This window comes from Pseudomonas sp. B21-036, assembly GCF_024748925.1.
GTDB lineage: Bacteria > Pseudomonadota > Gammaproteobacteria > Pseudomonadales > Pseudomonadaceae > Aquipseudomonas > Aquipseudomonas palmensis.
On record NZ_CP087178.1, the window covers coordinates 3008280 to 3236098 of the forward strand.

Genomic DNA, 227819 nt, shown 5'->3' on the forward strand with positions numbered 1-227819 from the left:
CTCACCGAATTGATCCGCAGCCCCACCGAAGCCGACTCGCGGCGCACTTCGGTCACCAGGCTCCAGCGCCGGCTCACGCTCACCGCGCGCCCCTTGTCCTCGACCTGCTGCACAGTCAGCTCGAGATCGGAGGTGTCATAGCCGCACCCCTGCAGGCGGCTGCGCAGTGCTTGCTCCACGGTGCGGGTGAATGCCTGGGTCATCGTCTACTCCGTCTCAATGCGCGCGTCCTGTTTTCGCCTGCTGGCGTAACGCCACAGAATGCCACGCCGCCCCTGGCGTGCGCTACGCGTCACGTTTCGGTTGTCAGCAATTCTTGTAGGAAACTGCCCAATATGTAGCCCTGTGCTACCATCCCGCGCAGCGGGTCACGCGCGCCATCAGTACAGGGAAGCACTCTTTGAAACACCACACCCCCTCACGTTTCAGCGCACTCGCCCTGGCCTGCTGGCTAATGGCCGGGCTCGCCTTCCAGGCATCCGGCGCGCTGGCCGACCAGTTGATCGGCACCCACCCCTCGGCTGCCGGCCCGATCAACCACATGGAAACCCCACAGGGGCACGCCTACCTCACGCTGCCCCAGCGCAAGCTGCAATTGCAGCTGCCAGCGCAGTGGCGCGAAACCAATGTGGAGGGCACCTACGACCTGCAGGGCGAAACCGCCGTGGTGCTCAGCTACCGCACGCCGCAATGCGACTCGCAAAGCGCGCTGGTGGTGTTGTCCGGCACCTCGGCGTGGGGGCCTTACCGCCTGGGCGGCTGTTCCGACATGCTGGCCTTGCAGCGCGCCGAAGACGGCAAAAGCCTGGTGGCGATGCAGCTCAACGGCACGCAGTCGGCGGCCTGGACCTACTCGTCGCTCGACCGGCAGTTCCGCGGCCCGCTGCGGGTCGACCTGCCGAACCTGCTCAAGGGCCTGGCCAAGGCGACACCAGCCCCTGCCAGGGCCGCAGCGCCACGCCCTGCACCCGTCCAGCACGCCGTGGCCCCGACGCCCCCGCCGCAACCCAGGCCCGCGCCCGCAGTGGCCAGGGTCGAAGCCAAACCGCCAACGCCTGCCCCGGCAGCAGCGCCATCGGCCGCGCCGCAGGTCACGCCCCAGGTCGCCACTGAAGTGGTCGACCGCGCCAAAACCGCGGCGCCGGCCCAGCGCCGGGTGACGCTCGACCTGACCTCCGAGCTGGAACACTAGCCGTGAACAGCCGCCTGTCGCCCGACCTGACGGGCCGGCCATGGCGCGGGTGGCTGCGCCGGCCTGTCGTGGCACGTGCGTCAACGCCCCGCCAACAGCAACGCTTCGTGGCCCGCCTGATGCTGGGGCTGACGCTGTGTTACCTGCTCGTCGAGATGGGCTTCAACGCACGCCTGCTGGATGTGGTGGGCGGGCTGGCCAGCCCCGCCCAGGTCGAGTCGATCGAATTCTACGGACGCCTGATCGCCGGCACCGCCGTGGCCCTGCTGGGCCTGGGCTGGGTACTGAAAAAGGCCTGCAGCCAGTACTGGAGCCTGGGCCGCACGCTGGCCTGGTCTGCGCTGACGGTGGGCAGCTGCCTGCTGGTGGTGTTTTATGCGCAATTGGCCCTGATCAACCACCTGGTCGCCACCTCCACCCCGCAGGAGCGTGCCCGCGCCGTGCTGGGCGTGCCCATCAGCTACCTGTTGGTGCATCGCGAGTTCGGCCTGAAGGGGCTGGAGCTGGGCACCGACGACTACAAGCGCCCCGAGGGCAAGACCCTGCTGGCCACCCTGCCGATCCTGCTGCAGTCGGTCGATCGCCTCGAAGAGCGGGTGCGCCAGCAGGGCCTGGCCTTCTTCGAACTGTTCGCCGAAACCCGCCGCGGCCCGCTGGCCGACAACTACCAGCGTTACCGCGAGGCCCTGGCCGAGCTGGACGAGCTGTACGGCAACTACCGCCAGGGCAGCCAGCGCTACCTGGACGCCACCAGCCCGGCCGCCATCGCCCGGCATCAGCAGCAGGCCTGGGACGATTACGTGCAGACCCTCAAGCAGCGCAATCGCCGCCTGACCCCAGGCAACGTGCCGCGCCGGCACTGGCCGCAGGTGCGCCGCATGCTGGATGACAAGGGCATTCAGGTGAGTGACAACTGGCAACCCGGCGACCGCGCCGGCTTCAACCTGGCCGTGGCCAAGCGCGTGCAGGGCCATGCCAGCGGCGCCTACGGCACCGAGCTGTTCAAGCATATCCAGGGCGACTGGATCAAACCCGGCCTGTCGCGCCAGGGGTTCTTCGCCGACCCGGCGATCCAGCAGCGCTGGCGTAGCGCGCTGTACCTGCCCGACAGCCTGTCACTCAAGCCCGACTGGTCGCTCGACGCCTATGAACAGGCGATCTACCGCCCGACCCTGCGCCTGGATGCCCAGCAACTGCTCGACGAACGCCTGGTCGAGCCGGCCCGCTATGGCGAGCGCAACGACAAGGCCGACATCGGCCGCGACAGCTACCGCGCCCTGATCGTGCCGATGATCGCCCTGCTGTTCTCGTTGCTGGGGGCCTTCACCCACCTGTTCAAATGCACCCTGTTCGCCCTGCGCGCCGTGCGCCCGGTACCGCGCCGCGCCTACTGGGGGGCGCTGGCGGTGTACGCGGTGGTGGTGCTGGCGCTGCCGATGCCGTTCAGCAACAAGGTCACCGAACAGCCGCTGTTTCTCACCCTAAAGCAGCGAGGCGCCAGCACCCTGGGCGCCATGGGCTGGGTGATCGCCCACGGTGCGCAGTGGACCGCCCAGGTGCAGCCGCTGTTCTACCCGCTCAACGAAGCGATACGCCTGCACCTGCTGCAAGGCCTGAGCTACGGCTACCACGACAACGACTGATGACAGCGCCCCGCCACGGCCTGAAAGGAGCCCCACCTTGACCCGCTCGACCACCCTTACCCTTGTACTACTGGCTGGCAGCGTGCTGCTCGGCGGCTGCCAGAACTCGCAGATGGGCAGCACCGCACTGGGCGGTGCTGCCGGCTGCCTGGGCGGCGCGATCATTGCGGCCGGCACCGGCGGCAAGCCCGGTGTGGGCTGCGCCATTGGTGCCGCGCTGGGCGCCCCCAGCGGCTACTACATCGGCCGCCAGAAAGACCTGCAGCAGGCCCGGCAGGTGCAGGCCGACATCGAGCGCCAGTCTGCCGACGTAGCCGCCGTGCAGGTCAGTACCCGCCAGGTCGCGGTGCCGGCCGACGAGCGCAATGCGGTGGGCGCCGCCAGCATCGATGCCGTCGACTCCATGCAGGTGAACGTGCCCCAGGCCCTGGTCAACAAGCGCGACAAGCGCCTCAAGGAGCCCCTGGGCCGCGTCGGCAGCTACGTGTCCGGTGCCCGCAGCAAGGCCAATGTGGTGGTCACCACCCGCAGCAAGGGCGACTTCAACTACATCGTCAGAACCATCAAGAGCGGCTACAACGGCAAGGTCGCCACCGACAAGGTCACCTACCAGTACCGCGAGCAGACCCGCGGCACCCAGTCGGCGATTCAGGTCATGCACGACGCCCAGGCTTAAGCCTTCCAACTCCAGTGGAGAACAGCAAGCATGCAGGATTTCAAGATTCAACGCCCCGACCCGGATGGCCGCGCAAAGCCGCAAAGCAAGCCGCAAATCCAACCGCAGCAGCCCGACAGCACCGACCACACGGCCTACTACAAGCCGCGCCACCGCCAGGCGCAGCAGAACCAGAGCACCTACACCCGCAGCAGCGACAACGGCCCGATGCTGGTCTACGTGCTGTACCTCATCAGCCTGCTGGTGGTGGTCACCGCGCCTGCCGGGCTGGTCTACGCCTACCAGAGCCGCGCTGGCGCCAATGACCTGGACCGCAGCCACTACACCTTCCAGATCCGCATGTTCTGGATCGGCCTGTTGCTGCTGGGGGTGGGCGTCATCGGCATACCCTTCGTGTTCGGCTGGTTCGTGCTGGTCGGCTGGGCTGTCTGGCTGCTGTATGCAATCACCACCGGCATGCGGCGCTGGCGCAAGGGCCAGCCGGCCAGCTGAGGCCTGGTTGCCTACGCCGAAAGTCGTACGTTAAATATAATGAACTACCAAGCACGCTAACAATTGACATTAATCCTTATAAAACAAGGTATTGGGTTGTATTTCTAGAAACAACATAATGAAATTAGCCTGCCACAGGGTAAAGCCGTTTGACATATTTAACGGCTCTGGCAAGCTATGTCACAGGTTTCGACCGGGAGTCGTCCTTCCAGGCGCTCTCGGCAGTGCTCGAAACCTCAGGTAGCGTCAGCGGTTCCCGATGCGCCTGCACAACAATGACAGGCCGAGCCTGTCCCAAGGTGACATATGCCCAACAGCAACATTGGCAATAAGAATCAGACCCTGCGCAAGCCTGTCGTGCTCATGACCATGGGTGCCCAGGAACGCAAGGGCCATGCCTACCAGGTAATGACCCACAAATACATCCAACCCCTGGTCGACCATGCCGGATGCGTGCCGGTTCTGGTTCCGACCTGCTGCGGTACCGAAGACCTCGAGCAGTACCTGGACATGGCCGACGGCGTGTACCTGACCGGTGCCGGCAGCAACATCGACCCGGCGCTGTATGGCCAGGAGAACGAAACCCCGGGCAAGGCCCAGGACCGCGACCGCGACCTGTTCGACCTGCCGCTGGTGCAACTGGCCATCGCCCGTGGCCTGCCGATCTTCGGTATCTGCCGCGGCATGCAGGAAATCAACGTGGCACTGGGCGGCGACATCTACCAGAAGGTCTATGCCGAGCCAGGCTTCAACGATCACCGGGAGAACCCCGATGATCCGGTTGATGTGCAGTACAGCCAGGTTCACAGCGTGCGCCTGGAAGCCGGTAGCTGGCTGCGAGAACTGCTGCAGAGCGATGAAATCCGCGTCAACTCGCTGCATGGCCAGGGCCTGAAGACCCTGGGTGAAGGCCTCGAGCCACTGGCACGTGCCGAAGACGGGCTGGTGGAAGCGATCCATGCACCAAGCCTGTCGCCGTTCCTGTTCGCGGTGCAATGGCACCCGGAATGGCAGGCGGCGCAGAACCCGGACTCGGTGAAGATGTTCGAAGCCTTCGGCCAGGCCTGCCGCCAGCAGGCAGCCAAGGGTCAGGCGGCAAAGAAGGTCGGCTCTACGGCCTGATTCGCGCCAACCGTTTCGCCGGCAAGGCCGGCTCCTGCCGCAGGAGCCGGCCTTGCCGGCGAAGGGCCCGGCCTGTCACCTCACACCCCCAGCGCCTCGATCAGCAACTGCGCCGGCACCGGCAGTTCCACCCCCTTGCGCGTGACCACCTCATAGGGCTCGCTGCGCGAGTTCAATTCCAGCGGCAGTTGCGCCAGCATCCCATGCTCGAGCGCGATCCTGGCCGAGTCCCACGGCATCACCGCCACCAGCCCACGGTCCTGCAACAGCAACGTGAGCGTGGTGAAAGTTGATGAAGTTTCAATGGGATACAGCGGAAAGCTCAAACCCGCCTCACGAAATTCTCGCTCCAGCGTCAAGCGCATCGGCATGTTCACCGGGAACACCACCCAGCGGGAATCCGCCAACGCCTCGAGCCTCAACTCGGCACACCCCACCAGCGGGTGCTGCAGATTGGCCACCACCACCAACTGCTCCTGATGCCTGGCCCGGCTCACATAGGCGCCCGGTCGCGGGCTCACGCTGGTTCGGCAGATCACCACATCCAGACGGCCCTGATCGAGCAAGCTGAGCAGGCGGTCGCTGGTGTCCTCGACGATCGATACCGACAGGTCCGGCTGGCTCTCGCGCAGACGCGCCAGGCCCTCCACCAGCATCGGTACCGCCCCCATGATCGACCCCACCGACAGCCGCCCGCCGTGGCCCTGCAGAATACCGATCATCTCTTCGCGCAGGTGCGCCAGGTCGGTATTGATCAGGCGCGCATAACGCACCACGCAGCGCCCCAGGTCATTGGCCTCCAGCCCCTTGCTGGTGCGCTCGAACAGTACCGCGCCCAGGGTCGATTCGATTTCATTGAGGGCCTTGGTCGCGCCCGGCTGGGTAATCGACAGGGCCTGGGCGGCCTTGTGGATCGAGCCCAGCTCGTCGAGGCTGATCAACAGGCGCAACTGGCGCATGCGCAGGCGCGAAGCCATGGTAGTCAGGGGTGGCAGCATAGGTGATTACTTTTGGTTATCCCTCGGTCAACAGCTGTCATTAGGCAGCAAAGCCACGCAAATTTAAAGTGTCGGACAACAGCCCTCCCCACAAGAACAATCAGGAGTCAGCATGCGTCTGATCCAATTCGAAACCCCTGCAGCCGCGCGTCACGTCGGCGTCATCGAAGGCGACCTGATCCAGGTGGTACGCAATACCCGCACCATGCGTGAACTGGCCCTGGCCGCGATTCGCAACACCCGCAGCCTGTGCGACGAAGTGCTCGCCCGCGGCCTGGACGCCACCGCCCACAGTTACGCCCAGGCCCTGGCCGACTGCCGGGTGCTGCCGCCGCTGGACCACGACGACCCCGCCCACTGCCTGATCAGCGGCACCGGCCTGACCCACCTGGGCAGCGCCTCGACCCGCGACAAGATGCACCAGCAGAAAATCGACGACAGCACCGCCCTGACCGACACCGCCCGCATCTTCCAGTGGGGCATCGAAGGCGGCCGCCCGCCCTCCGGCACCGCCGGTGTGCAGCCGGAATGGTTCTACAAGGGCGACGGCTCGATCGTGGTACGCCCCGGCCAGCCGTTCCAGAGCCCCGCCTTTGCCGAAGACAGCGGCGAAGAGCCCGAACTGGCCGGCCTGTACGTGATCGGCGATGACGGTCAGCCCTACCGGGTAGGCTTCGCCATCGGCAACGAGTTCTCCGACCATGTGATGGAGCGGCGCAACTACCTGTACCTGGCCCACTCCAAGCTGCGCAACTGCTCCTACGGCCCCGAGTTGCGGGTCGGCGAGCTGCCCGCTCACCTGGGCGGCGTCAGCCGTATCCACCGCGGTGATAACCTGCTGTGGGAAAAGGAATTCCTCAGCGGCGAGGACAACATGTGCCATTCGCTGGAGAACCTGGAGTACCACCACTTCAAGTACACCCAGTTCCTGCGTCCGGGCGATGTGCACGTGCACTTCTTCGGCACCGCGACCCTGTCGTTCGCCGACCAGGTCAAGGCCGCGCCCGGCGACGTGTTCGAAATCAGCCTGCCCGAGTTCGGCGCCCCGCTGCGCAATGGCATCAGCGTGACGCCTTCGGCCATCTCACCCGGCGAGGTGAAAGCGCTCTGAACCGCAGGCGGCGCCCCGCGCGCCGCCGCGGCATTTCATAACAACCATAAGAGTGAGATGAGCATGAAAGACACCTCCTTGCAGGCCGCCCCGGCACCTGCCCTGGCTGCCACCGATGCCCAGCGGCCCACCACCGTGCGCTGGCGCATCTTCCTGATCCTGCTGTTGCTGGCCGCGATCAACTACATCGACCGCGCCTCGCTGTCGGTGGCGCTGCCGCTGATCTCGGCGGAATTCGAACTGACCCCGGCCATGGAAGGCCTGATTCTCAGCGCGTTCTTCTGGTCGTACGCACTGATGCAGATCCCCAGCGGCATGCTGCTGGACCGTTTCCAGGTGCGCAACATCATCGGTGCCGCCACCATTGGCTGGGGCGCCTTCCAGGCACTGGCCGGCGGCGCGCACAACTGGATCACCCTGCTGATCACCCGCGTCGGCCTGGGTGTGGCCGAATCGCCGATCATGCCGGCCGGGGCCAAGCTCAACGGCGCCTGGCTGACCCCCAACGAGCGTGGGCGTGGCGCCACCCTGGTGGACGGCGGCGCGCCGCTGGGCACCGCATTCGGTGCGATCATCATCGCCGGCCTGATCACCTGGTTCGACTCCTGGCGCATCGCCTTCGTGATCGCCGGGGTGGGCACCATCGTGGTCGGCATCTGGGCCTGGTGGTACATCCGCAACCACCCTTGCGAGCACCCCAAGGTCAACGCCGCCGAGCTGGACTACATCAACCAGGCCAACGCGGTGGCCAGCGACGGCAACGGGCGCAAGGCGATCCTCAAGGAGCTGCTCAAGAGCCGCTCGGTACTGGCCATGTTCGCCGGCTATGCCTGCTACAACAGCGTGTTCTACGGCCTGCTGACCTGGATGCCGAGCTACCTGCACCAGGCCCACAACCTGGACATCAAGGCCATGGGCGGCGCCACCTTCCTGATCTTCATGTGCGGCTTCGTCGGCGAGCTGATCGGCGGCTGGATCGCCGACAAGTGGAAAGCCAGCGGCGGCCAGCCCAACACCGTGATGCGCAGCATGTTCGCAGGCTCCGCCGCCGTGGCTGCCCTGTGCATCCTGCTGGTGGCCTACACCCCGGATGCCGCGCGGGTCATCGCCCTGCTGTGCGTCGCGCTGTTCTTCATCCGCTGGTGCGGCATGTACTGGTGCCTGCCAGCGATCCTGGGCGGCAAGTCCAAGGCCGGCATCCTGGGCGGCAGCATGAACTTCTGCGGCAACATGGTCGGCGTACTGGTGCCGATCCTGATCGGCCTGATCGTGCAGTTCACCGGCTCCTACTTCCTGGCCCTGATCTTCTTCGTGGTCATGGCCTTCGGCCTGATGCTGTTCTCCGGCCTGATCGACTATCGCGAGCGCGGCCTGGCGTAAGCCCGGCCCACGCCTCTGGAGATGACTGAGATGCAACTCATTACAACAACAGGCAGCGACAGCGCCGCCAACGCCGTGATCCGCCTCAACCCGCTGGACGACGTGCTGATCGCCCGCCAGCCCCTGCCAAAGGGCCTGCACCTGCAGGCCGAGCACATCGAGGTGCTGCAGGCCATCCCGGCCGGGCACAAGGTGGCGGTGCGCGCCATCGCCCCCGGCCAGCCGCTGCGCCGCTACGGGCAGATCATCGGCTTTGCCAGCCAGCCCATCGCCGCCGGCGAGCATGTGCACGTGCACAACCTGGCCATGGGCGACTTTGCCCGCGACTACGCCTTCGGCGTGGACGCCAGGGGCACACCGGCCACCACCGACGATACCTTCATGGGCATCGTGCGCGCCGACGGCCGGGTGGCCACGCGCAACTACATCGGCATCCTCACCTCGGTGAACTGCTCGGCCACCGTGGCACGCGCCATCGCCGACCATTTTCGCCGCGACATCCACCCCGAGGCGCTCGCGCCCTACCCCAACGTGGACGGCGTGGTGGCCCTGACCCACGGCGTGGGCTGCGCGGTCGACCCTGGCGGCGAGGCGCTGGCGATGCTGCAGCGCACCCTGGGCGGGTACGCGGTGCATGCCAACTTCGCCTCGGTGCTGATGATCGGCCTGGGCTGCGAGACCAACCAGATCCCCGACCTGCTGGCCGCCCAGGGCCTGAACAGCAGCCACACCCTGCGCACCTTCACCATCCAGGGCACCGGCGGCACCACGCGCACCATTGCCAGCGGCATCGCCCAGGTCAAGTCGCTGCTGGCCGAAGCCGATCAGGTGCGTCGCGAGCCGGTCAGCGTCAGGCACCTGACCGTCGGCCTGCAATGTGGCGGCTCCGACGGCTATTCGGGCATCACCGCCAACCCGGCACTGGGCAATGCGGTGGATCGCCTGGTAGCGGCCGGTGGCACCGCGATACTGTCCGAAACCCCGGAAATCTACGGCGCCGAGCACCTGCTCACGCGCCGTGCGGTCAGCCGCGAAGTGGGCGAAAAGCTGATCGCGCGCATCCACTGGTGGGAAGCCTACTGCGAGCGCATGGGCGCCGAACTGAACAACAACCCCTCGGCCGGCAACAAGGCCGGCGGCCTCACCACCATTCTTGAAAAATCCCTGGGCGCCGTGGCCAAGGCCGGCTCCAGCGACCTGATGGACGTCTACGAATACGCCGAACCGGTGCGTGCCCACGGCCTGGTGTTCATGGACACCCCCGGCTACGACCCGATCTCGGCCACCGGCCAGGTCGCCGGCGGCGCCAACCTGATCGCCTTCACCACCGGGCGCGGTTCGGCCTACGGCTGCGCACCGTCGCCCTCGATCAAGCTGGCCACCAACACCCGCCTGTGGGAAACCCAGGAAGACGACATGGACGTGAACTGCGGCGGCATCGCCGACGCCAGCACCACCATCGAGGAACGCGGCGAACACATCTACCGCCTGATGCTGCGAATTGCCTCGGGCGAGCGCAGCAAGAGCGAACAACATGGCTACGGCCAGAACGAATTCGTGCCCTGGCAGATCGGCGCCATCACCTGAGCCCCTGCCCTCAACCGACAAGGACCCCGCAATGACCTCTGTTCTCGGCCACAACTACATCGCCGGCCAGCGCAGCGCTGCCGGCACCACCGTACTGCAGAGCCTGGATGCGAGCACCGGCGAAGCGCTGGCGTGCACCTTCATCCAGGCCACTGCCGAAGAAGTGGACGCCGCCGCCAAGGCTGCCGCCAGCGCCTACCCGCAGTTCCGTACGCTGCCTGCGACGCGGCGCGCCGAATTTCTCGATGCCATCGCCGACGAGCTGGACGGCCTGGGCGATGACTTCATCGCCACGGTATGCCGCGAAACCGCCCTGCCCGCTGCACGCATCCAGGGCGAACGCGGGCGCACCAGCGGGCAGCTGCGCCTGTTCGCCAACGTGCTGCGCCGTGGCGACTTCCACGGGGCACGCATCGACCGCGCGCTGCCAGAGCGCCAGCCACTGCCGCGCCCGGACCTGCGCCAGTACCGCATCGGCCTGGGGCCGGTGGCGGTGTTCGGCGCCAGCAACTTTCCGCTGGCCTTCTCCACGGCCGGCGGCGATACCGCCTCGGCGCTGGCCGCCGGCTGCCCGGTGGTGTTCAAGGCTCACAGCGGGCACATGGCCACCGCCGAATGGGTGGCCGATGCGATCCTGCGCGCTGCGCAGCGCACCGGCATGCCGGCGGGGGTATTCAACATGATCTATGGCGCAGGCGTGGGGGAATGGCTGGTGCGCCACCCGGCGATCCAGGCGGTGGGCTTCACCGGCTCGCTCAAGGGCGGCAACGCCCTGTGCAAAATGGCCGCCGAGCGCCCGCAGCCGATCCCGGTGTTCGCCGAGATGTCGAGCATCAACCCCGTCATCCTGCTGCCACAGGCGCTACAGGTGCGTGGGGCGGCCATCGCCCGCGAGCTGACCGGTTCGGTGACCCTGGGCTGCGGGCAGTTCTGCACCAACCCCGGCCTGATCATCGGCGTGCGCTCGCCGGCGTTCAGTGACTTTGTGCACGCCTTCGTCGCACAGATGGCCGAACAACCTGCACAGACCATGCTCAATGCCGGGGCACTGGCCAGTTATGCCAAGGGGCTGGAGCACCTGCACCGCCATCCTGGCCTCACGCACCTGGCAGGGGCCACGCAGAACGGGCGCCAGGCGCAACCCCAGCTGTTCAAGGCAGATGTGAACTTGTTGCTGCAAGGTGATGATTTGCTTCAGGAAGAAGTGTTCGGCCCAGCCACCGTCGTTATCGAGGTAGAGGACGATGCGCAGCTGGCGCTGGCATTGCAAGGGCTGCGCGGACAACTGACCGCCACCCTGATCGGCGAGCAGGCCGAGTTGCTCGAATACCGCCGGCTGGGTGAGTTGCTGGTGGAAAAGGTCGGGCGGGTTCTGCTCAATGGCTATCCGACGGGGGTCGAGGTGTGCGATGCGATGGTGCATGGCGGGCCGTACCCGGCCACGTCCGATGCCCGGGGCACCTCGGTGGGTTCACTGGCGATCGACCGGTTCCTGCGCCCGGTGTGCTTGCAGAACTACCCCGATGCACTGCTGCCCGAAGCGTTGCAGAATGCCAATCCGCTGGGAATCCAGCGGCTGGTCGATGGCGTCATGAGCCGCGAGGCTGTCGGCGCCTGATGCGGGCGCCTTCGCCGGCAAGGCCGGCTCCTGCACCTGCAGGGGCCAGCCTTCCCGGCGACTGGGGTCAACCCTTGTTGGCAGCCAGGCTGTCAACCAGCATTGCGCTCTGCGCATCGCTGGCTTCGATCATCAGCTGCTTCAGGCTCTTGTCGAAGCCCGGGAACGGCGCTTCGAAGTTGAACGTGGACTTGCCCAGCAGCCCGCCCACGTACTGGATACGCGCCGCGTCCCAGCTCACCTGCTTCTGACGGCCCAGGCGCGGGTCGCGCAGGAACACCAGTTGCACCGGGGTAACGCCCGAATAGTCCGCCTTGTCCAGATCGGCACCGGCCGCGATCAGCGCATTGGCCACGGTCTTGTCACGCTGCGTGATGCAGTAGTGCAAGGCAGTCTGGCCCGCGTAGTTCACCGCGTTGATGTCCTGGCTGGCGATCAGGCGCTGGCCCAGTTCCGGGCGCTCCTTGGTCAGGCTGTTGCTCTTGCACAGCTCGTGCAGCGGCGTGTTGCCGAACAGGTTGGCCGTCTTGGCATTGGACAAGGCCAGCAGCTGGTCGAAGTGCGCGTCCGAGCAATCGCGCCACGCGTTCTTCAGGCACATCATCAACCGGGTATTGCCCTCTGCGGTGGTCTTGAGCGGGTCGGCGCCCAGGCTCACCAGCATGTCGTAGGCATTCTCGGCCACATAGTGGACCGGCAGCTCGGCTTCGGCGACCAGCGGCTTGTTCAGGTCGATGTCAGAGGCCTGCAGCAGGTACTTGAGCGACTCCACATCGGCCACGTAGCCGTCACGGGTAGACTTGCCGGCCAGCGCTTCCTTGAGCTTGTAGTGGTTGGGCGGCACGTCCTGGTACGGCACCAGCACCTGTACATCCAGCTCGCGGTAGATCACGGTCTTGCCGGTGTCCTGCCCCGCCGCGTAGGTTTCGCGTTTTTCGACGGTCTTTTCCGGCCAGTCGGGCGAGGCGAAGTACTGGATCGAATCGCCATCGCGCTGGCCATCCTTGTAGGCAGTGACCTTACGCAGACGGTAGGTGCCGTCGTCGAGCAGCACGAACTCCTCCTGCAGGCCCTCCAGCTTGCCCTGGTTGTAGTGCTTGCGCTCCTGCACCTGGCCGGTCGGGTAGAAGGTTTCCTGCACGCCATCGAGCTGGCCGCTGCCGTCCTTGTCATAGTTGGCGACCACGGCCGGCACCTGCTCGCCATTGACCACGCGCCAGGCCGATTGGGCCAGGGTGCGACCGTTCTGCTTGCTGCCCTCTTCGTGCACCGTGACCTCTTCGCGGGTCTGCAGGCCGCTGGCGCAGTCGAACTGGCTCTCGGTCTGCTTCTTGCCGGCGATGACGATGCGCTGCTGCGGCTTTTTCTCGCCGCCGCTGCAATACACGGTCGTGGTGCCGGTCAGCTGGCCGTCATCGAGTTGCGCCTCGATGGCCACCGAGCCGTCGGCATTGTGGGTAACCCAGTCGCCCTGGACCTTGCCGTTCTTGACCTTGAACTCGGAGATCAGCGTGTCGCCTTCCTTCCAGATGATGGTGCCGGACACCGGCTCCTTGGTCTTCTTGTCCACATAGATGGCAGTGGGCTTGCCCTTGCTGCCCTTGGAGGTGGTGACCTCGTCCCACTGGTAACTCGACCCGCAGCCAGCCAGCAACGCGGCAATGCCTGATACAGCCAGTACTTTTTTCACAGAACGTCCTTGGAGTTGAATGTGGCGTGGGGAGTTACTTGATGCGGGTCAGGGTCATGCTGACCAGCTCACCGCCGTCCAGCACCACCAGGCGGTTGCCGTTGTCTTCGACGCGCGCGTTCATCACCGCGGTGCCGTTCTTGTCGCGGGCGACGACGGTGTCACCGTCACGCTTCCACTCGTCGATCTCGTACTTGTCGCCCAGCAGGGTGATGTAGTCCTCGTCCAGCTCTGCGGTACCCACGTTGCTCTTGAAGCCCATCACGCTGGCCTGCACGTTGAACTTGCCTTCGATGGCATCGCTGCCGCAGCCGGCCAGGGCGGCGAACAGCGAGGTGAGCACCAGCGTCTTGATGATTTTCATTAACCGAGTCCTTAGCACGTATCTGTCTTGTGGGTTGCACGCTGGCACTTTCATATCAACCTGCCAGCATGAGCAACCTATGACCCTGTCCTACAATTTAAGTTCACTTCATAAACAACTTTAGATTATTTACCTAACTATCTGTTTTAAAACAAAAGATGATGAAAATAGCCTGGGAACCCGGTGATTTGTTTGCTACGCAGATGAGCCCCGCCATGGCCTATGCTCATCAGCTTGACCCGGATCAACAGCCCGCCGCCCGTGCAGGTGCACCCTGCCCCATGAAGTTGCGCGTGTACCCCCTTGAGGAGAAACGACCATGGCCCGCATGAAAGCTGCAATCTTTGTCGAAAAGAACCGCATCGTGCTCGATGAAAAACCGATCCCCGAGGTCGGCCCCTCGGACGCCCTGATCCGCATCACCACCACCACCCTGTGCGGCACCGACGTGCATATCCTGCGCGGCGAGTACCCGGTGGAAAAGGGCCTGACCATCGGCCATGAACCGGTCGGCATCATCGAAAAGCTCGGCGCCCAGGTTAAGGGCTTCACCGAGGGCCAGCGCGTCATCGCCGGCGCCATCACCCCCAGCGGCCACAGCTATGCCTGCCTGTGTGGCTGTTCGTCCCAGGACGGCCCCGGCACGCCGCACGGTTTCAAACCGGCCGGCGGCTGGAAGTTCGGCAACACCATCGACGGCTGCCAGGCCGAATACGTGCTGGTGCCGGACGCCATGGCCAACCTCTCGCCGATCCCGGACGGGCTGAGTGACGAACAGGTACTGATGTGCCCCGACATCATGTCTACCGGGTTCTCCGGGGCCGAGCGCGGCGGCGTGCGTATCGGCGACACGGTGGCAGTGTTCGCCCTGGGGCCGATCGGCCTGTGCGCGGTGGCCGGGGCCAAGCTGATGGGCGCCACCACCATCATCGGCGTCGACACCGTGCCCGCGCGTCTTTCGGTAGCCCGCCAGCTGGGCGCCACCCATGTGGTGGACTTCAAGCAGGGCAACGTGGTGGACCAGATCATGGCCCTCACCCACGGCCGTGGCGTAGACGTGAGCATCGAGGCGCTGGGCACCCAGTCGACCTTCGAGTCGGCGCTGCGCATCCTGCGCCCGGGCGGCACGCTGTCGAGCCTGGGGGTGTATTCCTCGGACCTGACAATCCCGCTGTCGGCCTTTGGCGCCGGGCTTGGTGACTACAGCATCGTCAGCACCCTGTGCCCCGGCGGCAAGGAGCGCATGCGCCGCCTGATGGAGGTGGTGGCCAGCGGTAGCGTCGACCTCAAGCCGCTGGTGACCCACCGCTACAAGCTCGACGACATCGAGGCGGCCTACGAACTGTTCGCGCACCAGCGCGACGGCGTGATGAAAGTCGCGATCACTCCATAAGCACCGCCATCAGGGCTGCATCGCCGGCAAGCCGCTGCTGAGCACCAGGCTGTCGCGGATCTGCCCCGACAGCGCATTGACCCCCGCCATCACCCCGGTGACGGGGTTCTGCATCAGGCCCTGCCATTCCTCGTTGAGCGCCACATTGAGGATCACCCGCAGCTGCTCGACCATGGCCGGGCGCTCGCTTTCGTGCATCATCGCGCCGATGCCCGCCGAGGCCACCGAGATCAGCGCCCCCACCGCCTTGCCCACCGCAGCCGCCACCGCGCTGGCCGCGCCGCGCGGCACCAGCGTTGCTTCGAGCTGGGCGCTGGCGCGCTTGGCCACCGACGACAGGCCCGTGTCGGACGGCGCCTGGCCTGCCGCCACCGCAGCCTTCTGGATCTGCTCGTTCAACGCCAGGTAGGCCGGCAGGCTCAGCAGTGGCTGGGCCGTGATCAGCTGATGCACCGAGGCGTCGCGTGCGGCCGGCGGGCCGAGGGCGATGGCGGGAATGCGGTTCAGGTGCAGGGCGAACTGGTCGGGGGCGGCGCGGTAGCGCTGGCCGATACCTTGCAGCTGCTGGCCGAGCAGTTGCACGTACAGTTGGGTGGCGCGCTCGCGGATCAGCTGCGGGTTGATTTCCCTGGCCACCGGCTCCAGCACCCGTTCGCGGTACTGCTCCTGCAGGTAGAGCGCCAGGCGGTCCTCGCCGGGCGCGGTCTGCTGGTTCTTGCTGACCTTGTACCAGGCCACCTTGAGGGTCAGCCACTGCTGGGTCCAGTAACCGGTGAACCACGGAATGAAGTCCGCCTCGGTGCGCGCGTGCACCGCGTCTTTCCATACCTTCATGGAGCGTCGCGCATAGTCCTGGGCGGAACGGCTGGCGCCCTCGGAGGCGTCGATGATGTCCCAGTCGACACGTTGCCAGGCGGCCTGGGACAGCACCACCGGGGGTTGCGGCGCTGGTGTCGGCCGGGACCGGGCGCAACCGCCGATGGCCAGCAACAGTGCAAGGGTGCACAGGGCGAGCAGGATGCGCTGGTTCAAGGTCGGCCCCCCGGTGCAGTGAAGCGCTTGCCTGGAGTATAGCGAGCGGCGCGGGAACCACGGCTGGCCTTGGTCGGCGCTGCTCGGTACCCTGTCGGCACCTGCACACATTCAAGGGAGCTTCCATGCGAGGTGAACTGCGAACCCCGGGCGAGCCGTTCAAGCGCCTGTTCATCGCCCTGCCCTGTACCGAGCAGCAATGCCGGGCCATCGGCAAATGGCGCAGCACACTGGGGATCACCCGTGGTCGTCCGGTGCCTGCGGCCAATTTTCACCTGACGCTGATGTTCCTTGGGGAAGTCGGCGTCTCGCGCCTGCCTGCGCTGTGCGACGCCATGGCGGCGGTGCCGCGCCCCGAAGGCCCGCTGCGCCTGGAGCTGGACCGGCTGGTCGCATGGCACCGCGCCGATGCACTGGTGCTGGAGCCCGCGCAGACGCCGGTGGCCTTGCGTCAATGGGTGTATGCCCTGCAGCAGGCGTTGCTGCCGCTGGGCGTGGAAGACAGCGTGCGTGAGTTTCGTGCGCACCTGACGCTGGTGCGCGACTACCCGGGTGATGTACCGGAGACGCCGGAGCCACCGGCGTTCAGATTGAACATCGACGATTTCGTGTTGTTCGAGTCCAGTGGCGGCCGCTACAAGCCGATAGCGCAGTGGCCGCTGGCGTGAACCCCTGCCGACCGTGGTGTCGGCGCTGACTGGCAAGGAAGAGCATGTATTACTGGAACAAGGACAATTTCGAAGGCCTCAGGCGCATTGGCGAGGTCTATGCCTCCCGTGAAGGCTTTGCCGGTTTCTCGCGGTATTGCCTGCTGCGCGAACAGGGCCTGAAAAAGCCGGCGCTCAAGGCGCTGGACGAGTTTCTCGACGGTGCGCGTCAGCGGGAGGTGGGCCAGCAGCGGGCGATTGTCTGCGAGATTGCCGACCTTGCCTTCAGCAACAGTGGTGCGCACCAGTTGTTGTCGCATGCCTTGACCCGCTACCTCAGGCAGGTGCTGCGAGCCTGGTGCGACGAGGGCCCGGCGCTGGCCGAGCCTTATCGCTGGATGGGCAAGCTGACGGGCGAGTCGGCGTGGCTCCAGGCGGCACTGGCGCACGACCCGCAGGATCAGGTGGCATTGCGGCAGTTGGCGCTGGATGAGCTGGGCGAGGTTGATTTCATGGTTCATCACCTGCATGAGTCGGTGTTTCTGGGTGACATTACCGTTGCGGCGACGAAGCTTGCGCGTGCCAGTGCGCTGGCGCGGCTGATCGAGGCCGAGACGACCCGCAGTTACATTGATGGTGAAGTATGCAGCCTGCGTGAAATGCTCGAGGCCTGGGCGCAGTATCAGGCGGGTGATCGGGCGGTGGGGTTTGCCCAGTGGTGCGAGGCGCAGGCGCATGAGTTCCGGTTCCTGAAGAGCTACTACTACACCGAATGAGGGGTGGCCCACCTCTATTGTAGGAGCCGGCCTTGCCGGCGAACGAGCGCAACGCGCTCGCCTCCCTAGAGATAAGCCTGCTCCCGCCCCGGGCTGCGTTCGAAATGCCGCTTGTACTCGCGGCTGAACTGCGACGTGCTCTGATACCCCACCCGATGCGCCACCTGCGCCACACCCAACCCCTCGCCTATCAACATCTGCTGCGCCTTGAGCAAACGCAACCGCTTGAGGTACTGGATCGGCGACAGCAACGTGCAGCGCTTGAAGTGCTCATGAAACGTCGAGGTACTCATGTTCGCCCGCCCCGCCAACGCCTCCACGCTCAACGGCTCGGCGTAATGCTCGCGCAAATGGCTGAGGGCTGCAGCGATGCGCGCAAAATGCCCCTGCTGCTCCACCAGCGCCCGCAGCACCCCGGCCTGCGGCCCACGCAAGGCTACGTACAATACCTCGCGCACCCGCGCCGCCCCCATCACCCGGCTTTCCAGCGGGTCGTGCAGGCAACGCAGCAGCCGCTCCACGCTCTCGCGCATCGGCGCATCCAGCGCCGCTGATGTCATGGACTCGGGCGTCTGCGCCGCCACCACCTGGCCAGCCCCCAACCCCATGCTCTGCACCAGCTCGCTCAGCACCGTGCGGTCGATCGCCACCGACACGCCCAGCAGGGGTTCATCTTCGGTGGCGAAGGTTTCGCACATGAACGGCACCGACAGTGCCTGCACCAGGTAGTGGCCAGCCCCATATTCCAGGGTGCGCGGCCCCAGCCGGGCCAGTTTGCTGCCCTGGGCCAGGATCATCAGGCTCGGTTCGTAGATCTGCGGGCTGCTCGCCACGTAGTGGCTCCAGGACAACACCTGCACCTGCGGCAAGTGGGTGTCGACCGGGCCCGGGCGGGTGGCAAGGGGTTGGATCAGGGCGCAAAGCGTGGCATTGGCATCGGCGTGGCAGGTGAGCTGCATGGGGTACCGCATCAGAGGATCAGACACGCGCATCATCGCAGATTCGCTGCCCACCGCCACTACCGCACGCCCGATCCCGGAGGATCAGGCATGACTATCGGAGCATTAACCCAGGATCAGGTAGGTCTTGCGTACCGTCTGGCGCACGTCCCAGGTGCCCTGGCTGTTGGCGGCAAAGTACAGCGCATCGCCGGCACCGAACGGGATCGGTTCGCCACCCTCGGGGGTGAAGCTGCCCTCGCCGCTGATGATATAGCTGTACTCGGCCTGCACCACCTGGCGCCGGAAGCGCCCCGGCGTGCATTCCCACAAGCCGGTGCTGGCGCCCTGCCCGGCCAGCTCCTGGTGCAACGCGGTACGCGCCATGGCCACCGGTTCGCCCAGGGGGGCGCCGACTGCCGCGCTGGGGCCGAAGGCCGTGTCGTCTTCAAGGTGAATCAGTACAGGGTTCATGTGCAGTCCTCAGGATTTGTCTTCAAGCCCGGCCGGGGCCAGGCGGGCCAGCATGCAGTCGAGACGGCCGGCGGTGTGGCCGGCCATTTCGGCGCGCTCCTTGCGTATCACGGCGTTGCGCACCAGCGAACCGCCCACATAACGCAGCGGCTCCGGCGGGAAGGCCTTGCAGTTGCGCCCCACCAGTGCACAGGTGCTCCAGGCATCCTTGCGCCCCAGGGCCAGGCTGGCCAGGATGCGCCCGCCCAGGCGGCTGGGGCCCACGCCGTTGCCGCTCCAGCCGATGCCGTAGTGGATGTTGCCCTGCTCGCCCAGGCCGCCGAAGGTCGGCAGGCTGTCGTAGGTGCGGTCGATGGGCCCCGACCAGGTATGGGTGATGCGCACGTCATCGAGCATCGGGTAGGTACGGCGCAGGTCGGCCTCGGTCAGCGCGATGCTGCCCGGGTCGTGGCTGAACACCGGCCCGATCCTGCCGCCGTAGGCTATCGCCCCGGTGCCCTTGCCGAAGGCGATACGGCCATCCACGGTGGTGCGGTAGTAGTCGACCATCAGTTGCGAATCGGTGATCGACTCGGCGCCGGTCCAGCCCATCTGTTCCAGGCGGGTCGCCACCGGCTCGGTGAGCACGATGGAACTGTTGACCGGGGTGATCAGGCGCGCCAGTTGCGGCAAGGCAGCCGCCCAGGCATTGGTGGCCAGCACCACCGAGCCGGCACGGATGCGCGCCTGCGGGGTCAGCACCTGCACCGGTGTGCCGGGCTGGATATCGCTGACCGCGGTACCCTCGGCAATCACCACCCCCGCCTCCAGCGCCACCCGCCGCATGCCGCGCACCAGGGCGCCGGGTTGCACGGTGGCGTTGCTGCGTTCGAACACGCCGGCCAGGTGCACCTTCGAGCCACAACGGCGCGCCACCTCGGCAGCCGGAACCCGCTCGAACGGCGTCACCCCAAGGCGGGCACAGGCGGCCAGCGTGGCGTTCCAGGTGTCGATGTGCGCGGGGCTGGTGGCCGTCCACAACCAGCCCTTCTGGCGAAAGTGCGCGTCGATCTGGTGCTGCTGGCAGAACTCGCCCAGCTCGCTGATCGCGCGCTCGGCGCTGTGCCCCAGAAACAGCGCCTGCTCCCGGGTGCAGAAGCTCGCCAGGGTGCCGACCTTGGGCCACCACGACATCACGAAGCCGCCGTTGCGCCCCGAGGCGCCCCCGCCGCACACGTCCTGTTCCAGCACCATCACACGGATATCCGGCTCATGTTCCTTGAGGGTCAGGGCGGTCCACAGGCCGACGAAGCCGCCACCGACGATCACCACATCGGCGTCGTGCTCACCCTGCAGCGCCGGGCCGGGTTTGAGGCTGGGCTCGGCGCTTTCCAGCCAGTAGCTGCGTTTGAGCGGTGCGCTGGGGGTCAGTTTCATGAGCGTGCCGCCCAAGCGTTGAAGCGCTGTTCGAGCAGTTCGCCGTGGTCGGCCCAGAAGCTTGCGTTCATCGGCAACTGGCCTTGCAGGTTGGGGCTGCCGGTGGGCAGCTCGCTGACCCGCTGCTCGCTCAGCAGGCCCAGGGCCTCGCGGTTGACCGGCCCGTAGGCGATCTGTTCGGCGTAGCCCTTCTGCTGCTCGGCCTTGAGGGTGTGGTTGATGAACTTCAGTGCTTCGTCGCGCTTCTTGGCCCCACGCGGGATGGCCCAGGCGTCCATGTCATAGATGCCGCCATTCCACACGATGCGCAGCGGGGTCTGGCTCTGCACCGCGCTGATCCGGCCGCTGTAGGCCGAGCTCATCACCACGTCGCCCGAGGCCAGGTATTGCGGCGGCTGGGCGCCGGCCTCCCACCACTGGATGCTCGACTTGATCTGGTCGAGCTTGGCGAAGGCGCGGTCCTGGCCTTCACGGGTGGCCAGCAGGGTGTAGACATCGGCCGCTGGCACGCCATCGGCCAGCAGGGCGAATTCCAGGGTATACATGGCGCCCTTGCGCAGCCCGCGCTTGCCGGGGAATTTCTCCAGGTTCCAGAAGTCGTCCCAGCTGGTGGGGGCCACCTTGAGCTTGTCGGCGTTGTAGGCGATCACCGTCGACCACACGAAAAAGCCCACGCCGCACGGCTGTACCGCACCGGGCAGCAGTTGCGCGGCCACGGCCGGGTCCGGGGCGAACTCTTCGAGCAGGCCTTCTTCACAGGCGCGTGCCAGCTCGGGCATCTCCATCTCGACCACGTCCCACGAGACGCTGCCGGTATCGACCATCACCTTGACCTTGGCCATCTCGCCATTGAACTCGCCGGCCACGATGCGGGTGCCGGTCTGTGCCTGGTAGGTGTCATAGAAGGCCGCCACCTGTGCGGCCTTGTTGGCCCCGCCGTGGGACACCACGGTGAGGTCGGCCAGCGCCGATGTGCTGCACGCAGCGGCAGCGATCAGGGTGAGCGAAAAGGCCAGATTCTTGTGCATTGTTATGTTCTCCGGGTCGGGATGGCTCAGTAGGCCAAGTGTCGAGCCGCAGCCGGGTCGCCACAATCAGACGCAAACAAGATTCAGCCGCGCACCTTCATACGTTCGTACAAAGCCGTTCAAAGGCGTGCCATGCCCGGTTACACTGGCCGTCACCCTGCCCCGGAAGCTGCCCCATGGCCCTGTCTGTCAGCGACATCATCGCCCTGCCCGAACTGCGCACCCGCGTCATCAGCGGTGCCGGAGGGCTGGGCAAGCCGGTACGCTGGGCCCACGTGTGCGAACTGGCCGACCCCAGCGAATGGCTGGGCGACGCCGACCTGCTGATGACCACCGGCATCGGCATACCCGCCGATGCCGATGCCCAGCGCGCGTACGTGGAAAACCTCGCGGCCGCTGGCCTGGCGGGCATGATGATCGGCGAGAACATGCAGGCCCCGGCCAACCTCGAGGCCTTGATGGAGCGGGCCGACGCCCTGGACTTTGCGGTGATGTTCACCCACTACGGCGTGCCCTTCGCCGCCGTCACGCGGGCCATCGTCGATGCCGGCCAGCAGGAGGAGCAGGCGCGCCGCAATGCCATCACCCGGGTCTACGAAAGTGCCCGCATGAGCATTCAGGGGCTGGGCCTGGGCGCACTGCTCAAGCGCCTGGAAAAGGACGTGCAGGCGCGCCTGACCCTGCTCGACGCCGCGTCGCTCGCGCCCTGGCGCGACGCACTGGGCGGCCTGCCGACAAGCCAGCGCCAATGGCTGGCGGCCCGCCAGCGCGACACCTCGGGCAACCGGCCGGTGGTGCAGCGCCACGCGCTGGAGGCGGGCGAGCTGCTGGTGATGGCGCTGCCGTCCCAGGCCGACTGCCTGCTGGTGGCCGAAGGTGACGGGCTGCTCGACTACGGCCTGTTGCACCATGTGGTGGCGGTGCTGGGCATCGAGCTGGAGCGCCTGCGGGTCGACAACGAGCGCAACCTGCGCCTGGGCTCCGAGCTGCTGGACGACCTGTTGCAGCAGCGTCTGCCGGCGCATCAGGCACAACAGCGCCTGGCCGCCTTCGACATCGGCGCCGAACAGGCCTGCCTGCTGCTCGGCCGCGCCGCCGGGGTGTCACCGGCGGCCTGCGACGAAGCCCTGCAACGCCAGGGTCGTCGCGTGCTGATTCGGGTTCAGGGCGATGACCTGATCGTGCTCGGCGCCGCCGAAAGCATCCCGCAGCTGCAGGCGCAACTGCAGGCGCCGCTGGGGGTGAGCAACCCGCTGGGCCACGCCGGGCGCAGTGTCGAGGCGCTGCGCGAGGCGCGCCTGGCACTGGCCCACACCAGCGCCGCGCAACCGCTGGTGACCTACGCCCAGGCCGGCGCCAGCGTACCGTGGCTGGCGCAGAGCCTGGATGAAGCCGAACGTACTTTCCGCAACGTACTGGGCCCGCTGGCCGACTACGACAGCCAGCAGAACACCCAGCTGCTGCACACCCTGCAGGTGTTTCTGCAACACAACCGCTCGTGGCTGGCGGCGGCCGCGCAGCTGCACGTGCACAAGCAGACGCTGGTGTACCGCATGCGCCGCATCGAAGAGATCACCGGCCGCTCGCTGGACAGTACCGAGGACGTGGCCACGCTGTGGTTCGCCTTGCGCGCGGCGCGCATGGCGGGGCTGGCCTGAGTGCTATGCGGCAGACGCCCCAGCGCGCTGCCATGGCGCCCCCTTGGCGAAGGCCGCCTCCATCCAGTGCTTGAACGCCAGGGTAGTGGCCGTGGTGAAGCGCGCCGAAGGCCGCATCAGGTAGATGCCCGACGCCGAGTCCAGCTGCCACTGGGGCAGCACGCGCACCAGGCGCCCCTCGGCCAGGTCCTGGTGCATCATCCAGTCGCCACCGGCCAGAATCCCCACGCCGCTGCGCGCTGCCACCAGCAGTGCTTCATTGTCATTGCTGATCAGGCTGCCCTGCACCCGCACCGTCTGCTGCCCGCCCTGCCCGTTCAGGCGCCAGTCGGGGAACGAACGCAAGCCGCTGAAGCCCAGGCAATTGTGCCCGGCCAGGTCGGATGGCCGTTGCGGTGCGCCGTGACGATGAAGGTAGGCCGGCGAAGCGCACAGGATGCGCGTGTGCTCGCACAGCTTGCGCGCCACCAGCCGGTTGTCGGCCAGCTCGCCGACGCGCACCGCCACGTCGAAGCCTTCGCCCACGATATCGACGAAGCGGTCGGCATAGTCGACGTCGACGGTCACCTCGGGGTAGGCCAGGGAAAACCCGGCCACCAGCGGGCTCAGCCAGCGCCGGCCCATCGCCCCCGGCAGCGCCACGCGTAGCCGCCCGCGCACCTGCGCCGCACCGTTGCAGGCCTCGAGTTCGGCCGTGCTGATCAGGCTGGCGGCATGCTGCAGGCGCTCCACCAGCCGCGTGCCCTCGTCGGTGAAGCGCAGTTGCCGGGTGGTTCGCTCCACCAGGCGGATACCCAGGCGCTGCTCCAGAGCCGCCAGGCGCTTGGACAGCACCGAGGCATGGCGTTGCAGCACCCGGCCGGCGGCAGCGAACGAGCCGTGCTCGTGCAGCGCCAGCAAGGTGGCAAATTCATCGGCCTGACGGCTGTCGAAAGGGTCCATCGGTGAGGTCGGCCTCGTGCGCGTCGGTCAGGGGATCAGCACGACCGCCCCCTGGGACCGGCCTTGCTCGATGGCAGCATGGGCGCTGGCCACGTCGGCCAGGGGGTAGCGTTGCCATATGTGCGGCTGGATGATACCCGCCGCCAGTGCATCCAGCACATCCTGCGCGCGCTGCTGGTACTCCTGGGGGCTGGCGGTATGTGCCGCCAGTGACGGCCGGGTGAGGAACAGCGAGCCCTTGGCGTTCAGCGTGCCCACCTCGACCGCAGGGGGCACGCCGCTGGTGGCGCCGAACGACACCAGCGTGCCGCGCGGGCGCAGGCTGTCCAGCGACGCCTCCCAGCTCACCCGGCCGACCGAGTCGTAGACCACATCGACCTTGTGGCCCTGGGTCAGCTCGCTCACCTGGGCCGCCAACGTGGCTGCGTCGAACACCAGCACCGCATTGCAGCCGGCCGCCTTGGCGCGCTCGACGCTTTGCGCCCTGGACACCACACCAATCACATGGGCGCCCAGGTGCCTGGCCCACGGCACCATGATCTGCCCTAGCGCCCCCGCCGCACCGTAGATCAGCACACGCGTGCCGGGGCCTACCGGGTAGCTCGCCTTGAGCAGGTACTGGGCGGTGATGCCCTTGAACAGCACGGCAGCCGCGTCTTCGAACGACACGGCAGCGGGCAGCCTGACCAGGCGCTCGGCCGGGTACAGGCGTGCACTGGCATAGCCACCCAGCGGCCCGGTGGCATAGGCCACACGGTCGCCCACGGCCACCTCGGTCACGCCCGCCCCCAGCGCCCGCACGGTGCCGGCACCTTCCAGGCCCAGCGCGGACGGCAAGGCAATCGGCACGGTGCCCTTGCGCTGGTTGATGTCCAGCGGGTTGACGCCGATCGCGGCCTGTTCAAGCCACACCTGGCCCGGGCCTGGCGCTTGCACGGCGCCGGCCTGAAGCTGCATCACCTCGGGGGCGCCTACCGCCTGGAGCGTGATTGAAGTCACCATGATGTTGCCTCTTGCAGTGGTTGAAGGTCTGCAAAGGCTAATTAGCGCACCCGTAAACGACAATACAGCGCCGCTGCCGAACATATGTGCACCTGATGCAGCAATGCCAGGTGCCCTTCGGCCCCCTACAGCGCCCGCACCAGCGCCGCTGCCACAATGCCTGCCGCAATCGCCGGCAGCGGCTTTTTCACCAGCAGCATCACCACCGCCGTGCTCAGCAGCGCCAGGCGTGCGCCGTTGTCGCCGTTCACCGCCAACGGCGTCAGCACCGCCACCAGCACCGAGCCGGACATCGCGCTGATGAACTGCTGCACGCGGTAGTTGATGGGCACGAACGACATCACGAACACACCCCCCCAACGGGTGGCCAGGGTCACCAGGCCCATGATCACCACCAGCAGCAGCGTGCCGGCGCCTGCAGTTTCAACGTTCATGCTTGTTCTCCATCCACACCACACCCAGAATGCCGCCCGCCAGCGCGCCCACCACCACGTGGCTGTTCTCCGGCAGGTACCAGTAGGCCAGCAGCGACGAACCGGCCGCCACGATCCAGATCATCAGCATGCGCAGGCTCTTGTGCCCGCCCAGCACCATCGCCAGCAGAAAGCAGCCCATCACCATGTCCAGGCCCAGGCTGACCGGGTCGTGGATCGCATTGCCGAAATGCAGCCCCAGCCAACTGCCCAGGCACCACGCCGACCACAGCGCGATACCGCCGCCCAGCACCAGGCCCAGGCCCGGCTTGCCGGCGTTCAATGCCTGCATGGCCATCGCCCAGTTGGCGTCGGACACCACCAGCATCACGCCGTAGCGCCGGGCAGTGGGCAGCTCGCGCAGCCAGGGGTACAGCGTGGCGCCCATCAGCAGGTGACGGGCATTGATGGCGAACACGGTGATAATCAGCGGCACCAGCGGTACCTGCTCGCCCCACAGTTCCAGCGCGGCGAACTGCGAGGCGCCGGCGAACACCAGTGCGCTCATCAGCAGGGTCGCCGCGTCCCCCAGCCCGGTCTGGGCTGCAGCGAGGCCGAAGGCCACACCGAACACCACGACGAACAGGGAAATCGGCAAGAGTTGCTTGAAGCCAGCCCAGACGTCGCTCCACGCAAGCCTGGATAGATGCTTCTCTACGGTTGACAAGGCACAGCCTCCTTCGTGTGGCGATCTTGTCATGCACCGGCCCGAAGGGGCGCATGCCGAACCGCTCGTTTTATAGTGACGCACGCGCGCGCTGGCGTGCGGGCGCTACTATGCCCGCACACACGCGCGTCACAAAGCCTGTTGTGCAGTTGTCGGCGAATTTACTCTCGCGTCGGTGCCTTGGGTCGCAAGGCGGCCTCGATGGCAGCGATGTCTATCTTGTCCATCTGCATCATCGCGTCGAAGGCACGCTTGGCCGCAGCCGGGTCGGGGTGGCTGATCGCGGCGGTCAGCGCGCGCGGGGTGATCTGCCACGACAGCCCCCACTTGTCCTTGCACCAGCCGCACACGCTGGCCTGGCCGCCGTTGCCGATGATCGCCTGCCACAGGCGGTCGGTCTCGGCCTGGTCGTCGGTGGCCACCTGGAACGAGAACGCCTCGCTGTGATGGAAGGCCGAGCCGCCATTGAGGCCCAGGCACGGGATGCCCATGACCGTGAATTCCACGGTCAGCACATCGCCCTGCTTGCCGGCAGGGAAGTCGCCGGGGGCACGGTGCACGGCGCCCACCGCGCTGTCGGGAAAGATGCTGGCGTAAAAGGTGGCAGCCTCCAGCGCCGCGCCGTCGTACCAGAGGCAGATCGTGTTCTTGCTGTTCATCGTGGTTCTCCACAGAAAAGCGACAGACCTCTGCAGTCTAGTCGCCCGCAGCGCAACCCTTGAGCCAGTCGATCAGTACCTGCACCCGCCGGGGCAACGGGTCGCGCGGCGGGTGAACCAGAAAGTAGTCATAGCGCCCCGGCTGGGAAAACCCGCCGAACGGCAGCACCAGCTCGCCCTGGTCGATACGCGCCTGCACCAGGCGCTGGCGGCCGATGGCGATACCGGCGTGGTGGATGGCCGCCGTCACGCACAGGTCCGACCGATCGAAGGTCAGGCCGCGCTGCGGCAAGGCGTCCAGCAGCCCCTGCTGGCCAGCCCACAGTTGCCACTCGGCATCGAACACCGCGTTCTCCCAGGCCAGTGCATCGTGCAGCAAGGTGCACTGGCGCAGATTGGCGGGGTTGTCGAACAGCTGGTGCAGCTCGGCATAGCGCGGGCTGCACACCGGGGCGATGGTCTCGCTCATCAGCGCATGGCTGACCAGGCCGGGAAACTCGCCATTGGCGTACAGCAGCGCCAGGTCGATGTTGTGCGTGCGAAAGTCGACCGCATCGTTGCCCACCCGCACGTCCAGCGCGATGTTCGGGTAGCGCTGGTGGAAGTCGGCCAGGCGCGGCACCAGCCAGCATTGCGCTGCGGACGGGCGCGCGTACAACGCCACCGCCCCGCGCAGCTCGGCCTCGGGCGATGGCTCCAGGGCATCGCCCAGCTGCTCCATCACCCCCTGCAGTATCGCGAACACCCGCTCGCCCTCGGCTGTCAGGCGTATGCGCCGGGTCAGCCGCTCGAACAGGCGCAGCGCCAGGGCCTGCTCCAGGCGGGCGATACGGTGGCTCACCGCACTGGGGGTCAGGCACAGCTCCTCGGCTGCCTGGGCAAAGCTCAGGTGCCGCGCCGCCACCAGAAAGGTGTGCAGGTTGGCAAATTGCGAGCTGTTCAGGCGTGCGCTCAAACGCGGGGGCAGGTTCAGCATCGGGGCAGGTTCCGCTAGTGTCCGGCCAGCAGTGTACGGCCCTGCGCCAGGTACGCCTGCATTTCATCGTCCGGCACCATGCTGCCGCCGGTGCCCCACACCAGGTGCGTGGCATTGGCCAGGCGCTGCGCGCTCAGGCCCAGGCGCTGGCGATAGCCCTGCCGTTCCCCGGTCACCCGCAGGAACCCCGGCAGCCCGGCCAGCGCCGAGGGTTCCAGGCGATGACCCTCGATGGCTTCGAGTTGCGCCAGTTGCCGATACAGCTGCTCGTCGGTAACGGTGTAATAGCCGTCGATCAGGCGCTGCATGGAGCGCCCGACAAACCCGGACGGGCGCCCCACCGCCAGGCCGTCGGCGGCGGTGCGGTTGTCGATGCCGAAGTCGTACACGCTGACCTGCTCGTGCAGCCCGGTGTACACCCCCAGCAGCATGCAGGGCGAATGGGTCGGCTCGGCGAACACGCAGTGCACCGCGTCGGCGAAGATCTGCTTCAGACCGAATGCCACCCCGCCAGGGCCGCCACCAACGCCGCATGGCAGGTAGACGAACAGCGGGTGCTCGGCATCCACCCTGATGCCCGCCGCCTCGAGCTGGCGTTGCAGGCGACGCGCCGCCACCGCGTAGCCGAGGAACAGGTTGATGGAGTTCTCGTCATCGACGAAATGGCAGCGCGGGTCGGCCTCGGCCTGCTGGCGCCCCTGCTCCACCGCCACGCTGTAGTCGGACGCATACTCGATCACCTCCACCCCGCAACTGCGCAGGCGGTCCTTCTTCCACTGCCGGGCGTCGGCCGACATGTGCACGCTGGCCTTGAAGCCCAGGCGCGCACTCATGATGCCGATGGACAGGCCCAGGTTGCCGGTGGAGCCGACCGCCACGCTGTACTGGCCGAAAAATGCCCGCGCGCGGTCGCTGTCGAGGCTCGCGTAGTCATCCCCAGGCTGCAGGATGCCCGCCGCCAATGCGAGGTCTTCGGCGTGCTTGAGCACCTCGTAGATACCGCCACGCGCCTTGATCGAGCCGGAGATCGGCAGCAGGTTGTCGGCCTTGAGCCACAGCGCGCCCTGCACGGGTACCTGCGCTTCGGCGCACAGCGCGGCCTGCACCTGCGCCAACGGCAGCAGGGGCGACTCGATGATGCCCTTGCTCACCGCCGTCTGCGGGAAGGCCGAGGCAATGTAGCTGGCAAAACGTTCCAGCCGCGCGCTGGCGTCGTCCACATCGGCCAGGGTCAGCGGCACGTCGCCCAGCGCCTGCGCTGTCGGGGCCAGGCCCGGGTTGAACCAGGTGGTCGGTTGCAGGCGCACCAGGTCGGCGATCAAGGGGTGGCTGTGCTGCCACTGGTCCAGGGTCTTGTCGTGAATCATGCGGTTCTCCAGAAAAGTGACGGTAGTACGGGCAGGCTCATACCCAGTGCGACAGCAGCAGGGTCATGCCCAGGGCCACGACCGAAGCCAGCAGTGTCGCGGCGGTGAATTTTTTGAGCGCCTCGCCCAGCGACACGCCCAGGTATTCCTTGACCACCCAGAACGCCGAGTCGGTGACGGTAGTCCAGCCAATCGCGCCGGCGCCAATGGCAATGATCACGATCTCGCGGTTCTGCCCCGGCATCGCGTCCAGCAGCGGCAGCACCATGCCGGCGGCGCTGACCATTGCCACGGTGGCCGAGCCGACCGCCAGGTGCATCAGCCCGGCGACGAACCAGGCCAGCAGGATCGGGTTCAGGTCCCACTGCGACAGGGTGCTGGCCAGCACCTTGCCGACCCCGCTGTCGATCAGTACGCCATTGAAGGCACCGCCGGCACCGATGATCAACAGGATACTGGCCAGCGGGGTGAAGGAGCCGGCAGTCAGCGCCTGCAACCGGGCCATGCCCAGGCCACGGCGCAGGCCCAGCGCCCAGTAGGCGAAGCACACCGCGATGGCCAGGGCAGTGAGCGGGTTGCCGAGGAACATCATCAGCCGGTACAGCCCGGCCTCGGTCGCCAGGGTCATGCTGGCCAGGGTCTTGCCCACCATCAGCAGCAGCGGCAGCAGAATCACCAGCAGGGTCAGGCCCAGGCCCGGCATCGACTGGCCAGCGGCTGGCGTGGCGGCAGGCTCTGCCGCGGTCTGCGCGTCGGGCGCGGCGTGCCGCGGGCACACCAGCGTGGCCCATACCGGGCCGGCAATCACCGCGGTCGGCAGGCCGACGATCAGCCCGTACAGGATCACCTTGCCCACGTCGCCCCCCAGCAACTGGGTGATGGCCATTGCCGCCGGGTGCGGCGGCAGCATGCAGTGCACGGTCATCAGCGATACGGCCAGTGGCAGGCCGACGTAGAGGATGTTGAGCCGGGTCTGGCGGGCCACCACGTAGATCAGTGGTATCAGCAACACGAAACCGACTTCGAAAAACACCGGTATGCCCACCACGAAGCCCACCAGCATCATGGCCCACGCCGTGCGCTGTTCACCCAGGGCGTCGAGCAGCGAGCGCGCAATGCGTTCGGCGCCGCCCGACACCTCCAGCAGTTTGCCCAGGATGCTGCCCAGGCCGATCACCGCCGCAAGAAAACCCAGGGTGCCGCCCATGCCCTTCTCGAACGAATCGGCGATGGCCGGCAGCGGCATGCCGGCCCCGGCGCCCACCACAAAACTGGCCAGCATCAGGGCCAGGAACGAGTGCACCCGAAACCTGACCACCAGCACCACGATCAGGCCGATGGCCGCCATCAATATCAGTAACAAACCTGCGTCTTCGTGCATGACTTCGCCTTTATTTGTTTTAGTGAGCGATTGCCGCGCAGGGCGCGGTCGGAGGCGATTAGGCGGCACGCAGGCAGGCCTTTACAAAGGATGGTTTTTCAGCGCACAGGTGATCTGAGGTCATCTGCCAGGGCCCTCGCCGGGCGGACACCTGAACCTTAAACCGCTATGATTCCCGCCATCACTCATGACCCCTTTGGCCGCTGGTAACCACCGCATGATCGAAGTCACCGAAGTTTCCATTGCGCAGCTGCGCGCCGCCCTCGAATCGGGCCAGACCACCTCGGTCGAGCTGGTGAAGGCCTACCTCGCCCGCATCGATGCCTACGACGGCGCAGACACGCCCACCGCGCTCAATGCGGTGGTGGTGCGCAACCCCGAAGCCCTGAGCGAAGCCCAGGCATCCGACGAGCGTCGTGCCCAGGGCAAGCCCCTAGGCCCGCTCGACGGCATCCCCTACACCGCCAAGGACAGTTACCTGGTCAAGGGCATGACTGCCGCCTCCGGCAGCCCGGCCTTCGCCAACCTGGTGGCCTACCGCGACGCCTTCACCATCGAGCGCCTGCGCGGCGCCGGGGCGATCTGCCTGGGCAAGACCAACATGCCGCCCATGGCCAACGGCGGCATGCAGCGCGGCGTGTATGGCCGGGCCGAAAGCCCGTACAACGCCGCCTACCTCACCGCACCCTTCGCCTCGGGCTCGTCCAACGGCGCGGGCACGGCCACGGCGGCCAGCTTCGCCGCGTTCGGCCTGGCCGAGGAAACCTGGTCCAGCGGCCGCGGCCCGGCCTCCAACAATGGCCTGTGCGCCTACACCCCTTCGCGCGGGGTGATCTCGGTGCGCGGCAACTGGCCGCTGACGCCGACCATGGACGTGGTGGTGCCCTTCGCCCGCACCATGGCCGACCTGCTCGAAGTGCTCGACGTGGTGGTGGCCGAAGACCCCGACACCCGTGGCGACCTGTGGCGCCTGCAGCCCTGGGTGCCGATCCCCAGCGTGGCCTCGGTGCGCCCCGCCGCCTACCCGCAACTGGCGGCGGACAGCGCAGCGCTGGCCGGCAAGCGCTTCGGCATCCCGCGCATGTACATCAACAAGGACCCGGATGCCGGCACCTCGGACAGCCCCGGCATCGGCGGCCCGACCGGCCAGCGCATCAACACGCGGCCTTCGGTGATCGCACTGTGGGAGGCGGCGCGCAAGGCACTGGAAGCGGCCGGCGCCGAGGTGCTCGAAGTGGATTTCCCGCTGGTATCGAACTGCGAGGGCGACCGCCCAGGTGCGCCCACCGTGTTCAATCGCGGCCTGGTGTCCAAGGCATTCCTGCACCATGAACTGTGGGACCTGACGGCCTGGGCCTTCGACGACTTCCTGCAGGCCAACGGCGACCCGCAGCTCAACCGCCTGGTGGACGTGGACGGGCCGAAGATCTTCCCCCACGACCCCGGCACCCTGCCCAACCGCGAGGGCGACCTGGCGGCGGGCATGGACGAGTATGTGCGCATGGCCGAGCGCGGCATCACGCCGTGGGACCAGATCGCTACCCTGCCCGATGGCCTGCGCGGGCTGGAGCAGACGCGGCGCATCGACCTGGAAGACTGGATGGACAGGCTGGGGCTGGATGCGGTGCTGTTCCCGACGGTGGCCGATGTGGCCCCGGCCGATGCCGATGTGAACCCGGCCTCGGCGGATATTGCCTGGAGCAACGGGGTGTGGGTGGCCAACGGCAACCTGGCGATCCGTCACCTTGGGGTGCCGACGGTGACGGTGCCGATGGGGGTGATGGCGGACATCGGCATGCCGGTGGGGCTGACCTTTGCCGGGCGGGCGTATGATGACTCGGCGTTGCTGCGCCTGGCCTCGGCGTTCGAGGCTACGGGTTCAAAGCGCTTGATACCGCCGCGAACCCCGATGCTGGTGGGTGGCCGTTTATCTTGAGTTGATTGGTCTGGCCTCTTCGCCAGCAACGCTGGCTCCTACGGGTTTGGTAGGTCTGTAGGAGCCAGCCTTGCTGGCGAAGGGCACAACACAAAAAAGGGGGACGCCATCACGGCGCCCCCCTTTTTTTGTCAGCCTGAACCCATCAGTTCCAGGGACGATCGCCGTTCTCGTCCTTGATGCGGGTCGGCAGGCCCATCACGTCCAACGCCTTCAGGAACGGCTCGGCCGGCAGTTCCTCGACGTTGGCCATGCGCTGCACGTCCCACTCGCCACGGGCCACCAGCAGGGCCGCCGCCACCGGCGGCACGCCCGCGGTGTAGGAGATGCCCTGGCTGTCGGTCTCGGCATAGGCCTCTTCGTGATCAGCCACGTTGTAGATGAACACTTCGCGTGGCTGGCCGTCCTTGGTGCCCTTGACCAGGTCGCCAATGCAGGTCTTGCCGGTGTAGCCCGGCGCCAGCGAAGACGGATCCGGCAGCACGGCCTTGACCACCTTGAGCGGCACCACTTCCAGGCCCTCGGCGGTCTTCACCGGTTGCTCGGACAGCAGGCCCAGGTTCTTCAGTACGGTGAACACATTGATGTAGTGCTCGCCGAAGCTCATCCAGAAACGCACGTTCGGCACGTCGAGGTTCTTGGACAGCGAGTGCACTTCGTCATGGCCGGTCAGGTACAGGTTCTGCGAACCCACCACCGGCAGGTCGTCGGTACGCTTGACTTCGAACATGGTGTTGCTGGTCCACTGGCTGTTCTGCCAGCTCCACACCTGTCCGGTGAATTCACGGAAATTGATTTCCGGGTCGAAATTGGTGGCGAAATACTTGCCATGGGAGCCGGCATTGACGTCGAGAATGTCGATCGAATCAATGCGGTCGAAATACTGTTGTTGCGCCAGTGCTGCATAGGCATTGACCACACCCGGGTCGAAGCCCACGCCAAGAATGGCGGTGATGTTCTTCTGCTGGCATTCCTCGAGGTGCTTCCACTCGTAGTTGCCATACCAGGGCGGCGTCTCGCAGATCTTGCCCGGTTCTTCGTGAATGGCGGTGTCCAGGTAGGCCACGCCGGTATCGATGCAGGCACGCAGCACCGACATGTTGAGGAAGGCGGAACCGACGTTGATCACGATCTGCGATTCGGTTTCGCGGATCAGCGCCTTGGTCGCCTCGACATCCAGAGCATTGAGCGAAAAGGCCGTGATGTCGGCGGGTACCTTCAGGCTACCCTTGGCCTTGACGCTGTCGATGATGGCCTGGCATTTGGAGATGTTGCGTGACGCGATGGCAATACGACCGAGTTCGTCGTTGTGCTGCGCGCACTTGTGGGCCACCACCTTGGCGACACCTCCTGCACCAATGATAAGAACGTTTTTCTTCAATTTCTTTATCTCTCCTTTCCGCCAGCTTACGAGAGGCTGGACAGGTAGTCGTCAAAACCAAATTCGCGAACCACCTCGACAGTACCGTCAAGTTGTTTCACTACGATGGATGGCATCTTCAAACCGTTGAACCAGTTTTTCTTGACCATGGTGTAGCCTGCCGCGTCGATGAACGACAGCCGATCGCCGATGGCCAGCGGACGATCGAATTGATACTCGCCGAAGATATCCCCGGCCAGGCAGGATTTGCCGCATACCATGTAGGTGTGCTCACCCTCGCTGGGCGCCAGCTTGGCGTTGAGGCGATAGATCAGCAGGTCGAGCATGTGCGCCTCGATGGAGCTGTCGACCACGGCCAGGTGCTTGCCGTTGTACAGGGTGTCGAGCACGGTCACTTCCAGCGAAGCGCTCTGGGTGATCGCCGCTTCGCCCGGCTCCAGGTACACCTGCACGCCGTACTTCTGCGAGAACGCCTTCAGGCGCGCGCAGAATGCATCCAGTGCATAGTCTTCGCCGGTGAAGTGGATACCGCCGCCCAGGCTCACCCACTCGACCTTGTGCAGCAGCTCGCCGAAGCGCTCTTCGATGGTGTTGAGCATCTGGTCGAACAGGCCGAAATCGCCGTTCTCGCAGTTGTTGTGGAACATGAAGCCGGAGATCTGCGACATGACCGCATCGATCTTGACCGGGTCCCATTCGCCCAGGCGGCTGAACGGGCGCGCCGGGTCGGCCAGCAGGTAGTCCGAGCTGCTCACCTGCGGGTTGACGCGCAGGCCGCGCACCTTGCCTTCGGTGGCCTGGGCATAGCGCTGCAGCTGGCCAATGGAGTTGAAGATGATCTTGTCGCAGTTCTCGATCATCTCGTCGATTTCATCGTCGGCCCAGGCCACGCTGTAGGCGTGGGTCTCGCCTTCGAACTTCTGGCGGCCGAGCTTGAGCTCGTAGAGCGAGGACGAGGTGGTGCCGTCCATGTACTGCTGCATCAGGTCGAACACCGACCAGGTGGCGAAGCACTTGAGCGCCAGCAGGGCCTTGGCCCCGGACTGTTCGCGCACATAGGCGATCTTCTGCATGTTGTGCAGCAGCTTGGTTTTGTCGATGAGGTAGTACGGCGTCTTGATCATTTCGAGGCCCCCGGCAAGGCCGGCCAAAAAAAGGACACGCATTGTGCCTTCACTGCACGGGAATCGAAAGCTCGGAAGTGATTTTTGCCCGACGCGGATTTTTCGGGTGCACCCATCGCAGGTCGAGCCCGCCCCCACACGATCACCCTGGGAGCGGGCCTGGACGTCAGAAGTCCCAGCGAGTGCTGAACATCACGTTGCGCGGGTCACCGTAGTACGAGGAGTTATAGAAGCCGATGTTGGTGTAGTAGTACTTGTCGAACAGGTTGTAGACGTTGACCGACGCCGACAGGTGCTCGGTGAACTGGTAGCGCGCCATCAGGTCGACCAGCCAGTACGGGGTCTGGGTGAAGGTGTCATTGGTGCCCTTGGCGTAGTTGTTGAGGACCTGCCAGCCCTTGCCCTGCCAGCGTGCCCCACCGCCCACGGTGAGCTTGTCGAGGCGCCCGCCAAGTTTGTAGGTGGTGTAGAGGTTGAGCTGATCTTCGGGCTCCCAGGTAGCTACCTTGGCCCCGCCCTGGTCGCGGCTGACCTTGTGCGTATAGCCGGCCTGCACCTGCCAGCCGGGCGCCAGTTCCCCGGACACCTCTGCCTCGTAGCCCTTGGTTCTGGACTTGATGCCCATGTAGGCGTAGTCGATGTCGGGGTTGGTTGGCCTGGCGTTGTAGAACGTATCGGCCTGCGGGCGGTTATCTTCGTGCACTTCGAAGTAGGCCAGGCTGGTGTTCAGGCGACCGTCGTAGAACTCACCCTTGATGCCCACCTCGTAGTTCTGGCCCTCGTTGGGCTCGAGCATCCTGTTGCGGCTGTCACGGTAGGCCGTCTGCGGCAGGAAGATATCGGTGTAGCTGGCATACGCAGAGAAGTTGCTGTTGAGGTCGTACACCACCCCGGCATAGGGCACCAGCCGTCCGCTCTCCTGGCTGTCGCTGGTGCCGGTGACCTGAAAGTTTGCCAGGCGGCTGCCCAGCAGCAGCGAAAGGTCATCGGTGACACTGAAGCGCGCAGTCAGGTAGCCGCCACTTTGCCGGGTGGTTTCGTCGTTGCGCTTTGTCACCGAGCCCCAGTCCGGCTCGATGGCCTGGCCGTGCCAGCTCTCCAGATCGTATTCGTTGTCGAAGTAGGTGACGTTGTTGTAGTTGTCGCCCTTCCAGTGCGAGCTGGACACCGAGCCACCCACCACCAGTTGGTGTTCGCGCCCGAACAGGCTGAACGGCCCGGTGGCGTAGAGGTCGCCGCTGTCGCTGGTGGTTTCGCCGGTGTACTTGCGCGAATAGATCGACGACACGGTCGGGGTGTCGGGCGACACCGAGCCCAGTGGCGCGTCATAACCATTGATCTGGTGGTTGTACTGACCCTTGATGACCCAGTCATTGGCCAGGCGATGCTCCAGGGTGGCGAACAGCGTGCGCGAGTACTGCTCCCAACTGCTCCACTTGGCGCCATTGTTGAACGAACGCGGCAGGCTGATGGGGTTACCCTGGGAGTCGTACACCGGACGGCTGCCCGACCAGCCCGAGCCCCTGGGGTCGCTGTCCTGGTAGTCGGCGCCCAGGGTCAGCAGGGTGTCTTCGTCCAGGTCCACTTCCAGGATGCCGTAGTACACGCTGGTCTTGCGCTCGTAATGGTCCATGAACGAGTGCTTGTCCTGATAGGCGGCCACCGCCCGGCCCCGCACGTTGCCACTGTCGGTCAGCGGGCCGCTGAGGTCGATCTCCGAGCGGTAGTTGTCCCAGGAGCCGGCGCCCAGGTCCACATGCCCCCTGAAGTCGGCCGTCGGCTTCTTGCGGATCAGGTTGATCGTGCCACCGGGGCCGCCCGCGCCGGTGAGCAGGCCGGTGGCGCCCTTGAGCACCTCGACCCGGTCATAGATCGCCATGTCGGTAAGGGTCTGCCCGGCCGAGTACTGCGCGTCACGCAGGGTCGGGATGCCGTCGTACTGGAAGTTGACGATGGAGAAGCCGCGCGAATAGTAGTTGGTACGTTCACTGTCGTAGGTCGACACGGTGATGCCGGGGGTGTGGCGCATCACATCGTCGATGGCGTTCAGGCCGAAATCGTCCATGGCCTGGCGCGTGACCACAGAGATCGACTGCGGGGTTTCCCGCGGGGTCAGCACCATGCGCGTGGCGGTGGCGATGGTGCCCGGCGTGTAGGAGCCGGTGCCTTCGGTGATGGTGCCCAGCTGGTTGGCGCTGACTTCGGTGGCCTGCAGCTCCAGCTGCGCACTGCCGGTGGCCAGCCTTGGCATTACCCGGTAGCCCTCGCCTTCGGGCATCGCCTGCAGGCCCTTGGGTGCGAGCAGCCGCTCCAGGCCCTCGGCGATGGCGTAGCTGCCGTCCAGGCCGCTGCTGTGGATGCCTTGGGTCAGGGCCGAGTCGACCGCGATCATCACCCCGGCCTGCTGGCCGAATGCGCCGAGCACGCGATCGAGGTTGCCGGCGTCGATATGGAAGGCGTGGGTGGCGTGGGCATCTGCGCCGGCCAGTACGCCCTGGCTGGCGCACACGAGGGAAAGCCCGAGGATGGCCGTGCGCAAGGCACCGGCAAGCGGAGTGAGGCGGCTGTGCATAAACAATTCCATGGGTTGAGGGTGTTGGCGATGCGCTGTTTTTCAGCGTCTTCCCTGGTCTTGATGCATGAGATGGAAAAAACTGCCGCCGCTGTTAAAAATAATCGTTCTCAGGCCACGACCACGTTTGCCCAGTAGCCGAACACACGCTGTACCCGTATCGGCAACACACTGGCCAGCAGGTCGAGGCTGGCATCGGGCCGATCGAGGGAGAACGAACCCGACACCTGCAAGGCCGCCACCGCCGGATCGCAGCGCAGTACGCCGCGCCTGTAGCGGTCGAGCTGGGCCAACACCTGGCCCAGTGGCATGCGCTCGGCAATCAGCAGGCCGTCAACCCAGGCCTGGGCGCCCGCGTCGAGGGGTTCGACACTGCCGACCTGCTGCCCGAACGCCACCTGCTGACCGGCGCTCAAGGTCATGCGGGTGCTGCCGGCCCAGGCGATCGAGGCACTGCCTGCCAGCACCTGCACCTGGGTACCCGACACCCCGGGCAGGCCCTGGCTGACCACCAGCCGCGAGGCGGGCTCGGGGCGTACCCAGCCATTGGCGGTGCGCACCGCCAGCGAAGCACCTTGCCCCAGGGTGAGCATGATCCGCCCCAGGTTGAGCGCCAGCACGTCTGCGTGAGCATCCACGCCGGTGCGGGTATCCAGGGTCAGCTCCACCTCGCCAGACAACGCCACGTGATGACGCTCGCCGGTGGTGGTGCGGTAGTCACTGAACAGTTCCGGCAGCAGCACCCGCTCACGCACGCTAAGGCCAGCCGCCAGTACCACCCCCAGCCCGGCGAAGCCCTTGAGCACATTGCGCCGCGACGCAGTGCCACGTGCCTGCAGCAATCCGCGCGCGCCGGCGGCCGGTAACGTCCTGGTGCCCTGGCGCAGGTCATGGGTGAGCCCGGCAAGACGCTGCCAGGCCAGTTCATGCTGGGGGTTTTCATCGCGCCAGTGCTGGCAGGCCTGCTGCTCGGCCAAGCTGCTGACACCCGACTGCAGGGTGACCATCCACAGCATGGCCTGCTCTACCACGCCGGGGTCCAGCGGCTGGTTGTCGATCCGGGCGAAGCGGCTCATGCGCCGTAGACCGCCGCATAGCAGTGGCGGTAGGCCTTGAGCATGGCCTTTTGCACCACGTTCACCGTCAGGCCCTGGTGTTCGGCGATCTGCGCGTAGGTCAGGCCGTCAAGCTGTGACAGCAGGAAGATCTCGCGCACCTTGCTGCCCAGCCCATCGAGCACCTGGCCCACCGCGTCCAGCGCCTCGAGCACCAGCAGGCGAGTTTCCGGGGACGGCACCAGCGCTGGTTCAAGATGGGCCAGCGACTCCATGTAGGCCTTCTCCAGCGCATGGCGCCGGAAGTACTGGATGCACAGGCGGCTGGCCACGGTGGTGAGGTAGGCACGCGGCTCGCGGTACACCGGCGGTGCCTCGCTGCGCAGGATGCGCACGAAGGTGTCCTGCGCCAGGTCCAGCGCCTGCTCCCGGTTGCCCAGCTTGCGGCGCAGCATCTGCGTCAACCAGCTGTGGTGTTGAACGTAGAGTTCGCCCACCGCATGGTGGGTGCTGGAAAGTGGATGCATCGGCAGGGTTCCGGGACGCAGGCTGACGGGAGTCGTGCATGGTAATACTTCTCATTAGCTTGCGGTGGATTTTTATGATTGCCGCCGAAACAACCTGCTTCACCGACACTGGCAGGCCGGCGCTCAGGTGCAGTACTGTGCGAGGCAGCCAAAGGGAGGGCTGCATATGGATCAAGCGACACTCACCACCTTGTTGACCAAGCTCCGCAATTGCGACCTCGAGGGCGCGGCCGCCGACCTGCAGGCCCAGGCGGTGGCATTGGCGGCCCGGGGGGAAGAGGCACTGTCCGATTTTCTCGCCCGCTATGCCTTCCGCTCGTTGCAGGGCAAGCACAGCCCGGACAAGACATCGCCGGCGCTGGCCCAGGCACTGCACGACAGCGAACAGCACCTGCAGCGGCTTCACGACGAGCGCAAGGCGCTGCTCGACGACATCCACACCTACTTTCTGGAATTCGAGAAGATTGCCGTCAACCTGACCCCGGCACTGATCGAACCGGCGACTTTCAGTGAGCAGAACCGCGACAACCTGCCGTTCATCGAGGACTACCTGAGCGGTCGTCGCGAGGTGGTGGACGATCTCAACCTGCAGAGCGTGCTGAAAAAGCAGATCAAGTTCTACCTCAACCTCAACCTGCACGATGAACGCCCCACGTTGCAGGTCAGCTATCGCAAGACCCACATCCAGCCGGGCAAATCCTGGCGGTTCGTGGAGCTGAGCCAGCAGGCCGGGCAACGCAGCGAACAGTTGAACCGGCTGGTGCAACTGGATACCGAGTGCGATGCGGTGCAGCGCCAGGTATCACGCCTGAAATGGGAGCTGCGCTGCAACGAGGACACCGGCAACCAGCAGGTGGCCGACTTCCAGAAAAAACTGGGGTTGTTCATGGCCAGTGTGGCTGCACAGGCCTGAGGCCGACCGGGTGGCGGCACCGGCCCGGCACCCCCGCCGGCCATTCGCGGATCAGCCCAGGCGGCCCCAGACCTGCACCAGCCCCACCAGGTGCACCACCCCGAACCCCAGGCACACCAGCGAGCTCACCACGATGAAGCGCTGGCTGCGCCCGGTATTGGCCAGCACGAAGGGCCCGGCGATACCGCGCAGCAGGTACACCAGCGTGATCGCGCACAACGCCGGCAGCAGCAACGGCAGCGGCGCGATCACGCCCGCCCCCGACAATGCAAAGGCCGCCCAGCTCAGCAGCACCAGCGCAATCGCTGCCGTGACCACCGCCGGAAAGGTCCGGCCCGCCTCCGCCGCCCGGATGAAGCGCTCACCCGCCCCGAACAGGCGATACCAGGACGGCCCCGCGATGATCGTACCCACGTGCAGCACGGCCGCCAGCGCGCTGAGCGCCGCGGCAATCACCAGCGCCAGATTGTATTCACCTGCCATAACGGTTCTTCCTTGTAGGAGCCGGCGTTGCCGGCGAAGCGGGCAACGCGTTACTTGGCCGAACCCTGCATGTACGTCGCAAAGTTGTTGATATGGTCGTCCAGGTTGTCTTCGAGCATCATCCGGTACTGGTCGCAGAAGTACGTGAGCATCGCCTCGCGTGCCTGCGCCATTTCTTCCCCCGACTTGAAGTTGCGGGCACTCACCCAGGCATTGAACCGGGTGGTGCCGAACATCATCGAGGCACTCACCTTGCCCAGGTCCTGGACCTGCCCGAGCTGCTCGTTGGACAGCTCTATATGGGCGTCGGCGCGGTCGTAGAACGAGTCGTCAGCATTTTGCGGCATTGCGTGTCCCTTTCTCATCACGTCTGGTTATTGCAGCCCCCTCCTGCCGTCCGGCCAACCGTCGGCGAGTGGATATCTGCGCGAAGCTGATTATGCTTCAAACGAGCGGGCAGCGCTGCGAGGTGTCTGTGCGCATTGCGTAGTCCGATGACATCAGCCCCAGGGCTTGGGTGAAGTGGCAGTGGGTGTTCCGGCCTACAACAACAATCCGGAGAAAACTCATGGCGACAATCGACAACACTTCCACAGGCAGTGCGCCCAGGCGCGGGATCACCAAAGAGGAACGCAAGGTCATCTTTGCCTCGTCCCTGGGCACCGTGTTCGAGTGGTACGACTTCTATCTGTATGGCTCCCTGGCGGCGATCATCGCCAAGCACTTCTTTGCCGGGGTCAACGAAACCACTGCCTTCATCTTCGCCCTGCTCGCCTTCGCCGCCGGGTTTGCGGTAAGGCCGTTCGGCGCCATCGTGTTCGGCCGCCTGGGCGACATGATCGGGCGCAAGCACACCTTCCTCATCACCATCGTGATCATGGGCGTGTCCACCGCGGTGGTGGGCCTGTTGCCCAGCTACTCGAGCATCGGCGTGGCGGCCCCGGTGATCCTGATTACCCTGCGCCTGCTGCAAGGCCTGGCGCTGGGCGGTGAATACGGCGGCGCCGCCACCTACGTGGCCGAGCACGCACCGCCCGGCAAGCGCGGCTTCTTCACCTCGTGGATCCAGACCACCGCCACGCTGGGGCTGTTTCTGTCGCTGCTGGTGATCCTGGCGTGCCGTACCGCGCTGGGCACCGAGGCGTTCGAGGCGTGGGGCTGGCGCATACCATTCCTGCTATCGATCCTGCTGCTGATCGTGTCGGTGTACATCCGCCTGCAACTGAGCGAGTCGCCGGTGTTCAACCGGATGAAGGCCGAAGGCAAGGCATCCAAGGCGCCGCTGACCGAGTCGTTCGCCCGCTGGGACAACCTCAAGGTGGTGATCATGTCGCTGCTCGGCGGTACCGCCGGCCAGGCGGTGGTGTGGTACACCGGGCAGTTCTATGCGCTGTTCTTTCTGTTGCAGACGCTCAAGATCGACCCGCAGACCGCCAACCTGCTGATTGCCGGTTCGCTGCTGATCGGCACGCCGTTCTTCGTCATCTTCGGCAGCCTGTCCGACCGCATCGGGCGCAAGGGCATCATCATGGCCGGCTGCATCCTGGCGGCGCTGACCTACTTCCCGATCTTTCATGCGCTGACCCAGTACGGCAACCCCGACGTGTTCAGTGCCCAGGCACGCAACCCGGTGACGGTGGTCGCCGACCCGGCGCAGTGTTCGTTCCAGTTCGACCCGGTGGGCAAGGCGCGCTTCACCAGTTCGTGCGACGTGGCCAAGAGCGTGCTGGCCAAGCGCGCGATCCCCTACGTGAACGAAAAGGCCGAGCCCGGCAGCGTGGCGCAGGTGCGCATCGGCAGCACGGTGGTGCCCAGCTTCGACGGCAGCCGCCTGCCGGCCGCCGACTTCAAGACGCAGAACGATGCTTTCGCCGCCACCCTGGGCGCGGCCCTGAAGGACGCCGGCTACCCGGAAAAGGCCGACCCGAACAAGACCAACTACCCCATGGTGCTGTTGCTGCTGACCATCCTGGTGATCTACGTGACCATGGTCTACGGGCCGATCGCCGCGTGGCTGGTGGAGCTGTTCCCGGCGCGTATCCGCTACACCTCGATGTCGCTGCCCTACCATATCGGCAACGGCTGGTTCGGCGGCTTCCTGCCCACGGTGGCGTTCGCCATGGTCGCGGCCACGGGGGATATCTACTACGGGCTGTGGTATCCGATCGTGATCGCGGTGATGACCGCCATCCTGGGTACCTTCTTCCTGCCCGAGACCAAGGACCGCGACATCAACCACAGCTGAAACCGCCCGCCCTCCCGGGTGCCGGGAGGGCGCGGTGCAGCCTACTGCGAGAGGTGCCGGATCATCGCCACCGTCAGGTACAGGCGCGGCGCGATGCTGGACAGTTCGATGTATTCATCGTCGGCGTGCAACCCGGCCCCGACCACGCCCATGGTTTCGAGCACCGCCGGCGTGGCGCTGCCGGGCACATAGGCATAGCCAGCGTCGGTGCCAAAACGCATGGCGATGGGTTCCAGGCTGCGATCGATCTGGCCATACAGCTGCTGGGCAGTGCTGGCCAGGGCGGCGGAGCCTTCATTTCTGGCCAGCGGCGGGCGCCCCTTGCGCAGGGTCAGCGTGACCTGCGTGTCGGCGATGAGCCGGGCCTGGCTGATACGTTGCGCGTCGGCCAGCACGCGGTCGCTTTCGGACAGGTCGGCATAGCGCATGTCGGCTTCGGCGGTGGCCAGCGCCGGGATGATGTTGGCTTTCTCGCCGGCCTTGGCCAGGGTCCAGTTGACCGTGGTGCCTTTGGCCGGGTCGCCCAGGTCCTTGAGCTGAACCACCTGGTGCGCCAGCTCGGTCAAGGCGTTGCGCCCGTCTTCAGGGGCGGAGCCGGCGTGTGCCGAGCGACCGCGCACTTCCAGCAGCAGCTGGTTGATGCCGTTGGTGGCCACCGTCACCGCGTCCTTGTTCGGGGGCTCGTAGGAGAAGACGTAGTCATGCTTGCGCGCAAGCTCGGCAATGATCTGCCGGGAGCCGAGCGAGCCCATTTCTTCATCGGGGTTGAACAGCACGGTCAGGGTGGCGTAGTCGTTGAAGCGCACATCCTGCAGCAGCTTGATCGCATGCAGGATCATCGCCACCCCGCCCTTCGCGTCGGCCACCCCGGGGCCATAGGCACGCTCGCCCTCGATGCGAAACGGGCGCCTGGCGGCGGTGCCGGGGCCGAACACGGTGTCGTAATGCACCATCAGCATGAAGCGCTTGCTGCCGCTGCCCTTGAAGGTGCCGACGATGTTGTTGCCCACCGAGGGCGTGGCGGCGCTGGTCTGCACCGTGGCGCCCAGGGCCTCCAGGCGCTTGACCAGCAATGCGCCGATGTCGGTGAGGCCTTGCTGGGTGCCGGTACCGGTGTCCACCGATACCAGGGTTTTGAGGGTATCCAGGTAGCTCGACTGCTCGGCCTTGGCTTTTTCCAGCAGGTCCTGGGCGGGGGAAGCGATGGCGCCGGTACAGGCGAAGGACAGGCAGAGCGCCAGGGCGCTGGCGTAGGGAGGGCGAAACAACGGCATAGGGCGGGGCCTCGGTGCAGGGTGGCAAAAGGGTGTGTTGCATGACGGGCAAGGGATCAGCTTAGACTGTCGGCCCTGTATTGCGAGCAACCGGGTTGGACCTTCCATGACACACCAGAACCAGGGCAGCTGCCTGTGCGGCGCCATCCGTTATCAGCTCAGCGCGCCCCTCAAGGCGGTTTCGCACTGCCATTGCAGCCAGTGCCGCAAGGGCCACGGGGCGGCGTTCGCCAGCTACGCCAGCGTCAGGCGCGACGACCTGCAACTGCTGCAGGGAGGCGAGCGGCTCAAGTCGTACGCATCGTCCGAGTCGGTGGCGCGCCAGTTCTGTGGCGACTGCGGTTCATCGCTGTTCTGGTCGCGCTCACAGGGGGACCATGCCGACTGGATCTCGATTGCGCTGGGCACCCTGGACTCACCCCTGACGTTCGACAGGCAGCGCCATGTGGAGGTGGCTTCGAAGGCGCCGTGGTACGCAATCGAGGACCATTGGCCACAGGGTCGATAGGGTCTTTTGCACTGCCCGCGACAGGCTGGCCCAGGTTTGCGACAGCCGGCTGAAACGCTTCGCGCAAGCACTGCGAAAAACCGATTCAAACGCTTACAATCGCCGCCTTCCGTGCACTTCATGCAGGCCCGCTCGCCATGGCGCTAGACCCACCCACGATGCTCACCATCACGATCGCCCTCGCCGCGGCCGCCGCGCTGTACCTGGCGATCGAGTGGCGCAGCGTGCGTGAACCCTCGCTGCTGTTCTGGAGCGCCGGGTTCGCCACCATCACCGTGGGCTGTACCCTTGCGCTGCTGCGCAGCAGCGGCCTGCTGCTGATCGGTATCTGGTTCGCCAATGGCCTGCTGGTGACGGCGCACTGGCTGTTCCTGCTGGGTGTCGGGCGTTTCACGCAAACCCAGCTGTCGCGGGGCTGGTATCTGGTCTTCGTGGTATGGCTTGCGCTACTGGTGGTACCCGAGGAGCCGCAATGGTCCAAGCTGATGCTGCTGGTCAACTCGCTGCTGGTGGCACTGCTGGCGCTCAAGGCCAGCGCACTGCTGCGCCCGCATGGCAAGTCGCTGAGCGTGGGGGCGGTGCAACTGCGCTACGTGCTGCTGATGCACGGCCTGTTCTACGTGGCCAAGGCGATCACGGCGGTGGTGCCCGGCACGCTGATCGACCTGGCGGCGTTCCGCGGCCAGATCATCCAGATCTCGCTGGTGGAAGGCGCCATGGCAATCATGCTGATTGCGCTGTCGATGACCGGCACCGAGCGCTACCGGCGAGAAAAACGCATCGCCCGCCTGGCCGCCCGTGACCCGCTGACGGCCCTGTACAACCGCCGCGCCCTGGAAGTCCGTGCGCCGCGCCTGCTCGAAGACGTGTCGGCCACGCGGCCCGGAGCGTTGCTGCTGATTGATATCGACAACTTCAAGCTGGTCAACGACCTGTTCGGGCATAGCGCCGGTGACCGCCTGCTGGTCGACCTGAGCGAGATGATCCGCGCGGTGCTGCCCACCGGCGCCCTGGCGGCGCGACTGGGTGGCGATGAGTTCGTGATTCTGCTCAACAACGCCCCCACCGAACGTATCCTGGCGCTGGGCGGCGCCTTGCGCGAGCAGTTCCGGCAGGCCGCCGCGCAGCTGTTCCCCACGCCTGCGCCGGTGACCCTGAGCATCGGCGCCAACCTGTTCGACCAGCCGCCGGGCAGCCTCACGGCCCTGATCGAACAAAGCGACAGCGCGCTCTACGCCTCCAAGCGCGGTGGACGTGACAGTATTCGCGTGGTGGACCGCACCGCAGCCGCTGACGAACCCCTGCACACGCCTTGAGGCAATACCAATGGATAAGGTGAACAGCAGCATGATCGCCACAACAGCACTCGAACCCTCGCACTGGCCGCTGTACCGCGACCTGCGCCTGCAGTCACTGCAGGACTCGCCGGATGCGTTCGGCAGCACCTACGGCTCGGAGGCTACGCGCACCGATGAAGACTGGTCGGCGCGCTTGCAGGCGGCGGCAAGCTCCGGCCAGGGCCGTGCGTTTGTTGCGCTGGAGGGCGAAGCGCCCTGTGGGCTGGTGTGGTGCAAGCTGGCCGGTGCAGGGCCCGGCGTTGCCGAGATCTTCCAGATGTGGGTCGACCCGGCCTGCCGCGGGCGCGGCGCCGGACGGGCACTGCTGCAGGCAGCGCTGGACTGGGCCCGCCGCCACGACATGCAGCGGGTACGGCTGGGGGTCACGATTCAGGACAGCCCTGCCATGCACCTGTACACCGCGCTGGGCTTCAAGCCGATTGGGCCACCCGAACCGCTGCGCGCGGGCAGCGCGCTGATGTCCCAGGGCATGGAGCTGGTACTGGATACCGTGCAGGCCCGCAACGACTGACACCGCGCGCCCCTGGCAGAACAGGACCCCGAAACCTAATCGGCGGCAAACAGCTGCTGTTGCCGCGCATACGCCACCAGGCGCTCCTCCAGCTGGTCGGGGTCGAGGTAGAAGCGAGTGTCCAGTGCATCCAGCGCGGCCTCGCAGGCCAGGTCGGGCTCATCGGCATAGGTGGGCATGCGCAACTGACGCTCGCCCTGCTCGGCAGGCACTGCCTGGGCACCGAACAACAGGCCCTTGGCCTCTTCCAGCAGCGCGAGGGTCTGCAACGCGCCGAGTTCGCGCAGCCCCGCGCACGCGCTGGCGTAGTGATCGCCCGAGGAGTTGCCGAAGTACTGGTCGAAACCGCCGTTGTACACCTCGCCCTGCAGCACGTTGACCGCGTAATAGTGCTGCTCGGCCAGTGCCAGCCCGGCAAAGCCCTGGGGCGTGCGGAACACCCGGTCGACCAGCGCAGACCAGTACAGCGCCTGCGGGCTGGCCAGGTACTGCTTGCGCTCCTGGGCGTAGCGCTTGCCGTTCTCGATGTTCTCCCGGTAGCCGCCCTTGCAGGGCATGCACAACCCGCCGGTGCGCGCTGCGGTGCTTGCCAGGATCACGTTGCCGCAGGCGCGGCAGGGTTGGTTGTCGCTCATGCGCCCCCCATGGTCATTGCGTGGTGAGGGCGCGCCCCTTGCGCGTCGCGCCCAACGTGGCGCACATGCTACAGCGTGCCGGCCTGCGCGATCCAATCGCCTTGGCGCATGGGTTTGGTTTACCCTCGGTGCCGACACCTTGCCCACCCTCGCCCACCCCATGCATTACCGCTTCGAGGCCAAGATGAACCGCATCCCTACCTTCACCACCGCGCGCCTGCAGCTCACGCCCCTGCAATTGAGCGACGCTGCGGCGATCCAGCAACTGTTCCCGCAGTGGGAGGTGGTGCGTTATCTCGACAGCCGCGTGCCTTGGCCGTACCCGGACGACGGCGCACTGACGTATGTGCGCGACCTGGCGCTGCCCGCCATGGCGCGTGGCGAGGAATGGCACTGGATGATCCGCCTGGTGCAGAACCCGCTGCAGTGCATCGGCAGCGTGTCGCTGCACGATACCCCCGGCAACCACCGCGGTTTCTGGCTGGCGCCGCAGTGGCAAGGCAAGGGCTACATGCGCGAGGTGTGCGAGGTGATCAACCGCTTCTGGTTCGACACCTTGAATCGCCCGACCCTGCAGGTGCCCAAGGCCGTGAGCAACCTGGCGTCACGGCGCATATCGCTGCGCGAGGGCATGCACCTGCTGCACGTGCAGCCCGGCAATTTCGTCAGTGGGCCGATGCCCCAGGAAACCTGGGAGCTGACGCAGGATGAATGGCGCAAGCGCCGCGGCGACGCCAGCCCCGCAACGCAACCCGCTGGCGAGCTGGAAGCCACCCTGCACTACCTGGAGCAACGCCTGCTGCAGCAGGACGTACGCTGCAACACGGCCTTGCTGTCGACGCTGCTGGCCGATGACTTCATGGAGATTGGCGCCAGCGGCAAGGCCTGGCACAAGGCGGATGTGCTCTCCAGCCTGCCCGTCCAGGCATTCAGGGTGCGCACGATCAGCGATTTTCAGGTACGCCCCCTGGCGCCGGACGTTGCGCTGGTGACCTATACCTGCCACAGCGACACCGCGTCGCTGCGCAGCTCGGTATGGCGCAGGCTCGATGGCCATTGGCAGATGACCTTTCATCAAGGCACCCCGGCCGCGTAATGCCGCAAACGGTGCGGCCCCACCCGCGCCGTTTGCCTGCGGCGCCCATGCGCGGCATCATCTGCCGCCCCTGTACAGCGAGCCACCTCGATGACCGATTACCGCGGGCTGATGCTCGAAGACACCCGGCAAGGCGCCAGCGACGCTGCGCTTGCACAGCTGGAGGCCAGCCTTGGTGCGCCCCTGCCGGCTGACTACCGTGAATTTCTCACGACCTGCAACGGCGCCTACCTCGAGTACGACGTAGCGGTCACCCTGGCCAGCGGCGAACGCGAGCTGATGAGCTTCTCGCTGTACGGGCTGGACCTGGACGGCGAATGGGAGTCGAACCCCTACGAGCTGGAACGCGCACGCCAGCGCCCTGGCTACCCTGCCCATGGCCTGCTGCCGATCGGGCGTGACGGCGGCGCCAGCCTGTTGCTGCTGGACCTGCGCGAGGGGCGCCAGCAGGTGGCCGCGATGGTCGCCGCCCTGCCCGCCTGGACCGGCCGCCGCCAGCAAGGCGACGAATACGTGGTGCTGGCCGAAAGCTTCAACGACTACCTGGCCCTGCTGCATGTGGCCGAAGAGACCATCGTCAACCATATCGACAGCTTCATCATCAGCCAGGACAGTGTGCAGGCCACCCTCGCCTGGCTCGATTCCGGCAGCCGCGGCTGGCGCGAACGCCACCGTGAGCGCTGGAACGCGCGGGTAGGCGACTGGCCAATATGACTCCCAGGGAAACACCGCAATGAAGCTGACCAGTCAGATCCGCCCCTACGACAACCAATGGCCCGAGCGCTACCTGGCCGCCAGGGCAGGCATCGCCCAGGGTTTTGGCAGTGAACTGATCGACATCCATCATGTGGGCAGCACGGGCGTACCCGGCCTTGCCGCCAAGCCGGAGATCGACGTGCTGGTGGTGGTCCAGGCGCATCGGGAAACCGCAGCACGCCACGCCCACATGCAGGCTCTGGGGTACGTGCGCGGCTCCGACCTGTCGCCGGGCCACCACTTCTACCGTCGCGATGTCGACGGTATCCGTACCCACAAGGTGCACGTGTGTGCCCAGGGCCACCCACAGATTGCCTGGATGCTGCGCTTTCGCGACCTGCTGCGCAGCGCTGACGACCTTCGCCAGCGCTACCAGGCGTTGAAGCTTGAGCTTGAAGCGACCAATCGTGACGGTATCGGCGAGTACCTGGCCGGCAAGGCGCCATTCATCGAGGCCGCGATGCGTGGCCAGGTGCCGTCGCAGGGCGGCGTCTAACGGGCATATCCGCAATCAGTGGCTATGCTTTGCGCGTGATCCACGCACGTTGCGTCATGCGTTGTTCCGCTCATTCAGCCATTACATGGAATGCAGGCTTATGAAATCGATTCGCTCCCTCGCCCACGCCGTTGCCCTCGCCTCACTCATGACCACTGCCAGCTTTGCGGCCCACGCCGCCGAACTGCCGCTGGGCAGCGAAGCGCTGCAAGACCACATCAGCACCCAGGTGCTGGCCGTGGACCCGGGCAACTTCCGGGTCACGATCGAAGGCCCGAACAACAGCCAGGTGCCCATCCAGCTGACCGACCAGGCCAAGGACCTGCACAACCTGAAGGTGGGCGACAAGGTCGACATCACGGTGACCCGTGCCGTGGCCTATGTGCTCAACACCAGTGAGGGCGGCGCGCCGAAGGTCACCGACGAGACCGGCACCGTGCGCGCCACCAAGGACAACCCCAACCCGGGCGGCGAAGCTTTCCGCCAGGTGCGCGTCACCTCCAAGATCACCGCCATCGACCTCGACGCCCATGAAGTGACCCTGCTGCCGCCCCAGGGCAAGGTGAAGGTGGTGAAGGTCGAGGACCCCGAACTGCAGGCGCGCATGAAGAACCTCAAGGTCGGCCAGACGGTCGACGTGGTGTACACCGAAGTGCTGACCGTGAAAACCTCGCGCCCGTGAGGTATGCTCGCCGAGTCGACTGACTCGAACGGCTCTGGCGCGCCGTTCCCGGCCGGATTTCCCCGGCCAGGAACGCACCGCCCACCACCCGATGGCAGCCGCGCCTGCCACGGGTATTCCATTGGAACACCCCCCTTTTTCACGTCGCTTGACCGTTGCACAGGGGAACCGGGATGAACGCAAAAACAGTGCCTGGCCGCTTGTCATGGGGCCTGCCCTGCCTGCTTGCATTCGCCCTGCTGCTGACCGGCGGCTGCGCCGGCAAGACGGCCGCCAATCGCTATGCCGCCCAGGGTTCCAACTGCTACGCAAAGGCGGTGCCCAGCGCTGGCGAAGGCGGCCTGGCCTGGGGCTCGACCCTGGGCCAGGCCCGCAAGAAATCCATGGACAACTGCATGCGCTACGCCAGCCGCTCCGGTGGCACGCCCAGGACCTGCCAGGTGGTACTGGCCCAGTGCAAGGGCCAGTAACGCATCGGCAAGGCGAACCTGTTTGAACGGAGTGTGTGATTGAACAAGCGAATCGTGGTAATTGGCGCAGGTATCGTCGGTGCGTCCCTGGCGTATCACCTGGCCGGCAAAGGCGCACAGGTGACGGTACTGGATGCTGGCGATGTGGCGTGCGGGGTGACCGGTCGCTCGTTCGCCTGGATCAACACCTCCCACAGCGCCGCCGACCCCATCGCGGCGCTGCGCGGTGCCGCCATCGAGCAATACCGACGCCTGGAGTCGGAGCTGCCGGGCCTGGCCATTCGCTGGTCAGGCGCCCTGACCTACGGTGTGCAGGCGCCCAGCCCCTCTGCCACCCTGGTGAGTCGCGAGCGCATCCGCGAGCTGGAGCCGAACCTGCGCCACCCGCCGCTACAGGCCAGCCATGCGCCCGATGAAGGCGCGCTGGACGCGGTAAAGGCCACCCATGCCCTGCTCGCCGGCGCCCGAGCGAAGGGCGCAACGGTACTCACCCACACGCAGGTGGTGGCCCTTGCAACCCATGGCACCAGGGTAACGGGTGTGCAGACAGCGGCAGGCATCATCGAGACGGACATGGTGGTGCTGGCTGCGGGAACCGGCACTGCGGCGCTGACCGAGGCTATCGGCCTGCCGCTGCCCATTTTGGCCTCGCCGGCGATATTCATCCGCTACGCCGCACCTTCGGGCCTGGTGCGCAGCATTTTGTCCAGCCCGGACATGGAGGTGCGCCAGGCTGACGACGGTACCCTGCTGGCAGCTGAAGATTACCTGGACGACGCACCGCAAAACCAGCCCGCAGCCCTGGCGCTGCGCACCGCCAAGGTCATTCGGAACGAGCTCGATGGCGTCACCTCTCTGCAGACGCAACAGGCCTGCATCGGGCTCAGGCCGATGCCTGCCGATGGCATTCCGATCATCGGCCCGCTGCCCTCGGTTGCCGGGGTCTACGTGTGCACCATGCACCCCGGCGTGGTGCTGGCGGCTGTGGTCGGCCAACTGGCCAGCGAGGAGATCATGCAGGGCAAGACGTCGCCGGCCCTGGCACCTTGCCGCCCGGAGCGGTTTTTCAAGGACGGCGCCCCATTGCACCACGCCTTCACTGCTAGGCTGGATTGATACCCACTGCCCAGGTCAGCCCCATGCCCTACTCCCCCGCCGCATTGCAGATGCTCGAACAGCTCGGCATACCGTTGAACGCGGTGATCGAGCGCCATCTGCAGGAGTTCGTCGAAGCCAGCCTGCTGCAGTGGGCCGAGACCGGCCAGGACAACCGAAAGCACGAACTGATCGCCGTGGCCGCTCAGGCCTGGCGCCAGTTGAAAGCGGCTGCCGGTGCCGAGGGCGTGGCGCTTTACCTGGTGTCGGCCTTCAGAAGCGTCGAACGGCAGAAGAGCATCATCCAGCGCAAGCTGGACAAGGGGCAGAGCATCGAGCAGATCCTTGCGGTCTCGGCCCCGCCGTTCTTCAGCGAGCATCACACCGGGCGTGCCGTCGACATAGGCACCCCCGGCTGCACCGACCTGGAGCCAGAATTCGAAGCGACACCGGCATTCAGATGGTTGACCCGCAACGCAGCGACCTATGGCTTCGAGCTGTCGTACCCGCCCGACAATGACGCAGGCTACGTGCATGAGCCCTGGCACTGGCGCCATGTAGCCAGCTGATTCAGGCGGGCTGCGACGCCGCCGCCCGTGCAACCAGGCGCCGGTGGGCCCACACAGCCACCAGCAGCACCAGGGCACCGGCCACCAGCGCCACACCGAAGCCGGCCCGTGCACCTCTGCCATCCACCACCTGCCCCGATACCGCCGCCCCCACGGCCACACCGATGTTCAAGCCGGCCAGCAGCCAGGTCATGCCCTCGGTCAGACGATGTTCTGGCACCAGCCGCTCGACCAGGGTCATGGCCACGATCAGGGTCGGCGCAAAGAACAGCCCCGCCACCAGCACCGCCACACCCAGGCCCGGCAGGCTGGCGACCAGCAACAGCGGCAGGGTCGTGGCAGCGGTTGCCAGCCCACCCAGCAACAGCAGGCGCGGCAAGGGCACCTGCAGCTTGAGCGCACCGAACAGCAGCCCCGCCACGCACGACCCCACGGCATAGGCCGACAGCACCAGGCTGGCCGCCGCCGGCTGGCCGCGTTGCTCGGCAAAGGCCACGCTGACGATATCCACGGTGCCGACGATCATGCCCATCGCCACCATCAGCAGGGTCAGCAGGCGCACGTTGGCCAGGCGGATCACCGAGCCCGAACGATCCCCGGCAGCTTCCCGGGGCTGGATCGGCGGCTCGGTACTGCGCTGGATGACCAGTGCGAACACACCCAGCACCAGCAACAGTGCGGCCGCAAGCAGGCCCGCCTGGGGCAGTACCACCACCGCCAGGCCCACCGACAGCGGCGGCCCGGCAATGAAGCTGACCTCATCGAACACCGTCTCCAGCGAATACGCCGCTTGCAGCTGCGGCTGGCCACGGTACAGGGCAGTCCAGCGCGCACGCACCATCGCCGACACGCTCGGCATGCACCCTGCCAGCACCGCCCCGATGAACAGCGCCCAGTCGCCAGCCCGTTGCCAGGTGCTGGCCAGCACCAGCAGCAGGCCGAGGAGGCTGATGGCGGTGGCCGCAGGCAACACGCGGCGTTGCCCGAGGCGATCCACCAGGCGCGATACCTGTGGCGACAACAGCGCATAGCTCAGCACGAAGACCGCCGCCACTGCCCCGGCCAGTGCGTAGCTGCCACGCAATTGCGACAGCAAGGTGATGATGCCGATGCCTGTCATCGGCAGTGCGGTACGCGCCAGCAGCCCGGCCAAGGCAAAGCCCAGGGCGCCCGGCGCGGCAAAAAGGTCTCGATAAGGGTTGGCCATCTGATGCTCCAGGGCGGTGAATTGGCCGCTGACACGGCGGCGCGACAAGTTACATACGGCATGTATGTATAAAAAGCGTATATTCATACGCACCGAATGTAAATAATCATACGCACCGTATGTAAGGAGACACGCCCATGGCTCGCCGCACCCGTGCCGAAATGGAAGAAACCCGCGCCACCTTGCTCGCCACCGCCCGCAGCGTGTTCAGCGAACGCGGCTATGCCGATACCTCGATGGATGACCTGACCGCACAGGCCGGGCTGACCCGCGGCGCGTTGTATCACCACTTCGGCGACAAGCAGGGGCTGCTGGCGGCCGTGGTGGCGTCGATCGACGCCGAGATGGATGCACGCCTGCAGGCGCTCTCCGACACTGCCCGGACGCCCTGGGAAGGCTTTCGCCAGCGGTGCCGGGCGTATCTGGAAATGGCGCTGGAGCCGGATTACCAGCGCATCGTGCTGCGCGATGCCCCAGCCGTGCTGGGGGGCACCTCGACGGACGCGCAACGCCATTGCATCGCGTCGATCCAGGCACTGCTGGAACGGTTGATCGAGCAAGGCGTGGTGGCCGAGGCCGACCCGCAGGCTCTGGCCTCGCTGGTCTACGGCAGCCTGGCCGAGGCTGCGGTGTGGATCGCCCAGGGTGATGACGGCGATGCGCGACTGGCGCGCAGCACCGGCGCACTGGAACTGCTGCTGCGCGGGCTGCTGGCCAAACCATAGGGCATCAAGGCCACGCGAGGGTGGCCCGGATGAGGTGACAGCGGCGCACTAGCCCCACTGCAGGTTGAACACCATGAAGTTAAGCACCACCCACACCACCAGCGCCAGGTGAGTGAGCTGCAGGCCCTCCTGGCGTATCCAGTAGCCGAACCACAGCCCCCCGAGCAGCATGGCGAAAAGAAAGCCAAGGGCTGCGCTAAGCGCCAGGTTCAACCAGGGCCGGGCTGCGTCCAGGCCGCTGCCCAGCAGCAGGTGGTAGCAGCCCGCCCAGGCGGCCAGCACCGCCCCCGCCTGCAGCAGCACGACGACCATCAATGCCGCCCGGTGCACGGCGGGCGAGTGAATGGCCCGCGAGTACAGGGGCAGGTCGATCGCCGGGGCCTGGCGCAGGGGCGCCATCGACAGCGTGCCCCCGACGGCCGCCGCCGAACTGGCAAAGGCCTGCAGGTTGTTGACCAGGGCGATGCTCAACCACAGGGTGAACCCTGCGGCCAGTACCATCTGAAACATCAGCAGTGAAGTTGCAGTATCCACGAAGCGGTCCTCATCAGTTGTTCAGGGTGTTTGCGCTAAGCGTCCTGCCGGCAGGCGCGCGCCAGGCCAGGGCCTTGTACAGGTCCACGGCGTTGCCATAGGAGGCGGCCTGTGCCCGCGCGATGTCCTGGCGCAGACGCAACAGGTCGCGCTGGCTGTCCTTGACCGCCAGGTAGCTGCCCGAACCTGCGCCATAGCGCTGCTGGGCGATGGCGAACGCCGCCTCGCCATGCCGCGCCGCCTGCACCAGGCCGAGCAGGTGGCGCTGGTGCTCGGCCAACTGCGTGACTGCGCCCTCCACTTCTTCCACCGCCACCAGCAGCACCTGCTCGAAGTGCGCTGCCTCACCCTGGGCCAGCGCCTGGGTACCGCGCAGGCGCGCCCGCACCGAGCCCAGGTTGAACGCTGGCCAGGTCAGGCCGGGCGTCAGCTCGAACGCCCGCGCCGCACTGCCCAGGTCGCCGTCACGCAAGGCAAAGAAGCCGATGAACCCACCCAGGTTCAAACGTGGGTACAGGTCGGCAGTGGCAGCGCCCACATCCTGCACACGGGCAGCCAGCAGGCGTTCGGCCTGGACCACATCGGGCCGGTTGCGGATCAGCTGATCCACATCCCCCAGTGGCAGCTGGCGCGCCAATGGCATCGGCGGCACGTCACCCAGCGCGATGGCAAAGCTGCCGGGGCGCTGGCCTGTGAGCACCTGCAGCCGGTACAGGCGCCGCTGCAACTGGCTGCGCAGTGGCGCCACAGTCGATTGCGCCAGCAGCAGGTTGCTCTGCGCGCTCTCCAGCGCTTCGGGCAGGCCGGCGCCGGCGTGCAACTGCGCCTGGGTCAACTGCACGGTCTCCTGCCAGCTGCGCACCGCTTCTTCGGCCAGCAGCCCTTGCTGGCGTAGCCCCTGGGCCTCGAAGTAGGCCTGGGCCACCTGGGCCGCGATGCTCAACTGCACCTGTTCCAGGTCGGCCGCGGAGGCCTGCGCACGGGATTGGGCGGCGCGCTCCAGGTGATCGAGGCGGCCGAACAGGTCAAGCTCCCACTGCAGGTCCAGCCCCGCCCGCCACGATTCGGACAGGCTGCGGGCCGGCGGCTGCCCCTGCCTGGCCTGCTGCGCCAGGCTGCGCTGGTAGCTCGCGCTGCTGGTCACCGTCGGCAGGCGCTCCAGCGCCTGTTCATCCACATGGGCACGGGCCAGCAGCAGGCTGGCATGCGCCTGCTCGATGGCGTGGTTGTGGGCCAGGGCGTTGGCGATCAGGCGTTCCAGCTGCGGGTCGTCGAAAAAGGTCCACCAGGCTGACGTCGGCTGCACCGGCGTCGCAGCGAAGGCCTGCGCCTGCGGGCTGACCACATGAATGGGCGCCACCTCGGGGGCGTGATATTGCGGCCCGACGCTGCAGGCGGCCTGCAACGCCACGGCGCCCAGCAACAGCGGATAACGGCTGAACCCCTTCATGGCCTTGCCTCCCTGTGCCCAAGCGCAAGGCCCTGCTCGGCCTCCTCCAGTTGCTGCTTGCGCGGGCTGTGCACGCGATGATCACGGGCCAGCCAGGCATACACCGTGGGCAGCACGAACAAGGTGAACAGCGTGCCTATCAACATGCCGCAGACAATGACCACACCCAGGCCGAAACGGCTGTTGGCACCGGCGCCGCTGGCGAACAGCAGCGGCATCACGCCGAAGGTCATCGCGGCGGTGGTCATCAGTACCGGGCGCAGGCGAATCTGCGCGGCGCGGATGATCGCCCCGGCACGGTCGAGGTTCTCGCGCAGCTGGATCTCGTTGGCGAACTCCACCATCAGAATGCCGTGCTTGCTGATCAGCCCGATCAGGGTCACCAGCCCGATCTGCGTGTAGATGTTGAGGGTGGCCCAGCCCAGTGCGAGCGGCAGCAGTGCGCCGCAGATCGACAGCGGCACGGTGACCAGGATGATCAGCGGGTCCACCAGGCTTTCGTACTGGGCCGCGAGCACCAGGTAGATGACCACCATCGCGGCGAGAAACGCCAGCACCAGTGCATTGCCTTCCTGCACGTACTGGCGCGACTCGGACTGCCAGTCATGGCTGAACTCCGGCGGCAGTTCGCTGGCCAGTTGCTGCAGAAACGCCACCGCCTGCCCCTGGGAAACCCCCGGTGCCGGGATGGCCTGCAGCGTGCTCGCATTCTGCTGGTCGAACTGCAGCAGACGGTTGGGCTCGACCGTCATCTGCAGCCGCACCACGGCAGACAACGGCACCAGTTGCCCCGCTTCGCTGCGCACATACTGGCGCTCTAGCGCCTGGGGCGTCAGGCGCTGATCCTGGGTGCTCTGCGGGATCACGTCATACGAGCGGCCATACAGCGCGAAGCGGTTGATGTACTGCTCGCCCACCAGCACGGCCAGGGAGTCGCCGAGGGCCTGCATGCCGATGCCCAGGCTGGCGGCCTTGGCGCGGTCGACCGTCACCTTGACCACCGGGTTGTTGTAGTCCAGGTCGCTGTCCACCACCGCGAACAGGCCGCTGTCGCGGGCACGCTGCTTGAGGGTTTCCATGGTCTGGTACAGCACCGGGTAGTCCTGCGCGCTGCGCAGCACCATCTGCACCGGCAAGCCACCGCTGGAGCCTGGCAGCGAGGCCACCTGGAAGGCAAAGATGCTGCTGCCCTCCACTTCGCTCACGGCCTGCTGCAGGTCGGCCTGGACCTGATCGGCCGAGCGCTCGCGGGCCTGCCACAGGCTGAGGTTGATGCCGCCGAAGCTGCTGGCCGGCCCGTCGGTGCCGTTGATGATCCAGGTGTCGGTGGTTTCCGGCAGGCTGTGCATAACCTGGTCGAGCTTGCTGGCGAAGCGCTCGGCATAGTCGAGGCTGGCGTACTGCGGCGACTTGATGGCGGTGAGCACGGCGGCCTGGTCCTCGGGTGGCGCCAGCTCGCGTTGCGGCTGCAGGTACAGCCACGGTAGGCTCAGGCACACCAGCAAGGCGACGCCGCCGCTGACCCAGCGACGCGACAGCGAGTGCGCCAGTGCCCGCCCGTAGGCGCTGGCCAGCCCGCCGAACACCTTCTCGGCAAGCCTGGCCATGCGCCCCTCCTGCTGGCCGGGCTTGAGCAGCAGCGAGCTCATCACCGGCGACAGGGTCAGGGCCACCACCCCCGAGACGATCACCGCCCCGGCCAGGGTCAGGGCGAACTCGCGAAACAGCGTGCCGGTGAGCCCGCCGATCAGGCCGATGGGGGCATACACGGCGGCCAGCGTGAGGGTCATGGCGATCACCGGCCCGGCGATCTCGCGGGCACCGACCAGCGCGGCGGCCACCGGCGTCTGGCCCTCCTCGATATGGCGGTGCACGTTCTCCACCACCACGATCGCGTCGTCCACCACCAGCCCGATGGCCAGCACCATCGCCAGCAGGGTCAGCAGGTTGAGGCTGAAGCCGAACGCCAGCATCAGCCCGGCCGCGCCGAGCATCGACAGCGGGATCGCCAGCACCGGGATGGCTACGCTGCGCAACGAGCCCAGGCACAACCAGATCACCAGCACCACGATCACGATCGCCTCGACCAGTGTGTGCAGCACTTCCTGGATCGAGGCCTCGATAAAGCGTGCAGTCTCGTAGGCCAGCGCCACGTTGACCCCTGGCGGCAGGGTCTGCTGGATCTGCGGCAGCAGCTTGCGAATGCCGTCGACGATCACCAGCGGGTTGCCCGCAGGCGTCGGGAACAGGCCCAGGTGCACCGCCGGGCGGCCATCCATGGTGGCGCTTGTCTGGGTGGCCGCGGCGCCCAGTTCGACCGTGCCCACATCGCGCAGGCGCACCAGCGCCGTGCCGTCATTGCGAATCACCAGGTCGCGAAAGGCCTCGACACTGGTCAGGTCGGTATCGATGCGTATGTCGGCCAGCACGAACTGGCCGCGTACCTGCCCGGGCGTGGCCTGGTAGTTGTTGCTGCGCACGGCATCGGCCACCTCGGCGGCGGTCACGCCGCGCCCGGCCATGCGTTCGCTGTCCAGCCACAGGCGCATGGCCAGGGTCTGGCCACCGAAGGTCTGGATCTTGGCCACGCCGTCGATGCCGGAAAGCTGCGGCTCGACCACTCGCGACAGGTAGTCGCTGAGTTCGGGAATCGACAGCGTGTCGCTGGCAAAGCCCACATAGGCCACGGCGGTGGAATCCCCGGCCGACAGCTCCACCACCGGGTCGTAGGCCTTGTCCGGCAGGCGGTAGCGCACCTGGTTGACCTTGGCCATGGTCTCGCCCAGCGCCTGGGTCGAGTCGCGGTTCAGCTCCATGCGCAGGGTCACCAGGCTGCGGCCCTGCACCGACGACGAAGACAGGTAGTCGATGCCTTCCACTGACGACACCGCCTGGGTGATCGGCTGGGTCACGAAGCCCTGCATCAGTTCGGCCGATGCACCCGGGTACTCGGTGCTGACGGTAATGGTGGCGGTTTCCAGCAACGGGTACTGGCGGATGGGCAGCTTGCCCAGGGCGAACAGGCCGGCCAGCACGATCAGGCTGCTGACCACCAGGGCCAGCACCGGGCGACGCACAAAACTGTCGGTGAACCTCATGAGGCGTCGCCCCCGTCGGCGTTGTGCAGCGTGTCATTGGCCACCTGCTCCACCTGCATGCCGTCACTGAGCTTGAGCTGGCCCGAGACCACCACGCGGTCGCCCGCCTTGAGCCCGGAGGTGACTTCCACCTGGCCCTTCCAGCGCTCGCCGGTGGTCACCTGCACGCGGTGCACGCTCAGGCCGCGTTCCGGGTCGTGGTTGGCAATGAACACGGTCTGGCCGTAGGCGGTATAGGTGATGGCGGTTTCCGGCACGGCCATCACCCGGGTCGGCTGCGCCGCCGCGAGCTGCACGCTGGCGTACATGCCGGCCTGCAACTGCCCGTCCGGGTTGGCGAGGGTGGCCTGCACCCACACTGCGCGCGCCTTGCCCACCATCGGGTCGATGGCGTTGATGCGCGCCGCAAAGGTCTTTTGCGGCAGTGCATCCACCGCCAGGGCGGCGGTCTGCCCCACCTGCAAGCCCGGGGCGGCATGCTCGGCCAGCGAGAAGTTCACCCGCAGTTGCGTGGCGTCCACCAGGCTGGCCACGGCGTCACCGGCATTCAAATACTGGCCTTGATGCACGCGGCGGATGCCCAGCTTGCCGGCAAAGGGGGCCCGGATCGCCTTCTGCGCAATCCGTGCATCGACCTGCTGCAGTTCGCCCTCGGCCATCTGCACGGCGGCGGTGGCATTGTCGAGTTGCTCCTGGGTAGTGACATTGGCGGTGCGCAGCTTGCTGATGCGCTGATGCAGGGTGCGGGCATTGCGCAGCTGTGCGCTCAGGCGCACCCGGTCGGCCTGCTCGGGGGCATCGTTGAGCTGCACCAGCAGTTGCCCGGCCTTGACCCTTTGCCCCGACTCGAAGGCGATGCGCGTGATGCGCCCGGTGGTTTCTGCGGCCACCTGCACCTGGTGGGCGGCTTCCAGCTCGCCGGCCGCGAAGGTCTGGCGGGGCGCCTCACGCGAGGTGACGGTGGCCAGCGCGACCTTGGTCACCGGCCACGCCGCAGTGGCGTGCGCCGCCGAGTCCTTTCTGGTCAGCAGCATGACGACGGCCAGCACGCACACAACAGCGGCGCCCCCTCCCAACAGCATCCTCTTGCCCATCTTTGCTCCGCTCATCGGTGTGGTGTGTTCGCTGCACAGCGCATCCCGTGCCGACGGCTGGCATCGGCACGGCAAAGCGGTTGCAGGAAAGATCGGGCCGGACTATAAAACCTCAACTTAACTTGAGGTCAACACACGTGGCGGCAGAAAAGACGATGGATGGTGCGCGCTCGCTCACCATCGGCGAGGTGGCCAGGCGCAGTGGCGTGCCGATTTCCACCTTGCACTTCTACGAGTCCAAGGGGTTGATCGCCAGCACGCGCAATGCCGGCAACCAGCGGCGATTTCCGGCGTTGGTGCTGCGCAGCATCGCGATCATCAAGGTGGCGCAGCGCACCGGTATTCCGCTGGAAGAGATCAAGCATGCGATGAGCCGCTACCCGCCCAACAGCAAATTGACGGCGGCGCAGTGGGGTGAGATGTCATCGGCCTGGCGCGAGAACCTGAATGCGCGCATCCGGACGCTGGAGGCATTGAGGGATAGCCTGGACAACTGCATCGGTTGTGGCTGCCTGTCGCTGGATGATTGCCCGTTGCGCAACCCGGGGGATGCGCTGGGGCAGGATGGACCGGGGCCGAGGATTCTGGAAGGGGCTGCCGAGGGTTAGGCGCGAGGGTTGCGGGTGGTCTGGCTGATGCACCGTGCACGCAGGTTCTGCGACCGCTTCGCGCTCGTTCGCCAGCAATGCTGGCTCCTACAGCCCTGGGGCTTCTGCCCGAAGGGCGTAGGAGCGGGCCTTGCCCGCGAACTGGCGCGCAGCGCCAGCAAAACCTGCGAACGCGATCTGGCTGATGCATCGCACACGCAGGTTCTGCGACCGCTTCGCGCTCGTTCGCCAGCAATGCTGGCTCCTACAGCCCTGTGGCTTCTGCCCGAAGGGCGTAGGAGCGGGCCTTGCCCGCGAACTGGCGCGCAGCGCCAGCAAAACCTGCAAACGCGATCTGGCTGATGCATCGCGCACGATCGTCGGCCAGCAGCAGCCCACCTGCACGCCTGTGGTTTCAAACGGAGCGACAGCGCTCCATCAATCGACCCGCATGGAGCGCAGTCACTCCATATAACCAAGCCCCGCTGCGGCCAGTTTCGCCACCTCAAGGGTGCCGCCCGGTGGTTGATGGTCTTCGAGCAGCCAGCTGACCGACAGGCCCGACCACGCAAGCACCCACTGCAACAACCGACGAGGTTCCATGCCGGCGGCCTTGGCGACGATCTCGACCCGGTGCGCGAAGCGCCCCGGTACCAGCGCCTGCTCACCATCGGGATTGCAGAAAATGTTCGCGTAATCGAAGCCCCGCTCGCCATACAGCCCCTTGGGGTCGATGGCGAGCCAGCCGGCTGCGCCGAAATCGAGCACGTTGCCGTGGTGGATGTCGCCATGCAGTACCCCCACATCGCGCGGCGCGGCCAGCAGTTCGCGGGCGGTGCTGGCGCAGTGCAGCAGAAGACCGCCGTGCCTGTCGGCCCCGTGCCACAACCCCTCGAACCACTGCTCCAGTGGCACCAGAGCGGGCATGGGCGTGGCGCGCGGTGCGTGCAGGCGGGCGGCAACCGCGCAAAGGATGCGCGTGGCCTGCTCGTCGTGCCCGTCCTTGACCATCTGCGTCAGTGCATCCGTACCTTGCGCGCGCACCATAAGAAGGGCTTGGCCGTCGTGAGCCAGTACCGGCGCTGCCCCCTCGCCCTGCCACCACGCCATGAGCAGGCTCCCCGCCTGTTCTTCGGCAACGTGCGAAATCTTCAGCATGGCTGGCCTGCCCTGCTGGCGCACCGGCAGCAGGGTGCCGTTCAGCGAGTCGAACGGCTCGCCATCGACAGTCAGTTGCCAGCGCTTGAGATAGTCGTCAAACATGCCGTGGCCTGGGTAGCGAGGCGATCATCTGATCAAAGGCCTCCAGCGCATAGCGCCCTTCCAGGCGCTGCAACGTGGGCAACTGCGCGGGCAAACCGAATTGCACCCTGCCGGGCAGTACCTGCTCGATGGCGCCGTACCAGTTCAGCACTGCTTCCTGCAGGCGCACGTGCAGCTCGAACCTGCTGCGCCGACGCGTGCTGTCGGCCCGGGCCCGCTCCCGTGCCAGCTGCGGGTCGATGCGCGCAACCAGGTAGGCGTCGGCAAAACCGATGCTCCCTTGCGCGAAGGTCTGCCGGGTAGCGTCCAGTTCCACCTGCCAGTCGCGCTCACTGGCCTCGCCGATCTGCCACAGGCTCCAGATGTAATGCAGCTTGAGCGGGTCGCTGTCGCATACGGCCCGCGAACGGCGCTGCTCCATGGCCAGCGCCGCCTGCCAGCGATCGACGTTGCGTTCGGCCCAGAACGCAGCCGCCCCGAGCGGATCTGTCGCGCGATCGGGCTCGTTCTCAAAACGCCCGTTTTCGGCAATCAACTGTTGCTCGGCGTGACTTGTGCACCAGGTGGTCTTGCCACTGGCGCTGATACCTTCGACTACCACAATCATTGCAACTGCCACTCCGTTGAACAGGGCTTGCCGCAAAGCCCAAAACCGGCCGACATCATACAAGCCGCCGAGCGTGTGCAATACACAGGTGCGTGCACCACCCCATCTGCAGGATAAGAAGAACTGATAAGGCATGAGGCCTAATCATTGGATCTGATACGGCTCACCGTTCAAGAATGCGCACCTGTTCTGCTCCCCCTGCCTTCTGGAGAAATACATGTCGTTTGTCGTGCCTGTTCTTGACCCGCAGATTGCAGAGATAGCACCTGGGTTCCGTGCCATGAGCATCTGCGTCAAAGCCACGCCAATCACCCGGCCCGAGGTGGCGACCAACGCCCTGACGCAGGCCTGTGAGGCGGTCACAGCCGGCGCCCCGGACTGGGCAGAGGCGCACCTTGCGGCATGGGCACACACCTTCCGGCTGTTCGGCGCCAAGCCGCAGCGCACGCCGTGCTCGGCCGAGGCACTGCGCAAGCGCGTGCTGCGCGACGCCGTGCTGCCGAGCATCGACCCCATTGTCGACCTGTACAACGCCATCAGCCTCAGGTTCGCCGTGCCGGTCGGCGGCGAGAATTTCGCTGCCTACATAGGTGTGCCGCATTTGACCGTTGCCACCGGTACGGAGCTGTTCGACACCATCAAGGACGGCAGCGCCGCCAACGAATCGCCCGACAAGGGTGAAGTGATCTGGCGCGACGACCTGGGTGTGACGTGTCGGCGCTGGAACTGGCGCCAGGGAACCCGAACGCGCCTGGACGCCGATGCAGAACAGATGTGGTTCATCCTCGAAAGCCTGCCTGCAATGCCCCTGGAGGCACTGCAAGCCGCGGCTGACGAACTGGGCACCGGACTTTTGCAGATGATGCCGGGTGCCACGATCGACCGGCAGTTGATCGAACTCTACTGAGTTGCGCGCGCCGAGGGTCAGAGCCGGTGAACGCTGATCTTGACCCCCTCCTCGGGGTCGGGCACCCGAAAGTGGCTGGTGATCAGATCGAACTCGGCGTCGGTCGCGGCGAACTCATGCTCGGCGCGGCCGTTGCGAAGGTGCAGCCTGGCCCGGCAAGTCTCATCGCTTGCCTCGATGTAGTGAACGCAGTGCGGCACCTGTGCGGCGTCGGCCAGGGCGCGCAGCCATTGGCGATCGGCAGGCGTGTTGGCCGGAAAGTCCAGCACCACGCTGGTGCCCGCCCTGAGCATGTCGGTAACCAGCGGCCCCATCACCGCCCGCACCTGGCGGGCAAGGCGCACGTAGTCGGCCACCGAGTGGATCTGCTGCGGGTACAGCCTGGAGAGCCAGTGATCCTCGCTCAGCAAGATCGCCGCGTGTTCGGTTGCCAGGGCCTTGGCCAGTGTCGACTTGCCGGAGGCGATCTTGCCGCACATCAGATGAAGCGTCGGGGTGACCATGGCGTTGTCCTGATTGATGAACCGCCATGATGCCGTGCCGGCGATTGCACCCACAACAGTAGAACGCGCTCAGAGGTTCATGCCGATGGCCAGCCGGTTGAACGCATTCATCAACGCCACCGCCAAGCTCAGGTCGGAAATCTCGACGTCGGAAAAATGGGCTTTCAAGGGCTCGTACAACGCATCGGGGGCGCCCTTTTCGCTGACGTGGGTCAGCGTCTCGGCCCAGGCCAGTGCGGCGCGCTCGCGCTCGTTGAACAGCCCACTGATGCGCCAGCCGGCCAGGCAATCGAGCTTGGCTTGCGCCACCTCGCTGTCACGCAGGGTTTGCGAATGCTTGCCCAGGCAGAAGGCGCAGCCGTTGATCTGCGAAATGCGCAGGTACACCAGTTCGATCAATGGCAGGCCCAGGGAACTGGCGGCCAGTGCGTTGTTGGTGGCGAGCAGGCCTTGGTAGGCCTCAGGCGACAGGGAAGCGAACGGCAGTCTGAGTTGGCTCATGGTGAAACTCCAGTGAAGTGAAAGGGATCAGGCGCAAACCTGTGGGTTGAACAAGGGCTCCAGCGCCAGGCGCGCGCGGCCGGCGTCGATTGCGCTACGCACCGCCTGCTCGCTGCCCACCAGGCCCTGCAGGTAGGTGAAGTGCAGGTCGAACAGCCCGAGGGTGTTGAGTACATGGCGCAGGTACGGCGTGAGAAAGTCCGGTTGGCGCGCCGCCTCGCCCTGGTGAATGCCACCGGAGCCCACCAGCACGTACACCGGGCGGTCGCGCAGCAAACCGACCTTGCCCTGCGGGCCGGCACTGAAGGTACGGTGAATGCGCAGCACGTAGTCGATCCACAGCTTGAGCGCGGCCGGCAGCATGAAGTTGTGCATAGGCGTTGCAATCAGCAGCACATCGCTGCGCTCCAGTTCCTGGATCAACGCCTCGGACACCTCGAAAGTGGGTGCGTCGAATGGCGTGCGGGTGGTCAGGGCGCGGGCGTAATCGGTATCGAGCGGGGGCAGCGGGCTCGCGCCCAGATCACGCTCGATCAGTTGCAGCTCGGGGTGGCGCCGGCGCAAGGTGGCGACCAGCTCCAGCGCCAGTTGATTGGCATGGGACACCGCCCCCTGCGGGCTGGCGTTGAGCAGCAGTATGTTGTTCATTGCGGGCTCCCCGGCTTAAGGCTTTGGGTAAAGTGCATGCCACGGGCCAGCAACCCCTGGCGAAAATAGAAGCGCTGGGCCAGCGGCATGTGCAGGCCGGTATCCAGCACGAAGTGATCGCAACCGCGCTGCAGCGCCTCGTCACGCACGGCGCTCAGCAACTGCGCGCCCAGGCCGCCGCGTTGCAGGTCGGGGCTTACCACCAGGTCATCGACATAGATGAAGCGCCCGTACAACAGGTTTTCCAGCGGGCGGTAGCCCGCCAGGCCCACCACCTGCTCACCCTCCCACGCCGCCAACAAGCGGTAGCCCTGCGCCGACTGACGCTGCAGCTGCGCCACATAGTCGGCCAGGTCGTTGAGGTGCGGGCGCAGTACACGCATCAGTTCAAAGCTGGCTTCAAAGGCTGCGTGGCTTTCGAGGTGTTGAAGGGTGTAGGCCATGGTCGTCGTCCGCTTTTCAAGAGCGCCCACTTTAAGCAAGCAATGGCTTAAGCTACAGGGCCGAAAAATGAATAAACGACTAGGCCAAGATGCTTTCCTTCGAACTGGACCGCAGCCAGCAGGCGCCGATCTATCGCCAGCTCTACCAGCGCTTTCGCGAATCCATCGCCGACGGCCGCCTGCGCCCAGGTGATCGCGTGCCGGCCGTTCGCGCCCTGGCCGCCGAGCTGAACCTGGCGCGGGGCACCGTGGAGGCGGCCTACCAGTTGTTGATCGGCGAAGGCTACCTGATGGCGCGCGGCGCCGCCGGCACGGTGGTCACCCCGCAACTGACCCCGGTTGCCCCACCCCAGCTAGGCCCTGGCGTATCCGCCAGCACCTACCCGACCACCCATTCCGGCGAGCTGCCACTGCCCTTGCAGATGGGCCTGCCGGCCCTGGACGCCTTCCCGCGCAAGCTGTGGACGCGGCTGGCCGGCCGGCAACTGCGTCAAGGCGGCCTGGAAAGCCTGGTGTACCCGGACCCACGCGGCCACGCACCGCTACGGGCGGCGATTGCCACTTACCTGGGCATCTCGCGGGGCATCACCTGCCGCCCCGAGCAGGTGTTCGTGTGCGCCGGCTATCGCGCCTGCCTCGACCTGATTTGCCATACGCTGATGCAGCCGGGCGACCGCTGCTGGCTCGAGGAACCCGGCTACTTCATGGCCCGCAACGCCCTGCAGGAAGCCGGCGCGCAGCTGGTGCCCGTCAGCGTGGACGACCAGGGCCTGGATGTGGAACAGGGCATCGCCCGCGCGGTGGATGCACGCTTCGCCGTGGTCACCCCCACCCACCAGAGCCCGCTGGGCGTGTCGCTGTCGCTGCCGCGCCGGCTGGCGCTGCTGGCGTGGGCCAACCGGCAAGGCAGCTGGATCATCGAGGACGACTACGACAGCGAATACCGTTATCGCGGCAAGCCCCTGCCCGCCCTCAAGAGCCTCGACCAGCAGGGCCGCGTGCTCTACACCGGCACCTTCAGCAAGGTGCTGTTCCCCGGCTTGCGTCTGGCCTACCTGGTGGTGCCGGCGCAGCAGTGCGAGGCCTTCGCCCGCCAGGCCGACCGGCTGCACAACCACTGCCCTTACCTGCTGCAGGCCACCGTGGCGGCGTTTATCAACGAAGGCCACTTTGCGCGGCACCTGAACAAGATGCGCAATCTGTACGCCCGGCGCCGGCAATGGCTGATCGAGGCATTGCAGCAGCAGTTGGGCGAGCGTTTGCTGATCGATACCCAGGCAGGCGGCATGCACCTGGTAGCCGGTTTGCCCGGCGTGGACGATGTAAAACTGGCCAAGCGCGCGCGGGCCGCCGGGCTGGCGGTGGAGCCGCTATCGCAGTGGTACCTGGCAGGTGCGCCCAGGCACGGGCTGGTAATGGGGTTTACCAATGTTGCCAGTGCGCAGCAGGCGGCGATGGTGGCGCGGGAACTGGCTCGGCTTGCATAGGGGCAGCAACCCCTATCAGAGCAAACCCGGCTAGGCACGACGAGGGGGCAAAGGCGGATGCTATTGCTCACCGCATCTTCAGGAGGTTTTGTTCGGTGACCGACTCAAGCAACAGCCATGCCTACGCAAAACGGTTCGACGCCGTACTCGCCTATATCGATACCTGCCTCGAGGGCGATCTCTCGGTGAGTGCACTGAGCCGCGTCGCCAACTTCTCGGTGTTTCATTTTCACCGGCAATTCACGGCGTATGTAGGCGTGCCGGTTGCACAGTATGTGCAGTTGATGAGGCTTCGGCGCGCTGCGCATCAACTGGTCGGTTCACCGGGTCAGTCCGTGCTGGAGACAGCACTGGGTGCTGGCTTCGAAAGCCCCGAGGCCTTTTCAAGGGCGTTCAGGCGCGCCTTTGGCATGGCGCCGAGTGCGTTCGCCAAGGCACCGAGCTGGCAGGTCTGGAATGCGGTCTTCGTTGTCCCTCACTTTTCCAGGAGTATCACCATGCAGATCCGTATCGTGACGTTCGCCGAAACCCGCGTGGCGGCGCTTGAACATTGCGGGGCGCCCGGCCTCGTCAGTCAAAGCGTCAGTCGTTTTCGTCAGTGGCGCATGCAGAGCGGTCAGTCGCCAGTGGCCGTGAGCCGCTCGTTTGGCATCCCCTATGACAATCCCGATACCACGCCCGCAGAGGCCTTCAGGTTCGCGATTTGCGGCGAGATAGACGAGGCCGTGCTGCCCAACGAATTCGGCGTGCATGAACGGGTCATCCCGGCAGGGCGTTGCGCCGTGATTCGCCATACGGGGTCGCCTGACTACATCGGAGAATCCATCTACCCGCTTTACCGCAACTGGCTACCCTCCAGTAACGAAGAGCTTCGGGATCACCCGTTGTTCTTCCATTACCTGAGCGTGTTTCCCGAAACACCGCAGGATCAATGGCAGACGGATATCTACGTTCCGTTGAAATAGGCGAAGCTGGCGTGTGAAACGGGTTGCCGCTCGGTGGGTGAGTTGCCGGCCGAGCGGCAGTGGTGCCAAAAGCGGACCGTGCGAGCCGATGTCTGAGCCACCGGCCTTCGAAAGTCGTAAATCATCAAACCGGCAGGATGCGCGTCCAGTAACGGGTAATCTGCTGGATTCGGATGGGTAACGAACGGGCGATAGTGTTCAATGTCAGCTCGATGTTGCCAAGCGAGTACGAGCCCGACACCCGCAAGTGGCTGACCTCCGAGGCGCAGCCCAGATAGCCGGGGCAATAGCGCTGCAACTCGTTGATGAGTGTATCCAGCCTCCAGCCCTCCACTACCAGCCGCCCCTGAGCCCAGGCCTCTTCGCCTTTTTTCAAAGGCTGCGTGGCAAACAGTCGCTGACGATCAAGTGTCACCGCTTGCCCTTGCTCGATCACGACCTCGCCTTCAGCCTGCTCAGGACGGACCGCAACGGCATGCTGGTAGACGCTGAGGCGTGTCAGCCCGTCGAGTTGGCGCACGGCGAAGCGAGTGCCCAATGCGCGCAGATCACCCTGTGCACTGCGCACCAGCAACGGACGTGAGTCCTTGCCGGTGGTTACATGGACCTCCCCCGCCCGAAGCACCAGCAAGCGCGTGCTGGCATTGAACAGTACATCCAGCGCGGTATCGGTATCCAATACCAGCAGGGTGCCGTCGGCAAGAGCCGCTTGGCGCTGTTCTCCGGTGCGCGTTCTGAGGTCGGCCATCCATCTGGGCGCAACGTCATATCCCTGCCATGCCAATGAACCGGCGCCGGCGCCCAGCAACAGCCCCTTGAGTAGCGTGCGGCGATTCGGGCCGCTTTCGCGCAGCGTGGACTTTTCCATGACGTTCCAGGCCAACTGCTGCGGCATGCCGCCCAGGCGCGCCTGCAATTCGGTCAACTGCTGCCATGCCCATTCATGCTCCGCCCTCCGGCAGTGCCAGCGTTGCCACTGCGCGCGCAGCGCCGCGTCTTCAGGGTTCGCGCACAGCTGCGCGAACCACTGCGCCGCATGGCGAAGTGCTTGGCGCTGGGCGTCGGTGGTCACCACGGATTGTCCACCAGGTACAGGAGGCAGCGTTCGGTGGCCCGGGCCATGTACTTGGTTACCGAGCTGGCGGACACCTGCAGGTGCTCGGCGATTTGAGGGTAGGTAAGCCCTTGCACTTGCGACATCAGGAACGCCGTTTTGGCCTTCACGCCCAGGCCGTCAAGCATGCGATCCAGCTCCAGAAGTGTCTGGAGCAACGAAAGCTGTTCTTCGGCAGAAATCTCGAACGACTCGGGCTGCGCGGCGAGCACTTCCAGATAGGCACGCTCCACCGACTGACGGCGAAAACTGTCGATCATTACCCGCTTGGCGATGGTTACCAGAAAATGCCGAGGCTCATTGAGCATGGCCGCCCGGGGTTCACGGCGCTCGGCGAGCAGCACGCGAACAAAGGTGTCCTGGGCGAAGTCTGCCGCCGCCTGGGAACACCCGGTGCGCTTGCGCAGCCAACTGATGAGCCAGGGTTGATGGTCATTGTAGAGGGTCGCGATAAGGTTGCCAGACGGCATATCCAGGCCAAACAGTGAATAAGAATTAATCGCAATATAGTGAAATGATGGCCTGAGAGCAATCGACTTCTGGCCGTGAAAATCAGGCCAGGAAAAAATTTCGAAACGCGTTGTCACTTTCCTCTCGGCTACGCGACTCCTTTTGCAGACACCTCACAAAATGCCAACAACCGCATCAGGAGTAAGCATGCAGCATCCCCTTCCAGGCTTCTGCACCGCCACGTTGAACACCCCAAGCGCGCTATGCCTTGCCCTACTTGGCGCATCGTTGTTGATGGCCACTCCAGCACTTGGCCACGCGGCTGAAGGCCAGGTAACAGCCCGTACGCTGCATCAGCAGGAATTTGCCATTGAAGCCGGGGCGCTGGCCACTGTGCTGAACAGCTTTGCCACCGAAGCAGGCGTGGTGCTGTCGTTCGACAACGGGCTGACCGAAGGCAAGCAGAGCCGGGGCATCAATGGCCGCTACAGCATCGACCAGGGCTTTGCCGTGTTGCTGAGCGGGTCCGGGTTGCAGGCGGTTGCAGGTGGGGACAACAGCTATGTGCTGCTGCCGGCTGCACCGTCGGGTTCATTGCAATTGGACGCGACCAACGTGACAGGCTCGGGGCTGGGCGCCATCACCGAGGATTCGGGGTCGTACACCACAGGTAGCACCACCACAGCGACGCGGATGAATCTCTCGCTGCGCGAAACGCCGCAGTCGATCAGCGTCGTCACGCGTCAGCAGATGGACGACCAGAACATGCAGTCCCTGGAAGACGTTGCAAGGGCAGCCACGGGCATCAGCACGGTCAAGGGGTTCGGCACTGAGCGTCCGCTTTACTACTCGCGAGGGTTCCAGGTCGACGACCTGCAATTCGATGGCCTGCCGAGCAGCGTCACGGAAAGCTTCTCGATGGACGTCATGTCGGTGAACAACATGGCCATGTATGACCGGGTGGAGATTGTCCGAGGCGCAAACGGCCTGATGCAAGGGGCAGGTAATCCGTCTGCGGCCATCAACATGGTTCGCAAGCGACCGACACGTGAATACCGGCTCAAGGCAGAGATCGGTGCTGGCTCGTGGGACAACTACCGCACGCAACTCGACGTTGGCGGCCCCTTGAACGCAGAGGGCACCGTGCGTGGCCGTACGGTCCTGATGTACAACAGTCGAAACAGCTATCAGGACTACGCTGACAAGGACAACCAACTGTTCTACGCCATCGGCGAAGTCGACCTGAATGACTCGACCACGGTTGCAGTGGGGGCGTCCTTCCAGCAGGACAACAGTGGCGGCTACGATTGGGGCGGTTTGCCTACCCACCTGGATGGCAGCTCATACAACTTCTCGCGGTCGAAGTCGTTCGCTGGAAAGTGGGCGTACCTGGACAAGATCAACCGCAACGTCTTTGCCGATATCAAGCACAGCTTCAATGAGGACTGGAACCTCACCGTCGCCACCAACCTGATTTGGTCCAATTCGGATTTTCTCGCTCAGGTTGGGTACCACACCAAGGACACCGACTCGACGATGCAGTACTGGCCGAACAGCGCCCGTTACGATGACGAACAGATCAATCTCGACGCGGCGCTCAACGGTGCGTTCAACCTGCTGGGGCGCAAGCATGAGGTGGTGATCGGTACCAACTTGCGGCGTGACAGGCTGCAATACGTCACAGGCTCGTCCAGCGTGAACCCTATCGTCGACATTCTGGACTTCGATACCTCCACATTCCCGAAACCGCAGATAGTCGGCAGCCTGACGCCCAGTCGACATGTGCGCAAGGACAAGGGGATCTATGCAGCCACTCGCCTGAACCCATTCGATGATCTGCACGTGATTCTGGGCAGCCGCTTGAGTTGGGTCGACTACGACACCCAGGGCCCGTGGGAGACGGACCGCTTCAGGGAAAACCGCAAGATCATCCCCTACGGCGGCATCGTCTACGACGTCAATGACACTACCTCGGTGTATGCCAGCTATACCGAGATCTACAAGATGCAGAGCAACTACAGCGTCGACAACAAACTGCTCGCACCCACAACGGGCAGCAACTACGAAGTGGGCGTAAAAAACGAACTGTTCGATGGCAGGCTCAATACCTCCCTGGCGCTGTTCCAGGTGGATCAGACAGGCCTTGCGCAGGTCGTGCCCGAGGCTGGGCGCGTGTGTGGGCCCACGCGCGATTCGCGGTGCTACACCGAGGGCGCCAAAGTACGAAACCGCGGGTTCGATGCCGAGGTCTCGGGCGAGTTGATGCCCGGGTGGAATGCCTCCATGGGCTACACCTACAGCCATCCAGAATACGTGGCGGGTAGCAGGAAGGGTGACACCTATGGCACAGAGAACTCGCCACAGCGACTGTTCAAGGCCGCCACCACCTACCAGTTGCCAGGTAGCCTGGACCAATGGCGAGTCGGGACCAGCGTGTACCATCAGAGCAAGCTGTACCTGAACAGTATTTCGCAGAGTGCCTACAACCTTGTGGACTTGAATGCCAACTTCCGGATCGACCAGAACCTGAGCGTTCAGTTGAACCTCAACAACGTTTTCGACGAGAAGTACTACACCGCGATTTTCAGCCAGGACACCGGAAACTATTACGGCGAACCCCGCAACTTTGCCGTCACGCTGCGCTACGAGAACTAGCCGTGAGCAGTGGTCGGCAGGACGATTTCAAGCGGCTGTAACGGCCGCTTGGATGGACCCTATGCTCACCACGATTTTCATGTTGAACGGCCAGGCAGCTCGCGCTGGGTGAACCAGGTGGTGGGCGAGCGAAGTGACAGCTCCCCACGACCAGTCGCTTGCATCGAACTGGATCAGAAAGCCACCGAACGCTGACAGGCCGACGTTGCCACGATCATCCCGCGCTTGAGCACCATCAACCGTGTGGGCAGGTCGAGAATCACGTCACCTACCGAATGCGTCTCCAGCAACACCACGTCAGCAGGCGCACCCGGCACCAACCCATAATCCTTCAACCCCATCGCTTTCGCCGGATGGGTAGTGAGCATCGACAGTACCGTGGCCTGGTCATCCGCCCCGCCCAGGTGACAGGCCGGAATCGCCAATTGCGCGATGTTGAGCAAGTCGCCGGTGCCAAACGGGGTGAATGCGTTGCGAATATTGTTGGTGGCAAGGCACACATTCACGCCGCCATCACGCAGGGCCCGCACCGGCGTCAGGGTACGGCGCACGTCATGGCTGTCGCCGCGCGCACCGAGGTGCAAGTCGGTGGCGGGCAGGCACATGACGCTGATGCCGGCCTCGCGAATCAAGGCAATGATCTCCCGCTGTTTGTGCGGTGCCACGGCACCCAGGCTGGTCAGGTGACCGACGCATACGCGCCCTTGATAGCCTTGCTCGATGGTCTTGCGCGCCAGGTACTCAATGGTCATGTGCTCGGCGTTGTCGGCGAAGTCCTGATGGAAGTCGATGTCCTTGCCGTAGCGCCTGGCCAGGTTGAATACATAGTCGATGTGGTCATGGGCCGAGTCGTCGTTGTAGGGAATGCCGCCCACTACATCTGCGCCCTTCTCCATGGCCTCAACCATCATTGCCTGCATGCCCGGCAGTTTCAGTATTCCCTCCTGCGGGAAGGCCACCACCTGGATGTCGATGACGTCGCGCAGCTTGTCGCGCAGTTCCAGCACCACATCAAAGCCGGTGAAGCCTTGCACCGGGTCGAATTCGGCGTGGGCGCGTACGTGGGTAGTGCCGGACTGCACCAACGCACGTAGTGCTTGAGTGGAGCGCGCGAGAATGTCGTCGCGAGTCAACGTGGGTTTGAGCTCGGCGGTAACCGCTATCGCCTCCTTCAACGTGCCGGAGCGATTGGCCTTGCGGTGCATGATGTTGGCTTTTTCCAGGTGCAGGTGCCCTTCGACAAAGCCCGGGATCAGCACGTTGCCGTGGCCCTGGATTTCCTGCACGGCCTGCACTGAAATTGTCGGCGCGATTTCGACAATCTTGCCGTGGTGCACCGCTACGTCCATCAGCGGTTTTGTATCGTCGATGCGCACATTGCGAAAGATCAGGTCCATGACGTTGGCCCTCTATGATGCTGCCCCAAGGCGCATCGGTAAAAAACGAACCATGGGCAGCTCAACCGTTGGAACAGCCGTTACCCATCACTCGGTATTCAAGAATGTGTTTCTGGCCCTTGGAGTCTTCATACGTCATGAGCACAGGTACCACGGCGCAGACGTGCGCGACTTCGCTGATGGAAATGACGCGGGCGATGTCCAGGTGCTGGGCATAGCTGTATTGCTCAACCGGTATCGGTTCGTCGGCCATCGCCGCAGCACAGAAAAAACTCGCTATCAGTACAGGTAACGCCTTCATGTTCAGAGGCCCTCCTCCACATTTTCAAGAACATGGAGCCCGGCAGCCATGCAGCGCCGGGCCCCATGGGTGGGGTGATCAGAACGGTTTGGTCGGCAGGTACTTGCCATCCAGGGTGATCACCGCGCGGGAGCCGCCGTCTGGGTCATCGACCTTCTTGACGTCCAGTTTGAAGTTGATGGCGCTGATGATGCCGTCGCCGAACTTCTCGTGAACCAGCGCCTTGAGCGTGGTGCCGTAGACCTGAATCATTTCGTAGAAGCGGTAGATGGTCGGGTCGGTAGGAATGCCGTTGCCGATGCTGCCACGCAGCGGGATGCTTTGCAGCAGGAGCACGGCATCGGCGTCGAGGCCCAGGGTGTCGGCAACCACCTGGGCTGCGTTGGCCGGCAGCGGGTGCTGACCAAGCAAGGCGGCGGTGACAAAAGCTTCGTGCAGGCCGGTGCCTTCTGCAATCTGAGCGAACGACAGGTCTTTGCGGGCCTTGGCCAACAGGATGACGTCGGTCAGGGCAAGGCGAGTGTCTTGGCTGATTTGTGATTGGATCATGGGGATATCTCCGTGGGTAGAAACTAGGGTTAGTGGGTAGCAACGCAAGCGGTAGGGCTTTCGGCCAGCGACACGAACTTGCCGGTGCGGCTGTCGAAGGCCTGGATGCAGCCGCTTTCGATGTCGTAGACCCAGCCATGCAACGTCACGCGCTTTTCTTCCAGCGCGAGGCGTACCGAGGGGTGTGTCTGGATATTGGCCAACTGCGCGATGACGTTTTCGCGCACCATCGAGGCGACCTTGGCGTGCTGATCGACATGCTGGCGGGCCTCGTTGACCACCCGACCGGAATCGGCGTAGCGCAACCAGCCGGCCACGGCGGGCATGTTGTCCAGGCATTTGCAGGTGGCGATGGCGGTCATGGCGCCGCAGTCGGAATGCCCGCAGATCACGATGTCGCTGACTTTCAAGGCTGCGACCGCGTACTCCACCGAGGCGGACACACCGCCTGGCTCAGGGCCGTAGGACGGCACGATGTTGCCCGCATTGCGGATGACGAACAGGTCGCCCGGCTCACGCTGTGTGACCAGCTCCGGCACCAGCCGGCTGTCGGAGCAGGAGATGAACAGCGCCCGCGGGCTCTGCTGGTTGGCCAGGTCTTTGAACAGGCCGGCACGTTCAGGAAAGGCATTGCGCTGGAATTTAAGGAAACCGTCGATGATGTCTTGCATGGTTGACTCCGTTGGTTCGCGATGCGATGAGGCAAAGGTTACGGAGGCCGTGCAATAAGGTAAAAGTCTCATATATGATTATCTGCATCAGATAAACTTATAGGTACAGGCATGCTGGCGCGCCATATTCAGTATTTTCTTGCGGTCGCCGAACATCAGGGCTTTACCAGTGCTGCGGCGGCACTGCATGTTTCGCAGCCCGCGCTGTCGCAGCAAGTGCGCCAGCTGGAGGAAAGCCTCGGGGCGCAGTTGTTCGATCGCTCAGGGCGTAAAACACGCCTGACCGATGCCGGGCAGGTGTACCTGCGTTATGCATTGCGGGCGGCGCAGGAGCTGCGCGAAGGCAAGCGGGCGATCCACGATGTGGGCGATCTCAGTCGAGGAACGCTGCGCATAGCGGTGACGCCAACCTTCACGACCTACCTGGTCGGGCCGTTGGTGGAAGCCTTTCACAGCCGTTACCCGAACATCACGCTGAACGTGCATGAACTGGCCCAGGAGCAGATGGAGAACCTGCTGCTGAGGGACGAACTGGATGTGGGGATTGCGTTTGATGAGGTGCATGCGCCAGACATCGAAGCCTATCCGCTGCTGGTTGAAACGCTTGCCCTGGTCGTTGGTAGCCGACACCCGCTGGCCGGGGCGCGGGCTGTCGGCCTGGAGACGCTGAATGCGCAGTCGCTGATTCTGCTCAGCAAAGCGTTCGCCACCCGCGAACAGATCGACCGCTATTGCAACCAGCACGGCATTCGCCCGCGTGTGGTGATGGAGGCCAATGTGATTGGTGCGTTGATTGAGGTGGTGCGCAGAACCACGCTGTCGACCTTGCTGCCCGCCGCCCTAGCGCAGGAGCACCCAGAGTTGGTGTCTGTCGAGTTGGGGCCGCATCGGCTAGAGCGTACAGCGGTCTTGATGCAGCGCAAGAATGTCTATCAATCTGCGGCTGCCCGTGCGTTTATGGCGCTGGCCAAGGAAGTGGCCGGTGATCTGACGACCAAAACAGATGAGTAGCAGAATACGAAGGGCTTTCAGCGTGCCCGCAACCTCTTCCATGTCGCCATGTACCGACCCATGGCTCGGTACTCAGTACTTGCCCTGCCAGTGCTGCTAAAGTGGCTTATCCATAGGGTTCCGAGGGCTATCGTGTATGTCCGATGCAAGCGAGCTTGTCAATGACAGTGAGGTGTACAGAACCCTTCTGGAGTCGACCAAGGCGATTCCCTGGAAGATTGACTGGGCCTCGATGAAGTTCACCTACATCGGCCCTCAGATCGAGGCGTTGCTGGGCTGGAGCCCTGAAAGTTGGGTGAGCGTGGAAGACTGGGCCATGCGCATGCATGCAGAAGATCGCGAGCATGTGGTGAACTTCTGCGTGACGCAATCCAAGGCTGGTGTGGACCACGAGGCGGACTACCGAGCGCTGACCAAGGACAACGGCTATGTGTGGATCCGCGACGTTGTGCACGTGGTGCGCAATGACAGGGGCGAAGTCGAAGCACTGATCGGCTTCATGTTCGACATCAGCGAACGCAAGAAGACCGAAGACCAGTTGCTGAGTTTGCAGAAGGAACTGGAGGTGCTCTCGTTCAAGGACGGCCTGACGAATATCGCCAACCGTCGTCGCTTCGACAGCTGTTTCGAGTTGGAGTGGGAACGTGCGCGCCGCGAGCGCCGGCCCTTGTCGCTGCTGTTGCTGGACGTCGATTTTTTCAAGCAGTACAACGATTTGTACGGCCATATTCAAGGCGACAAATGTTTGATAGCGATTGCCCAGACCCTGAGTTTGGCGTTGGATGGCCCACACGACCTTGTGGCTCGCTATGGCGGCGAAGAATTTATCGTGCTGCTGCCCGAAGCCGATGCCGAGGTGGCGCGTAAAGTGGCTGAGCGCTGCCAGCGGTTGATCCACAAGCAGTCCATCGTGCATGCGCTATCGCCACATGACCACCGCCTGACTGTCAGCATAGGCGCGGGTTCGATGGTGCCAGGCGAGCGGGACAGGCCTACAGACTTCATCAAAGCCGTGGACCAGCAGCTCTATGCGGCTAAAAACAACGGACGGCACCGCATTGAGTATGTGCAGTTGGAGGGGTTGTCGGGCTGTTCAGCAGTTGAAGGTGCAGAAGAACAAACAACTGCCCGTCCTTCATAGAGGGTCATCAGCAGCCACGGTGATGCTGGAGAAAACGCAGCGGCGAGTGCGATTCGAGATTACTGGGCAAACACGGTCTCGGCCGTCGCTAACGGACCCAAGGCTGCCGGTGGTTAACGGCCGCAATCGGCCAGAAGCGGACTGTAGACAGATAGCTGGCATTCCTACGCTGGCATTCTAGTAATCTCACAACGCTAAAAAGGAACATTCATGTTGGTCATTCAAATTGATCGGGATAGCGTGCATGCAGGGGATGATCTGGAAAGTCACAGGACATCAATCAGGCTTGATCCTGCAGTAACACTGCGCGCTTTGTTCGAAGCGATCCAAGGTATGGGTTACCTGCCTGACATCAGTAGAGGCAAGGCGACGTGGATTATTTGTTCGTCTGGCAAACACATAGGTGTTTTAGCTCAGCAATGGCCAGAAACTAAATTGTTAATCCCCGCCGAGAGCCTCCTGAGTCAGTATTTTGGGGATACCGAACCTCGCCTTCTGTTCAGATATTGGTGCCAGGCAGATCCAGACCATGTCTTTTCACAGATCAAAGCTGGAAATGAACCGCCGTCTCGATTTTAGGACTGGCGGAGGCTACCTACTGATCCAGAAGCTAATATGCCTGCTTTGGGTTGTGGCGGTCTGTTGCAAAGGTGGGCACCGATCTATAGCTGCATCCTTTCGGGTTTGCTAGCCCGAGTACCTTAGGACGTGCAAGCGTCCATCCGTCTCAGCTGACACCTTTTTGCACCCGCTGTTTCGTTTTATGACGGCTGTACGCAGGGCGCATTCGTGCGCGCTGAGTTCCTGGAGTCCCGGTCTACCATCCTGCTTACGGCCGTCACCCTTTGTCGTCGGGTGTTATGGCGACTGTACGCGGGGCGCATTCATGCGCGCCGGGGTCCTTGATCCCTGGTCTGCTAACCCGCGTACAGCTGCCTCCCTTTCGTTCCGCGGGCCGCACACGCGGCCTACCGACCGTCCCCATTGTTACTGTTTCCCCAACAATGCTTTTCGACCTTGAGCATTTATCCGCCCCGCCTCGCCCGCCTAAACTGGCCACCGTTTTCAGGCAGCCCTACCGCGCCGACTCCGCAAAGGCCACCCCAACGCCAACACCCTTTCCCAGAGCCTTCGGCGCCCCCCGTATCGAATGATCGCGCACGCCCTTGCGCGCTGATCGCCACACCCCACGGGTTCGATCTTTACCGCTGCCGACTGAATGCCTTGACCCCTGCGCAGAGCCTGCGTGCACTTTCCATTGACTAACGGAACGTATGAAAAAAATGACGGATGACCATCAACCGCAAACTCGGAAGTTTGCACTCGGCACCACCGCAAGGGTGCTGTTTGCCCTGCTGGTGCTGCTCGTATCGCTGGCGATGATCTACGGCGGCTTCAAACTGGTAGCACTCGATGGCTCGCCGTACTACCTGATCGCAGGCGTTGCATACCTGCTGCTGGCAGCGCTGATGTTCCTGCGCAAAAGCGCCAGCATCGCCCTTTCGGTAGCCATCGCCCTGGCAACCTGTGTGTGGGCATTCTACGAAGTCGGCCAGTTCAGCTACTGGGAGCTGCTGCCACGCCTGGTGGTACCGGCAATCATCCTGACCCTCAGCCTGTGGGTCGGCGCAGCCTTGCCCGGCACCTCGGCAAGCACCCGACGCCTGGCCAACCGCTTCGGCTTTGCGGTGTTCGCGGGGCTGATCGCGACCTTCGTGGCGGCGTTCTACCCGCACGGTGCAATCTCCACCCCGCTCGCCTCCACGGCCAAGCCTGCGCCAACCGAAGCCCCCGCCGCGCCGGAAAACTGGGAGTTCTTCGGCCGCAACGCCTCGGGCACGCGCTTTGCGCCGTTCAGCCAGATCACCCCGGCGAACGTCAAGGACCTGCAAGTGGCCTGGATCTACCGCACCGGCCGCAGAACCACGGGCGCCGGTGCCGGCGTGGACGAGAACACCCCGCTGCAGATCGGCAACGTGCTGTATTCATGCACGCCAGAAAACCTGATCACCGCCCTCGACGCCGACACGGGCAAGCCGATCTGGAAGTTCGACCCGCACGCGCGCAGCGCCGAGCACGTGACGTGCCGCGGCGTGGGCTACCACGACATCGACAAGGACGACAGCCTGAGCGCCGAGGTCAAGGCCTCGTATGGCGAGCAGCAGTGCCGCCAGCGCATCCTGGTGTCGTCGGTCGACGCCCGCCTGTTTGCCCTGGACGCACACACCGGCACCCTGTGCCCGAGCTTTGGCGACAACGGTTATGTCGACCTGAAAAAAGGCATGGGCCCCACCGAGAACAGCAAGCGCTACCACCCCACCTCCCTGCCCGTGGTAATGGGCCACCTCACCGTGGTCGGCGGCTGGGTGCGCGACATCGTCGCCAAGGAGCCGTCGGGCGCCGTGCGTGCCTTCGACGTGCTGACCGGCGCGCTGGTGTGGGCCTGGGACATCGGTGCGCCTGAAGGCCAGGACGCAACCGCCAGCGACCACCAGTTCACCCTGGAAACCCCCAACGTGTGGACCGTGCCCACCTACGACAAGGCACTGAACCTGGTGTACCTGCCCACCGGCAACGGCCCGCCCGACTACTGGGGTGGCGACCGCAACCAGGCCAAGGAAAAGTACGGCTCGGCCGTGGTGGCCGTCGATGCCTCGACCGGCAAGGCCAAATGGGTGTACCAGACTGTGCACCACGACGTGTGGGACTACGACCTGCCCTCGCAACCGGTGCTGTACGACATCAAGAACGCCCAGGGCGAGAAGACCCCGGTGCTGATCCAGACCACCAAGACCGGCAACATCTTCGTGCTGGACCGCCGCACCGGCCAGCCGGTGACTGAAGTTCAGGAGCTGCCCGTACCCACATCCCCCGCCGCCGAAGGCGAACACCTGGCACCGACCCAACCGCACTCGGTGGGCATGCCGGTGATTGGTGCCGAGCCCCTGACCGAGAAGTCCATGTGGGGCGTGAGCACCTTCGACCAGCTGTACTGCCGCATCATGTTCAAGGACTCGGTGTATGTGGGCCCCTTCACCCCGCCGACCGAAAAGCCCTACATCGAATGGCCGGGCCTGCTGGGTGGCATGAACTGGGGTGGCATCTCCATCGACGAAAACACCGGCATGATGTTCGTCAACGACATGCGCGTACCGCTGCGCATGGCGCTGGTCACCAAGGAAAACACCAGCAAGTTCAAGGTTTCCACCGATGAGGTGCCGGGCTTCATGGGTACGATTCGCCCACAAGTGGCGGGCATCTATGGCGGGGTAAAAATCGACATCCTGCAATCCCCCCTGGGCGTGCCGTGCAACACCCCGCCGTTCGGCAGCATGAGCGCCATCGACCTGAACACCCAGAAACTGGTGTGGCAGGTACCGATGGGCACCGTGCAGGACACCGGCCCCCTGGGCCTCAAGACCCACCTGCCGATCCCGCTGGGCATGCCGACGCTGGGCGGCCCTACCTCGACCGCCTCGGGGCTGGTGTTCTTTGCCGGCACCCAGGACTACTACCTGCGGGCCCTGGACTCGGCCACCGGCAAGGAGGTGTGGAAAGCCCGCCTGCCGGTAGGTGCAGTGGCAGCGCCGTTGATCTACCAGTCGCCGGCGACCGGCAAGCAGTATGTGGTGATCTCGGCGGGCGGCATGAGCCATTCGCCTGATGTGGGCGACTACATCATTGCCTATGCGTTGCCCGACGCTACTGAACAGCAGTAACACGCTGGTGGAAGCCGTATGAAAATAATCCCCGGTTTCGGGGATTATTTTTGCCTGATGGAACGCTAGAGAGAGGCGCCGTCGCACGGCTGCCGGGCCTGCGCGCAGACTTCCCAGCCACCACCCAGCGCCTTGTAGATGCCCACAACCGCCAGGCGTTGTCGGGTACGTGCAGCGGTCAGGGCGCGTCGGCTGGCGTAATCGGCGCGCTCGGCCTCAAGCACATCCAGGTAGACGCCCTCGCCCTCCGAGAACCGCGCCCGGGCAAGCCGCGCCGCCTCGCCGTTGGCCGCCGATTCGAGCAATCGCAGCCTCAGGGTATTGCTCGCAGCCCCGTGGGCCTTGAAGGCATCATCGGTTTCCTGCAACGCGCGCAATACCGTCTGGTCGTACACGATCAACGCCTCCCTGGCGCGTGCCTCGCTGGCGGCAATCCGGGCACGTACACGCCCGGTGTCCAGCAGCGACCAGCGAATCATCGGGCCGATAAAGCTCGACAACGCGCCCGCGCCACTCATCCCGTCGAGGCTTCCGGTGACCACACCGATGGAGCCCTGCACCTGCACCTCGGGATAGAGGCCCGCCGTCTCGACCCCGATTTGCGCCGTGGCGGCCGCAAGGGCGCGTTCTGCGGCGGCAATGTCGGAGCGTCTCCAGAGTAACGCCGTGGGCTCACCGACGGCGATCGTGCGCAGGGCCAGCGCCTGATCCCCAGGCTCGGCGGCCGGTGGTGTGAACCGCTGCGGCGGCTCGCCCAGCAGGATCGCCAGGGCGTTGACCGAGGCATCACGCCGACGCTCCAGCTCGGGCACGCTCACCTCGACCGAGCGCAACAGGGCCTCGGCCCGCAGCCGGTCGAACTCGGTGGCCGCCCCAGCGTTCACCTGGCGTTCGACCATGCTCAGGCTGTCGCGCTGGCTTTGGCGGGTATCGGCGGCAACCGCCAACTCGGCCTCGATGCCCCGCAGCTCGAACCAGGTGGCCGCCACCTCGGCCGCCACACTCGCCTGCACCCCGCGCAGCAACGCCTCGCGCGAACCGGCCTGGGCGCGTGCGGCCTCCACCGAGCGGCGCACGCGGCCGAACAGGTCGATTTCCCAGGACGCATCGACCGCCCCCCGATAGGTTTCGTTCTGCCGCGACTGGCCAGCCGGTGTCTGCACTTCGCTCCAGCGGCGGTTCTCGTAGCTGAGCGCAGGGCCGCCACGCGGAAGGAAACCCTGGCGGCTTTCGCGCAACATCGCCCTGGCTTCTTCGAGCCGCACGGCAGCAATCGCGATGTCATGGTTGGCGGCAAGCGCCCGCTGCACCAGCCCGGTCAATGCGGGCTCGTCAAAGGCACCCCACCACCGGGCCTCGACGCTACCGGGGCCAAGCCCGGCAGGCAGCTCATCGAAGCGTGCGGGAAGCTGCGCTGCCGGCAGCGACGGCGCAACGTAGTCGGGGCCCACTGCAGCACACCCGGCCAGCAGCATGAGGGTGGCCAGGGGCGCCAGAACAGCTCGATAGCAAAGGCTCATGAACGGCGCTCCTCCAGGGCAGGCTGGGCTGTGGGCGTGTGCCGCTCGAAGCGGGCCGCCAGGCCACGGATCACCACATAGAAAACCGGGGTCAGGAACAACCCGAACAGCGTCACCCCGAGCATGCCGGCAAACACCGCCACCCCCATGGCCTGGCGCATCTCGGCACCTGCGCCGCTGGCAAGCACCAGCGGCACGACGCCGGCGACGAAGGCCAGGGACGTCATCACGATCGGGCGCAGGCGCAACCGGCATGCCTCCACAACCGCCTCCAGCGCACTCGCCCCCCGCGCTTCCAGGGTGCGGGCGAACTCGACGATGAGGATCGCGTTCTTGGCGGCCAGGCCCACCAGCACGATCAGCCCGATCTGCACGAACACGTTGTTGTCGCCCTCCATCAGCCACACCCCGATGATCGCGCTCAACAGGCACATCGGCACAATCAGCAGCACCGCCAGGGGCAGCAGCCAGCTGTTGTACTGCGCCGCCAGAATCAGGTAGGCCAGCAACACACACAGCGGGAAGATGAACAGCGCCGAATCGCCGGCCAGCTTCTGCTGGTAGGTCAGGTCCGTCCATTCGAAGGTCATGCCTTCAGGCAGCATTTCCCCAGCCAGACGCTCCATCAGCGCAACCGCCTGCCCTGAACTCATGCCCGGCATTGCGCCCCCCGAAATGTCCGCCGAGGGGTAGCCGTTGTAGTGAATCACCCGGTCCGGGCCGGAGCTTGGCGTAACGCTGACAAACGCCGACAACGGCAGCATGGCCCCGGCCGCATTGCGCACCTGCAGGCGGCCGATGGCTTCGGCCTGCATGCGGTGGTCCGTGTCGGCCTGCGCCGTGACCTTGTAGGTGCGGCCAAAGCGGTTGAAGTCGTTGACGTACAGCGAACCCAGGTACACCTGCAGCGCCTCGAACACATCGGTCAGGCGCACGCCCTGGCTCTTGACCTGGGCCCGGTCGATGACCACGTCGAGCTGCGGTGCATTGATATCGAGGCTGGTCATCAGCCCGGCCAACTGCCCCGACTCGGTGGCCTTCATCATCAGGATGCGGGTGTGCTGCACCAGGGCCTCCAGCCCCGCGCCGCTGCGGTCCTCGACTTGCATCTTGAAGCCGCCGGTGGCACCCAGGCCGGGCACCGGGGGTGGCGGGAACACCCCAAGAAAACCATCGGGAATGCCCGCAAACCTGGCCTGCAGGCGCCCGGCGATGGCGGTTGCAGCCAGGTCCGGCGAGGCACGCTCCTTGAACGGGTCGAGCATGATGAACATCACCGCGGCGTTGGGCACGTTGACGAAACCGTTGATCGAAAGCCCCGGGAACGCCACCACGCTTTCGACGCCCGGCTCGTCCAGGGCCAACTGCGACATCTGCCTGGCCACCGCTTCGGTGCGGTCCAGCGACGACGCGTTGGGCAACTGGGCGATGGCCACCAGGTAGTACTTGTCCTGCATCGGTACAAAGCCCGGTGGCACGGCATTGAAGCCGAACGCGGTCAACCCCAGCAGGCCGACGTACACCACAAGCACCAGGCCGCTGAGCCGGACCACCTTGCGCACCGTGTTGCCATAGGCCTGCGGTGCACGCTGGAACGGCCGGCCAAGGGTGCCGAGCAACCGCCGGGCACGCCCGCGCAGGCTGCGGGGGTCGGGGGTGTTGCCGTGCTGGCGTGGCTGCAGCAGCAACCCGGCGAGTGCGGGGCTGAGGGTCAGCGAATTGACCGCCGACAGAATCGTCGAGATGGCAATGGTGAGCGCGAACTGGCGATAGAACTCGCCCTGCAGGCCGCTGAGGAACGCCGTGGGGATGAACACCGCAGCCAGCACCGAGGTGATCGCGATGATGGGCCCGGTCACCTCGTCCATGGCAAGCCTGGCGGCCTGGGCCGGCGCCTCGCCGTTCTCGATATGACGCTCGACGTTCTCCACCACCACGATGGCATCGTCCACCACGATCCCGATCGATAGCACCAGGCCGAACAACGACAGGGTGTTGAGCGAAAAGCCCATCAGGTGCATGACCGCAAAGGTGCCCACCAGCGACACCGGCACCGCCATCAGCGGGATGAGCGACGCGCGCCAGTTGTGCAGAAACAGCACCACCACGATCACCACCAGCATGATCGCCTCCAGCAAGGTGATGGCCACCGACTCCAGCGAGGCCTGCACGAACACCGTGGGGTCATAGGCAATGCGCGAGGTGAGCCCCGCCGGGAAGTTCGCCTCCAGCCGCTGCATGGTTTCGCGCACCGCCTGGGCAACGTCCAGGGCATTGGCGCCCGGGCTCTGGATGATCTGCAGCGCAACGGCCGGTTCGCCATCGAGCAGGCTGCGCAATGCGTAAGAGTCGGCGCCCATCTCGATACGGGCCACATCGCGCAGGCGCGTGACCTGACCGTCGTCGCCGGTGCGAATGATGATGTCGCCAAACTGCTGCTCATCGGTCAGCCGCCCCAGGGTGTTCACGGTTACCTGGAACGCGGCGGTGGCGTTGGGCGCCTGGCCGACCGACCCCGCTGCCACCTGCACGTTCTGCTCGCGCACCGCTTCGATCACCTCGCCTGCGGTGAGCCCGCGCGCGGCGATCAGGTCCGGGTCGAGCCACAGCCGCATGCTGTACTCCCCGGCGCCCCACACCAGCACATCGCTGATGCCGGGCAGGCGCGACAGTTCATCACGCACCTGAAGGTAGGCGTAGTTCGACATGTAGAGCGGGTCGTAGCGTTTGTCGGGAGACAGCAGGTGAACCACCATCAGCATGTCCGGCGAGGTCTTCTGGGTGACCACGCCCTGGTGCTGCACCTCTGCCGGCAGGCGCGGCAGAACCCGCGAAACGCGGTTCTGCACCTGGATCTGCGCAATATCGGCATTGGTGCCCTGGGCGAAAGTGATGGTCAGTACCATCCGGCCATCGGTGGCAGACTGCGACGCCATGTACAGCATGCCCTCGACCCCGGTAATCGCCTGCTCCAGTGGCGCGGCCACGGTCTGTGCGATTACCTGGGGGTTGGCCCCCGGATAGGACGCCGTCACCTGCACGGTCGGCGGCGTGACCGCCGGGTACTCGCTCAGCGGCAGCTGGAAGAAGGCGACGATGCCGGCAATCATCATCAGTATCGAGAGGACGATGGCAAAAATGGGACGATCGATGAAGAAGCGCGGGAATGTCATTGCGCCGCCCCCAGGGTTTGCTGCGCCTTGACGGGCGAACCCTCGATCGAGGTGGGCTGCGGTGTAACCTGCATGTCCGGGCGCACCAGGCCCTTGACCACGATGCGCTCGCCGGGCTGCAGGCCTTTTTCGATCACGCGCAGGCCCTCCACCATCGGGCCGAGTTCGACCGGGCGATACTGGGTCTTGTCGTCCTTGCCCACTACCAGTACGTAGCGGCTGCCCTGGTCGGTCGAAATCGATTGGTCCGAGATCAGCACCCTGGCCTGTGGCGTGCCGGTCTCAAGCTTCACCTTGGCAAACAAACCGGGCGTCAGCTGCCCGTCGGGGTTGTCGACCACCGCGCGAACACGCAGCGTGCCGGTGTTGCGATCGGCGGCGTTGGCCAGAAAATCGACGCGGCCGGGCCGCGCGTACTGCTTGTCGGTGGCCAGCGCCACGCTCACCTTCGCCGCCTGCGCGCCCGCGCCAGGCCGGCTTGATGCGAGCGAGCGCAGGTACGTGCGCTCGTCCACATCGAAGTACACATGCAGGGGGTCGACAGAGACGATGGTGGTCAGTGGCGTCACCCCATTGGTGACGTAGTTGCCTTCGGTGACCAGGGTTTGCCCTACACGCCCACTGATCGGTGCAGTGACCCGCGTGAAGCTCAGGTCGAGCTTTGCAGCGTCCAGCGCGGCCTTTGCGGCATCGACCTGGGCCTGGCCCGCATCGAGCGCCGCAATCGCGCTGTCGAGCCGGTCCCGCGCAACGACCTTTTGCGCATACAGTTGCCGGGCTCGGGCATGGTCTGCCTGGGCCAGCAGCCACGCCGCCCGGGCCTCCTGCAGGCGTGCGGTGGCGGCGTCGAGCGCGGCCTGGAAGGGCCGCGGATCGATGACAAAGAGCTGGCTGCCCTTCTCTACCATGCGGCCCTCGGGCACGCTCACCGCCTGAATGTAGCCGGCCACCCGCGGGCGCAGTTCGACCCGCTTGATCGCGGTCAGCGACCCGGTGAATTCGGCATGGGGCGTTACCGGGCGCACGATCACCTCGGCTACCGGAACACTGGGAGGCTTGGCGGGTTCAGTCGCGGGTGCCGTCTCCTTGCACCCGACGCTGGTGAGCGCGACGCTTAGCGCCGCAGTGAAAAGGGTTACGCGTTTGACGTTCATCACATGGCCTTTCGCACGAGTGTCGACCTGCTTTGCGGGGGCAAAGCAACGTTCGCGTACTTATCCGACTTGCCACGTCTGGAAGGTCAAGGGTTTTCTGACATTGGCCATACCCTGGCGTCAGAGCCACACAATCCGGTCCTTGCCCATGCTCTTGGCCACGTACAGGGCACGATCGGCCCGTTTCAAGGTGTCCTCGTAAGCGTGGTCCTCGGGCAGCATGGCCGTTGCGCCAATGCTCACGGTGACCCCCGTGTCGCCTGCCCAATAGCGGCTCAGCTCTTTGCGAAAGCGCTCATGCAGACGCTCGGCAAGCTGCAGCGCCTGCTCGCGCTCGGTATTGGGCAGGCCCACCACAAACTCGTCGCCACCCAGGCGGCAGGCGAAATCCGTTGCGCGCAGCGCGCAACGACATATCTCGGCCACCGCCTGGATGATCTGATCACCGGCGTGATGCCCCTGGGTATCATTGATTTTCTTGAGGTTGTCCAGATCGAACAGGAACACCGACGTCGGCACGCGATAGCGTGTCAGGGACTCGTGGTGCAGTTTCAGGTCATGTTCGAGCTTTCTGCGGTTGAACAGACCGGTGAGCTGGTCGGTATCGCTCAGTTCCCTGAGCCTGACTTCCAGTGTGTGCCGTTCGGAGATATTGCTGGCGACCCACAGCACGACCTCCTCTTCGTCCACCCTGAAGTTCAGGGCCTGGATGCGCCCTTCGAACCAGATGGGGTCCTTGGGGCCCTCATCGGGCAGGCCCTTCACGTCCCTGTTGCTCAGCTCGTACTCGGCGACCAGCAGGTTTCCCGAGGCCAGTGCCCTGGCAATCTGCTCCAGAAACCAGTTCGCCTTGTCGGCATTGATCAGGTCTGAAATATACAGGCCGATCAGGCCGGACCCATCGTGGTAATAACGCGCGTCGCGGCCACCAAACACCGCAACGTACTTGCCGCTGCGCGACAGAATGAAGGCAGGGTCGGGCAGCGCATCAAGAATAAGGGCCATCTGTGCGGTGTCGATCATGAAGCACTTCTTCTGTGCCGATTGATGAATGGCGTAACGGTAGCCAACAATACCATTACGCCATCATCCGCAACATGGGCCTTGCGGATGCCACCAACGCCGCACGGCGCTTGCGACAGAACCGTTATCGCGTGTGCTGTGCCAAGCGTTTCCGGCCCCCTGCCCTACCTACAGCCCCTAGATCGACACCAACACATCGCACTGCGATTCGCTCAGCACGTGCTTGGTGACGCTGCCCACCAGCAGCTCTTCCAGCGCGCTTTCGCCCTGCTTGCCGACCACGATCAGGTCGCAGTCCAGCTCCTGCTCGGTTTCCACGATCCGCCAGGCTGCGTCGCCGTGTGCCACGATCTGCCGAGCATTGGGCAGGCCGGCGGCTTCGCTCAGGGCCGCAAGTTGCTCCACGGCATCCTTCTTGATGGCGTTGCGGTAGTGCGTGAGGGTGTCCTGGTCGATGTAGGCAAAGCGCATGCTGCCCTCGAAGGGCGCTTCGAACGCGTGCATCAGAATGATTTCGGCCTGCGGGGCCACGGCTTTTGCCAGCTCGATGGCACGCAGGGACGAGGGCGAAAAATCAACCGGCACCAGCACGCGGCGGTACGCCTCGCGCGGGGCCTGTTTGACCACCAGCATCGGGCAGTGCATGCGGCTCAGCATGCGCTGCACGGTGGAGCCCAGCAGGCGGCGCGCCAGGTTCTGCCCCTTGGCCCCGCATACCAGCAGGTTGGTGTGTTTGTCTTGCACCACACGGGTGATTTCGGTAGCCACCGAACCGGGCGCGACCTGTGTGCCAGCGGAGATGGCGTAGCGGTGGAACAGCATGGCAGCCACTGCACGCAGGTTTTCGCCGGCACTTTCCAGCACGCGATTCAACAGGTTGTCATCGGGTACCACAACCTGCTTGAGGCGCTCGTAAGGCGCGGGGTTGGCAACGTAGAGAAGGTCCAGCGCGGCATGCTGCGCCTGGCTCAGGAGTGCGGCCCGCTCTGCTGCGTTGCGCGCAGAAGTGGACAAATCGGTGGCAACCAGTACGTGCTTCAACGGGCTCATGTGGGGCTCCTTATGCAATGTGGCGCATGCGGATCGAGGCGTTGGCCTGCTGTCGATCCGCTCCTTTCGTGCCGCCATGGTCTCCCGAACCCCATAGGCAGCAGCTTGATTTGCGTCAACCTCAAGGCCAGGCATCTGGCTGCGGCAACAAACTGCAACATGTGGGCAGGGTTCATCAGTGTGCTGCCTGGTTTGTCCTGAACTTGGGAGGGAGGCAAAAACCCGGCAGAGCCGGATGGATGCTTTAAGATCGTGCAGTGTTGAAGGCAGCTGACATCGTTCAGCTTTCGACGCGCTCAACACTCAACAGCAATGAGCCAAGGGGAGAACAACATGGCAGTGGATAAAGCTTGCCCGGTGGTGCTGCGCAGCCGTGAAACGTTGGAGATTCTGGCGTTCGCGCATCCGTTGGCGGGCCTGCAGTTGGTCAAGGGAAGTGTGGAGCCAGGTGAGCCGAGCGAAGACGCTGCTGTACGAGAACTGTTCGAGGAAGCCGGAATTCAAGGCACGGTGGGACGAAATCTTGGCGTGTGGCGCGCTGAGGTAACCGGGCATGTGTGGGCATTTCATGAGTGTCACGTCACCCACGAGCTTCCCGACACCTGGGTTCACTTTACCCAGGATGACGGAGGGCACGCGTTCAGGTTTTTCTGGCATCCACTCCATAGCGAGCCATCCGACGCATGGCACCCACTCTACAAGGATGCATTGAGCTTCCTTCGACTTGGCCTCACTGAAGCACCCGTGCCCGGCTAGGCGCCATGTCGGCTATTGGCCGAGCACAAACGGGCGGTAGACACGCTGATGGCAAAGTAAACAACGTCAACTACGCTGCTCGCAGTTGCCGCGTAATAGCCGGATCGAGTCCATCTTGTGGCGCCCTGCTACTTCAAACGTCGGCACCTTGGGAGGATTGATGAGTTGCTTACCCCGTCACGGCAGAGTCTCCTGCTCGCGTTGCCACACCGAGAGTGCGCCAGCATTCGATGTAGCCACTCGCACCGAGGGCGAGTGGCGTATTACGGCAAACCCGCTGGCATGGGGCAGTACTACGCCAGAGGTGGTTGTGCTGGGCTTCTCCAAGGGCCCCACTCAGGCGGGGGCACTTGCCTGCACACCTCACGACGACATCGCCTACAAGGGCAGTCGTCTCAATGTGGGCAAGATTCTGGCCCACGTGGGCCTTATCCCCGCCGCCCCGCCTGACAGGCTCAAGCAACAGGTGGACCGCCTTATTGCGGACAACAACGGGCGCTTTCATTTCGCATCGCTCATCCGTTGCACCGTAGAGCGCCACGACCGCAAGGCTGGTACCTGGAAAGGATCAGGCGGCGGGATGCTGGACAAGTTCATTGCCAGCCCGTTCGGCAAGTCGGTGGCCAGCAACTGTACAACGGCCTTTCTTCGCGACCTGCCGCAAGAGACCCGACTGATCGTGATGTTCGGCCTGGGCACGGGGATGAACTATGTCGCGTCTGCCTACGCGCTGTTGCGCCATGCCCGCCCCGGCGCATGGAAGATGATCAACGCCGTGGCCTACACAGACGGCAGAATCACCGTGGTGCATGTCGAGCACTTTGCGGCGCAAGGCGCCTTGATCCCCAACTGGCTTGGGGAAAGGGATCACCCGAGAAGCAGGCTTGGCCTGCTCTCGAAAGCGGCTGTTCAAGCATCAGGGGTCGGCAACTTCAGCGGGGGAATGGGCATGGCTGATCAACCGGTGCTGGCGGGCAAACACTTCCAGGCGATTCTGGCAAGCGCGCCGCTGAACCAGGCGACGTTCCTTTGCCAGGGTTCGAGCAGCATGCTGTTCGAGCACGGTACTAGGCTCTATCGCCTCACGCTCGAAGGTTGCGGCCACAATTTTCTTGCCCGGCAGTGGGCCCAGGGCAACCGTAATGTCGTCGAGGTCATTCACGACTATGGCGCCGTGGGGCCCTCTGACGCTTCATTCAGGGGAAGCGAAAACGAGTTCTACTGGCTGGCCGAAGTGGAAAGGTTGATAAGCGTGGATGAGGCCAGCGAGCCGTTGCTTGCCAGCCTGCTGTCGGGGTTGCTCGACGACAATGATGATCTGCCGGCCAACGCCGTGCTTGCTGAACAGTGCCTGGCCTTGGCCGGTGAGCATCCCGCGCTGGCGGGGGTGTTGATCACACTCGCCAGGGCGGCGGAATTTGCGCAGCGCCATGAATGTGACGTGGATGCCAAGCTCGACAACCTGATGCGCCGCCCCGCTACTGGGGAGCTGGTGTGGACTGACCCGCTGGGCGGGTGTTTCTATGCGCCGTAGATCAGCAATGAAGTGCTGATTTGGGTGCTATCGAATCTCAGCGATCTGCAAGGCCGCACACGCGGCCCCATCAAGATTGACGTCAGCCCATACGCCGGGCTGCTAGCAAGGCTGAACCGCCATTCGGTTACTGACCTTGCGCCCCAGCACCAGCACCGTGACAAACCCGCAGCCCACCAGTGCCGTGGCCAGGCTCAGCAGCACCGAGCTGCCCATCTGGTCGACGATGCGCCCGCCAAAGAACGACCCCAGCGCAATGATCACCTGAAACAAAGCCACGAACAGCGGCATGCCACGCTCGACATCCTTGGGCGCCACCACGAACATCCAGATGCTGGCGCAGGCCGGAAAGGCACCGAAGGCAAAGCCCCACAGCGCGATCAGCATCACCGCACCGGTCATGCCGGTGGCGAAGTAAGGGAACAGCGCCGTGCTGACGGCAATCATCAGCGCCACCAGCATCAGCGTGTAACGTACGCTGCGGTTGGCGGCAAACCCGGCGAAGACATTCCCCAGCACCCCGGCCACGCCATACAGCAACAGCAGCGAGCCAATGGTCGGCCCATCGAAGCCGGCGCTTTGCTTGAAGAACGGTGCCACATAGGTGTACGCGGCAAAGTGCGCCAGGCCGATCAGCAACACCGCAATCAGGCCGACCCGGGCCTGCGGATTGATGAACAGTGCCGGCAGGTCACTGATGCGAATGGCCTTGTCGGGGTTGAGCCGCGGCAGCAGGAACACCTGGGCCAGCAGCACCGGTACACCCACCAGCGCGGTCACCAGGAAGGTCATGCGCCAGCCCATCAGGCCACTGAGCCAGGTGCCGACGGGCACGCCCAGCACGGTGGCCAGGGTCACACCCACCATGATGATCGAGGTGGCCTGGGCTACCCCCACACCCTTGGGGGCCAGGCGGCCGCTGAGGGCGATGGCCGTGGCCCAGAACCCGCCGATGCTCACCCCCAGCAGCACACGGCCGAACAGCAGCAGGCTGAAGTCGGTGGCGTAGGCCACCACCGCATTGGCGATGATCATGATCAGGGTCAGGCCGATCAGCAGGTAGCGCCGGTCCATCGCGCCGATGCCCACCGACAGCAAGGGCGCGGCGAGTGCGGCCATGATGCCGGGCAGCGTCACCATCAGGCCGGCACGACCGGCACTGATGCCCAGGTCGCTGGCGACATCGTTGAGTACGCCCACCGGCAGAAATTCGCTGGTCACCAGGGCAAAGGCGCCCACCGCGACCGAGAGAATCGCCAGCCACTGCTGTTTGACGCTCTGTTGATTGTGTTCGGGAAGGCCGCTAGGGGCCTGGCTTGCGCTTGGCATGGTGCTGGGTTCCATGGGGGAAATGACGCCTTGAGCAGGCGCGGGAAGCGGGGAAAAATCGAAGGCGATTATACAAGCGGGTTTTACCGCGCCGACAGGCGGGCCCTTTGATAGTAATCATCAGCGCTATCGATGAAAGGCCCGTAGTAGAGCAACTGCTGCAGGCCCATGCAAGCTTGGCCCAGCTTGCCGGGCATGCCAAGCCCCGGTACCTGACGCAACATCCGCCAAGGCCCTGCCCAGCGTCTCAAATAATTTGAACCGCCTCTGGGCGAACTCGCCTAATGATCAGCATGTGGATGATCCCACAGGCAACGTGCCAATACCGGCAAGCGCTATCAGAGGTGGTCAACGTGGCTAAGGACGAGAAGAAAAGCAAAGACGGGTCTTCAAAAGCCAGCAAGGATTTGAAAGACAAGAAGTCATCATCGGCAAAGAAATCAGCTGCGGCATCGGCTCTTTCCAAAGCCTCTGAAAAGAAAGAAAAGAAAGACAAGAAAAAAGATGCCGAACCCAAGAAATCTGCAAAAAAATCGGACAGCAAGCCAGAGAAGGCCAAGAAGTCGGACAAGGCAGATAAACCTGCGAAAAAGAAAAAGTGACGGTTGCGATTGGCCAGGGCTTCATGCCCTGGCCTTCTCACGCTGAATCGCGCTCCCGTCACTGAGAGATGATCGCCTTGGGTCCAGCGCCCTACAGCGACTCAAGAAACGCCCGAATCGCCGCCCGTTCCTTCGCCCCCAGCGTTACATAGCGCTGCCGGGCCACTTGCGCTTCACCGCCATGCCACACGATGGCTTCCTCCAGCGTGCGCGCTCGGCCGTCGTGCAGGTAGCCACTGCCGTGGTTGATCCGCTCACCCAGCCCAAGCCCCCACAGCGCAGGGGTGCGCCACTCGCGGCCGTTGGCGAGAAAGTCCTCACGGCCATCGGCCAACCCCTCGCCCATGTCGTGCAACAACAAATCGGTGTACGGCGCGATCCGTTGCTGGCTCAGCGCCGGGTACAGCAGGTGTGTGCCCGTGACCAGTTCGGGCCGGTGACAGGCCGTGCAGCCAATCGCGGCAAACAGTTTTTCACCCTGCACAACCGCAGGCTCGGCCTGCTGCCGGCGCGCAGGCACGGCCAGGTGGGCGAGGTAGAAATGCAGGTCACCAAGCTGCATCGCGTCCAGCTCCGGCTCGCCGCCGTGGGGCGCCTGCGCGCAGGCCTGTTGGGCAGGCGTGCAGTTCTGCTCAGGAGCCAGCGTGGAGGTGATGCCCAGGTCGCCCAGCATGGCGTGGGCGATCTGTTGGCGCAGGTCGGGCTGGTTGGCCTTGAGGCCAAAGCGGCCCGCCTCGGCACGCTGTCGCTCCACACTCCACACCTGATTGACGCGCCCGGTCACGCCGTCGGGCTTGGCTTCAGCCGCCATGGCCTGCAGCGTGCTGGCCTCGATGGCCTCCAGCAAACCGAGGCCGAATACCGGCGAGCCCACCCGCGCCGAGGTCAACACCCCGTCCAGTGGCCCATAGGCCAGCTCCCGCAGGTCGACACGCGGCGTGCGCAGCATCACGGTTTCGCCATCGCCCAGCGGCACCGCGTGTTCCTGCCAGTACACATGGGCCCGCCCTTCCCCCGGCACGCCGGGCACACCTTGGTCGTTGAGCTGGTCGCCATACACAGGATGAGGCTTCGGCCCGCCGTGGGCATCGCGGCCCGGCACGGACAGGCGCAGCAACAGGCTGCGCATCGCCTCCCCCTGCTGCGGCGCCTGGCCACGACCGTTCTTGGGGTGGCAGGCGATGCACGACACCCGGTTGTACAACGGCCCGAGCCCATCCACCGCTTCGTCGCGAGACGGCGCGACCACCCACGCCTGCCGGAACAGGCTGCGCCCGCGAAAGAAGCGCTCCAGCTGGCCTTCGTCCAGCCCGGCGAAGGGCTGGGCATAGGCTTCACGGTTGACCGCGGTGTGGGTGACATCGGCGCTGGCGAGCGCGCTCACCAGCAAACCGATCGACAGCCCGGCGATGCGCACAACGGTCACTGACCCAGCCCCTCCAGCAACCGCGCCGCCTCTGCCCGCTGCAGCGCGGCCTGGAATTGCCAGGTGATCTCGGTGCGGCCCAGTGCATCCTGGTCGGTTGCCGGCTCGTGGGCCATGCCCTTGTCCTGACGTGCCGCGAACAGGCCCAGCAACGGCTTGGCCTCGGCTTGCCCGGCAGTCAGTGGCGGCGCGGTCAACAGCTGACGTATGGCGGCTACGTCATGCCCCGCCGCTTCGGCCGCGTGCAGCCGCGTCCAGAGTTCGTTCAGCGCCTCGTGGGGCAGGCCCAGCCATTGGGTGAACAGCGAACTGATCAGCGCCAGGCGTTCGCGCGAGCTGCCGTTGCCGTAGTCATAGGCGCCGTGCCCCGCGGCAACGAACGGGTCGTGGTACTGCGCGGGCAGCTGCGCATACACGCTCGGGCGCACCGGCAGCTTGCGAATGTCGGCATCGGCCAGCAGCGCCTGCCCGGCGTCGGACAACACGTACCGTGCGAACGCCCGGGCACCGGCCGGCGCCTGGGTGCTTGCGGTAATGGCGATGAATGCCGGGTTGAGCCCGCCGTGGGCCGGGTACACGAAGTCCACCGGCTCGTCATTGGCCTTGGCCGAGGCGACGAAGAAGTCGATCGACAAGCCAACCGCTGCCCGCCCGCTGGTGACTTCGTCACTCACCAGCGTACCGCCGCGCGTGACCAGCCGCGCCTGCCCGGCCAGCTCGCTCCACAGGGCCCAGCCGCGCTCCCAGCCATAGGCGCGCAGCACGATATCCAGCAGCACCGGGGCAAACCCGACCCGGCCCGGGTCGGGCAGCGCCACCCGCCCGCGCAACCGGGCGTCAAGCAGGTCGGGCCAGTCCTTGGGCGTGGGCACGCCCAGCTCGGCGAGCGACGCGGCGTTGATGGCAAAGCCGTAACCTGCCAGCTCAGTCGCCTGGTACAGGTTTTTTTGATCACGCAACGCCAGGCCGCCGATCTGCGCCGGCAGGCCCTCCAGGCTGATACCCAGCGGCTGCCAACTGCCCGCCTTCGCCAGCCGGGTGAAGTTGCCCGGCGACGGCGCCCAGTACACATCCACCCCGCCCTGTCTGGCTTGCAGCAGGTACGGCAAGGCATCGAAGCCCTGGCGCCAGAGGACCTGCAGGCGATACTCCGGGTGGGCCTGGGCGAAGCCATCCTCCACCCGCGTCATCACCTCCTGGGGGTAGCTGGTCATCACCACCACGCTTTGCGGGGCCGCGCTCAGCAGGCCGCTGAACGCCAGCAGCAGGCCCGCCAGCCAGCGGTTACAGCGGCACATTGAATTGCACGAAATATTGACGGCCCATTTCCGGGTAGCCCTCGCTGTACTCGTACAGGCGGTCGAACAGGTTGCGCACGCCGCCCTCGATCAGCACGTCGTTGCTGAAGCGGTAGCCGGTCTTGAGGTTGTACACCGCGTAGCCCGGTGCCATCTGGGTGGCGTCGGAGGTGTTGTAGCGACGCGAGGCCGCCTCCACGCTGGCGGTGTGCTTCCAGGCGTCGAGGTTCCACGAGGCCGAGCCGAACAGGCTGTGGCGCGGGGTGTCGGTGGGGTGCAGGTCGCGGTCGCTGCGGTTCTCGCGGTCGAGGAAGGTGTAGTTGGCTGCCAGCTCCCACTCGCCCAGGTCGCCGTTGATGCCCAGCTCCACCCCCTGGTTGCGCGCCTTGGCGATGTTCTGGAACTGGCCGCAGGGCGCGGCGCAGTTGTCCTGCGCGGGCACGGTGACCTTCTGGATGGAGTCTTCGATATTGGCCACGAACAGCGCCGCATCCAGCTGCCATTGCGGGGCAACCTGGCCGCTGTAGCCGAACTCGTAGTGCGTGGCGCGTTCGGACTTCAGGTCCGGGCTGGGGATGACCGTACCGAAGCGGGTCGAGTAGCGGTCCTTGATGGTCGCAAAGCGGCTTTTGCGCGCCACGGTGAGGCGCAGTTGGCCGTTGTCATCGGTGCCCAGCAGCGGGTTGGTGTTGGCGAACAGGCCGAGCTGCGCGTTGACCGCGTCGTTGCTGCCGGTGGGTTCGTCGTACAGCACGGCCTGCTTGGGCGAGCTGGCGGTGGTGCCGTAGTTTTCGGCATCCAGGCTCTTGCGGTAGTTGTAGGAAACGCCGCCCACCACGCTGAAAATCTCGTTCAGGCGCAGGGTGTCTTCCAGGGCAATCGACTGGGTCTGGTCGCGAAAGTGGGTTTGCGGGCTGTCGCCATCGCGGGAGCGGTGCACGTCATCCTTGAAGTGGTAGGCGATGCCCAGGCGGTTGTTCTCGGTCAGGGCCAGGTCGCCTTCCACCGAGAAGCCGGTGCTCTCGTCGTCGTACTTGCTCGGGAAGCCCTTCTGCAGGTTACCCACCACGCCGTTGCGGTAGGCGAAGCTTTCCAGCGAGTTCTTGAAGGTGTCGTGGTACACACGGGTTTTCAGAAAGTGCTCGCCAAAGCCGGTTTTGGTGGCGATGAACACGCTGGTGTTGTCCGAGCGCGGCCACTCCCACCAGCGTGCGCGCTGGCCGGTCGGCGGCAGCTTGCCGGCATAGGTGGGCTGGCCCTTGCTGCCCTCCTGCTGAACGTAGCCGAGCACGTATTCATCGGTTTCGTTGGGGGTGAAGCCCAGCTTGAAGCTGAACTTGGTGTCGCGGTGGTCGCTGTTCTCGCGCCGGCCGGTGCCTTGCTGGTTGTTGGTGGGTTTGAAGTCGTCGGGCAGCAGGGTGTAGTCGTAATCCACATACGATACCCCGCCCTGCATCCACCACGCGCCCTGGTTGGAACCCACGTTGGCGTAGGTGCGGTAGGCGTTCACGTTGCCGTGATCGGTCAGCTCCAGCCCTCCGCCCACTTCGCCTTCGAATTCCTGCACCGGGCGCCGGGTAACCAGGTTGATCGCCCCGCCCAGGGTGTTGGGGCCGTACAGCAGCGAGGCAAAGCCCTTGTCCACCTGAATGCGCGACAGGTCGTAGGTGGTGAAGCGGCCCAGGTCGATGTTGCCGTCGTAGGGCACGTAGGTGGGGATGCCGTCGATATACACCGGCACCTGCAGGCGATCGAAGCCGCGCACGAACACCACTTGCTCGGCGCGACCGCCGATATAGCCCAGGTTGACGCCGGGGGCCAGGGTGAGCGCGCTGGCGACGGTTTCGCGGTCGTGCAGGCGGATGTCCTTCAGGTCGATGACCGAGCCGCCGGTGGACAGGGTTTCGTCCTGGGGCGCGGAGATCTGAATTTCGCCGAGGGTGAAGGTGTTTTTCTGCTCCGCGAGGGCGGATTCACCGCCCAGGGCTGCGACGGCAACCAGCAGGGCGTGCGGTGTTAGCGGCTTCATTGCTGCTCCTGTGTCGGCCTTGACGTAGGCGGCGCCCGGGCGACGTTGTGTATTATTTTATATAGCGACCGACGGTTTTTCTGGTCACGACCTCCCCAAAAGGTGATCAGCCGGTGGTTGCTTTAGGGGGGAAAGCGGGATGGCGCAGGGCCAAACGGCAGGAATGCTAGCGTTGTTCACAGGACGTTACAACGCTGTACACAAAAATATATAGCGAATTGACCAACCCAGAAGCGGGGCTTTCTAGCGGCTTTGCGCTCGACGGCAAGGTGTCACCGGAGTGCCGGCAAACACATCGAACCCCCTACCCTCCAGGCGCGCTACATCGTCTGTCGAGGGATGGCATAAATACGTACAAGTTCCTCGTTGCAGGCGTGGTCAAAGAACCTGCTCTCTAGAAAAACGAAGCTCTCAACGAAGCCGCAGGTCGTGAACAGCTGCTTGACCTTGGTCATTTCCATTGAGTCCGTTTCAGGTTGATTCTTGATAAGCGTTTGGCGAAGTGCGCTGGCTGCGGTACTTGGGTATATGAAGAGTTGGGGCACCAACGTGGAGCCACCGCTGGCATCGAAGCGTGTGAAGGTGATGGCAGTCAGCTCTAACTGCCTTTGATTGCTGCGGGCGAGTGCACGTACGGTATTCAATACGAAAACAGCAAGCCCCAACAGAAAATCCGAGATGTCTTTTTTCTCAAGTTTCCTTTGTAATTTTTTTAATCTGCTGTCCCGTGAAATGATGGGGTATTCTTCAAAATCGTCGAACGCGCCTGCCAGGCAACGCAGATCATTGTAGGCTTCTTTTTTTATTATCTTTGCGTACAACCCGTGTAACTTCATCTATTTGAATCTCAGCATATGTATTTTTAATGTAAAACACCGGGGCGCGGCATTGCATATTCAATCCACGCGAACAACTAATCGGGCTCTGCCCACTAAATCGCCCTACCACGGATCATAGTACCGATACCGGTTGTAATGCAGCCTGGTCTCACGGTTGTGATACTGCCCCTGAAACCGTAGCGGGTTACCCAGTCCTACCTGCTTCGCCCAAGCCGACCACTCCTCATGCACCTCACCAGCGTGCTCGCCGCATTGACCGCCTGGATCAGCTTGCTATTGCCGGCATAGGCAAAGCGCTCGGTCTGCGGCTGGACACCCAGGCTGGCGGTACGTCCGGCCAGCCGTCCCATGGGGTCAAAACGTAGTTCATCACAACGATGGCCGCCCTACCAACAGGGCATTTCTCGCATATTTTCGATGAACACTAGGCGCCCTTCATCGCCTACTAAGTTTTCTAACTTAGTCAAGAAACCATCCATGTCTTGGGAGATCAAATAAAATGCCCCCCAGCCATGCTCTTGCGCACATTGAGAAATCCCAAAATATGCGCAAGAAGATAGCAGACTTTCATACAATGGTTCTTCAATCCGGCTGTCATCTTGCAGGAAGTGCGACAACTCAGAAGGCTCTGGCTTCTCAGTGTGCCTATAGCGGGAAAGAATGCTGTATTTTTTCATGGCTAGCACATGGCGCTCATGCGAGGCAACTAAACTGCTAAATGCGCCACCTTTATCTTTGAAGAAAAAATTCGGCATGCCTCCCTTGGGGAATACTCCTGGATGATCAACACTGCCTGAGCCGCGTAAGCAGTAACACCCTCCCAACAATTCATCTAAAATACTTTCAGCTACCTGATTCACATCGAACCCCAGCTTACCATTCGGATCACGCGCCATTACAGCAGAAAGCTCATCATTACCATTTGCCGGTAGTGAAGATATACGCTCATTGGCGTATTTTTTTAGATACTTAAATTCCGATCTGCAAATCAAAACTTCGTACATCCCAGCTACCCCGGATAAGTAAACACTATGACTTCGCCTTTCTTGTTTTTCGCGTGCACATGCGGCCCGTCGTGATGAGCAGGAAATCCTTCGCCTACCATATGAGGGTGCCCGTCTGGGTGATCAAAAACTAGCGGCTTAGCGCCTTCTTCCTTCCGTCCTAGCGTACTTCCTCTAGCGCACAGACATGCGCAATTTTTCCCCCTGCTTTCAGAATTAAGCTCGGCAACTAGAATATCCTGCCTATCGAGGCAAACATAAAATTGACCTGAAAACTCATGCGCCTTGTAGATTTAACACAAATAGACGAAGCCCGTCACGGCATGATCATTATTAGCGAGCGCGAATGATTCATGTCCTGCTCTAGTTCACTTCATTCCTACTGGTTATTCAGCTACGGCCCTCATTGAAATTTTACCCTCGACATGCTCCACCCGACTAGCCCTATTTCTGTTTATTTATCCACTCAGACATCTTCTCATGAATTCTACGAAGAACATCTGTGCTGCCAAAAATACAAAAACTTTGTGAGTTGTCGGATTTTCTATCCAGCAAGGTAGTTTCGACTATCTCGCTTGCAGTGCCTTTAACCAGAAATGTTTTTTTGCTGTCTCCCTGAACGCCGCATAGGCATGCGTTGTCTATAAATTTTTCGGCTCGTTTGAATGTGTCCTCCCTAACTTTGAGATCCCTCTTTGCTTAGCTTGTCTTTCAATTCTGTGATTTTCAACTTTGCGCCCTCTGCTGTGAGTGGATTTTCTTGGTTCCAACTCACCGACTCTTCAAGGTTTTTTCCTTGTGCTTGAATACGTCCCCTGTGTGCGGCCAAGCCTAAAGGATGAATCCATCCGACTGGGCTAACGACGTAACTATAGAGGTTCAGGCCGCCGTAATAGCTAATATCCAGAATGTGTCGCTTTGAGTATTTTTCTCGCTACGACCTCATTAAATAGATCGAAATTTCCTAAGCTCAACCACTAAATATAAATACTCCTCAACTATAAACTTCCCCCTGTACAAACCAAGATCTCACCATGATCATTCTCAGCCAACATCCAAGAAATATTTTCATCGACCACGTAATACTCAAAAAAACGACAACTTTCAATAATATTCTGAACTTTATTCAATGGAATAAAAAATACAAATTTTTCCTTGTTATCATCATCCACTACAAACCAAACTTTATCATTACCTGCGGGAAATATTTCAAGAAAGTGTTGATAGCCAGAATTGTCCGGAAAGCTATACACTTCCGGCTTACTTACCAGTGATAGCCACCAAGCCCTAGGGGTTCCTGAGATGAATCTCTTTTCAATCAAAGAAGTAACTCTTTCTTTATCTTCGATTTCGTTAGGACTCAGCCCCTCTGAAATCAATGCAGCAGACAACTCTGACCTCAAATTTACTTCTTCACTCTCACACATAACTTTACCTACTTCTTATCAGGCCGGTGAGGATGTAGCTCCAGCCGGACAACATATTTTGCAAATCCTCAAAAATGCTGTATTGCAGCGCACTCAAAACACCAGATGCTATATGCATGCACTTTTAACCGAGTCTAGTCGCCCCCAATAAACGCCTTAGCCCAACCAATCAACAACCCAACCCGACTCTGCAAAGTACTTTATCAAGCTCTCTTTCGACTCAATCCAGTCATCAAACCCCACGCTGAAATCATATTTATTTGAGGTTAATACATAATAACCGTCCGTATCACCCAAATCAAAAATCACCTTAACATACAACCCCGCATCGTGACCGCTGACAACTTTACCGACTACACCTAGAGGTGGCATCTTCATCATCACTCGCAAGTAAGTAACTTGCCCTCATTACACATAACGGGCGAGCAGGATCATCCCTGCTTGCCTGCCTAGTGCGGTTTTAGACTGAAATCTACTTGAGGCTCGTTATTTTCTTCGGATGAAAGCCCTATGGTAACGAATATCTCCCCCGTATCTTCATCCAATATATATCGTGCCAAGGCATGCTCCGCACCAAATTCTTTCAAAATCTTAGAGTTCCAGCTTTCAGATACTATTACAGCAACCTCCATGGCCTGGTCAAACGAAAGCTTGTCGAATACGCCCGTTATCTCTAGCAGGTTCACCCAGAACTGAGTTTTACCAGGCGTGCTTTTCACATCTAAATGTTGTTGGTATAGCTCGGCATCAAACAACTCAACAACAAAAACCTTGCCATCTAGCATTTTGAACGCCGGCCATATAAGCCTAGCGAACCAAAAAATAAAATCGCCTGCAAGCTCGTGCGACTTATAAATTGAACACAAATAATCAACGCCCGTCACAACATGATCATTATTCGCTAACGCAAATGATTTATAATCATATGATTTGAAATGGTTTGACTCATTCACCTTTTGGAACCTCATGTGGGAGAGGTGCTAATACGCGCCCCTGGTGGATAAGAACCCTACCATCTGGCGCGGACTCTTTTTTGCTTATTTAATATTCGGCCTAGGAATATTTCCGTGGTCTTTTCCCGACACACGATACTGCTTCCACGTACCATCCCCATAGTGTGTCGTTTACTGGCCATCACTCCGCAACTTGACTAACTCCATGATCAACATCAGGGCATAACTATCTCAACGTTGCACGCGGTGTTTTTTCGTTTACTGCAACCGCCCGACTAACTATTGGATGCTCGTTGCGCTACAACTTGATTAGCACCTCTCTCCCGACGTCTTCATTGCAATGCCATGTCTCGTATTGCAATGTTTACTGGCGGAGAAAAAACCCAATAACATCATGAGAAATTGTATTGCTTTGCGTGATGTACTTGTCATGATTTATCCTTTCGGCCCTTTGTGCTTCTCCTTCATTACATCGCCATATTCATTGAGGATTGCTCACCTGGCGGCTGCATTTCTTTTAGAAAATGCCAACTCCCAATGGAAACTTCCACACGCTCTATTTAGTATTGATTGAAGATTTGATTTTTTTCCTAGAAGCCTCCATATCATCAAAAACCGAATCGACAATAGAAATTCCTTCTTCAGCAAGGAACCTATCGACTTCACGATCAATAATCCCTAAAAAAACACGATAACTAGCTTCGGCAAAAAAACGCCCCTGATAAAAAACAGAAAGCACTTCTCCTTTAATCTTAAATAATAACGCAAAAGATGAATCAACTCCGATAAATTCAAAAGACCTTGTGTTTTTCAATTTCACCAAGCCATCAATTAAGGAAGTAATTGACAAGTATATCATCATCTGAAGTCTTGAATCTTCCTTGGAGTCTATACCTTGATCGCCAGAGGAAAGCCTCATATCCCCCATGTCAAATCCTTCTGGCTCACCGTCCTCCTCGGATCTCGAAATGTAGAACTCCATAACTACTAGCCTCCTCTAACAGGAAAAATCGTAATTGCCCTATTTCCATCATGAGAGTCGAATACACCTCGAACCCGGAGCGCCTGGTTCAGCTTGCCATTGTCGGCATAGGCAAAGCGCTCGTTCTGCGACTGGTCACCCTGACTGGCGGTATGCGCGCCAGCCGTCCCATGGGGTCAAAACGCGGATCATCACAACACTGGCCACCCTACCAACAGGGCATTTTTCGCATATTTTCGATGAACACTAGGCGCCCTTCATCGCCTACTAAGCTTTTTAGCTTGTTCAAGAAACCATCCATATCTCTCGCGATCAAATCGAAGGCGCCCCGCCCATGCTCTCCCGAGCGCTGCAAAATCCCAAAATATTCGCAAGAAGATAATAGCTCTTCATACAATGGGCGTTCAATCCACTTATCATCAGGTAAGAATAACGACAAAGCTGAGGGTGATGGTTTCTCAATACTTCTGTGCCGAGAAATAACAATATATTTTTTTAAAGCTACAATATAGCTTTCATGCTTCATTACCATTTCACAAAAAGCACCCCCGCTGTCCTTAAAAAAGAAATTTGGCAGCCCTCCATTTCTCCTTTGCCTTGGGGGATAAATGGTATCCGGAGAGTTAAAACAATAGCATTCATCAAGCAGCGAATTTAGTACTTTTCGCGATGCAGCATCTGCATTAAACCCTAACGCCCCACTCATGCCACGCGCCATAACAACTGAAAACTCATCATCTTCATTTGCTGGCAGCGAAGATATAAGTTCGTTGGCTCCTTTCTTGAAGTCCTTGAACCTTGACCGATGCACCAAAACCTCAAACATCTTATTCACCCTGGATAAGTAAACACTATAGTTTGCCCTTTCTTATTTCGCGCATGCACATGCGGTCCATCATGATGATCGGGAAACCTTTCCCCCACCATGTCAGGATGCCCATCTGGGTGGGCAAAACTAGTGATTCATCATATTTTCCTTCGCGCCCCAACGTAGTTCCTTTAACGCACAGGCATGTGTAGTTTTTACCTTTACTCGTATCCTTAAGCCGGGTAACCGGAATGTTCTCTGCTTGCTGCAACTGCCTGCCTAACAATAGGGTGATCGTCGCCCGACAGCTTGATAAACACACTTTCCTCTGCCTCTCTCTTCATTGCGACACTATGTCTCGTGTTGCAATTCTTGCTGCGGGACAAAAAACCAATCAGCCAAAAAGAAATTGTACTGCCCTAAATTATGCATCCTTCATAACCTGGATATTTATTGGCAACGTCCGGCCAGACTTCATGATTCGCCTATTCGATCACACCCCTACTGTTACCAATAGCAACAGAACTTTCAACTAGACCAATAAATTCTTCTGCAGAACTAATCATTTTCGATCCTGGTATTTGAGTAATACTTAGGTCGATAGAGCGCCCAATTGGGCTCTTTGTGCTTCCCTCTCATCACACTTCCATGCTCGTCAAGATCGTGATCGCTCCAAATACCAGCAGCACTTGCTGAAGGACAACTACCGCACCGTTACGCGCTTAAAAAACCTACAGAAATTATGCAATTTTTATCTCATTGGTTTGCGCTACGCAGTGGTTGAGAAAGTCCTTCCATACATCACCTAGGGATTCGATTAATTTCGATGACGTACACACCCCTATTGCTGCATAGATATAATGCAACATCTAACCGCAGCCATATGCTGCCTACCTGCTCTAAAACCCTAAACCACTAAATGCATTTCAATAACCACTAGTCAGATTTTCTCTATCTTAGGGAACATTGAACTATACCAATAGCAGCCTGGACTTTTTAGCCATCCACCATGCCTCCCCTTTGACCTACTTCCCATTGACTTGCGTTGCCTACCTCCAATGTTTGGAACTTATGTGGCAGGTGCTGACAGCTCGAGCGCTGCATTTATCGTCACTTCAGTTTTCTACAAAGCCAAGCTCCCCATTGCGCGGCTATGTGCGTTTCCGATCTGGCATCTCGCCCACATACCAGTGGCCTCCATTGGGGAAGTCCAACGTCACAGACTGTTTGGACAACACTGGCCTCTGTCTATACTTTGCCTTGTAGACGGGTTGCTCCGTAGGATTGTCTGAGTTGAGCCATTTCTTAATGGAAGCGTCGGTAGAATTCAGCTCAATCAGACAGAAGTCAAAATCTGAATTATTTGTCAATTTGAATAGAAGATTTTTTGGATCTTCAGGTGGCGCAGTTAAGGAATCGGCGGTCGTCGCTATAAACCTTCCGCCGGGGTAGAGAACGAAGTCATAAATGGTTTGGGGCGAATTCAATGGGGATTTTGTACCCGTGGTGGGGTCGTTGAATTTTTGGTAGTGAAAATAATTGATTTTACCCTCCATTTCGTTTTGGAGTTGTACGCTGTAGGATGTTGCGCTGGAGATTTTTGCACTCATGATCGATGCTCCCAGGATAGCCACGCGGCTTTGTGTTCCTAGATAGTTTGCTACGTCATTTTGCTTGTCACAACTGTCAACTTTGCCAGTTGCATCGAGCCGATCCAGCCTTGCTGTCTTAGCAATAATACACAAGCATCCGGCTCCCGCTTCATGGGGGGGGGCGCATACAGGTGTAGAGCGTGTAGAAGCCCCGCGCCCAACCCGCTAACCTTGCAAGCTCGCAGGCAATCCAGCGAACGGGCCTCGCGCACTGCTACTGCGCCACCCGAACATCAGATGGCAGCTCCACTCAAAAAGGGAGGGTGTTGCAACGGCAATCACCCTCCTCTGTTCAACGCACGCACTACTTAAAAATGCTGACGACGCGAGAGCTGAACTAGGGTCACTTGAGTTCTGTACAGCACCCAAGCTCCCCGTTGCGCTGCCAGGGGAAAAGGTCAGTCTTCGTTTTTTGCTTCGCTCACCGCCCATACGCTTCCTTCGATTACCGCCACACTAGTTGACCTTCCTGGACGTAGCAGCCATGCGTACCATTTAGAGGGGTCGCCACGGCGAGGTTCGTAGTCGATCCAGCGCCGTAGTACCCCCCCTGGAAACCGCTTCGGTCCTGTATTCACCCCCCCAACCATTTGGTTGTATCTATCGATTGTTAACTCGCGCTGAGATTGAACGTCTTCCTCACTTTCGTCCCCCGGAATGTCCTCCAGCGCGGCTATTACCCAGTCGGGATAAGGGGGCTCACCGTATACGCGGAGCAACCCGACAGGAAAACCTGAATTATTTGTAAATTTGAATCGAAGAAGTTTTGGATCTTCAAGCTGCGCTTGGTAGGACTCGGCGGTCGTCGCTATAAACTTTCCGCCGGGGTAGAGATTGAAGTCATAAGTAGTTTGGGGCGATGTTAATGCGGATTTTGTACCCGAGGCGGGGTCGCCGAACTTTTGGTAGTGGAAATAATTGATCTTACCCTCCATTTCGTTTTGGAGTTGTACGCTGAAAGATGTTGCACTCATGATCGATGCTCCCAGGAAAGGCACTCGGCTATGTGCTCCTGGATAGCTTGCGACGTCATTTTGCTTGTCACAACTGTCAACTTTGCCAGTTGCATCGAGCGGATCCAGCCTTGCTGCCTGAGCAATAATGCACAAGCATCTGGCTCCCGCTTCAGGGGGGGGTGCGCATACCGCTGTAGAACGTCTTGAATCCCCACCCCAACCCCGCTAATCTTGCGACGTCGCTGTCAATCCAGCGACCGGGCGTCGCGGCCCGCTAATGCAAAAGGCGCTACAGCGCCCCACCACTACAAATTGCAGGCGCTTTTTTTGTGCCTGCTTTCTGTGTAATGGCGGCTGTGCGTGGGAGACCTTCGGGTCTGCCGAGTTCCTTTTGCCTCGGTCCGCGAACCCGCGTACAGCTGCCACCCCATTCGCGTCGCGGCGAACGGTGGCAGCTCCACTGCAGAAGGAGCACCACAATGAGTAAAATCGTTCCCGATCCGCCAGCTACTCCCCGCCGCAAACCCACCTACACCGCCTTCGGCTGTTGCAACGGCAATCACCCGCCCCTGTTTTCAGTCTGCGAAGGCATCGAGCTGGAAGACGCCCTGGTTCACCTGTCGCTCCAGATCCAATGCGCCAAGGACACCACCGCCCAAGCCTGCGAACGTGCCGACGAGCAGTTCAAGACGCTGCTGATCGCCGCACAGCAATCGCTGGAAATGAGCACCGTACTGATCGACACCGTGCTGGACGGCATGGAAGCAAACGCGACACCCGAGTAACGACGCAACACACGGGCCGCACACGCGGCCTACCGAGCTCGCTCCGCCCACCAAAACCCCACCTGCCCCCCAACATCACGCACTCTCCCCTTGCTGTCCACGGCCCACTGGCACTAGGATGCGACAAATTCTCAAATGCACCTGGCTATCATGCTGAGGTTTTCCGTGTCGTCGCCATCCACTTCCCCCACCCCTCACTCCGATGTTCGTGCGCTGTACATCAACCATCACGCCTGGTTGCTGGGCTGGTTGCGCAAGCGCATGCGCCACGGCGACCACGCGGCGGACCTGGCCCATGACATCTTCGTGCACATCCTCGGCAAGCCGGAGCAGCTGCAGCAGTTGCGTCAGCCGCGTGCCTGGTTGAGCACCGTGGCCCACGGGCTGCTGGTGGATCGCGTGCGTCGCCAGCGGGTCGAGCGGGCGTATCTGGAGGCCATCGCACACCTGCCCGAAGCCGAGGTGCCGTCGCCCGAGTCGCAGTTGATACTGCTGGAAACCCTGGCCCGTGTGGACGCCTTGCTCAACGGCCTGCCGCCCAAGGTGCGCATGGCCTTTCTGCTGTCGCGCCTGGAGGGCCTGAGCTACAAGGAGATCGCCGAGCGCCTGGCGGTAAGCCTGAGTTCGGTGGAGAAGTACATGGCCAGCGCCATTCGCCATTGCTACCTGGCCCAGCGATGAGCCGCCCGCCATTGCCCGAACTGCCCGACAACGTGCTGGACCAGGCCATCGGCTGGCTGGTGCGCATCGAGTCCGACGGCGCCAACCCGCAGCTGCTGGAGGCATGCCAACGCTGGCGTCAGGCGCACGCGCTGCATGAGGTGGCCTGGCAAGCGCTGCAGAAAAGCGATGCCACCTTCCAGGGCCTGGCCGCACTGCCCGGCTCGGTGGCGCGGGACACACTGCAACGCCTGCAAGGCGGTCGTCACAGCCGGCGCCAGGCGCTCAAGCTGCTGGGCGTGGGGCTGCTGGCCAGCGGCGTTACCGGCTGGTCGATGCGTGACAGCACGCTGGTGCCCTGGGGCGCGGACTACGCCACCGAGGTGGGCGAGCGCCGTCAGTTTTTGCTGGACGACGGCACCCGCCTGCAACTGAACACAGCCAGTGCAGTGGACGTGCAATTCACCGCCCAGCGCCGGTTGATCGTGCTGCGGCGCGGCGAAATCTTTATCGACACCGGCAAGGACGCCGCCACGGCGGGCGGGCGTCGCAGCTTCTGGGTCAGCACGCGGCATGCGCAGTTGCAGGCCATCGGTACGGCCTTTGCGGTGCGTGATGAAGCCAGCGGCACGCGGTTGCGGGTCGAGGATGGGGTGGTGGCGATTCAGGGCAAGGGCCAGCCGGTGATGGTTGCCGCCGGGGAGCAATACCTGATCGATGCAATCGGCAGCCAGCGGGTCGAAACCAGCCCCCTCAATGCCAGCGCCTGGGCGCGCGGGCAACTGGTGGCCAAGCGCATGCAACTGCGCGAGCTGACCGCAGAACTGGCGCGCTATCGCCACGGCTGGCTGCGCTGCGACCCGGCCATCGCGCACCTGGAGGTGTCGGGCGTGTTCCAGCTCGATGACATCGACCAGGCCCTCAGCGCCCTGAGCGATTCGCTGCCGGTGCGGGTGGAACGCTTTACCCCGTTATGGACCCGTATCGTCGCCCGGTAAGGCTGATGAGAAGAAATCTCAAAAACTTTTACGGGTTTTGCCGCCCTCTTCGACAGACAGGCAATACACCTCGTCATTCGAAAGGAGCACGCCGTCCATGTCTTCTGCTTTTATCCCCACCCGGCCTTTGCAGCGCAGCGTGCTGGCACTGACCCTGCGCAGTATGTTGCTGGCCGGTGCCACCAGCGTGTCGCTGGCCAGTGCGGCCGCGCAGGCCGCCGAGGCAAGCAGCCGCCACTACGAGCTGGCGGCAGGCCCGCTGGAAGAGTCGCTCAACAGCTTTGCCCAGGTGGCCGGCATCAGCCTGCCGTTCGACCCGGCGCTGGTGCAGGGCAAGCGCGCCCCGGCACTGCGTGGGGACTATGCCGTGCAGGATGGCCTCGAACGCCTGCTGGCCGGCAGCGGCCTCACGGTTACCCGCACCGCCAACGGCAATTACCTGCTGATTGCCCGTAGCCAAAGCGCAGATGCCCTGGAACTGGGCGCCACCACCATCAGCGGCCTGGGCCTGGGCTCGACCACCGAGCACAGCGGTTCGTACACCACCGGCGCCATGCAGACCGCCACCAAGCTGCCGCTGTCGCTGCGCGAAACACCGCAGTCGGTCACAGTGATTACCCGCCAGCGCATGGACGACCAGGGCATGCGCAGCCTCGACGACGTGGTGCAGGCCACGCCCGGGCTGCGCCTGTCGGCCGCGCGCCCGGCCAACAGCGAGTTCTTCGCCCGCGGCTTCCCGATCACCAACCTGATGTTCGACGGCCTGCCCACCACCTACAACGCCGACTGGGTGGCCACCGCCGACCTGGCCCCCTATGACCGCGTCGAAGTGGTGCGCGGCGCCACCGGCATGATGCAAGGGGCCGGCAACCCGTCGGCCGCCATCAACATGGTGCGCAAGCGCCCTACCCAGGCGTTCCAGGCCAGCGTGACCGGCAGCGCCGGCAGCTGGGACAACTACCGCAGCGAGCTGGATGTGTCCGGCCCGCTGAACGACAGCGCCAGCGTGCGTGGCCGCATCGTCGGCGCATACAACGACAAGGGCAGCTATCAGGATTACGCCGGGCGCGAGCGCGGGGTGTTCTACGGCATCAGCGAGTTCGACCTCACCGACAGCACCACCCTGACCGTGGGCGCGTCCGACCAGAACGACAATAACAACATCAACTGGGGCGGCCTGCCGGTGAACCCCGATGGCAGCCACATGGGCTTTTCTCGCTCCAAGACCTTCGGCTACAGCTGGTCGCACCAGGACGTCGAGAACAAGACCGTGTTCGTCGAGCTCGACCAGCGCTTCGACAACGACTGGCGCCTTCACCTGGGCGCGTCGAAAAACTGGTCCGAATTCAAGATGATGGGCGGCGTGCTGGAGCGCAACAACGACGCCACCTACCGCCAGCGCATCTTCAACCAGAACCGCGACTTCGATCAGTCCACCTACGATGTCTACGCCACAGGCCCGTTCACACTGCTGGGGCGTGAGCATGAACTGGTGGTCGGCGCCAGCAAGCGCCAGCTCAAGACCGAAGCCACCGGCGGCACGGTGTTCGTCGATGTGCCGGACATCAACCGCTTCAACCCGGGCGGGCTGGCCAGACCGAACGTGCCGGACATCTACTCCATCGACGACAAGGTCGATCAGGAAGGCCTCTACCTCACCTCGCGCTGGAACCTGGCCGACCCGCTGAAGGTGATACTCGGTGCACGCCTGGACTGGTACGACGCCACGGCCATCTATGACCAGATCAACGACCAGTACTACACCTCGGGCAAGACCAAGGTGGTGCGCAACGTCACCCGTTATGCCGGGGTTATCTACGACCTGGACGACAACCATTCGGTGTATGCCAGCTACACCGATATCTTTCAGCCGCAGACCGAGAAGGACGGCCAAGGCAAAGGCATCGAGCCTATTACCGGCGAAAACTACGAAGTGGGTATCAAGGGTGAGTATTTTGGCGGCGCGCTGAATGCCAGTGCTTCGCTGTTCCAGATCGACCAGCTCAACCGCGCGGCCGAGGTGGCGGATGCAAGCCTGTGCAAGGTCATCCCGGTGGGTAGCTACGGGTGCTATGAAGCGGCCGGCAAGGTGCGCAGCCAGGGCATCGAGTTCGAGATCAATGGTGCGCTGACGCCCAACTGGCAAGTGGGCGCCGGCTATACGTTCGCCCAGGCCAAGTACGAGAAGGATGCCGACAAGGCCAAGGAAGGCCGGCTGTTCGACACCGACCTGCCGCGTCATATGTTCAAGGCCAGTACCACGTACCAGTTGCAGGGTGATCTGAAGCAGTGGCGTGTGGGGGCCAACCTCTATAGCCAGAGCGCGACCTTCAACAAGGGCAGCAATGTGTTCGGCAACTACCATGTCGAGCAGGAGGCGTATGCGCTGGTCGGGTTGATGGCGGGTTACCAGGTCAACAAGCATCTGGACACGCAGTTGAACATCAACAACGTGTTCGACAAGAAGTACTACCAGGGCATCGCCAGCAACTCCACGTGGAGCCCATATGACGTGTTTGGCGACCCGCGCAACTTGATGGTTACGGCGAAGTACAGCTTCTGATGATGCGCCGGGGTCAGCGTGATTGCCGGCATATGCAGATTGACTGATGCACCGTGCATTCAGCCGCTGCGACCGCTTCGCGCTCGATTCGCGGGTCAAACCCGCTCCCACGCCCTGCGGGCAGAAGCGGATTATGCATGGCTCGATGATCTGTTTCGGGCCGCCAGGCCGTGGGAGCGGGCTTGACCCGCGATCTGGTGCGCAGCGCCAGTAAAACCTGCACATGCGGTTTGCCTGACACACCGCGTACTCAGGCCTTGCGACCGCTTTGCGCTCGATTCGCGGGTCAAGCCCGCTCCCACGCCCTGCGGGCAGAAGCGGATTATGCATGGCTTGATGATCTGTTTCGGGCCGCCAGGCCGTGGGAGCGGGCCTTGCCCCGCGATCTGGTGCGCAGCGCCAGTAAAACCTGCACATGCGGTTCGCCTGACACACCGCGCACTCAGGCCTTGCGACCGCTTCGCGCTAGTTCGCCGGCAACGCCGGCTCCTACGCCTGCGGGCAGATGCTGCCTCTGGCCGCCAGGCCGTAGGAGCGGGCCTTGCCCCGCGATCTGGTGCGCAGCGCCAGTAAAACCTGCACATGCGGTCTGCCTGATACACCGCGCACTCAGGCGTTGCGACCGCTTCGCGCTCGTTCGCCGGCAACGCCGGCTCCTACGCCCTTCAGGCAGATTCTGCCTCTGGCCGCCAGGCCGTAGGAGCAGACTTGACCCGCGATCTGGCGCGCAGTGCCAGCAAAACCTGCACATGCAGTTTGCCTGATACACCGCGTACTCAGGCCTTGCGACCGCTTCGCGCTCGTTCGCCGGCAACGCCGGCTCCTACACCCTGCGCAGACTCCCCCTCTGGCCGCCAGGCCGTGGGAGCGGGCTTGACCCGCGATCTGGCGCGCAGCGCCAGCAAAACCTGCACATGCGGTCTGCCTGATACACCGCGCCCTCAGGCGTTGCGACCGCTTTGCGCTCGTTCGCCGGCAACGCCGGCTCCTACGGCCTGCGGGCAGACTCCGCTTCTGGCCGCCAGGCCGTGGGAGCGGGCTTGACCCGCGATCTGGCACGCAGCGCCAGCAAAACCTGCACATGCAGTTCGCGTGATACACCGTGCATGTAGGCCTCGGGCAGACTCCGCCTCTGGCCGCCAGGCCGTAGGAGCGGGCCTTGACCCGCGATCTGCCGCGCAGCGCCAGCAAAACCTGCGAACGCGCCCTCAAAGCCTCCCCACGCACAACGCTCACGCTTGCAGCGCAACCTTTAGTAAACTCGCCCCAACCGGCAGTACCGGCAAGGCTCTGCAGAACACCTGCAACCTCCCCGCCATCGCACCGCTTTCAAGCATCTACAGGCCCAGCAGAACCATGAACCGCCAAAAGAAGATCAAGCAGATACTCAAGGCCAACGCCAAGAAGGCCAGCGCCAAGCTGGCCCCCAAAAGCAAACCCAAATACATCTGCAAGGCCGACCGACTGAAGCTGGCTACAGAAGCCGCCGAAACCCCGACCCCCGCCGCCGAAGGCTGAGCCACACCTGTCACGCAGCGCCCGCCTGCTGCGTTATCCACTCGATGAACGCCTGCACCTGCGCCCGCTTCAAGGCCTCTTTGCGCGTTACCAGGTAGTACGCAAATCGCGACGGCCACGGCCTGTCCAGCGCCACCACCAGCCTGCCGTTGTGCAGATCTTCCTGGGCATGGTTGTCCTGCACCAAGGCAATGCCCTGCCCGCTCGCCGCCGCGCGCAGCAGCAACAGGTCTTCATCGTAACTGGCACCACGCTGGCTACGACTGTCAGCCTCCACGCCATGCGCTTGCAGCCACAGCGGCCAATCCGCTCGCTCGGTGTCGTGCAGCAGCGGGTAGTTCAGGCAATCCTGCGGGCTGTTGATCGGCGGCCCCTCGGCCAGCAGCCGGGGGCTGGCCACCGCTAGCAGCACCGGCGCCATCAGTGGGATCGACTCCAGCCCCGGGTACTGGCCCAGGCCATGGCGCAGCGCAATGTCGATGCGCTCGCGCTGGAAATCCACCAGCCTTGCCGACGCCTCCACCCGCACTTCGATGTCAGGATGCCGGGCACTGAAGTCACCCAGGCGCGGCACCAGCCAGGTGGACGCGAACGACGGCACGGTGCTGATGGTAAGCGTTTGCTCGTGGGTGAACGACTCAAGTTCGAGCAGCGCGTTCTCGATCTGCCCAAAGCCCCGCGACAACCCGGGGAAAAGACGTGCGCCGGCATCGCTGAGCTGCACCCCATGCCGCCCCCGTAGCAGCAGCGTGACGCCCAGACGGTCTTCCAGCTGGCGGATCTGCTGGCTGATGGCGCCGGGGGTGACGCCCATGTGCTCGGCCGCCGCCTTGAGGCTGCCCAGCCGTGCAGCTTCGGTAAAGGCGCGCAGCGCCAGCAAGGGTAGAACGGCGCCCATGGCGTATTCCTTGGTTTAGAAAATCTAACGTCAAAGCGCAGGACTAATCGTTTTTGTCTCAGGCAATCACTCACTAGCATGGCACCCACACCACGCAACAAGCATTAGTCTGCCTGAGGTATGTGCCCTGTGTCCGATCCTGACCTGATTCTCTACACCGACAGTTCGCCAAACGGCTTCAAGATCACCATCGCCCTGGAAGAAATGGGCCTGCCCTACAGCCTGCGCCATGTGCGCATCGATGAGGGCGAGCACCAGCGGCCCGAGTTTCTTGCGCTCAACCCGCACGGTCGCATTCCGGTGCTGATCGACCGCGCCACGGGCATCACCCTGTTCGAGTCCGCCGCCATCCTGCTGTACCTGGCGGACAAGAGCGGCCAGTTGCTTGGCCACGACGCTCCCGAGCGCTGGGCATGCATCACCTGGCTGATGTTTCACAGCGCCAGCATGGGGCCGTTGCTGGGCCAGCGCGTGCACTTCGAATGCTTCGACAGCGTGCCCAACCCTGCCGCCATCCAGCGTTACAGGACCCTCACCGAAGCCACCTTCGTCACCCTCGATCAGCATCTGGCAAACCAGCCGTGGCTGGGTGGCGCCACCTATTCGATTGCAGACATAGCCACCTTCGCCTGGCTGCATATCGCGCAGCTGGTGGGCTTCGACTTCAGCCAGCAGCCCTGGTTGAGCCAATGGTACGCGCAGGTAGAGCAGCGCCCTGCGGTACAACGCGGCATTCGCCTGCCCGCCCCTGCCACCGGCCCATGAACCCCGACACCAAGGAACAGGCATGAACACCATGACCCACCCCACTGCACCCGCCGTCACCTGCGGCGCGAACGCCGAAGCCTTCGCCCACCACCCCGGCTACCGGCGCATGTTCGCCGCCGATCACCTGACACTGGGCATCTTTCTGCCACTGCGCTTCTACCAGGGCGACATGGCGGTGCTTCACGCCCAGGCGCAGCATGTGAGCGAGATCGAGCGCCTGGGCTTTGCTGCCGTATGGGTGCGCGACGTGCCCTTGTTCGACCCGGCCTTCGGCGATGCCGGCCAGGTGTTCGACCCCTTCGTGTACCTGGGCTACCTGGCCGCCCATACCCGGCACATCGCGCTGGTCACCGGCAGCGCCATCTTCACCTTGCGCCACCCCATCGACCTGGCCAAGTCTGCCGCCAGCCTCGATCGCCTGTCGGGCGGCCGGTTGGTGATGGGCATCGCGTCGGGGGACAGGGCCGTGGAGTTCCCCGCCTACGGCCTGGCCCATGACCAGCGCGGTGAGCGCTTTGCCCACAGCGTGGACTACTTCCGGCAATTGCTGGCGCAGGGCCCTGCGACCCTCCGCTCGCCGCTGGGCCAGATGAGCGGCACGCAGTTGCTGCCACAACCGGTCACCGGGCGCATTCCGCTGATCGTGACGGGGTCGTCGCGTCAATCCCTGCAGTGGCTGGGTGAGCAGGCCGATGGCTGGCTGACCTACCCGGACGCCACCCACACGGCGCAGGGCCCGCTTCGCCTGGCAGAAAAGGTTCGGGCGTGGCGCTCGCAGATCCCCAACGGCGGGTTTCGCCCGCACATGACCAACGAGTGGATCGACCTGGACGAAGACCCCGACTTCCCGCGCACGCCGTTGCAAGGTGGGTATGTGCTCAAGACCGGGCGCAACGGGCTGATCGCGTTGCTTGGCGAATGGAAGGCAGCGGGCGTCAATCATGCGGCGCTGGGCATTCAGATGGCCCGGCGGCCGGTTGACGAGGTCATTCAGGAATTGGCCGAAGAAGTGTTGCCGCTGTTCCCCACCTTGCAAGGGCCAGCGCCGCTGGCCCAGGGGTGGTAGCACTTATCCGGCGCAGGGGTAGCCCGTTTCGACAGCCGAGGCCACCGCCTCGGCAAAGTCCAGGTCCGGGTTGAGCGCGGCCACCAGGTCGGCGGTCAACGGGGTGTGGTCGTAGAGTTGCTGCACCGCCGCCAATGGCACGGCCTGCTCGTAGTACCACTGGGCAAACTCCACGTAGCCACTGGCCGGTTCGATCAGCAGCGCCAGAAACTCCACCGAGCCATCGTCGAGGTGGTCCGTTGTGACGTTCGGCGCTGCCACCTTCTGCCAGGCCGCGTCGTCAGGGCTTCTCCAGTAGCAGTAGCTCAGCCAGTCCATGCTGAAGGCCGCTTCGTTGAGAAAGGCGGCAAAGGCCGGCGGCACTTGTTGCTGTACGGCCTCGACGAGACGGCTGTCGCCGGCTAACGGGGATTCATGCGCAATCCCCTTGATGGCCGCGCCGAACGGCCCGAAGTGCACAAACCATTCATCGCCCGAGCCATTGCGCATCGACGCCATTTCCTCACCGTCGAACCAGCTCGCGTTGTAGCTGAAATAGCGGTACTCCCATTCGGGGGAGACGATGGCATCGAGCATGGCCAGGGCCTTGGCGCGCTGGCGCAGCGTGGCGATGTCCGGGAGTGTTGCGGGGTCAAGGGGAATCAAGGCGGGCATGAGTGCTTCCGAAGGTCGACGAATTGGGGTGGCGATGGTGATTCAAGCCAGGCTGACAGTGCTCGCTTCTCCCGTGCGTGTGTCATATGCGACCAGGGCTTGCCGGGTGGCGTCGGCAGTGCAAACGCGCTCGCCATTCGGGTTCCAGACCGCGGACTGGCCTGCACCGATGAAGTTGTCGGCGGGGCCTATGCAGTTGGCCATGATCACGGTCATGCCATGCTTGCGGGCCATTGCCGGGTAATGGTTGCAGGCCAGGTCCACGCCCTTCTGCGACTTGGCCACGCTGGCCAGGTACACCTGGGCACCTGCCGCGGCGGCCTGGTCTGCATGGGCGGGTTGCAAGGATTCATAGCAGATCGCGGGCACCAGAACATGCCCGCCCTGGCGGAACACCTGCTGCTGGGTACCAGGCGTGAAGAATGGCAGTTCGTCGGCGTGCAGAAGCTGCTTGGAATACACCGCACGTGGCAGCCCTGGCTGGAACGCGATCATGCTGATCTGGGTGCCCTCCCTCCCCTGGGTTGGCGCACCCACGGCGATGAGCAGGGTGTAGCGATCGCTCAAGGCCTGGAACGCATCGAGGCGGCTGTCGGTGGGCGCCATCGCCAAGCCACCGGCCAGTTCGGGTTCGTAGCCGGTCAGCGAAAGTTCGGGGAAGACCACCGCATCGGCTCCCTGGCTTGCGGCGGCGTGGATAGCGTCGATGTGTTGGGCGAGGTTCTTTTCGACATCCCCCGGGGTGGCCGAGATTTGCGCAGCGATCAGCTTCATTCGAGTCTCATGTCCCTTGGTCGACGCGGGCCTATGCTGCACCAACATCGTTACCTTGGAAAGTGTGCGGTGTATCAGGCTGATCGCGTCGCAGGTTCTGCTGGCGCTGCGCGCCAGATCGCGGGGCAAGGCCCGCTCCTACAGGCTGGGCACCTGCAACCCGACCTTCACCCGGTCCAGCGCCACAATGGTCTTGAACCAGGTGACATTGGCGTTCTCGGCAAACAACCGCCGCGCCAACGCCTGGTACTCCTGCATGCTGGCCACGGTCAGCACCAGCACGAAATCCACCTCGCCAGTGACGTAGTAGCACTGCTGCACTTCAGGCACCGCAAAGTGCGCCTTCATGGCCTCCAGCGCATCGAGGCTGGTGCGCTCGGCCATCACCTCCACGATGATGGTGATCGGCCGACCCACCGCAGTAGGGTCGACGACGGCGACATTGGCGGTGATGACGCCCCGCTCCTCCATGCGCTTGATGCGCCGCTGCACCGCCGCGGTGGACAGGTTGACCTGCTCGGCCACCAACCGCAGCGGCACGGTGTTGTCGCGCTGCACCAGGTCAAGAATGGCGCGGTCGAACTTGTCCAGCGGCTCAGCCGCTACATCGTGAATGGCCATGGAAACCCTGCGAGAAATTTTCTCGAAAACTACCAGAAATCCGCGCCCCTTTACCTGACAGCGAGAAATATTATCGAGCCCCAGCCTGCAGCCGCAGCCCTGGTCGGGACTCACACAGGATATTGCTCGCATGCTCGCACTGTTTCATCTGTCGCCCGTGCTGCTGGTCACGGCCATGCTGGTGGTGCTGCGCCGCCCACCCGTGCATGCCGCCATCGCCGGTACGCTGCTGGTAATGGTGCTGTGGCTGGTCGGTGCTGCCGATACGTGGCGCCTGGGCAGCCTGGTGGCGGCCGCCCAGGACACTGCCGTGCTGTTTGCCAGCACCGCGTTCGTGATCGTACCGGGGCTGGCCTTCGTAATCTTCATCGAGCGCCTGGGCGTGAACCTGGCATTCAGCCAGTGGGTACGCTCGCTCGGGCTCGGGCGCGGCGACCAGGTGGTGTTCATCGTGCTCGGGCTGGCCCCATTGCTCGAAGCCATGACCGGCTTTGGCGTGTCGTTGATCGCCACCGTGCCGCTGCTGCTCAGCCTGTTCGACCGCCGGGTGGCGCTGCGTATCGCGTTGGCCGGCATGGCGATCATGCCGTGGGGCACGCTGGGCCTGGCATCGGTGATCGGCGCTTCCCTGGCCCATCTGGACGCTGCGGCGCTGGCAGCCACCTCGGCACTGACCAGCGCACCGGTGTTTCTCGCGCTCGGGGCGATGGCGCTGTACCTGGCCGAGGTTCGCACCTTGCGCGAATGGACGGTGCTGGGCGCTGGCTGGCTGGTATTCGTGGGGGTGCTCTACAGCAGCAGCCGCGGGTTGGGGCCGGAGGTAGCCGGCGTGGCGGCGGGCCTGGTGAGCGCAGCCGCCGTACTAGCCAACGGGCTGCGGCGCCTGCGCAACCACGGCGGCACACGCGGGGCGCGACAATGGCCGCGCCAGGCGTGGCCTTACCTGGTGCTGATCACCAGCATCGTCGCACTCAAGGCGCTGTGGGCCATCACCGGCTGGCAGAACCTGTGGGTCGTCCAGGGCGCCCAGGTCACCTGGAAGCCGCTTGCCTCGCCGGGCGTGGCACTGATCCTGGTGCTGGTGGGCCTGGGGTTTCACGCGCGAAGCGCACCGTCCCTGCCGGTGCCGGGCACCCGCATCGGCACCGCACTGCTGACCCGGGCGAAGCGGCCCCTGCTGACGATCTTCTTTTTTCTCGCCATGTCGCAGTTGATGGTCAAGGCCGGCTTTCTGGCGGGCCTGATGCAGCTGCTGACCGGCCTGGCACCGGCCGCCGCGTCGTTGCTGGTCGCCCTGCTGGGCGGGTTGTCCGGCTACATGACCGGCTCGAACGTGGGCGGCAATGCGATCTTCATGCCCGCCATCGCCATGCTGCCCGAACACGGCCGCCTGTTGCTCGCGGCGGTGCAGAACAGCGCGGCGGGGCATGCGGCGCTGGGCTCGCTGTCGATCGTGATGCTGATCCTGGGCCTGGCCAGAACCAGCACCAGTGAAGAAGGCGAACTGGTGCGTTTCGGCTTTGCGCTGGTGTGCCTCAACACGGCACTGGTCGCGCTGGCTGCGGTGTTGCTGAGCGTCTGGCTGGGCTAGTCAGGCAACCACCATCACCACCAGCACCACCCCCAGCAGGGCCAGGTAGCACTTCACATGCAGCGCGTCGGGCATGCGCCCGATCCACGGCGCGGCCAGGCGAATGCCGCACCACGAGCCAAGCACCAGCACGGCCAGGGCACGCACGTCGATATAGCCGGCAAACCAGGGCCCCAGCACTTCGGTGCGCCACGCAAGCACGGCGTAGGCGGCAGTACCGGCAATCGCCATCGGCAGCGACAGCGGGTTGGCCGACGCCGTCGCCACGGCCATGCTCGCCCCACGCCTGCGCATCAGCGGCACGCTCATCACGCTGCCGCCTACACCCAGGAATGCGGCCACGGCGCCCATGCCGACACCGATCACGGCGCTGGCTCGACGGCCCAGCGGGCGCATGCCATCGCTTGTGCTCACGGTAAACCCCGGGCGCAACACGGCATCAAGAATGGTCAGGCCAAGGTAGCCGATGAACAGCCAGCGTATCCACGCCCCTTGCACCTGCGTGGCGGCCCATGCGCCCAGCACTGCACCCAGCGCAACGTAACCCAGCAACGGCCGCACCACAGGCCACTGCAAGGTGCGCGCACGGGCATGGCGCAAGGTCGAAAGGCCTGCGCCGAAGATCATCGCCGCCGTGGAGGTGGCCACGGCGATATGCATCGCGGCCTCGCCGATGGCCGACCCCGGCGCATGGCTCACACTGATAAGGGTGAACAGCAGCGGCACCGCCACAAAGCCGCCACCAAAGCCGAACAGCACAGTCGTCACACCAGCTACCACACCGAACGCACACAGCAGAAACCAGAACATGCATCGCTTCCAACACAAGGGGGAAGCCACACGTTAACGCCCAGACATGTGGCCAGCCCTCGCGAATTGGCCAATAATCCTCGCGTTCCGGCCAAGGTGCTTCACATGCTCAATATTCCGCTCGCCAGCGTCGACGCCGTCGCCCGCCCGGTGCTCGCCATCGGTACCGACTACCCGCCCGACACACTGCTGCCCACCCATGTGCATCGGCGCGCACAGTTTCTGTATGGCATGAGTGGCCTGATGGAGGTTCAAACCCAGGACGGCAGCTGGGTGATTCCGCCCGGTAGCGGGGTGTGGATACCCGCCGGCAAGCCGCACCAAGTGCTGATGCGCGGGGTGAGCACCCGCAGCCTGTACATAGAGCCGGCGCAGCCGGTGCGTGATACCTCGCAGTGCCAGGCCCTGGTGGTCTCGCCCCTGCTCCACCACCTGTTGCTGGCCACGGCGCACGTACCCGCACTGTATGAAACACACGGTCGCGACGGGCATCTGATTCAGTTGGTACTGCACGAGCTGCGCAGCGCGCCGAGCCTGGCGCTGTTCGCACCCTTGCCAAACGACCCGCGGCTGGCCGAACTATGTCGCAACTTCCTGCGCCAACCCCGCATTGACACCAGCGCCGAGTCCTGGGCAAGTGCCCTGCATTGCAGTGCAAGAACCTTCAGCCGCCTGTTCCGCCAGCAAACCGGGCTTTCATTCGGCACCTGGCGCCAGCAGGCCTGCCTGATGGCTGCCGTCACCCGCCTGGCGGCCGGCGCCTCGGTCACACGGGTCGCGCTGGAGCTGGGCTACGACAGCCCCAGCGCCTTTTCCAGCATGTTCCACCGTCAATTGGGCGCCCCGCCCAGTGTTTACCTGGCCACGCTCGACCAGTGCGGCCCAGGGCACGCGGTGGTCTAACTCAGGTATTCAGGGCCGGCTTTGAGCCCAGGCGCCAGCCCAGGTTCATGCCGGCCGCCGCCAGCAATATGGCCAGCGCCCCGGCTGCCTGCAGCGCGCTGAGGGGGTGATCGAAGGCCAGCCAGTCGACCAGGATGGCCACCGCCGGGTACAGAAACGACAGGGCGCCGATCAGCGCCGTGGGCAGTTTCTGGATGGCGCCGTACAGCAGGGTCGACATCAGCCCGGTATGCACCGCGCCAATGGTCAGCAGGTAGGCCCAGGCCTGGGGCTGCGCGGTCATGTCCGGCACCTGCGCCCAGGGCCAGAGCATGGCCGCGCCCACCAGCAGCTGCACCAGCACGATCAGGTGCGGCGGCACGCCCTGCAGGCGCTTGGCGATGATCGCCGCAATCGCGTACAGCAAGGCCGACGCCAGCGCGAGCATCACACCCATCAGGTAGTTTTCCCCGGCCGCCCCCGTCTTGGCCGTCACAATCAGCAGCATGCCGACAAACGCCAGGCCCAACCAGCCAGCACCACTGGCCGAAATCCGCTCGCCGAACAGCAGCACGCCCAGCCCCACCAGCATGAAGGGTTGCGTGTGGTAGACCACCGTGGCCACCGCGATGGAGGCCTGGCTGTAGGCGCTGAACAGCAGCAGCCAGTTGCAGGCCAGCGCAACGCCACCCAGCAGCATCCACCCCCACTGCGCGCGGGTCGGGCGCAGCGTGCCAAACACCCCCAGCGCCCAGCACGCCAGGGCCATCACGGCGGCGCCGAACAGGCAGCGCCAGAACACCATCGACGAAGGCGACTGGCCCGACTGCACCACGAACCAGCCGACAGTGCCAGAAATGCACATGGCGGTGACCATTTCGAGGGTGCCGCGTGAACGTGCATTCATGGCGCGCGGTGTCCCGTCGAGGTAAAAACAGAAGGCTGTGCCATCGAACAAAATCCATCAAAACGAACAAGTGGGTGCCATAATGTCCGCCGCCCTCTCTCCCAGTCAACTTATAACGAACAAATGACCATTATATCGAACGATGCGCCGATCATGATCCTGGCCCAGGCCATCAGGCGCGAGCGCTTGCAGTCGGGGATGTCCGTCAGCGATCTGGCGCGCCGCGCCGGCGTGGCCAAATCCACGCTGTCGCAGCTGGAGTCCGGCCTTGGCAACCCCAGCATCGAGACCCTGTGGGCGCTGGCCACGGCACTGGGCATTCAGGTCACGCGGTTCTTCGAGCAGCCGGCGCAGACGGTCACGGTGATTCGCGCAGGCGAAGGTGCGGCGCTCAAGGCCGACGACGCCGACTACGCGGCGACCCTGCTCGCCGACTGCCCGCCCGGCATACGCCGGGACCTGTACCGCGTGCATGCCCAGCCCGGGCAGCCGCACCATTCCCAGGCGCACCCGGCGGGCACTTTCGAGCATGTATTCGTGTGCCAGGGGGCCGCCAGCGCAGGCCCGGCCAGTGCACCGGTGCTGTTGCATGCCGGCGACTACCTGCGCTACCCGGCCAACCAGCCCCATGTGTTCGAAGCCTTGGAGCCCGATACCGTTGCTGTCATGCTGATCGAGCACAGCTGAAGCAACTGCCTGCCCTATCCCTCAGGACCCACCCCCATGACCAACCACAGAATCGAGCTGTCAAACGGATGGATCGCCGAGTTTGCCAACCAGGGCGAGTTCCGCATGGATGCCGAAGGCTGGAACCTGGTGCTGCACGGGCCGCAGGGGCAATCCATCCAGTACTTCAACGACCAGATCGTGCTGGTGAACGATGACGACGGCACGCAGGCCAAGGCGTGCCTGCAGCTGTCGGAGGACGGCGTCTACGGTTACCTGAGCACCTCGGTGGGCACCGGCTGGGTGATCGACTTTGCCCGCGGCATGCTTGCCCCGCACCGGGTGGATATTCGTCACTACCACGACGGCTACGACGAGAGCATCGCATTGACCGAGCAGCCGGCCTTCCAGCGTGCACGCCAGTACATTCAGGTGAAGGGGCGATTCGTGTACCTCACCTTCCCGTTCATCCGCGAAGCGGAGTTCCCCAAGGTGTGGGAGCAGTACGTGGCGATCCGTCGGCGCCAGCTGGACGAGCTGTACTTTCGCAATTGAACCCTGCCGCGTGCCGGCGCCTTAGGCACCTGCCGCAGCCAGGTTGCCGGGGTCGCCCTCGGCCAACAGCTGCGCCATGCGTTCACGCGCCGCTGCGTTCGGCAACACCCCGGTGGTCATGCCTTCCAGCACGGTTTCGCCCTGCGCGTTGACGATGCTCAACTGCGCCCGCGCATGCCCGCGCTCGTCCTTGTCCACGATCAGCCAGTGGCAGGTGATTGCATCGCCGGCATACACCGGCCGCTTGAACTCGAAGCTCATGCTGGTCGCCAGCCAGCCGATCTGCCCGCCGATCTCGGTCACCAGGCTGGCCGTCAGCAGGCCATGGGAAATGATCGACCTGAACCTGCGCAGTTCGGCCGAGGCGGCATCGTAGTGCACGGGGTTGTAGTCCCGCGAAAGCTGCGCAAAGCAGCGGATGTCCTCATCGGTGAAGCACCGGCTCACGCTCAGTTGCGCCCCCACCTCCAGGCCCTGTACGGCCCGTGCTCTCAAGCTCTTCATGGCACTCCCCCTGTTCGATTGCCGCGTACATTCTGCCTACCTGGGTAGCTGCCCGCCCAGCAGCACCAGCGCGATGATGACCATCGCCGCCCCCGACACCCGGCTGACCCACAGCGCCGCCGCAGGCCGCGCGCCCAGCACGGCCTGCGAACCAAAGCCCACCAGCAGGTAGATCACCCCGCAGCTGAGCGCATGCACCAGCCCCAGCGCCACGATCTGCAGCGGTACCGGCCACGGCGCCGTGGCGTCGGTGAACTGTGGCAGCAATGCCAGAAACAGCAGGAACACCTTGGGGTTCAGGCCGCTCACACACAGGCCCTTCACCGCCCAGCGCTGCCACGCACCGGCTACCTGCACCTGGTCCGCCTGGGGCACAGTCGGGTGCCGCAGCATGCCGATGCCCAACCATAGCAGGTACCCGGCCCCGGCCACCGTCAGCACCGACAGCGCAAACGGATGCCCCGCCACCAGCGTGCCCACCCCGGCGGCGACGATCAGTGTCGCGATCAGATGCCCCGACAACAGCCCGGCCACGGCGGGCAATACCACCCGCCCCTTCAGCCCGGCCGATATCGCATAGGCCCAGTCCGCACCCGGCGTGATGATGAACAACATCGACACCGCCCAGAACGCCACGAAAACATTCAGGGTCATGGCGCTACCCACGCCAGGGGTTGATCCACGGTTGGCTGCATCGTCCTGCTCCACAAGCAAATTGATGCAGGGAACAATAATGAAATCTTGCTAGAATTTTCTTTCGAAGATAATCGCGACATAGGCCAATAGGGGAAAATCCTTCCAGATGGACCGCATCGACCGGAACATTCTTGCCGAACTGCAAAAAGACGGGCGCCTTTCGATCACCGAACTGGCCGAGCGGGTGGGGTTGAGCCTCTCCCCCTGCCACCGGCGGGTGCGTGCCCTGGAAGAATCGGGGGTGTTGCTGGGCTATCGGGCGAAACTGGACCCCATTGCCCTGGGCCTGACCTTTTCCGCCATGGTCTTCGTCACCCTTCGCGAGGGCGATCGCACGGCGGTCGAGGCGTTCGAGAACGCGCTGGTGGCGTTGCCCCAGGTGGTGGATGCACAGCGCCTGTTCGGCGAGCCGGACTACCTGCTGCATGTGATCACCCAGGACCTGCCGGCCTTCCAGCGGCTCTATGATGAAAGCCTGTCGTCGCTGCCCAACGTGCAGCGGCTCACCTCCACCCTGGTGATGAAGCGCGTGGTGCAGGACCGGCCCTTGCCGTTGTAACCTCGCCGCACGCCTTCACCCTCACCCAGGAGCACCACTATCCACCGCGCACCCAACGAACCCTGGCAAGGCGACCTGTGGCTGGCCACCGACTACTGCCTGGTGGCCGGGCAGGTCGGGCAAACCCAGGCCCACGCCCACTATGCCCACCAGGTGCTGATCGCCTGCGCTGCCCCGGTGCAGGCGTCGATCCAGGGCCAGGTCGAGTGCGGGCCGCTGCTGCTCATTGCCTCCGGCCAGCCGCATGCGATTCTCAGCGAGCAACCGGCGATCACGCTGTTTGCCGAGCCATTGGCTTTCGAACTGCCGGTGCTGCGCCAGCTCTGCGAAGACGCCGGCGCAGACCTGGAGGGCCTGAACCAACGCTTGCGCGCCCTGCCCCGGCGCCCTTTGCATCCGCGCCTGGCCACCGCCTTGCAACGGGTGCGTGCACTGGATGAAAACACCCTGCCCGCCGCGCAGCTGGCCAGTGAGGCGGCGCTGTCGCTCAGCCAGCTGGAGCGCCTGTTCAGCGGTCAACTGGGGCTGTCGGTGCGCCGCCTGGTGTTGTGGCAACGCCTGCGCGTGGCCTTGCAGCTGGCACTGGGCGGTAGCAGCCTGACCGAGGCAGCCACCTGCGCAGGCTTTGCCGACTCGGCCCACCTGTCACGCAGCGTGCGCCAGCAGTTCGGCATCCGTGCCGACCGTACCCTGCGCCACCTGCGCCTAAGGCTGCTGGACTAGCGCACGGCTCAGGGCATCGGGCAGTACGGCAGGTGGATGCTCGGGCTGGTCGCGGCGAAAGGGTTGGCGCAACTGCGCGCCGTAGCCCACCGGGTAGTCCGGAAAGTCGCCGATACCCAGGTCGTCGTCCGCCAGGTGATAGTGCGGCAGGTGCAAGGCGGTACCCAGCAGGCGGTCCCAAACGCTGAAGAACAGCGCGAAGTTCACATCCCCCGTGGTGCCGTACTTGAGGTGATGCAGCCGGTGCACCGGCGCCCAGGCAAACACATGGCGCAGCCAGCCGATGCGCATGTCGACGTTGCTGTGCTGCAACAGCAGCTGGATGGATATGCTGAACGCCAGCAAGGCCGCCACATCCAGCGGCAACCCGCACAGCAGCAAGGGCAAGGTGCCGCCCAGCGCTTCGAGCATCTGGTGCAGCGGGTGCTTCATCAGCCCGTTGAAGCCGTACATTCGGGTCACGCTGTGATGCACGGCGTGCAGGCGCCACAGCAACGGCAGGCGGTGGCTGGCGTAATGCACCAGGGTGATGCCCAGGTCTGCCACCGGCAACGCCAGCAACAGTTGCAGCGCCAGCGGCCAGTCACTCGGCCACAGGCCGGTATCGGGCAGCACCAGGGCAATCAGGGGGATGGCGGCAATGCCGGCCACGTTGAGCGCCTCGTTCACCCCCGCGTGAATCACGTCCCGGGGGCCATCGCCCTGGCTTACATTCCAACGCTCGCGATAGGGCCACAGCCGCTCGCACAGCATCGACACGCCAATCGCCAGCAACAGCAGAACCGGCAACCAGCCAAGGCTTGCGCCCTCGTCCAGCAGCCACGCGGCCGAGCCGATGAATCCAAGGAAAAATACAGGGGCGTACAGGGTTCGCATCGTGAAACTCCAGGCAGGTCAGAGCCTGGAGTTTCGTGCAGCCCCAGCCTGCGCCGCTTGAACAAACGACGCATCTTCAGCCTGGGGGGAAAGGCCGGTCAGCCCTGGCAGAAGCGAATGCGATTGCCGAACGGGTCGTACACCTCAAGCACCTTGCCCCAGCCCTGCTCGACGATGTCCGGGCGGCCATAGCCGTAGCGCTTGGCAAGCAGCTCGTCGCGCAATTGCTCGATGTTGTGCATGGGGATGAACACCGTCGAGCCAGGGCTTGCGTCGCCGTGGTGCTCGGACAGGTGCAGTTGCAGCCCATTGCGCACGATGCCCAGGTACAACGGCAGATCGGCTTCGAAGCGGTGCTCGAACTCCACGCTGAAGCCCAGGAAGTCGAGGTAGAACTCGCGCGCCTTGGCTTCGTCGAACATGCGCAGGATGGGGATAGGCTTGTCGAAGCTCACTTCGCTTGCAGGGATGGCGGGGGCAAGCAGGGCCGAGGCGGTGTTCCAGTCCTTGTAGCCCAACTGCTGCGCCACCAGCTCCAGCGCACCGGAGTGGGTCAGCGGCGGGCTCTGCGCCTGCAGGGCGGTACGCAGACGCTTGGCCATCTGTTTGGCCTGTTCGATCGAGATCATCATGTGCTCCTGGTGCCGAGGCAGTGTGGGGCTCGCGTTGCCAGGCCTCGACGTTCAAGAGAATGATCGCGTCAGGGGTAACTGCAATGCTTTCACCTTTCCCAACGGGAGCGAGCGGCGGGCAGCATCGGCCCGCGCCGATCATACACAGCCAGGGTGGCCTATGGAAAGGCGGCCCTCAGCGCGTTGGCGAATCCCCGCGCCCGATGCGCTTGCCGCCCTGCTGCCCCACCTCCTGCGCCTGGCCGTCGCGCTGCTTGCCCTGGCGCGCCTGGCCCACCAGCCGCGCGATCAGCGGGCCTTCGGGCAGATGACGCCAGAAGCGCCCCGGCATGTGCTGGCGCATGGCGTCGGGGTTGACCCGTGCAGGGTTGAAGGTGTGCCGGTAATAGGTGCGCCACAGCTCGGCGCCAGGGTCGTCGGCGTGGCAGGCCCACTGGCGCCATTGCTCGGGGCAGTGCCGTCGGTAGTCCAGGGTGCTGCCATCGAAACGGATGCCATCGCGTGGCGTGGCGATCAGCCAGCGCTGGCGGCCCAGCCGGTCGGCAAAGTGGCCGCTGGCGCTTTGCAGAATGTCGTGGGCCGGTTCATGGAAGGCCACCAGGTCCAGTTGCAGTTGCTCGGCCAGTGCCGCCGGCAATGGCACGAAGCGCACGAAGGCATGCAGGTGATGGGCCTCGCGGCTGACCTGCTTGATGCGCCGCTGCAGCTCGCTGCCCAGCCGGTCGCCCGCCAGCATGGCGGTGCGGTCGCCATGGGCCACGCGCCACAGCACTTCATACAGCAGGTTCCAGCGCTGCTCGCCACGGTAGCGGGCGGCCTGCTCAAGTTGATCCAGCAAGGCGGCCGGCACCCGTGTGCGAAACGGCCCGGGGCCCTGCGGCAATACCGCCGGCACCGCCAGCAGATCGTGCACCGGGCCGTGGGCCCACACCACCTCGGTGGGGTCGATGCCGTGGCCCAGCAGCACGCGGGCCTGGTCGCGCCAGGTGTCGAAGTGCTCGTCGCAGTCCAGCGCGATCATCCCCACAACCCCATCTGCACCGGTGCCTGCGGCTCGCGCAGGCGTTCGCGCAGCAGGCCGCTGCGGGTTTCCGACTGGGGCGGGCGATAGTCGCTGGTGACGATGAACGGGCGCGCCTTGTCCAGCACGCAGCGCAGCTGGATCAGGTCGTCATAGCGAATGCGCCGTTCACGGCGCAGCGCCACCAGGCGTTGCACGCTGCGCAGCCCGATGCCGGGAATGCGCGCCAGCAGCGCCGGCTCGGCGCGGTTCACATCCAGCGGAAACACCTCGCGGTTGGCCAGGGCCCAGGCCAGCTTGGGGTCGATGTCCAGCGCCAGGTTGCCCGCGCCGCCCAGCAGTTCGCCGGCCTTGTAGCCATAGCCGCGCATGAGAAAGTCCGCCTGGTACAGGCGGTGCTCGCGCAGCAGCGGCGGCGCGGCCAGGGGTACGCTGGTGGGGCTGTCGGGGATCGGGCTGAACGCCGAGTAGTACACACGCCGCAGGCCATAGCCCTGGTACAGCGATTCGGCATTGCCCAGGATGGTGTGGTCGTCGGTGGCATCGGCGCCCACGATCATCTGGGTACTCTGCCCGGCAGGGGTGAAGCGCGGTGCGTTGACTTCACCGGCCACCGCCTGCTGGCCGTGGTGGATGGTGCCCATGGCCTGGCGAATGGTACGCACCTGCTTCTCCGGCGCCAGGCGCTGCAGGCTGGCTTCGGTGGGCAGCTCGATGTTCACGCTGAGGCGGTCGGCCAGCCGCCCGGCCTGCTCGATCAGCAGCGGGTCGGCGTCGGGGATGGTCTTGAGGTGGATGTAGCCGCGAAAGTTGTGCTCTTCGCGCAGCAGCTGCGCCACGCGAATCAACTGTTCCATGGTGTAGTCGGCGGAGCGGATGATGCCCGAGCTGAGGAACAGCCCGCTGATGCAGTTGCGCCGGTAGAAATCCAGGGTCAGGCGCACCACCTCCTCAGGCGTGAAGCGTGCCCGCGGCACGTTGCTGGAGCGGCGGTTGACGCAGTACTGGCAGTCGTACAGGCAGAAGTTGGTCAGCAGCACCTTGAGCAGCGACACGCAGCGCCCGTCGGGGGTGTAGCTGTGGCAGATGCCCATGCCATCGGTGGCGCCCAGGCCGTCGCGACCGCGCGAGCTGCGCTTGGGGGCGCCGCTGCTGGCGCACGAGGCGTCGTACTTGGCGGCATCGGCCAGGATGCCGAGCTTGGCGATGAGCTGCATGGGGTCCACCTCGATACTGATTATCCATACAGTATTCGCAGTTCGCCACGCATGCAAGCGCAGCCTGTCGACCGGGCCGCTGCGGCCTTCATGAAAAAATCTTCATGAACGCTGCGCCCCGCTAACCGGGGAACCTCGGCGCACCCTCGCCCGCCTGCGGACAACCGGCCTTGAGGCACCGCAGCAGCTTGCGTAGGATCGCCGTTCATTCACGCCATCGCGCCCGTTCACTGCCTGCTCCCAGGCCGGTGGTGTATCCGTTTTCCGCAAGAGCCTGCACATGCCCCAGCCTATCCCCCTCAAGGACCACGAGAAAGAAACGCACCTGGTCAACCGCAGGCTGATCGCGTGTGCGCTGCTGGTACTGGTGCTGGTGGCGGTGCTGGTGGGGCGGCTGTACGTGCTGCAGGTGGTGCAGCACGACTACCATGCCGCCGTGTCGCAGAACAACCGCGTGCACGTGCTGCCCATCGCCCCCGAGCGCGGGCTGATCTACGACCGCAACGGCGAGGTGCTGGCCGACAACAAGCCCAGCTTCAACCTCACCATGACCCGCGAGCGTGCTGGCGACACGCCCAGGGTGCTCGACAGCCTGGTGCAGATCCTGGGCCTGGGCGAGGAGGACCGCCAGGGCTTCGAGAAAGACCTGCGCCGTGGCCGCAAGCCGTTCGAGCCGGTGACGCTGATGTTCGGCCTGAGCGAAGAGCAGATCGCCCTGATCGCGGTCAACCAGTTCCGTCTGCCGGGGCTGGACGTGGAGCCGCAGTTCATTCGTGAATACCCCATGGGCGCGCACTTTGCCCACTCGGTGGGCTACGTGGGGCGCATCAACGAGAAAGAAGCCAAGACCCTCGATGCCACCGAATACCGTGGCACCCAGTCCATCGGCAAGACCGGCATCGAGCACTTCTACGAGGCCCAGCTGCACGGCCAGGTGGGCTACGAAGAGGTCGAGACCAACGCCCAGGGCCGCATCATGCGCGTGCTGCGCCACCACGACCCGGTGCCCGGCAAGAACATCACCCTGAGCCTGGACGCGCACCTGCAGCTGGCCGCCGAAAAGGCCCTGGGCGATCGCCGTGGTTCGGTGGTGGCGCTGGACCCGGCCACCGGCGAGGTGCTGGCGATGGTCAGCAACCCCAGCTTCGACCCCAACCTGTTCGTCAAGGGCATCAGCTTCAGGCAGTACGCCGAGCTGCGCGATTCCATCGACCGGCCGCTGTTCAACCGCGTGCTGCGCGGCCTGTACGCCCCGGGCTCGACGATCAAGCCCGAGGTGGCCATCGCCGGCCTCGACAGCGGCGTGATCACCCCGGCCAGCCGGGTGTTCGACCCCGGCTACTACGAGCTGCCCAACTACGACCACAAGTACCGCAACTGGAACCGCAGCGGCGACGGCTGGGTGGACATGTACAGCGCCATCATGCGCTCCAACGACACCTACTTCTACGACCTGGCGCACAAGCTGGGGGTCGAGCGCCTGCACGACTACATGAGCGAATTCGGCCTGGGCCAGAAGGTCTCGCTGGACATGTTCGAAGAGTCACCCGGCCTGATGCCCTCACCCGCCTGGAAGCGCGCCAACCGGCGCCAGGCCTGGTACCCCGGCGAAACCCTGATCCTGGGCATCGGCCAGGGCTACATGCAGGTCACCCCGCTGCAACTGGCGCAGGCTACCAGCCTGCTGGCCAGCAAGGGCGTGTGGCACCGCCCGCACCTGGCCATGAGCATCGGCGACGAGCCGCCGGTAGACCCCAACCCCATGCCCGACATCGTGCTGCATGACCGCCACGCCTGGGACCAGGTCAACCAGGGCATGCAGATGGTCATGCACGCCCCGCGCGGCATCGCCCGCGCCGCCGCTGCCGGGGCGCAGTACCGCATCGCCGGCAAGAGCGGCACCGCGCAGGTGGTGGCGATCAAGCAGGGGGAACGCTACAACCGCGACAAGACCCTGGAGCGCCACCGCGACAACGCGTTGTTCGTGGGCTTTGCCCCCGCCGACCACCCGAGCATCGCCATCGCGGTGATGATCGAGAACGGCGAGGCCGGTGGGCGCGTGGCCGGGCCGGTGGTCCGGGAAATCATGGACGCCTACCTGCTGGACGAACAAGGCCACCTCAAGCCCCAGTACGCCGGCAACGCAGCACCCGCCGCGGTGCCCCATACCTGAAAGCGCAGCACCCTGATCGTGCCGACAGCATCTGATTGCATTTGCAATCAGATTGCAGTATCCCTTGCGCTTCTGCCAAGGACCGATCATGGAGCTGCCCCGTGGATTCACTGCCTGCCATCCCCCCTGCCCGACTGGCCGCCCACGCCTGCATTCGCAGCATCGAGGCCGGCCTGCCGTCGACCGGCGCAGCGTCGCACTCGCCGCTGTTGCAGATTTTGCAGACCGTGCACCGCATCGAGCACGACCCGGCCGTGGCGGGCAACCTGTGGGTGATCAATGATCGCGCCGACAGCGCGAGCGAGGTGGTCAGCCCCTGGGGCATCTGGTTTCGCCAGCAGGCGCCCAGCCGCGAACGCCCGCTGATCTACCTCACCCAGTCGCCGAGCTCGGCCCGCGTGTCGATGCTGGCCGAGCAGATCGGCCACCGCGGCATCGTGTTCAACGACCTGGAATCGGCCGCCTCGCGCTGGCCCAAGGGCGCGCACCCGTGGCTGCCGTTGTGGCTGTCGGCCAACGCTCAGTGCCGCCCGTACGACCCCGCCAGCGCTGCCGAGGCCCAGGCCATCCTGCTGGCGGCGCTGGACGAGCTGTACGTACAGGGGCGCCACGGCTTCTATTACATGACCCTGCACGACCAGCCGCCGGCAGCCGATGAACCGGCACACGACGATTGCAGCGATGCATTCCTGGGCATGTACCCGTTGCAGCCCACCAGCGCTGCCCGTCCCCAGGTACGCCTGCTGGGCGCCGGCGCCATGCTCCGGGAAGTGCGCGCCGCCGCGGTGATGCTCGACACGCACTGGGGCATCGCCAGCCAGTTGTGGAGTTGCCCCAGCTACACGCGCCTGGCCCGTGACAGCGACGATGCCGCACGCTGGAACCGCCTGCACCCCGAGGCCGCGCCACGCAAGAGCTACCTGCAGTACTGCCTGATGTCGGCCAGCACGCCGGTGATCGCCGTGACCGGCTATGCCCAGCACATCGCCGACCAGCTTGCCCCGCATGTCACGGCGCCCTTCACCGCACTGGGCGCCGACAGCCTGGCGCCGGGCAACTGCCTGGATCGGCGCTGGATAACCTTCAGCGCGTTGCAGGCACTGGCCGGCCAGGGCCTGTTCGACACCCAGGCGCTACCCGCCGCACAGGCCCGGCTGGGCCTAGGCGAATGACGCCCGGGCCTTGAAGCTCGACTGTTCCAGCGCCTGGGCGAACAGCGCCTGTTGCTCGGGCGTGAACTGGCTCAGAAACAGCTCGTCCACTGCCTGCTTGTACACCGCCCACATGCGCTTGCGCAGCGCCTTGCCGCTGTCGGTGATACACGCCAGGGCGCCGCGCCCGTCGCCCGCGACCTTCTTGCGCAACACATGCCCTTCGGCCTCCAGGCGGTCGACCAGGCGGGTCAGGTTGTAACGCTCGATGGCCATCACATCGGCCAGCTCGTGCATGCGCCGGCAGCCATCGGGGCCGCTCTCGATGCCCCACAGCGCGTCATACCAGGCGTACACGGGCAGGCCCTGGTCGGCCAGGCGGCGTTCGATTTCGCGAATCAGGTTGCGGTGGGCGCGAATGAAGCTGAACCAGAGGTCAGCGGTGGGGGCAGCCATGAGGGTTCCTCGGGTCAAAGTTATTGCATTTGCAATCATACGGGGCGCATGCCTAGAATCAATTGCAAATGCAACTACTACCCGGCAGGCCTGCCGGCACTGCCCGCCACAACCCCGCAGGAGGATTACCGATGCAACAGCAGCCCCCTCTGTTGAACGACCCAGATCCCGAGCAGACCCAGGAATGGCTTGAGTCCCTGGCCACCGTTGTCGAGGTGGAGGGGCGCTCGCGTGCGCACTTCCTGATCGACCAGATGCTGGACCTGGACGTGTCGCTGCACGGCGACTTTCGTGGCCGCGTCAACACCCCCTACGTCAACACCATCGGCCCCGAGCGCGAACTGCCCTACCCCGGCGACCTGGCCACCGAGCAGCGCCTGAATGCCTATATCCGCTGGAACGCACTGGCCATGGTGCTGCGCGCCGGCAAGCATTCGGGGGTGGGCGGGCATATCGCCACCTACGCCTCGGCGGCGGTGCTGTATGACGTGGGCTTCGACCATTTCTTTCGCGGGCGCACCGCGCAGTTTGCCGGCGACATGGTGTACATCCAGGGCCACTCGGCGCCGGGTATCTATGGCCGGGCCTACCTCGAAGGGCGCCTGAGCGAGGCGCAGCTGGACAACTTTCGCCGCGAGACCGACCGCGATGGCGTGTCGTCCTACCCGCACCCGCGGCTGATGCCCGAGTTCTGGCAGTTTCCCACCGTATCCATGGGCCTGGGGCCGATCACCGCGGCCTACCAGGCGCGCTTCATGCGCTACCTCGAAGACCGCGACCTCACCCCACGCCAGGGCCGCAAGGTGTGGGCGTTTCTCGGTGACGGCGAAATGGATCAGCCCGAGTCGCTGGCGGCCATCTCCCTGGCCGGGCGCGAAAAACTCGACAACCTGATCTTCGTGGTCAACTGCAACCTGCAGCGCCTGGACGGCCCGGTACGTGGCAACGCCAAGGTGATCCAGGAATTCGAGAGCCTGTACCGTGCTGCCGGCTGGAACGTGATCAAGGTGGTGTGGGGCAGCGGCTGGGATGCGCTGCTGGCCAGGGACAGCAGCGGCATCCTGCGCCAGCGCATGATGGAGTGCGTGGACGGCGAGTATCAGACCTACAAGTCGCAGAACGGCGCCTACGTGCGCGAGCACTTCTTCGGCAAGTACCCGGAACTGCTGGCGATGGTCAGCGACCTGAGCGATGACGACATCTGGAAGCTGGCTCGCGGCGGGCACGACCCGGTTAAGGTGTACAACGCCTACGCGGCGGCCGTGCGTCACACGGGGCGGCCAACGGTGATCCTGGCCAAGACCGTCAAGGGCTTCGGCATGGGCGAAGCCGGCGAAGGCCAGAACATCAACCACCAGTTGAAGAAGATGGGCGACGAGGCGGTCAAGGCCTTCCGCGACCGCTTCGGCCTGGACCTGAGTGATGAGCGCCTCGGCGAGATCCCCTACCTCAAGCCCGCCCCCGACAGCGCCGATGCGCGCTACCTGCAGGTGGCCCGTGATCGCCTGGGCGGGCATGTGCCGGCGCGCCAGGCCAGGGTCGAGCCGTTGCAGGTACCGGCCCTGGAGGCCTTCGACAGCCAGCTCAAGGGCACCGGTGACCGTGCCATCTCCACCACCATGGCGTTCGTGCGCATTCTCGGCACCCTGCTCAAGGACCCGCAGGTCGGCCGCCTCGTCGTACCGATCGTGCCCGACGAATCACGCACCTTCGGCATGGAGGGGCTGTTCCGCCAGATCGGCATCCACTCCCATGTGGGCCAGCTGTACACGCCGCAGGATGCCGGCACGCTCAGCTACTACAAGGAGAGCACCGACGGCCAGATCATGCAGGAAGGGCTCAACGAGTCCGGCGCCACCTCGTCGTGGATTGCCGCCAGCACCGCCTACGCCAACCATGGCGTGATGACCCTGCCGTTCTATATCTTCTATTCGATGTTCGGCTTCCAGCGAGTGGGCGACCTGCTGTGGGCGGCGGGCGATGCGCGCGCACGGGGGTTTCTGCTGGGCGCCACCAGCGGGCGTACCACGTTGATGGGCGAAGGCTTGCAGCATGACGACGGGCACAGCCACGTGATGTCGGCCACCGTGCCGTGCTGCGTCTCCTACGACCCCACCTATGCCTACGAGCTGGCGGTAATCATCCAGGACGGCATGCGCCGCATGTATGCCGAGCAGGAGGACGTGTACTACTACATCACCGTGCTCAACGAGAACTACGCCCACCCCGCCATGCCCGAAGGCGCAGAGCAAGGCATTCTCAAGGGGCTGTACCGCCTGCCGGTGGAAAAACCGCCGCAGGGCGAGCGGCATGTGCAGTTGATGGGCAGCGGCTCGATACTGAACGAGGTGCTGGCGGCGGCGGATATTCTGCAGCGTGATTTCGGCGTCAGCAGCGAGGTGTGGAGCGCCACCAGCCTGACCGAGGTGCGGCGCGAGGCGCAGGCGGTGGAGCGCTGGAACCTGCTGCACCCGCTGCAGGCGCCGAAGACGCCATACATCGAAACGCTGCTGCAGGGGCATGCGGGGCCGGTGGTGGTGGCCACGGACTACATGAAGATCCATGCCGACCAGATCCGGCCGTGGGTGAGCGGGAGGCGTTTCGTGGCGTTGGGCACCGACGGCTTCGGCCAGTCGGACACCCGCGAGGCGCTGCGCCGGCATTTCGAGGTGGACCGCCAGTTCATCGTGCTGGCGGCGCTGAATGCGCTGGCGGCGGACGGGGTGATCGAGCGCGAGGTGGTGGCCGGCGCGATCGAAGCGCTGGGCATCGACCCTGGCAAGGTTGATCCGGCTTCAGTCTGATAGCACCCATCAGACCTGTGGCAGCAACAGCTTCCTGTAGGAGCCGGCCTTGCCGGCGATGGCGTGCTTAGCGCCTATGGCACGGCGTGGCCGCGCATCGCCAGCAAGGCTGGCTCCTACAGGTGTGCATTCAGCAGGGGCGACTACTGCCCCGCCCCCAGCTCATCCTGGGTCAGTATCGCCTTGGCCAGGTCTTCGTCACTGGCCTGCAACCCCGGGTTCTGCTGACGGATACGCTGCAGCATCGACTCCAGGTACACACCGCGAATTTCGCCGCCGCTGGCGATGAACGTCGAAGCATCATCGCGCGCCGGAATCACCAGCTTGTCGTCCTTGAAGGTCGAGTACAACGAGGCGGAAACCCCGGCGGAGGTGGCGACATCGCGACCATCCACACGGGCCAGGGCCGTGCCCAAAGGCAGGCAGAGCACAAGGGAAGAAACCAGCAGTAAACGGCGCATGACGATGCCTCCGTGATGGGGGGGAACCTACATTCATTAGGATAGGCCCCCCAGGCCAAGAGTTCCCGCCAATATCCCTACCCGCCCACCGAAGCCCGCCATGCTGGCTATATTGAAACCCTGGTCCCCATTCCCGAGCGTGACGAGAGGTGAACATGTACACCATTGGCTATGCAGCGCAGCACCGCGAAGCACCGCTGGCACCCTTCAAGTTCGAACGCCGCGCCCTGCGCCCCAACGACGTGGCGATGCAGATCCTGTACTGCGGCGTATGCCACTCCGACCTGCACCAGGCCCGCGACGACTGGGGTTTCAGCCGCTACCCGATCGTGCCCGGCCACGAGATCGTCGGGCGCGTGACCGAGGTGGGCAGCCAGGTCACCCGCTACAAGGTCGGTGACGCCGTGGCGGTGGGCTGCATGGTCGACTCCTGCCAGCAGTGCGACCAGTGCCGCAAGGGCGAGGAACAGCTGTGCCGCGAGAACAACACGCAAACCTACAACAGCCTGGACCGCATCACCCGCGAACCCACCTACGGCGGCTATTCCAAGCACCTTGTAGTGCGCGAGGAGTTCGTGCTGCGCGTGCCCGACGGCCTGGACCTGGCCAAGGCCGCGCCGCTGCTGTGCGCCGGCATCACCACCTATTCGCCGCTGCGCACCTGGAATGCCGGGCCCGGCAGCCGCGTCGCGGTCATCGGCCTGGGCGGGCTGGGGCACATGGCCGTGAAGCTGGCGGCGGGCCTGGGTGCCGACGTCACGGTGCTCAGCCGCACCCCCGACAAACTCGATGATGCGCGGGCGCTGGGCGCCGACAAGCTGCTGGTGTCGTCCGACGCCAAGGCCATGGCCGCCGCGCGCTCCAGCTTCGACCTGATCATCGACACGGTGCCGGTGCGCCATGACGTGTCGCCCTACATGTCGCTGCTGGACGTGGACGGCACCCTGGTGATCGTCGGCCAGGTGGGGCCGATCGACGAACAACTGACCGTGCCGTTCATCCTCGGCCGGCGGCGCCTGGCCGGCTCGCCGATTGGCGGGATTGCGCAAACCCAGGAGATGCTCGACTTCTGCGCGAAGAAGAACATTCTGCCGGAGTGTGAAATGATCCGCATGGACCAGATCAACGAGGCGTTCGAACGCATGCAGCGCTCCGATGTGCGCTACCGCTTCGTGATCGACATGGCCTCGCTCGACGACACCACCGGCGCCTGACGCGCCTCACTCCCCTACCGAACCACAAGGGCCTCCCATGCTGCAGATACTCGGCAAAGCTTCCTCCATCAATGTACGCAAGGTGCTATGGGCCTGCACCGAGCTGGGTATCGCCTTCGAGCGCGAGGACTGGGGCTCGGGCTTCAGGTCCACCTTCAGCCCGCAGTTCCTGGCCCTCAACCCCAACGCCATGGTGCCGGTGATCAAGGACGGCGACTTCGTGCTGTGGGAGTCCAACAGCATCCTGCGCTACCTGGCCAACCAGTACCACGGGCAGCACCTCTACCCCGCCGAGCCCCGGGTGCGCGCACGGGTGGACCAGTGGATGGACTGGCAGGCCACCGACCTCAACAAGTCCTGGACCTACCCCTTCCTGTCGCTGGTGCGACATTCCCCCGACCATCAGGACCCCGAGGCACTGGCGGCGGCATGCAGGCAGTGGACCACCAACCTGCAGATCCTCGACCGCCAGCTCGAATCGACCGGCGCCTACGTCAGTGGCCAGGACTTTTCACTGGCGGACATCGCCATCGGCCTGTCGGTCAATCGCTGGTTCGAAACCCCGCTGGAGCATCCGGATTTTGCAGCGGTTCGGGCATACTACGAGCGTCTGACCGAACGCGAAGGGTTTGTCATCCATGGAAGAAACGGTACCCCGTAACGCCACCGTCACCACCGAAACCTCGGTGCGCCGCCGCTCGCTGCTGGCCGGCTGCAGCGCCCACGCGGTGCACGACGGGCTCACCGACGTGATCTACGTGCTGCTGCCGCTGTGGCAGGCGCAGTTCGGCCTCAGCCTGGCCCAGGTGGGCCTGTTGCGCGGGGCCTATTCCGGAATGATGGCCGGCTTTCAGCTGCTGGCCAGCCGCGCGGCCCGGCGCTTTGGCCGCGAGCGCCTGCTGGTGGGCGGCACGCTGCTGGCCGGCGTGGCCTACCTGGTCGCCGGCCAGGCCACCGGCCTGGGTGTGCTGCTGGTGGCGCTGATGCTGGGCGGGCTGGGCGCCAGTACCCAGCACCCGCTGGCCTCCTCGATGATCACCGACAGCCACGCGGCGGGCGGCGGGGTCAAGCAGGCGCTGTCGCACTACAACTTCGCGGGCGATATCGGCAAGGCGGTCATTCCGGGCCTGATGGGCGTGCTGCTGGTGGCCGTCAGCTGGCGTACCGGTGCAACGCTGCTGGGCGTGCTGGGTGTGGCTGCGGCGGTGTTGCTGTGGTGGCTGATCCCCTCCCGGGCCCAGGCCCTGGCGGCGGGCGGCAAGGCGCCGAAGCTGGCCACCGGAAACGGCTCGCCGGGCGGCCTGCGTGCCCTGCTGATGCTGGGCATGCTCGACAGCGCGGTGCGCATGGGGTTTCTGACCTTCCTGCCGTTTCTGCTCAGGCTCAAGGGCGCCGGCACCGCCGGTATCGGCCTGGCGCTGACGCTGCTGTTCGTGGGCGGGGCCTTCGGCAAGCTGCTGTGCGGCTACCTGGGCGCACGCATCGGCCTGCTGAAAACCGTCTCGCTCACCGAAGCGGGGACTGCACTGTTGATCGTGCTGGCGGTGGTGCTGCCGTATTCGGCCACGCTGGTGATGCTGCCGTTGCTGGGCCTGGCGCTGAACGGCACCTCGTCGGTGCTGTATGGCGTGGTGCCGGAGCTGGCGGCTGCCGGCAAGCACGAGCAGGCCTTCGCGCTGTTCTACACCGGCACCATCGGTGGCGGCGCGCTGGCACCGGTGGTGTTCGGGCGGCTGGGGGACGTTACCGGGGTGCCCACGGCGGTGGTGGTGCTGGCGGCCACGCTGCTGCTCACGCTGCCGCTGGCGTGGCGGGTGAACAAGGGCTTGGCGGCAGAATAGAAAAGAAGGCGCGGGAGTCTCGGCGCCTTCCTGGTTTTGTGCGGGGTGTGGCGGGGGTTACAGGGGGGAGATGGTACCCAGTGCTCCGATTGCGAAGGCCAATACCAGAAAGCCGAATACAAAAATTGCCATCTTGCCCATGGGAGCTCCTAACTGAGGGGGTGCGGCTGTCGAAGGCCACATTGTCTGCCCCCTTCTGATCTGGAAACAGATGCAGCTAGCGAGGCAAAAAGCGGATCAGATGAGTTCGGCTCAAAAGCCCAGGCTGGGCGCAACCGTCTACCGCGCCCACCGCCTCGCCCCCGCCACACACAGGATCACCCCCACCGTCACCCCCAGCATCCCCGGGCTGACCTGCTCGCCCAGCAACCCCGCCGCCAAGGCCAGGCCAAAGAACGGCTGCAGCAGCTGCAACTGCCCCACCGCCGCAATCCCGCCCTGGGCCAGGCCGCGGTACCAGAACACAAAACCGATCAGCATGCTGAACAGCGACACATACCCCAGGCTCACCCACGCCGGCAGGCTGATACCCGCAAACGTCGACGGCGCCAGGTACCAGGTCAGCACCAGCATCACCGGCAACGACACCAGCAGCGCCCAGCAGATCACCTGCCAACCGCCCAGCGCCCGCGACAACCGCGCCCCCTCGGCATAACCCAGGCCGCACACCACCACCGCCAGCAGCATCAGCAGGTCACCCTGGGGCGACGCCGCCAAGCCCTGCGACAACGCAAAGCCCACCACCATCAAGCACCCCAGCACCGAAAACAGCCAGAACACCGGGCGCGGGCGCTCGCCCCCGCGCAGCACGCCAAACACCGCGGTGGCCAGCGGCAGCATGCCGATGAACACGATCGAATGCGCCGAGGTCACGTACTGCAGGGCCAGCGCGGTCAGCAGCGGAAACCCCACCACCACCCCAAGCGACACCACGATCAAGGGCATTACCTGAGCCCGGGTCGGGCGCGGTTGCCTGAGCAGCATCAGCAAGGCCAGCGCCAGTACACCGGCAATGGCGGCACGCGCCACGGTGAGGAACACCGGGTCGAATTCCAGCACCGCCAGGCGCGTGGCCGGCAAGGAACCACTGAAAATCACCACGCCGATCAGGCCGTTGATCCAGCCACGGGTGGCGTCGTCCAGGGTACGAGGTTTGAGAGTCTGTTCCATTGAAGTCACGCTCGACAGGTTGCAGGGGTAAGGGCACGCTTGCCAAAAACCATGCTAGGGCCGACGATCAGCACAATCAAAAAATCGTCATGGATACATCTGCACATGCCTCGCTCGCGCTACAAGGCCCTGGTCGATACCTTTGCCGCAGACATTCGTGACGGCAGGCTCGCCCCTGGCACCCGCCTGCCCACCCACCGTCACCTGGCCGCGACCCATGGCCTGGCCCTGGTCACCGCGTCACGGGTATATGCCGAACTCGAGCAGATGGGCCTGGTGAGCGGCGAGACCGGGCGCGGCACCTTCGTGCGCGAAACCTCGCTGCCGCCCGACCTGGGCGTCGACCAGCAGGTGGTGGCCGCCGGCATGGCCGACCTGAACTTCAACTACCCGGCATTGCCCGGCCAGGCCGACCTGCTGCGCAGCGGCTTGCGCCAGCTGGCACTGAGCGGCGACCTGGAGGCGCTGCTGCGCTACCAGCCCCATGCCGGGCGCGCCCATGAACGCGCCTGCATCGCCCGGCACCTGCTCGGTTGCGGGCTAGAGGTGAATCCAGAGCAGGTACTGATCGTCAGCGGCGCCCAGCACGGGTTGGCCGTGGTGCTGATGGCCCTGCTGCAGCCCGGCGACGTGATCGCGGTCGACGCCCTCACCTACTCCGGGTTCAAGGTGCTGGCCGAAGCGTTGCGCCTCGAGATGCTGCCGATTCCGGTCACGCCCCACGGGCCGGACCTCGGCGCCCTGCAGCGGCTGTGCCGCAGCCGCCCGGTACGCGCGGTGTACAGCATGCCCACGCTGCACAACCCGCTGGGCTGGGTGATGAGCCTGGAGCAGCGCGAACAACTGGTGTCGATTGCCCGCACCCACAACCTGCACCTGATCGAGGACGCCGCCTACGCCTTCCTGGCCGACGACGCGCCGCCGCCCCTGGCCCAGCTGGCACCGGAGCGCACGCTGTACGTGTCAGGCCTGTCGAAGAACATCGCCACCGGCCTGCGCGTGGGCTTCATTGCCGCGCCGCCGCACCAGGTTGCCGCGCTGGAGCGCTCCATTCGCGCCACCACCTGGAATACCCCCGGGGTGATGACCGCCATTGCCTGCGCCTGGATCGAGGACGGCACGGTGGAGCGCCTGGAAGCCGAGAAGCGCGCCGATGCCCAGGCCAGGCAGGCCATCGCCCGCGAAGTACTGGCGGGCATGCCCTGCGTCACCCACCCCACTTCGTACTTTCTGTGGCTACCGCTGGCCGATGACGCCCGCGCCGAACAGATCGCCGCCGCCCTGATGCGCGAACAGGTGGCGGTGTCCACCGCGCAGCCGTTCGCCACCACCAGTCACGTGCCGCGTGCACTCAGGCTGGCGCTGGGCTCGGTGGACCTGGACACGCTGCGCGCGGCGCTGGCGAAGGTACGCTGGGTGGTGCAGGCGTACTCCTGAAGCCCACGCCTCAGAAGTCGTAGCGTGCACTCATGCCCAGGGTGCGCGGCGTACCCAGCACCCCGGTGTAGGCGCCGTTGGGCGAGTTCCACAGGGTGGTGTAGTAGGTCTTGTCGAAGGCGTTCTTCAGCCACAGCGACACGTCCCACTGGCCCTGGCCCCAGTCGCCGCGCACCCCCGCCGACAGGTTGACCAGCGCATACCCCGGCAACTGCGCCAGGCGCGAATCGTCCACCGTGCCCACCGCCTGCGAGCGCCAGGCGTAGTTGCCGTTCACGTAGGGTTGCAGGCCGTTGTCCAGGTCCCACTGGTAGCTGGCGCTGGTGTTGGCAATCCATTTGGCCGCGCCCACCACGTTATGCCCGCTGAGGTCGCAGGCGGCCGGGGCGCCGGGGCGCAAGGCCACCTCCGCCGGGCATGGGGCGTTGTCGTAGGACAGGTAGCGTACATCGTTCCACGAGCCGTTCAGGCTCAGGGTCAGGCCACGGCTCGCCCGCCAGGTACTGTCCAGCTCAAGGCCACGGCTGCGCACGCTGCCGGCGTTGGTCAGGTAGCTGGTGAGGTTGGCGTCGTCGTAGGCGTTGGTCTGGTAGCCGTGCACAATCGTCCAGAACAGGTTGGCATTGAGTTGCAGGCGCTGGTCCAGCAGGGTTGTCTTGATGCCCAGTTCGGCGTCGTTGGCCCGTTCGCTGCCGATCAGCAGCGAGTCGGCGCCGGCCACCGGGGCGCTGGCCACGCTGAGGTTGACCCCGCCGGACTTCTCCCCGTGGGACAACGAGCCATACGCCAGTACCTGGTCGTTCACCCGCCAGGCCAGGCTGGCCAGTGCCGACGGGCTGAAGCTGTAGAGGCTGAGGTCGCCCGAATCATAGGCGCCGACACGCCCCTGCCTTACCGCTGCCGCCGCCCCCGTCACGCTCGCGCCGCCCACCGGGGCATCGCGCGTCACCCTGGCCTGCTTGCGCTCGTAGGTACCGCGCAGGCCCAGGCTCAGGTCCAGGCGCGGGGTCAGGTGCCAGGTGCCCTGGGCAAAGGTGGCGAAGCTGTCGGTGTCGATGCTGCCGTGGCCCACGCTGTTCACATCGTTCAATGCGCCCTGCGGGGTGCCGTTCCAGGTGTCGGCCAGCGGCCCGTACTCGGTGAACACGCGGTTCTGCATCCGCTGGCCGAAGTAATAGCCGCCCACCACGTAATCGAACCGCTCACCCAGCGGCGAGGCCAGGCGCAGCTCTTGCGAATACTGCTTGTCGCGGGCCGACTGGCCGACGTTGTGCATCACGTCCACGTTCAGTTCGTCGTCGTTGCGCGGGGTGAAGTCCCACCAGCGGTAGGCGCTGATCGACGTCAGCGTGAAGCCATCGGCCAGCCCCCAGTTCGCCTCCAGCGAGGTGCCGCCCTGGAACACCGTGACACGCTGGTCGGCATCGAGGTTGACCCTGCGCCCGTCGACCAGCGTCGCGCCCACCGCCTGGGCCCGCTGTTCATAGCGGTTGACCCCGTTGATGGTCGGCCCGGTGCTGAACAGCGAGCGCGTGCCGGCGCTGGAGTGCTCCTCGTTGTAGTCGCCGATCCAGCGCAGGCTGAAGTCTTCCTGCGGCTTGAACAGCAACTGCCCGCGAAAGCCCTGGCGCCGGCCGCCGCCCAGGGTGTCGCCGTCGAACCGGTTCTCCACGTAGCCGTTCTCGTCGGTGCGGTAGGCCGCCACCCGCCCGGCCAGCGTGTCGGTCAACGGCCCCGACACACCGCCCTGCACCTGCCGGTAGCCGTCCTCGCCCAGCGACGTCGACACGTTGCCCTGCGGGGTGAAGGTGGGCTGGCGGGTGGCGATGTTGAGCACCCCGGCCGTGGTGTTCTTGCCGAACAGGGTGCCTTGCGGGCCGCGCAGCAAGGCGATCTGCTCGATGTCCAGCAGGTCGAACACGGCCATGCCGGGGCGGCCCAGGTAGACGTTGTCGAGGTAGATCCCGGCGCTGCCTTCCAGGCCGTCACTGGCCGGGTTGTTGCCCAGCCCGCGAATCGACAGGCTCGACTGGCGCGGGTTCATGAACGCCACGTTGACGCTGGGCATGGCCTGTTGCAGGTCCTGCAGGCGATACAGGCGCTGGGCCTCCAGGGCCTGGGCGCCCAGCACGCTCATGGGGGTGGGCACGTGCTGCGCCTCTTCGCTGCGCCGGCGCGCCTCGACCGTCACCGGGGCAAGGGTCGGGGCGTCGGTGGGGGCCGGCTCAGTGGCTGACGCAGGCAGTGACAGCAGGCCCAGTGCGGCCAGGCACAGGGGGCGTGGATAAGGCAGCTTCATCATCGATTCCTTTGGGGGTATGGCGGTACCTCGCTGCGCGTGGTGTGCGTGAGCGTGAGGGTGGGTGCTGGTGCGCTGTGTTCAGGCTTTCAGCCAGGGAATGTCGTCGCGCTGGTAACGGTGCGCGCGGAAGATCGCGTTGTTCTCGCCCGGCAGGTAGCGGCGCGAGGCCGCATCAGGGTAGGCGGCAAAATGCGGGTTGATGTACTCCCACACCACCTCGCCGGCCGGCGTCACTTCGAACAGGCGGCCGAAGTTGGCCTCGGTGATCAGCGTGTTGCCGTTGTGCAGGCGCTGCGCACCGCCCATGAACGGGGTGAAGAAGGCATAGCCGGGGGTATCGGCGTACTGCCATTCGATGCGCCGGGTCAGCGGGTCGATCTCCAGGATGCGCGAGTGCGGCATCGACACGTGTGGCCGCGAAATACCGTTGTCGAATACCAGGATGCGGCCGTTCTCCAGCTCGCTCGGGCAATGCTGCTGCGCCACCAGATCGTGGCCCAGACGCCACAGCACCTCGCCGCTGCCGCGCTGCACGGCGATCACCGACGACACGCTGCGCAGGCTGAGGATCACCTTGCCATCGCGACCCGGGGTCACCGCGTTGGTCATGGGCCAGTGGTAGCGCTCGAAGGTGTCGTGCAGCGGGTAGTCCTCGGGGCGCAGGTGCTCCCAGCTGCGCCACTCCCACACCACCTGGCCCTGTCGATCCACCTCCTTGACCACATCGGCATAGATCACCCCGCCCGCCGCCTCGCTGCCGGGAATACCGCCCACCACGCGGCTGGCCAGCTCGGGGCTCAGGGGCTCGACCGTGGTGTACAACAGGTGGCCGTTGTCCAGCCACTGGGCATCGTGGTGGTGCAGCAGGTCGGTGTGCTGCCACACCACCTCGCCTTGCGCGGTGACTTCACTGAAGGCGCCGCCGTGCCATACCGACCAGCCGGGGAACAGCTCGGGGGAGTCGGGGTGGTTGCCGTTGTAGCCCAGGTTGCCGTTGGGCAGTATCACCGCGTCGCGACCGGGGCGCTGGGGCAGCTTCCAGCGGTGTACCACTTCGCCGTCCAGGTCGATCAGGAACACGTTGCCGTCGGCGGTCTGCGGTGCGAACAGGGTGTAACCCCCGGCGCTGCGGGCGTGGTCCACGGCAACCAAGCCGGTCCTGTGGCGTTTGAGGGTCGGGGTGTGCAGGGCAGTCATGACGTTTCTCCGGGTGAGTGATGCCCTGCCGACGGCAGGTCGGCATGGCAGGTCGAGTTGAAGTGTTTAGTCAGGTTGTGGCAGCAAACTGTTGAAACGGCTATCGAATACCTGTTCAACCTGCAGCGGTTTTGGGATCAGGCGCTCGGCGGCGAAGGCATCGGCCAGGCGTTGCTGCAAGGCGATGATCGAAGGGTCGATGGGCACATAGCGCAAGTGCTGGTGCGCCAGCATCTCGCGCACCAGCTCAAGGGGCAGGCGCGTGCTGCCTGCCAGCGCCTGGGCCCAGGCATCCGGGTGGGCGGTGGCCCAGGCCTGCGCCCTGGCCAGGCGCACCATCAGCTCGCCCAGCTGTCGAGCACGCTGCGGGTCGGCCAGGGCCTGGCCGCTGGCGACCGTGAAGTTAAGGCCGGTCTCGGGCCAGGCCGAGCCGTCCACCAGCACCCGGGCGCCGTGGGCGGTGGCCTGCCCGACAAAGGGGTACCACACCGCCCAGGCGTCCAGGTGGCCACTGGCAAAGGCGTTTTGCGCATCGATGGGGCTGACATAGGCGATCTTCACCTCCCGGGGGCTCAGCCCGGCCTGGCGCAGCGCGGCCAGCAGCAGGTAGTGGCCGCTGGAGCCTTTGGCCACCGCCACGCGCCGGCCCTTGAGGTCGGCCACCTGTTGCACCGTCGAGCCTTGTGGCAGCAGCAGCGCATTGTTGTTCTGGGCGCCGTCGGCCACGCCGATGATACGGATGTCGAAACCACCGGCCTGGGCAAACACCGGCGGCGCATTGCCCACCACCCCCACATCCACCGCCCCGGCACTCAGCGCCTCGAGCAAGGCCGGGCCGGCCGGGAACGGGTGCCAGCTCAGGGGCAAGGTCAGGGGCTCGGCCTCCCCGGCGGCCTGCAGCAGGGTTTGTACCAGCCCGCTCTGGTCGCCGACCCGCAGCGCGGCAGGTGCGGCGCTGACGGCCTGGGCCAGCACCATGCCGGCGCACAGCGCCACGGCGCGCAAGGTGGTGCGGCGGGCGTGCAGGTGCTTGGCAGCAGCAGCGAATAACGGCATTGTCGTCCCCTTGTTTCGTGTTGAACCCAGTATGTCGAGGCCCCCCGTGCAACTCCATGCCAAACACCCCTCCTTTGCTGCCACGCCACCCGCGCCCCGCGCGGTGGTGGTGCTGGGTTTCGACGATGCGTTGCTGCTCAATGCGGCCGGCCCGCTGGAGGTGTTCGGCGCCGTGCCGCGCCTGCTGGCCGGCGCGTTCGCACAGCACCCGCCCTATCGCCTGGTACTGGCCTCACCCGAGGGCGGCCTGATCAGCACGGTGTCGGGCATCGAGGTGATGACCCGTTCACTGGCGCAGCTGGACCTGGAGCTGCGCGACATCGACACCCTGATCGTGGCCGGCGGCCCGGGGGTGGCCGCACTGGAAGCAGACCCGCGCGCGTGCGACTGGCTGCGCCGGCGCCATGGGCAGATTCGCCGGCTGTGCTCGGTGGGCACCGGCACCTTCGCGCTGGCGGCTGCGGGCCTGCTCGATGGCCGTCGGGTGGTGACCCACTGGAAGTTCAATGACGAGTTGCAGGCGCGCTACCCCAGCGTGCAGTGCCAGCCCGACGCGCTGTACCTGAATGACGCCAACCTGTGGACCTGCGGCGGCGCCACGGCGGGCATCGACCTGGCGCTGGCACTGGTGGAGCAGGACCTGGGCCCCCACGCGGCCCTGGCGCTGGCACGCTACTTCACGGTGTTTCTGTGGCGCTCGGCCGGGCAACCGCAGCTCAGTGCCTCGTTGCAGGCACAGTCCAACGCGCTGCGCACCGCACCGGATGTGCGCCTGGCCCGGCTGCATGCCTGGATCGCCGCCAACCTGGATGGCGACCTGCGGGTGGAGCGCCTGGCCGAGCAGTTCGGCATGAGCCCGCGGCATTTTGCCCGGGCCTATGTGGCGGCCACGGGTGACACGCCGGCCCAGGCGGTGGAAACATTGCGCCTTGAAGCGGCGTGCCGCCTGCTGGAGACCACCCGCGAGCCGATCAAGCGCATTGCCGAAACCGTCGGCTTCGGCCGCGAAGAACGCATGCGCCGGGTGTTTCAGAAAGAGCTGGGCACCAGCCCGCTGGGTTATCGTACCCAGGCCAGGGCCCCGCAACCGGGCGTGCCCGTGCCAGTGGCCGGCCAGACCGGCTACCGCCATGTGGAGCGGCCGGGCATCGCGCTGGAGCATCTGGCGCAGTAGATTCGGATTGTCGAGAACGGAGTGATCATGAAAGTTCTGTATACCCTGCTTGCCCTGCTGGCGTTGAGCGGACTGGGTGGCACTGCCTATGCCAAGGCACCGGCCGCAGAGGCGGCGCGCGAGTTCGTGGTCAAGAGCCAGGCCGGGGCCAACCTGGGGCCGATTGCGCTGTCGGCGGCCATGCGCACCAACACCTACGGCCTGCTGACTGCGCAGGTCGGCAGCCAGCAAGCGGAAAAGAGCGTGACGGCGGCCATCAAGGGGCTGCTGCCCAAGTACCAGCCGCAGTGGGACCAGCACCTGGTCGAGGCCTACAGCCAGTCGTTCTCGGCGCAGGAGCTGGCGTCACTGGCCAGCGAAGGTCGCGAATCCAAGTATGCCGACAAGGTGATGAGCAAGCAGCCAGACATCGGCAAGGCCATGCAGGCCAGTGCCAGGCCGGTGCTGATCGAGCTGGTGACCGAGGCGTTGAAGGTGGCGGTGGCGGCGCATCCGGTGAAGTGAGGGGCGTAGTTGCCTGCTGGTGCTGCGCACCCGATCGCGGGTCAAGCCCGCTCCCACAGGTTTGCGCTGCTTCTGTGGGAGCGGGCTTGGCCCGCGATCCCAGTGCGCGGTTTCGTGAACGATGAACTCAGCGGGGATCTTCAACGCGCCTTCACCTCGGCCAGCGCCTCGCGCAGTGCCTGTGCATCGGCCAATTCCTGCTTGGCCGTCACGCGCCCGTGCTCCAGTTGCAGCAACAGCACCGTGCCCTCGGCGCCCGGGTAACGCGAGGCCACCCGCCCCTCGCGGTCCAGCAGCACGCGGTAGCTGTAGTCGCGCATGGCCGGGATGGCGAACAGCTTGGCGATCAGCGCCGGCATGCGCTGCACGTCGGCGACAAACACACCCTTGCGCGCCTCCAGGTAGCCCTTGGGCTGCCCCTCCAGCACCGCCTTGACCAGCTTGCCACCCTCCATGCTGCGCGCCACCAGCACCAGGGCAGTGTCGTCGTTGAGGGTATACGGCTGCTCGAACTGGTCGAGCAGGGTCCACGGGGCCACGCGCTCGCCCACCTCAAGCGCCTGGGCAACGATGGGCATCAGGCCCAGCAACAGCACGATCAGCACTCTCACACCACACCTCGTTCATTGGGCTTCGACAAGCCGGCGACTATAGCGCGACTCAGGCAGGCGAAGACATCGCCGGCGCCACCGCATAAAGTGACGCTTTTTTCCGGGAGGTATGGATGAACGCGCCCACTGACCACACCCTCACCGCCCGCGAGGTGTGCCAGCAGCTACGTGACGCCGCCCTGGGGCTGGCCAGCCTGCAGTGCATGCAGGCGCAACCGGCCAGTGGCGTGATGCAGGTGCAGATCGACGGCTGGCAGTTGAGCCTGGATGTCGAACACGGCCACCTGCACCACTGCCAGCGCTGCCAGAGCCCGGATGGCCGGGTGTACGAGCCTGGCCTGCGCTACGGCACCGACCCGGTCTACCTGCTCAGCACCTGGGAACTGGCCCGGATCGAGCGCCTGCTCGGCGCCTAGCGCTGCGCCATGGCATGGCGCGCGCACTGTTCGTAGTAGGTCTGCTTGATGGCTGGCGGCTTGAGCCGCGAGCGGCTGTTGTAGGTCTGTTCGGTAATGCCCATGGCCGTCATGCGCATCCACGGCTTGGGGAACTTGCGCGATTGCAGGCGCTTGCGCGCGGCATACAGCGTGACCCCGGACAGCTTGGACTGCTGCGCGCCGGCGGCAATCTCCGAACCCCAGCTGCACACGAAGCGGTCATTCTTGTTCAGCGCCTTGGCGTGCGTCGCCAGCGAGAAGGTGGCCAGTGCGCACACGGCCACGGTCATCACGAAACCTCGCATGAAGTCATCCTAACCCGTTGAAAGGCGGCGAGTTTGCCAAGGATGAAAAGGCGTCGGGGCCAGCAAATTGCCTTATGTGTCCTCCAGCAGTTGCAGCAGGCCCAGTGCATCGCCTACCGCAGCGCCGCTGGCGGTGTTGTCGAAGATGCACCAGCACTCCACGCCGGCCTGCAGGGTCTGGCGTATGTCCTGGGCCAGCAGTGCCAGGCGTTCGTGCCCATAGGCGCTGTGATAGAGGCGTGGCGAGCCGTGCAGGCGCCAATAGCGCAAACCGGCCCAGCCACCTGGCTGCACGGCACCGATGGGGCTGGGGTCGGCCCCCACCTGGGCAATGCGCCAGCGGTCGAGCAGCGCCCCGGCGTCGGCCCAGGAGGCATGGCGCGGCTCGAACGCCACGGCGCCGGCGTAGCGCTCGCGCAGTGCACCGAAGAACGCCTGCGCCACCTGCGGCTCGCAGGCCAGCGATGGCGGGGTTTGCACCAGCAGGCATCCCAGGCGCTCGCCCAGCTGCGTGCACTGCTGCACAAACGCATCCAGCAACCCGGCGCAGTCATGCAGGCGTTGCACATGGGTGATCTGCTTGGGCACCTTGACCGAGAATGCGAAGCCTGGCGGTACCGCATGAGCCCAGCGCGCATAGGTGGCGGGCTGGTGCGGGCGGTAGAACGAGCTGTTGATTTCCACGGCCGGCAGGCGCGACGCATACCGCTGCAGGTGCGTGCCCTGCTCGGCGAACGCCGGCCAGTACGCGCGCGGCAGGCTCCAGCCGGCACAGCCGATGCGTAACAAGGGGCTCATCGAGCGGCCTTGAGTTCGATCCAGGTGGGTGCATGGTCGCTGGCATGCGCTTCGTTGCGCACCCAGGCGTCGACCCCGGCGTTTTTCAGGCGCCTGGCCAGCGGCGGGTTGAGCAGCAGGTGGTCGATGCGCAGCCCCGAGTTCTTCTGCCAGTGCTGGCGAAAATAGTCCCAGAAGGTGTACACCCGCTCGTCCGGGTACAGGTGGCGGATAGCGTCCGTCCAGCCCTGGGCCAGCAGGCGCTGGTAGCATTCGCGGCTTTCGGGCTGCAGCAGCGCGTCCTTGAGCCAGGAGCGCGGGTTGTAGATATCCAGGTCGGTGGGCACCACATTGAAGTCGCCGGCCAGCAGCACCGGGTGCTCGCTGTTCACCAGGCCCTGGGCGTGGGCGATCAGGCGTTCGAACCAGGCCAGCTTGTAGTCGAACTTGGGCCCCGGTTGCGGGTTGCCATTGGGCAGGTACAGGCAGCCGACCTGAATGCCCAGCACCGCCGCTTCCAGATACCGGCTTTGCGTATCGTCCTCGCTTCCCGGCAAGCCGCGGCGCACCTCCAGTGGTTGCGCATCACGGGCCAGAATCGCCACGCCGTTCCACGACGCCTGGCCATGGTGCAGGCAGCCATAGCCGAGGGCTTCGAAGTCAGCCACAGGGAACGCGCTGTCTACCGCCTTGAGCTCCTGCAGGCAGGCGATGTCGGGCTGTTCCCGCTCCAGCCAGGCCAGCAGGTTGGGCAGCCGCGCCCGCAGGCCGTTGATGTTGAATGTGGCGATCTTCAGCGTTTTCATCCGCACCTCCCTGGCGATCAGGTATCCGGGTCGTCGACCTTGGCCTCCACGGCCGCTTCGATGGCGTGCGTGTTCGCCTCATCGGCCATGGCCTTGAGCGCCAGCCAGTCGTCCCATTCGATGGCACCGTCGTCCAGCAGCGCCTGGGCCAGGCTGACCAGGGCCTGGTGGTAGGCATCCGGCGATTCCAGCCGGTAACTCTGATCGTCCAGCACGGCATACCAGGCTTTGAGTTCAGGCATATTGCGGTCAACCGACATGGCATTGTCCTCTGGGTCACTCAGCTCTAGTGAGTGCCGGGCGTGGCCGAACGTTCAGTTGCAGTGCACAGGCGGTCAGTCGGCCGCCACCACCTGATTGCGCCCCTGGGCCTTGGCACGGTACATCGCCTGGTCGGCGCTGTTGAGCAAGGTGTGCAGGTCGCTGTGCGCCGCACTGGCCACCGCCACGCCGAAGCTGGCCGTCATGCCCTGGCGGCCGTCGCTGTGGTGCACGAACTGCAATTGGGCGATGGCTTGCGCCAACTGCTCGGCGATGCCCAGCGCCGTGTCCATCGGGGTGTCGGCCAGCAGCACCGCGAACTCCTCCCCGCCCAGCCGACCGTACACGTCGGTGTCGCGGAACGAGGCCTTGATCACCCCGCCGATCTGGCGCAGCACCTCGTCGCCGACCTGATGACCGTAGGTGTCGTTGATGCGCTTGAAGTGATCGATGTCCAGCATCAATGCGCACAGCGGGCGCTGCTCGCGCTGGCTGTGGGAGTACAACTGCTGGGCATGTTCGAAGAACGCCCGGCGGTTCTTCAGGCCGGTCAGCTCATCGGTTTGCGCCGCGCTGCTGGCGATGTGGTGCGCGCGTTCCATCTCGTGGGTCAGGCATAACGCCTTCTCCAGCGCCGCGCAGAGCTTGCCGGTGGCGCGCAGCATGAACGAGGAAAACACCAGCACCGCCAGGGCCATGCCGGTCTGCAGCTGCGAGGGCTGAAACAGCAGCCACAGCGTGCAGGGCAGCAGCACCAGGCCGATGGCGGCCAGGGTCATCGAGCGGTAGGCGTAATAGCAGGACACCGCGCTGCCCGACATGCCCACGGCGAACAACAGCACGATCGCCTGGGCCAGCAGGCTGTCGTGCGGCATCACCGCCAGCGCCCCCAGGCCCCACACGCCGGCACTGAACACCAGGGTGACCCAGTATCTGCGTTCCCAGCGCGAGGGGGTATGGCTGGTCTCGGGGCTGCGGTAGTAAGCGGTGAACAGCACGATGCGCGACAGGGTCGCCACGCTCAGCACGCCGATCCAGCTCAACGCGACGTTGTGTTCGATGTAGTCCCAGCACAGCCAGCACAGCATCACTGCGCCAAGAAAGCTGCCGTACACCGCGGTCAGCGACTGACGGAACAGCAACTGCAAACGGTCGGTACGGGCCAGTTGCGCCACAGTGGCATCAGGGTGCGAAAAGGGATGATCCATTGGCTATGCCCGCTATGGTGAAGCGCTGGTAAGCCGCATTGTGGCACTGTGCGATCATCTCGAACAGCCGGCTGTCGGCTGGGGCGCGCACGTGCGATTGAATGTTCAGAGGGTCGAGGATAGCCTGTGCGCACGGCGGCCATGCCGACGTCTGACGCCAGGAGTGCACCATTGGTCTTGAACCTCGATATTCGCAGCTATCAGGCTGAAAGCGCTCATCACCAGCATGACTTCACGCAACTGGTGCTGCCCATCTGCGGGCGCATGGAAATCGACGTGGATGGCCGTGGCGGCAGCATCGACAATGCCCTGGCGGCGCTGGTGCGACCCGGTTCGCAGCACGCGCAGCTGGCGCAGCCCGGCAGTCGCTTCCTGGTGCTCGACTGTGCCCCCGATGCACTGCACGGCCAGCCGTTCACGGCGCTGGCGCAACGCACCTATGTCACCATCCCGCCCGCTACCCGGCGCCTGATCGAATATGCCGAGCTCATCGGCCGTGACCAGCTGGCGGCCACTGCAACGCACCTGGCGCCCTTGCTGCTGGCGTCGCTGGCCGCCCTGCCGGTGCAGCCGAACCCCGGCCTCAACCGCCTGATTGCCCAGGTACACGCCCGACCAGCCGCCGCCTGGAGCAACGAGCGCATGGCCCATGTCGCGGGCATGAGCCTCAGCCAGCTGCATCAGCGCTTTCGCGAGCTGCATGACTGCACCCCGCAGGGCTGGCTGACCCGCGTAAGGATCGAGCAGGCGCAGCGCTGGCTGGGCGACAGCCACCTGGCGATTGCCGAGATCGCCCTGCGCAGCGGCTTCAGCGACCAGGCCGCCCTCACCCGCGCCATGCAGCGGGTGGGCGGCATCACCCCCGCCGCCTACCGCAGGCGCCAGCAACAGCCTGGGTAAAAAACCCCGCAGTCGGCGCCAATACCACCACTGGCAAAACCCGCATGCTGGGCACCTTTCACGGCAGGGGTGGTGCGATGTTCGCTGATCGTTCGTTGGTAAAGGGGCTTGGCTACGGCGTGGCGGCCGGGGTGTGCTGGGGCGTGATCTTCCTGGGCCCCGAACTCACCCCAGGGTTAAGCGGGGTGCAGTTCGCGGTACTGCGGTTCCTGTGTTACGGGCTGTTTTCGCTGGTGCTGCTGATGCCGCGCCTGCACCGGGTATGCGCGCAGCTCACCCGTGCCGACTGGGTCTCGCTGTTCTGGCTGAGCCTGGTGGGCAACCTGGTGTACTACTCGCTGGTGGGCAGCGGCGTGCAACTGGTCGGCATCGCCACCACCTCGTTGATCGTCGGTCTGATCCCGGTGCTGGTGACCCTGGCGGGGCGCCATGACGCCAACGCGGTGCCTGTGCGGCGGCTGATCCCCTCGCTGACGCTGGCGATGGCCGGCGTGGCCCTGATCAGCCTCGATGCGTTGCACAGCGGCGCCGACACCCGCACCAGCAGCGGCCAGGTGATAGCCGGCCTGCTGTGCGCCGTGGGCGCGCTGGTGAGCTGGAGCTGGTACGCGGTGGCCAATGCCCGTCGGCTGGCCCTGGTCGGCGGCGTGTCCTCCCACGACTGGGCCTTGCTCACGGGCCTGATGACCGGCGCACAGGCGCTGGTGCTGGCGATTCCGGTGCTGGGCCCTGAAGTGGCGGCCCATGGCGCGGCAACCTGGGTTCACTTCGTGCTGGTGGCCGCGGGCGTGGCGCTGCTATCGTCGGTGGTCGGCGGCGCCTTCTGGAACCAGGCCAGCCGGCTGCTGCCGCTGGCGCTCAGCGGCCAGGTGCTGGTGGTGGAAACCCTGGCAGCGCTGCTGTTCGGCTTTTTGTGGGAACAGCGGCTGCCCGGTGCGCTGGAGCTGGTTGCTATTGCGCTGCTGGTCGGTGGCGTGGTCTGGTGCCTGAACTGCCACCGCAGCGATACTGCCAGTGCCACCGCAACCTCCTCCTGAACCAATGGACTGTGAAATGCTCACCATCAGACCCGCTACCAGCGCCGATGCCCAAGTGGCCTACGACATACGTCGGGAGGCAGTCCGTCATCACTGCATCGGGGCCTACCCGGCAGAACAGATGCTGGCCTGGACGGCGGGCACGGCCGAGGATGGCTACGCCAGCCTCATGGCCAGTCACTTCTACATGGGGTGCATCGAAGGTGAGCCGGTGGCAACCGGCATGCTGGATGTGAATGCCCGTGAAATCGGGGCGATCTTCGTGTTGCCGGGGTACATGCAGCAAGGCCTGGGCAAACAGATGCTGGCGTTTCTTGAAGCGCTGGCGCGCAACCTGGGGCTGGCGCAGGTGAACCTGGACGCCACGCTGAACGCAGCAGCCTTCTATCGACAGTGTGGTTATGTGGGCGAAGCGACAGCGCTCTATCACTCACCCCGGGGCATCGACCTGGCGTGTGTGCCCATGACCAAGGTACTGGTGTAGGTCGGCGCCGGCCTCTCGCGGGTCAAGCCCGCTCCCACAAGGATGGCGGTGTGCCTTGTGGGAGCGGGCTTGACCCGCGATGCTGTCACTTCGTCCCGAACATCGCCGTCCAGTAGATCCCCGCATCGCTCTTGGGGTCCACCGCATAAGCCGCGCCCAGCTCCTTGAACTGCGGGTTCATCAGGTTGGCGCAATGCCCGGCACTGGCCAGCCAGCCATCGACCACCTTGCGCACGTTGTCCTGCCCGGCGGCAATGTTTTCCCCGATCAGCTGATAGCTGTAGCCCTGCAACTCGGCGCGGTCGCCCGGCATGCGCCCGTCACGGTCGCGGTGGTCGAAGAAATTGCCGTTGGCCATGGCCCGCGTATGGCCCTGTGAGGCCTCTGCCAGGGTGGTATTCCAGGCCAGCGGCGCGCTGGCCGCATAGGCCTGGGCGCCGCACTGGCGCGGCTGGGCCCGCGCACTGTTGATCGCGTCGAGCAGCTTCTGCCCCTCCACCTGCGACTCCGCCAGCTTGGCACTGAGCAGTGGGCGCGCCAGCACGATGCGCCAGTCACGCCCTTCGCGGCTCACGCCCACATCGACGAACTGCGGGTCGAGCACCACCTTGCAGAAGCTCTCCTGAATCGCCTTCATCGCTGCCGCTGCATCGCGCGGCCCCGACAGGCTGATGGCCTGCACGCTGACCATCGGGTACGAGGCCTTCACCAGCGCCTGTTGCAAGTCACCGACACCGTTGGCCGGGAGCACCAGGCGCGGGTCGCTGGCCAGCGGCGGCAGCTCCAGCGACACCTGCTCGGCACAACGTTGCGACTGGCTGCGATATCCATTGATCGACTCGACCAGTTGCGTCTCGTCGCTCGCCACCGCCAGCGTGGTGACAAGCATGCCCAGCGCCAACGCGCCCAGACGCAGCCTGGATGATAAGTCGTGCATGTAACTCTCCCTTGAACAAACTGCGCCCATGATGCGGGATTTTGTGTTGCTTTCGTAGCACCACGGGATGCGACGCATTATCAATACCTGCCTGTGCGCCGCTATCGAGCTTGGATGCGCAGTGCCGGCCGGCGTTCCTTGCCCTGCGCACAAATCCACCGGTTGACGCCCCTACCCTCACACCAGCCGCAGGCTGGCAGCGGCTTGCGCGCCCGTGTCGCCAAGGCGCTGCTGCACGAATGCCCTGGCCTGGCGGGTGAGTTGATCCAGATGACGGTCGCGCTGCTTTTCGGCGTCCACCATGGCCCGCTTGCCGTGCTGCTTGAGCAGGTAGGCGTGAATCTGCTGGACCTCAAGGGTGCGGTAGATCGGCGCCACGTCGAGCACCGCCAGCAGCCCCTCGGTGGCGTAATCGCGGGTGTTCATCAACACCTGCGGCCCGCGTGCCCCCAGCACCTGAAAGCCCATCGCCTCGAAATACGCCACCTTGCCCACGGCGCAGGCCAGCTCCACGTGCGGGTAGCGCTCGCGCACCTGCCCCAGCAGGGCCCGGGCGATGCCCTGGCGCCGGTGCCCGGCCAGTACCGCCATGTACGCCACCGCACAGGCCTGGGGGTCGTCCTGCACCGGCAGGTACAGCACGAACCCCAGCAGCCGCGAGGGGTCCTGCTCGTCGGTGGCCACCAGCAGTTCCACCGGGATGCCGCGCGCGCCACTCAGGGCCTCCAGGTACAGGTGCACCTCATAGCCGATGCCGTACTGGTAGAGGCTGTACAGCGGGTTGCTCGGCGGCAGGGCCACGCTGCTGATGTCGGTCAGGTAGTCGACCACCATCTGCAGGATCTGGCCCTTGATCGGTTCGTCGGGGGGTGTTTGCAGCAGGGTGATGACAGGCATGCGGCGTCTGGCTCCGGAAACAGGGTGACCTTGCGGTCCTGGCGGGGATTCTACAGGTCTGCGCGGCCCCGCCCTACCCCGCGCTCAAGCCCCACAGCACCTGCAGCACATGGCCGGTGGCACGCTCCACCTCGCCGCTGCGGTGCGCGATGCCCAGCTGGCGCCACAGCAGCGGCTGCAACGGGCGCATCACGATGCGCGCATCGGCCAGCGGCGTGGAGCCTTCGTTGGGCAGCAGGGTGGCGCCGTAGCCGGCAGCCACCAGGCTCTTGATCGCATCGTTGTAGTTGAGCTGGATGCGCGGCGCCGGCTGCTGGCCGGCCGCGTTGAACCACTCCGAGGTCAGGCGTGACAGCCCGGTGCTGCTGTCGTTGAGAATCAGCGGCTGGGTCGCCAGCCACTCGGGCGTGACCTGCGCCGGACAGTCCCAGCGTGCCGGCAGGTACGCCATGACCGGGTCGCGCCGCCAGGGCTCGATGCTCAGCCCCTTCACCGGGCTTTGCGGCAGGGCCACCAGGCCGATGTCCAGCGAGCCCTCGGCGAGCTTGTTGAGTGTTTCGCGCGAGGTCAGCACCGCCACCTGCACATCGATGCCGGGGTGTGCATGGCCCAGGGTTTCCAGCGCCTGGGGCATCAGTTGCGCAATCGCCCCGGTGGACGCCCCCAATCGCACGCGCCCGGCCAGGCCCAGCACCTGGCGCTGCACGTCGTCCAGTGCCTGCTGCGCGTCGGCCAGCAGGCGGCGGGCGCGCTCCACCAGGGTTTCGCCGATGGCCGTGGGCTGCACGTTGCCGCGGGTGCGCGAAAGCAGGGTGCCGCCCACCCGCGCTTCAAGCTCGGCGACATGCAGGCTGACCGTGGGCGGCGCCAGGTTGAGCACCCGCGCGGCTTCGGCGAACGACCCCAGGTCGGCAATCGCCACCAGGGTACGCAAACGGTCCAGGCTGATTTCACGCATGGGTGTTGCCTCTTCAGTAAAACTGAACCTGACCTTTGCCAAATTCAACTTTTCCTATCTTAACCGGGCATCGAAGATAAGCCCTGACCTTTTTCACGTGCGAGCACACTCATGGCCACACCCGTTGTATTCATCGATGGCGACCAGGGCACCACCGGGTTGCAGATCCACCAGCGCCTGCAGGGCCGAACCGACCTGCAGTTGCTGACCCTGCCCGCCGAACACAGAAAGAGCCCGCAGCACCGCGCCGAGGCGATCAACGCCTGCGACATCGCCATGCTGTGCCTGCCCGACGATGCCGCGCGCGAGGCGGTGGCCAGCATCCGCAACCCGGCGGTGCGGGTGATCGACGCCAGTTCCGCGCACCGTACCCACCCGGAGTGGGTCTATGGTTTCGCCCAGATGAGCCCGCAGCAGGCCGAGCGCATTGCATCAGCCAAGCGGGTGAGCAACCCCGGGTGCTACCCGACCGGGGCCATCGGCCTGCTCAAGCCGTTGATCGATGCCGGCCTGTTGCCGCAGGACTACCCTGCCAGCCTGCATGCCGTGTCGGGCTACTCGGGCACCGGGCGTGCCGGTGTCGAGCTGTACGAGGGGCCGGATGCGGCCGGGGCGCCGGCATACCAGGCGTATGGGCTGGGGCTTGCGCACAAGCACGTGCCGGAGATCCAGCAGTACAGCGGGCTGGGCCAGCGGCCGATGTTCATGCCGGCCTATGGTGCGTTCCGCCAGGGCATCGTGCTGACCATCCCGGTGCAACTGCGGCTGCTGGCGCCGGGTGTTACCGGGGAGCGCTTGCATGCGTGCCTGGCCGAGCACTATGCGCAATTGCAGCACGTCGAGGTGCTTTCGTTGCAGCAGGCCAAGGCGCTGACGTACCTGGACCCGCAGGTGATGAACGGCACCGACGACCTGCGCCTGATGGTGTTCGAGAATGGCGAGCAGGTGCTGTTGGCGGCGGTGTTCGACAACCTGGGCAAGGGCGCGGCGGGGGCGGCGGTGCAGAATCTGGACCTGATGATGGGGGGGTGAGTGAGGGGCACTTCCCTGGCGATTGGCGCGGTGGCCTCGCAGTAAAAGCCTGCATTGTGCATGTAGGCCTTGCGACCGCTTCGCGCTCGATTCGCGGGTCAAGCCCGCTCCCACGCCCTGCGGGCAGAAGCGGATTATGCATGGCTCAATGATCTGTTTCTGGCCGCCAGGCCGTGGGAGCGGGCTTGCCCCGCGATCTGGTGCGCAGCGCCAGCAAAACCTGCCCACGCGGTTTTTCTGCCCACTCCGTTGCCAACCTCGCCCCACCAAGGCACTCTGCCATCGCTCGGCTGTTGCGCACCCTCGGCAATAAGGACCATTGCAATGACCTCACCCGATTTTCGGCCCAAGCCCGTCCACCAGCTGATCAGGGAGGACAGGCAAAGCCCGGTCAATCGCTTCTGGATCCCCGCCTACCAGCGCGGCTACCGCTGGAAACCCGAGCAGGTGCAACAACTGCTGGAAGACGTCCTCGAGTTCGCCTACCGCAAGAACCCGCAGAACGACGACTTCTACTGCCTGCAGCCGCTGGTGCTAAAGGCCCGCGACAATGGCCAGTATGAAGTGGTCGACGGCCAGCAGCGCCTCACCACGCTGCTGCTGATTCTGCGTTTCTTCAACCAGCGGCTCACCGAAAGACACCGCGCACCGGTGTTCGAACTCAGCTACGAAACCCGCCCGCACCTGCCGGATTTTCTGCTTGAGCCTTCGGCCGAGCAGGCCCGCGGCAATGTCGATTTCTTCCACCTGTACCAGGCCATGCACAGCATCGAGCACTGGTTCGATCAGCACGACAACGAAGTCGACGACTTCAAGTCCACCCTGCTCAACCGCACCAAGGTCATCTGGTACGAGCTGGCCGCCAGCGAGAACCCGGTGGACGCCTTCACGCGCCTGAACATCGGCAAGATCCCCCTGACCGACGACGAGCTGATCCGTGCGCTGTTTCTCAAGCGCAACGCCGACGACGCCTCGGGCGAAACGCCCCAGCAACTGCGCATCGCCCACGAATGGGATCAACTCGAAAAGGCCCTGCAGAACGACGCGCTCTGGTACTTCCTGAACGAGCAGCCAAGCACCGGGCAGAACCGCATCGGCTTCCTGTTCCAGCTGGTAGCCCGGCTGGAAGGCGCAAGCGCGCCAGCCCGACAGCGCTACTCCGTGTTCCATCACTACAGTCGCCAGCTGGCTGCCCCCGACGCCTCGGCGCAACCGCTATGGCAGCAGGTCAAGAACACCTGCATGCTGCTGGAGGAATGGTTCGAGGACCGCCGGCTCTACCACATCATCGGTTTTCTGGTGCAACAGGGTGTCGCCGTGGCCGAGCTGTTTGCCCTGTCGCAAGGCCTGCCCAAGAGCCAGTTCGAACAGCGCCTGCGCCAGCGCGTGTTCATGCAACTGACCGGCTCGCCCCTGCCCCAGCCGGCTACCCGCGACGCCATTACCGATGCGCTCTCGCCCTTCCTCGCCGGCCTGGACTACTCACAGCGGGACAGATCGGCCATTCGCGCGACCCTGCTGCTGTTCAACCTCGCCAGCCTGCTGCAGAACCCGCAATCGAACGTGCGCTTCCAGTTCGACAGCTTCAAGAAGGAGCGCTGGGACATCGAACATGTGCGCTCGGTCACCGCCCACCGCTTCAACGGCGCCGAGGAAAAACAGCAATGGCTGCAGCGCTGCCTGCCGCACCTGCCGGACAAGACCGAAACCCGGCCTCTGCGCGAGGCCCTGGAGGCATTCATTGGCGACCCCAAGGGTGCAGACGATGAGGCTTTCAACGCGCTCCACCAGGCAGTGCTGGAGGCGTTCGGCGAAAACCAGGAGGTCGACGACAGCATCGGCAACCTCACGCTGCTCGACCAGAAGACCAACCGCAGCTACAAGAACGCGATCTTCGCGGTCAAGCGCGAGCGCCTGCTGGCCCTGGACCAGGGCGGCGTGTTCGTGCCGCTGTGCACGCGCAACCTGTTCCTCAAATGCTACAGCCCTGACGTCAAGCACCTGCTGTTCTGGGGCGAACAGGACCGCAAGGGCTACGCGCTTGCGCTCTTGCACACCCTGATAGCCTTCTTCGCCGACCCGCAGGAGCAGCACGCATGAGCGCCAACAGCCAGATCATCTTCGGCCAGCTGTTCGAGCGCTACGCCGGCACCCGCATCCCGCTGATCCAGCGCGACTACGCCCAGGGCAGGGCCGATACCGAAGAGGTGCGCAGCGAATTCCTCGGTGCCCTGGCCCGCGCCCTGGCACTGCCGCCCGACGACCCGAGCCTGCCGCTGAACCTGGACTTCGTCTACGGCACGCTGAACCCCCAGCGCCAGTTCGTCCCGCTCGACGGCCAGCAGCGCCTGACCACGCTGTTTCTGCTGCACTGGTACCTGGCGCAACGCGACGGTGAGCTGGCAGCCTTCGCCCAGCTGTTCTGCAACGCCAACGGCAGCGCCCGATTCGCCTACAGCGTCAGGCCCAGCAGCAGCGAGTTCTTCGACGCCCTCAGCCAGCATGCGCCCTCGCCCGCGCTGGGTGCCGACGACTCGCTGATCGAGCACCTCACCGACCAGCCCTGGTACTTTCGCCACTGGCGCCTGGACCCCACCATCCAGTCATGCCTGACCATGCTGCAGGCCATGCACGAGCGCTTTCACAACGCCGCCACCGCCCGTTTTGCCCGCCTGATCGATGTGCAGCAGCCGGTGATCAGCTTCCAGATCCTCGACCTGGACGACTTCGGCCTGGCCGACGACCTGTACATCAAGATGAACGCCCGCGGCATGCCGCTGACCGCCTTCGAGACGTTCAAGGCGCGCTATGAACGGCACCTGCACACCCAGTTCGACGGTCACCCCCGGCAGATGCACGGCAAGCCGGTCAGCACCGCGACCTTCTTCGCCTGGCGCATGGACACGCGCTGGGCGGATTTTTTCTGGAACTTCAGCAACGCCCGCAATGACGCCTCGGCCCCCGCGACCATGCGCCTGTTCGACCAGGCGGTGATGAACCTGTTGCAGATGGTCGCCGCGGCCACCCGCGCCGTCGATGCGCCGAGCTACGAAGCCGACCTGCTCAAGCTGCGCAACCGCCAGCAGCGCCTGAGCTACCAGGTGTACGAGGACAACGGCTGGCTCGATGATGCGTTTTCCGAAACCCTGATGCTGCTGCTCGAAGCCTGGAGCGAGGGGCCCGACAGTTTCGCCACCCAGTTGCCCACGGCGCACTACTTCGACGAGGTCGCCTTCTTCAACCACGCCATCAGCGACCAGCCACTGAACTACACCCGCCTGGTGCAGTTCTGCGGCTATGCGATGTTCCTGCGCCGCCATGGCAACAGCCAACCGCAGGCGTTCGGCGAGTGGATGCGGCTGGTGGTCAACCTGTCGGTCAATGCCAGCTACGACGGGCCGGACGATGTAAAGCGCAGCGTCAGCGGGCTCGGCGAAATGCTGGAGCAGGCGCTGGACATCCTCGCGCACTTTGCCAGCGTCGACAGGCCCGTCAGCGGCTTTCGCGGTACCCAGGTGCGCGAGGAAATCACCAAGGCGAAACTGATCGTCGCCGACGGCCAATGGCGGCCGCTGCTCGAACACGCCGAGCAGCACGGCTACTTCCAGGGCCAGATCGATTTTCTGCTCGACCACAGCAGCGCCGCCTGGGCGCTGCAAAGCCACGCGCATGCCACCTGGCAGGAACACTTTGCCAGCAGCCTTGCGCTGGCCGAGCAGATGTTCGACGACCACGGCCTACGCGCAATCGACGACTTCCTCTGGGAGCGCGCGCTGTTGAGCGAGGGTGATTACCTGCTCAAACGCGGCTACAACCATTCGTTCCTTGGCGACGGTCTCACGGGCCCTGGCACCTGGAAACGCCTGCTGGCCAATGAAGACGGCATGCGCGTGACGCTGTTCTGCCTCTGGAACCGACTGGACGAAACCCGCCCGCTGCCGGCCCAGTTGCAACGCATCATCGACCAGGCCCGGGTGCGGGAGCCGTGGCGCCAGGTGCTGATCCAGACCCCCTCGGCCCTCGGGTACTGCGCGTTGCGCCAACTGCGCTTCGAACGCGACCAGGTGTACCTGCTGGCCAGGGAACGCATGAGTGGCAGCCATGCCGAGCTGTTCAGCTTCGCCCTGCATCAACAGCTGCAAACCCCGCAGCGGCTGGCGCAACTGGCACCGCTGTCGGTCGAAGGCTACGTGCCGGTTTCCGGCAGTGCCGACGAACCCTACTTCTACCTGCTGCACAGGCACAGCCCGCAGGTGCACACCCATCTCTATGTCACCTCCACGCCGCATGGCTTCCTGCTGCAGATCGATGTCGATGAACTGCTCGGGCGCGACGCCCTGGCCCATGCCCTGCAGCAGGACTTCGACTTTGTCGTCGAGGCCGGCTACCTGCAGAGCCACTGCCCCCGCGACACGGTCGAACAGCGGCTGGTCGCGCTGGCCGGCGTGTTGGCGGCCTGAGGCACGCGGACTGCCCGCCGCCCTCCAAGTGGTCGGTTGATGCCCGCGCCCTGCCCCTATGCTTGGGCAGGTCGCGAGGCATGCAGCCTTGCCATCAACGAGGACCATCAGCGATGACCAGCAGTACCGCATCACTCGCCATCCGCCCCATCCAGCCCACCGACTTCGAGGCCTGGCTGCCGCTCTGGCTGGCCTATCAGGACTTCTACCAGGTCGACCTGGGCGAAGCCGTCAACGCCACCACCTTCAAGCGCTTTCTGGACCCCGACGAGCCCGTGTTCGCCGCAGTGGCCGAGTACGACGGCGAGCTGGTCGGCATGGTCACCTGGGTCATCCACCGCTCTACCTGGTCGACCACCCACTACTGCTACCTCGAAGACCTCTACGTCGCCCCGCAGATGCGCGGCCAGGGTACCGGCGAGCACCTGATCGCCTGGGTCAAGGCCGCCGCCGACCAGCAGCAGTGCACACGCCTGTACTGGCACACCCACCAGACCAACCATCGCGCCCAGCAGCTGTACAACCGTGTGGCCGTCAACCCCGGCACGATCCTCTACCAGATCGCGCTGTAACCTTCCCCCGTTCAAGGGCAGGCATGGACAGCCGGGCCCTGGCAGGTCAGCATGCCGGCCTGCCCTTCTTCACTGCACAGACGTCATGGCCCACAGTTTTCAACTCGACACCCTGAAGATCCGCCTGGCCGCCGCCGAGCTGGCCCCGCTGGAGCTGCGCGTGCGGGTACAGCGCGCCCTGCGCGAACTCATTCTTGCCGGCGAACTGCCGCCGGGTTGCCGCCTGCCCGCCACCCGCACCCTGGCCAGTTCCCTGGGACTGTCTCGCGACACCGTGGAGATGGCCTATGTGCAACTGCAGTTGGAGGGCTGCATCTGCCGCCGCCCAGGCTCGGGCAGCTATGTGGCCGAGCACCTGGGGCCGCGTCTGCTGGGTGCACGCCCCCCGCGCACCGGCGCGCCGCAGCACGCGCCTGCCACCGTCGGCCTCAGCGCCCGTGGCGCGGCGATCCTGGCCAGCGGCGGGGTCAGCGACCAGCAGCAGGTCAAGGCCTTCGCCACCGGCCTGCCCGAGACGCGCAACTTCCCCCTCGACACCTGGGACCGCCTGCAACGCCAGGCCCAGAAGGACTACCGCGCCCAGGTGCTGCTGCATGGCGACCCGCTGGGTGCCGCGCCGCTGCGCCAGGCCATCGCCCGCTACCTGAACCTGGAACGCGGCGCCAGGGTGCACGCCGACCAGGTGCTGGTGCTGAGCAGCGCGCGCCAGGCGCTGTACCTGTGCGCGCAGGTGCTGGCCGACCCCGGCGGGCCGATCCTGCTCGAAGACCCGGGTTACTTTGGCGCGCGCAAGGCCTTCGAGATGGCCCAACTGCAGGTGGTGCCCGTGGCCGTGGATGAGCACGGCCTGCGCACCGACCTGCTGCGTGCCGACCGCAGCGGCGCCAACACCGTCTACGTCACCCCGTCGCACCAGTACCCCACCGGCGTCACCCTGGCCCTGGAACGGCGCCTGGACCTGATTGCCTGGGCCGCCGAGCGCAACGGCTGGATCATCGAGGACGACTACGACAGCCAGTTCCACTACGACGGCCTGCCCACCGCCTGCGTGCAGGGCCTGGACAACGCGCAGCGCACGATCTACCTGGGCACCTTCGCCAAGTCGCTGTACCCCGGCCTGCGCATGGGTTTCATGGTGCTGCCGCCGGCCCTGGTCGCGCCCATGAGCCACGCGCGCAGCATGCTCGACGGGCACACCCCGCAACTGGCCCAGTTGACCCTGGCGCGGTTTATCGAAGACGGCCATTTCGCCGCGCACATTCGCGCCATGCGCACGCTGTATGCCGTGCGCCGCGAGGCCATGGCCCAGGCCCTGCACCAGCACCTGGGCGGCATCGCCAGCGCGCAGCTGCCACCGGGCGGCCTGCAGATGCTGTGCCGCCTGGAGCATGGCTGGAGCGAGGCCGAGACGATCCGCCAGGCCGCGCGGGCGGGCATCCACCTGCCCGGCCTCAGCCGCCTGTACGCCACGCCGCCGGCACAGGGCGGCTGGCTGCTGGGCTTCGCAGCGCTCACCCCGCACCAGATCGGCAGTGCCGTGGCACGCCTGGCCAAGGCCCTGCGCCCCGGCGTGCGCAGCGGTCTGGCGCAGGCCAGCGAGGTGGACTGATCGGGCCACCCCTGGCGCGGATACGCTCGGCACCCCAGCCCATCCCGCAAGGACCTGCCCATGAACCGAACCGCTTCGCACCTGCACCCGCGTGACCTCGTCTCACCCACCCTGGCCGCCCTGATCAGCGTCATGGTCAACTATGGCGGCACCTTCGTGCTGGTGTTCCAGGCCGCGCAACTGGGCAACCTGACCGCCGCGCAAACCGCCTCGTGGGTGTGGTCGGTGAGCATCGGCGTGGGCCTGACCGGAGCCTGGCTGAGCTGGCGCTACCGCGCGCCGATCATCACCGCCTGGTCCACCCCGGGCGTGGCGTTCCTGGCCACGGTCATGCCGTTCACACCCTATGGCGAGGTGATCGGCGCCTACGTACTGTGCGCCATCGGCTTCATCCTGCTGGGGCTGTCGGGGGTGTTCGAGCGGCTGGTGCGCTGGATACCGGCCGGCATCGCCGCCGGGCTGCTGGCAGGCATCCTGCTGCAGTTCGGGGTCAACGCCTTCGGCGGGGCCAGCGCCGACCCGCTGCTGGTGATCGTGCTGGTGCTCACCTACGCCGTGCTGCGCCGCTTCACCTCGCGCTTTGCCGTGGTCGGGGTGCTGGTGGCGGGCCTGGCCATGCTGCTGGCCCAGCAGCGCCTGGACCTGCACGGCGTGCACCTGAGCATGGCGCTGCCGGTGTTCGAAACCCCGCAGTTCAGCCTTGGCGCGCTGTTCGGCGTGGCGCTGCCGCTGTTCGTCATCACCCTCACCGGGCAGTACATGCCGGGCATGCTGGTGCTGCGCAACGACGGCTACACCACCAGCGCCAACCCGATCATCACGGTCACCGGGCTGGGGTCGCTGCTGATGGCGCCGTTTGGCGCCCATGCGTTCAACGTGGCCGCCATCACCGCGGCCATCTGCACCGGCAAGGACGCGCACCCAGACCCGGCCAGGCGCTACCTCGCCGGCATCGCCTGCGGGGTGTTCTATGTCACCGTGGGGGTTTTCGGCGTGACCCTGGCCAGCCTGTTCATGGTGCTGCCGCGCACCTTCGTCACCACCCTCGCCGGGCTGGCCCTGCTGGGCGCCATCGGTGGCAGCCTGGCCAGCGCGATGGGCGATGCGCGTACCCGCGAGACCGCGCTGATCACCTTTCTGGCCACAGCCGCCAATGTCACCCTGCTGGGTATCGGCGGCGCGTTCTGGGGGTTGCTGACCGGCCTGCTGGTGCATGCGCTGATGCACGCCGGCCGCCCGCTCAGCCCAGCCGTGGCGAGTGCGCCAGCAGCCCCTGGGTGTACGCAGCCTGGGGGTGGTCCAGTACATCCTGCGCCGGCCCCTGCTCGACAATCCGCCCTTCCCTGACCACCACCACGCGGTCGGCGATGGCGCGCACCACGCCCAGGTCGTGGGTGACGAACAGCAGGGTCATGCCCTCGCCCTGCAACTGCTTGAGCAGCGCCAGGATCGCCGCCTGCACCGACACGTCCAGGGCCGAGGTCACCTCGTCGCAGATCAGCACCGAAGGCTCGCACACCAGCGCGCGGGCAATCGCCACGCGCTGGCGCTCGCCGCCCGACAGATGATGCGGGTATTTGTGCGCCGCATCCGGGGGCAGCGCGACCCGTGCCAGAGCCGCGTCGATACGCACCCGGCAGGCCGCGCCCTTGAGGCCGAAGAAGTGCTCCAGGGGCGCTTGCAGGCACTGCGCCACGGTCTGGCGCGGGTTCAGGGCGCGGTACGGGTTCTGGAAGATGTACTGGATACGGTGGCGCGTGGCCGCGGGCCGCTGGCGCGCCAGCAGGCTCAGCGGCTGCCCGTCGAAGGTCAGCTCGGCCTGGGCGGTATCGCCCAGCCCCGCCAGGGTGCGCGCCAGGCTGGTCTTGCCCGAGCCCGACTCGCCCACCACCGCCAGGCATTCGCCCTTGTACAGGTCCAGCGACAGGTCGAACAGCACCTGGCGGTCGTAGCTCAGGTTGAGGTCGCGCAGGCTCAGCAGCGGCGTGTCAGCGCAGCTGAGCACCGTTGCCGGCACCACCGCCGGCGCGGCCACGGCGGTCAGTTGCGGGTGCAGGCAGGCGACCTGCTGCGCGCTGTCCAGCGCATTCAGCGACGGCTCCAGCGAGGTGCAGGCAGCGCTGCGGCGCGCGCACCGCGGGGCGAAGGCGCAGCCTTGCGGGCGCTGACCGGGCGCCGGGGCATGGCCGGCAATCGCCTGCAACGGGCGCTGGCGGGCCACGTCCGGAATCGCCGCCAGCAGGCCCAGGGTGTACGGGTGCGCGGGCCGCGCGAACAGGCGTTCGCGCTGCGCCACCTCGACGATGCGCCCGGCGTACATCACCATCACGCGGTCGACCAGGTCCTTGATCACGGCCAGGTCGTGGGACACGTACACCGCCGCCACCCCCTGCTCCTTGCACAGCCTGCGCAGGGTTTGCAGGATGTGCGCCTGGGTGCCGACGTCGAGGGCGGTGGTGGGTTCGTCGAGCACGATCAGGCGCGGGCGCAGCACGAAGGCCAGGGCCAGCATCACCCGTTGCTGCTGGCCGCCGGACAGTTGATGGGGGAAGCGCCTGAGAAACTCGCGATCGCCGGGCAGGCCGACGTCCACCAGGGTCTGCTGCAGCCGGTCGGCCTGGGCTGCGCGGGCAAGCTGCGGCTCGTGGGCCAGCAGGGTTTCGCGCAGCAGGTTGCCGATGCGCAGCGCCGGGTTGAGGGCCATGGCCGGGTCTTGCGCAACATAGCCGATCAGCCCGCCGCGGGCACGGCGCAGGGCATCGCCCTTGAGCTCGAGCAGCGAGGCGCCGGCAATGTCGATGCGCCCGCCGGCAATCTGCGCACCGCGCCGGGCATGGGCCAGCAGCGCGGTGGCCAGGGTGGTCTTGCCCGAGCCGGACTCGCCGACAAGGCCGAGGATTTCACCGGGGGCCAGGCTGAAGTGGATGTGGTCGATGATATCGGCGCCGCTGGCGAGTTCGACCCGCAGGTTCTCGACCCGCAACGCTTCGCCGGCAACGCCGGCTCCTACAGACGGTGCAAAACCTGTAGGCGCCGGCGTTGCCGGCGTTGCCGGCGAAGAGGCCATCAAGGCATGCGCATTCATTTGCGTTCTCCCGCACTGTGCCGGGCAATGCCCTCGGCCAGAATATTGGTGCCGTAGGCGAACACCCCGATCAGCAGCGCCGGTGCCAGCACCGCCCACGGCTGCACCAGCAGCCCGGCCTGGTTCTCGTTGATCATCAGCCCCCAGTCCGCCGCCGGCGGCGCCACGCCGTAACCCAGAAAGCTCAGGCCCGACAACATGCCCACGCCCCAGGTCAGCATGTTGCCAAAGTGCACCAGCAGCGGCGTGAGCACGTTGGGCAGGATCTCGCGCAGCAGAATCCGCGTGCGCGAAAAGCCCATCATCTGCGCCGCCTCCACGAACTCCTGGCTGGCCACCGCCACCGCACTGCCGCGCGCCAGGCGGATCACGCCGGGGGTAAAGGCAATTGCCACGGTCATCACGATCAGCCACGGCGCGCGCCCCAGCATCGACACGATCAGCAGCACCAGGATCAGGTCCGGAAACGCCAGCCACACATCTGCCAGCCAGGTGATGGCCTGGTCCAGGCGCTGGCGCGACAACCCGGCCAGCAGCCCCAGCGCCGTGCCCAGCACCAGCGCAATGGCAGCGGCCGCCAGCGACATCCACAGGATCGACACACCGCCACCGAGCAACCGCGACACCACGTCGTGGCCCAGAAAATCATGCCCCAACGGCGCCTCGCCGCTGGGCGGCCCGTACACCCCGCCAACCATGTCGGTAGGCGCATGCGGCGCCAGCCACGGGCCCAGCAGCGCCAGCAGCACGATGGCCAGGGTCACCAGCCCACCCCGACGAATTTGCGGCTCACGCCAGACACTTGCACTGAACATGCTCTCTTCCTCTCAAGGGGCCTTGGCTGCCGGGCGGCGCCACCAGCTCTGGATGCCGCGACGGTTGCGCTGGATCAGCGTGACCCGCCGCGCGGTGCGCAGCCTGGGGGTCAGCAGCACGGTGAGCAGATCGGCCAGCAGGTTGATCGCCACCACGCCCAGGGTGATCACCAGCACCACGCCCTGGATCAGCGGCAGGTCGCGCATCTGGATCGCGGTGTTGAGCTGGGTGCCGATGCCGGGGTAGCTGAAGATCACCTCGGCCAGCAGCGCGCCGCCGATCAGGGTGCGCAAGGTCAGGGCCACGCCCTGCACTGCCGGCACCAGCGCGTTGGGCAAGGTGTGGCGCCACACGATGCGCCATTCGGGCACCCCGCGCAGGCGCGCCGCACTCACGTAGTCGGATTCCAGCGCCTCGATCATCGAGGCGCGTACCAGCCGCGCCAGGTACGGCAGCGACGACAGGCTCAGGGCCAGTATCGGCAGCAGCAGAAACTCCAGCTGCTGCCACAGGTGCTTGTCCGGGTCGAGGATCGACACCGCCGGCAGCAGGCTGAACTGCGGCATGGAAAACAGCAGCACCAGCCCGATGGCCAGCAGAAAACCCGGGGTGGCCTTGAGAAAGATCAGCGCCGACAGCGCCCAGCGGTCCAGGCGACTGTCACGCCGCAGCGCCAGGCTCACGCCGATGCTCAACGCCAGCGGCACCACCACCAGCAGCACGCCGCCCAGCAGCGCCAGGGTATTGCCAAAGCGCGCGAGAATGATGCCGGCCACCGGTTGGTTCGAATCCAGCGAGATGCCCAGGTCGCCGTGCAGCACCTGCCCCAGCCAGCTCAGGTACTGCAGCAGGATCGGCCGGTTCAGGCCCAGTTGCTCGCGCAGGGTCTGGATGCTCTCCAGCGGCGCGTCGGGGCCCAGGATCACCCGCGCCGGGTCCGAGGGCAGCGCCTGGGTGGCGATGAACACCACCAGGCTGATGACCCAGGCGGTGAGCAGGCCATAGCCCAGGCGCCCGATGAACCAGGGCAGCCAGGCCGGCAGTCGATGAGAGGTTGCGCACGGTTCAGGCATGGTTCAACCACAGGCTGTCAAAGCGCCAGGAGGCGAAGGTGGTCTGTTCGCCGTGCAGGCCGCCGACCTTGTTCGAGGCGGCGTCCAGCACGTCGGTGAAGCCCCAGATCAGCAGGCCGCCGCGCTGGTGCTGAATGGCCTGCGCCTCGTGTACCAGTTGCTTGCGCTGCGCCAGATCCGGCTGGCCGAGGGCCTGGGTGAACAGCGCACTGAAGCGCTCGTCACGGAAGTTGCTGCGGTTGTAGATCGCCAGCGGTGCATCGTTGTGCAGGCCGGTGGCCAGAAAGCCGCGGGCCGGTGTCGAGCCGGGCGACATCAGCCACTGCTCCTTCTGCGGGCCGTTGAATACCGAGGCGTCCACCGGCGTGACCTTGACCTGGACCCCGGCCTTCTTCGCCTGCTGGGCGAACACCAGGGCAGCGTTGATTTCGTTGGCGGTGGTGGTCAGTTCTATGCGCAGGTCGGTCTGCCCGGCCTGGCGCAGCAGCGAACGGGCCTGGTCCAGATCGAAGGGGCGCTGGGCGATGGCATGGTTGTAGGTGGGGTCGGTTGGCGAATACAGGTCGTTGGCGATGCGCCCGAAACCGTTGAGGCCACGGCCCACCAGCTCCTGGCGGTCGGCCAGCAGGCGGAAGGCCTGGCGCACCCGCTCGTCCTGGAACGGCGCCTTGGCGGTGTTGAGGTTGAAGCCACTGAACGAGGTGGTGGGCGACACCACCAGTTGCAGGCGCGGGTCGGCCTTGAGCAAGGCACTGTGCTCGGCCTGCACACCGCTGGCGATGTCGATCTGCCCGGCACGCAGGGCGGCTACGCGCGATACCTGGTCCTTGAATTCGATGATCTCCAGCTCGTCGGCATATGGCTGGTTGGGCTTGTAGTAGTTTTCGAAACGGCTGAACAGCGCACGCTGGCCCGGCACGAAACGTTTGAGCCGGTACGGGCCGGCGCCCACCGGGTTGCTGACCGGGTCGTAGTCGGTGGGCACGATGCCGCCGAAGGCAATCAGGGTCTCGTCCAGCGGGAAGAAGCTGCGGCCCTGCTTGAAGCGGATCTCGATGGTGCGCTCGTCGAGCTTGCGCAGCGCCTGGCGGTCGATGGCGCCCACCAGCCCGGCAAATGGCGAGGCAAGTTTCGGGTCGGTCAGGCGCAGGATCGAGAACAGCATGTCGTCGGCGCCGATGCTCTTGCCGTGGTGGAACTCCAGCCCCGGCTTGATGCGAATGGTCCAGGCGCTGGCATCGGCATTGGGCTCGGCAAATTCGGCCAGGCCCAGGCGCGTGCTGACGTCGTCGTTCCATTCCCAGAACTTGCTGTACAGCGCCCAGCCGCGAATGATCCCGCCACCGGAAGGCTTGTGTGCATCCAGGTTGCCGGCCTGGTCGCCGTCGATGATGCCGACGCGCAGGCGCCCGCCGTGCACCGGGGTGCCCGGGCGTGCGCTGGCCGCCACGCTGCTGGCAGGCCCGCCGGCATCGCAGCCGCCCAGCAGGCTGGAGCCCAGCAGCAGGCCGCCGCCGACGGCCAGGCTGTTGCCGAGGAAGATCCGGCGCGAGAATTCATGAGGCATGGGCAGCTCCTTAGGCCGGCTCGGCAGCGGTGCGCGCACCCAGGCGCGGGATCTCGAACCCGTGGTCCAGTTCCAGCAGCGGGAACAGCAGGTCGGCCACCCGGTGCGCTTCATCGATCAGCGGAAAGCCCGAGAGAATGAACGCCGAGGTGCCCTGCTGCTGGTACTCGCGAATGCGCTCGGCCACCTGCTCGGCACTGCCCACCAGGTAGGTGCCGGACGACGGGCCGAGGATGTCGAAGCCGAACAGGCTGGGGCCGGTCCACACGTTGGGGTAGATCTCAAGCTCGCGCGCAGTGGGCAGGCGCCCGTCGCGGATGCTCTGCACGTTGCGCTGCACCTGCGGGTTGTCGCTGTGGAAGGTGTCCAGGGTCTGGCCCGGCGGCAGGCGGCGCTCGATGGCGGCGCGGGCGGTGGCCAGGGAGGTCTGTTGCAGCAGATTCTCGGCATGCGCCCAGGCTTGGGCCTCGGTCTCGCGCACGATGACCTGCAGGCGCGTGCCGTAGGTCAGTTCGCGGCCGATCTTCGCCGCTTCGGCGGCCACGCGGCGGAACTTGTCGCCCAGCCTGGGCGGGGTGTCGGCAAAGCTCAGGTACACGTCCAGCAGTTGCACCGAATGCGCCACGCCCACGTCCGAGGTGCCGGCGCCCCACAGGGGTACCGCCAGGCGCTGCGGCGGGTGCCAGCCGCCCAGCGGATGGCGCGCCGCCGCAGCCGGGCGTGGCGCGAGCTGCACGTACTGGCCGTCGAAACCGGCGGTGTCGCCGGCATAGATGCGCTGGAAGGCGCGCCAGTATTCCAGGCTGAACTGGTAGCGCTCATCGTGCGGGTAATGCACACCCAGGGTGGCCAGGCCCGCGTCGCTGCCATTGACCACGTTGAACAGCAGGCGGCCGTTGGAGAACTCGTCGAAGGTCAGCGCCCACTTGGCCAGCACCGCCGGCGACAGCTCGCCCGGGTGCTGCGCCACCAGAAAGCGCAGGCGCTCGGTGGCATCGATCAATGCCGCCGACACCGCCAGGCTCTCGTTGGGGCTTGAACCCAGCAGGGCGCCGTAGAACCCCAGGCGGTCACTGGCCACCGCCAGTTGCCTGAGGTGGGCGAAATCGGTTTTCCAGCGCCCCTGGGGCTCCCACGGGTAGGGGCCGTCGGGGCTGGTGAGGTACCACAGGATCTTGATGGCCATGGCAGGTTCCTCAGGCGCGTGGGCGATCGATGGCCGGGACCAGGCCCAGCGCGTGGGCGCGGTCGATCAGCTTGCTCATGTTCCATTGCTGGGTGAGCACGCCGGGGCCGTAGGGGCGCGAGCCGCCGATGGACTCGGCCAGCAGTTGCAGTTGCGCGCCCTCCTCCAGCAGCAGGATGAATTCGGCGGTGGCGCGCAGGCCCTGGCGCCCCCACACGGTCGCACCGCCGTTGGCTTCGAGAATCGCCGGGGTGTAGGGGTTCTCGGCCAGGCGCTCGAGAATGAAGTCGACCTCGTCCTGGCGCCGGTCGATGTACACCGGCAGCTCGCGGGCCAGCTGGTAGCGCTGCACCGGCACGTAGTGGAACGGCAGGCTGCGCTGGGTCTGCGCCCAGGCGCCCAGGTACGGGGTGTGCACGTGGGACACCGTGGTGATGCCGGCGTCTTCGCGAAACAGCCGGGTGTAGCGGCCCAGCCCGCCCTTGCCCTGGCCATGCACCAGGTTGCCGGCAAAGTCGCTGACCGTGGCCTGCAGCGGCTTGCGGTAGTCCCACGGGCCTGGGTAGTTGACCGACACCAGCAGCTCGCGGCCCGGTACGCGCTCGATGAAGCCCACGGTGCCGGCGGCGGTGATGGTGTTGGTTTCGCGGAACACGGTGAAGGCCTGTTCGGCCTCGTGCAGCACCTGCTCGATGAAGGCCTTGAGGTCGGCGTCGATCAGGTGCTCGGTGGTCAGTACGGTCATGGCGGACTCCTTGGTTCAGGCGCGGGCGCGCCGGGCCAGCAGTTGATGGGCAGCTTGCAGTGGACGCGGGTCGACCCAGTCGGCCAGGTTGAAATCGGCTTCGAGAAAGCCATGCAGGTTGAGGAAGGTCTTCTGGATGTCCAGGTAGCCCAGGCGCTGGGCCGAGAGGTCCGGGGCCAGGGTGGTGTGGAAGTCGCCACGGTAGGCTTCGTCCACGCCCTGGGCGCCGGCGCGGGTCTCGTCCTGCAGGATGCGCAGCAGTGCCTCGCGGTTGTGGCTGGCCCAGTCGGCGGCGCGCAGGGTCTGCGCGAGGAAGCGCACCACCAGCTCGAAGTGGTTGTCCAGCAGGCTCTGGTGCACGGTGATCGGCCGTGGCGTGCCGTTGTTGATGCGGTAGCGCGGGTCGCTGATCTGGTCCAGGTCGATGCCCACCACCAGGCCCAGGCGGCGCGCTGCATCGGCAGCGGCGGCGCCCTTGACGTACACCGCGTCGACCTCGCCACGGGCCAGGTAGTCCAGCCCCGACCACAGGCGCTGCAGGCCCTGCTCGGGGGTGAGGGCGTCGTCCTGGTTGTGCAGCGCCACTTCCACCAGTTCGACATCGTCGAAGCTCAGGCCGGCCAGGCTCAGCGCGCCTTTGTAGCCATGCAGGCTCATGGCGCGGGCGATGCTGCCCGGGCGGTTGTCGCCCCAGGCCGGCAGCGCCAGGCGCTTGCCCTTGAGGTCCCGGGCGCTGCGGATGCCGGAGTCGGGGCGTACCAGGACGGTCTGCCATTCCTCGATCCAGGTCAGGCCGATCAGGCGGCTGGGCGAACCGGCGGCGCGGGCGGCCAGGGCCGGCACGTTGCCGCCCTCGCGAAACAGCCCGGGCAACTGGTGATCGTAGTGGTGATGGCCGAGCTGGCGGGCCTCCTGCAGGGTCTCCACCGGCAGGCCGTCGGCGGCGAATTCCTCGCCCAGCCAGCCCAGGGTGTAGGCGATGCCGGAGGCGGTCGGCACCGGGCAGCGGGTGAACCAGATCTGTTCGAGGGCCGGTGCGGCAGGCAACGGCAAGGTAGCGGCGATTGACATGGGCATGTTCCATCAAGCGAAGGTAGCCATGCCATTGCAGCGCCCGTGCCAACTCACCAACTCATTGTTTTTGTTGGCTTTTTAAAGACCTGTTGAACACCGGGTGCTGGCCTGGCAGCAGTGTTGCAGCTGCCCTGCTGCTGCCAGAGCAACAATCGGCGCCCCGCTGCTGCCCCAGCAGCACCCCGCCGCCCTTACCTGGCCGCAGTCCTTGTGGCACAAGGCTTTGCGGCGTGTGGCACAGAACCTGCTCAAGGGCCTGAAACCTGTTCATTCAAGGAAGCCCCCGCATGAGTACCCCGCCCCGCCGCCTGGAAAGCGCCGCCCAGGCCATCGCCGCCGCCCATGAAATCGCCGGCCAGATCGCCGAGCTGGCCCGCGACCGGCACAACAACCGCCAGTTGCCGCGTCGCCAGGCCCAGCTGCTGTCCGACAGCGGCCTGACCGCCATCGGCGTGCCCGCGCAGTTCGGCGGGCTGGGCGCTTCGGTACAGACCATCGTCGAGACCGTGCGCATCGTGTCCGCCGCCGACGGCGGTGTCGGGCAACTGCTGCAGATTCACAACGTGATGCTGCGCGGTGTGCTCAGCGGCTACCCGGATGAAGTGCGCGAGCGCCTGATCGCCGACCTGCTGGCCGGCAAACGCCTGGGCAACGCCCTGGCCGAGGTCGGCGGCAAGAACAAGTTCGCCCTCAAAACCCGCATCGAGCGCCGCGATGACGGCAAGCTGGTGCTCAACGGCAGCAAGTTCTACTCCACCGGCTCGTACCTGGCCGAATGGATCTCGCTGACCGCCGCCAGCGACGACGGCGGCGCCGGGGTGCTGCTGCACCGCGACACGCCGGGCCTGACCCTGCTCGACGACTGGGACGCATTCGGCCAGAACAACTCGGTGAGCGGCACGGTGCAGTTCGACAACATCGAGCTGGACGAGCGCTATGTGCTGCGCCGCCAGGGCCCGATGAAGCGCACCGGGCTGACCTTCCCGCAGATACTGCACGCGGCCATCGACACCGGCATCGCCGCCGGCGCCCTGCAGGCCGGCATCGACTACCTCAACCAGCACGCGCGCCCGTGGGTGGAGAGCGAGGTGGAGCGCGCCAGCGAAGAGCCGCACATCATCCGCCAGATCGGTGAATACGCCGTGGCCCTGCGCGCCGCCGAATCGCTGCTGCGCGATGCCGCACGGACCTTCGACGCGCACGAGCTGGCCCCCGACGACAAGGCCCTGCAGGACGAGCTGATTCTCTCGGTAGCCACCGCGCGGGCGCACTCGGATGCCGCCTCGCTGAAGATCTCCAGCGATATCTTCTCGCTGCTGGGGGCCAGCGCCTCGCTGAGCAAATGGAACCTGGACCGCTTCTGGCGCAATGCGCGGGTGCACACCACCCACGACCCGATCCGCTGGCGCCTGCACCACGTGGGCAACTACTACCTCAACGGCATCGACCCGGGCGAATACACCGCCATTCTCGCCGCCAGGCAGAGCGCGGGCGCCAGCCGCTGAACACCGGGCGCGGGGCCTGCCCTGCGCCTGCTTTCCCCTTTGCCTCGAGTTTTCCATGAGCCCTCGACACCCGCTGCTGCGCAGCCTGGCGATCTACCGCGAAATGCCCTGGCGTTTCGCCCTGGTCGCCGGGCTGTTCGTTTTCATCAACCTGGGGCTGGTCTGGCAGCAATGGCTGATCGGCCATGCGCTGAACGACGTGAGTGCCGGCGCCGCCGTGGTGCGCCTGGCCGATGGCAGCCTGGATGCACGCCTGGCCTGGCACTGGTTCTGGCTGATAGGCGCGGTGGCGCTGGGCCGCGCGGTGTTGCAGTACGCCGCGGCCATCGGCTCGCTGGTGCTCGGCCAAGCGCTGCTCACGCGCCTGCGCGAGCGCCTGCTGGCCCAGGTGCAGGCCCTGCACCTGGGCTACCACTGGCAGCACGGCATGGGCGAGATGGTCACCCGCACCACCCGCGATGCGGACAAGGTGCGCGATGCGCTGATCAGCTTCTGGCGCCAACTGGTGGAAACCCCGTTGGTGGTGCTGGCCACCGTCGGCCTGCTGGCCTGGTACGACCCGTGGCTGGCCCTGGGGCCGCTGCTGCTGACCGTGCTCGGGCTGGGCATCTTCGTGCACCAGACCGAGCGCCTGGTGGCACTGGACCGTGCCGTGGGCGCCGCCTACGACCGGGTCAACCAGGACCTGGCCGAAGGCATCGGCGCGGTACGGGTGATCAAGTCGTTCGGCCTGCAGGCCCAGCGCATCCAGGGCTTTGCAGCGCAGGTGCAGGTGTTTGCCGGGCATGCACGCCAGGCGCTGGCCTACGCCAGCTCGCGCATACCGCTGCCGCAGGCGGTGGTGGCGCTGGGGCATGTGTGGATCCTGGTGGTCGGTGCGCAGCTGGTGGCCCAGGGGCGCATCGGCATCGGCGAGCTGGTGACCTCGCTGCTGATCGCCACCACCCTGGTGTTTCGCATCGAAGGCATCGGCCGGGTGATGCAGACCTTCGCCGACGCGCGCGCCTCGGCCGAGCGTATCTGGCAGTTGCTCGATGCGCCGGTACACATCGTCAGCGGTCAGCAGTCGCTGCCCCCGGGGCCGCTGGGCCTGAAGCTGGAGGCTGTCGGCGTGGCAGCGCCCGGCGGTGGGCAGGCGGTGCTCAGCCAGTGCTCGTTGCAGATAGAACCCGGCGAGGTGGTCGCGCTGGTGGGCGCCACGGGCACCGGCAAGAGCCTGCTGGCCAGCCTGCTGCCGCGCCTGACCGAGGCCGACCAGGGCCGCGTGCTGCTGGGCAGCGCTGCACGGGGCTGGCACGACGTGCGCACCCTGGCGCTGGATGAACTGCGCCGGCGCGTGCATGTGCTGCCCCAGGAGAGCTTTCTGTTCGCCGACAGCCTGGCTGCCAACCTGCGCCTGGGTGCGCCCACGGCCAGCGACGCGCAACTGCTCGATGCACTGCGCCAGGCCAGCGCCGAGGACGTGCTGGCGCGCCTGCCCCAGGGCCTGGACACGCCGCTGGGCGACCGTGGCGTGACCCTCTCGGGCGGCCAGCGCCAGCGCCTGTGCCTGGCCCGCGCCCTGCTGGCGGCCCCCGACATCCTGTGCCTGGACGACGCCACCAGCGCGCTGGACGCGATCAGCGAGCAGCGTGTGCTCGACACCCTGCGCCAGCGCCGCAGCGATGGGCATGCACCGACCCTGCTGCTGATCGCCAGCAAGCTGAGCACCGTGCAACTGGCCGACCGCGTGCTGCTGCTGAGCAGTACCGGCATTGCCGACAGCGGCAGCCATGCGCAGCTGCTGCACCGCAACCCGACCTACCGTGAACTGCTGGGGATCGAGCATGGCTAAGCCGCAAGCGGGCACTGCCCTGAGCGATATCGAGATAGAAGAATTGCTGGCAAGAAAGGCCCTGGACCGCAGCATGTTCCGGCGCCTGCTGCCGCTGCTGCGCCCGGTGCGCCGGCAGATCGGCTGGGTGATCGGCCTGGAGCTGGTGCTGGTGTTCACCGTGTTCCTGCGCCCGTGGTTCGTGCGCGAGCTGCTCGATCACGGGCTGATCCATGACGGCAACGCCTGGCTGCTGGACCCGCCGCTGGTGCTGTGGCTGGGCGCGGGCCTGGCGGCAAGCTGGCTGGGGCGCTTCGTGCTGGCGGGGCTGTCGCAGTACATCGCCGGCAGCGCCGCGATCAGCGTGCTCAACGACCTGCGCGTGCGGGTGTTTGCGCACGTGCAGGCGCTGAGCGTGGGCTACTTCGACCGCACCCGCGCCGGGCGCATCATTTCGCGGGCCGACCGCGACGTGGACGCGCTTGAGCCGCTGCTGATCCAGGGCCCGCCCGAGCTGCTCGGCGCCCTGCTGCGCTGCAGCCTGGCGGCGGTGATGCTGTGGCTGATCGAGCCGCTGTTCTTCTTCAGCCTGATCGGCAGCGTGCCGTTGCTGCTGCTCGCCACCTGGGGCTTCAAGCGTATCGCCCAGCGCAACTGGGCGAAGGTCGCGGAAAACCGCAGCCGCTTCACCGCCCACCTGGTGGAGAGCGTCAGCGGCGTGCGCCTGCTGCAGCAGACCGGCCGGCAGCAGACCAACCTGCAGCGTTACCAGGGCCTGCTGGACGACTTCAACCGCGCGCTGATTCTGGGCAGCCTGCGCTCGGGCTGGTTCGCGCCGTTCACCGCGCTGCTGGCCGCGATGGGCATGGCGGTGCTGGTGCTGGTGGGTGGCTACGGGCTGGCCGAGGGTTCGGTGACGGTAGGCCAGGTGGGTGAAAGCCTGTTCTACGTGATGCTGTTTCTGGGGCCGTTGCAGGAGCTGACCGACCTGTTCGAGCGCTATGCCACCGGTTCGGCTTCGGCGCAGCGGATCTTTCTGCTGCTGGACACCGCGCCGCAGATTCTCGACCCGCAGGTGCCCGTGGCGTTGCCCAGGGCGCGTGGCGAGGTGCGCTTCGAGCAGGTGCGCTTTGCCTATGAGCGTCAGGCGCCAACGCCGGTGATCGACGGGCTGGACCTGCACATACGGGCGGGCGAGGTGCTGGCATTGGTCGGGCCGTCGGGGCATGGCAAGAGCACGCTGGTGCAGTTGCTCACGCGCTTCTATGACGTGGACGGCGGCGCGGTGAAGCTCGATGGCATCGATGTTCGCCAGTTGAGCCAGCAGCAGTTGCGCCGGCACGTGGGTGTGGTGCTGCAGGACAACGTGCTGTTTGCCGGCAGCATCCTCGACAACCTGCGCCTGGCAGCACCGGGGGCGGACGATGCGACGCTGATCGCGGCGGCCCGCGAGCTGGGCGCCGATGAAGTGCTGGAGCGCCTGCCGCACCAGTACGCGACCCAGGTGGGGGCGCTGGGCGCGCACCTGAGCCATGGGCAGCGTCAGCTGGTGTGCCTGGTGCGGGCGTACCTGGCAGACCCCGCGGTGCTGGTGCTGGACGAAGCCACCTCGGCGGTGGACGTGCATACCGAGCGGCGTATCCAGCGGGCGTTGCGTCGGCTGTGCGAGGGGCGCACGGCGATCATCATCGCGCATCGGCTGGCGACCATTCGCGAGGCGGACCGCATCGTGGTGATCGGCCAGGGCCGCCTGGTGGAGCAAGGGCCGCATGCGCAGTTGCTGGCCAGGGGTGGGGCGTATGCGGCGCTGCATCGCAGCTATGCGCGGGCCGGTTAGGGCCAATCGCGGGTCAAGCCCGCTCCCACAGGGGGGCATTGCTCTGGTGCTGCAACCGCCGCACCCACTGCTGCTGCACTGCTGCCCTGGCAGCAGTGCAGTCGCCCACCCCCCGCAAAATCGGGCCCGCACCGCGTGGCATGACGGTTGCACCACCTCTGGCACATTCACCGAGGAACAGCCATGAGCACCGAATTCTTCTGGCGCCTACCCCTGGGCACCGACGGGCCGCAATTGAGCACCGACCGGCACAATCGTGGCAGCTTCAGCCACCAGCACGGCCATATCGCACCCGGCCGGCTGGCAGACGGCCGCCCCGACGGCTTCACCTATATCGACTACATCGCCCAGGTGGCCAAGGCCGCCGAACTGGCCGGCTTCGAAGGCGCCCTGCTGCCCACCGGCCCCGAACCCTGGATCGTGGCCGCCGCACTGGCCCGCGAAACCCGCCGCCTGCGCTTTCTGATCGCCTTCCAGGCCGCCTGGACCCTGCCCGCCTATGCCGCACAGCAGGCCGCCATCCTGCAGCACCTGAGCCACGACCGCCTGGACTGGAACATCATCACCGGCGGCAACCCCGCCAGCCAGCGCGCCCAGGGCGACTTTCTCGACCACGACCAGCGCTACCGGCGCACCGGCGAATTTCTCGACATCATCGACGGCCTGTGGCGCAACGAGCACTTCAGCTATCAGGGCGAGGTCTATCAACTGGACAACGGCGCCCTGCCCGAGCACCTGGCCCATGTGCGCAAGCCGGGGGTGTACTTCTCCGGTTTCTCCGACCCGGCCCTGGACGTGGCTGCACGCCACGCCGACGTGTACCTGAACTGGGCCGAGCCGATCGAGCAGCTCAGGCCGCACATCGAGCGCGTGCGCGAGCTGGCCGACAGGCAGGGCCGCACGGTGCGCTTCGGCCTGCGCGTGGACCTGTTCGCCCGCGAAACCGAAGAGGCCGCCTGGCGCGACCTGCGCCGCCAGTTCGACAAGCTCGACGGCAGGCCCAGCGCCCTCTCCAGCACCTTCAGCACTGCCAGCGACTCGGTCGGCGGCGCCCGCCAGAGCGCCTATCACCAGAACATCCAGCGCTTCGACGACCTGATTCTTGGGCCAAACCTGTGGGCCGGTTTCGCCAAGGCCAAGCCCGGCCCCACCGTGGGCCTGGTGGGCAGCCACCAGAACATCGCCGAACGCCTGGCCGAGTACCGCGACGCCGGCTTCTCGACCTTCATCCTGGCCGGCAACCCGCACCTGGAAGAAGCCCTGCGCATCGGCCAGGAAGTGCTGCCGCTGGTGCAACAACAACCCATCAAGGACCCGATGCCCCTATGACCACCCCTCTCGATACCCTCTGGTACACCCACAGCCCGGTGCCGACCGGCCTTGGCATCGCCGTGCAGACCGGGCGCCTGGCCGAGGCGTTCCAGCCGCTGGGCACCTCGATCCAGTCGCTGCGCGAGTCCAGCGAGCGCGAAGTGCGCGAAGCCCACTACGACCATCACCTGCCCAACTCGGTGCGCCACGGCGGCAACATTCCGGCGATCTGGGCCTACGCCAGCGGCGTGCAGACCCGCGTGCTGGGGCTGAGCTGGGCCGATGAGGTGCAGTTGATCCTGACCACCGAGGACAGCGGCGTGAAAAGCGTGCGCGACCTCAAGAACCGCCGCTTCGGCCTGCCCAAGTGGGCCAACGTGCAGATCGACTTCACCCGCGCCCAGGCCCTGCGCGGGCTGGAAAACGCGCTCAGGCTCGAAGGCCTGGACGTGGCCGATGTTGAGCTGGTGGACTACCCCTACGGCGGCACCCACAGCGACGAGCAGGTCACCCATGTGCATGGCGCCACGGTGACCCTGGGCATGAACCGGGTGAGCCGGCGCAACAACGAACTGATCGGGTTGCTGCGCGGCGACATCGACGCGATCTTCCTCAAGGGGGCCTCGGCCTTGCAACTGGCCCACGAGTTCGGCCTGCGGGTGGTGATCGACACCGGCTCGCACCCCGACCCGCTGATCCGTTCCAACAACGGCACGCCGCGCACCCTGACTGTTGACCTGAACCTGCTGCAACAGCATTTCGGCGCGTGCACGCGCATCGTCGACGTGGTGCTGCGTACCGAGCAGTGGGCCTGGGCCAACCCCGATGAAACCCGACGCTACCTGGCGCGCGAGCTCAACACCAGCGAGTACTGGGTGGCGGCGGCGTATGGCGAGGACGCGCACCGACGCCTGCGCACCACGCTGGACAGTCGCTCGATCGAGGCGCTGCAGGATTTCACCGATTTTCTGCATCGGTGGCATTTCATTGCGCGGCGCTTCGATGTGCGCGACTGGATCGATTTCAGTGTGCTGGAGGCGGTGATCGGGTCGACGTCGCGGGTGGCCACCTGATTGCTGCTGCAGCAGCAGGCATTCCACAGCCCCCTGCTGCACCGCTAGCAACCCACCCAGAAACACCCGATAAAACCCATGTAAATCAACAGCTTGCAAACATGGCACAAACCCTGCTCTAGCCCCGTATCAGCCACACTCGGGGAGCCACACCATGCATCAGCTTCATCCACTGGCCAGGGGCATCGGCCTGGGCCTGCTGCTCGCAGGCACCAGCACCGCCCACGCCGACGACAGCACCACGCCGGCACTCAAGACCGTCACCGTCACCGCACAACACCGCGAAGAAACCCTGCAGGAAGTGCCGGTGGCGGTCAGCGCGGTCCAGGGCACCAGTATCACCGCCGACGGCGTGCGCACCATGGGCGACATCACCACCTTCATCCCCAACGCCTCGGCCAAGAACCCCGATGGCGATGGCCGCCCGCGCTGGTACATCCGCGGCCTGGGCACCGGCGACACCGGCGCCGCCACGGTCTACCCGGTGGGCATCTATGCCGACGACGTCTACCTCAACGCCCCCGTCGCCGGCGGCGGCCCGCTGTTCGACCTGGAGCGCATCGAGGTGCTGCGCGGCCCTCAGGGCACCCTGTACGGCAAGAACACCACGGCGGGGGCAGTCAACGTGATCTCGAAAAAGCCCACCTTCGACACCGACGGCTTCGGCACCATCGGCTTTGGCAGCAAGAACGAACGCATCCTCAACGGCGCCCTGGGCGGCACCCTGGTGGACGAACGCCTGGCCGGCCGGGTGTCGCTGTATTCCGAGGAGCGCGACGGCTTCACCCACAACCTGACCAACGACCAGACCTATGGTGACGTCAACAAGAAGGCCGTGCGCGTGCAGTTCCTGGCCAGGCTCAACCCGGACCTGGAGGCGCTGTGGAAGCTCCACGGGCGCCAGTTCAAGGGCGATGGCAGCAGCGGTTCGCTGCCGCTGGGCACCTATTACAACGTCGGCTACCAGCGCCCCCAGGGGCGGCGCATCGAGCTGAACGTGGACGAGCACTCCAAACTCGACCACGACGGCACCTCGCTGACCCTGAACTGGGACATCGGCGACTACCGGCTGACCTCCATCACCGCCTACGACTCTATCCGCCAGCAGTCGCTGACCGACGCCGACTACACCCCCTACGAGGTCAACGGCGCGAGCGACACCGACAACCGCTACGACCAGTACTCGCAGGAATTTCGCCTGGCCTCCCCGCAGCAGGAAACCCTGCGCTGGATGCTCGGCACCCATTACTTTCACGAAACCCTCGACAGCACCGACCGGCGTTTCGTGACCCCGGGCCCGACGCCCAACGGCACCGGCTCCAACCAGATCGGCGGGGTCGACCTGAGCAGCCTCGACTACACCCACAAGACCGACAGCTACGCGCTGTTCGGCAACCTGGCCTATGACCTGAGCGACAACTTCACCGTGACCGGCGGGCTGCGCTGGACCACCGAGAAAAAGAGCATCGACCTGGACCTGGCCCAGCTCACCCGCACCAGCGCCAACGGCCCGCTGGTGCCGCTGGGCGCTGCGGGTGCCAACGGCAACCGCGACGAGAGCAAGCGCTGGGACGCCTGGACCTACGATGTGACGCCCGAGTACCGCATCAACGACAACCTGCGGGTGTTCTTTCGCTATGCCCACGGCTTTCGCTCCGGCGGCTTCAACACCGGCCTGTCGAGCAACCTGGCGCAGCTGACCACGGTCGACCCGGAACAGCTCGATGCCTACGAGCTGGGCCTGAAATCGGAGTGGTTCGACCACCGCCTGACGGTCAACGCCAACCTGTTCTACTACGACTACCAGGACATCCAGGTCAACCTGCTGACGGTCAACAGCGGCGTGCTCACCACCGCGCTCACCAACGGTGCCAAGGGCAAGGTCAAGGGCGCGGAGCTGGAGATCGAGGGCCAGCCCACCGACTACCTGCACCTGCGCGCGGCGGTGTCGTTCCTGGACACCGAGTACACCGACTTCAAGAACGTCAACCCCACCACCGGCGAGGTGACCGCCGACTACAGCGGCAACAGCTTCGTGCGCTCGCCGCGCAACGTGGTGTCGCTGGGCGCCGACTACACCATCCCGCTGGCGATCGGCGGCAAGCTGGTGGCCGGCGCCGACGTGAGTTTTCGCGACAAGGAGTACTTTCTGGCCAACCGCCAGAGCAGCGCCGAGCCGACCCTCAGCCAGCCCCACTACACCCTGGCCAACAGCCGCCTGACCTGGTTCAGCGCGGATGAAAAGCTCAGCGTGACCGGCTTCGTCAACAACCTCACCGACCGCCGCTACCAGGTGCACGGCCGGCCCAACGGCCCCCAGGGCCAGTACGTGCTGACCTACGGCGACCCGCGCACGGTCGGCCTAAGCGTCACCAGCCGATTCTGATCGACCGCGCTGGCGGCAGGCTGCCGGCGCACTTCAACTGCCTTGCAAGGAGTACACCCCATGTTGCGTCCCACCCCCTTGGCCGGCGCCATCGCGCTGGTCATCGGCAGCGTTGCCGTGCCCGAATGCTCTGCCCAGGCCGCACCCGGCGCGGATGACAAGCTCGATACCGTGGTCGTGGTCGGCACCCGCCGCAGCGACGTCACCGCGCTGCAAAGCGCAGCCCCGGTGGATGTGCTGAGCGCCGAGAAACTGCAGGACACCGGCGCCAGCGACCTGTCCGGTGCGCTGACCGCCCTGTCGCCCTCGTTCAGCTTCCCGCAGTCGCCCCAGGGCGCGTTCGCCGGCTCCATCGCCCAGGGCGCCTCGCTGCGCGGCCTGGCGTCGGACCAGGTGCTGGTGCTGGTCAACGGCAAGCGCCGCCATACCAGCGCCAACGTGACCCGCCAGGGCCTGGCCAACGGGCGTGGCGCAGCGGCCGTGGACCTGAGCCTGATCCCGCTCAGCGCGGTGTCGCGGGTGGAGATCCTGCGCGACGGCGCCGCCGCCCAGTACGGCTCGGACGCCATCGCCGGGGTGATCAACATCGTGCTCAAGGAGAACGACGACGGCGGCAACGTGGGCTATCGCTTCGGCGGCTACGACAAGGGCGACGGCCTGCAGCGCAAGCTCAGCGGCTGGAAGGGCCTGGCCCTGCCCAACGATGGCTTCCTGACCCTGAGCTTCGATGCCGGCAGCCAGGACCCGGCCAGCGACACCAACCCCGACAACCGGATCTTCTACCCCGGCAGCACCAGCACCGATACCCCGCGCGAGCAGAACAACCGCTACCGCACCTGGCGCTGGGGCTCGGGCAATGTCTCGGACCAGTACAACCTGGTGGCCAACAGCGAAATCGGCCTGGGCGAAGGGCTGACCGCCTATGGCTTTGCCACCTATGCGCACAAGAACACCGACGCCGACGGCTTCTTCGACCCGCCCACTACCCTGGCCCGCAACTACGGCAGCGATGCGCTGCGCCGCTACCCGGACGGGCGCCTGCCGGTCACCCGCTACAACCTGCAAGACTATGCCGTGACCGGCGGCCTGCGCTGGGAGGACGAAACCCTGGGCACGTTCGACCTGGCTGCCAACTACGGCAACGACACGTTGAAGTCCACCGACCGCAACGCCATCAACCCCAGCTGGGGCACCGCCAGCCCGTCGAGCATCTACACCGGCGAGCGCGAGAACCAACAGACCAACCTGACCCTGGACTGGGTGCGCGACTTCCCCACCGACCTGCTGGCCAGGCCGCTGACCCTGTCGGCGGGCCTGGCCTGGCGCAAGGAGAACTACCACCTGGGCGCCGGCGAGGCGGCCGGCTGGCAGAACGGGCCGCTGTTCGGCAGCCTGGACCCGGTCAGCGGGCGGCCGATCCCCGGTTACTACTCGGGCATCACCAACGTCGATGCCGCGTCGCTGGAGCGCAAGGTGTTCGGCGCCTATGTCGACCTCGAAGGGCAGCTCACCGACAAGTTCCAGGCCGGCGTGGCGCTGCGCTCGGAGCATTACTCGGACTTTGGCGACACCACCAACGGCAAGCTGTCGCTGCGCTACGACTTCACCCCGCAGATCGCCGCACGCGGCAGCCTCAGCACCGGCTACCGCGCCCCCTCGCTGGTGCAGAGCGGGCTGTCCTCGTTCAGCGTGCAGGTGGTGGAGCAGCCACCTGGCAGCGGCAACTGGGTCGAGGTGCAGCAGCGCACCCTGCGTGCCGACAGCCCCGAGGCCGCGCTGCTGGGCGGGCGCGCGCTCAAGCCCGAAGAGTCGACCAACTACTCCCTGGGCCTGGTGTGGCGCCCGCTGGCCAACGCCTCGGTGACTGTGGACGCCTACCGCATCGACATCGACAACCGCATCACCCTGTCCGACCAGTTGCCGGCCAGCGTGGTGGGGCCGATCTTCGCCGGTACGCCGTATGCCAACATCCAGAGTGCGGCGTTCTATACCAACATTGCCGACACCCGCACCGACGGCATCGAGCTGGCCGGCCAGTACCAGTGGGACCTGGCGCAGTACGGCCGGCTGGACCTGAACGCCGGCTTCGCCAAGACCCGCACGCGCATCACCGAACTGCGCGATGCCGGCGGCATTGCCGGCAACCAGATCGTCGGGCGCGCCACCCAGGGCCTGATCGAGCACGGCACCCCCGACACCAAGCTGACCCTCAGCGCCAATTGGCTGTACCAGAACTGGGGCGTGACCCTGACCCAGCGCCGCTACGGTGAATGGCAGAGCCTCAATGCCAGCAACCCCGACCTGGACCAGACCTTCAGCGCGCAGTGGATCACCGACCTGGACCTGAGCTACCGCTTCGACCAGGGGCTGAAGGTCTCGGTGGGTGCGGTCAACCTGTTCGACAGCCACCCCGACAAACTCGAAGGCCAGACCCTGTACGGGGTGCAGAAGTACTCGATCACCTCGCCCGAGGGCGCCCAGGGCGCGTTCTACTACACCAGCCTGAGTTACGACTTCTGAGTTTTGTCCGACAATAAAATTGAGCTGGATCAACGTTTGGCGTGATGTATGGCACTTAGCCTTCATCCACTGCGACAGCGCTTCTATAGTGTGGCGGGAACCACGTTCCCCCCACTCTAAGGAGCGTTCATGCTGCGCGTACTTTCACTGGAAAACCTCACCGTCACCCGCAAACTGGCACTGGGCTTCGGGCTGATGCTGGCCCTGGCGGTGTGGTTGGCCGCCACCGGCCTCAAGGGGTTGCACAACGACAAGACCTCGTTCGAGCGGATCAACCGACTGAGCACCCTGTTCGACGAAACGGTGTTTGCCCGCGAGGCCAACTACCAGTACGCGCTGGCGCCCCAGGCCGCCCACCTGGACACCCACCAGACCCACCAGCAGGCCTTGCACAGCGCACTGAACGCGGTGCTCGAGGACGTGCAGCGCGGCGCCTGGCCCGCCGAAGACCTGCAGACCGTGCAGCAACTGGCCGACGGCCTGCAGGGCTACATCACCACCCACCAGGCCGCCCTGGCCCTGGACCCGCCCGACAGCGCCCGGGTGGTGCAGGCCAATGCCCTGCTGGCCGACCTGCAGGGCAGCATCAACGTGCTGTACAAGAAGGAAGAGGAGCGCGCTGCCGCCAGCGTGGCCACGGTGGTCTCGATTCTGCTGGGCGTGACCGTCGCGACCCTGGTGCTGGGCACCCTGATCGCCTGGCTGATCGGCCGGCAGATCGTGCGCCCGCTACGCCAGAGCCTGGAGGCGGCCGAGCGCATCGCCCACGGCGACCTCACCGTGCAGCTGGACAGCCATCGGCGTGACGAACTGGGCCAGCTGCTGCGCGCCATCGGCGACATGAGCCAGCGTCTGCGCGAGGTGATCACGCGCATTGGTCACGGCTCCTCGCAACTGGCGGTATCGGCCAGCCAGCTGGCCACCATCACCACCCAGACCCAGGCCGGCACCGACAGCCAGCGCAGCGACACCGACCGGGTCGCCACCGCCATGAACCAGATGACCTCGATGGTGCAGGCCGTGGCGCGCAACTCCGAAGACGCGGCCCAGGCGGCCCGCCAGGCCGACGAGGAAGCCAGCGGCGCCTCGGGCATCTCGCGCAATGCCATCGTGCAGATCGAGGCGCTGGCCGGCGAGGTCGGGGTGTCGGCCGAGTCGATGAGCCGCCTGCACCAGGAAATCGACCGTATCGCCAGCGTGCTCGGGGTGATCAAGGCCGTGGCCGGGCAGACCAACCTGCTGGCGCTCAATGCCGCCATCGAGGCGGCACGTGCCGGCGAGGCCGGGCGCGGCTTCGCAGTGGTGGCCGACGAGGTGCGCAGCCTGGCCCAGCGTACCCAGCAGTCTTCCGAGGAGATCGAGCACCTGATCGGCGAGTTGCAGCGCATTGCCAACGAGAGTACGCAGATCATGCAGTCCAGCGTGGAGCAGACCCAGTCGACCGTGACCGGGGTGCGCAACACCGGCGATGCGCTGGCGGCGATCACCCGGCAGGTCTCGGACATCCAGCAGATGAGCCTGCGCATCGCCAGCGCCGCCGAAGAACAGACCACGGTGGTCGAGGAAATCACCCGCAACGTGCTGCATGTGCGCGAAACCGCCGACCAGTCGGCACTGGCCAGCAGCGAGATCGCCAGCTCCAGCGTCGAACTGGCGCGCCTGGGCAGCGACCTGCAGAGCCTGGTGGTGCATTTTCGCACCTGACGGCTCGCGGCACGGGCTGCGGCGCAGGGCGCGGGCAGGTGAAGGGGGAAAACGGATTGACTCCGTTTCCTGGCTGACCCAAGCTTGCCCCACCCCGCCTGCCCGGATGCCGCATGTCAAAACCGCGCCTCTATACCCTGCTCAGCCTGCTCGTGCTGCTCGTCATCGGGCTGGGCTACGGCTGGCTGGGTGACGCCCCGGCCCCCGCGCCGGCCCCCAGCCATGGCTACACCAAGGCGCTGACCATGGCCCATGAAGGGCAGCCGGGGGCGGCGCGGGTGCTGTACCAGCAACTGGCGCGCGCCGACCTGTCGGGCATTCGCCGCGCCAGCCTGCATGCCGAGCTGCCCAACTACCCTTCGCCGCTGGCGCTGAAGCTGGCCGACCAGGACCTGAGCCACGACGACCCGCTGGTGCGCCGCGCGGCGATCGCCAGCATCAGTGCGCTGGTGCCGGCGCCGCAGCGCAGCGTGCTGCTGGGGCCGATGCTCGAAGACCCCGAGCAGAGCGTGCGCTTTGCCGCGGTCGATGCGCTGCTGGGGCTGGGCCCGGACGATGTCGGCCTGTACTACGGCCCGCTGCAGCAGGCACTGGAGCAGTACCAGCAGGCCTTGCTCAAGCAGCTCGACGATGCCGCCGCCCAGGTGCACCTGGCCCGGCTGTACGTGCACGAGGGCCATGACGACGAGGCGGCACAGGCACTGGAGCGAGCGCTGGCGCTGGCCCCCGACGACCTCGAGGCACTGGCGGCCAAGGTGCGCCTGCTCGACAGCCAGGGCCACGCCGATGCCTCCCGCGAGCTGCTGGCCCAGGCGCTCAAGCGCCACCCCGACTCGGCCTTTCTGCAACACGAGCTGGGCCTGTGGCTGATGCGCCACGACCAGCACGAATACGCGCTGCTGGCGTTCGACCGGGCCCTGGCGCTGGACCCGGACAACGCCGAGTATCGCTATACCCTGGCGTTGACCCTGCACAGCCTGGAACAGGTCGAGGTGGCGCAGAAGCAGCTCGAAACCCTGCTCGCCCGCCAGCCGGCCAACCGCAAGGCGCGGGTGCTGCTGATCGGCTACTGGAAAGAGACCGGCCAGCTGCAGAACGTGCAGGTGCTGCTGGCCCAGCTGGAGCAGCAGAACCCGGACGATCCGCTGGTGCAGCAAGGCCTCTGAGGCCCCTCGTCCGGGCTCCCGCAAGCGTTTTGAACCCCGCCGAAAGTGGCGTGTCCAGTGATAGTGCATGGATAAAAAGGCAATCGCCTGGCTGTGCGTTATCAAAGGAGATCGCCCGTGAACAATTCGGTGCCAAACGGCGAACGCGCACTGATACTTGCCCCGCCCACCCTCAGCCGCCTGGCGCTGAACCTGTTCGACGAAGCCGGCATACACGCGCTGGCCACCCGCGACCTGGACGAGATGGCCGATGCCCTGGGCCAGGGCGCGGGGCTGGCCATCATCGCCGACGAGTCCCTGGGCGGCTTCGTGCAGTCGCCCGTGCACAACTACCTGCGTACCCAGCCCGCCTGGTCGGACCTGCCGGTGGTGCTGCTGACCAGCCCGGCCCGGGCGCCGGACGCCGAACTGCACACGGCGCTGGGCAACCTGTTCCTGCTGGCATGCCCGTTCCAGCCCAGCGGCCTGCTGGCCCTGACCCACGCTTCGCTGCGCGCCCGCCGTCGCCAGTACCAGGCCCAGTACAGCGCGGCCCGCCTGCAGGACCTGGAGCAGCGGGTGGAAGAGCAACTGCGCCACCTGCGCGAAGACGAACAACAGCTGCGCCACACGCAGAAGATGGAAGCCATCGGCCAGTTGGCCGGCGGTGTGGCCCACGACTTCAACAACCTGCTTACCGGCATCGGCGGCAGCGTGGAGCTGATCCGCCGGCGCCTTGCCCAGGGCCGCCAGGAAGACCTGCCCAAGCTTATCGACATGAGCCTGGGGGCGGTGCAGCGCGCCGCCAGCATGACCCATCGGCTGCTGGCATTCTCCAGCCGTCAGCCGCTGGATGCGGGCCCGGTCAGCCTGGCAAGCCTGCTGGACGGCGACCAGCTGCGCGCCCTGCTGACCCCGCAGATCGACCTGCAGGTCAGCCTCGACGCCGACCTGTGGCACATCGAGGTGGACGCGCAGCAGTTGCGCGAAGCCATCGACAACCTGCTGAGCAACGCCCGTGATGCCATGCCCAACGGCGGTGAGCTGCGCATCCACGCCGGCAACCGTCGCCAGGGCAAGCCGTTGCCTGGCGGGCATCCGCTGGCCAGCGGCGACTATGTACTGCTGAGCGTGCACGACAACGGCTGCGGCATGCCGCAAAGCAGCGTGGACCGCGCCTTCGACCCCTTCTTCACCACCAAGCCCATCGGCCAGGGCACCGGGCTGGGCCTGTCGATGGTGTATGGCTTCAGTCGCCAGTCCCAGGGGCACGTGGCGCTGTACAGCAGCATCGGCCATGGCACCCAGGTCGAGCTCTACCTGCCGCGGCATGTGGGGGATGTACAGGGCGCGCCAGCGCACGCCCCCGGCCCGCCGCCGGAGGCCAATGGCAGCAACCGCGTGCTGATCGTGGAGGACGACCACACGGTGCGCCAGCTGGTCCACGAGACCCTCGCCGAGCAGGGCTACCAGTGCTGCGAGGTGGCCGACGCCAGCCTGGCACTGTCGGTTCTGCGCTCCGACCGGCCGATCGACCTGCTGATCAGCGATGTGGGGCTGCCGGGGATGAACGGGCGCCAGCTGGCGGAGATCGCGCGCAAGCTGCGCCCAGGGCTGAAGGTGCTGTTCATCACCGGCTACGCCGAAAACGCCACCTCGTGCCGGGGCTTTCTCGACCCGGGCATGCAGATGATCAACAAGCCATTCAAGTTCACCCAGCTGACGCGCAAGGTGGCGCAGATGCTCGGCCCGGGCAACGCCCCATGAGCCTGCCCCAGCCCCCGCCGGTGGCCGGCCGGCAGGTCACCGAGCACGCCGTGCGGGTGCTTACGGTGAATGTGCACAAGGGCTTCAGCGCGTTCAACCGGCGTTATGTGCTGCCAGAGCTGCGCGAGGCCGTACGCAGCCAGGACGCCGACCTGGTGTTTCTGCAGGAGGTGCTGGGCAGCCACCGTGGCCATGCCAGCCGCCACCCGGACTGGTCCCACGTGCCGCAGTACGAGTTCCTGGCCGACAGCCTGTGGCCGCAGTACGCCTACGGGCGCAACGCGGTGTACCCGGACGGCGAGCACGGCAATGCGCTGCTGTCCAAGTTCGCCATCCGGCATTACGAAAACCTCGATGTGAGCGTGACCGGCAGCGAGCGCCGCGGCCTGCTCCACGCCGTGCTCGATGTACCCGGCCAGCGCCCGCTGCATACCGTGTGTGCGCACCTGGGGCTGGACGAGCGCCAGCGCGTCAAGCAGTTGCGCCTGCTGTGCCGGCTGCTGGACAGCCTGCCCGCCGAGGCGCCAGTGATCGTGGCGGGCGACTTCAATGACTGGCGCCAGCGCGCCGACCAGCACCTGGCCGGCTGCGGCCTGGTGGAGGTGTTCACCCAGGCCCACGGGCGCCCCGCACGCAGCTTTCCGGCGCGCTGGCCGCTGCTGTGCCTGGACCGTATCTATGTGCGCAACGCCCAGGCCCGGCAACCCCGGGTGATGGGGCGCAAACCCTGGTCGCACCTGTCAGACCACTTGCCGCTGTTCGTGGAGGTACTGCTATGAAGGCCGACTGGCGCGAGGATAACGAGGTGCAATTGCTGATCAATGGCGAGGCGTACTTCCCGGCCGCCTTCGAGGCGATTGCCAATGCCAGGGAGCAGGTGCTGCTGGAGACCTTCATCATTTTCGAAGACAAGGTCGGCAAGCAGCTGCAACAGGTATTGATCGAGGCAGCGCAACGCGGCGTGCAGGTGGAGGTGCTGGTGGACGGTTATGGCACCGCCGACCTGAGCAACGCCTTTCTGCTGGCGCTGAGCCAGGCCGGTGTGCACCTGCAGGCGTTCGACCCGAGCCCGCGGCGGCTGGGGCTGCGCACCAACCTGTTCCGCCGCCTGCACCGCAAGATCCTGGTGATCGACGGGCACACTGCCTTTGTCGGCGGAATCAACTACAGCGCCGACCACCTGGCCGACTTCGGGCCGATGGCCAAGCAGGACTACGCCGTGCGGGTACGGGGGCCGATCGTGGCCGACCTGCAGCAGGCCACCCTGACCCTGCTCGACGCCCAGCGCGCCCGCCCTGTGCGGCCCCGGGGCTGGTGGCGCCGGGCACCGCCGATCAGTGCCGACAGCGTGCAGGCGCGCATGTGCCTGTGCATCCGCGACAACGCCGAGCACCCCACCGACATCGAGCAGCACTACATGCGCGCCATCGTCACCGCGCGCGAACGGATCATCATCGCCAACGCCTATTTCTTCCCCGGCTACCGGATGCTGCGGGCCCTGCGCAATGCGGCCCGGCGTGGCGTGGACGTCACCCTGATCCTGCAGGGCATGCCCGACATGCCGCTGGTGCGGCTGTGCTCGCGCATGCTCTACAACTACCTGCTGCGCGACGGCGTGCGCATTCACGAGTACTGCGAGCGCCCGCTGCACGGCAAGGTCGCGGTGGTGGACCGCGAGTGGTCCACGGTGGGGTCGAGCAACCTCGACCCGCTGAGCCTGTCGCTGAACCTCGAGGCCAACCTGGTGATCCGCGACCAGGCCTTCAACCAGCTGCTGGGCGAGCACCTGCAGGCGCTGGCCCACAGCCAATGCAAGCCGGTGACCCTGCAACGGGTGCTGCGCGGTTACTGGTGGCGCGCGCCGCTGATCTTCATGGCGTTCCACTTCACCCGGCTGTTCCCGGCCATCGTCGGCTGGCTGCCTGCGCACCAGCCCCGGCTCAAGCCGCTGCAGCCGCCAGCGGCGCTCCAGGAGCCGCTGTCATGAAGCGTTCCGGCACACACTGGCAATGGGCGCGCCGGGCCCTGACCCTGGCGTTCTTCATCCTGATACCGACATTGCTGTTCATGTTGCTGCGCAACCAGGACTGGGGCGAGGTGCGTCACGCCCTGGTGTCCTACCCGCCCGGGGTGTTGCTGCTGGGCGGGGCGATTGCGGCGTGCAGCTTCGTGCTGTTCAGCTGCTATGACCTGCTGGGGCGGCGCTACACCGGCCACCAGCTGCCGGCGCGCCAGGTCGTGCCGCTGGCCTTCGTGTGCTACGCGTTCAACCTGAACCTGAGTGCCTGGGTGGGCGGGGTTGCCCTGCGCTATCGCCTGTATTCGCGCCTGGGGCTGGATGTACCGACCATCAGCCGCCTGCTCGGGCTGGGCCTGGTGACCAACTGGCTGGGCTACCTGCTGGTGGCCGGCAGCCTGTTCGCCTGTGGCCTGCCGCGCCTGCCGGCGGGGATGGAGATCGGCACCGGCGGGCTGCGCGTGATCGGTGTGCTGATGCTGCTGGCCGCTGCGGCCTACCTGGGCGCCTGCGCGTTCGCCAGGCGCCGCAGCTGGCAGGTGCGCGGGCAGGTGCTCACGCTGCCGGGCATCCGCCTGGCACTGCTGCAGGCCGTCATGGGGGCATGCAACTGGCTGCTGATGGGGCTGGTGATCTACACCCTGCTGCCGGACAAGGTGGGCTACCCGAGCATCGTCGGGGTGCTGATGATCAGCAGCATTGCCGGGGTGATCACGCATATTCCGGCAGGCCTGGGGGTGCTGGAGACGGTGTTCATCACCCTGCTGCAGGGCCAGTACGCCAAGGGCACCCTGCTGGCGGCGCTGATTGCCTACCGCGTACTGTACTTTCTGCTGCCGCTGCTGGTGGCCTGCGTCGTCTACCTGCTGCTGGAGCGCGTGGCCAGTCAGGGCGCCGGCGTGCCGGCCCCCGGCCCGCGCGACTCGGCGCGCTGAAGCATGGCCTTGACCTTGCGCTGCAGGCGGTCCAGCGGGAAGGGCTTGGTCAGCAGTTCCACCCCCGCCTCGAGGGTGTCGCGCTGGGCGATGGCTTCGTCGGTGTAGCCGGTGATGAACAGTATGTTCTGCTGCGGGTTGTGCCGGCGCACCTCGCTGGCCACCTGGCGCCCACTGAAACCGCCGGGCAGGCCGATGTCGGTGATCAGCAGGTCGACCGGCGGGCCGGCCAGGCACGCCGCCAGGCCTGAACGGCCATCCACGGCCTCGATCACGTCGTAGCCTTCCTGTTGCAGCACCTCCTTGATCAGCATGCGCAGGGTCGGTTCGTCATCGATCAGCAGGATCCGCCCCTTGCCCGGCACGCTGGCCTTGGCCGGCACCGGTACGCTGGCCGCAGACTGGCTGTCGGCGCCACAGTAGCGTGGCAGCACCAGCCTGATGCGGGTGCCGCCGGTATCGGACGCCTCGATCCACACCCGCCCGCCCGACTGACGCACGAAACCGTACACCATCGACAGGCCCAGGCCGGTGCCCTGGCCCACGGGCTTGGTGGTGAAGAAGGGTTCGAAGGCGCGCTCCATCACCTGGGGGCTCATGCCCTGGCCGTCGTCCTCGACCGTCAGCGAGCAGTAGTCGCCAGGGGGCAGGCCGTCCCTGCCTGCGACCCGGGCATCGTAGCGTTCATTGCCGGTACTGATGGTCAGGCGCCCGCCGGCGCGCATCGCATCGCGTGCGTTGATGCACAGGTTGAGCAAGGCGTTTTCCAGCTGGTTGGCGTCCACCAGGGTGCGCCACAGCTGCGGCTCGACCTTCAGCTGCAGGGCGATGTCCGGGCCCAGGGTCTGGCGGATCAGGGCGTCCATGCCGTGCACCAGGGCATTGAGGTCTGCCGGGCGCGGGTCGAGGGGCTGGCGCCGGGCGAATGCCAGCAGGCGGTGGGTGAGCACCGCCGCGCGCTGGGACGCCTCCTTGGCGGCGGCGATGTAGCGATCCAGGCCGTCCAGCTGGCCACTGCCGATACGCCGCTCGATCATTTCCAGGCTGCCGCTGATGCCGGTCAGCAGGTTGTTGAAGTCGTGCGCCATGCCGGCGGTCAACTGGCCCACGGCATCCATCTTCTGGCTCTGGCGCAGCAGTTCCTCGGCTTGCACCAGGGCCGCGGCGCGCTCCTGGTCCAGGGTGATGTCGTGGCCGATGGCGGTATAGATGCCGGTGCTGGGCACGATCGACCAGTTGAACCAGCGGTAATGGCCGTCACGGTGACGGTAGCGGCACTTGAAGCCCTGCACGGTCTGCCCGGCCCGCAGTTGCTGGTGCACCGCTTCGATGCCCGGCCGGTCGTCGACATGGCACAGCTCCAGCACCGGCCTGCCGATGAACGAATCGTCCCAGCCCAGCAGCTCGCGACCGCAGGCATTGATGGCGTAGATCTGCAGGTCTTCGCGCACCAGCATCATGATGTCGCTGGACAGCTCCCAGATGCGCTCGTGGTCTGCGGTCTGCTCCATGATCTTCTGTTCGAAGGCATCGGCGCGTTCGCGCCACACCTGCTCGTTTCTGACCGTCTCGGTGGTTTCGAACACGGTGTTCAGAAAGCCCGCCACCTGGCCGGACTCGTCGCGCACCGGGCTGTAGCAGAAGGTGAAGTACGCCCGCTCCACATCCCCGTTGCGGTCGGTATCGAGCGCGAAGTTTTCCATGAACACCGCTTCGCCGGCGTAGGCCCGCTGCGCCAGGGCGCTGATATCGTCCCACACGTCGCTCCAGATCACGCTCAGCGGCTTGCCCAGCGGCGCCGGCTTGGCGCCGAGCAAGGGCACGAACGCGTCGTTGTGGATGCTGATCAGCTCGGGGCCCCACACCAGGCAACCCGGAAACTTGGAAGCCAGCAGCATGTCCACGGCGATGCGCAGCGAAGCCTGCCATTGCGGCGCCGGCCCCAGGGCGGTGCGACTCCAGTCAAACTGGCGTACCGCATCGCTCATGCCGCCCGACAGGTTCGGGGCCGCTTCAGAGTGGGGGGTGTGCATGATCGGGTGCGCTTCCTTGGGGCTCAAGGCTCGGACTGCTCGCCGATATCTTCGTTCCAGAGCTGGGGGTGGTCCTCGATGAATCTGCGCATCAGGCCGGTGCAGGTGGCGTCATGCAGCACCTGCAGGTTCACGCCACGGCTCTGCAGCAGGGCCTCCTCGCCCAGGAAGGTGTGGTGCTCGCCGATCACCACCTGCTTGATGCCGTACAGCAGGATGGCGCCGCTGCACATGGCGCAGGGTGACAGGGTGGTATAGAGGGTGGCGTCGGCGTACACGCTGGCGGGCTGGCGCCCGGCATCTTCGAGCGCGCTCATTTCACCATGCAGTATCGCGCTGCCCTGTTGCACCCGGCGGTTGTGGCCGCGTCCGATGATCCTGCCCTGGTGCACGATCACCGAGCCGATGGGAATGCCACCTTCTGCCAGGCTCTTCCGCGCTTCGTCGATGGCGGCCTGCATGAACGGATCGGTGTGTGTGGACATGATGGCGGTGACTCCTGTGACAGCGGCTGTATGGGTGGAAACTAGCACAACGCCCTGGGCGATGGCGGGTTTTGCGGCCGCGACTATGCTCTATAGGTTTGCTTCGCCCCACCCCTCCCCGCGCCCGATCACCAGAGGAACGCTGCAATGAGCAAGAAAGTACTGGTAGTGCTGACCAATACCGCCAGGTATCCGAGCCTCAAGCGCGCCACCGGGCTGTGGCTGGGCGAAGCCGTGCACTTCGTTGCGGTGATCGAGAAGGCCGGCTACAAGGTGGACTATGTGAGCCCTGCCGGCGGCTACGTGCCGATCGACCCGCACAGCCTGAGCATGGCCCCGGACCTGGATTGGCAGTGGTACGACGACAAGGCGTTCATGAACCGCCTGGGCGCCACCCTGGCCCCTGACCAGGTCAAGGCGCAGGACTACCACGCGATCTATTTCACCGGCGGCCACGGGGTGATCTGGGACTTCCCCGACAACACGGCATTGCAGGGCCTGGCGCGCCAGATCTTCGAGGCCGGCGGCGTGGTGGCCTCGGTGTGCCATGGCGCGGTCGGCCTGCTCAACATCAAGCTCAGTGACAACACCCTGCTGCTCAAGGACCGCGAGGTTACCGGGTTCTCCAACGTCGAGGAACAACTGGCCGAACTGGACAAGGTGGTGCCGTTTCTGACCGAGAACGAACTGGCCGCGCGCGGTGGCCTGTACAGCAAGGCCGAGGACCCCTGGCAGGAATACGTGGTGCGCGACCAGCGCGAGGGGCGCCTGATCACCGGGCAGAACCCCGCCTCCTCGGCCGCTGTCGCACGCCAGGTGCTGGCAGTACTGGCCGCATCGAAGGCAGGCTAGCCCCCCGGAGCGTCGACGAATAGCACGGCCAATGTCGTCGCGTCTTACAAGGGCAAACTACGCCCCTCACTTATGCTGAACGGCATCCGCTCAAGATGCCCGCGCGCCCCTGCGGCCCGCTCTGTCAACATAGGTGAATCATGCCCCGTCACAAATTTCGCGCTGGCCGTGTGCTGCTGGAACTGCTGGTCATCCTGTTGATCGGCCTGACCCCTGTGGGGTGCGGCCTGTTGATCATGAGCTGGCAGGTGGAAAAGATGCTGGCCGAGTCGACCCTGGTCTCGATCCAGCACACCCAGCAGGACATCGATCGCATCCTCGACTCGCTGCACAATGCCAGCAACAAGGTGCTCAACCTGGCGGACTTCCCCTGCCCGCGGGCCCTGCCCAGCCTGCGTACCGAAGTGGTGATGCGCCCCGAGCTGCGCTCGCTGGTGCTGGTGCGCGAGAACCGGGCCTACTGCAGCACGGTGCACGGCGAGTACCAACTGCTGGTCGACCCGGGCAGCTTCTTCAACCAGCGCCTGCGCCTGGAGCCGGGCAACGATGTGACCCCGGACTCGGCCATCCTGTATTACCGCCTGCAGGAGTACCCGCTCGGCGTGCTGGCCCTGGTCGACGCCAAGACCCTGCAAGCCACGATGCAGCGGGTAAAGGCCAGCGCCAACCTGGTGCTGCAGTTCGGTGACGATTACCTGTGGAGCGAGGGCAGCACCTTCGACGACGTGCTGCCCGATCACTCCGAACAGCATGTCCGCGTGCTGTCCGCCAGTTACGGGTACACCATCCATGGCGGCTACCCGGACGGCCATATCTGGCAGGCGATGCTGTCCAACGCCCAGGCCATCATCCCGTCGTTGCTGCTGGTGGGTGTCATGACCTCGGCAGCGGTGTACTGGACGCTGTTTCGCAACCGCCGCGCGCCGTCGGTCCGTCGTTACGGTTGAGGCCGGCGCAGGCACAAAAAAAGGCCATCGAGGCATGCTCGATGGCCTTTTTGCATACGCGCCGCGTTTACTCGGCGGTCAGTACACCGCGGCGAACCTGGTCGCGCTCGATGGATTCGAACAGGGCCTTGAAGTTACCCTCGCCGAAGCCGTCGTCACCCTTGCGCTGGATGAACTCGAAGAACACCGGGCCCATCAGGGTTTCGGAGAAGATCTGCAGCAGCAGGCGCTTGTCGCCCGCCTCGGACGAGCCGTCCAGCAGAATGCCCCGCGACTGCAGCTCGCCCACCGGCTCGCCGTGGTTCGGCAGACGGCCTTCGAGCATTTCGTAGTAGGTGTCCGGCGGCGCGGTCATGAAACGCATGCCGAGCTTTTTCAGCGCGTCCCAGCTCTTGATCAGGTCGTCGGTGAGGAAGGCGACGTGCTGGATGCCCTCGCCGTTGAACTGCATCAGGAACTCTTCGATCTGGCCGGCGCCCTTGGAGGACTCCTCGTTCAGCGGGATACGGATCATCGCGTCGGGGGCGGTCATGGCCTTGGAGGTCAGGCCGGTGTACTCACCCTTGATGTCGAAGTAGCGGATCTCGCGGAAGTTGAACAGCTTCTCGTAGAAGCCGGCCCAGTAGGCCATGCGCCCGCGATACACGTTGTGGGTCAGGTGGTCGATGATCTTGAGGCCGGCGCCGACCGGGTTGCGGTCCACGCCTTCGATCCACTTGAAGTCGATGTCGTAGATCGAGCTGCCTTCCTCGAAACGGTCGATCAGGTACAGCGGCGCGCCGCCGATACCCTTGATCGCCGGCAGGCGCAGTTCCATCGGCCCGGTCTCGATCTCGACCGGCTGGGCACCCAGCTCCAGGGCACGGGCATAGGCTTCATGGGCATTGCGCACACGGAAGGCCATGCCGCACACCGACGGACCATGCTCGGCGGCAAAATAGGACGCCACGCTCTTGGGTTCGTTGTTCAGGATCAGGTTGATGCCGCCCTGACGGTACAGGTGCACGTCCTTGGAGCGGTGGCTGGCAACCTTGGTGAAGCCCATGATCTGGAAGATCGGCTCCAGGGTACCCGGGACAGGTGCGGCCAGTTCAATGAACTCGAAGCCCATCAGGCCCATCGGGTTTTCGAAGATATCTGCCATGTTCGTTTCCTCATCATCAAAGCGTTCAAATCACAGGGGTAGCTTGCTGTCGATGTGGAGCGAACGTGGCGGCGCGCAGGAGATGCCCCTCACACTGCGGGCGAGGTAGTCACCATAAATCAGTTTGAACCCATGACACTTCATATGGGACCTATTCTCGGCCGTCTGATCCTCCAGTGGCGAAGGACCTTATTATTGTATGCGTAACGCGATTCTACAGGGCGTAAGAAAAATTGTAAGTACTTTAGTGCCCGGGCCTGCCGACAGCGGCAGCCTCCCCTGCAGTACATCAGGCTGACGCCTCAGCTGTATACGGGCCGATGAACGGCTATGCTGTGCGCTCAGGGGTACCAGGGAAACCCTGCCCTTGAAATCATCCGCGCTCATCCCGCACAGGTAGACACCATGCCCCTCACGAAAAAACGCCCCGGTCGCTGGACCCTGCGAGCCCTGCTGCCATGGCTGGTGGGGGCGATACCGGTGGTGTCCGGCGTGCTGATCATGCACTGGCAGGCCCAGCGTGAGCTCGAGGCCAGGGCCGTGAACACGGCCGCCCTGGTCACCGGGCACTTCGAACGCATCCTCGACAACATCGCCGGCGCCGCCCAGGCCCTGCTGCCCCTGACCCGCCAACCCTGCGCAGAGGCCACGCTGGCCCTGCGCGAACAGGTGACACGCGGCTCGTTCGTGCGCTCCAGCAACCTGTTTCGTGACAATGACCTGTACTGCAGTTCGCTGTTTGGCAACTTCAGCGAGCCGGTGGATGCCAAGGACTATGTCGATGGCAGCCTGTGGTTGATGAACGGCAACTCGGTGACGCCCGGCCATGCACTGCTGGCCTACCGGCTCAGCAAGGGCAACGACGGCGCCATCACCACCGTCGATGGCGACCACCTGAGCAGCGCCCTGGAGCTGCTCGACCAGGGCACCACCCTGGTGCTGCAGGTAGGCCCCAACTGGATGGGCGAAGACGGCGTGGTGCACCAGGGCCCGCCCCCGGTGTTTGCCGTGGCGCCGACGCAGCAGGCCTCGCAGCGCTATCGTTTTTCGGTGCACAGCGGTTATGCCGCTGGCGAGCCCTGGCGCCTGATGCGCGCCGAGTACCCGGGGCTGTTCGGCCTGGTGACCCTGCTGGGCGTGATGGCCGGCGCGGCCTGCCGCTGGCAGCTGCGCAGGGCCAGTTCGCCACGGGTGGAGCTGCAACGGGCACTGGAGGCCGACGAGTTCATCCCGTACTTCCAGCCGGTGGTGCGCGAGGGAGACTACCGCTGGGCCGGCGCCGAGGTGCTGATGCGCTGGCAGCACCCGCGCGAAGGCATGGTGCGCCCTGACCTGTTCATTCCCTATGCCGAGCACAGCGGCCAGATCGTGCCCATGACCCGGCGCCTGATGCAGCGCGTGGCCGAAGGCCTGGCGCCCCACGCCCAGAGCTTTGGCGACGGCTTTCATGTGGGCATCAACATCACTGCCGATCACTGCCAGGACATGGCCCTGTATGACGACTGCCGCGATTTTCTCGCCGCCTTCCCGCCTGGCCGGGTGATCCTGACCCTGGAGCTGACCGAGCGCAAGCTGGTGGTACCCAGCGACACCACCGAGCAGCTGTTCGCAAGGCTGCAGGCCCTGGGGGTGATGATCGCCATCGATGACTTCGGCACCGGCCAGTCGAGCCTGGGCTACCTGCGCCAGTTCAAGGTCGACTACCTGAAGATCGACCAGAGCTTCGTGGCCATGATCGGCGTCGATGCCCTGTCGCTGCATATCCTGGACAGCATCATCGAGCTGTCGGGCAAGCTGGGCCTGGGCATTGTCGCCGAGGGTGTGGAGACCATCGCCCAGCGCGACTACCTGGCCCGGCACCGGGTGGACTTCCAGCAGGGCTACCTGTTCGCCCGGCCGATGCCGTTGGCCGAGTTCGTGGCTGCATTGGGCACACAGCCGGTTGCCCAGGTGACGCGCCCCTGAGATCATGCGCGCTCACCACTTCCCTACCCCTTCGTGCTCCCGAGGCCCCCTTGTCCAGAGGCATCGTTTCATCGGTCATGGCGTCGTGTCTGTTCGCCCTGATGTACTACTACACCTCCCTGCTCACCCCCCTCGACGGCGAGGAAATCTTCGGTTGGCGCATGCTGCTGACCCTGCCGTGCATCACGCTGTTCATGCTGCTGTCCAAGGACTGGCCACTGGCAATCGGCGTACTGCAGCGCATCCGGCGCAACCCGCTGCTGTTGCTGGGGCTGGTGGGTACCTCGACATTGATGGGGCTGCAGCTGTGGGTGTTCCTGTGGGCACCGCTGCACGGGCGCAGCATGGAGGTGTCGCTGGGGTACTTCCTGCTGCCGCTGACCATGGTGCTGACCGGGCGGGTGGTGTACGGCGAGCGCCTGTCACGCCTGCAGAAGGTCGCCGTGGCCTGCGCCGTGGTGGGGGTGGGGCATGAATTGATACGCCATGGCTCGTTCGCCTGGGAAACCCTGCTGGTGGCCGGCGGCTACCCGTTCTACTTCATCTTGCGGCGCAAGTTGCGCACCGATCACCTGGGCGGGCTGTGGGCCGACATGTGCCTGATGATGCCGCCCTCGGTGTACTTCATCGTGCAGGGCCCGCTGAGCGCAGCCGACCTGCTGGCCCACCCGCAGCTCTATGTGCTGATCCCGATCCTGGGCGTGATCAGCGCCCTGGCGCTGGTCACCTACGTGATGGCCAGTCGTCTGCTGGCGTTCAGCCTGTTCGGCCTGCTCAGCTATGTGGAACCGGTGCTGCTGGTGGCGGTGGCCCTGATCCTGGGCGAGAGCATCGCCCCGGATCAGTGGCTGACCTACCTGCCGATCTGGCTGGCAGTGGTGGTGCTGGTGCTCGAGGGGGTCAGGCACCTGCTACGTCAGCGGCGGCGTTCGGTGTAAGCCGTACCTGCCGCACCCGGCGCTCCTGCACGGCCTCGACGGTCATCAGCCAGTCGCCCCAGGTCAGTTGATCGCCCACCCGCGGCAGGCGGTCGAGCAGGCTCATGACCAGGCCGGCGAGGGTCTGGTAGTCCTCGGTGGGCTTGGCCGCAAAGCCGATCTGCGCCTGGATCTGGCGCAGGTTCAGCGCGCCGTTGACCAGGTAGCCGTCCGGCGCCTGCACGATGCCCGGCCCTTCGACTTCACTGGCATCGGGCAGCTCGCCGGCGATGGACTCGAGGATGTCGGTCATGGTCAGCACGCCGGTGAAGTCGCCGAATTCGTTGACCACGAAGGCGATGTGGGTCGACTGGCTGCGCATCTGCTCCAGCGCGTTGAGGATGCTGAAACTCTCCAGCAGGTTCAGCGGCGTGCGCGCCAGGCGCTCCAGGTCCGGCTCGTGACCGGCCAGCAGCTCCCTGAGCAGCTCCTTCTTGTGCACGAAGCCCAGCGGCTCCTCCACCCGCCCCTGGCGAATCAGCGGCAGGCGCGAGTAGGACGAATGCATCAGCGCGGTACGGATCGCCTCCGGCGGTTGCGCCAGGTCGATGAAGTCGACTTTGGCGCGCACCGTCATCAGCGTTCTGATGGGGCGTTCGGCCAGGTTCAGCACGCCGCTGATCATCACCCGTTCGCGGCGGTCGAACAGCACCTGTTCATCGCCATCCTCGACCAGGTCGGCGATGTCCTCACCCACCTCGTCGGCCTGCAACCGGCGCCCACCCAGCATGCGCATCACCGCGTGGGCGGTGCGCTCGCGCAATGGCCGGTGCTGTTGCAGGCTGCGCTTGCGCCGGGCGCGGGCCAGCTGGTTGAACAGCTCGATCAGGATCGAGAAGCCGATTGCCGCGTACAGGTACCCCTTGGGTATATGAAAGCCCAGGCCCTCGGCGGTGAGGCTGAAGCCGATCATCATCAGAAAGCCCAGGCACAGCATGATCACCGTGGGGTGGGCGTTGACGAAGCGGGTCAGCGGCTTGCTCGCGACGATCATGATGCCGATGGAGAAGATCACCGCGATCATCATGATCGACAGGTGCTCGACCATGCCCACGGCGGTAATCACCGCGTCCAGCGAGAACACTGCATCGAGTACCACGATCTGCGCCACGATCGGCCAGAACGCCGAATGGCGCGCCGGGCCCTGATGGTGGGCGACATGCCCTTCGAGACGCTCGTGCAACTCCATGGTGGCCTTGAACAGCAGGAACACACCGCCGAACAGCATGATCAGGTCACGGCCCGAGAAGCTTTTGTCGAACACCTCGAACAGCGGCGCGGTCAGCGTCACCATCCACGAGATGCTGGCCAGCAGGCCCAGGCGCATGATCAGCGCCAGCGACAGGCCGATCACCCGCGCGCGGTCGCGCTGATGGGGCGGCAGCTTGTCGGCGAGAATCGCGATGAACACCAGGTTGTCGATACCCAGTACCAGCTCGAGCACGATCAGCGTGGCAAGGCCCAGCCAGGCCGTGGGGTCGGCTAGCCATTCCATGGGCAGGTACTCAGGCGGGAAACGTCACGGGGACGGGAAAGGGAGGATGGCCAGGACGGCCGGGTACTGGGAGGCTCCGAGAACGAAGTCATATCAACCTTGGGTCAATTAGGGACGGTGATCCTACAATTTCAGCTGACTTTTCTCACAGCGTGAAATTATTTCAATCTGTGGCAAAACACCCGCTGCGGCACAGGGCAATTTCCTTCAATACCCCACCGACCTTCCCGCCTACCCTCGCTGCACCCTCCCCCTCAAGGATCTGCCGCATGAGCCTCAGCCTTTCCATGGCCGCCTTCGCCCTGGCCGCCTCCATTTCCCCTGGCCCGGTCAACATCGTTGCCCTGGGCGCCGGCGCACGGCATGGCTTGCGCCCGGCCATGCGCCACGTTACCGGCGCCACCCTGGGGTTCATCCTGCTGCTGGTACTGATCGGCCTGGGCCTGCACGAGGTGCTGCGCCACTGGCCAGGCCTTGCCGTTGCCCTGCACTGGGCCGGGGTGCTGTTTCTGCTGTACATGGCATGGAAACTGGCCCGCGACGACGGCGCGCTCGGTGAAGGGCGTGATACCCACGCACCCAGCCTGCTGCGCGGCGCTGCCATGCAATGGCTCAACCCCAAGGCCTGGCTGGCCTGCGTGGCGGGCATCGGCGCCTTCGTGGGCCAGGGCGAAACCGCCCTGCTGGGCCAGTTCAGCCTGATCTACCTGGTGATCTGCTACCTCTCGCTGGGCTGCTGGGCACTGGCCGGCAGCCTGATCCGCAGCTACCTCGACAACCCGCGGCGCCTGCGCCTGTTCAATCGCAGCCTGGCCGCCCTGCTGGTGCTGAGTGCGCTGTACCTGATGCAGGGGTCTGTATGAAAAAGACGAAGGTCAGGCTGTTTTCAACGCAGCATCACCGAGTATCAAGGCTTTTCGTACAGCGCCTAGGCTGAGCGGTAATGCCCGGGCGTCGCAGCCAGGTGCTGCTTGAATGCCCGTTGCAGATGCGCCTGGTCGGCAAACCCGGCCTCCAGCGCCACCTCGGCGATCAGCCGGCCCTGGCGCAACTGGGCGCGGGCGTACTGCACGCGGCAGTCCAGCACAAAGCCGTGCGGGGTCAGGCCGTAATGCTGCTTGAAGGTGCGGATCAGATACGAGGTGGACAAGCCGGCCGCCTGGCTGATGTCTTCGAGCTTGAGCGGTTCGGTGCAATGTGCGCGAATGAATGCCGCCGCCCGCTCCAGGCGCGCATCCGGCCTGGCCAGCGGCGGTGGCGCTGCCTCCAGCTGCTGGCGCAGGTCGCCGAAGAACGCTTCGGCAGCCGCCGCCTTGCACGCCGCGCCACGCTGGTTGTCGATGAGCACGTCGTACAACTGCAACAGGGCCTCGAACAGGGCCGGGGCGGTACTCAGGGTGGCAGCGACCGGTGCGAAGCCAAGCCGGGTCAGCCACGGCATGTCCACGTACAACATCAGGTACGACCACGGCTGGTCGGCGATCGGGTTGCAGGCGTGCACCACACCGGGGTTCATCATCACCACCGTGCCGGTCTCGACCTCGCGCCAGGTGTGCCCGCTGAGGTAGGAGCTACGCCCGGCAGTGATCGCACCGATGGAGAACCCGGCATGGGAATGGCGCGCATAGCAGACCTTGCGACCGTCTGCGACCCCGCGCGCCTCGATGAAGGGCAACGCCGGGTCACGCCAGAAATACGAGGTGGTGGTCATCGCGTGCGGGCCTGTGGGCAGTGGAACAACGCGCACTCTATCAGGCTTCAAGGCGTGCCACTGCCCCTTGCGCACCGCTCGTCGCCGCTTGCGCGCCCTGATAAGCTGCCGCGCAGACCGTTCAAGGAAGACCCGCATGAACAGCAAGCACTTCACCGAAACCAGCAAATTTCTCAGCTACGTGCTGCGTCACGCCCCCGAATCCATCGATCTGCAACTGGACAGCGAAGGCTGGGGCGATGTCGATGCACTGATTGCCGGCGCCGCTCGCCAGGGCCGCGCGCTGGACCTGGCGCACCTGCAGGCGGTGGTGGCCAGCAGCGACAAGAAACGCTTCGGCCTGTCGGACGATGGCCGCAGGATTCGCGCCGTACAGGGGCACTCGACAGCGACGGTCGAGCTCCAGTACGCGCCCAAGGCGCCGCCTGCAGAGCTGTACCACGGTACGGCAACGCGCTTTCTCGACTCGATTGCCCAACAGGGCCTGATCGCCGGCAACCGTCACCACGTGCACCTGTCCCACGACCCTGCCACGGCCATTGCGGTCGGCCAGCGTTACGGCTCACCGGTAATGCTGCACATCGATGCAGCGGCAATGCACGCCCAGGGCCTGGCGTTCTTCCAGGCCGACAATGGCGTATGGCTGACGGCCCACGTGCCGGTGGCGTTCATTCGACAGCCCGGTTAAACCGGCGAATCGACGTCGTGCACCACCACCAGCAACTGCGCCTGCACCGCCCCGACCGAGCGTAGCCGGTGCGGTGTCTGGGCATTAAAGTGCAGCGCATCGCCGCGCTCGAGCAACACCCGCTCGTGCATGAAGTCCACTTCCACCTGCCCTTCGTGCACGAACAGGAACTCTTCGCCAAGGTGCTCCTTGAACGTCGAGTCGCTGAAGTCCGCCGGCGGGCAGATGATGAACGGCAGCAGGCTGCGCTGGCCGATATGCTGGGCCAGCACCGCGTAGCCCGGCCCTTCGGCGCTGCCGGACAACGCCTGGCGTTCACCCCGGCGTACCAGGCTGTAGCGCGCCTGCGCAGGTTGGTCTTCGGCGAACAGTTCTTCCACGTTCACGTTCAACGCCCGCGCCAGTTTCAGCGCCGCCGCAATCGAAGGCGTGTTCAGACCCCGCTCCACCTTGGACAGGTAGCTCTTGGTCATGGCCGTTTTCTCGGCCAGCGTCTCAAGCGTCAGCCCAAGTTTTTTTCTTAATACTTTCAATCGGATAGACATTTAACGCCGCTATTCCCGGTGCAATGGGCAACCTTTCCCTTGCCAATGACACTTTGTGTCATATAGCCTTGTTTGTGTCATGAGGTTGACCACCCCGCTCACCTTCCAAGCAACCGGGGCGGGCCAGCCCTGACGTCCGATCCGCCACCGAGGAAACCCCAATGGCCAAGACATTAGCACTCCCCAAGGACCAACTGGTCAAGCAGGCCCTGGAACAGATGCAGGGCTCGCTTGCCGATAATACGTGGACTGTGCGTGAAAAGCTGGCGCTGACCTGTCGAATCCTGTTCGACAACGGCCACGACTCCGGCCTGGCCGGGCAGATCAGTGCCCGCGGCCCGCAACCGGGCACCTTCTACACCCAGCAACTGGGGCTGGGCTTCGATGAAATCACCGCCAGCAACCTGCTATTGGTCAACGAGGACCTGGAGGTGCTCGAAGGCAGCGGCATGCCCAACCCGGCCAACCGCTTTCACAGCTGGGTGTACCGCGCACGCCCGGATGTGAACTGCATCATCCACACCCACCCGACCCACATCGCCGCGCTGTCGATGCTCGAGGTACCGTTGCAGGTGTCGCACATGGACCTCTGCCCGCTGTACGAGGACTGCGCGTTTCTCGAAGGCTGGCCCGGGGTGCCGGTGGGCAACGAGGAAGGCGAGCTGATCAGCGCGGCGCTGGGCGACAAGCGCGCCATCCTGCTCTCGCACCACGGCCAGCTGTCGACCGGCGCCAGCATCGAGGAAGCCTGTGTGATCGCGCAGTTGATCGAGCGCGCGGCGCGCCTGCAGTTGCTGGCGATGTCAGCCGGCCAGATCAAGCCCATCGAGCCGGTGCTGGGGCGCGAAGCGCACGACTGGATCGCCCGCCCCAAGCGCCACGGCGCGGCGTTCGCCTACTATGCCCGGCAGTGCCTGCGTCAGCATGCCGATTGCCTGAACTGAACCTGTTTTCTGCGGAGTGTTTTTCATGTCCACGACTTTTCACGGCATCATCGGCTACACCATCACCCCGTTCAGCGCCGACGGCACCCAGCTCGACCTGACGGCCCTGGGCCGCTCCATCGATCGGCTGATCGAAGGTGGGGTACAGGCCATCGCACCCCTGGGCAGCACGGGCGAAGGCGCCTACCTGAGCGACCGCGAGTGGGACCAGGTGGCCGAGTTCAGCCTGGCGCACATTGGCGGGCGGGTACCGACCATTGTCAGCGTCTCGGACCTGACCACCGCCAGCGCCATGCGCCGCGCGCGCTTTGCCGAGGCCCATGGGGCAGATGCGGTGATGGTATTGCCGGCGGCCTACTGGAAGCTGAGCGAGGCCGAGATCCTGCAGCACTACCAGAGCATCGGCGACTGCATCGGCGTGCCGATCATGCTCTACAACAACCCGGCCACCAGCGGCACCGACCTGTCGGTGGAGCTGATCATGCGCATCGTGCGCCAGGTCGAGAACGTGACCATGGTCAAGGAGAGTACCGGCGACATCCAGCGCATGCACAAACTGCAGCAGTTGGGCGAAGGCCAGGTGCCGTTCTACAACGGCTGCAACCCGTTGGCCCTGGAAGCGTTCGTGGCCGGTGCCACGGGCTGGTGCACGGCGGCAGCCAACCTGATTCCGGCGCTCAACCAGCAGCTGTACCAGGCCGTGCTGGGTAACGACCTTGAGGCGGCGCGGGCGCTGTTCTACCGGCAGTTGCCATTGCTGGAGTTCATCCTCAAGGGCGGCTTGCCGGCGACGGTGAAGGCAGGGTTGGCGTTGACCGGGCTGGAGGTGGGCGAGCCGCGCAGGCCGGTGTTCGGGCTGGATGACGCCGGGCGTGAGCGGTTGCGCGGGTTGCTCGAACAGATGGGGTAAGGCCTTCTCACGGCCTCGGCGCACGGTATCGCCACGGCCAACAGGGCATGCATCGTCAGCCCTGTTGGCTCGGCTTCAGGGCGCTACAACCGCCAATCCAGGCTCACCGTCAGCGTGCGCGGATCACCCCAGTACACCCCGTTGTAGAACCCCACGTTGTTGTAGTACCTGGTATCCAGCAGGTTCTTCACGTTCAAGGACGCCGACAGGTGTTCGTCGAACTCGTAACGGGACATCAACCCCACCACCGTGTAGGACCGCTGGCGAATGTCAGCCGGCGCCGTGATGATCCGGCCATCGCTGCCTCGCCCCACCGGACGATTGCCGCTGCGGTAGATGTCGCTCTGCCAATCCACCGACCCACCCACGGTCAACCTGTCCATCACCCTGTAGGTGCTGTTCCAGCGCACCATGTTCAACGGCTGGGTGGTGTTGCGCCGCTTGTGCTCGGCATCCAGCGAGTGGGTGTAGCTGTAGCCCAGGGTCATGTTCCACCCCGCCATCACCTCGCCAGCGACCTCCGCCTCGAAGCCCTCCACGGTATTGCCCTTGCCGCCGGACTTGTAATACTGCTCGCCGTTGGGCCCTACCGGAATGGAATCGTCCACCTCGGCCACGTTGTCCTGCTTGCTGCGAAACACCGCCGTCGACAGGTTCAGACGCTCGTCCAGCAGGCTGCCCTTCAGGCCCACCTCGTAGTTGCTGCCCACCACCGGTTCCAGGTACTTGTCGTCGACATCCTTGTAGTTCTGCGGCTTGAAGATGTCGGTATAGCTGGCGTACACGGTGTAGTGGTCGGTGATGTCGTACAGAACGCCCGCATAGGGTGTCCACACGTCATTGTGGGTGCGGCTGGAGCGCGGGTTCTCCACCACCTGCCCCGCCGCATCGAATGCCCATGAGCGCCCCGTGACCTTCCAGCTGCCGTAGCGGCTGCCCAGCACCAGGTGCAGTGCATCGGTCACGTTCAGCCGGGTGGCGACATAGCCGGCCTTCTGCTGCGTGGTATCGCGCGAACCATCCAGGTTGGTCACGGTATCGGCGAACTTGTCTACCCCGCCCAGGTACTTCCAGTCGGGGATAGTCGTGTAGCCGGGCGGCAGGTCCAGGGGCCGCTTGAGCGGCGCGCTGTTGCGCCGCTGCGACTCGCCATAGCCGATCATGAATTCGTGCTCGCGCCCCAGCAGCGCAAAGGGCCCGCCCAGGTTGAGGTCGGCGGCGCTCATTTTCTCGTCGCCGATGAAGTGGCTGACCCAGGCATTCATGCCGCTGCGGTCGGCCTCGGGGAAGCCCTGGCCACCGAAGTACACCTTGCCGTCGGTTTCGCTCTGGCGGTAGGTGTAGGCGGCCTTGAGGTGCCAGTCGCCGCCCAGGCGCTGGTCGAGGGTGGCGAACACGGTCTCGTCCTTGAGCGGCCATGAACTCCACGGCGCCGAGATGTTGTTCGAACGCGGCAGCTTGGCCTTGCCACCGGAGGCGTTCCAGTACGGCACGGTGCCCCACGAGGCACCCTGTACATGCTTGTTCTGGTAGTCGTACCCCACCGCCAGCACGGTGTCGTCGCTCAGGTCGCCCTCGAGAATGCCGTAGGCCACCTCGCGCTGGGTCTGGTAGCGGTCGCGAAACGAATGGGCATCGCGGTAGGCCAGCACGCTGCGCCCGCGCAGACGGCCGTCGAAGGCCAGCGGCCCGCCCACGTCGACATAGCTGTAGTAGTTGTCGTAGCTGCCGCCACGCAGGCCGGTTTTCACCGCCAGTTCATGGGTGGGGCGCTTGCGCATCATGTTGATGGTGCCCGACGGGTCGCCGGCGCCGGTGGTCAGCCCGGTGGCGCCACGCACCACTTCGATGCGGTCGTAGATGATGGTGTCCGAGTCGGACTTGAGCCCCGCGAAGGTGTTGAGCATGCCGTCGATCTGGAAGTTGTCGATGGCATAGCCGCGCGAGTTGTAGGTGGGGCGCTCGGAGTCGTTGCGCTGCACCACCACGCCCGTCACCTGGCCCATGGCTTCGGAGAGGTTGTCGAGCTGGAAGTCGTCCAGCTGCTGGCGGGTCAGCACCGACATCGACTGCGGGGTGTCCTTGATCGACAGGTTCAGGCGGGTGGCGGTGCTCATGCTGCCGGTGGTGTAGGCCCCGGTGTTTTCGGTGGTGCTGCCCAGGCCCTGGGCACTCACGTTGGTCGAACCCAGCTCCAGCGCCTGGGGGGCGGCGTCGGGCAGGGGTTCGTTGTCAGCCAGTGCGACGGCGCTGCAGGCGGTGCCGCACAGGCCCAGTGTCAACGTCATGGAACGGGTAATCGGCGCGAACATCGCGGCCTTCTCCTTGTTTTACGACGGGAAATTCCGTTTAGAAGTACACAGCGGGACATCATCGGATCACCCTTAATACGAATGCTTATCGATTTAATTTAGACATGAAAAAGGCGATCCGAAGATCGCCTTTTTTACCCGCCGGATGCGCTACGGCATCACAGGTGGCGTGTACTGCAACGTGGTGCCCAGCGCCCAGAGCAAGAACAGCACCAGCGGCACGTGCACCAGCAACTGCACGAACGAGAAGCCGATCAGGTCGCGCGCCTTGAGCCCCAGCACGCCCAGCAGCGGCAGCATATAGAACGGGTTGATCAGGTTGGGCAGCGCCTCGGCGGCGTTGTAGATCTGCACCGCCCAGCCCAGGTGGTACTGCAGGTCGTTGGCCACCAGCATCACGTAGGGCGCCTCGATGATCCACTTGCCGCCACCGGAGGGAATGAAGAAGCCCAGCACCGCAGAGTACACGCCCATCAGCAAGGCGTAGGTGTCATGCGAGGCGATCTGCACGAAGAAGGTGGAGATATGGTGCGCCAGGGTTTGCGCGTCCACGCCCTTGACCTGGGTGAGGATGGCCGCGATCGAGCCGTACAGCGGGAACTGGATCAGTACCCCGGTGGTGGTCGGCACCGCACGGCCCACCGCATCCAGGAAGCTGCGCGGGCGCCAGTGCAGCAAGGCGCCGAGCATAATGAACAGAAAGTTGTAGGTATTGAGCCCCGAGATCGCGGTGATGGCCGGCTTGGTCGAGAACTCGTGGTACAGCCAGCCAGCCGCCAGGGCCACCAGCAGCAGGGTCAGCACCGGGCTGTATTCCAGCCATTCACCTGGGCGCGTGCGCTGCGCCGGTGGTGGTGCGCTGAAGCTGGGGTCGATGCCACAGGCCTGAGCATCGCGGGCACTCTGCGGGCCGGGTGCAGTGGCGTAGGCCACGATCAGCGACACGATGACCAGCGCCGCCAGCATCACGCCCGACTGCCAGAGGAAGATGGTTTCGGTGAACGGGATCACCCCGGTGATCGCCAGGATCGACGGCGGCAGGCTCGCCGGGTTGGCTTGCAGCTGCGCGGCCGACGAGGACAGGCCCAGGGCCCATACGGCGCCCAGGCCCAGGTAGGCGGCGGCACCGGCGGCGCGGTAGTCCATCTTCAGGTCGGTACGGCGCGCCAGGGCGCGTACCAGCAGGCCGCCGAACACCAGCGACAGGCCCCAGTTGAGCAACGAGGCGACCATCGATATCAGCGCCACCCAGCACACGGCCGAACGGCCGTTCTTCGGAATGCGCGCCAGGCGGTCGATGAGTTTCACCGCCGGCGGCGAGCTGGCCACCACATAGCCGCCGATGACCACGAAGGCCATCTGCATGGTGAAGGGGATCAGGCTCCAGAACCCGTCACCGAAGGCGGTGGCGGTATCGAGGGGTTTGGCGCCCATGGCCAGGGCGGCCAGTGACACCAGCACCACGGCCAGGGCGGCGAACACCCAGGAGTCGGGGAACCAGCGTTCGGCCCAGTTGGAGCAACGCAGGGCAAAGCGGGCGGAGCGGCTGTCTTGGAGTTCGGCGGCCACGGGATTTTCCTTCTTATTGATTTTTTTTGAACGGCTGAAGACCCCTTCGCCGGCAAGGCCGGCTCCTGCACAGGAATGCGTGGTTCCCTGCAGGAGCCGGCCTTGCCGGCGAAGAGGCCAGCACAGGCAAGGCGGTTATCAGCCTAGAACGTCATCTCTTTCACATCATCGGCCACGATCAGCTTGCCGGCGGTCTTGGCGACGATCTCTTCCACGCTCACCCCCGGCGCTGTCTCGCGCAGGATGAACGCGCCATTCTCGATCTCAAGATAGGCCAGGTCGGTCAGCACCTTGCGGATGCAGCCGGCACCGGTCAGCGGCAGGCTGCAGCGCGACAGCAGCTTGGACTCGCCGTCCTTGGAGGCATGGGTCATGGTGACGATGATGTTCTCGGCACCAGCCACCAGGTCCATCGCCCCGCCCATGCCCTTGACCAGTTTGCCCGGGATCATCCAGGAGGCGATGTTGCCCTCCACGTCCACCTCGAACGCCCCCAGCACAGTGAGGTCGACGTGACCGCCACGGATCATCGCGAAAGACTCGGCCGAGTTGAAGATCGACGCGCCGGTGCGGGCGGTCACGGTCTGCTTGCCGGCGTTGATCATGTCGGCGTCCAGCTGCGCTTCGGTGGGGAATTCCCCCATGCCCAGCAGGCCGTTCTCCGATTGCAGCATCACGTCCATATCCGCCGGGACGTAGTTGGCCACCAGGGTCGGGATGCCGATGCCAAGGTTGACGTAGTAGCCGTCCTTGAGTTCACGGGCTACACGTTGTGCCATTTGTTCGCGGGTAAGTGCCATGCTCAGGTTCTCTTTGTTGTTCTGCGCGGGGTCGGGTCAGGCTTTGACGGTGCGTTTTTCGATACGCTTCTCGAACGTGCCGACGATGACCCGGTCGACGTAGATGCCCGGGGTATGGATCTCGGTAGGCAGCAGCACGCCTGGCTCGACGATCTCCTCGACCTCCACCACGGTGATCTTGCCGGCGGTGGCGGCCAGCGGGTTGAAGTTCTGCGCGGTGTTGCGGTACACCACGTTGCCGTAGTGGTCGGCCTTCCAGCCCTTGACGATGGCGAAGTCACCGGTGATGGCTTCTTCGAGGATGTACTTGCGCCCGTTGAATTCGCGCACTTCCTTGCCTTCGGCCACCGGGGTGCCGTAGCCGGTGGCGGTGAAGAAGGCCGGGATGCCGGCGCCGCCGGCGCGCATCTTCTCGGCCAGGGTGCCTTGCGGGGTAAGTTCCACTTCCAGCTCGCCGCTGAGCAGCTGACGTTCGAACTCGGCGTTTTCGCCCACATACGAGGCGACCATCTTGCGGATCTGGTGGTCTTCGAGCAGCACGCCCAGGCCGAAGCCGTCGACGCCGCAGTTGTTGGACACCACGGTCAGGCCGCGCACGCCACGGCGCTTGATCTCGGCAATGAGGTTTTCAGGGATGCCGCACAGGCCGAAGCCGCCTGCCAGTACGGTCATGTTGTCGGCAAGGCCTTCGAGGGCCTCTTCATAGGTCGCTACGCGCTTGTCCAGTCCGGCCATGCTGATTCGCCTTTTGTAGTTGTAGAACCGACGAGGGTCGTCGGAGAGCGTCTGGGGCCATCTTCACCCTTGGCCACTCATTTGTTAATTTTGTTTTTTTGATGGATTGATTGGTTATTCAAATCAATGTCGATGCGGGTAGGCTTGACCCGCCACAAAACCCTAAAGGACAGTAGACCACCCTCCCCACTTTGCAGGAGCCTTCCATGCGTACGCTCGAACTCGGCGACTCCACCGTACCCGTCATCTGCCAGGGCACCTGGTACATGGGCGAAGACCCCGGCCAGCAGAAAGCCGAGGTCGCCGCCCTGCAGCACGGCATCGACCTGGGCCTGACGTTGATCGACACCGCCGAAATGTATGCCGAGGGCGGCGCCGAGCGGGTGGTGGGCCAGGCCATCCAGGGGCGTCGCGAGCAGGTCTGCGTGGTCAGCAAGGTGTACCCGCACAACGCCAGCCGCAGCGGCATCCCCGCCGCCTGCGAGCGCAGCCTGCAGCGCCTGGGCACCGACCATATCGACCTGTACCTGCTGCACTGGCGCGGCCAGTACCCGCTGGAGGAAACCGTCGAAGCCTTCGAGCGCCTGCGCGAGGCCGGCAAGATCCGGCGCTGGGGCGTGTCCAACTTCGATACCGATGACCTGCGCGAGCTGGACAACCCGGCCTGCGCCACCAACCAGGTGCTGTACAACCCCGAGCAGCGCGGCATCGAGTTCGACCTGCTGCCCTACAGCCACAAGCGCCACTTGCCAACCATGGCCTACTGCCCGCTGGCCCAGGCCGGACGCCTGCTCAAAAACGCGACCCTCAACCAGATCGCCGAACGCCATGGCGCCACCGCGGCCCAGGTGGCACTGGCCTGGGTAACCCGAGAAGACGGCGTGATCGCGATCCCCAAGGCGGTGGACAAACGCCATGTGCAGCTCAATGCCGCCGCGGCCAGCCTGACCTTGAGCAGCGAAGACCTGCGCGCCATCGACCGCGCCTTCCCGCCGCCCACCCGCAAGCAGCGCCTGGCGATGGTGTGATCAGCGAAAGTCGCGGCTGCGCACATCCAGCCCGTGCAACAGCGGGCTGAGGTCTTCCAGGCGCTTCGCGATCAGGTGGCGCACGCCGTCGGCGCATTCGAGCGTACCCATCACCCGCAGCAGCTGCGAGCCCACCAGCACCCGGCGCTGACGCTCGGCCAGCTCGCGCCACACCACCACGTTGACCATGCCGAACTCATCCTCCAGGGTCACGAAGGTCACGCCGCTGGCAGTGCCTGGCCGTTGGCGCCCGGTGACCAGCCCCGCCACGCTCACCGCATCGCCGTGTTCGGCCCACTCCAGGGCCTGCGAACTGCGACAGCCCAGGCCATTCAGGCGTCGGCGCAGCAGGCTCAGCGGGTGCGGGCCCAATGTGGTGCCGACGCTGGCATAGTCGGCAAACAGGTCCTCGCCCACGCTGGGCACCGGCAGGTTCACCGGCGCTTCACGGGGCGGCTCCACCCCGGCGAACAGCGGCAGTTGCGCCTGCACCGCCGCCACTTCCCAACGCGCCTGATAACGGTGCCCGGCCAGGGCGCCCAGGGCCCCGGCATCGGCCAGCAGCGCCCGCGCCCGCGCATCCAGGCCGGCACGCAGGCACAGGTCGGCCACATCGCCGAACGCCCGTTGCGCCCTGGCCTGTGCCAGGCGCAGGGCATCGTCCTGGCGAAAGCCGCGCACCTGGCGCAGGCCAAGGCGCAGCGCCAGTTCATCGCCGCCCACCGGCTCCAGGCTGCAGTCCCACTGGCTGTGCTGCACATCCACCGGGCGAATCTGGATGCGGTGGCGGCGTGCGTCCTGCAGGATCTGGTCCGGGCTGTAGAAGCCCATCGGCCAGCTGTTGATCAGCGCACAGGCGAAGATCGCCGGCTCGTGGCACTTGAGCCAGCAACTGGCGTAGGTCAGCAAGGCAAAGCTGGCCGCGTGGGACTCGGGGAACCCGTAGCTGCCAAAGCCCTTGATCTGCTCGAAGATGCGCTCGGCGAACTCGACGCTGTAGCCGTTGTTCAGCATGCCCCGGGTCAGCCGCTCGCGGTGTGGCTCCAGCCCGCCGTGACGTTTCCAGGCGGCCATCGAACGGCGCAACTGGTCGGCCTCGCCCGCCGTATAGTCGGCGGCCACCATGGCCAGCTCCATCACCTGTTCCTGAAACAGCGGCACGCCCAGGGTGCGCTCGAACACCTTCTTCAGCGCATCCGACGGGTAGGTCACCTGCTCCTGCTTGTTACGCCGGCGCAGGTACGGGTGCACCATGTCGCCCTGGATCGGCCCGGGGCGCACGATGGCCACCTCGATCACCAGGTCGTAGAACTCGCGTGGCTTGAGCCGCGGCAGCATGGCCATCTGCGCCCGTGACTCGATCTGGAACACCCCCACGGTATCGGCACGGCCGATCATGTCGTAGGTGGGGACATCGTCCGGCGGCAGGGTCGCGATGGTCAGCTCGCGCCCGCGGTGGTAGCGCACCAGGTCGAAGCAGCGGCGCAAGGCGCTGAGCATGCCCAGGGCCAGGATATCGACCTTGAGCAGGCCGACCATGTCCAGGTCGTCCTTGTCCCACTGGATCACCGTGCGTTCGTCCATGGCGGCGTTTTCCACCGGCACCAGGGTGTCCAGTGGCTGCTCGGAAATCACGAAGCCACCAGGGTGCTGCGACAGGTGCCGGGGGAAGCCGATCAGCTCGCCGGTCAAGGTCAGCACCCGGTGCAGCAGCGGGCTGTCGGGGTCGAAACCGGCTTCGCGCAACCGCTCCGGCGGCGGGATGCGGTCGGTCCAGCGCCCGCAGCAATCGGCCAGGGCGTTGATCTGGTCGGGCGGCAGCCCCAGCACCCGGGCAATGTCGCGCACCGCCCCGGCGGCATGGTAGGTGCTGGCCACGGCCGTCAGGGCGGCGCGGTGGCGGCCATAGCGGTTGAACACGTATTGCAGCACCTCTTCGCGCCGTTCGTGCTCGAAGTCCACGTCGATGTCCGGCGGCTCGTCGCGCTCACGCGATAAAAAGCGCTCGAACAGCAGGTGCGTGCGGGTCGGGTCCAGCTCGGTGATGCCCAGCACGAAGCACACCACCGAGTTGGCTGCCGAGCCCCGGCCCTGGCACAGGATGCCCTGGCCACGGGCAAAATGAACGATGTCGTAGACGGTCAGGAAGTAGCTCTCGTAGCCCAGCTCGGCGATCAGCGCCAGTTCGTGTTCGAGGGTCTGGCGCACGGCCGGCTCGATTCCCCCCGGCCAGCGCCACGGCACCTGGCGTTCGCACAGCGTGCGCAGCCAGCCGGTCGGCGTGTACCCCTCGGGCACCACTTCGCGCGGGTACTGGTAGCGCAACTGGCCGAGGTCGAAGGTGCAGCGCCGGGCAATCTCCAGGGTGGCCTCAAGCAGGTGGGCCGGGTACAGCTCGGCCAGCTGCGCCAGGGGCCGCAGGTGCCGCTCGCCATTGGCGAACAGGTGCTGCCCGGCACCGGCCACGGTGCTGTGATGGCGCAGCGCGCTCATGCAGTCCTGCAGCGCGCGCCGCCCACGCGCATGCATGTGCACGTCGCCACAGGCCACGGCGCGCAGGTTCAGGCTCGCGGCCAACCCCTGCAGTTGTTGCAGGCGCTGATGGTCGTCGGCACCGCGATGCAGTTGCACCGCCAACCACAGGCGCTCGCCGAACACCTCGCGCAGCCACAGGTCGGGGCCGGCCTGCAACGGCTCGTCCGGGACCCACAGCGCCAGCAGGCCGTGCAGCGGGCCGGCGAAGTCTTCGCGCAGCAGCTGGTATTCGCCCTTTTTCGCCCGGCGCCGGGCCAGGGTGATGAGCCGGCACAGGTGCTGGTAGCCGCTCAGGTTTTCGACCAGCAGCACCAGCCTGGGGCCGTCGTGCACCCGCACCTCGCTGCCGACGATCAGCTTGAGGCCCGTCTCCCTGGCCGCCTGCCAGGCCCGCACGATACCGGCCAGGGTGCATTCGTCGGTGATCGCCAGGGCCTGGTAGCCCTGCTGGTGCGCCCGCTCGAACAGCTCGCGGGCACTCGAGGCCCCGCGCTGGAAGGTGAAGTTCGACAGGCAGTGCAGCTCGGCATAGCCCACGCTCATGCGAACCAGCCCTGCAGCCACAACGGCCCGCCTTCGCCCAGTGGCCGGTAGGCCCAGCCGCGCTGGCCAGCCGGGGTTTCGACCAGGTAGTAGTCACGCCGCACATCGCCGCCATCCCACCAGCCGGATTCGATCCGCTCGGGCCCGGCCAGCAGGCGCAGGCCCTCGGGCGCCAAGGCCTGCGGCTCGGCCAGCAGCCAGCCCGGGCGCGGCGGCCCGCCCGGCGCACGGGCCAGCGGCGGGGCGCCGCCTGCCGCCTGCCAGGCGCACTCGGGGCGGTGGTCGGCAAAAGCCTGCACAGCCCGCACGCTCTCATCGCCCAGGCGTGCACGCAAACGCTCGCGCAACTGCTCCCAGCCCTGTTGCTGCTGGGGCCGCGCATTGAACAGCTCGCCCGGTTGCGGCACGAACGCCGGCAGGTCGTCGGCCACCAGGCGCACGCTGCGCACCGGTGCGGGCAGGCTCAACTGCTCCAGGCGCCCGCGTGCCAGCTCGAACAGCATGCCCGCCTCGCGTTCGGCGGCCAGCAGGCCGACCACCACCGGCGTGGCGACGCCCCGGGCATGTTCCAGGTGCAGGGTAAAACGCTGCACGCCGCCGTCACGGCTGGCCAGGAACGCCGCCAGGTCGGCAATCAGCCGGCGCAACGGAAACAACAGCGCCTGGTGCGACTCCACATCGAAGTTGAGTTCCAGGCGCGCCTCGAACCGGTCCGGCGGCCGGTAGCACGCCAGCGCCATGGGGCGCAGGCCCAGCAGGCGATCCAGGTGCACCTGCACGCTGGCGGCAAAACGCCTGGCCAGGGTGTCGCGCGGCAACCCCAGCACCTGCCCAAGGTCGCGCAGGCCCATGCGCGACAAGGCCGTGGCGGCCTCCACCGGCAGGCCGATGCGGTCCACGGGCATCTGCGCAAGGGCGGCGCGGGTGGCCTGGGGGTCGTTCAGTGCCAGCCCGTCATGGGCGTTGGCCAGCATGCGCGCCGCCACCGGGTTGCTGGCCAGCACGATGCGATGACGCAGCCCCAGCTCGCCCAGCTCCTTGCGCAGGCGGGCCTCGAACAGCGGCCAGGGCCCGAACAGGCCCAGGCTGGATTCGACTTCGAGCAACACGGTGCGTGGGTAATGCAGGCTGACCTGCGAACTGAACTGGTAGGCCCAGGCGGCCAGCAATTGCTGCAACTGCTCGACCGCCGCCGGGTCATGCTCGACGCAGGTAAAACTGCTGGCCAGCGCCTGCGCGGTGCTCAGGCTCTGCCCGGCGCGCAGCCCCAGGGCCCGGGCCGCCGGGTTGACCGCCTGCAACACGCGCCGCTGCGCCGGGCCGCTGAGCAGCACCAGCGGCGCCTGGGGGTCGTCGCGACCGCGCAGCACGCTGTCGAGTGCCAGTTGCGGCAGCAGGATGCAGGCCCACAGCATCGCCCATCACCCTCGCCCGGCCATGGCGATCGGGGTGGCCGGGGCCAGCCCGCCACGGCACTTGAGCACCCGCCACTGCGCCGGGTGCAGGTCGACGGCAATGCGCAGCGCGGCCGGCGACGGGTTGAGTGCCGCCTGCTGCGGGCGGCAGGCAAAGGCCAGGGTCTGGCCGGTTTCGGCAGCCACCTGCAGGCGGCGCAAGGCGCGGTCGTCGACCTGCTGCGGCCAGCACAGCACCGCGCCGCAACTGCCCGAGCGCAGGCACTGCTCGGCGGCCCACAGGGCCTCGACGCGGGAGGCCTGGATCAGCGACAGCCAGCGCAGGTCGACACCGGCTGCCAGCCAGGCGGGCGGGTACGGAATGAACGGCGGCGCCACCAGCACCACCCGTTCGCCGCTGGCAGTCAGGCGCGCCAGGCTCGGCCAGAGCAGGTGCAGCTCGCCGGCGCCCTCGGCAGCCAGCAGCAGTTCGCTGAGCGCACCCGGTGGCCAGCCGCCGCCCGGCAGCACCGCGTCCAGCGCGGCATGCCCGGTGGGTTGCAGGCCCCGGGGCTGGGCCAGCGGGCGCCCCTTCCAGACCCGCCGCTCGTCGAGCAGCCCGTCGAGGCTGACCACCGCGCCCATCAGTCGCGCCTCAACAGGCCGCAGAACACCCCTTCGATCACGAAGTCGCGTTCGGGCCCCACGTCTATCGGTGCATAGGCCGGGTTGCGCGGCAGCAGGCGGTAGTGCGTGCCTGCGCGCTGGAAGCGCTTGATGGTGACCTCCCCATCGAGCCGGGCCACCACGATCTGCCCGTCGCGGGCATCGGGCTGCTGGTGAATGCCCACCAGGTCGCCGTCGAAGATACCGTCGTCGATCATCGAGTCGCCGCGCACCTTCAGCAGGTAGGTGGGGGTACGGCTGAACAGGTGCGCATCGAGCATCAGCTGTTCGTGGATGTCCACGTCGGGCCCGATCGGGCGGCCGGCGGCCACCTGGCCCAGTACCGGGATCTCCAGCACCTCGGGGCGGCGCAGCGCACCGGCCAGGCGGATGCTGCGCGCCTGGTTGGGGGTGACTTCGATGAAGCCGGCCTCGCACAGCGCCTGGATGTGCTTGCGCGCCACGCTGCGCGAGGCAAAACCGAAGGCCTGGGCGATGTCGGCCAGGCTCGGGGGCTGCCCTTGCTGCGCGATGCGGTCGCGGATGAAGGTCAGGATGGCGGCACGTTTGAGCGATAGTCTGTTCATGGAGCACATTTGTACTCTTTTCGGGTTTATCTGACCAGCCCCGCTGATCGCCACGGCAAAATGGTTATGATGGCCCGCCGTGCAATGGAAACCGCGCCCCATGCTTGAAGCCCTGCTGTTCGACCTCGATGGCACCCTGACCGACACCGATACCCTGCATTTGCAGGCACTGCAGCAGTTGCTGCGTGAGCAGGGCCGCGAACTGAGCGAGGCCGAGTTCGACGCCCACGTCAGTGGCCGGGCCAACGCCGACATGTGCCGCTACCTGTTCCCCGGGCGCCCGGTGGCCGAGCATGAGGCATTCGCCGACCGCAAGGAGGCGCGCTTTCGTGCGCTGTCGCCGACCTTGCAGCCCACTGCCGGCCTCGAACGCCTGCTGGCGCATGCCGAGCGCAGCGGCATCGGCATGGCCGTGGTCACCAATGCGCCACGGGCCAATGCGCAGCACATGCTGGCAGCCATGGGCCTGGCCGAGCGCTTCGAGCATGTGCTGGTGGCCGAGGAACTGGCACGGGCCAAGCCCGATCCCCTGCCCTACCTCACCGGCCTGGGGCGCCTGGGGGCCAGGGCAGACCATGCGCTGGCGTTCGAGGATTCGGTGCCGGGCGTGACGGCAGCGAGCCGCGCGGGGATCCTTACCGTGGGCCTGTCGACCAGCCAGGCGCCGCAGGTGCTGCTGGAGGCCGGTGCGCAGCTGGTGGTGAAGAACTTCGACGATGAGCGCCTGTGGCAACTGATTGCGCAGATGAGCGGCTGAAGCCACCCACCGCGCCGGTTTCGCCAGCCAGGCTGGCACGTGCACCATCGGGGGTCACCTTCAAGCGGTGCACGCTCGCTGTCGGTGCACCCCTGTGCCGGCCAATTCACAAAACATGACCAACGGGTCACATTTATCCCGCCCCTCTCCTACACTGTTCAATCGACCTGATACCGTCCGGAAAACTCGATCGAAAATAGTCGAAACTTCTGCAAACCCGGTAGGTCAGCAACTAAGTAGGCCAACGACTCTGGTTACCCAGGCGCAGCCCACCCCCCACTCGTCAGCACGCCATCGGCAGGAGCGCCGGCTGGCGTAGCGCTTGCACGTGTGTCCGGGGCGTTTCACCGCATCACATGACATAGCGAGAACAACAGTACAGACATGCAGCGGGTGGGATACGCCCGCAGAACAAGGGACGGAGACAAGTATGATCAGCGCCGCTGTCGAACCTCATGCAGAGCATTTCAACCCGGATACCAGCGCGCAGGTGCGTGCTGCCCAGATCGTCACGACAGCCAAGGCCCCTGCCCTCGATACCCGGCGCAACCCGAACAAGCGCAAGGTGCTGTTCGTGACCTCGGAAATCGCCGACCTGGTCAAGACCGGCGGCCTGGGCGACGTCTCCGCCGCTCTGCCCCGCGCCATGCGCCACCTGCACGATGTACGCGTGCTGATCCCCGGCTACCCGCAGGTACTCGAAAGCGACAACCCGATCCACCTGGTGGGCGAGCTGGGCGGCCATGCCGCACTGCCCCCGTGCAAGATCGGGCGCATGGACCTGGCCGACGGCCTGGTCATCTATGTACTGATCTGCCCCGAGCTGTACCAGCGCGAAGGCACCCCCTACGGCGCCAACAATGGCCGTGACTGGCCCGACAACCATATCCGCTTCGCCCGCCTGGGCCTGGCCGCCGCCGAAATCGCCGCGGGCGAGGGGATGGTGCACTGGAAGCCCGATCTGGTGCACGCCCACGACTGGCCTGCCGGCCTGGCCCCGGCCTACATGCACTGGCGCGGCCTGAACACCCCCACCCTGTTCACCATTCACAACCTGGCCTACCAGGGGGTGGTCAGCCGCGGCTGCTGCCCGGAACTGGCGATTCCCGAACACGCCCTGCAACAGGAAGGCATGGAGTTCTACGGCAAGCTGTCGTTTCTCAAGGCCGGCCTGGCCTACTCCAGCCACATCACCACGGTCAGCGCCACCTATGCCCGGGAAATCACCACCCCGGCCTTCGGCTGCGGGCTCGACGGTTTTCTTGGCAGCAAGGCGCAGCAGGGCCTGCTCAGCGGCATCCCCAACGGCATCGACGAAAGCTGGGATTCGGCCACCGACACCCACCTGACCCACCGCTTCAGCATCAACGACTGGGAAGGCAAGGCGGCCAACAGCAGCCAGGTGCGCGAGCTGTTCGAGCTGGAGCCCTCCACCGGCCCGCTGTTCGCCGTGGTCTCGCGCCTGGTGTACCAGAAGGGCCTGGACCTGACCCTGGGGGTGGCCGAGTACATCGTCGAACAGGGCGGCCAGATCGCCATCATCGGCCGCGGCGAACCGGAGGAAGAACAAGCCATGCGCGAGCTGGCCAGCCGCTTCCCGGGCCGCGTGGGGGTGCGCATCGGCTTCAACGAGACCGACGCACGGCGCATGTTCGCCGGCAGCGACTTTCTGCTGATGCCCTCGCGCTACGAGCCCTGCGGCCTGAGCCAGATGTACGCGCAGCGCTTCGGCTCGCTGCCGGTGGCGCGCAACACCGGCGGCCTGGCCGACACCATCGAGAATGGCGTCACCGGCTTTCTGTTCGACGAATCGAGCGTGGAGAGCTACCGCGAAGCACTCTCGCGGGCCTTCTACGTATACGGCAAGAAACACCTGCTCAATGCCATGCGCTGCCTGGCCATGACCCAGCCATTCAACTGGTGTCAGGCCGTGGAACCCTATGCCCACCTGTACGAGGAACTGGTGACGCGCGCCACGCTCAACGCAGGCTGAGGAGAACTGCCGTATGCCCTTCAGGTCACAGGAACACGCGACCCACGGGGCCGTGATGCTGGACAGCCACACCACCCGCTTCGCCCTCTGGGCGCCCGATGCCCGGCAGGTGGAGGTGGAATGTGAAAACGCCGCCCCGCAACCCATGCAGCGCAGTGACGACGGCTGGTTCGTGCTGCGCCTGCCCTGCCCGGCCGGTACGCGCTATCGCTACCGTATCGACGGCGACCTGTCGGTCGCCGACCCGGCCAGCCGTGCCCAGCCCGACGGCGTGCACGGCCCCAGCCAGGTGCTGGGCACCGAATATGCCTGGCAACACCCCGACTGGCAGGGCCGCCCGTGGCACGAGGCAGTCATCTATGAAGTGCACGTGGGCCTGCTGGGCGGTTACGCCGGCGTGGCCAGGCACCTGCCGCGCCTGGCCGCACTGGGCGTGACCGCCATCGAACTGATGCCCATCGGGCAGTTTCCCGGCCAGCGCAACTGGGGCTATGACGGCGTGCTGCCGTTCGCCCCGCAAGCGAGCTATGGCACTGCGCAGCAACTCAAGGCGCTGATCGACCAGGCCCACGCGCTGGGGCTGATGGTGCTGCTGGATGTGGTGTACAACCACTTCGGCCCCGACGGCAATTACCTGCACCGTTATGCCCAGGGCTTCTTTCGCGAAGACCGGCATACGCCCTGGGGCGCGGCCATCGATTTTCGTCGCCGCCAGGTGCGCGACTTCTTCATCGAGAACGCCCTGATGTGGCTGCACGACTACCGCTTCGACGGCCTGCGCCTGGATGCGGTGCACGCCATCGACGACCCTGACTTTCTGCATGAGCTGGCCCGCCGCGTGCGCGCCAGCACCGCACCGGGCCGGCAGGTGTGGCTCACCCTCGAGAACGAGCGCAACCAGGCGCACCTGCTCCAGGAGGGCTACGACGCCCAGTGGAACGACGATGGCCACAACGCCCTGCACGTGCTGCTGACCGGCGAGCAGGAAGGCTACTACGTCGATTACCGCGAGGCGCCGCTGAACAAGCTGGCGCGTTGCCTGAGCCAGGGGTTCGTGTTCCAGGGCCAGCCGGACCGCAACGGTGAACCGCGTGGCGAAGCCAGCGGCCACCTGCCGCCCAGTGCCTTCGTGCTGTTTCTGCAGAACCATGACCAGATCGGCAACCGCGCGCTGGGCGAGCGGCTCGAGCGCCTGTGCCCGCCCCAGGCCCTGCGCGCCGCCACCGGGCTGCTGTTGCTGGCACCGATGATCCCGCTGCTGTTCATGGGCGATGACTGGGGGTGCCGCCAGCCCTTCCTGTTCTTCACCGATCACCACGACGACCTTGCCACCGCCGTGCGCGAAGGCCGACGCGCCGAGTTCAAGGGGTTCAAGGCCTTCGCCGACCCCGAGCAACGGGCGCGCATCCCCGACCCGAACGCCGCCCAGACCTTCCTCGACTCGCAACCGCAATGGGGCGAGGACAGCGAGCAGTGGGTGGCGCTGTACCGTCGCCTGCTGTACCTGCGCCACCAGCACATCATCCCGCGCCTGCCGGGCACCCGCGCCCTGGGCGCCCAGGTGGTCGGCGGCCAGGGCGTGAGCGCCCGCTGGCAACTGGGCGATGGCAGCGAGCTGCGCATCGACCTCAACCTCGGCCAGCAGCCACTGGCCCTGGACCTGCCGGCCCGCGAGCGGCACCTGTTCGAAAGTTGCGAACTGCCCCCGGGCCCACCCTGCCTGCCGCCGTTGAGCTGCGTGGTGAGCCTGACCCCTTCCTGCCCCACGGAGCCTGTGCATGCCTGACCTACCCTTGCTGCAACTGGCCGAACGCGCTGGCCTGGCGGTGGACTGGATCGACGCCAACGGGCGCGCCCAGCGTGTCAGCGAACCGGTCCTGCGGCGCATCCTGGCCGCCCTTGGCCACCCGGCCGCCGACGACATCGCCATCGCCAACAGCCTCAAGGCCCTGGAAAAAGCCCACGATTCCCGTCACCTGCCGCCACTGCTGACGGTCGACCAGCACCAGCCGCTGGACCTGTCGCGCTACTTCGCGGCCAACAGCCGCTGCGAGGTGCAGCACGAGGACGGCACCCGCCAGCAGCTGCAGCTGGATGCCCAGGCCCTGCTGCCGCCAGGGCTGCCACTGGGGTATCACCAGCTGCATATCGACGCCACCACCTTCACCCTGGCCGTGGCCCCGGCGCAGTGCTACAGCCTGGCCGATGCGCTGGGCACCCCGCACCCACGGTGCTGGGGCCTGAGTGCCCAGCTGTACAGCCTGCGCCGCCCGGGCGACGGCGGGCTGGGCGACTGCCTGGCACTGGAGGGCCTGGCACGCAGCGCCGCCGAGCGTGGCGCCACGGCCCTGGCCATCAGCCCGGTGCACGCCATGTTCACCCGCAACCACCCCAGCTACAGCCCGTATTCGCCGTCCAGCCGGCTGTTTCTGAACAGCCTGTATGCCAGCCCCCAGGCAGTGATCGACGAGCGCACGGTGCGCATCACGGTCCAGGCCCTGGGCCTTGAGGCCCAGCTCGAACAGCTCGAAGGCCTGCCG

At 65.5% G+C, this 227819-nt stretch carries 206 protein-coding genes and 2 pseudogenes (2 of these 208 cut by a window edge); 98 read left to right on the top strand and 110 right to left on the bottom strand.

Annotated features, from left to right (window positions below):
* Window positions 1-203, bottom strand: the beginning of a protein-coding gene (locus LOY33_RS13535; protein WP_088514962.1) for a zinc finger-like domain-containing protein. Its footprint begins 1528 nt before the window's first position; 203 of the gene's 1731 nt are visible here — the first part of the coding sequence; its start codon is at window positions 201-203; the stop codon falls past the left edge of the window.
* 197 nt (window positions 204-400) lie between these two features.
* On the opposite strand from LOY33_RS13535, the gene LOY33_RS13540 reads away from it, so the two are divergent.
* The 5 genes from LOY33_RS13540 (at window position 401) to LOY33_RS13560 (ending at window position 5125) form a co-directional block, all read left to right on the top strand.
* Window positions 401-1192, top strand: a complete 792-nt coding sequence (locus LOY33_RS13540) for a hypothetical protein (RefSeq protein WP_236066300.1) — start codon at window positions 401-403, stop codon at window positions 1190-1192.
* Between the two features lie 2 nt (window positions 1193-1194).
* Complete coding sequence (locus tag LOY33_RS13545; RefSeq protein ID WP_258658708.1) at window positions 1195-2835, top strand: hypothetical protein; 1641 nt, start codon at window positions 1195-1197, stop codon at window positions 2833-2835.
* Between the two features lie 37 nt (window positions 2836-2872).
* Window positions 2873-3511, top strand: coding sequence for a glycine zipper domain-containing protein (locus LOY33_RS13550; protein WP_196933110.1), 639 nt, complete (start codon window positions 2873-2875; stop codon window positions 3509-3511).
* 30 nt (window positions 3512-3541) lie between these two features.
* The gene (locus LOY33_RS13555) at window positions 3542-4003 is read left to right on the top strand and encodes a hypothetical protein (RefSeq protein ID WP_258658711.1); all 462 of its coding nucleotides are present in this window, start codon (window positions 3542-3544) and stop codon (window positions 4001-4003) included.
* 306 nt (window positions 4004-4309) lie between these two features.
* The gene (locus LOY33_RS13560; protein ID WP_043861344.1) at window positions 4310-5125 is read left to right on the top strand and encodes a gamma-glutamyl-gamma-aminobutyrate hydrolase family protein; all 816 of its coding nucleotides are present in this window, start codon (window positions 4310-4312) and stop codon (window positions 5123-5125) included.
* Window positions 5126-5205: 80 nt separating this feature from the next.
* Here LOY33_RS13560 and LOY33_RS13565 read toward each other — a convergent pair whose 3' ends face one another.
* Window positions 5206-6123 (bottom strand): LysR family transcriptional regulator, encoded by a 918-nt coding sequence (locus LOY33_RS13565; RefSeq protein ID WP_043861345.1) that lies wholly within the window; start codon window positions 6121-6123, stop codon window positions 5206-5208.
* A 112-nt stretch (window positions 6124-6235) separates the two neighbouring features.
* Between LOY33_RS13565 and araD1 the strand changes: the two genes are divergently transcribed.
* The 4 genes from araD1 (at window position 6236) to LOY33_RS13585 (ending at window position 11819) form a co-directional block, all read left to right on the top strand.
* The gene (gene araD1 / locus LOY33_RS13570) at window positions 6236-7234 is read left to right on the top strand and encodes an AraD1 family protein (RefSeq protein ID WP_058540128.1); all 999 of its coding nucleotides are present in this window, start codon (window positions 6236-6238) and stop codon (window positions 7232-7234) included.
* Between the two features lie 63 nt (window positions 7235-7297).
* Window positions 7298-8614 carry an MFS transporter gene (locus LOY33_RS13575; protein WP_371917302.1) on the top strand — a complete coding sequence of 439 codons (1317 nt, stop codon included), beginning with the start codon at window positions 7298-7300 and terminating at the stop codon, window positions 8612-8614.
* 30 nt (window positions 8615-8644) lie between these two features.
* Entirely contained in the window at window positions 8645-10201 is a 1557-nt protein-coding gene (locus LOY33_RS13580) for a UxaA family hydrolase (protein WP_058540127.1), read from the top strand.
* A gap of 31 nt (window positions 10202-10232) precedes the next feature.
* Window positions 10233-11819, top strand: a complete 1587-nt coding sequence (locus LOY33_RS13585) for an aldehyde dehydrogenase (NADP(+)) (RefSeq protein ID WP_258658716.1) — start codon at window positions 10233-10235, stop codon at window positions 11817-11819.
* A 67-nt stretch (window positions 11820-11886) separates the two neighbouring features.
* On the opposite strand, the gene LOY33_RS13590 is transcribed toward LOY33_RS13585, so the two are convergent.
* Both LOY33_RS13590 and LOY33_RS13595 read right to left on the bottom strand, forming a co-directional pair.
* Window positions 11887-13509 carry an ankyrin repeat domain-containing protein gene (locus LOY33_RS13590; protein WP_148071521.1) on the bottom strand — a complete coding sequence of 541 codons (1623 nt, stop codon included), beginning with the start codon at window positions 13507-13509 and terminating at the stop codon, window positions 11887-11889.
* A gap of 34 nt (window positions 13510-13543) precedes the next feature.
* Window positions 13544-13873, bottom strand: coding sequence for a hypothetical protein (locus LOY33_RS13595; RefSeq protein ID WP_043861351.1), 330 nt, complete (start codon window positions 13871-13873; stop codon window positions 13544-13546).
* A 319-nt stretch (window positions 13874-14192) separates the two neighbouring features.
* Here LOY33_RS13595 and LOY33_RS13600 point away from each other — a divergent pair, with 319 nt between their 5' ends.
* Window positions 14193-15266, top strand: a complete 1074-nt coding sequence (locus LOY33_RS13600; protein ID WP_043861352.1) for an NAD(P)-dependent alcohol dehydrogenase — start codon at window positions 14193-14195, stop codon at window positions 15264-15266.
* A 9-nt stretch (window positions 15267-15275) separates the two neighbouring features.
* Here the strand turns inward: LOY33_RS13600 and LOY33_RS13605 are convergent, their stop codons facing one another.
* Entirely contained in the window at window positions 15276-16298 is a 1023-nt protein-coding gene (locus LOY33_RS13605) for a hypothetical protein (protein ID WP_123752565.1), read from the bottom strand.
* Window positions 16299-16423: 125 nt separating this feature from the next.
* On the opposite strand from LOY33_RS13605, the gene thpR reads away from it, so the two are divergent.
* Window positions 16424-16966: an RNA 2',3'-cyclic phosphodiesterase gene (gene thpR / locus LOY33_RS13610; protein WP_258658722.1), complete on the top strand. Its 543-nt coding sequence runs from the start codon at window positions 16424-16426 to the stop codon at window positions 16964-16966.
* Between the two features lie 44 nt (window positions 16967-17010).
* Window positions 17011-17721, top strand: coding sequence for a hypothetical protein (locus LOY33_RS13615; RefSeq protein WP_078480350.1), 711 nt, complete (start codon window positions 17011-17013; stop codon window positions 17719-17721).
* A 65-nt stretch (window positions 17722-17786) separates the two neighbouring features.
* On the opposite strand, the gene LOY33_RS13620 is transcribed toward LOY33_RS13615, so the two are convergent.
* The 4 genes from LOY33_RS13620 to LOY33_RS13635 form a co-directional block, all read right to left on the bottom strand.
* Window positions 17787-18680 (bottom strand): AraC family transcriptional regulator, encoded by an 894-nt coding sequence (locus LOY33_RS13620; protein WP_054914598.1) that lies wholly within the window; start codon window positions 18678-18680, stop codon window positions 17787-17789.
* 105 nt (window positions 18681-18785) lie between these two features.
* A complete protein-coding gene (locus tag LOY33_RS13625; RefSeq protein WP_043861356.1) occupies window positions 18786-19133 on the bottom strand; it encodes a cupin domain-containing protein in 348 nt (115 codons plus the stop codon).
* Between the two features lie 9 nt (window positions 19134-19142).
* Window positions 19143-20549 (bottom strand): FAD-binding oxidoreductase, encoded by a 1407-nt coding sequence (locus LOY33_RS13630; protein WP_116054257.1) that lies wholly within the window; start codon window positions 20547-20549, stop codon window positions 19143-19145.
* A complete protein-coding gene (locus LOY33_RS13635) occupies window positions 20546-21577 on the bottom strand; it encodes an ABC transporter substrate-binding protein (RefSeq protein WP_043861358.1) in 1032 nt (343 codons plus the stop codon). The genes LOY33_RS13630 and LOY33_RS13635 overlap by 4 nt, the downstream gene beginning before the upstream one ends.
* Window positions 21578-21753: 176 nt before the next feature.
* Here LOY33_RS13635 and LOY33_RS13640 point away from each other — a divergent pair, with 176 nt between their 5' ends.
* Window positions 21754-23235 (top strand): PucR family transcriptional regulator ligand-binding domain-containing protein, encoded by a 1482-nt coding sequence (locus tag LOY33_RS13640; RefSeq protein WP_116054263.1) that lies wholly within the window; start codon window positions 21754-21756, stop codon window positions 23233-23235.
* A gap of 3 nt (window positions 23236-23238) precedes the next feature.
* On the opposite strand, the gene LOY33_RS13645 is transcribed toward LOY33_RS13640, so the two are convergent.
* The 8 genes from LOY33_RS13645 to LOY33_RS13680 all read right to left on the bottom strand — a co-directional run bounded on the left by LOY33_RS13645 (window position 23239) and on the right by LOY33_RS13680 (window position 30702).
* Window positions 23239-24177, bottom strand: coding sequence for a LysR family transcriptional regulator (locus tag LOY33_RS13645; RefSeq protein WP_258658729.1), 939 nt, complete (start codon window positions 24175-24177; stop codon window positions 23239-23241).
* Window positions 24178-24204: 27 nt separating this feature from the next.
* On the bottom strand, window positions 24205-25179 hold the full coding sequence (locus LOY33_RS13650; RefSeq protein ID WP_258658732.1) for a quinone oxidoreductase: 975 nt from the start codon (window positions 25177-25179) through the stop codon (window positions 24205-24207).
* Between the two features lie 125 nt (window positions 25180-25304).
* On the bottom strand, window positions 25305-25613 hold the full coding sequence (locus LOY33_RS13655; RefSeq protein ID WP_043861362.1) for an AzlD domain-containing protein: 309 nt from the start codon (window positions 25611-25613) through the stop codon (window positions 25305-25307).
* Window positions 25603-26319 carry an AzlC family ABC transporter permease gene (locus tag LOY33_RS13660; RefSeq protein WP_043861363.1) on the bottom strand — a complete coding sequence of 239 codons (717 nt, stop codon included), beginning with the start codon at window positions 26317-26319 and terminating at the stop codon, window positions 25603-25605. Before LOY33_RS13660 ends, LOY33_RS13655 begins: the two co-directional genes overlap by 11 nt.
* A gap of 161 nt (window positions 26320-26480) precedes the next feature.
* Window positions 26481-26978, bottom strand: coding sequence for a VOC family protein (locus LOY33_RS13665; RefSeq protein WP_116054269.1), 498 nt, complete (start codon window positions 26976-26978; stop codon window positions 26481-26483).
* A gap of 37 nt (window positions 26979-27015) precedes the next feature.
* Entirely contained in the window at window positions 27016-27954 is a 939-nt protein-coding gene (gene dsdC / locus LOY33_RS13670; protein ID WP_054914605.1) for a DNA-binding transcriptional regulator DsdC, read from the bottom strand.
* Window positions 27955-27968: 14 nt separating this feature from the next.
* Complete coding sequence (locus LOY33_RS13675; protein ID WP_100632810.1) at window positions 27969-29321, bottom strand: D-serine ammonia-lyase; 1353 nt, start codon at window positions 29319-29321, stop codon at window positions 27969-27971.
* A 37-nt stretch (window positions 29322-29358) separates the two neighbouring features.
* A complete protein-coding gene (locus tag LOY33_RS13680; protein WP_258658752.1) occupies window positions 29359-30702 on the bottom strand; it encodes a GntP family permease in 1344 nt (447 codons plus the stop codon).
* 217 nt (window positions 30703-30919) lie between these two features.
* Here LOY33_RS13680 and LOY33_RS13685 point away from each other — a divergent pair, with 217 nt between their 5' ends.
* A complete protein-coding gene (locus tag LOY33_RS13685) occupies window positions 30920-32638 on the top strand; it encodes an amidase (protein ID WP_258658754.1) in 1719 nt (572 codons plus the stop codon).
* 145 nt (window positions 32639-32783) lie between these two features.
* On the opposite strand, the gene LOY33_RS13690 is transcribed toward LOY33_RS13685, so the two are convergent.
* The 5 genes from LOY33_RS13690 to LOY33_RS13710 form a co-directional block, all read right to left on the bottom strand.
* Window positions 32784-34019: a saccharopine dehydrogenase family protein gene (locus LOY33_RS13690; protein WP_043861369.1), complete on the bottom strand. Its 1236-nt coding sequence runs from the start codon at window positions 34017-34019 to the stop codon at window positions 32784-32786.
* 26 nt (window positions 34020-34045) lie between these two features.
* Window positions 34046-35143: a carboxynorspermidine decarboxylase gene (nspC, locus tag LOY33_RS13695; protein WP_043861418.1), complete on the bottom strand. Its 1098-nt coding sequence runs from the start codon at window positions 35141-35143 to the stop codon at window positions 34046-34048.
* A 166-nt stretch (window positions 35144-35309) separates the two neighbouring features.
* Window positions 35310-37715: a TonB-dependent siderophore receptor gene (locus LOY33_RS13700; protein ID WP_058540112.1), complete on the bottom strand. Its 2406-nt coding sequence runs from the start codon at window positions 37713-37715 to the stop codon at window positions 35310-35312.
* Between the two features lie 110 nt (window positions 37716-37825).
* On the bottom strand, window positions 37826-38791 hold the full coding sequence (locus tag LOY33_RS13705; RefSeq protein ID WP_258658758.1) for a DUF4880 domain-containing protein: 966 nt from the start codon (window positions 38789-38791) through the stop codon (window positions 37826-37828).
* Complete coding sequence (locus LOY33_RS13710) at window positions 38788-39297, bottom strand: sigma-70 family RNA polymerase sigma factor (protein WP_043861372.1); 510 nt, start codon at window positions 39295-39297, stop codon at window positions 38788-38790. The genes LOY33_RS13705 and LOY33_RS13710 overlap by 4 nt, the downstream gene beginning before the upstream one ends.
* A gap of 166 nt (window positions 39298-39463) precedes the next feature.
* Here LOY33_RS13710 and LOY33_RS13715 point away from each other — a divergent pair, with 166 nt between their 5' ends.
* On the top strand, window positions 39464-40210 hold the full coding sequence (locus tag LOY33_RS13715) for a hypothetical protein (protein WP_058540110.1): 747 nt from the start codon (window positions 39464-39466) through the stop codon (window positions 40208-40210).
* 51 nt (window positions 40211-40261) lie between these two features.
* On the opposite strand, the gene LOY33_RS13720 is transcribed toward LOY33_RS13715, so the two are convergent.
* Window positions 40262-40693, bottom strand: coding sequence for a hypothetical protein (locus LOY33_RS13720; protein WP_043861374.1), 432 nt, complete (start codon window positions 40691-40693; stop codon window positions 40262-40264).
* A gap of 50 nt (window positions 40694-40743) precedes the next feature.
* Window positions 40744-41040: a DUF3144 domain-containing protein gene (locus LOY33_RS13725; protein WP_043861375.1), complete on the bottom strand. Its 297-nt coding sequence runs from the start codon at window positions 41038-41040 to the stop codon at window positions 40744-40746.
* Window positions 41041-41261: 221 nt separating this feature from the next.
* On the opposite strand from LOY33_RS13725, the gene LOY33_RS13730 reads away from it, so the two are divergent.
* Window positions 41262-42938: an MFS transporter gene (locus tag LOY33_RS13730; RefSeq protein WP_258658765.1), complete on the top strand. Its 1677-nt coding sequence runs from the start codon at window positions 41262-41264 to the stop codon at window positions 42936-42938.
* 41 nt (window positions 42939-42979) lie between these two features.
* Here LOY33_RS13730 and LOY33_RS13735 read toward each other — a convergent pair whose 3' ends face one another.
* A complete protein-coding gene (locus LOY33_RS13735; RefSeq protein WP_078480332.1) occupies window positions 42980-44212 on the bottom strand; it encodes a M20/M25/M40 family metallo-hydrolase in 1233 nt (410 codons plus the stop codon).
* Window positions 44213-44318: 106 nt separating this feature from the next.
* Between LOY33_RS13735 and LOY33_RS13740 the strand changes: the two genes are divergently transcribed.
* The 3 genes from LOY33_RS13740 (at window position 44319) to LOY33_RS13750 (ending at window position 46589) form a co-directional block, all read left to right on the top strand.
* Entirely contained in the window at window positions 44319-44720 is a 402-nt protein-coding gene (locus LOY33_RS13740) for a GFA family protein (RefSeq protein ID WP_258658769.1), read from the top strand.
* Window positions 44721-44857: 137 nt separating this feature from the next.
* On the top strand, window positions 44858-46036 hold the full coding sequence (locus LOY33_RS13745) for a GGDEF domain-containing protein (protein ID WP_258658771.1): 1179 nt from the start codon (window positions 44858-44860) through the stop codon (window positions 46034-46036).
* Between the two features lie 31 nt (window positions 46037-46067).
* Window positions 46068-46589 carry a GNAT family N-acetyltransferase gene (locus LOY33_RS13750; protein ID WP_043861419.1) on the top strand — a complete coding sequence of 174 codons (522 nt, stop codon included), beginning with the start codon at window positions 46068-46070 and terminating at the stop codon, window positions 46587-46589.
* A 35-nt stretch (window positions 46590-46624) separates the two neighbouring features.
* Here LOY33_RS13750 and LOY33_RS13755 read toward each other — a convergent pair whose 3' ends face one another.
* Window positions 46625-47224 carry a DMP19 family protein gene (locus tag LOY33_RS13755; RefSeq protein ID WP_123752557.1) on the bottom strand — a complete coding sequence of 200 codons (600 nt, stop codon included), beginning with the start codon at window positions 47222-47224 and terminating at the stop codon, window positions 46625-46627.
* Window positions 47225-47408: 184 nt separating this feature from the next.
* On the opposite strand from LOY33_RS13755, the pseudogene LOY33_RS13760 reads away from it, so the two are divergent.
* The 8 genes and pseudogenes from LOY33_RS13760 to LOY33_RS13795 form a co-directional block, all read left to right on the top strand.
* Window positions 47409-47951, top strand: a pseudogene (locus LOY33_RS13760) (GNAT family N-acetyltransferase; N-acetyltransferase); the annotation flags it as partial.
* 69 nt (window positions 47952-48020) lie between these two features.
* Entirely contained in the window at window positions 48021-48320 is a 300-nt protein-coding gene (locus tag LOY33_RS13765) for a nuclear transport factor 2 family protein (protein WP_258662893.1), read from the top strand.
* 90 nt (window positions 48321-48410) lie between these two features.
* Window positions 48411-49034, top strand: coding sequence for an SMI1/KNR4 family protein (locus LOY33_RS13770; protein ID WP_258658775.1), 624 nt, complete (start codon window positions 48411-48413; stop codon window positions 49032-49034).
* A 19-nt stretch (window positions 49035-49053) separates the two neighbouring features.
* Window positions 49054-49572, top strand: coding sequence for a GrpB family protein (locus LOY33_RS13775; RefSeq protein WP_258658778.1), 519 nt, complete (start codon window positions 49054-49056; stop codon window positions 49570-49572).
* Window positions 49573-49672: 100 nt separating this feature from the next.
* Window positions 49673-50254 (top strand): hypothetical protein, encoded by a 582-nt coding sequence (locus LOY33_RS13780; protein WP_054914617.1) that lies wholly within the window; start codon window positions 49673-49675, stop codon window positions 50252-50254.
* A gap of 173 nt (window positions 50255-50427) precedes the next feature.
* Window positions 50428-50724 carry a hypothetical protein gene (locus LOY33_RS13785; protein WP_043861384.1) on the top strand — a complete coding sequence of 99 codons (297 nt, stop codon included), beginning with the start codon at window positions 50428-50430 and terminating at the stop codon, window positions 50722-50724.
* Window positions 50725-50763: 39 nt separating this feature from the next.
* The gene (locus LOY33_RS13790) at window positions 50764-51840 is read left to right on the top strand and encodes an FAD-binding oxidoreductase (RefSeq protein ID WP_258658793.1); all 1077 of its coding nucleotides are present in this window, start codon (window positions 50764-50766) and stop codon (window positions 51838-51840) included.
* Window positions 51841-51863: 23 nt separating this feature from the next.
* Window positions 51864-52388: a D-alanyl-D-alanine carboxypeptidase family protein gene (locus tag LOY33_RS13795; protein WP_258658797.1), complete on the top strand. Its 525-nt coding sequence runs from the start codon at window positions 51864-51866 to the stop codon at window positions 52386-52388.
* A gap of 1 nt (window position 52389) precedes the next feature.
* On the opposite strand, the gene LOY33_RS13800 is transcribed toward LOY33_RS13795, so the two are convergent.
* Window positions 52390-53595, bottom strand: a complete 1206-nt coding sequence (locus tag LOY33_RS13800) for an MFS transporter (protein WP_258658800.1) — start codon at window positions 53593-53595, stop codon at window positions 52390-52392.
* Window positions 53596-53732: 137 nt separating this feature from the next.
* On the opposite strand from LOY33_RS13800, the gene LOY33_RS13805 reads away from it, so the two are divergent.
* Window positions 53733-54320 carry a TetR/AcrR family transcriptional regulator gene (locus LOY33_RS13805; RefSeq protein WP_043861388.1) on the top strand — a complete coding sequence of 196 codons (588 nt, stop codon included), beginning with the start codon at window positions 53733-53735 and terminating at the stop codon, window positions 54318-54320.
* 48 nt (window positions 54321-54368) lie between these two features.
* Here LOY33_RS13805 and LOY33_RS13810 read toward each other — a convergent pair whose 3' ends face one another.
* From LOY33_RS13810 to LOY33_RS13825, 4 genes are read right to left on the bottom strand one after another with little or no spacing between them, the layout of a single operon-like run.
* Window positions 54369-54854: a DUF2165 domain-containing protein gene (locus tag LOY33_RS13810; RefSeq protein WP_258658804.1), complete on the bottom strand. Its 486-nt coding sequence runs from the start codon at window positions 54852-54854 to the stop codon at window positions 54369-54371.
* Window positions 54855-54867: 13 nt separating this feature from the next.
* The gene (locus LOY33_RS13815) at window positions 54868-56304 is read right to left on the bottom strand and encodes an efflux transporter outer membrane subunit (RefSeq protein WP_258658807.1); all 1437 of its coding nucleotides are present in this window, start codon (window positions 56302-56304) and stop codon (window positions 54868-54870) included.
* Entirely contained in the window at window positions 56301-59402 is a 3102-nt protein-coding gene (locus LOY33_RS13820; RefSeq protein WP_258658809.1) for a MexW/MexI family multidrug efflux RND transporter permease subunit, read from the bottom strand. Before LOY33_RS13820 ends, LOY33_RS13815 begins: the two co-directional genes overlap by 4 nt.
* Window positions 59399-60496, bottom strand: a complete 1098-nt coding sequence (locus LOY33_RS13825; protein WP_258658813.1) for an efflux RND transporter periplasmic adaptor subunit — start codon at window positions 60494-60496, stop codon at window positions 59399-59401. The genes LOY33_RS13820 and LOY33_RS13825 overlap by 4 nt, the downstream gene beginning before the upstream one ends.
* Before the next feature lie 155 nt (window positions 60497-60651).
* On the opposite strand from LOY33_RS13825, the gene soxR reads away from it, so the two are divergent.
* Window positions 60652-61104, top strand: coding sequence for a redox-sensitive transcriptional activator SoxR (gene soxR, locus LOY33_RS13830; protein WP_054914623.1), 453 nt, complete (start codon window positions 60652-60654; stop codon window positions 61102-61104).
* Window positions 61105-61545: 441 nt separating this feature from the next.
* Here the strand turns inward: soxR and LOY33_RS13835 are convergent, their stop codons facing one another.
* Window positions 61546-62346: an aminoglycoside phosphotransferase family protein gene (locus LOY33_RS13835; protein WP_258658817.1), complete on the bottom strand. Its 801-nt coding sequence runs from the start codon at window positions 62344-62346 to the stop codon at window positions 61546-61548.
* Window positions 62339-62953 carry a hypothetical protein gene (locus LOY33_RS13840; protein ID WP_258658820.1) on the bottom strand — a complete coding sequence of 205 codons (615 nt, stop codon included), beginning with the start codon at window positions 62951-62953 and terminating at the stop codon, window positions 62339-62341. The genes LOY33_RS13835 and LOY33_RS13840 overlap by 8 nt, the downstream gene beginning before the upstream one ends.
* Before the next feature lie 217 nt (window positions 62954-63170).
* Between LOY33_RS13840 and LOY33_RS13845 the strand changes: the two genes are divergently transcribed.
* Window positions 63171-63860: a B3/4 domain-containing protein gene (locus LOY33_RS13845; protein WP_104572342.1), complete on the top strand. Its 690-nt coding sequence runs from the start codon at window positions 63171-63173 to the stop codon at window positions 63858-63860.
* Window positions 63861-63877: 17 nt separating this feature from the next.
* Here LOY33_RS13845 and LOY33_RS13850 read toward each other — a convergent pair whose 3' ends face one another.
* The 4 genes from LOY33_RS13850 to LOY33_RS13865 all read right to left on the bottom strand — a co-directional run bounded on the left by LOY33_RS13850 (window position 63878) and on the right by LOY33_RS13865 (window position 65955).
* Window positions 63878-64363 carry an ATP-binding protein gene (locus tag LOY33_RS13850; RefSeq protein WP_043861400.1) on the bottom strand — a complete coding sequence of 162 codons (486 nt, stop codon included), beginning with the start codon at window positions 64361-64363 and terminating at the stop codon, window positions 63878-63880.
* Window positions 64364-64432: 69 nt separating this feature from the next.
* Window positions 64433-64864, bottom strand: a complete 432-nt coding sequence (locus LOY33_RS13855) for a carboxymuconolactone decarboxylase family protein (protein ID WP_258658828.1) — start codon at window positions 64862-64864, stop codon at window positions 64433-64435.
* Between the two features lie 27 nt (window positions 64865-64891).
* The gene (locus LOY33_RS13860; protein WP_258658830.1) at window positions 64892-65512 is read right to left on the bottom strand and encodes an FMN-dependent NADH-azoreductase; all 621 of its coding nucleotides are present in this window, start codon (window positions 65510-65512) and stop codon (window positions 64892-64894) included.
* Window positions 65509-65955 carry a GNAT family N-acetyltransferase gene (locus LOY33_RS13865; protein WP_043861403.1) on the bottom strand — a complete coding sequence of 149 codons (447 nt, stop codon included), beginning with the start codon at window positions 65953-65955 and terminating at the stop codon, window positions 65509-65511. Before LOY33_RS13865 ends, LOY33_RS13860 begins: the two co-directional genes overlap by 4 nt.
* An 89-nt stretch (window positions 65956-66044) precedes the next feature.
* On the opposite strand from LOY33_RS13865, the gene LOY33_RS13870 reads away from it, so the two are divergent.
* Window positions 66045-67442: a PLP-dependent aminotransferase family protein gene (locus LOY33_RS13870; RefSeq protein ID WP_258658840.1), complete on the top strand. Its 1398-nt coding sequence runs from the start codon at window positions 66045-66047 to the stop codon at window positions 67440-67442.
* 95 nt (window positions 67443-67537) lie between these two features.
* Window positions 67538-68407, top strand: coding sequence for a GyrI-like domain-containing protein (locus tag LOY33_RS13875; RefSeq protein WP_258658843.1), 870 nt, complete (start codon window positions 67538-67540; stop codon window positions 68405-68407).
* A gap of 124 nt (window positions 68408-68531) precedes the next feature.
* Here LOY33_RS13875 and LOY33_RS13880 read toward each other — a convergent pair whose 3' ends face one another.
* Together LOY33_RS13880 and LOY33_RS13885 are read right to left on the bottom strand one after the other, a co-directional pair.
* Window positions 68532-69479 (bottom strand): FecR domain-containing protein, encoded by a 948-nt coding sequence (locus LOY33_RS13880; RefSeq protein WP_123752713.1) that lies wholly within the window; start codon window positions 69477-69479, stop codon window positions 68532-68534.
* Window positions 69476-69991: a sigma-70 family RNA polymerase sigma factor gene (locus tag LOY33_RS13885; RefSeq protein ID WP_054914633.1), complete on the bottom strand. Its 516-nt coding sequence runs from the start codon at window positions 69989-69991 to the stop codon at window positions 69476-69478. The genes LOY33_RS13880 and LOY33_RS13885 overlap by 4 nt, the downstream gene beginning before the upstream one ends.
* A 187-nt stretch (window positions 69992-70178) precedes the next feature.
* Between LOY33_RS13885 and LOY33_RS13890 the strand changes: the two genes are divergently transcribed.
* A complete protein-coding gene (locus tag LOY33_RS13890) occupies window positions 70179-72626 on the top strand; it encodes a TonB-dependent receptor (RefSeq protein WP_258658846.1) in 2448 nt (815 codons plus the stop codon).
* Between the two features lie 173 nt (window positions 72627-72799).
* Here the strand turns inward: LOY33_RS13890 and LOY33_RS13895 are convergent, their stop codons facing one another.
* From LOY33_RS13895 to LOY33_RS13910, 4 genes are all read right to left on the bottom strand, one after another.
* Window positions 72800-74023, bottom strand: a complete 1224-nt coding sequence (locus LOY33_RS13895; protein ID WP_258658848.1) for an amidohydrolase family protein — start codon at window positions 74021-74023, stop codon at window positions 72800-72802.
* Between the two features lie 61 nt (window positions 74024-74084).
* Window positions 74085-74324, bottom strand: a complete 240-nt coding sequence (locus LOY33_RS13900) for a DUF2790 domain-containing protein (protein ID WP_058540084.1) — start codon at window positions 74322-74324, stop codon at window positions 74085-74087.
* A 78-nt stretch (window positions 74325-74402) separates the two neighbouring features.
* The gene (gene cynS / locus LOY33_RS13905; protein WP_043861410.1) at window positions 74403-74873 is read right to left on the bottom strand and encodes a cyanase; all 471 of its coding nucleotides are present in this window, start codon (window positions 74871-74873) and stop codon (window positions 74403-74405) included.
* Between the two features lie 29 nt (window positions 74874-74902).
* Window positions 74903-75544: a carbonic anhydrase gene (locus LOY33_RS13910; protein ID WP_054914637.1), complete on the bottom strand. Its 642-nt coding sequence runs from the start codon at window positions 75542-75544 to the stop codon at window positions 74903-74905.
* A 111-nt stretch (window positions 75545-75655) separates the two neighbouring features.
* On the opposite strand from LOY33_RS13910, the gene cynR reads away from it, so the two are divergent.
* The 4 genes from cynR (at window position 75656) to LOY33_RS13930 (ending at window position 81415) form a co-directional block, all read left to right on the top strand.
* The gene (cynR, locus tag LOY33_RS13915) at window positions 75656-76555 is read left to right on the top strand and encodes a transcriptional regulator CynR (protein ID WP_116054324.1); all 900 of its coding nucleotides are present in this window, start codon (window positions 75656-75658) and stop codon (window positions 76553-76555) included.
* 136 nt (window positions 76556-76691) lie between these two features.
* On the top strand, window positions 76692-77696 hold the full coding sequence (locus LOY33_RS13920) for a sensor domain-containing diguanylate cyclase (protein ID WP_258658864.1): 1005 nt from the start codon (window positions 76692-76694) through the stop codon (window positions 77694-77696).
* A 210-nt stretch (window positions 77697-77906) separates the two neighbouring features.
* Window positions 77907-78275 carry a hypothetical protein gene (locus tag LOY33_RS13925; protein WP_258658874.1) on the top strand — a complete coding sequence of 123 codons (369 nt, stop codon included), beginning with the start codon at window positions 77907-77909 and terminating at the stop codon, window positions 78273-78275.
* A gap of 704 nt (window positions 78276-78979) precedes the next feature.
* Window positions 78980-81415 carry a membrane-bound PQQ-dependent dehydrogenase, glucose/quinate/shikimate family gene (locus LOY33_RS13930; protein WP_258662894.1) on the top strand — a complete coding sequence of 812 codons (2436 nt, stop codon included), beginning with the start codon at window positions 78980-78982 and terminating at the stop codon, window positions 81413-81415.
* Window positions 81416-81480: 65 nt separating this feature from the next.
* Here LOY33_RS13930 and LOY33_RS13935 read toward each other — a convergent pair whose 3' ends face one another.
* The 5 genes from LOY33_RS13935 to LOY33_RS13955 all read right to left on the bottom strand — a co-directional run bounded on the left by LOY33_RS13935 (window position 81481) and on the right by LOY33_RS13955 (window position 89335).
* Entirely contained in the window at window positions 81481-82935 is a 1455-nt protein-coding gene (locus tag LOY33_RS13935) for an efflux transporter outer membrane subunit (protein WP_258658876.1), read from the bottom strand.
* On the bottom strand, window positions 82932-86108 hold the full coding sequence (locus LOY33_RS13940; protein WP_258658878.1) for an efflux RND transporter permease subunit: 3177 nt from the start codon (window positions 86106-86108) through the stop codon (window positions 82932-82934). Before LOY33_RS13940 ends, LOY33_RS13935 begins: the two co-directional genes overlap by 4 nt.
* Window positions 86105-87262, bottom strand: coding sequence for an efflux RND transporter periplasmic adaptor subunit (locus LOY33_RS13945; RefSeq protein ID WP_078480304.1), 1158 nt, complete (start codon window positions 87260-87262; stop codon window positions 86105-86107). Before LOY33_RS13945 ends, LOY33_RS13940 begins: the two co-directional genes overlap by 4 nt.
* 120 nt (window positions 87263-87382) lie before the next feature.
* Window positions 87383-88285 carry a GGDEF domain-containing protein gene (locus LOY33_RS13950; protein WP_258658883.1) on the bottom strand — a complete coding sequence of 301 codons (903 nt, stop codon included), beginning with the start codon at window positions 88283-88285 and terminating at the stop codon, window positions 87383-87385.
* Window positions 88286-88462: 177 nt separating this feature from the next.
* Window positions 88463-89335, bottom strand: a complete 873-nt coding sequence (locus LOY33_RS13955) for a universal stress protein (protein ID WP_100632842.1) — start codon at window positions 89333-89335, stop codon at window positions 88463-88465.
* Between the two features lie 333 nt (window positions 89336-89668).
* Here LOY33_RS13955 and LOY33_RS13960 point away from each other — a divergent pair, with 333 nt between their 5' ends.
* On the top strand, window positions 89669-90091 hold the full coding sequence (locus LOY33_RS13960; RefSeq protein WP_236176356.1) for an NUDIX domain-containing protein: 423 nt from the start codon (window positions 89669-89671) through the stop codon (window positions 90089-90091).
* Between the two features lie 310 nt (window positions 90092-90401).
* Window positions 90402-91625 carry a hypothetical protein gene (locus LOY33_RS13965; RefSeq protein ID WP_258658890.1) on the top strand — a complete coding sequence of 408 codons (1224 nt, stop codon included), beginning with the start codon at window positions 90402-90404 and terminating at the stop codon, window positions 91623-91625.
* Window positions 91626-91727: 102 nt separating this feature from the next.
* Here LOY33_RS13965 and LOY33_RS13970 read toward each other — a convergent pair whose 3' ends face one another.
* On the bottom strand, window positions 91728-92954 hold the full coding sequence (locus LOY33_RS13970; RefSeq protein WP_258658893.1) for an MFS transporter: 1227 nt from the start codon (window positions 92952-92954) through the stop codon (window positions 91728-91730).
* A gap of 353 nt (window positions 92955-93307) precedes the next feature.
* Here LOY33_RS13970 and LOY33_RS13975 point away from each other — a divergent pair, with 353 nt between their 5' ends.
* A complete protein-coding gene (locus LOY33_RS13975) occupies window positions 93308-93556 on the top strand; it encodes a hypothetical protein (RefSeq protein ID WP_231390615.1) in 249 nt (82 codons plus the stop codon).
* Window positions 93557-93647: 91 nt separating this feature from the next.
* Here the strand turns inward: LOY33_RS13975 and LOY33_RS13980 are convergent, their stop codons facing one another.
* The 13 genes and pseudogenes from LOY33_RS13980 to LOY33_RS14040 form a co-directional block, all read right to left on the bottom strand.
* The gene (locus tag LOY33_RS13980; RefSeq protein WP_258658908.1) at window positions 93648-94982 is read right to left on the bottom strand and encodes a di-heme oxidoredictase family protein; all 1335 of its coding nucleotides are present in this window, start codon (window positions 94980-94982) and stop codon (window positions 93648-93650) included.
* Window positions 94979-96280 carry an extracellular solute-binding protein gene (locus LOY33_RS13985; RefSeq protein WP_258658909.1) on the bottom strand — a complete coding sequence of 434 codons (1302 nt, stop codon included), beginning with the start codon at window positions 96278-96280 and terminating at the stop codon, window positions 94979-94981. The genes LOY33_RS13980 and LOY33_RS13985 overlap by 4 nt, the downstream gene beginning before the upstream one ends.
* Window positions 96267-98309 (bottom strand): TonB-dependent siderophore receptor, encoded by a 2043-nt coding sequence (locus LOY33_RS13990; protein WP_258658911.1) that lies wholly within the window; start codon window positions 98307-98309, stop codon window positions 96267-96269. The genes LOY33_RS13985 and LOY33_RS13990 overlap by 14 nt, the downstream gene beginning before the upstream one ends.
* Window positions 98310-98629: 320 nt before the next feature.
* A complete protein-coding gene (locus LOY33_RS13995; RefSeq protein WP_116054351.1) occupies window positions 98630-99145 on the bottom strand; it encodes a hypothetical protein in 516 nt (171 codons plus the stop codon).
* A 40-nt stretch (window positions 99146-99185) separates the two neighbouring features.
* Window positions 99186-99385: pseudogene (locus LOY33_RS26085) on the bottom strand (RHS repeat-associated core domain-containing protein); the annotation flags it as partial.
* 149 nt (window positions 99386-99534) lie between these two features.
* Window positions 99535-100152: a hypothetical protein gene (locus LOY33_RS14000; protein WP_258658912.1), complete on the bottom strand. Its 618-nt coding sequence runs from the start codon at window positions 100150-100152 to the stop codon at window positions 99535-99537.
* A 998-nt stretch (window positions 100153-101150) separates the two neighbouring features.
* Window positions 101151-101579 carry a DUF6756 family protein gene (locus tag LOY33_RS14005; RefSeq protein WP_258658915.1) on the bottom strand — a complete coding sequence of 143 codons (429 nt, stop codon included), beginning with the start codon at window positions 101577-101579 and terminating at the stop codon, window positions 101151-101153.
* 156 nt (window positions 101580-101735) lie between these two features.
* Window positions 101736-101957 carry a hypothetical protein gene (locus LOY33_RS14010; protein ID WP_063611984.1) on the bottom strand — a complete coding sequence of 74 codons (222 nt, stop codon included), beginning with the start codon at window positions 101955-101957 and terminating at the stop codon, window positions 101736-101738.
* Window positions 101958-102028: 71 nt separating this feature from the next.
* Window positions 102029-102532: a hypothetical protein gene (locus LOY33_RS14015; RefSeq protein ID WP_258658922.1), complete on the bottom strand. Its 504-nt coding sequence runs from the start codon at window positions 102530-102532 to the stop codon at window positions 102029-102031.
* Between the two features lie 556 nt (window positions 102533-103088).
* Window positions 103089-103514, bottom strand: a complete 426-nt coding sequence (locus LOY33_RS14025) for a hypothetical protein (protein WP_258658924.1) — start codon at window positions 103512-103514, stop codon at window positions 103089-103091.
* A gap of 208 nt (window positions 103515-103722) precedes the next feature.
* Window positions 103723-104340: a hypothetical protein gene (locus tag LOY33_RS14030; protein ID WP_157811416.1), complete on the bottom strand. Its 618-nt coding sequence runs from the start codon at window positions 104338-104340 to the stop codon at window positions 103723-103725.
* A gap of 1133 nt (window positions 104341-105473) precedes the next feature.
* Window positions 105474-106067 carry a hypothetical protein gene (locus LOY33_RS14035; RefSeq protein ID WP_258658930.1) on the bottom strand — a complete coding sequence of 198 codons (594 nt, stop codon included), beginning with the start codon at window positions 106065-106067 and terminating at the stop codon, window positions 105474-105476.
* A 305-nt stretch (window positions 106068-106372) separates the two neighbouring features.
* Window positions 106373-106948: a hypothetical protein gene (locus tag LOY33_RS14040; protein WP_258658933.1), complete on the bottom strand. Its 576-nt coding sequence runs from the start codon at window positions 106946-106948 to the stop codon at window positions 106373-106375.
* 461 nt (window positions 106949-107409) lie between these two features.
* Between LOY33_RS14040 and LOY33_RS14045 the strand changes: the two genes are divergently transcribed.
* The 5 genes from LOY33_RS14045 (at window position 107410) to LOY33_RS14065 (ending at window position 113454) form a co-directional block, all read left to right on the top strand.
* On the top strand, window positions 107410-107715 hold the full coding sequence (locus LOY33_RS14045) for a DUF6124 family protein (protein ID WP_158554935.1): 306 nt from the start codon (window positions 107410-107412) through the stop codon (window positions 107713-107715).
* 150 nt (window positions 107716-107865) lie between these two features.
* Window positions 107866-108396 (top strand): sigma-70 family RNA polymerase sigma factor, encoded by a 531-nt coding sequence (locus LOY33_RS14050; RefSeq protein WP_258658937.1) that lies wholly within the window; start codon window positions 107866-107868, stop codon window positions 108394-108396.
* Entirely contained in the window at window positions 108393-109373 is a 981-nt protein-coding gene (locus LOY33_RS14055) for a FecR domain-containing protein (RefSeq protein WP_258658939.1), read from the top strand. The genes LOY33_RS14050 and LOY33_RS14055 overlap by 4 nt, the downstream gene beginning before the upstream one ends.
* A gap of 97 nt (window positions 109374-109470) precedes the next feature.
* Window positions 109471-111936: a TonB-dependent siderophore receptor gene (locus LOY33_RS14060; protein WP_258658941.1), complete on the top strand. Its 2466-nt coding sequence runs from the start codon at window positions 109471-109473 to the stop codon at window positions 111934-111936.
* 1356 nt (window positions 111937-113292) lie between these two features.
* The gene (locus LOY33_RS14065; protein WP_258658944.1) at window positions 113293-113454 is read left to right on the top strand and encodes a DUF2986 domain-containing protein; all 162 of its coding nucleotides are present in this window, start codon (window positions 113293-113295) and stop codon (window positions 113452-113454) included.
* Between the two features lie 10 nt (window positions 113455-113464).
* On the opposite strand, the gene gcvA is transcribed toward LOY33_RS14065, so the two are convergent.
* On the bottom strand, window positions 113465-114352 hold the full coding sequence (gene gcvA / locus LOY33_RS14070; RefSeq protein ID WP_258658945.1) for a transcriptional regulator GcvA: 888 nt from the start codon (window positions 114350-114352) through the stop codon (window positions 113465-113467).
* A gap of 129 nt (window positions 114353-114481) precedes the next feature.
* On the opposite strand from gcvA, the gene LOY33_RS14075 reads away from it, so the two are divergent.
* Window positions 114482-115117 carry a glutathione S-transferase family protein gene (locus LOY33_RS14075; RefSeq protein WP_235384162.1) on the top strand — a complete coding sequence of 212 codons (636 nt, stop codon included), beginning with the start codon at window positions 114482-114484 and terminating at the stop codon, window positions 115115-115117.
* Between the two features lie 22 nt (window positions 115118-115139).
* Window positions 115140-116186 carry an LLM class oxidoreductase gene (locus tag LOY33_RS14080; protein ID WP_258658958.1) on the top strand — a complete coding sequence of 349 codons (1047 nt, stop codon included), beginning with the start codon at window positions 115140-115142 and terminating at the stop codon, window positions 116184-116186.
* Between the two features lie 3 nt (window positions 116187-116189).
* On the opposite strand, the gene LOY33_RS14085 is transcribed toward LOY33_RS14080, so the two are convergent.
* From LOY33_RS14085 to LOY33_RS14095, 3 genes are all read right to left on the bottom strand, one after another.
* Window positions 116190-116840: a hypothetical protein gene (locus LOY33_RS14085; protein WP_043860520.1), complete on the bottom strand. Its 651-nt coding sequence runs from the start codon at window positions 116838-116840 to the stop codon at window positions 116190-116192.
* A 42-nt stretch (window positions 116841-116882) separates the two neighbouring features.
* Window positions 116883-117614 (bottom strand): carbon-nitrogen hydrolase family protein, encoded by a 732-nt coding sequence (locus LOY33_RS14090; RefSeq protein ID WP_258658963.1) that lies wholly within the window; start codon window positions 117612-117614, stop codon window positions 116883-116885.
* Between the two features lie 138 nt (window positions 117615-117752).
* On the bottom strand, window positions 117753-118235 hold the full coding sequence (locus tag LOY33_RS14095) for an Lrp/AsnC family transcriptional regulator (protein ID WP_043860522.1): 483 nt from the start codon (window positions 118233-118235) through the stop codon (window positions 117753-117755).
* A gap of 130 nt (window positions 118236-118365) precedes the next feature.
* Between LOY33_RS14095 and LOY33_RS14100 the strand changes: the two genes are divergently transcribed.
* On the top strand, window positions 118366-119826 hold the full coding sequence (locus LOY33_RS14100) for an L-lactate permease (protein WP_258658966.1): 1461 nt from the start codon (window positions 118366-118368) through the stop codon (window positions 119824-119826).
* On the opposite strand, the gene LOY33_RS14105 is transcribed toward LOY33_RS14100, so the two are convergent.
* Entirely contained in the window at window positions 119827-120636 is an 810-nt protein-coding gene (locus LOY33_RS14105) for a sulfite exporter TauE/SafE family protein (protein ID WP_058540707.1), read from the bottom strand.
* Window positions 120637-120741: 105 nt separating this feature from the next.
* Here LOY33_RS14105 and LOY33_RS14110 point away from each other — a divergent pair, with 105 nt between their 5' ends.
* Window positions 120742-121539 (top strand): helix-turn-helix domain-containing protein, encoded by a 798-nt coding sequence (locus LOY33_RS14110; RefSeq protein ID WP_043860525.1) that lies wholly within the window; start codon window positions 120742-120744, stop codon window positions 121537-121539.
* 1 nt (window position 121540) lies between these two features.
* Here LOY33_RS14110 and LOY33_RS14115 read toward each other — a convergent pair whose 3' ends face one another.
* Entirely contained in the window at window positions 121541-122425 is an 885-nt protein-coding gene (locus tag LOY33_RS14115; RefSeq protein ID WP_088515349.1) for a DMT family transporter, read from the bottom strand.
* A 123-nt stretch (window positions 122426-122548) separates the two neighbouring features.
* Between LOY33_RS14115 and LOY33_RS14120 the strand changes: the two genes are divergently transcribed.
* Entirely contained in the window at window positions 122549-123112 is a 564-nt protein-coding gene (locus tag LOY33_RS14120; RefSeq protein WP_054915334.1) for a helix-turn-helix domain-containing protein, read from the top strand.
* A 36-nt stretch (window positions 123113-123148) separates the two neighbouring features.
* Window positions 123149-123646: a hypothetical protein gene (locus LOY33_RS14125; RefSeq protein ID WP_043860528.1), complete on the top strand. Its 498-nt coding sequence runs from the start codon at window positions 123149-123151 to the stop codon at window positions 123644-123646.
* Window positions 123647-123667: 21 nt separating this feature from the next.
* On the opposite strand, the gene LOY33_RS14130 is transcribed toward LOY33_RS14125, so the two are convergent.
* Both LOY33_RS14130 and LOY33_RS14135 read right to left on the bottom strand, forming a co-directional pair.
* On the bottom strand, window positions 123668-124150 hold the full coding sequence (locus LOY33_RS14130) for a MaoC family dehydratase (RefSeq protein WP_043860529.1): 483 nt from the start codon (window positions 124148-124150) through the stop codon (window positions 123668-123670).
* A 36-nt stretch (window positions 124151-124186) separates the two neighbouring features.
* A complete protein-coding gene (locus LOY33_RS14135; RefSeq protein WP_258658975.1) occupies window positions 124187-124804 on the bottom strand; it encodes a LysE family translocator in 618 nt (205 codons plus the stop codon).
* Window positions 124805-124952: 148 nt separating this feature from the next.
* Here LOY33_RS14135 and LOY33_RS14140 point away from each other — a divergent pair, with 148 nt between their 5' ends.
* Both LOY33_RS14140 and LOY33_RS14145 read left to right on the top strand, forming a co-directional pair.
* Complete coding sequence (locus LOY33_RS14140) at window positions 124953-125405, top strand: Lrp/AsnC family transcriptional regulator (protein WP_043860530.1); 453 nt, start codon at window positions 124953-124955, stop codon at window positions 125403-125405.
* 102 nt (window positions 125406-125507) lie between these two features.
* A complete protein-coding gene (locus LOY33_RS14145) occupies window positions 125508-126128 on the top strand; it encodes an AraC family transcriptional regulator (protein WP_229589228.1) in 621 nt (206 codons plus the stop codon).
* On the opposite strand, the gene LOY33_RS14150 is transcribed toward LOY33_RS14145, so the two are convergent.
* The 4 genes from LOY33_RS14150 to LOY33_RS14165 all read right to left on the bottom strand — a co-directional run bounded on the left by LOY33_RS14150 (window position 126111) and on the right by LOY33_RS14165 (window position 129874).
* On the bottom strand, window positions 126111-127004 hold the full coding sequence (locus tag LOY33_RS14150; protein ID WP_258658979.1) for a sterol desaturase family protein: 894 nt from the start codon (window positions 127002-127004) through the stop codon (window positions 126111-126113). The genes LOY33_RS14145 and LOY33_RS14150 overlap by 18 nt on opposite strands.
* A 98-nt stretch (window positions 127005-127102) precedes the next feature.
* Window positions 127103-127633, bottom strand: coding sequence for a glyoxalase superfamily protein (locus tag LOY33_RS14155; RefSeq protein WP_236177473.1), 531 nt, complete (start codon window positions 127631-127633; stop codon window positions 127103-127105).
* Window positions 127634-127811: 178 nt separating this feature from the next.
* Window positions 127812-128657 (bottom strand): TIGR03915 family putative DNA repair protein, encoded by an 846-nt coding sequence (locus tag LOY33_RS14160; RefSeq protein ID WP_054915340.1) that lies wholly within the window; start codon window positions 128655-128657, stop codon window positions 127812-127814.
* The gene (locus LOY33_RS14165) at window positions 128654-129874 is read right to left on the bottom strand and encodes a putative DNA modification/repair radical SAM protein (RefSeq protein ID WP_054915341.1); all 1221 of its coding nucleotides are present in this window, start codon (window positions 129872-129874) and stop codon (window positions 128654-128656) included. Before LOY33_RS14165 ends, LOY33_RS14160 begins: the two co-directional genes overlap by 4 nt.
* A gap of 280 nt (window positions 129875-130154) precedes the next feature.
* Here LOY33_RS14165 and mrdA point away from each other — a divergent pair, with 280 nt between their 5' ends.
* Both mrdA and LOY33_RS14175 read left to right on the top strand, forming a co-directional pair.
* Entirely contained in the window at window positions 130155-132047 is a 1893-nt protein-coding gene (gene mrdA / locus LOY33_RS14170; protein WP_043860536.1) for a penicillin-binding protein 2, read from the top strand.
* A 101-nt stretch (window positions 132048-132148) separates the two neighbouring features.
* Window positions 132149-133219, top strand: coding sequence for a transketolase-like TK C-terminal-containing protein (locus LOY33_RS14175; protein WP_258658987.1), 1071 nt, complete (start codon window positions 132149-132151; stop codon window positions 133217-133219).
* Here the strand turns inward: LOY33_RS14175 and LOY33_RS14180 are convergent.
* Window positions 133208-133654, bottom strand: a complete 447-nt coding sequence (locus LOY33_RS14180) for a MarR family winged helix-turn-helix transcriptional regulator (protein WP_043860537.1) — start codon at window positions 133652-133654, stop codon at window positions 133208-133210. The genes LOY33_RS14175 and LOY33_RS14180 overlap by 12 nt on opposite strands.
* A 131-nt stretch (window positions 133655-133785) precedes the next feature.
* On the opposite strand from LOY33_RS14180, the gene aceE reads away from it, so the two are divergent.
* Window positions 133786-136458 carry a pyruvate dehydrogenase (acetyl-transferring), homodimeric type gene (aceE, locus tag LOY33_RS14185; RefSeq protein WP_258658991.1) on the top strand — a complete coding sequence of 891 codons (2673 nt, stop codon included), beginning with the start codon at window positions 133786-133788 and terminating at the stop codon, window positions 136456-136458.
* A gap of 143 nt (window positions 136459-136601) precedes the next feature.
* On the opposite strand, the gene LOY33_RS14190 is transcribed toward aceE, so the two are convergent.
* Window positions 136602-136919, bottom strand: a complete 318-nt coding sequence (locus LOY33_RS14190; RefSeq protein WP_043860539.1) for a DUF2388 domain-containing protein — start codon at window positions 136917-136919, stop codon at window positions 136602-136604.
* A gap of 155 nt (window positions 136920-137074) precedes the next feature.
* Here LOY33_RS14190 and LOY33_RS14195 point away from each other — a divergent pair, with 155 nt between their 5' ends.
* The 3 genes from LOY33_RS14195 to LOY33_RS14205 are packed head-to-tail and all read left to right on the top strand — an operon-like array spanning window position 137075 to window position 139974.
* Window positions 137075-138133 (top strand): NAD(P)-dependent alcohol dehydrogenase, encoded by a 1059-nt coding sequence (locus LOY33_RS14195; protein ID WP_058540721.1) that lies wholly within the window; start codon window positions 137075-137077, stop codon window positions 138131-138133.
* 37 nt (window positions 138134-138170) lie between these two features.
* Window positions 138171-138794 (top strand): glutathione S-transferase family protein, encoded by a 624-nt coding sequence (locus LOY33_RS14200; protein WP_043860541.1) that lies wholly within the window; start codon window positions 138171-138173, stop codon window positions 138792-138794.
* Window positions 138772-139974, top strand: coding sequence for an MFS transporter (locus tag LOY33_RS14205; protein ID WP_258658996.1), 1203 nt, complete (start codon window positions 138772-138774; stop codon window positions 139972-139974). Before LOY33_RS14200 ends, LOY33_RS14205 begins: the two co-directional genes overlap by 23 nt.
* A 279-nt stretch (window positions 139975-140253) precedes the next feature.
* On the opposite strand, the gene LOY33_RS14210 is transcribed toward LOY33_RS14205, so the two are convergent.
* Window positions 140254-141144 carry a DMT family transporter gene (locus LOY33_RS14210; protein ID WP_054915345.1) on the bottom strand — a complete coding sequence of 297 codons (891 nt, stop codon included), beginning with the start codon at window positions 141142-141144 and terminating at the stop codon, window positions 140254-140256.
* A gap of 105 nt (window positions 141145-141249) precedes the next feature.
* Here LOY33_RS14210 and LOY33_RS14215 point away from each other — a divergent pair, with 105 nt between their 5' ends.
* Window positions 141250-142581, top strand: coding sequence for a PLP-dependent aminotransferase family protein (locus LOY33_RS14215; protein ID WP_054915346.1), 1332 nt, complete (start codon window positions 141250-141252; stop codon window positions 142579-142581).
* A gap of 10 nt (window positions 142582-142591) precedes the next feature.
* Here LOY33_RS14215 and LOY33_RS14220 read toward each other — a convergent pair whose 3' ends face one another.
* The 3 genes from LOY33_RS14220 to LOY33_RS14230 form a co-directional block, all read right to left on the bottom strand.
* Window positions 142592-144880: a TonB-dependent receptor gene (locus tag LOY33_RS14220; RefSeq protein ID WP_258659000.1), complete on the bottom strand. Its 2289-nt coding sequence runs from the start codon at window positions 144878-144880 to the stop codon at window positions 142592-142594.
* Between the two features lie 81 nt (window positions 144881-144961).
* Complete coding sequence (locus LOY33_RS14225) at window positions 144962-146080, bottom strand: aryl-sulfate sulfotransferase (RefSeq protein ID WP_043860506.1); 1119 nt, start codon at window positions 146078-146080, stop codon at window positions 144962-144964.
* Window positions 146081-146146: 66 nt separating this feature from the next.
* The gene (locus LOY33_RS14230; RefSeq protein WP_258659002.1) at window positions 146147-147136 is read right to left on the bottom strand and encodes an ABC transporter substrate-binding protein; all 990 of its coding nucleotides are present in this window, start codon (window positions 147134-147136) and stop codon (window positions 146147-146149) included.
* Window positions 147137-147182: 46 nt separating this feature from the next.
* Between LOY33_RS14230 and LOY33_RS14235 the strand changes: the two genes are divergently transcribed.
* Complete coding sequence (locus tag LOY33_RS14235; RefSeq protein ID WP_236171670.1) at window positions 147183-148310, top strand: GlxA family transcriptional regulator; 1128 nt, start codon at window positions 147183-147185, stop codon at window positions 148308-148310.
* A gap of 27 nt (window positions 148311-148337) precedes the next feature.
* Complete coding sequence (locus LOY33_RS14240) at window positions 148338-148814, top strand: hypothetical protein (protein ID WP_258659007.1); 477 nt, start codon at window positions 148338-148340, stop codon at window positions 148812-148814.
* 140 nt (window positions 148815-148954) lie between these two features.
* Here LOY33_RS14240 and LOY33_RS14245 read toward each other — a convergent pair whose 3' ends face one another.
* The gene (locus LOY33_RS14245; protein WP_054915351.1) at window positions 148955-149425 is read right to left on the bottom strand and encodes a hypothetical protein; all 471 of its coding nucleotides are present in this window, start codon (window positions 149423-149425) and stop codon (window positions 148955-148957) included.
* 113 nt (window positions 149426-149538) lie between these two features.
* Here LOY33_RS14245 and LOY33_RS14250 point away from each other — a divergent pair, with 113 nt between their 5' ends.
* Window positions 149539-149841, top strand: a complete 303-nt coding sequence (locus tag LOY33_RS14250) for a hypothetical protein (RefSeq protein ID WP_258659014.1) — start codon at window positions 149539-149541, stop codon at window positions 149839-149841.
* On the opposite strand, the gene LOY33_RS14255 is transcribed toward LOY33_RS14250, so the two are convergent.
* The 5 genes from LOY33_RS14255 to LOY33_RS14275 form a co-directional block, all read right to left on the bottom strand.
* Window positions 149838-150167, bottom strand: a complete 330-nt coding sequence (locus tag LOY33_RS14255) for a hypothetical protein (RefSeq protein ID WP_043860501.1) — start codon at window positions 150165-150167, stop codon at window positions 149838-149840. The genes LOY33_RS14250 and LOY33_RS14255 overlap by 4 nt on opposite strands.
* A gap of 72 nt (window positions 150168-150239) precedes the next feature.
* Window positions 150240-150965, bottom strand: coding sequence for a DUF72 domain-containing protein (locus LOY33_RS14260; protein WP_258659019.1), 726 nt, complete (start codon window positions 150963-150965; stop codon window positions 150240-150242).
* Window positions 150962-151750 (bottom strand): exodeoxyribonuclease III, encoded by a 789-nt coding sequence (gene xth, locus LOY33_RS14265; RefSeq protein WP_043860499.1) that lies wholly within the window; start codon window positions 151748-151750, stop codon window positions 150962-150964. The genes LOY33_RS14260 and xth overlap by 4 nt, the downstream gene beginning before the upstream one ends.
* 17 nt (window positions 151751-151767) lie before the next feature.
* Window positions 151768-152010 carry a hypothetical protein gene (locus LOY33_RS14270; protein ID WP_078480135.1) on the bottom strand — a complete coding sequence of 81 codons (243 nt, stop codon included), beginning with the start codon at window positions 152008-152010 and terminating at the stop codon, window positions 151768-151770.
* 75 nt (window positions 152011-152085) lie between these two features.
* Window positions 152086-153219 (bottom strand): GGDEF domain-containing protein, encoded by a 1134-nt coding sequence (locus LOY33_RS14275; RefSeq protein ID WP_043860497.1) that lies wholly within the window; start codon window positions 153217-153219, stop codon window positions 152086-152088.
* A 171-nt stretch (window positions 153220-153390) separates the two neighbouring features.
* Here LOY33_RS14275 and LOY33_RS14280 point away from each other — a divergent pair, with 171 nt between their 5' ends.
* From LOY33_RS14280 to LOY33_RS14290, 3 genes are all read left to right on the top strand, one after another.
* Window positions 153391-154119: an AraC family transcriptional regulator gene (locus LOY33_RS14280; RefSeq protein ID WP_104573105.1), complete on the top strand. Its 729-nt coding sequence runs from the start codon at window positions 153391-153393 to the stop codon at window positions 154117-154119.
* Window positions 154120-154196: 77 nt separating this feature from the next.
* Window positions 154197-155156 (top strand): DMT family transporter, encoded by a 960-nt coding sequence (locus LOY33_RS14285; protein ID WP_078480222.1) that lies wholly within the window; start codon window positions 154197-154199, stop codon window positions 155154-155156.
* Between the two features lie 16 nt (window positions 155157-155172).
* A complete protein-coding gene (locus LOY33_RS14290) occupies window positions 155173-155640 on the top strand; it encodes a GNAT family N-acetyltransferase (protein ID WP_058540690.1) in 468 nt (155 codons plus the stop codon).
* A gap of 85 nt (window positions 155641-155725) precedes the next feature.
* On the opposite strand, the gene LOY33_RS14295 is transcribed toward LOY33_RS14290, so the two are convergent.
* The 3 genes from LOY33_RS14295 to LOY33_RS14305 form a co-directional block, all read right to left on the bottom strand.
* Entirely contained in the window at window positions 155726-156577 is an 852-nt protein-coding gene (locus LOY33_RS14295) for a CAP domain-containing protein (protein WP_043860494.1), read from the bottom strand.
* Between the two features lie 177 nt (window positions 156578-156754).
* Window positions 156755-157474, bottom strand: a complete 720-nt coding sequence (locus LOY33_RS14300) for a GNAT family N-acetyltransferase (protein WP_213605719.1) — start codon at window positions 157472-157474, stop codon at window positions 156755-156757.
* 73 nt (window positions 157475-157547) lie between these two features.
* The gene (locus LOY33_RS14305) at window positions 157548-158432 is read right to left on the bottom strand and encodes a LysR family transcriptional regulator (RefSeq protein ID WP_043860492.1); all 885 of its coding nucleotides are present in this window, start codon (window positions 158430-158432) and stop codon (window positions 157548-157550) included.
* Window positions 158433-158543: 111 nt separating this feature from the next.
* Between LOY33_RS14305 and argC the strand changes: the two genes are divergently transcribed.
* The 6 genes from argC to LOY33_RS14335 all read left to right on the top strand — a co-directional run bounded on the left by argC (window position 158544) and on the right by LOY33_RS14335 (window position 167452).
* Window positions 158544-159464 (top strand): N-acetyl-gamma-glutamyl-phosphate reductase, encoded by a 921-nt coding sequence (gene argC, locus LOY33_RS14310; RefSeq protein ID WP_058540688.1) that lies wholly within the window; start codon window positions 158544-158546, stop codon window positions 159462-159464.
* 324 nt (window positions 159465-159788) lie between these two features.
* Window positions 159789-161564 carry a DUF262 domain-containing protein gene (locus LOY33_RS14315; protein ID WP_258659068.1) on the top strand — a complete coding sequence of 592 codons (1776 nt, stop codon included), beginning with the start codon at window positions 159789-159791 and terminating at the stop codon, window positions 161562-161564.
* Window positions 161561-163924: a DUF262 domain-containing protein gene (locus LOY33_RS14320; protein ID WP_258659071.1), complete on the top strand. Its 2364-nt coding sequence runs from the start codon at window positions 161561-161563 to the stop codon at window positions 163922-163924. The genes LOY33_RS14315 and LOY33_RS14320 overlap by 4 nt, the downstream gene beginning before the upstream one ends.
* A 113-nt stretch (window positions 163925-164037) precedes the next feature.
* Window positions 164038-164496 (top strand): GNAT family N-acetyltransferase, encoded by a 459-nt coding sequence (locus tag LOY33_RS14325; RefSeq protein ID WP_054915360.1) that lies wholly within the window; start codon window positions 164038-164040, stop codon window positions 164494-164496.
* Between the two features lie 85 nt (window positions 164497-164581).
* Complete coding sequence (locus LOY33_RS14330) at window positions 164582-166105, top strand: PLP-dependent aminotransferase family protein (protein WP_043860488.1); 1524 nt, start codon at window positions 164582-164584, stop codon at window positions 166103-166105.
* 60 nt (window positions 166106-166165) lie between these two features.
* Complete coding sequence (locus LOY33_RS14335) at window positions 166166-167452, top strand: benzoate/H(+) symporter BenE family transporter (protein WP_258659075.1); 1287 nt, start codon at window positions 166166-166168, stop codon at window positions 167450-167452.
* On the opposite strand, the gene LOY33_RS14340 is transcribed toward LOY33_RS14335, so the two are convergent.
* From LOY33_RS14340 to LOY33_RS14370, 7 genes are read right to left on the bottom strand one after another with little or no spacing between them, the layout of a single operon-like run.
* The gene (locus LOY33_RS14340; protein WP_408980703.1) at window positions 167346-169172 is read right to left on the bottom strand and encodes a dipeptide ABC transporter ATP-binding protein; all 1827 of its coding nucleotides are present in this window, start codon (window positions 169170-169172) and stop codon (window positions 167346-167348) included. The genes LOY33_RS14335 and LOY33_RS14340 overlap by 107 nt on opposite strands.
* Before the next feature lie 14 nt (window positions 169173-169186).
* Window positions 169187-170005 (bottom strand): ABC transporter permease, encoded by an 819-nt coding sequence (locus tag LOY33_RS14345; protein WP_043860485.1) that lies wholly within the window; start codon window positions 170003-170005, stop codon window positions 169187-169189.
* A gap of 12 nt (window positions 170006-170017) precedes the next feature.
* Window positions 170018-171079, bottom strand: a complete 1062-nt coding sequence (locus LOY33_RS14350) for an ABC transporter permease (protein ID WP_054915363.1) — start codon at window positions 171077-171079, stop codon at window positions 170018-170020.
* Window positions 171072-172646 (bottom strand): ABC transporter substrate-binding protein, encoded by a 1575-nt coding sequence (locus tag LOY33_RS14355; protein ID WP_258659080.1) that lies wholly within the window; start codon window positions 172644-172646, stop codon window positions 171072-171074. Before LOY33_RS14355 ends, LOY33_RS14350 begins: the two co-directional genes overlap by 8 nt.
* 10 nt (window positions 172647-172656) lie before the next feature.
* On the bottom strand, window positions 172657-173832 hold the full coding sequence (locus LOY33_RS14360; protein WP_043860482.1) for an LLM class flavin-dependent oxidoreductase: 1176 nt from the start codon (window positions 173830-173832) through the stop codon (window positions 172657-172659).
* Between the two features lie 10 nt (window positions 173833-173842).
* A complete protein-coding gene (locus LOY33_RS14365; RefSeq protein ID WP_043860481.1) occupies window positions 173843-174577 on the bottom strand; it encodes a class II aldolase/adducin family protein in 735 nt (244 codons plus the stop codon).
* 15 nt (window positions 174578-174592) lie between these two features.
* On the bottom strand, window positions 174593-175648 hold the full coding sequence (locus LOY33_RS14370; protein WP_088515372.1) for an ABC transporter substrate-binding protein: 1056 nt from the start codon (window positions 175646-175648) through the stop codon (window positions 174593-174595).
* 290 nt (window positions 175649-175938) lie between these two features.
* On the opposite strand from LOY33_RS14370, the gene LOY33_RS14375 reads away from it, so the two are divergent.
* The 13 genes from LOY33_RS14375 (at window position 175939) to LOY33_RS14435 (ending at window position 195664) form a co-directional block, all read left to right on the top strand.
* A complete protein-coding gene (locus tag LOY33_RS14375) occupies window positions 175939-177156 on the top strand; it encodes an acyl-CoA dehydrogenase family protein (protein ID WP_258659090.1) in 1218 nt (405 codons plus the stop codon).
* Window positions 177157-177211: 55 nt separating this feature from the next.
* Window positions 177212-178990 carry an ABC transporter ATP-binding protein gene (locus LOY33_RS14380; RefSeq protein WP_229589247.1) on the top strand — a complete coding sequence of 593 codons (1779 nt, stop codon included), beginning with the start codon at window positions 177212-177214 and terminating at the stop codon, window positions 178988-178990.
* Window positions 178983-180806: an ABC transporter ATP-binding protein gene (locus tag LOY33_RS14385; protein WP_054915370.1), complete on the top strand. Its 1824-nt coding sequence runs from the start codon at window positions 178983-178985 to the stop codon at window positions 180804-180806. Before LOY33_RS14380 ends, LOY33_RS14385 begins: the two co-directional genes overlap by 8 nt.
* Window positions 180807-180989: 183 nt before the next feature.
* The gene (locus tag LOY33_RS14390) at window positions 180990-182135 is read left to right on the top strand and encodes an LLM class flavin-dependent oxidoreductase (RefSeq protein WP_258659094.1); all 1146 of its coding nucleotides are present in this window, start codon (window positions 180990-180992) and stop codon (window positions 182133-182135) included.
* Window positions 182132-183190, top strand: a complete 1059-nt coding sequence (locus LOY33_RS14395) for an ABC transporter substrate-binding protein (protein WP_043862916.1) — start codon at window positions 182132-182134, stop codon at window positions 183188-183190. The genes LOY33_RS14390 and LOY33_RS14395 overlap by 4 nt, the downstream gene beginning before the upstream one ends.
* Window positions 183191-183344: 154 nt before the next feature.
* On the top strand, window positions 183345-185576 hold the full coding sequence (locus tag LOY33_RS14400; RefSeq protein WP_258659098.1) for a TonB-dependent receptor: 2232 nt from the start codon (window positions 183345-183347) through the stop codon (window positions 185574-185576).
* Between the two features lie 60 nt (window positions 185577-185636).
* Window positions 185637-188096: a TonB-dependent siderophore receptor gene (locus tag LOY33_RS14405; protein WP_258659100.1), complete on the top strand. Its 2460-nt coding sequence runs from the start codon at window positions 185637-185639 to the stop codon at window positions 188094-188096.
* A gap of 129 nt (window positions 188097-188225) precedes the next feature.
* On the top strand, window positions 188226-189800 hold the full coding sequence (locus LOY33_RS14410) for a methyl-accepting chemotaxis protein (RefSeq protein ID WP_043862919.1): 1575 nt from the start codon (window positions 188226-188228) through the stop codon (window positions 189798-189800).
* A 113-nt stretch (window positions 189801-189913) separates the two neighbouring features.
* Window positions 189914-190966 (top strand): lipopolysaccharide assembly protein LapB, encoded by a 1053-nt coding sequence (locus tag LOY33_RS14415; RefSeq protein ID WP_054915374.1) that lies wholly within the window; start codon window positions 189914-189916, stop codon window positions 190964-190966.
* A 117-nt stretch (window positions 190967-191083) separates the two neighbouring features.
* Window positions 191084-192712 carry a response regulator gene (locus LOY33_RS14420; RefSeq protein WP_258659101.1) on the top strand — a complete coding sequence of 543 codons (1629 nt, stop codon included), beginning with the start codon at window positions 191084-191086 and terminating at the stop codon, window positions 192710-192712.
* Window positions 192709-193491 carry an endonuclease/exonuclease/phosphatase family protein gene (locus LOY33_RS14425; RefSeq protein WP_043862922.1) on the top strand — a complete coding sequence of 261 codons (783 nt, stop codon included), beginning with the start codon at window positions 192709-192711 and terminating at the stop codon, window positions 193489-193491. Before LOY33_RS14420 ends, LOY33_RS14425 begins: the two co-directional genes overlap by 4 nt.
* Window positions 193488-194699, top strand: a complete 1212-nt coding sequence (gene clsB / locus LOY33_RS14430) for a cardiolipin synthase ClsB (protein ID WP_054915377.1) — start codon at window positions 193488-193490, stop codon at window positions 194697-194699. The genes LOY33_RS14425 and clsB overlap by 4 nt, the downstream gene beginning before the upstream one ends.
* Window positions 194696-195664, top strand: coding sequence for a lysylphosphatidylglycerol synthase domain-containing protein (locus tag LOY33_RS14435; protein WP_258659116.1), 969 nt, complete (start codon window positions 194696-194698; stop codon window positions 195662-195664). The genes clsB and LOY33_RS14435 overlap by 4 nt, the downstream gene beginning before the upstream one ends.
* On the opposite strand, the gene LOY33_RS14440 is transcribed toward LOY33_RS14435, so the two are convergent.
* Both LOY33_RS14440 and LOY33_RS14445 read right to left on the bottom strand, forming a co-directional pair.
* On the bottom strand, window positions 195616-197697 hold the full coding sequence (locus LOY33_RS14440) for an ATP-binding protein (RefSeq protein WP_058540719.1): 2082 nt from the start codon (window positions 197695-197697) through the stop codon (window positions 195616-195618). The two genes, LOY33_RS14435 and LOY33_RS14440, sit on opposite strands and share 49 nt — an antisense overlap.
* Before the next feature lie 23 nt (window positions 197698-197720).
* Window positions 197721-198182, bottom strand: coding sequence for a nucleoside deaminase (locus LOY33_RS14445; protein ID WP_238596426.1), 462 nt, complete (start codon window positions 198180-198182; stop codon window positions 197721-197723).
* A 147-nt stretch (window positions 198183-198329) separates the two neighbouring features.
* Between LOY33_RS14445 and LOY33_RS14450 the strand changes: the two genes are divergently transcribed.
* On the top strand, window positions 198330-199034 hold the full coding sequence (locus LOY33_RS14450; protein ID WP_078480157.1) for a type 1 glutamine amidotransferase domain-containing protein: 705 nt from the start codon (window positions 198330-198332) through the stop codon (window positions 199032-199034).
* A gap of 140 nt (window positions 199035-199174) precedes the next feature.
* Window positions 199175-199981, top strand: a complete 807-nt coding sequence (locus LOY33_RS14455) for a CSS-motif domain-containing protein (protein WP_043862927.1) — start codon at window positions 199175-199177, stop codon at window positions 199979-199981.
* 67 nt (window positions 199982-200048) lie between these two features.
* Here the strand turns inward: LOY33_RS14455 and hppD are convergent, their stop codons facing one another.
* On the bottom strand, window positions 200049-201125 hold the full coding sequence (hppD, locus tag LOY33_RS14460) for a 4-hydroxyphenylpyruvate dioxygenase (RefSeq protein ID WP_054915379.1): 1077 nt from the start codon (window positions 201123-201125) through the stop codon (window positions 200049-200051).
* Window positions 201126-201530: 405 nt separating this feature from the next.
* On the opposite strand from hppD, the gene LOY33_RS14465 reads away from it, so the two are divergent.
* Together LOY33_RS14465 and rarD are read left to right on the top strand one after the other, a co-directional pair.
* Entirely contained in the window at window positions 201531-203090 is a 1560-nt protein-coding gene (locus LOY33_RS14465) for an EAL domain-containing protein (RefSeq protein ID WP_408980652.1), read from the top strand.
* 50 nt (window positions 203091-203140) lie between these two features.
* Complete coding sequence (gene rarD / locus LOY33_RS14470; protein ID WP_043862930.1) at window positions 203141-204028, top strand: EamA family transporter RarD; 888 nt, start codon at window positions 203141-203143, stop codon at window positions 204026-204028.
* Here the strand turns inward: rarD and LOY33_RS14475 are convergent.
* Window positions 203991-205562 (bottom strand): TerC family protein, encoded by a 1572-nt coding sequence (locus LOY33_RS14475; protein WP_058540673.1) that lies wholly within the window; start codon window positions 205560-205562, stop codon window positions 203991-203993. The genes rarD and LOY33_RS14475 overlap by 38 nt on opposite strands.
* A gap of 269 nt (window positions 205563-205831) precedes the next feature.
* Here LOY33_RS14475 and LOY33_RS14480 point away from each other — a divergent pair, with 269 nt between their 5' ends.
* A complete protein-coding gene (locus LOY33_RS14480; protein WP_058540672.1) occupies window positions 205832-206425 on the top strand; it encodes a LysE family translocator in 594 nt (197 codons plus the stop codon).
* A 65-nt stretch (window positions 206426-206490) separates the two neighbouring features.
* Here the strand turns inward: LOY33_RS14480 and LOY33_RS14485 are convergent, their stop codons facing one another.
* Complete coding sequence (locus LOY33_RS14485) at window positions 206491-207273, bottom strand: AraC family transcriptional regulator (RefSeq protein ID WP_088515382.1); 783 nt, start codon at window positions 207271-207273, stop codon at window positions 206491-206493.
* A 136-nt stretch (window positions 207274-207409) separates the two neighbouring features.
* Here LOY33_RS14485 and LOY33_RS14490 point away from each other — a divergent pair, with 136 nt between their 5' ends.
* Window positions 207410-207961, top strand: coding sequence for an RNA 2'-phosphotransferase (locus LOY33_RS14490; RefSeq protein ID WP_258659133.1), 552 nt, complete (start codon window positions 207410-207412; stop codon window positions 207959-207961).
* On the opposite strand, the gene LOY33_RS14495 is transcribed toward LOY33_RS14490, so the two are convergent.
* Window positions 207958-208506, bottom strand: a complete 549-nt coding sequence (locus tag LOY33_RS14495) for a helix-turn-helix domain-containing protein (protein ID WP_258659135.1) — start codon at window positions 208504-208506, stop codon at window positions 207958-207960. The two genes, LOY33_RS14490 and LOY33_RS14495, sit on opposite strands and share 4 nt — an antisense overlap.
* Window positions 208507-208667: 161 nt before the next feature.
* Between LOY33_RS14495 and LOY33_RS14500 the strand changes: the two genes are divergently transcribed.
* Window positions 208668-209450, top strand: a complete 783-nt coding sequence (locus LOY33_RS14500; RefSeq protein WP_043862936.1) for an aldolase — start codon at window positions 208668-208670, stop codon at window positions 209448-209450.
* 25 nt (window positions 209451-209475) lie between these two features.
* The gene (locus tag LOY33_RS14505) at window positions 209476-210360 is read left to right on the top strand and encodes a dihydrodipicolinate synthase family protein (protein ID WP_043862937.1); all 885 of its coding nucleotides are present in this window, start codon (window positions 209476-209478) and stop codon (window positions 210358-210360) included.
* Window positions 210361-210443: 83 nt separating this feature from the next.
* Here the strand turns inward: LOY33_RS14505 and LOY33_RS14510 are convergent, their stop codons facing one another.
* The 4 genes from LOY33_RS14510 to LOY33_RS14525 form a co-directional block, all read right to left on the bottom strand.
* On the bottom strand, window positions 210444-212672 hold the full coding sequence (locus LOY33_RS14510; RefSeq protein ID WP_236176894.1) for a TonB-dependent siderophore receptor: 2229 nt from the start codon (window positions 212670-212672) through the stop codon (window positions 210444-210446).
* A 150-nt stretch (window positions 212673-212822) separates the two neighbouring features.
* Window positions 212823-214241, bottom strand: coding sequence for a short-chain fatty acid transporter (locus tag LOY33_RS14515; protein WP_043862939.1), 1419 nt, complete (start codon window positions 214239-214241; stop codon window positions 212823-212825).
* A gap of 143 nt (window positions 214242-214384) precedes the next feature.
* A complete protein-coding gene (locus LOY33_RS14520) occupies window positions 214385-215041 on the bottom strand; it encodes a CoA transferase subunit B (protein WP_054915387.1) in 657 nt (218 codons plus the stop codon).
* A 36-nt stretch (window positions 215042-215077) separates the two neighbouring features.
* Window positions 215078-215776 (bottom strand): CoA transferase subunit A, encoded by a 699-nt coding sequence (locus LOY33_RS14525; RefSeq protein ID WP_043862941.1) that lies wholly within the window; start codon window positions 215774-215776, stop codon window positions 215078-215080.
* A gap of 206 nt (window positions 215777-215982) precedes the next feature.
* On the opposite strand from LOY33_RS14525, the gene LOY33_RS14530 reads away from it, so the two are divergent.
* Window positions 215983-216804, top strand: a complete 822-nt coding sequence (locus tag LOY33_RS14530; protein WP_258659145.1) for an aldo/keto reductase — start codon at window positions 215983-215985, stop codon at window positions 216802-216804.
* Here LOY33_RS14530 and LOY33_RS14535 read toward each other — a convergent pair whose 3' ends face one another.
* Genes LOY33_RS14535 through lexA form a run of 4 tightly spaced genes read right to left on the bottom strand, consistent with a single transcriptional unit; the run spans window position 216805 to window position 222538 of the window.
* Window positions 216805-219903: an error-prone DNA polymerase gene (locus LOY33_RS14535; protein ID WP_258659147.1), complete on the bottom strand. Its 3099-nt coding sequence runs from the start codon at window positions 219901-219903 to the stop codon at window positions 216805-216807.
* Entirely contained in the window at window positions 219879-221297 is a 1419-nt protein-coding gene (locus LOY33_RS14540; RefSeq protein WP_078480165.1) for a DNA polymerase Y family protein, read from the bottom strand. Before LOY33_RS14540 ends, LOY33_RS14535 begins: the two co-directional genes overlap by 25 nt.
* A 6-nt stretch (window positions 221298-221303) precedes the next feature.
* Window positions 221304-221921 carry a translesion DNA synthesis-associated protein ImuA gene (gene imuA / locus LOY33_RS14545; RefSeq protein WP_043862945.1) on the bottom strand — a complete coding sequence of 206 codons (618 nt, stop codon included), beginning with the start codon at window positions 221919-221921 and terminating at the stop codon, window positions 221304-221306.
* Complete coding sequence (gene lexA / locus LOY33_RS14550) at window positions 221921-222538, bottom strand: transcriptional repressor LexA (protein ID WP_258659150.1); 618 nt, start codon at window positions 222536-222538, stop codon at window positions 221921-221923. The genes imuA and lexA overlap by 1 nt, the downstream gene beginning before the upstream one ends.
* 91 nt (window positions 222539-222629) lie before the next feature.
* On the opposite strand from lexA, the gene LOY33_RS14555 reads away from it, so the two are divergent.
* The 4 genes from LOY33_RS14555 to malQ form a co-directional block, all read left to right on the top strand.
* Complete coding sequence (locus LOY33_RS14555) at window positions 222630-223286, top strand: HAD family phosphatase (RefSeq protein WP_258659153.1); 657 nt, start codon at window positions 222630-222632, stop codon at window positions 223284-223286.
* Between the two features lie 430 nt (window positions 223287-223716).
* Window positions 223717-225279, top strand: coding sequence for a glycogen synthase GlgA (gene glgA / locus LOY33_RS14560; protein ID WP_058541106.1), 1563 nt, complete (start codon window positions 223717-223719; stop codon window positions 225277-225279).
* Between the two features lie 13 nt (window positions 225280-225292).
* Window positions 225293-227065, top strand: a complete 1773-nt coding sequence (gene treZ / locus LOY33_RS14565) for a malto-oligosyltrehalose trehalohydrolase (RefSeq protein WP_258659157.1) — start codon at window positions 225293-225295, stop codon at window positions 227063-227065.
* Window positions 227058-227819, top strand: the 5' end (the start) of a protein-coding gene (gene malQ, locus LOY33_RS14570) for a 4-alpha-glucanotransferase (RefSeq protein ID WP_054915393.1). Its footprint extends 1311 nt past the window's final position; only the first 762 of its 2073 coding nucleotides appear in the window; it begins with the start codon at window positions 227058-227060; the stop codon falls past the right edge of the window. Before treZ ends, malQ begins: the two co-directional genes overlap by 8 nt.

Excerpts from the sequence above, each read along its gene's own strand:
- LOY33_RS13555 (WP_258658711.1), top strand. The coding sequence starts at position 3,542 with ATGCAGGATTTCAAGATTCAACGCCCCGACCCGGATGGCCGCGCAAAG.
- LOY33_RS13560 (WP_043861344.1), top strand. The coding sequence starts at position 4,310 with ATGCCCAACAGCAACATTGGCAATAAGAATCAGACCCTGCGCAAGCCT.
- LOY33_RS13565 (WP_043861345.1), bottom strand. The coding sequence starts at position 6,123 with ATGCTGCCACCCCTGACTACCATGGCTTCGCGCCTGCGCATGCGCCAG.
- araD1 (WP_058540128.1), top strand. The coding sequence starts at position 6,236 with ATGCGTCTGATCCAATTCGAAACCCCTGCAGCCGCGCGTCACGTCGGC.
- LOY33_RS13575 (WP_371917302.1), top strand. The coding sequence starts at position 7,298 with ATGAAAGACACCTCCTTGCAGGCCGCCCCGGCACCTGCCCTGGCTGCC.
- LOY33_RS13580 (WP_058540127.1), top strand. The coding sequence starts at position 8,645 with ATGCAACTCATTACAACAACAGGCAGCGACAGCGCCGCCAACGCCGTG.
- LOY33_RS13585 (WP_258658716.1), top strand. The coding sequence starts at position 10,233 with ATGACCTCTGTTCTCGGCCACAACTACATCGCCGGCCAGCGCAGCGCT.
- LOY33_RS13595 (WP_043861351.1), bottom strand. The coding sequence starts at position 13,873 with ATGAAAATCATCAAGACGCTGGTGCTCACCTCGCTGTTCGCCGCCCTG.
- LOY33_RS13600 (WP_043861352.1), top strand. The coding sequence starts at position 14,193 with ATGGCCCGCATGAAAGCTGCAATCTTTGTCGAAAAGAACCGCATCGTG.
- thpR (WP_258658722.1), top strand. The coding sequence starts at position 16,424 with ATGCGAGGTGAACTGCGAACCCCGGGCGAGCCGTTCAAGCGCCTGTTC.
- LOY33_RS13615 (WP_078480350.1), top strand. The coding sequence starts at position 17,011 with ATGTATTACTGGAACAAGGACAATTTCGAAGGCCTCAGGCGCATTGGC.
- LOY33_RS13620 (WP_054914598.1), bottom strand. The coding sequence starts at position 18,680 with ATGCAGCTCACCTGCCACGCCGATGCCAATGCCACGCTTTGCGCCCTG.
- LOY33_RS13625 (WP_043861356.1), bottom strand. The coding sequence starts at position 19,133 with ATGAACCCTGTACTGATTCACCTTGAAGACGACACGGCCTTCGGCCCC.
- LOY33_RS13630 (WP_116054257.1), bottom strand. The coding sequence starts at position 20,549 with ATGAAACTGACCCCCAGCGCACCGCTCAAACGCAGCTACTGGCTGGAA.
- LOY33_RS13635 (WP_043861358.1), bottom strand. The coding sequence starts at position 21,577 with ATGCACAAGAATCTGGCCTTTTCGCTCACCCTGATCGCTGCCGCTGCG.
- LOY33_RS13640 (WP_116054263.1), top strand. The coding sequence starts at position 21,754 with ATGGCCCTGTCTGTCAGCGACATCATCGCCCTGCCCGAACTGCGCACC.
- LOY33_RS13645 (WP_258658729.1), bottom strand. The coding sequence starts at position 24,177 with ATGGACCCTTTCGACAGCCGTCAGGCCGATGAATTTGCCACCTTGCTG.
- LOY33_RS13650 (WP_258658732.1), bottom strand. The coding sequence starts at position 25,179 with ATGGTGACTTCAATCACGCTCCAGGCGGTAGGCGCCCCCGAGGTGATG.
- LOY33_RS13655 (WP_043861362.1), bottom strand. The coding sequence starts at position 25,613 with ATGAACGTTGAAACTGCAGGCGCCGGCACGCTGCTGCTGGTGGTGATC.
- LOY33_RS13665 (WP_116054269.1), bottom strand. The coding sequence starts at position 26,978 with ATGAACAGCAAGAACACGATCTGCCTCTGGTACGACGGCGCGGCGCTG.
- dsdC (WP_054914605.1), bottom strand. The coding sequence starts at position 27,954 with ATGCTGAACCTGCCCCCGCGTTTGAGCGCACGCCTGAACAGCTCGCAA.
- LOY33_RS13675 (WP_100632810.1), bottom strand. The coding sequence starts at position 29,321 with ATGATTCACGACAAGACCCTGGACCAGTGGCAGCACAGCCACCCCTTG.
- LOY33_RS13680 (WP_258658752.1), bottom strand. The coding sequence starts at position 30,702 with ATGCACGAAGACGCAGGTTTGTTACTGATATTGATGGCGGCCATCGGC.
- LOY33_RS13685 (WP_258658754.1), top strand. The coding sequence starts at position 30,920 with ATGATCGAAGTCACCGAAGTTTCCATTGCGCAGCTGCGCGCCGCCCTC.
- nspC (WP_043861418.1), bottom strand. The coding sequence starts at position 35,143 with ATGATCAAGACGCCGTACTACCTCATCGACAAAACCAAGCTGCTGCAC.
- LOY33_RS13700 (WP_058540112.1), bottom strand. The coding sequence starts at position 37,715 with ATGCACAGCCGCCTCACTCCGCTTGCCGGTGCCTTGCGCACGGCCATC.
- LOY33_RS13705 (WP_258658758.1), bottom strand. The coding sequence starts at position 38,791 with ATGAGCCGCTTCGCCCGGATCGACAACCAGCCGCTGGACCCCGGCGTG.
- LOY33_RS13710 (WP_043861372.1), bottom strand. The coding sequence starts at position 39,297 with ATGCATCCACTTTCCAGCACCCACCATGCGGTGGGCGAACTCTACGTT.
- LOY33_RS13715 (WP_058540110.1), top strand. The coding sequence starts at position 39,464 with ATGGATCAAGCGACACTCACCACCTTGTTGACCAAGCTCCGCAATTGC.
- LOY33_RS13720 (WP_043861374.1), bottom strand. The coding sequence starts at position 40,693 with ATGGCAGGTGAATACAATCTGGCGCTGGTGATTGCCGCGGCGCTCAGC.
- LOY33_RS13725 (WP_043861375.1), bottom strand. The coding sequence starts at position 41,040 with ATGCCGCAAAATGCTGACGACTCGTTCTACGACCGCGCCGACGCCCAT.
- LOY33_RS13730 (WP_258658765.1), top strand. The coding sequence starts at position 41,262 with ATGGCGACAATCGACAACACTTCCACAGGCAGTGCGCCCAGGCGCGGG.
- LOY33_RS13735 (WP_078480332.1), bottom strand. The coding sequence starts at position 44,212 with ATGCCGTTGTTTCGCCCTCCCTACGCCAGCGCCCTGGCGCTCTGCCTG.
- LOY33_RS13740 (WP_258658769.1), top strand. The coding sequence starts at position 44,319 with ATGACACACCAGAACCAGGGCAGCTGCCTGTGCGGCGCCATCCGTTAT.
- LOY33_RS13745 (WP_258658771.1), top strand. The coding sequence starts at position 44,858 with ATGGCGCTAGACCCACCCACGATGCTCACCATCACGATCGCCCTCGCC.
- LOY33_RS13750 (WP_043861419.1), top strand. The coding sequence starts at position 46,068 with ATGATCGCCACAACAGCACTCGAACCCTCGCACTGGCCGCTGTACCGC.
- LOY33_RS13755 (WP_123752557.1), bottom strand. The coding sequence starts at position 47,224 with ATGAGCGACAACCAACCCTGCCGCGCCTGCGGCAACGTGATCCTGGCA.
- LOY33_RS13770 (WP_258658775.1), top strand. The coding sequence starts at position 48,411 with ATGACCGATTACCGCGGGCTGATGCTCGAAGACACCCGGCAAGGCGCC.
- LOY33_RS13775 (WP_258658778.1), top strand. The coding sequence starts at position 49,054 with ATGAAGCTGACCAGTCAGATCCGCCCCTACGACAACCAATGGCCCGAG.
- LOY33_RS13780 (WP_054914617.1), top strand. The coding sequence starts at position 49,673 with ATGAAATCGATTCGCTCCCTCGCCCACGCCGTTGCCCTCGCCTCACTC.
- LOY33_RS13785 (WP_043861384.1), top strand. The coding sequence starts at position 50,428 with ATGAACGCAAAAACAGTGCCTGGCCGCTTGTCATGGGGCCTGCCCTGC.
- LOY33_RS13795 (WP_258658797.1), top strand. The coding sequence starts at position 51,864 with ATGCCCTACTCCCCCGCCGCATTGCAGATGCTCGAACAGCTCGGCATA.
- LOY33_RS13800 (WP_258658800.1), bottom strand. The coding sequence starts at position 53,595 with ATGGCCAACCCTTATCGAGACCTTTTTGCCGCGCCGGGCGCCCTGGGC.
- LOY33_RS13805 (WP_043861388.1), top strand. The coding sequence starts at position 53,733 with ATGGCTCGCCGCACCCGTGCCGAAATGGAAGAAACCCGCGCCACCTTG.
- LOY33_RS13815 (WP_258658807.1), bottom strand. The coding sequence starts at position 56,304 with ATGAAGGGGTTCAGCCGTTATCCGCTGTTGCTGGGCGCCGTGGCGTTG.
- LOY33_RS13820 (WP_258658809.1), bottom strand. The coding sequence starts at position 59,402 with ATGAGGTTCACCGACAGTTTTGTGCGTCGCCCGGTGCTGGCCCTGGTG.
- LOY33_RS13825 (WP_258658813.1), bottom strand. The coding sequence starts at position 60,496 with ATGGGCAAGAGGATGCTGTTGGGAGGGGGCGCCGCTGTTGTGTGCGTG.
- soxR (WP_054914623.1), top strand. The coding sequence starts at position 60,652 with ATGGATGGTGCGCGCTCGCTCACCATCGGCGAGGTGGCCAGGCGCAGT.
- LOY33_RS13835 (WP_258658817.1), bottom strand. The coding sequence starts at position 62,346 with ATGTTTGACGACTATCTCAAGCGCTGGCAACTGACTGTCGATGGCGAG.
- LOY33_RS13840 (WP_258658820.1), bottom strand. The coding sequence starts at position 62,953 with ATGATTGTGGTAGTCGAAGGTATCAGCGCCAGTGGCAAGACCACCTGG.
- LOY33_RS13845 (WP_104572342.1), top strand. The coding sequence starts at position 63,171 with ATGTCGTTTGTCGTGCCTGTTCTTGACCCGCAGATTGCAGAGATAGCA.
- LOY33_RS13850 (WP_043861400.1), bottom strand. The coding sequence starts at position 64,363 with ATGGTCACCCCGACGCTTCATCTGATGTGCGGCAAGATCGCCTCCGGC.
- LOY33_RS13855 (WP_258658828.1), bottom strand. The coding sequence starts at position 64,864 with ATGAGCCAACTCAGACTGCCGTTCGCTTCCCTGTCGCCTGAGGCCTAC.
- LOY33_RS13860 (WP_258658830.1), bottom strand. The coding sequence starts at position 65,512 with ATGAACAACATACTGCTGCTCAACGCCAGCCCGCAGGGGGCGGTGTCC.
- LOY33_RS13865 (WP_043861403.1), bottom strand. The coding sequence starts at position 65,955 with ATGGCCTACACCCTTCAACACCTCGAAAGCCACGCAGCCTTTGAAGCC.
- LOY33_RS13870 (WP_258658840.1), top strand. The coding sequence starts at position 66,045 with ATGCTTTCCTTCGAACTGGACCGCAGCCAGCAGGCGCCGATCTATCGC.
- LOY33_RS13885 (WP_054914633.1), bottom strand. The coding sequence starts at position 69,991 with ATGCCGTCTGGCAACCTTATCGCGACCCTCTACAATGACCATCAACCC.
- LOY33_RS13890 (WP_258658846.1), top strand. The coding sequence starts at position 70,179 with ATGCAGCATCCCCTTCCAGGCTTCTGCACCGCCACGTTGAACACCCCA.
- LOY33_RS13895 (WP_258658848.1), bottom strand. The coding sequence starts at position 74,023 with ATGGACCTGATCTTTCGCAATGTGCGCATCGACGATACAAAACCGCTG.
- LOY33_RS13900 (WP_058540084.1), bottom strand. The coding sequence starts at position 74,324 with ATGAAGGCGTTACCTGTACTGATAGCGAGTTTTTTCTGTGCTGCGGCG.
- cynS (WP_043861410.1), bottom strand. The coding sequence starts at position 74,873 with ATGATCCAATCACAAATCAGCCAAGACACTCGCCTTGCCCTGACCGAC.
- LOY33_RS13910 (WP_054914637.1), bottom strand. The coding sequence starts at position 75,544 with ATGCAAGACATCATCGACGGTTTCCTTAAATTCCAGCGCAATGCCTTT.
- cynR (WP_116054324.1), top strand. The coding sequence starts at position 75,656 with ATGCTGGCGCGCCATATTCAGTATTTTCTTGCGGTCGCCGAACATCAG.
- LOY33_RS13920 (WP_258658864.1), top strand. The coding sequence starts at position 76,692 with ATGTCCGATGCAAGCGAGCTTGTCAATGACAGTGAGGTGTACAGAACC.
- LOY33_RS13925 (WP_258658874.1), top strand. The coding sequence starts at position 77,907 with ATGTTGGTCATTCAAATTGATCGGGATAGCGTGCATGCAGGGGATGAT.
- LOY33_RS13930 (WP_258662894.1), top strand. The coding sequence starts at position 78,980 with ATGACGGATGACCATCAACCGCAAACTCGGAAGTTTGCACTCGGCACC.
- LOY33_RS13935 (WP_258658876.1), bottom strand. The coding sequence starts at position 82,935 with ATGAGCCTTTGCTATCGAGCTGTTCTGGCGCCCCTGGCCACCCTCATG.
- LOY33_RS13940 (WP_258658878.1), bottom strand. The coding sequence starts at position 86,108 with ATGACATTCCCGCGCTTCTTCATCGATCGTCCCATTTTTGCCATCGTC.
- LOY33_RS13945 (WP_078480304.1), bottom strand. The coding sequence starts at position 87,262 with ATGAACGTCAAACGCGTAACCCTTTTCACTGCGGCGCTAAGCGTCGCG.
- LOY33_RS13950 (WP_258658883.1), bottom strand. The coding sequence starts at position 88,285 with ATGATCGACACCGCACAGATGGCCCTTATTCTTGATGCGCTGCCCGAC.
- LOY33_RS13955 (WP_100632842.1), bottom strand. The coding sequence starts at position 89,335 with ATGAGCCCGTTGAAGCACGTACTGGTTGCCACCGATTTGTCCACTTCT.
- LOY33_RS13960 (WP_236176356.1), top strand. The coding sequence starts at position 89,669 with ATGGCAGTGGATAAAGCTTGCCCGGTGGTGCTGCGCAGCCGTGAAACG.
- LOY33_RS13970 (WP_258658893.1), bottom strand. The coding sequence starts at position 92,954 with ATGCCAAGCGCAAGCCAGGCCCCTAGCGGCCTTCCCGAACACAATCAA.
- LOY33_RS13985 (WP_258658909.1), bottom strand. The coding sequence starts at position 96,280 with ATGTGCCGCTGTAACCGCTGGCTGGCGGGCCTGCTGCTGGCGTTCAGC.
- LOY33_RS13990 (WP_258658911.1), bottom strand. The coding sequence starts at position 98,309 with ATGAAGCCGCTAACACCGCACGCCCTGCTGGTTGCCGTCGCAGCCCTG.
- LOY33_RS13995 (WP_116054351.1), bottom strand. The coding sequence starts at position 99,145 with ATGAAGTTACACGGGTTGTACGCAAAGATAATAAAAAAAGAAGCCTAC.
- LOY33_RS14000 (WP_258658912.1), bottom strand. The coding sequence starts at position 100,152 with ATGTACGAAGTTTTGATTTGCAGATCGGAATTTAAGTATCTAAAAAAA.
- LOY33_RS14005 (WP_258658915.1), bottom strand. The coding sequence starts at position 101,579 with ATGTGTGAGAGTGAAGAAGTAAATTTGAGGTCAGAGTTGTCTGCTGCA.
- LOY33_RS14010 (WP_063611984.1), bottom strand. The coding sequence starts at position 101,957 with ATGAAGATGCCACCTCTAGGTGTAGTCGGTAAAGTTGTCAGCGGTCAC.
- LOY33_RS14025 (WP_258658924.1), bottom strand. The coding sequence starts at position 103,514 with ATGGAGTTCTACATTTCGAGATCCGAGGAGGACGGTGAGCCAGAAGGA.
- LOY33_RS14030 (WP_157811416.1), bottom strand. The coding sequence starts at position 104,340 with ATGTTTGAGGTTTTGGTGCATCGGTCAAGGTTCAAGGACTTCAAGAAA.
- LOY33_RS14040 (WP_258658933.1), bottom strand. The coding sequence starts at position 106,948 with ATGAGTGCAACATCTTTCAGCGTACAACTCCAAAACGAAATGGAGGGT.
- LOY33_RS14045 (WP_158554935.1), top strand. The coding sequence starts at position 107,410 with ATGAGTAAAATCGTTCCCGATCCGCCAGCTACTCCCCGCCGCAAACCC.
- LOY33_RS14050 (WP_258658937.1), top strand. The coding sequence starts at position 107,866 with ATGCTGAGGTTTTCCGTGTCGTCGCCATCCACTTCCCCCACCCCTCAC.
- LOY33_RS14055 (WP_258658939.1), top strand. The coding sequence starts at position 108,393 with ATGAGCCGCCCGCCATTGCCCGAACTGCCCGACAACGTGCTGGACCAG.
- LOY33_RS14060 (WP_258658941.1), top strand. The coding sequence starts at position 109,471 with ATGTCTTCTGCTTTTATCCCCACCCGGCCTTTGCAGCGCAGCGTGCTG.
- LOY33_RS14065 (WP_258658944.1), top strand. The coding sequence starts at position 113,293 with ATGAACCGCCAAAAGAAGATCAAGCAGATACTCAAGGCCAACGCCAAG.
- gcvA (WP_258658945.1), bottom strand. The coding sequence starts at position 114,352 with ATGGGCGCCGTTCTACCCTTGCTGGCGCTGCGCGCCTTTACCGAAGCT.
- LOY33_RS14080 (WP_258658958.1), top strand. The coding sequence starts at position 115,140 with ATGAACACCATGACCCACCCCACTGCACCCGCCGTCACCTGCGGCGCG.
- LOY33_RS14085 (WP_043860520.1), bottom strand. The coding sequence starts at position 116,840 with ATGCCCGCCTTGATTCCCCTTGACCCCGCAACACTCCCGGACATCGCC.
- LOY33_RS14090 (WP_258658963.1), bottom strand. The coding sequence starts at position 117,614 with ATGAAGCTGATCGCTGCGCAAATCTCGGCCACCCCGGGGGATGTCGAA.
- LOY33_RS14095 (WP_043860522.1), bottom strand. The coding sequence starts at position 118,235 with ATGGCCATTCACGATGTAGCGGCTGAGCCGCTGGACAAGTTCGACCGC.
- LOY33_RS14100 (WP_258658966.1), top strand. The coding sequence starts at position 118,366 with ATGCTCGCACTGTTTCATCTGTCGCCCGTGCTGCTGGTCACGGCCATG.
- LOY33_RS14105 (WP_058540707.1), bottom strand. The coding sequence starts at position 120,636 with ATGTTCTGGTTTCTGCTGTGTGCGTTCGGTGTGGTAGCTGGTGTGACG.
- LOY33_RS14110 (WP_043860525.1), top strand. The coding sequence starts at position 120,742 with ATGCTCAATATTCCGCTCGCCAGCGTCGACGCCGTCGCCCGCCCGGTG.
- LOY33_RS14115 (WP_088515349.1), bottom strand. The coding sequence starts at position 122,425 with ATGAATGCACGTTCACGCGGCACCCTCGAAATGGTCACCGCCATGTGC.
- LOY33_RS14120 (WP_054915334.1), top strand. The coding sequence starts at position 122,549 with ATGACCATTATATCGAACGATGCGCCGATCATGATCCTGGCCCAGGCC.
- LOY33_RS14125 (WP_043860528.1), top strand. The coding sequence starts at position 123,149 with ATGACCAACCACAGAATCGAGCTGTCAAACGGATGGATCGCCGAGTTT.
- LOY33_RS14130 (WP_043860529.1), bottom strand. The coding sequence starts at position 124,150 with ATGAAGAGCTTGAGAGCACGGGCCGTACAGGGCCTGGAGGTGGGGGCG.
- LOY33_RS14135 (WP_258658975.1), bottom strand. The coding sequence starts at position 124,804 with ATGACCCTGAATGTTTTCGTGGCGTTCTGGGCGGTGTCGATGTTGTTC.
- LOY33_RS14140 (WP_043860530.1), top strand. The coding sequence starts at position 124,953 with ATGGACCGCATCGACCGGAACATTCTTGCCGAACTGCAAAAAGACGGG.
- LOY33_RS14150 (WP_258658979.1), bottom strand. The coding sequence starts at position 127,004 with ATGCGAACCCTGTACGCCCCTGTATTTTTCCTTGGATTCATCGGCTCG.
- LOY33_RS14155 (WP_236177473.1), bottom strand. The coding sequence starts at position 127,633 with ATGATCTCGATCGAACAGGCCAAACAGATGGCCAAGCGTCTGCGTACC.
- LOY33_RS14160 (WP_054915340.1), bottom strand. The coding sequence starts at position 128,657 with ATGATCGCGCTGGACTGCGACGAGCACTTCGACACCTGGCGCGACCAG.
- LOY33_RS14165 (WP_054915341.1), bottom strand. The coding sequence starts at position 129,874 with ATGCAGCTCATCGCCAAGCTCGGCATCCTGGCCGATGCCGCCAAGTAC.
- mrdA (WP_043860536.1), top strand. The coding sequence starts at position 130,155 with ATGCCCCAGCCTATCCCCCTCAAGGACCACGAGAAAGAAACGCACCTG.
- LOY33_RS14180 (WP_043860537.1), bottom strand. The coding sequence starts at position 133,654 with ATGGCTGCCCCCACCGCTGACCTCTGGTTCAGCTTCATTCGCGCCCAC.
- aceE (WP_258658991.1), top strand. The coding sequence starts at position 133,786 with ATGCAACAGCAGCCCCCTCTGTTGAACGACCCAGATCCCGAGCAGACC.
- LOY33_RS14190 (WP_043860539.1), bottom strand. The coding sequence starts at position 136,919 with ATGCGCCGTTTACTGCTGGTTTCTTCCCTTGTGCTCTGCCTGCCTTTG.
- LOY33_RS14195 (WP_058540721.1), top strand. The coding sequence starts at position 137,075 with ATGTACACCATTGGCTATGCAGCGCAGCACCGCGAAGCACCGCTGGCA.
- LOY33_RS14200 (WP_043860541.1), top strand. The coding sequence starts at position 138,171 with ATGCTGCAGATACTCGGCAAAGCTTCCTCCATCAATGTACGCAAGGTG.
- LOY33_RS14205 (WP_258658996.1), top strand. The coding sequence starts at position 138,772 with ATGGAAGAAACGGTACCCCGTAACGCCACCGTCACCACCGAAACCTCG.
- LOY33_RS14210 (WP_054915345.1), bottom strand. The coding sequence starts at position 141,144 with ATGGAACAGACTCTCAAACCTCGTACCCTGGACGACGCCACCCGTGGC.
- LOY33_RS14215 (WP_054915346.1), top strand. The coding sequence starts at position 141,250 with ATGCCTCGCTCGCGCTACAAGGCCCTGGTCGATACCTTTGCCGCAGAC.
- LOY33_RS14220 (WP_258659000.1), bottom strand. The coding sequence starts at position 144,880 with ATGAAGCTGCCTTATCCACGCCCCCTGTGCCTGGCCGCACTGGGCCTG.
- LOY33_RS14225 (WP_043860506.1), bottom strand. The coding sequence starts at position 146,080 with ATGACTGCCCTGCACACCCCGACCCTCAAACGCCACAGGACCGGCTTG.
- LOY33_RS14230 (WP_258659002.1), bottom strand. The coding sequence starts at position 147,136 with ATGCCGTTATTCGCTGCTGCTGCCAAGCACCTGCACGCCCGCCGCACC.
- LOY33_RS14240 (WP_258659007.1), top strand. The coding sequence starts at position 148,338 with ATGAAAGTTCTGTATACCCTGCTTGCCCTGCTGGCGTTGAGCGGACTG.
- LOY33_RS14250 (WP_258659014.1), top strand. The coding sequence starts at position 149,539 with ATGAACGCGCCCACTGACCACACCCTCACCGCCCGCGAGGTGTGCCAG.
- LOY33_RS14255 (WP_043860501.1), bottom strand. The coding sequence starts at position 150,167 with ATGCGAGGTTTCGTGATGACCGTGGCCGTGTGCGCACTGGCCACCTTC.
- LOY33_RS14260 (WP_258659019.1), bottom strand. The coding sequence starts at position 150,965 with ATGAGCCCCTTGTTACGCATCGGCTGTGCCGGCTGGAGCCTGCCGCGC.
- xth (WP_043860499.1), bottom strand. The coding sequence starts at position 151,750 with ATGAAAACGCTGAAGATCGCCACATTCAACATCAACGGCCTGCGGGCG.
- LOY33_RS14270 (WP_078480135.1), bottom strand. The coding sequence starts at position 152,010 with ATGTCGGTTGACCGCAATATGCCTGAACTCAAAGCCTGGTATGCCGTG.
- LOY33_RS14275 (WP_043860497.1), bottom strand. The coding sequence starts at position 153,219 with ATGGATCATCCCTTTTCGCACCCTGATGCCACTGTGGCGCAACTGGCC.
- LOY33_RS14285 (WP_078480222.1), top strand. The coding sequence starts at position 154,197 with ATGTTCGCTGATCGTTCGTTGGTAAAGGGGCTTGGCTACGGCGTGGCG.
- LOY33_RS14290 (WP_058540690.1), top strand. The coding sequence starts at position 155,173 with ATGCTCACCATCAGACCCGCTACCAGCGCCGATGCCCAAGTGGCCTAC.
- LOY33_RS14295 (WP_043860494.1), bottom strand. The coding sequence starts at position 156,577 with ATGCACGACTTATCATCCAGGCTGCGTCTGGGCGCGTTGGCGCTGGGC.
- LOY33_RS14300 (WP_213605719.1), bottom strand. The coding sequence starts at position 157,474 with ATGCCTGTCATCACCCTGCTGCAAACACCCCCCGACGAACCGATCAAG.
- LOY33_RS14305 (WP_043860492.1), bottom strand. The coding sequence starts at position 158,432 with ATGCGTGAAATCAGCCTGGACCGTTTGCGTACCCTGGTGGCGATTGCC.
- argC (WP_058540688.1), top strand. The coding sequence starts at position 158,544 with ATGGCCACACCCGTTGTATTCATCGATGGCGACCAGGGCACCACCGGG.
- LOY33_RS14315 (WP_258659068.1), top strand. The coding sequence starts at position 159,789 with ATGACCTCACCCGATTTTCGGCCCAAGCCCGTCCACCAGCTGATCAGG.
- LOY33_RS14320 (WP_258659071.1), top strand. The coding sequence starts at position 161,561 with ATGAGCGCCAACAGCCAGATCATCTTCGGCCAGCTGTTCGAGCGCTAC.
- LOY33_RS14325 (WP_054915360.1), top strand. The coding sequence starts at position 164,038 with ATGACCAGCAGTACCGCATCACTCGCCATCCGCCCCATCCAGCCCACC.
- LOY33_RS14330 (WP_043860488.1), top strand. The coding sequence starts at position 164,582 with ATGGCCCACAGTTTTCAACTCGACACCCTGAAGATCCGCCTGGCCGCC.
- LOY33_RS14335 (WP_258659075.1), top strand. The coding sequence starts at position 166,166 with ATGAACCGAACCGCTTCGCACCTGCACCCGCGTGACCTCGTCTCACCC.
- LOY33_RS14340 (WP_408980703.1), bottom strand. The coding sequence starts at position 169,172 with ATGGCCTCTTCGCCGGCAACGCCGGCAACGCCGGCGCCTACAGGTTTT.
- LOY33_RS14345 (WP_043860485.1), bottom strand. The coding sequence starts at position 170,005 with ATGTTCAGTGCAAGTGTCTGGCGTGAGCCGCAAATTCGTCGGGGTGGG.
- LOY33_RS14350 (WP_054915363.1), bottom strand. The coding sequence starts at position 171,079 with ATGCCTGAACCGTGCGCAACCTCTCATCGACTGCCGGCCTGGCTGCCC.
- LOY33_RS14355 (WP_258659080.1), bottom strand. The coding sequence starts at position 172,646 with ATGCCTCATGAATTCTCGCGCCGGATCTTCCTCGGCAACAGCCTGGCC.
- LOY33_RS14360 (WP_043860482.1), bottom strand. The coding sequence starts at position 173,832 with ATGGCCATCAAGATCCTGTGGTACCTCACCAGCCCCGACGGCCCCTAC.
- LOY33_RS14365 (WP_043860481.1), bottom strand. The coding sequence starts at position 174,577 with ATGACCGTACTGACCACCGAGCACCTGATCGACGCCGACCTCAAGGCC.
- LOY33_RS14370 (WP_088515372.1), bottom strand. The coding sequence starts at position 175,648 with ATGTCAATCGCCGCTACCTTGCCGTTGCCTGCCGCACCGGCCCTCGAA.
- LOY33_RS14375 (WP_258659090.1), top strand. The coding sequence starts at position 175,939 with ATGAGTACCCCGCCCCGCCGCCTGGAAAGCGCCGCCCAGGCCATCGCC.
- LOY33_RS14380 (WP_229589247.1), top strand. The coding sequence starts at position 177,212 with ATGAGCCCTCGACACCCGCTGCTGCGCAGCCTGGCGATCTACCGCGAA.
- LOY33_RS14385 (WP_054915370.1), top strand. The coding sequence starts at position 178,983 with ATGGCTAAGCCGCAAGCGGGCACTGCCCTGAGCGATATCGAGATAGAA.
- LOY33_RS14390 (WP_258659094.1), top strand. The coding sequence starts at position 180,990 with ATGAGCACCGAATTCTTCTGGCGCCTACCCCTGGGCACCGACGGGCCG.
- LOY33_RS14395 (WP_043862916.1), top strand. The coding sequence starts at position 182,132 with ATGACCACCCCTCTCGATACCCTCTGGTACACCCACAGCCCGGTGCCG.
- LOY33_RS14400 (WP_258659098.1), top strand. The coding sequence starts at position 183,345 with ATGCATCAGCTTCATCCACTGGCCAGGGGCATCGGCCTGGGCCTGCTG.
- LOY33_RS14405 (WP_258659100.1), top strand. The coding sequence starts at position 185,637 with ATGTTGCGTCCCACCCCCTTGGCCGGCGCCATCGCGCTGGTCATCGGC.
- LOY33_RS14410 (WP_043862919.1), top strand. The coding sequence starts at position 188,226 with ATGCTGCGCGTACTTTCACTGGAAAACCTCACCGTCACCCGCAAACTG.
- LOY33_RS14415 (WP_054915374.1), top strand. The coding sequence starts at position 189,914 with ATGTCAAAACCGCGCCTCTATACCCTGCTCAGCCTGCTCGTGCTGCTC.
- LOY33_RS14425 (WP_043862922.1), top strand. The coding sequence starts at position 192,709 with ATGAGCCTGCCCCAGCCCCCGCCGGTGGCCGGCCGGCAGGTCACCGAG.
- clsB (WP_054915377.1), top strand. The coding sequence starts at position 193,488 with ATGAAGGCCGACTGGCGCGAGGATAACGAGGTGCAATTGCTGATCAAT.
- LOY33_RS14435 (WP_258659116.1), top strand. The coding sequence starts at position 194,696 with ATGAAGCGTTCCGGCACACACTGGCAATGGGCGCGCCGGGCCCTGACC.
- LOY33_RS14440 (WP_058540719.1), bottom strand. The coding sequence starts at position 197,697 with ATGCACACCCCCCACTCTGAAGCGGCCCCGAACCTGTCGGGCGGCATG.
- LOY33_RS14445 (WP_238596426.1), bottom strand. The coding sequence starts at position 198,182 with ATGTCCACACACACCGATCCGTTCATGCAGGCCGCCATCGACGAAGCG.
- LOY33_RS14450 (WP_078480157.1), top strand. The coding sequence starts at position 198,330 with ATGAGCAAGAAAGTACTGGTAGTGCTGACCAATACCGCCAGGTATCCG.
- LOY33_RS14455 (WP_043862927.1), top strand. The coding sequence starts at position 199,175 with ATGCCCCGTCACAAATTTCGCGCTGGCCGTGTGCTGCTGGAACTGCTG.
- hppD (WP_054915379.1), bottom strand. The coding sequence starts at position 201,125 with ATGGCAGATATCTTCGAAAACCCGATGGGCCTGATGGGCTTCGAGTTC.
- LOY33_RS14465 (WP_408980652.1), top strand. The coding sequence starts at position 201,531 with ATGCCCCTCACGAAAAAACGCCCCGGTCGCTGGACCCTGCGAGCCCTG.
- LOY33_RS14475 (WP_058540673.1), bottom strand. The coding sequence starts at position 205,562 with ATGGAATGGCTAGCCGACCCCACGGCCTGGCTGGGCCTTGCCACGCTG.
- LOY33_RS14480 (WP_058540672.1), top strand. The coding sequence starts at position 205,832 with ATGAGCCTCAGCCTTTCCATGGCCGCCTTCGCCCTGGCCGCCTCCATT.
- LOY33_RS14485 (WP_088515382.1), bottom strand. The coding sequence starts at position 207,273 with ATGACCACCACCTCGTATTTCTGGCGTGACCCGGCGTTGCCCTTCATC.
- LOY33_RS14490 (WP_258659133.1), top strand. The coding sequence starts at position 207,410 with ATGAACAGCAAGCACTTCACCGAAACCAGCAAATTTCTCAGCTACGTG.
- LOY33_RS14495 (WP_258659135.1), bottom strand. The coding sequence starts at position 208,506 with ATGTCTATCCGATTGAAAGTATTAAGAAAAAAACTTGGGCTGACGCTT.
- LOY33_RS14500 (WP_043862936.1), top strand. The coding sequence starts at position 208,668 with ATGGCCAAGACATTAGCACTCCCCAAGGACCAACTGGTCAAGCAGGCC.
- LOY33_RS14505 (WP_043862937.1), top strand. The coding sequence starts at position 209,476 with ATGTCCACGACTTTTCACGGCATCATCGGCTACACCATCACCCCGTTC.
- LOY33_RS14510 (WP_236176894.1), bottom strand. The coding sequence starts at position 212,672 with ATGTTCGCGCCGATTACCCGTTCCATGACGTTGACACTGGGCCTGTGC.
- LOY33_RS14520 (WP_054915387.1), bottom strand. The coding sequence starts at position 215,041 with ATGGCACTTACCCGCGAACAAATGGCACAACGTGTAGCCCGTGAACTC.
- LOY33_RS14525 (WP_043862941.1), bottom strand. The coding sequence starts at position 215,776 with ATGGCCGGACTGGACAAGCGCGTAGCGACCTATGAAGAGGCCCTCGAA.
- LOY33_RS14530 (WP_258659145.1), top strand. The coding sequence starts at position 215,983 with ATGCGTACGCTCGAACTCGGCGACTCCACCGTACCCGTCATCTGCCAG.
- LOY33_RS14540 (WP_078480165.1), bottom strand. The coding sequence starts at position 221,297 with ATGCTGTGGGCCTGCATCCTGCTGCCGCAACTGGCACTCGACAGCGTG.
- imuA (WP_043862945.1), bottom strand. The coding sequence starts at position 221,921 with ATGGGCGCGGTGGTCAGCCTCGACGGGCTGCTCGACGAGCGGCGGGTC.
- lexA (WP_258659150.1), bottom strand. The coding sequence starts at position 222,538 with ATGTGCTCCATGAACAGACTATCGCTCAAACGTGCCGCCATCCTGACC.
- LOY33_RS14555 (WP_258659153.1), top strand. The coding sequence starts at position 222,630 with ATGCTTGAAGCCCTGCTGTTCGACCTCGATGGCACCCTGACCGACACC.
- glgA (WP_058541106.1), top strand. The coding sequence starts at position 223,717 with ATGATCAGCGCCGCTGTCGAACCTCATGCAGAGCATTTCAACCCGGAT.
- treZ (WP_258659157.1), top strand. The coding sequence starts at position 225,293 with ATGCCCTTCAGGTCACAGGAACACGCGACCCACGGGGCCGTGATGCTG.